206 protein-coding genes, 1 tRNA gene, 4 pseudogenes and 1 riboswitch (2 of these 212 only partly in view) are annotated in these 230215 nt (G+C 60.7%); of the genes and pseudogenes, 96 read left to right on the forward strand and 115 right to left on the reverse strand.

Going from position 1 to position 230215, the window contains the following annotated elements; genetic code table 11:
• The 6 genes from hppD to J3P79_RS15845 form a co-directional block, all read right to left on the reverse strand.
• Window positions 1-617, reverse strand: the 5' portion of a protein-coding gene (gene hppD / locus J3P79_RS15820; protein ID WP_434603984.1) for a 4-hydroxyphenylpyruvate dioxygenase. It extends 430 nt beyond the left edge of the window; 617 of the gene's 1047 nt are visible here — the first part of the coding sequence; the start codon lies at window positions 615-617; its stop codon lies beyond the left edge, outside the window.
• Window positions 618-664: 47 nt separating this feature from the next.
• Complete coding sequence (locus J3P79_RS15825) at window positions 665-1993, reverse strand: aspartate aminotransferase family protein (protein ID WP_434603986.1); 1329 nt, start codon at window positions 1991-1993, stop codon at window positions 665-667.
• A gap of 52 nt (window positions 1994-2045) precedes the next feature.
• Window positions 2046-4340 (reverse strand): lantibiotic dehydratase, encoded by a 2295-nt coding sequence (locus J3P79_RS15830; protein ID WP_434603988.1) that lies wholly within the window; start codon window positions 4338-4340, stop codon window positions 2046-2048.
• Between the two features lie 43 nt (window positions 4341-4383).
• Complete coding sequence (locus J3P79_RS15835) at window positions 4384-10899, reverse strand: amino acid adenylation domain-containing protein (RefSeq protein WP_434603991.1); 6516 nt, start codon at window positions 10897-10899, stop codon at window positions 4384-4386.
• Entirely contained in the window at window positions 10899-11120 is a 222-nt protein-coding gene (locus tag J3P79_RS15840; protein ID WP_434603994.1) for an MbtH family NRPS accessory protein, read from the reverse strand. The genes J3P79_RS15835 and J3P79_RS15840 overlap by 1 nt, the downstream gene beginning before the upstream one ends.
• A gap of 82 nt (window positions 11121-11202) precedes the next feature.
• Window positions 11203-12459 (reverse strand): MFS transporter, encoded by a 1257-nt coding sequence (locus tag J3P79_RS15845; RefSeq protein ID WP_256657142.1) that lies wholly within the window; start codon window positions 12457-12459, stop codon window positions 11203-11205.
• Window positions 12460-13023: 564 nt separating this feature from the next.
• Between J3P79_RS15845 and J3P79_RS15850 the strand changes: the two genes are divergently transcribed.
• From J3P79_RS15850 to J3P79_RS15860, 3 genes are all read left to right on the forward strand, one after another.
• Complete coding sequence (locus J3P79_RS15850; protein ID WP_434603998.1) at window positions 13024-18642, forward strand: amino acid adenylation domain-containing protein; 5619 nt, start codon at window positions 13024-13026, stop codon at window positions 18640-18642.
• A gap of 76 nt (window positions 18643-18718) precedes the next feature.
• A complete protein-coding gene (locus J3P79_RS15855; protein WP_134660711.1) occupies window positions 18719-19768 on the forward strand; it encodes a MupA/Atu3671 family FMN-dependent luciferase-like monooxygenase in 1050 nt (349 codons plus the stop codon).
• A gap of 34 nt (window positions 19769-19802) precedes the next feature.
• Window positions 19803-20048: a phosphopantetheine-binding protein gene (locus J3P79_RS15860; RefSeq protein ID WP_134660710.1), complete on the forward strand. Its 246-nt coding sequence runs from the start codon at window positions 19803-19805 to the stop codon at window positions 20046-20048.
• Window positions 20049-20208: 160 nt separating this feature from the next.
• On the opposite strand, the pseudogene J3P79_RS15865 reads toward J3P79_RS15860, so the two are convergent.
• The 7 genes and pseudogenes from J3P79_RS15865 to J3P79_RS15895 all read right to left on the reverse strand — a co-directional run.
• Window positions 20209-20442, reverse strand: a pseudogene (locus J3P79_RS15865) (Arm DNA-binding domain-containing protein); the annotation flags it as partial.
• Between the two features lie 225 nt (window positions 20443-20667).
• Window positions 20668-20743 (reverse strand) — tRNA-Gly (locus J3P79_RS15870).
• A 63-nt stretch (window positions 20744-20806) separates the two neighbouring features.
• Window positions 20807-21367 carry a CDP-diacylglycerol--glycerol-3-phosphate 3-phosphatidyltransferase gene (gene pgsA / locus J3P79_RS15875; RefSeq protein ID WP_434604003.1) on the reverse strand — a complete coding sequence of 187 codons (561 nt, stop codon included), beginning with the start codon at window positions 21365-21367 and terminating at the stop codon, window positions 20807-20809.
• A 32-nt stretch (window positions 21368-21399) separates the two neighbouring features.
• On the reverse strand, window positions 21400-23223 hold the full coding sequence (gene uvrC / locus J3P79_RS15880) for an excinuclease ABC subunit UvrC (RefSeq protein ID WP_434604006.1): 1824 nt from the start codon (window positions 23221-23223) through the stop codon (window positions 21400-21402).
• A gap of 2 nt (window positions 23224-23225) precedes the next feature.
• Window positions 23226-23867 carry a response regulator transcription factor GacA gene (gacA, locus tag J3P79_RS15885; RefSeq protein ID WP_003200277.1) on the reverse strand — a complete coding sequence of 214 codons (642 nt, stop codon included), beginning with the start codon at window positions 23865-23867 and terminating at the stop codon, window positions 23226-23228.
• A 123-nt stretch (window positions 23868-23990) separates the two neighbouring features.
• Window positions 23991-24425 (reverse strand): GNAT family N-acetyltransferase, encoded by a 435-nt coding sequence (locus tag J3P79_RS15890; RefSeq protein ID WP_434604009.1) that lies wholly within the window; start codon window positions 24423-24425, stop codon window positions 23991-23993.
• A gap of 10 nt (window positions 24426-24435) precedes the next feature.
• Window positions 24436-25185 carry a carbon-nitrogen hydrolase family protein gene (locus J3P79_RS15895; protein ID WP_434604012.1) on the reverse strand — a complete coding sequence of 250 codons (750 nt, stop codon included), beginning with the start codon at window positions 25183-25185 and terminating at the stop codon, window positions 24436-24438.
• 614 nt (window positions 25186-25799) lie between these two features.
• On the opposite strand from J3P79_RS15895, the gene J3P79_RS15900 reads away from it, so the two are divergent.
• Window positions 25800-26870 (forward strand): 3-deoxy-7-phosphoheptulonate synthase, encoded by a 1071-nt coding sequence (locus J3P79_RS15900; RefSeq protein WP_434604016.1) that lies wholly within the window; start codon window positions 25800-25802, stop codon window positions 26868-26870.
• A gap of 75 nt (window positions 26871-26945) precedes the next feature.
• Here J3P79_RS15900 and J3P79_RS15905 read toward each other — a convergent pair whose 3' ends face one another.
• A complete protein-coding gene (locus J3P79_RS15905; protein ID WP_434604019.1) occupies window positions 26946-27998 on the reverse strand; it encodes a hypothetical protein in 1053 nt (350 codons plus the stop codon).
• A gap of 326 nt (window positions 27999-28324) precedes the next feature.
• Here J3P79_RS15905 and J3P79_RS15910 point away from each other — a divergent pair, with 326 nt between their 5' ends.
• The 6 genes from J3P79_RS15910 (at window position 28325) to J3P79_RS15935 (ending at window position 35271) form a co-directional block, all read left to right on the forward strand.
• Window positions 28325-29209, forward strand: coding sequence for an esterase/lipase family protein (locus tag J3P79_RS15910; protein WP_434611500.1), 885 nt, complete (start codon window positions 28325-28327; stop codon window positions 29207-29209).
• A 75-nt stretch (window positions 29210-29284) separates the two neighbouring features.
• Window positions 29285-29566: a peptidylprolyl isomerase gene (locus tag J3P79_RS15915; RefSeq protein WP_264427973.1), complete on the forward strand. Its 282-nt coding sequence runs from the start codon at window positions 29285-29287 to the stop codon at window positions 29564-29566.
• Window positions 29567-29702: 136 nt separating this feature from the next.
• Entirely contained in the window at window positions 29703-31571 is a 1869-nt protein-coding gene (locus J3P79_RS15920; protein ID WP_434604023.1) for an extracellular solute-binding protein, read from the forward strand.
• Complete coding sequence (locus J3P79_RS15925; RefSeq protein ID WP_434604026.1) at window positions 31571-32629, forward strand: microcin C ABC transporter permease YejB; 1059 nt, start codon at window positions 31571-31573, stop codon at window positions 32627-32629. Before J3P79_RS15920 ends, J3P79_RS15925 begins: the two co-directional genes overlap by 1 nt.
• Window positions 32629-33651 carry an ABC transporter permease gene (locus tag J3P79_RS15930; RefSeq protein ID WP_434604029.1) on the forward strand — a complete coding sequence of 341 codons (1023 nt, stop codon included), beginning with the start codon at window positions 32629-32631 and terminating at the stop codon, window positions 33649-33651. The genes J3P79_RS15925 and J3P79_RS15930 overlap by 1 nt, the downstream gene beginning before the upstream one ends.
• A 39-nt stretch (window positions 33652-33690) precedes the next feature.
• On the forward strand, window positions 33691-35271 hold the full coding sequence (locus J3P79_RS15935) for an ABC transporter ATP-binding protein (protein ID WP_434604032.1): 1581 nt from the start codon (window positions 33691-33693) through the stop codon (window positions 35269-35271).
• 5 nt (window positions 35272-35276) lie between these two features.
• On the opposite strand, the gene J3P79_RS15940 is transcribed toward J3P79_RS15935, so the two are convergent.
• From J3P79_RS15940 to J3P79_RS15950, 3 genes and pseudogenes are all read right to left on the reverse strand, one after another.
• The gene (locus J3P79_RS15940; RefSeq protein ID WP_434611503.1) at window positions 35277-35867 is read right to left on the reverse strand and encodes a methyl-accepting chemotaxis protein; all 591 of its coding nucleotides are present in this window, start codon (window positions 35865-35867) and stop codon (window positions 35277-35279) included.
• Between the two features lie 12 nt (window positions 35868-35879).
• Window positions 35880-36641, reverse strand: a pseudogene (locus tag J3P79_RS15945) (PAS domain-containing protein); the annotation flags it as partial.
• 124 nt (window positions 36642-36765) lie between these two features.
• Window positions 36766-36981: a TIGR02450 family Trp-rich protein gene (locus tag J3P79_RS15950; RefSeq protein WP_434611506.1), complete on the reverse strand. Its 216-nt coding sequence runs from the start codon at window positions 36979-36981 to the stop codon at window positions 36766-36768.
• 165 nt (window positions 36982-37146) lie between these two features.
• Here J3P79_RS15950 and J3P79_RS15955 point away from each other — a divergent pair, with 165 nt between their 5' ends.
• The 4 genes from J3P79_RS15955 to J3P79_RS15970 all read left to right on the forward strand — a co-directional run bounded on the left by J3P79_RS15955 (window position 37147) and on the right by J3P79_RS15970 (window position 43178).
• Entirely contained in the window at window positions 37147-38562 is a 1416-nt protein-coding gene (locus tag J3P79_RS15955) for a sigma-54 interaction domain-containing protein (protein WP_434604035.1), read from the forward strand.
• Window positions 38563-38865: 303 nt separating this feature from the next.
• Complete coding sequence (locus tag J3P79_RS15960) at window positions 38866-40257, forward strand: GntP family permease (RefSeq protein ID WP_039589505.1); 1392 nt, start codon at window positions 38866-38868, stop codon at window positions 40255-40257.
• 7 nt (window positions 40258-40264) lie between these two features.
• On the forward strand, window positions 40265-41041 hold the full coding sequence (gene hbdH, locus J3P79_RS15965) for a 3-hydroxybutyrate dehydrogenase (protein WP_434604038.1): 777 nt from the start codon (window positions 40265-40267) through the stop codon (window positions 41039-41041).
• 181 nt (window positions 41042-41222) lie between these two features.
• On the forward strand, window positions 41223-43178 hold the full coding sequence (locus J3P79_RS15970) for an acetoacetate--CoA ligase (protein WP_434604041.1): 1956 nt from the start codon (window positions 41223-41225) through the stop codon (window positions 43176-43178).
• Between the two features lie 147 nt (window positions 43179-43325).
• Here the strand turns inward: J3P79_RS15970 and J3P79_RS15975 are convergent, their stop codons facing one another.
• The gene (locus tag J3P79_RS15975; RefSeq protein ID WP_434611508.1) at window positions 43326-44444 is read right to left on the reverse strand and encodes a PilT/PilU family type 4a pilus ATPase; all 1119 of its coding nucleotides are present in this window, start codon (window positions 44442-44444) and stop codon (window positions 43326-43328) included.
• Between the two features lie 133 nt (window positions 44445-44577).
• Here J3P79_RS15975 and J3P79_RS15980 point away from each other — a divergent pair, with 133 nt between their 5' ends.
• Window positions 44578-47115, forward strand: coding sequence for a PAS domain-containing protein (locus tag J3P79_RS15980; RefSeq protein WP_434604044.1), 2538 nt, complete (start codon window positions 44578-44580; stop codon window positions 47113-47115).
• Window positions 47116-47163: 48 nt separating this feature from the next.
• Window positions 47164-47439: a peptidylprolyl isomerase gene (locus J3P79_RS15985; protein ID WP_019690952.1), complete on the forward strand. Its 276-nt coding sequence runs from the start codon at window positions 47164-47166 to the stop codon at window positions 47437-47439.
• Between the two features lie 46 nt (window positions 47440-47485).
• Here the strand turns inward: J3P79_RS15985 and J3P79_RS15990 are convergent, their stop codons facing one another.
• From J3P79_RS15990 to J3P79_RS16025, 8 genes are all read right to left on the reverse strand, one after another.
• The gene (locus J3P79_RS15990; protein ID WP_434604047.1) at window positions 47486-48403 is read right to left on the reverse strand and encodes a sugar kinase; all 918 of its coding nucleotides are present in this window, start codon (window positions 48401-48403) and stop codon (window positions 47486-47488) included.
• 60 nt (window positions 48404-48463) lie between these two features.
• Window positions 48464-49681 (reverse strand): amino acid deaminase, encoded by a 1218-nt coding sequence (locus tag J3P79_RS15995; protein WP_434604050.1) that lies wholly within the window; start codon window positions 49679-49681, stop codon window positions 48464-48466.
• A gap of 29 nt (window positions 49682-49710) precedes the next feature.
• The gene (locus tag J3P79_RS16000) at window positions 49711-50475 is read right to left on the reverse strand and encodes an IclR family transcriptional regulator (protein ID WP_434604053.1); all 765 of its coding nucleotides are present in this window, start codon (window positions 50473-50475) and stop codon (window positions 49711-49713) included.
• A 164-nt stretch (window positions 50476-50639) separates the two neighbouring features.
• Window positions 50640-51029, reverse strand: a complete 390-nt coding sequence (locus J3P79_RS16005) for a RidA family protein (RefSeq protein ID WP_434604056.1) — start codon at window positions 51027-51029, stop codon at window positions 50640-50642.
• 25 nt (window positions 51030-51054) lie between these two features.
• Window positions 51055-51843 carry an amino acid ABC transporter ATP-binding protein gene (locus J3P79_RS16010; RefSeq protein WP_434604059.1) on the reverse strand — a complete coding sequence of 263 codons (789 nt, stop codon included), beginning with the start codon at window positions 51841-51843 and terminating at the stop codon, window positions 51055-51057.
• Complete coding sequence (locus tag J3P79_RS16015) at window positions 51840-52502, reverse strand: amino acid ABC transporter permease (RefSeq protein ID WP_434604062.1); 663 nt, start codon at window positions 52500-52502, stop codon at window positions 51840-51842. Before J3P79_RS16015 ends, J3P79_RS16010 begins: the two co-directional genes overlap by 4 nt.
• Window positions 52503-52511: 9 nt before the next feature.
• Window positions 52512-53174, reverse strand: coding sequence for an amino acid ABC transporter permease (locus tag J3P79_RS16020; RefSeq protein WP_325917904.1), 663 nt, complete (start codon window positions 53172-53174; stop codon window positions 52512-52514).
• Window positions 53175-53228: 54 nt separating this feature from the next.
• Entirely contained in the window at window positions 53229-54077 is an 849-nt protein-coding gene (locus J3P79_RS16025; protein ID WP_039589480.1) for a transporter substrate-binding domain-containing protein, read from the reverse strand.
• Between the two features lie 381 nt (window positions 54078-54458).
• On the opposite strand from J3P79_RS16025, the gene J3P79_RS16030 reads away from it, so the two are divergent.
• The 3 genes from J3P79_RS16030 to J3P79_RS16040 all read left to right on the forward strand — a co-directional run bounded on the left by J3P79_RS16030 (window position 54459) and on the right by J3P79_RS16040 (window position 55994).
• Window positions 54459-54866: a hypothetical protein gene (locus tag J3P79_RS16030; RefSeq protein WP_434604066.1), complete on the forward strand. Its 408-nt coding sequence runs from the start codon at window positions 54459-54461 to the stop codon at window positions 54864-54866.
• Between the two features lie 77 nt (window positions 54867-54943).
• Window positions 54944-55390, forward strand: a complete 447-nt coding sequence (locus J3P79_RS16035; protein ID WP_434604069.1) for a thioredoxin family protein — start codon at window positions 54944-54946, stop codon at window positions 55388-55390.
• Window positions 55391-55496: 106 nt separating this feature from the next.
• A complete protein-coding gene (locus J3P79_RS16040; protein ID WP_434604071.1) occupies window positions 55497-55994 on the forward strand; it encodes a DUF3916 domain-containing protein in 498 nt (165 codons plus the stop codon).
• A 14-nt stretch (window positions 55995-56008) separates the two neighbouring features.
• Here the strand turns inward: J3P79_RS16040 and J3P79_RS16045 are convergent, their stop codons facing one another.
• Both J3P79_RS16045 and J3P79_RS16050 read right to left on the reverse strand, forming a co-directional pair.
• Entirely contained in the window at window positions 56009-56401 is a 393-nt protein-coding gene (locus J3P79_RS16045; RefSeq protein ID WP_434604074.1) for a GFA family protein, read from the reverse strand.
• A gap of 30 nt (window positions 56402-56431) precedes the next feature.
• Window positions 56432-57358, reverse strand: coding sequence for a LysR substrate-binding domain-containing protein (locus J3P79_RS16050; protein ID WP_434604077.1), 927 nt, complete (start codon window positions 57356-57358; stop codon window positions 56432-56434).
• A gap of 133 nt (window positions 57359-57491) precedes the next feature.
• Here J3P79_RS16050 and J3P79_RS16055 point away from each other — a divergent pair, with 133 nt between their 5' ends.
• Complete coding sequence (locus tag J3P79_RS16055; RefSeq protein ID WP_434604080.1) at window positions 57492-57893, forward strand: RidA family protein; 402 nt, start codon at window positions 57492-57494, stop codon at window positions 57891-57893.
• Here the strand turns inward: J3P79_RS16055 and J3P79_RS16060 are convergent, their stop codons facing one another.
• From J3P79_RS16060 to J3P79_RS16075, 4 genes are all read right to left on the reverse strand, one after another.
• Entirely contained in the window at window positions 57894-58373 is a 480-nt protein-coding gene (locus J3P79_RS16060) for a VOC family protein (RefSeq protein WP_434604083.1), read from the reverse strand. It abuts the gene before it with no gap.
• A 66-nt stretch (window positions 58374-58439) separates the two neighbouring features.
• Window positions 58440-59741: an Nramp family divalent metal transporter gene (locus tag J3P79_RS16065; RefSeq protein WP_434604086.1), complete on the reverse strand. Its 1302-nt coding sequence runs from the start codon at window positions 59739-59741 to the stop codon at window positions 58440-58442.
• 147 nt (window positions 59742-59888) lie between these two features.
• The gene (locus J3P79_RS16070) at window positions 59889-60128 is read right to left on the reverse strand and encodes a hypothetical protein (protein ID WP_434604089.1); all 240 of its coding nucleotides are present in this window, start codon (window positions 60126-60128) and stop codon (window positions 59889-59891) included.
• Window positions 60121-60906 carry an MlaA family lipoprotein gene (locus J3P79_RS16075; protein WP_434604092.1) on the reverse strand — a complete coding sequence of 262 codons (786 nt, stop codon included), beginning with the start codon at window positions 60904-60906 and terminating at the stop codon, window positions 60121-60123. The genes J3P79_RS16070 and J3P79_RS16075 overlap by 8 nt, the downstream gene beginning before the upstream one ends.
• A 264-nt stretch (window positions 60907-61170) precedes the next feature.
• On the opposite strand from J3P79_RS16075, the gene J3P79_RS16080 reads away from it, so the two are divergent.
• From J3P79_RS16080 to kefC, 4 genes are all read left to right on the forward strand, one after another.
• Window positions 61171-61881: a response regulator gene (locus tag J3P79_RS16080; RefSeq protein WP_434604095.1), complete on the forward strand. Its 711-nt coding sequence runs from the start codon at window positions 61171-61173 to the stop codon at window positions 61879-61881.
• Window positions 61878-63224, forward strand: a complete 1347-nt coding sequence (locus tag J3P79_RS16085) for a sensor histidine kinase (protein ID WP_434604097.1) — start codon at window positions 61878-61880, stop codon at window positions 63222-63224. The genes J3P79_RS16080 and J3P79_RS16085 overlap by 4 nt, the downstream gene beginning before the upstream one ends.
• 101 nt (window positions 63225-63325) lie before the next feature.
• Window positions 63326-63847 carry a glutathione-regulated potassium-efflux system oxidoreductase KefF gene (gene kefF, locus J3P79_RS16090; RefSeq protein ID WP_434604099.1) on the forward strand — a complete coding sequence of 174 codons (522 nt, stop codon included), beginning with the start codon at window positions 63326-63328 and terminating at the stop codon, window positions 63845-63847.
• Window position 63848: 1 nt separating this feature from the next.
• Window positions 63849-65675, forward strand: a complete 1827-nt coding sequence (gene kefC / locus J3P79_RS16095) for a glutathione-regulated potassium-efflux system protein KefC (protein ID WP_434604101.1) — start codon at window positions 63849-63851, stop codon at window positions 65673-65675.
• Window positions 65676-65841: 166 nt separating this feature from the next.
• Here kefC and J3P79_RS16100 read toward each other — a convergent pair whose 3' ends face one another.
• Window positions 65842-66708, reverse strand: a complete 867-nt coding sequence (locus tag J3P79_RS16100; RefSeq protein WP_434604103.1) for an aldo/keto reductase family oxidoreductase — start codon at window positions 66706-66708, stop codon at window positions 65842-65844.
• Between the two features lie 101 nt (window positions 66709-66809).
• Here J3P79_RS16100 and J3P79_RS16105 point away from each other — a divergent pair, with 101 nt between their 5' ends.
• Complete coding sequence (locus J3P79_RS16105; protein ID WP_434604105.1) at window positions 66810-67745, forward strand: LysR family transcriptional regulator; 936 nt, start codon at window positions 66810-66812, stop codon at window positions 67743-67745.
• Between the two features lie 42 nt (window positions 67746-67787).
• On the opposite strand, the gene J3P79_RS16110 is transcribed toward J3P79_RS16105, so the two are convergent.
• From J3P79_RS16110 to J3P79_RS16125, 4 genes are all read right to left on the reverse strand, one after another.
• The gene (locus J3P79_RS16110) at window positions 67788-68504 is read right to left on the reverse strand and encodes an anti-sigma factor (RefSeq protein WP_434604107.1); all 717 of its coding nucleotides are present in this window, start codon (window positions 68502-68504) and stop codon (window positions 67788-67790) included.
• The gene (locus tag J3P79_RS16115; protein WP_434611510.1) at window positions 68501-69058 is read right to left on the reverse strand and encodes a sigma-70 family RNA polymerase sigma factor; all 558 of its coding nucleotides are present in this window, start codon (window positions 69056-69058) and stop codon (window positions 68501-68503) included. The genes J3P79_RS16110 and J3P79_RS16115 overlap by 4 nt, the downstream gene beginning before the upstream one ends.
• A gap of 98 nt (window positions 69059-69156) precedes the next feature.
• Complete coding sequence (locus tag J3P79_RS16120) at window positions 69157-69687, reverse strand: DUF3455 domain-containing protein (RefSeq protein WP_434604109.1); 531 nt, start codon at window positions 69685-69687, stop codon at window positions 69157-69159.
• Between the two features lie 196 nt (window positions 69688-69883).
• The gene (locus tag J3P79_RS16125) at window positions 69884-71038 is read right to left on the reverse strand and encodes a glycosyltransferase family 1 protein (protein WP_434604111.1); all 1155 of its coding nucleotides are present in this window, start codon (window positions 71036-71038) and stop codon (window positions 69884-69886) included.
• Window positions 71039-71417: 379 nt separating this feature from the next.
• On the opposite strand from J3P79_RS16125, the gene J3P79_RS16130 reads away from it, so the two are divergent.
• Window positions 71418-73595 carry a TonB-dependent siderophore receptor gene (locus J3P79_RS16130; RefSeq protein WP_434604113.1) on the forward strand — a complete coding sequence of 726 codons (2178 nt, stop codon included), beginning with the start codon at window positions 71418-71420 and terminating at the stop codon, window positions 73593-73595.
• A gap of 98 nt (window positions 73596-73693) precedes the next feature.
• Here the strand turns inward: J3P79_RS16130 and J3P79_RS16135 are convergent, their stop codons facing one another.
• Together J3P79_RS16135 and J3P79_RS16140 are read right to left on the reverse strand one after the other, a co-directional pair.
• Window positions 73694-73945, reverse strand: a complete 252-nt coding sequence (locus J3P79_RS16135; protein WP_434604115.1) for a pyocin S6 family toxin immunity protein — start codon at window positions 73943-73945, stop codon at window positions 73694-73696.
• Between the two features lie 86 nt (window positions 73946-74031).
• Window positions 74032-74691 (reverse strand): annotated as a pseudogene (locus J3P79_RS16140) (S-type pyocin domain-containing protein); the annotation flags it as partial.
• 255 nt (window positions 74692-74946) lie between these two features.
• Here J3P79_RS16140 and J3P79_RS16145 point away from each other — a divergent pair.
• Both J3P79_RS16145 and J3P79_RS16150 read left to right on the forward strand, forming a co-directional pair.
• On the forward strand, window positions 74947-75873 hold the full coding sequence (locus tag J3P79_RS16145; RefSeq protein ID WP_434604118.1) for a hypothetical protein: 927 nt from the start codon (window positions 74947-74949) through the stop codon (window positions 75871-75873).
• Window positions 75874-76022: 149 nt separating this feature from the next.
• Window positions 76023-76814, forward strand: coding sequence for a nucleotidyltransferase domain-containing protein (locus J3P79_RS16150; protein WP_434604120.1), 792 nt, complete (start codon window positions 76023-76025; stop codon window positions 76812-76814).
• Window positions 76815-76823: 9 nt separating this feature from the next.
• On the opposite strand, the gene J3P79_RS16155 is transcribed toward J3P79_RS16150, so the two are convergent.
• On the reverse strand, window positions 76824-77324 hold the full coding sequence (locus J3P79_RS16155; RefSeq protein WP_434604123.1) for an HIT family protein: 501 nt from the start codon (window positions 77322-77324) through the stop codon (window positions 76824-76826).
• Window positions 77325-77391: 67 nt separating this feature from the next.
• Between J3P79_RS16155 and J3P79_RS16160 the strand changes: the two genes are divergently transcribed.
• Window positions 77392-77784 (forward strand): VOC family protein, encoded by a 393-nt coding sequence (locus tag J3P79_RS16160; protein WP_434604125.1) that lies wholly within the window; start codon window positions 77392-77394, stop codon window positions 77782-77784.
• Here the strand turns inward: J3P79_RS16160 and J3P79_RS16165 are convergent.
• Window positions 77727-78521: a gamma-glutamyl-gamma-aminobutyrate hydrolase family protein gene (locus tag J3P79_RS16165; RefSeq protein WP_434604127.1), complete on the reverse strand. Its 795-nt coding sequence runs from the start codon at window positions 78519-78521 to the stop codon at window positions 77727-77729. The two genes, J3P79_RS16160 and J3P79_RS16165, sit on opposite strands and share 58 nt — an antisense overlap.
• 146 nt (window positions 78522-78667) lie before the next feature.
• Here J3P79_RS16165 and J3P79_RS16170 point away from each other — a divergent pair, with 146 nt between their 5' ends.
• The 5 genes from J3P79_RS16170 (at window position 78668) to J3P79_RS16190 (ending at window position 83493) form a co-directional block, all read left to right on the forward strand.
• Window positions 78668-80434 (forward strand): S8/S53 family peptidase, encoded by a 1767-nt coding sequence (locus J3P79_RS16170; RefSeq protein WP_434604129.1) that lies wholly within the window; start codon window positions 78668-78670, stop codon window positions 80432-80434.
• Window positions 80435-80520: 86 nt separating this feature from the next.
• A complete protein-coding gene (locus J3P79_RS16175; protein WP_434604130.1) occupies window positions 80521-80682 on the forward strand; it encodes a DUF2986 domain-containing protein in 162 nt (53 codons plus the stop codon).
• 65 nt (window positions 80683-80747) lie between these two features.
• Complete coding sequence (locus tag J3P79_RS16180) at window positions 80748-81494, forward strand: hypothetical protein (RefSeq protein WP_434604132.1); 747 nt, start codon at window positions 80748-80750, stop codon at window positions 81492-81494.
• Entirely contained in the window at window positions 81495-82301 is an 807-nt protein-coding gene (locus J3P79_RS16185) for a DUF6630 family protein (RefSeq protein WP_434604133.1), read from the forward strand. It begins immediately after the preceding gene.
• 238 nt (window positions 82302-82539) lie between these two features.
• Window positions 82540-83493, forward strand: a complete 954-nt coding sequence (locus tag J3P79_RS16190) for an alpha/beta fold hydrolase (protein WP_434604135.1) — start codon at window positions 82540-82542, stop codon at window positions 83491-83493.
• 113 nt (window positions 83494-83606) lie between these two features.
• Here J3P79_RS16190 and J3P79_RS16195 read toward each other — a convergent pair whose 3' ends face one another.
• On the reverse strand, window positions 83607-84014 hold the full coding sequence (locus J3P79_RS16195; protein WP_434604137.1) for an ester cyclase: 408 nt from the start codon (window positions 84012-84014) through the stop codon (window positions 83607-83609).
• Window positions 84015-84568: 554 nt separating this feature from the next.
• Between J3P79_RS16195 and J3P79_RS16200 the strand changes: the two genes are divergently transcribed.
• The 8 genes from J3P79_RS16200 to J3P79_RS16235 all read left to right on the forward strand — a co-directional run bounded on the left by J3P79_RS16200 (window position 84569) and on the right by J3P79_RS16235 (window position 92648).
• Window positions 84569-85792, forward strand: a complete 1224-nt coding sequence (locus J3P79_RS16200) for an OprD family porin (protein WP_434611513.1) — start codon at window positions 84569-84571, stop codon at window positions 85790-85792.
• A gap of 181 nt (window positions 85793-85973) precedes the next feature.
• Window positions 85974-86795 carry an NAD-dependent epimerase/dehydratase family protein gene (locus tag J3P79_RS16205; RefSeq protein ID WP_434604139.1) on the forward strand — a complete coding sequence of 274 codons (822 nt, stop codon included), beginning with the start codon at window positions 85974-85976 and terminating at the stop codon, window positions 86793-86795.
• Window positions 86796-86838: 43 nt separating this feature from the next.
• Entirely contained in the window at window positions 86839-87744 is a 906-nt protein-coding gene (locus tag J3P79_RS16210; protein WP_434604141.1) for an SMP-30/gluconolactonase/LRE family protein, read from the forward strand.
• Window positions 87745-87800: 56 nt separating this feature from the next.
• On the forward strand, window positions 87801-88772 hold the full coding sequence (locus J3P79_RS16215; protein WP_434604143.1) for a TRAP transporter substrate-binding protein: 972 nt from the start codon (window positions 87801-87803) through the stop codon (window positions 88770-88772).
• Window positions 88773-88846: 74 nt separating this feature from the next.
• The gene (locus tag J3P79_RS16220) at window positions 88847-89374 is read left to right on the forward strand and encodes a TRAP transporter small permease (RefSeq protein ID WP_434604145.1); all 528 of its coding nucleotides are present in this window, start codon (window positions 88847-88849) and stop codon (window positions 89372-89374) included.
• Window positions 89374-90654 (forward strand): TRAP transporter large permease, encoded by a 1281-nt coding sequence (locus J3P79_RS16225; protein WP_434604147.1) that lies wholly within the window; start codon window positions 89374-89376, stop codon window positions 90652-90654. The genes J3P79_RS16220 and J3P79_RS16225 overlap by 1 nt, the downstream gene beginning before the upstream one ends.
• 96 nt (window positions 90655-90750) lie before the next feature.
• The gene (locus J3P79_RS16230) at window positions 90751-91620 is read left to right on the forward strand and encodes an aldose 1-epimerase (protein ID WP_434604149.1); all 870 of its coding nucleotides are present in this window, start codon (window positions 90751-90753) and stop codon (window positions 91618-91620) included.
• Between the two features lie 164 nt (window positions 91621-91784).
• Window positions 91785-92648, forward strand: a complete 864-nt coding sequence (locus J3P79_RS16235) for an MBL fold metallo-hydrolase (RefSeq protein WP_434604152.1) — start codon at window positions 91785-91787, stop codon at window positions 92646-92648.
• A gap of 34 nt (window positions 92649-92682) precedes the next feature.
• Here the strand turns inward: J3P79_RS16235 and bkdR are convergent, their stop codons facing one another.
• Complete coding sequence (gene bkdR / locus J3P79_RS16240; RefSeq protein WP_003202929.1) at window positions 92683-93171, reverse strand: Bkd operon transcriptional regulator BkdR; 489 nt, start codon at window positions 93169-93171, stop codon at window positions 92683-92685.
• A 194-nt stretch (window positions 93172-93365) separates the two neighbouring features.
• Between bkdR and J3P79_RS16245 the strand changes: the two genes are divergently transcribed.
• The 5 genes from J3P79_RS16245 to J3P79_RS16265 all read left to right on the forward strand — a co-directional run bounded on the left by J3P79_RS16245 (window position 93366) and on the right by J3P79_RS16265 (window position 99629).
• Window positions 93366-94601, forward strand: a complete 1236-nt coding sequence (locus tag J3P79_RS16245; protein WP_030141238.1) for a 3-methyl-2-oxobutanoate dehydrogenase (2-methylpropanoyl-transferring) subunit alpha — start codon at window positions 93366-93368, stop codon at window positions 94599-94601.
• A gap of 1 nt (window position 94602) precedes the next feature.
• Window positions 94603-95661, forward strand: a complete 1059-nt coding sequence (locus J3P79_RS16250) for an alpha-ketoacid dehydrogenase subunit beta (protein WP_434604154.1) — start codon at window positions 94603-94605, stop codon at window positions 95659-95661.
• The gene (locus J3P79_RS16255) at window positions 95662-96924 is read left to right on the forward strand and encodes a dihydrolipoamide acetyltransferase family protein (RefSeq protein ID WP_434604156.1); all 1263 of its coding nucleotides are present in this window, start codon (window positions 95662-95664) and stop codon (window positions 96922-96924) included.
• Window positions 96925-96927: 3 nt separating this feature from the next.
• A complete protein-coding gene (gene lpdA, locus J3P79_RS16260) occupies window positions 96928-98310 on the forward strand; it encodes a dihydrolipoyl dehydrogenase (protein WP_434604158.1) in 1383 nt (460 codons plus the stop codon).
• Between the two features lie 299 nt (window positions 98311-98609).
• Window positions 98610-99629: a branched-chain amino acid aminotransferase gene (locus tag J3P79_RS16265; protein ID WP_030141234.1), complete on the forward strand. Its 1020-nt coding sequence runs from the start codon at window positions 98610-98612 to the stop codon at window positions 99627-99629.
• An 85-nt stretch (window positions 99630-99714) separates the two neighbouring features.
• Here J3P79_RS16265 and J3P79_RS16270 read toward each other — a convergent pair whose 3' ends face one another.
• Window positions 99715-100644, reverse strand: coding sequence for a DMT family transporter (locus J3P79_RS16270; RefSeq protein ID WP_434604162.1), 930 nt, complete (start codon window positions 100642-100644; stop codon window positions 99715-99717).
• Window positions 100645-100757: 113 nt separating this feature from the next.
• On the opposite strand from J3P79_RS16270, the gene J3P79_RS16275 reads away from it, so the two are divergent.
• Window positions 100758-101552, forward strand: a complete 795-nt coding sequence (locus J3P79_RS16275; RefSeq protein ID WP_434604164.1) for a helix-turn-helix domain-containing protein — start codon at window positions 100758-100760, stop codon at window positions 101550-101552.
• A gap of 75 nt (window positions 101553-101627) precedes the next feature.
• On the opposite strand, the gene J3P79_RS16280 is transcribed toward J3P79_RS16275, so the two are convergent.
• The gene (locus J3P79_RS16280) at window positions 101628-102383 is read right to left on the reverse strand and encodes an ArsR/SmtB family transcription factor (protein ID WP_434604166.1); all 756 of its coding nucleotides are present in this window, start codon (window positions 102381-102383) and stop codon (window positions 101628-101630) included.
• Between the two features lie 78 nt (window positions 102384-102461).
• On the opposite strand from J3P79_RS16280, the gene J3P79_RS16285 reads away from it, so the two are divergent.
• Entirely contained in the window at window positions 102462-103583 is a 1122-nt protein-coding gene (locus J3P79_RS16285; protein WP_434604168.1) for a cytochrome P450, read from the forward strand.
• Window positions 103584-103594: 11 nt separating this feature from the next.
• Here the strand turns inward: J3P79_RS16285 and J3P79_RS16290 are convergent, their stop codons facing one another.
• The gene (locus J3P79_RS16290; RefSeq protein ID WP_434604170.1) at window positions 103595-103936 is read right to left on the reverse strand and encodes an FKBP-type peptidyl-prolyl cis-trans isomerase; all 342 of its coding nucleotides are present in this window, start codon (window positions 103934-103936) and stop codon (window positions 103595-103597) included.
• 139 nt (window positions 103937-104075) lie between these two features.
• Between J3P79_RS16290 and J3P79_RS16295 the strand changes: the two genes are divergently transcribed.
• Together J3P79_RS16295 and J3P79_RS16300 are read left to right on the forward strand one after the other, a co-directional pair.
• Window positions 104076-105140, forward strand: a complete 1065-nt coding sequence (locus J3P79_RS16295; RefSeq protein WP_434604172.1) for a M4 family metallopeptidase — start codon at window positions 104076-104078, stop codon at window positions 105138-105140.
• Complete coding sequence (locus J3P79_RS16300) at window positions 105137-105460, forward strand: protealysin inhibitor emfourin (protein WP_264426464.1); 324 nt, start codon at window positions 105137-105139, stop codon at window positions 105458-105460. Before J3P79_RS16295 ends, J3P79_RS16300 begins: the two co-directional genes overlap by 4 nt.
• Here the strand turns inward: J3P79_RS16300 and J3P79_RS16305 are convergent.
• On the reverse strand, window positions 105457-105765 hold the full coding sequence (locus tag J3P79_RS16305) for an RcnB family protein (protein ID WP_030141226.1): 309 nt from the start codon (window positions 105763-105765) through the stop codon (window positions 105457-105459). The genes J3P79_RS16300 and J3P79_RS16305 overlap by 4 nt on opposite strands.
• 170 nt (window positions 105766-105935) lie before the next feature.
• Here J3P79_RS16305 and J3P79_RS16310 point away from each other — a divergent pair, with 170 nt between their 5' ends.
• Entirely contained in the window at window positions 105936-107036 is a 1101-nt protein-coding gene (locus J3P79_RS16310) for a DNA alkylation repair protein (RefSeq protein ID WP_434604174.1), read from the forward strand.
• Window positions 107037-107045: 9 nt separating this feature from the next.
• Here J3P79_RS16310 and J3P79_RS16315 read toward each other — a convergent pair whose 3' ends face one another.
• Window positions 107046-109124, reverse strand: coding sequence for a putative bifunctional diguanylate cyclase/phosphodiesterase (locus tag J3P79_RS16315; RefSeq protein ID WP_434604176.1), 2079 nt, complete (start codon window positions 109122-109124; stop codon window positions 107046-107048).
• A 222-nt stretch (window positions 109125-109346) separates the two neighbouring features.
• Here J3P79_RS16315 and J3P79_RS16320 point away from each other — a divergent pair, with 222 nt between their 5' ends.
• Entirely contained in the window at window positions 109347-109988 is a 642-nt protein-coding gene (locus tag J3P79_RS16320; RefSeq protein WP_434604178.1) for a DUF1345 domain-containing protein, read from the forward strand.
• 57 nt (window positions 109989-110045) lie between these two features.
• Here the strand turns inward: J3P79_RS16320 and J3P79_RS16325 are convergent, their stop codons facing one another.
• Both J3P79_RS16325 and J3P79_RS16330 read right to left on the reverse strand, forming a co-directional pair.
• Window positions 110046-111350, reverse strand: coding sequence for an ATP-binding protein (locus tag J3P79_RS16325; protein WP_434604180.1), 1305 nt, complete (start codon window positions 111348-111350; stop codon window positions 110046-110048).
• Window positions 111351-111353: 3 nt separating this feature from the next.
• Window positions 111354-112055: a response regulator transcription factor gene (locus tag J3P79_RS16330; protein ID WP_030141219.1), complete on the reverse strand. Its 702-nt coding sequence runs from the start codon at window positions 112053-112055 to the stop codon at window positions 111354-111356.
• Between the two features lie 297 nt (window positions 112056-112352).
• Here J3P79_RS16330 and J3P79_RS16335 point away from each other — a divergent pair, with 297 nt between their 5' ends.
• A complete protein-coding gene (locus J3P79_RS16335; protein ID WP_434604182.1) occupies window positions 112353-112796 on the forward strand; it encodes a hypothetical protein in 444 nt (147 codons plus the stop codon).
• A gap of 91 nt (window positions 112797-112887) precedes the next feature.
• On the opposite strand, the gene J3P79_RS16340 is transcribed toward J3P79_RS16335, so the two are convergent.
• From J3P79_RS16340 to J3P79_RS16355, 4 genes are all read right to left on the reverse strand, one after another.
• Complete coding sequence (locus tag J3P79_RS16340) at window positions 112888-115221, reverse strand: autotransporter outer membrane beta-barrel domain-containing protein (protein WP_434604184.1); 2334 nt, start codon at window positions 115219-115221, stop codon at window positions 112888-112890.
• Window positions 115222-115425: 204 nt separating this feature from the next.
• The gene (locus J3P79_RS16345; protein ID WP_434604185.1) at window positions 115426-117465 is read right to left on the reverse strand and encodes a hypothetical protein; all 2040 of its coding nucleotides are present in this window, start codon (window positions 117463-117465) and stop codon (window positions 115426-115428) included.
• 150 nt (window positions 117466-117615) lie between these two features.
• Window positions 117616-118428 (reverse strand): hypothetical protein, encoded by an 813-nt coding sequence (locus J3P79_RS16350; protein ID WP_434604187.1) that lies wholly within the window; start codon window positions 118426-118428, stop codon window positions 117616-117618.
• A 112-nt stretch (window positions 118429-118540) separates the two neighbouring features.
• Window positions 118541-119755: a pyridoxal phosphate-dependent aminotransferase gene (locus tag J3P79_RS16355; protein WP_434604189.1), complete on the reverse strand. Its 1215-nt coding sequence runs from the start codon at window positions 119753-119755 to the stop codon at window positions 118541-118543.
• 107 nt (window positions 119756-119862) lie between these two features.
• Window positions 119863-120083, forward strand: a riboswitch (cobalamin riboswitch).
• A 96-nt stretch (window positions 120084-120179) separates the two neighbouring features.
• Here J3P79_RS16355 and J3P79_RS16360 point away from each other — a divergent pair.
• The 4 genes from J3P79_RS16360 to cobM all read left to right on the forward strand — a co-directional run bounded on the left by J3P79_RS16360 (window position 120180) and on the right by cobM (window position 122288).
• Window positions 120180-120365 carry a CbtB domain-containing protein gene (locus J3P79_RS16360; RefSeq protein ID WP_434604191.1) on the forward strand — a complete coding sequence of 62 codons (186 nt, stop codon included), beginning with the start codon at window positions 120180-120182 and terminating at the stop codon, window positions 120363-120365.
• Window positions 120366-120376: 11 nt separating this feature from the next.
• Complete coding sequence (locus J3P79_RS16365) at window positions 120377-121072, forward strand: CbtA family protein (RefSeq protein WP_434604193.1); 696 nt, start codon at window positions 120377-120379, stop codon at window positions 121070-121072.
• On the forward strand, window positions 121069-121473 hold the full coding sequence (locus tag J3P79_RS16370) for a cobalamin biosynthesis protein (RefSeq protein ID WP_434604195.1): 405 nt from the start codon (window positions 121069-121071) through the stop codon (window positions 121471-121473). The genes J3P79_RS16365 and J3P79_RS16370 overlap by 4 nt, the downstream gene beginning before the upstream one ends.
• 68 nt (window positions 121474-121541) lie before the next feature.
• Complete coding sequence (cobM, locus tag J3P79_RS16375) at window positions 121542-122288, forward strand: precorrin-4 C(11)-methyltransferase (protein ID WP_434604197.1); 747 nt, start codon at window positions 121542-121544, stop codon at window positions 122286-122288.
• 82 nt (window positions 122289-122370) lie between these two features.
• On the opposite strand, the gene nfuA is transcribed toward cobM, so the two are convergent.
• Window positions 122371-122955: a Fe-S biogenesis protein NfuA gene (nfuA, locus tag J3P79_RS16380; RefSeq protein WP_003182850.1), complete on the reverse strand. Its 585-nt coding sequence runs from the start codon at window positions 122953-122955 to the stop codon at window positions 122371-122373.
• A gap of 115 nt (window positions 122956-123070) precedes the next feature.
• Entirely contained in the window at window positions 123071-125362 is a 2292-nt protein-coding gene (locus tag J3P79_RS16385; RefSeq protein ID WP_434604199.1) for a fatty acid cis/trans isomerase, read from the reverse strand.
• Between the two features lie 156 nt (window positions 125363-125518).
• On the opposite strand from J3P79_RS16385, the gene metH reads away from it, so the two are divergent.
• The gene (gene metH, locus J3P79_RS16390; RefSeq protein ID WP_434604201.1) at window positions 125519-129229 is read left to right on the forward strand and encodes a methionine synthase; all 3711 of its coding nucleotides are present in this window, start codon (window positions 125519-125521) and stop codon (window positions 129227-129229) included.
• 142 nt (window positions 129230-129371) lie between these two features.
• Here the strand turns inward: metH and J3P79_RS16395 are convergent, their stop codons facing one another.
• Both J3P79_RS16395 and J3P79_RS16400 read right to left on the reverse strand, forming a co-directional pair.
• Window positions 129372-130844: a hypothetical protein gene (locus J3P79_RS16395; protein ID WP_434604203.1), complete on the reverse strand. Its 1473-nt coding sequence runs from the start codon at window positions 130842-130844 to the stop codon at window positions 129372-129374.
• Between the two features lie 363 nt (window positions 130845-131207).
• Window positions 131208-131561, reverse strand: coding sequence for a hypothetical protein (locus tag J3P79_RS16400; protein WP_434604205.1), 354 nt, complete (start codon window positions 131559-131561; stop codon window positions 131208-131210).
• A gap of 167 nt (window positions 131562-131728) precedes the next feature.
• Here J3P79_RS16400 and J3P79_RS16405 point away from each other — a divergent pair, with 167 nt between their 5' ends.
• From J3P79_RS16405 to J3P79_RS16415, 3 genes are all read left to right on the forward strand, one after another.
• Window positions 131729-131947 (forward strand): DUF2970 domain-containing protein, encoded by a 219-nt coding sequence (locus tag J3P79_RS16405; RefSeq protein WP_207961873.1) that lies wholly within the window; start codon window positions 131729-131731, stop codon window positions 131945-131947.
• 540 nt (window positions 131948-132487) lie between these two features.
• Window positions 132488-134146 carry a nitrite/sulfite reductase gene (locus J3P79_RS16410; RefSeq protein WP_434604207.1) on the forward strand — a complete coding sequence of 553 codons (1659 nt, stop codon included), beginning with the start codon at window positions 132488-132490 and terminating at the stop codon, window positions 134144-134146.
• Complete coding sequence (locus tag J3P79_RS16415; RefSeq protein WP_042728924.1) at window positions 134130-134624, forward strand: DUF934 domain-containing protein; 495 nt, start codon at window positions 134130-134132, stop codon at window positions 134622-134624. The genes J3P79_RS16410 and J3P79_RS16415 overlap by 17 nt, the downstream gene beginning before the upstream one ends.
• Window positions 134625-134740: 116 nt before the next feature.
• Here J3P79_RS16415 and sohB read toward each other — a convergent pair whose 3' ends face one another.
• On the reverse strand, window positions 134741-135772 hold the full coding sequence (gene sohB / locus J3P79_RS16420; RefSeq protein WP_434604210.1) for a protease SohB: 1032 nt from the start codon (window positions 135770-135772) through the stop codon (window positions 134741-134743).
• Between the two features lie 226 nt (window positions 135773-135998).
• Here sohB and J3P79_RS16425 point away from each other — a divergent pair, with 226 nt between their 5' ends.
• The 3 genes from J3P79_RS16425 to J3P79_RS16435 all read left to right on the forward strand — a co-directional run bounded on the left by J3P79_RS16425 (window position 135999) and on the right by J3P79_RS16435 (window position 138049).
• The gene (locus J3P79_RS16425) at window positions 135999-136709 is read left to right on the forward strand and encodes a histidine phosphatase family protein (RefSeq protein WP_434604212.1); all 711 of its coding nucleotides are present in this window, start codon (window positions 135999-136001) and stop codon (window positions 136707-136709) included.
• 52 nt (window positions 136710-136761) lie between these two features.
• A complete protein-coding gene (locus J3P79_RS16430; RefSeq protein ID WP_016774477.1) occupies window positions 136762-137079 on the forward strand; it encodes an SCP2 sterol-binding domain-containing protein in 318 nt (105 codons plus the stop codon).
• Between the two features lie 106 nt (window positions 137080-137185).
• A complete protein-coding gene (locus J3P79_RS16435) occupies window positions 137186-138049 on the forward strand; it encodes a LysR family transcriptional regulator (protein ID WP_434604214.1) in 864 nt (287 codons plus the stop codon).
• A gap of 81 nt (window positions 138050-138130) precedes the next feature.
• Here the strand turns inward: J3P79_RS16435 and J3P79_RS16440 are convergent, their stop codons facing one another.
• Window positions 138131-138364 carry a YdcH family protein gene (locus tag J3P79_RS16440; RefSeq protein WP_434604216.1) on the reverse strand — a complete coding sequence of 78 codons (234 nt, stop codon included), beginning with the start codon at window positions 138362-138364 and terminating at the stop codon, window positions 138131-138133.
• A 215-nt stretch (window positions 138365-138579) separates the two neighbouring features.
• On the opposite strand from J3P79_RS16440, the gene J3P79_RS16445 reads away from it, so the two are divergent.
• Window positions 138580-139101, forward strand: a complete 522-nt coding sequence (locus J3P79_RS16445) for a DUF4142 domain-containing protein (RefSeq protein WP_434604218.1) — start codon at window positions 138580-138582, stop codon at window positions 139099-139101.
• A gap of 107 nt (window positions 139102-139208) precedes the next feature.
• Window positions 139209-140431, forward strand: a protein-coding gene (locus J3P79_RS16450; protein ID WP_434604220.1) for an IS3 family transposase whose coding sequence is annotated in 2 segments (ribosomal slippage) — window positions 139209-139560 and window positions 139560-140431 — 1224 coding nt in all. Because the reading frame shifts where the segments join, the coding sequence is not laid out codon by codon here.
• Window positions 140432-140468: 37 nt separating this feature from the next.
• Here the strand turns inward: J3P79_RS16450 and J3P79_RS16455 are convergent.
• The 7 genes from J3P79_RS16455 to J3P79_RS16485 form a co-directional block, all read right to left on the reverse strand.
• A complete protein-coding gene (locus J3P79_RS16455) occupies window positions 140469-140735 on the reverse strand; it encodes a hypothetical protein (RefSeq protein ID WP_434604223.1) in 267 nt (88 codons plus the stop codon).
• Window positions 140736-140831: 96 nt separating this feature from the next.
• Window positions 140832-142943 (reverse strand): ATP-binding protein, encoded by a 2112-nt coding sequence (locus tag J3P79_RS16460; protein WP_434604226.1) that lies wholly within the window; start codon window positions 142941-142943, stop codon window positions 140832-140834.
• A 105-nt stretch (window positions 142944-143048) separates the two neighbouring features.
• Window positions 143049-146147, reverse strand: coding sequence for an error-prone DNA polymerase (locus J3P79_RS16465; protein WP_434604229.1), 3099 nt, complete (start codon window positions 146145-146147; stop codon window positions 143049-143051).
• Window positions 146123-147544, reverse strand: a complete 1422-nt coding sequence (locus J3P79_RS16470) for a Y-family DNA polymerase (protein WP_434604231.1) — start codon at window positions 147542-147544, stop codon at window positions 146123-146125. Before J3P79_RS16470 ends, J3P79_RS16465 begins: the two co-directional genes overlap by 25 nt.
• Before the next feature lie 7 nt (window positions 147545-147551).
• The gene (imuA, locus tag J3P79_RS16475; protein ID WP_434604233.1) at window positions 147552-148175 is read right to left on the reverse strand and encodes a translesion DNA synthesis-associated protein ImuA; all 624 of its coding nucleotides are present in this window, start codon (window positions 148173-148175) and stop codon (window positions 147552-147554) included.
• Entirely contained in the window at window positions 148175-148792 is a 618-nt protein-coding gene (gene lexA, locus J3P79_RS16480) for a transcriptional repressor LexA (RefSeq protein ID WP_434604235.1), read from the reverse strand. Before lexA ends, imuA begins: the two co-directional genes overlap by 1 nt.
• A gap of 87 nt (window positions 148793-148879) precedes the next feature.
• A complete protein-coding gene (locus J3P79_RS16485) occupies window positions 148880-149923 on the reverse strand; it encodes an AraC family transcriptional regulator (protein WP_434604237.1) in 1044 nt (347 codons plus the stop codon).
• Window positions 149924-150127: 204 nt separating this feature from the next.
• Between J3P79_RS16485 and J3P79_RS16490 the strand changes: the two genes are divergently transcribed.
• Complete coding sequence (locus J3P79_RS16490) at window positions 150128-151072, forward strand: SphA family protein (RefSeq protein WP_434604239.1); 945 nt, start codon at window positions 150128-150130, stop codon at window positions 151070-151072.
• A 166-nt stretch (window positions 151073-151238) separates the two neighbouring features.
• On the opposite strand, the gene J3P79_RS16495 is transcribed toward J3P79_RS16490, so the two are convergent.
• The 4 genes from J3P79_RS16495 to J3P79_RS16510 form a co-directional block, all read right to left on the reverse strand.
• A complete protein-coding gene (locus J3P79_RS16495) occupies window positions 151239-152447 on the reverse strand; it encodes a DSD1 family PLP-dependent enzyme (RefSeq protein ID WP_434611515.1) in 1209 nt (402 codons plus the stop codon).
• Between the two features lie 74 nt (window positions 152448-152521).
• Window positions 152522-153820: a D-arabinono-1,4-lactone oxidase gene (locus J3P79_RS16500; protein ID WP_434611517.1), complete on the reverse strand. Its 1299-nt coding sequence runs from the start codon at window positions 153818-153820 to the stop codon at window positions 152522-152524.
• 116 nt (window positions 153821-153936) lie between these two features.
• On the reverse strand, window positions 153937-154293 hold the full coding sequence (locus J3P79_RS16505) for a c-type cytochrome (protein ID WP_434604241.1): 357 nt from the start codon (window positions 154291-154293) through the stop codon (window positions 153937-153939).
• 128 nt (window positions 154294-154421) lie between these two features.
• The gene (locus J3P79_RS16510) at window positions 154422-155306 is read right to left on the reverse strand and encodes a LysR family transcriptional regulator (protein WP_434604243.1); all 885 of its coding nucleotides are present in this window, start codon (window positions 155304-155306) and stop codon (window positions 154422-154424) included.
• Between the two features lie 131 nt (window positions 155307-155437).
• Between J3P79_RS16510 and J3P79_RS16515 the strand changes: the two genes are divergently transcribed.
• Together J3P79_RS16515 and J3P79_RS16520 are read left to right on the forward strand one after the other, a co-directional pair.
• The gene (locus J3P79_RS16515) at window positions 155438-157081 is read left to right on the forward strand and encodes a GMC family oxidoreductase (protein WP_434604245.1); all 1644 of its coding nucleotides are present in this window, start codon (window positions 155438-155440) and stop codon (window positions 157079-157081) included.
• Between the two features lie 124 nt (window positions 157082-157205).
• Window positions 157206-158828 carry an MFS transporter gene (locus tag J3P79_RS16520; protein ID WP_434604247.1) on the forward strand — a complete coding sequence of 541 codons (1623 nt, stop codon included), beginning with the start codon at window positions 157206-157208 and terminating at the stop codon, window positions 158826-158828.
• Window positions 158829-158870: 42 nt separating this feature from the next.
• On the opposite strand, the gene J3P79_RS16525 is transcribed toward J3P79_RS16520, so the two are convergent.
• The 4 genes from J3P79_RS16525 to J3P79_RS16540 all read right to left on the reverse strand — a co-directional run bounded on the left by J3P79_RS16525 (window position 158871) and on the right by J3P79_RS16540 (window position 163442).
• Window positions 158871-161348: a TonB-dependent siderophore receptor gene (locus tag J3P79_RS16525; protein ID WP_434604249.1), complete on the reverse strand. Its 2478-nt coding sequence runs from the start codon at window positions 161346-161348 to the stop codon at window positions 158871-158873.
• 96 nt (window positions 161349-161444) lie between these two features.
• On the reverse strand, window positions 161445-162410 hold the full coding sequence (locus J3P79_RS16530; protein ID WP_434604251.1) for a FecR domain-containing protein: 966 nt from the start codon (window positions 162408-162410) through the stop codon (window positions 161445-161447).
• A complete protein-coding gene (locus J3P79_RS16535; protein WP_434604253.1) occupies window positions 162407-162928 on the reverse strand; it encodes a sigma-70 family RNA polymerase sigma factor in 522 nt (173 codons plus the stop codon). The genes J3P79_RS16530 and J3P79_RS16535 overlap by 4 nt, the downstream gene beginning before the upstream one ends.
• Before the next feature lie 106 nt (window positions 162929-163034).
• The gene (locus J3P79_RS16540; RefSeq protein ID WP_434604255.1) at window positions 163035-163442 is read right to left on the reverse strand and encodes a response regulator; all 408 of its coding nucleotides are present in this window, start codon (window positions 163440-163442) and stop codon (window positions 163035-163037) included.
• Window positions 163443-163684: 242 nt separating this feature from the next.
• Between J3P79_RS16540 and J3P79_RS16545 the strand changes: the two genes are divergently transcribed.
• Both J3P79_RS16545 and J3P79_RS16550 read left to right on the forward strand, forming a co-directional pair.
• Window positions 163685-165637, forward strand: coding sequence for a DNA topoisomerase III (locus J3P79_RS16545; RefSeq protein WP_434604257.1), 1953 nt, complete (start codon window positions 163685-163687; stop codon window positions 165635-165637).
• Window positions 165638-166200: 563 nt separating this feature from the next.
• On the forward strand, window positions 166201-166530 hold the full coding sequence (locus J3P79_RS16550; protein WP_434604260.1) for a hypothetical protein: 330 nt from the start codon (window positions 166201-166203) through the stop codon (window positions 166528-166530).
• Window positions 166531-166729: 199 nt separating this feature from the next.
• On the opposite strand, the gene glsB is transcribed toward J3P79_RS16550, so the two are convergent.
• Window positions 166730-167638 carry a glutaminase B gene (gene glsB, locus J3P79_RS16555; RefSeq protein ID WP_434604263.1) on the reverse strand — a complete coding sequence of 303 codons (909 nt, stop codon included), beginning with the start codon at window positions 167636-167638 and terminating at the stop codon, window positions 166730-166732.
• A gap of 156 nt (window positions 167639-167794) precedes the next feature.
• On the opposite strand from glsB, the gene J3P79_RS16560 reads away from it, so the two are divergent.
• Window positions 167795-167989, forward strand: a complete 195-nt coding sequence (locus tag J3P79_RS16560; protein ID WP_039589239.1) for a hypothetical protein — start codon at window positions 167795-167797, stop codon at window positions 167987-167989.
• A gap of 15 nt (window positions 167990-168004) precedes the next feature.
• Here the strand turns inward: J3P79_RS16560 and J3P79_RS16565 are convergent, their stop codons facing one another.
• The 12 genes from J3P79_RS16565 to J3P79_RS16620 all read right to left on the reverse strand — a co-directional run bounded on the left by J3P79_RS16565 (window position 168005) and on the right by J3P79_RS16620 (window position 177594).
• Window positions 168005-169024, reverse strand: coding sequence for a hypothetical protein (locus J3P79_RS16565; protein WP_434604266.1), 1020 nt, complete (start codon window positions 169022-169024; stop codon window positions 168005-168007).
• 87 nt (window positions 169025-169111) lie between these two features.
• Window positions 169112-170518, reverse strand: coding sequence for a saccharopine dehydrogenase NADP-binding domain-containing protein (locus J3P79_RS16570; protein ID WP_434604268.1), 1407 nt, complete (start codon window positions 170516-170518; stop codon window positions 169112-169114).
• 117 nt (window positions 170519-170635) lie between these two features.
• Window positions 170636-171442, reverse strand: coding sequence for a DUF3618 domain-containing protein (locus J3P79_RS16575; RefSeq protein WP_434604270.1), 807 nt, complete (start codon window positions 171440-171442; stop codon window positions 170636-170638).
• A complete protein-coding gene (locus J3P79_RS16580) occupies window positions 171439-171870 on the reverse strand; it encodes a phage holin family protein (protein ID WP_434604273.1) in 432 nt (143 codons plus the stop codon). The genes J3P79_RS16575 and J3P79_RS16580 overlap by 4 nt, the downstream gene beginning before the upstream one ends.
• The gene (locus J3P79_RS16585; RefSeq protein ID WP_434604275.1) at window positions 171870-172520 is read right to left on the reverse strand and encodes a hypothetical protein; all 651 of its coding nucleotides are present in this window, start codon (window positions 172518-172520) and stop codon (window positions 171870-171872) included. The genes J3P79_RS16580 and J3P79_RS16585 overlap by 1 nt, the downstream gene beginning before the upstream one ends.
• Before the next feature lie 236 nt (window positions 172521-172756).
• Window positions 172757-173257, reverse strand: a complete 501-nt coding sequence (locus J3P79_RS16590; protein WP_030139706.1) for a ferritin-like domain-containing protein — start codon at window positions 173255-173257, stop codon at window positions 172757-172759.
• A 123-nt stretch (window positions 173258-173380) separates the two neighbouring features.
• Window positions 173381-174310 (reverse strand): ZIP family metal transporter, encoded by a 930-nt coding sequence (locus J3P79_RS16595; RefSeq protein ID WP_434604278.1) that lies wholly within the window; start codon window positions 174308-174310, stop codon window positions 173381-173383.
• 108 nt (window positions 174311-174418) lie between these two features.
• Window positions 174419-175300 carry a manganese catalase family protein gene (locus tag J3P79_RS16600; RefSeq protein ID WP_434604281.1) on the reverse strand — a complete coding sequence of 294 codons (882 nt, stop codon included), beginning with the start codon at window positions 175298-175300 and terminating at the stop codon, window positions 174419-174421.
• A 267-nt stretch (window positions 175301-175567) separates the two neighbouring features.
• Window positions 175568-175945 (reverse strand): general stress protein, encoded by a 378-nt coding sequence (locus tag J3P79_RS16605; RefSeq protein ID WP_039589227.1) that lies wholly within the window; start codon window positions 175943-175945, stop codon window positions 175568-175570.
• A gap of 515 nt (window positions 175946-176460) precedes the next feature.
• Entirely contained in the window at window positions 176461-176709 is a 249-nt protein-coding gene (locus J3P79_RS16610; protein WP_039589226.1) for a metallothionein, read from the reverse strand.
• 24 nt (window positions 176710-176733) lie between these two features.
• Complete coding sequence (locus J3P79_RS16615; protein ID WP_434604283.1) at window positions 176734-177003, reverse strand: hypothetical protein; 270 nt, start codon at window positions 177001-177003, stop codon at window positions 176734-176736.
• A gap of 81 nt (window positions 177004-177084) precedes the next feature.
• The gene (locus J3P79_RS16620; RefSeq protein WP_039589224.1) at window positions 177085-177594 is read right to left on the reverse strand and encodes a ferritin-like domain-containing protein; all 510 of its coding nucleotides are present in this window, start codon (window positions 177592-177594) and stop codon (window positions 177085-177087) included.
• 180 nt (window positions 177595-177774) lie between these two features.
• On the opposite strand from J3P79_RS16620, the gene J3P79_RS16625 reads away from it, so the two are divergent.
• The gene (locus tag J3P79_RS16625) at window positions 177775-178602 is read left to right on the forward strand and encodes an NAD-dependent protein deacetylase (RefSeq protein ID WP_434604285.1); all 828 of its coding nucleotides are present in this window, start codon (window positions 177775-177777) and stop codon (window positions 178600-178602) included.
• A gap of 56 nt (window positions 178603-178658) precedes the next feature.
• Here the strand turns inward: J3P79_RS16625 and J3P79_RS16630 are convergent, their stop codons facing one another.
• Entirely contained in the window at window positions 178659-179561 is a 903-nt protein-coding gene (locus J3P79_RS16630; protein ID WP_039589222.1) for a LysR family transcriptional regulator, read from the reverse strand.
• Window positions 179562-179692: 131 nt separating this feature from the next.
• On the opposite strand from J3P79_RS16630, the gene J3P79_RS16635 reads away from it, so the two are divergent.
• Genes J3P79_RS16635 through J3P79_RS16645 form a run of 3 tightly spaced genes read left to right on the forward strand, consistent with a single transcriptional unit; the run spans window position 179693 to window position 182285 of the window.
• Window positions 179693-180391, forward strand: coding sequence for a CoA transferase subunit A (locus J3P79_RS16635; RefSeq protein ID WP_434604289.1), 699 nt, complete (start codon window positions 179693-179695; stop codon window positions 180389-180391).
• 35 nt (window positions 180392-180426) lie between these two features.
• On the forward strand, window positions 180427-181092 hold the full coding sequence (locus J3P79_RS16640; protein WP_434604292.1) for a CoA transferase subunit B: 666 nt from the start codon (window positions 180427-180429) through the stop codon (window positions 181090-181092).
• Window positions 181093-181103: 11 nt separating this feature from the next.
• The gene (locus J3P79_RS16645; RefSeq protein WP_434604294.1) at window positions 181104-182285 is read left to right on the forward strand and encodes an acetyl-CoA C-acetyltransferase; all 1182 of its coding nucleotides are present in this window, start codon (window positions 181104-181106) and stop codon (window positions 182283-182285) included.
• A gap of 259 nt (window positions 182286-182544) precedes the next feature.
• On the opposite strand, the gene J3P79_RS16650 is transcribed toward J3P79_RS16645, so the two are convergent.
• On the reverse strand, window positions 182545-183258 hold the full coding sequence (locus tag J3P79_RS16650) for a FadR/GntR family transcriptional regulator (protein WP_434604297.1): 714 nt from the start codon (window positions 183256-183258) through the stop codon (window positions 182545-182547).
• Window positions 183259-183600: 342 nt separating this feature from the next.
• Between J3P79_RS16650 and gudD the strand changes: the two genes are divergently transcribed.
• Window positions 183601-184944: a glucarate dehydratase gene (gene gudD, locus J3P79_RS16655; RefSeq protein ID WP_039589218.1), complete on the forward strand. Its 1344-nt coding sequence runs from the start codon at window positions 183601-183603 to the stop codon at window positions 184942-184944.
• Window positions 184945-185082: 138 nt separating this feature from the next.
• On the opposite strand, the gene glgB is transcribed toward gudD, so the two are convergent.
• The 3 genes from glgB to J3P79_RS16670 form a co-directional block, all read right to left on the reverse strand.
• Window positions 185083-187317: a 1,4-alpha-glucan branching protein GlgB gene (glgB, locus tag J3P79_RS16660; RefSeq protein WP_434604300.1), complete on the reverse strand. Its 2235-nt coding sequence runs from the start codon at window positions 187315-187317 to the stop codon at window positions 185083-185085.
• Between the two features lie 11 nt (window positions 187318-187328).
• A complete protein-coding gene (gene treS / locus J3P79_RS16665; RefSeq protein ID WP_434604302.1) occupies window positions 187329-190673 on the reverse strand; it encodes a maltose alpha-D-glucosyltransferase in 3345 nt (1114 codons plus the stop codon).
• Between the two features lie 178 nt (window positions 190674-190851).
• Complete coding sequence (locus J3P79_RS16670; protein ID WP_434604304.1) at window positions 190852-192849, reverse strand: alpha-1,4-glucan--maltose-1-phosphate maltosyltransferase; 1998 nt, start codon at window positions 192847-192849, stop codon at window positions 190852-190854.
• A 209-nt stretch (window positions 192850-193058) separates the two neighbouring features.
• Between J3P79_RS16670 and J3P79_RS16675 the strand changes: the two genes are divergently transcribed.
• A complete protein-coding gene (locus tag J3P79_RS16675) occupies window positions 193059-193223 on the forward strand; it encodes a hypothetical protein (protein ID WP_198725323.1) in 165 nt (54 codons plus the stop codon).
• Between the two features lie 139 nt (window positions 193224-193362).
• Here J3P79_RS16675 and J3P79_RS16680 read toward each other — a convergent pair whose 3' ends face one another.
• The gene (locus J3P79_RS16680) at window positions 193363-193863 is read right to left on the reverse strand and encodes an MgtC/SapB family protein (RefSeq protein WP_434604307.1); all 501 of its coding nucleotides are present in this window, start codon (window positions 193861-193863) and stop codon (window positions 193363-193365) included.
• A 131-nt stretch (window positions 193864-193994) separates the two neighbouring features.
• On the opposite strand from J3P79_RS16680, the gene J3P79_RS16685 reads away from it, so the two are divergent.
• The 3 genes from J3P79_RS16685 (at window position 193995) to mapR (ending at window position 198009) form a co-directional block, all read left to right on the forward strand.
• Window positions 193995-194231, forward strand: coding sequence for a DUF3203 family protein (locus tag J3P79_RS16685; protein WP_434604309.1), 237 nt, complete (start codon window positions 193995-193997; stop codon window positions 194229-194231).
• Between the two features lie 917 nt (window positions 194232-195148).
• Window positions 195149-196561, forward strand: coding sequence for a cytochrome c oxidase accessory protein CcoG (gene ccoG, locus J3P79_RS16690; RefSeq protein ID WP_434604311.1), 1413 nt, complete (start codon window positions 195149-195151; stop codon window positions 196559-196561).
• 38 nt (window positions 196562-196599) lie between these two features.
• Window positions 196600-198009 (forward strand): GntR family transcriptional regulator MpaR, encoded by a 1410-nt coding sequence (mapR, locus tag J3P79_RS16695; protein WP_434604313.1) that lies wholly within the window; start codon window positions 196600-196602, stop codon window positions 198007-198009.
• Between the two features lie 117 nt (window positions 198010-198126).
• Here the strand turns inward: mapR and J3P79_RS16700 are convergent, their stop codons facing one another.
• Both J3P79_RS16700 and J3P79_RS16705 read right to left on the reverse strand, forming a co-directional pair.
• On the reverse strand, window positions 198127-198873 hold the full coding sequence (locus J3P79_RS16700; RefSeq protein WP_039589211.1) for an SDR family oxidoreductase: 747 nt from the start codon (window positions 198871-198873) through the stop codon (window positions 198127-198129).
• Window positions 198874-198971: 98 nt separating this feature from the next.
• Window positions 198972-199850: a Dyp-type peroxidase gene (locus tag J3P79_RS16705; RefSeq protein ID WP_434604315.1), complete on the reverse strand. Its 879-nt coding sequence runs from the start codon at window positions 199848-199850 to the stop codon at window positions 198972-198974.
• 220 nt (window positions 199851-200070) lie between these two features.
• On the opposite strand from J3P79_RS16705, the gene ampC reads away from it, so the two are divergent.
• Complete coding sequence (gene ampC / locus J3P79_RS16710) at window positions 200071-201219, forward strand: class C beta-lactamase (protein WP_434604317.1); 1149 nt, start codon at window positions 200071-200073, stop codon at window positions 201217-201219.
• A gap of 60 nt (window positions 201220-201279) precedes the next feature.
• On the opposite strand, the gene J3P79_RS16715 is transcribed toward ampC, so the two are convergent.
• The 4 genes from J3P79_RS16715 to J3P79_RS16730 all read right to left on the reverse strand — a co-directional run bounded on the left by J3P79_RS16715 (window position 201280) and on the right by J3P79_RS16730 (window position 205032).
• Window positions 201280-201828, reverse strand: a complete 549-nt coding sequence (locus tag J3P79_RS16715) for a DUF4174 domain-containing protein (protein ID WP_434604319.1) — start codon at window positions 201826-201828, stop codon at window positions 201280-201282.
• Between the two features lie 136 nt (window positions 201829-201964).
• The gene (locus tag J3P79_RS16720; RefSeq protein ID WP_434604322.1) at window positions 201965-203323 is read right to left on the reverse strand and encodes an erythromycin esterase family protein; all 1359 of its coding nucleotides are present in this window, start codon (window positions 203321-203323) and stop codon (window positions 201965-201967) included.
• Window positions 203324-203392: 69 nt separating this feature from the next.
• The gene (locus J3P79_RS16725; protein WP_434604324.1) at window positions 203393-204178 is read right to left on the reverse strand and encodes a sulfite exporter TauE/SafE family protein; all 786 of its coding nucleotides are present in this window, start codon (window positions 204176-204178) and stop codon (window positions 203393-203395) included.
• A gap of 104 nt (window positions 204179-204282) precedes the next feature.
• Window positions 204283-205032 carry a hypothetical protein gene (locus J3P79_RS16730; protein ID WP_434604326.1) on the reverse strand — a complete coding sequence of 250 codons (750 nt, stop codon included), beginning with the start codon at window positions 205030-205032 and terminating at the stop codon, window positions 204283-204285.
• A 298-nt stretch (window positions 205033-205330) separates the two neighbouring features.
• On the opposite strand from J3P79_RS16730, the gene J3P79_RS16735 reads away from it, so the two are divergent.
• Together J3P79_RS16735 and J3P79_RS16740 are read left to right on the forward strand one after the other, a co-directional pair.
• On the forward strand, window positions 205331-206479 hold the full coding sequence (locus J3P79_RS16735) for an aldose epimerase family protein (protein WP_434604328.1): 1149 nt from the start codon (window positions 205331-205333) through the stop codon (window positions 206477-206479).
• A gap of 107 nt (window positions 206480-206586) precedes the next feature.
• Window positions 206587-207408, forward strand: a complete 822-nt coding sequence (locus tag J3P79_RS16740) for an aldo/keto reductase (protein WP_434604330.1) — start codon at window positions 206587-206589, stop codon at window positions 207406-207408.
• Between the two features lie 54 nt (window positions 207409-207462).
• Here J3P79_RS16740 and J3P79_RS16745 read toward each other — a convergent pair whose 3' ends face one another.
• Window positions 207463-209826 (reverse strand): DNA polymerase II, encoded by a 2364-nt coding sequence (locus J3P79_RS16745; RefSeq protein ID WP_434604332.1) that lies wholly within the window; start codon window positions 209824-209826, stop codon window positions 207463-207465.
• A 183-nt stretch (window positions 209827-210009) separates the two neighbouring features.
• Here J3P79_RS16745 and J3P79_RS16750 point away from each other — a divergent pair, with 183 nt between their 5' ends.
• The 5 genes from J3P79_RS16750 to J3P79_RS16770 all read left to right on the forward strand — a co-directional run bounded on the left by J3P79_RS16750 (window position 210010) and on the right by J3P79_RS16770 (window position 213961).
• On the forward strand, window positions 210010-210450 hold the full coding sequence (locus J3P79_RS16750) for a CBS domain-containing protein (protein WP_030138503.1): 441 nt from the start codon (window positions 210010-210012) through the stop codon (window positions 210448-210450).
• A gap of 68 nt (window positions 210451-210518) precedes the next feature.
• Complete coding sequence (locus J3P79_RS16755; protein ID WP_434604334.1) at window positions 210519-211115, forward strand: paraquat-inducible protein A; 597 nt, start codon at window positions 210519-210521, stop codon at window positions 211113-211115.
• On the forward strand, window positions 211112-211771 hold the full coding sequence (locus J3P79_RS16760) for a paraquat-inducible protein A (RefSeq protein ID WP_434604336.1): 660 nt from the start codon (window positions 211112-211114) through the stop codon (window positions 211769-211771). Before J3P79_RS16755 ends, J3P79_RS16760 begins: the two co-directional genes overlap by 4 nt.
• Complete coding sequence (locus tag J3P79_RS16765) at window positions 211752-213407, forward strand: intermembrane transport protein PqiB (RefSeq protein ID WP_434604338.1); 1656 nt, start codon at window positions 211752-211754, stop codon at window positions 213405-213407. Before J3P79_RS16760 ends, J3P79_RS16765 begins: the two co-directional genes overlap by 20 nt.
• Window positions 213408-213424: 17 nt before the next feature.
• Window positions 213425-213961 carry a PqiC family protein gene (locus J3P79_RS16770; protein ID WP_434604341.1) on the forward strand — a complete coding sequence of 179 codons (537 nt, stop codon included), beginning with the start codon at window positions 213425-213427 and terminating at the stop codon, window positions 213959-213961.
• A 1-nt stretch (window position 213962) separates the two neighbouring features.
• Here the strand turns inward: J3P79_RS16770 and J3P79_RS16775 are convergent, their stop codons facing one another.
• Entirely contained in the window at window positions 213963-214592 is a 630-nt protein-coding gene (locus J3P79_RS16775; RefSeq protein WP_434604343.1) for a glutathione S-transferase family protein, read from the reverse strand.
• Between the two features lie 190 nt (window positions 214593-214782).
• Here J3P79_RS16775 and J3P79_RS16780 point away from each other — a divergent pair.
• Window positions 214783-215094 (forward strand): annotated as a pseudogene (locus tag J3P79_RS16780) (phage infection protein); the annotation flags it as partial.
• 104 nt (window positions 215095-215198) lie between these two features.
• Here the strand turns inward: J3P79_RS16780 and J3P79_RS16785 are convergent.
• The 4 genes from J3P79_RS16785 to J3P79_RS16800 all read right to left on the reverse strand — a co-directional run bounded on the left by J3P79_RS16785 (window position 215199) and on the right by J3P79_RS16800 (window position 219028).
• Window positions 215199-216293: a DUF1615 domain-containing protein gene (locus tag J3P79_RS16785; RefSeq protein ID WP_434604345.1), complete on the reverse strand. Its 1095-nt coding sequence runs from the start codon at window positions 216291-216293 to the stop codon at window positions 215199-215201.
• A gap of 105 nt (window positions 216294-216398) precedes the next feature.
• The gene (gene hemB, locus J3P79_RS16790; protein ID WP_434604347.1) at window positions 216399-217373 is read right to left on the reverse strand and encodes a porphobilinogen synthase; all 975 of its coding nucleotides are present in this window, start codon (window positions 217371-217373) and stop codon (window positions 216399-216401) included.
• A 108-nt stretch (window positions 217374-217481) separates the two neighbouring features.
• Complete coding sequence (locus J3P79_RS16795; protein ID WP_434611519.1) at window positions 217482-218327, reverse strand: PhzF family phenazine biosynthesis protein; 846 nt, start codon at window positions 218325-218327, stop codon at window positions 217482-217484.
• Window positions 218328-218329: 2 nt separating this feature from the next.
• Window positions 218330-219028 carry a glutathione binding-like protein gene (locus tag J3P79_RS16800; protein ID WP_434604349.1) on the reverse strand — a complete coding sequence of 233 codons (699 nt, stop codon included), beginning with the start codon at window positions 219026-219028 and terminating at the stop codon, window positions 218330-218332.
• A gap of 286 nt (window positions 219029-219314) precedes the next feature.
• On the opposite strand from J3P79_RS16800, the gene J3P79_RS16805 reads away from it, so the two are divergent.
• Complete coding sequence (locus tag J3P79_RS16805; RefSeq protein WP_434604351.1) at window positions 219315-219989, forward strand: histidine phosphatase family protein; 675 nt, start codon at window positions 219315-219317, stop codon at window positions 219987-219989.
• 31 nt (window positions 219990-220020) lie between these two features.
• Here the strand turns inward: J3P79_RS16805 and mnmH are convergent, their stop codons facing one another.
• Together mnmH and selD are read right to left on the reverse strand one after the other, a co-directional pair.
• Complete coding sequence (gene mnmH / locus J3P79_RS16810; RefSeq protein WP_434604354.1) at window positions 220021-221124, reverse strand: tRNA 2-selenouridine(34) synthase MnmH; 1104 nt, start codon at window positions 221122-221124, stop codon at window positions 220021-220023.
• A complete protein-coding gene (gene selD / locus J3P79_RS16815) occupies window positions 221124-222158 on the reverse strand; it encodes a selenide, water dikinase SelD (RefSeq protein ID WP_434604357.1) in 1035 nt (344 codons plus the stop codon). The genes mnmH and selD overlap by 1 nt, the downstream gene beginning before the upstream one ends.
• A 153-nt stretch (window positions 222159-222311) precedes the next feature.
• Here selD and J3P79_RS16820 point away from each other — a divergent pair, with 153 nt between their 5' ends.
• Entirely contained in the window at window positions 222312-222590 is a 279-nt protein-coding gene (locus tag J3P79_RS16820) for a hypothetical protein (RefSeq protein ID WP_434604359.1), read from the forward strand.
• A 5-nt stretch (window positions 222591-222595) separates the two neighbouring features.
• Here J3P79_RS16820 and J3P79_RS16825 read toward each other — a convergent pair whose 3' ends face one another.
• Together J3P79_RS16825 and J3P79_RS16830 are read right to left on the reverse strand one after the other, a co-directional pair.
• Complete coding sequence (locus J3P79_RS16825) at window positions 222596-223048, reverse strand: DMT family transporter (RefSeq protein WP_434604361.1); 453 nt, start codon at window positions 223046-223048, stop codon at window positions 222596-222598.
• A gap of 1 nt (window position 223049) precedes the next feature.
• Window positions 223050-223547, reverse strand: a complete 498-nt coding sequence (locus tag J3P79_RS16830; RefSeq protein ID WP_434604363.1) for a DMT family transporter — start codon at window positions 223545-223547, stop codon at window positions 223050-223052.
• 111 nt (window positions 223548-223658) lie between these two features.
• Between J3P79_RS16830 and J3P79_RS16835 the strand changes: the two genes are divergently transcribed.
• Window positions 223659-224594, forward strand: a complete 936-nt coding sequence (locus J3P79_RS16835) for a LysR family transcriptional regulator (RefSeq protein WP_434604365.1) — start codon at window positions 223659-223661, stop codon at window positions 224592-224594.
• Window positions 224595-224669: 75 nt separating this feature from the next.
• Window positions 224670-225257, forward strand: a complete 588-nt coding sequence (locus J3P79_RS16840) for a hypothetical protein (RefSeq protein WP_434604367.1) — start codon at window positions 224670-224672, stop codon at window positions 225255-225257.
• Window positions 225258-225281: 24 nt separating this feature from the next.
• Here J3P79_RS16840 and J3P79_RS16845 read toward each other — a convergent pair whose 3' ends face one another.
• From J3P79_RS16845 to J3P79_RS16860, 4 genes are all read right to left on the reverse strand, one after another.
• Window positions 225282-225998, reverse strand: coding sequence for an alpha/beta hydrolase (locus J3P79_RS16845; protein WP_434604369.1), 717 nt, complete (start codon window positions 225996-225998; stop codon window positions 225282-225284).
• Between the two features lie 66 nt (window positions 225999-226064).
• Complete coding sequence (locus J3P79_RS16850) at window positions 226065-227177, reverse strand: succinylglutamate desuccinylase/aspartoacylase family protein (RefSeq protein WP_434604371.1); 1113 nt, start codon at window positions 227175-227177, stop codon at window positions 226065-226067.
• Between the two features lie 103 nt (window positions 227178-227280).
• Window positions 227281-228060, reverse strand: coding sequence for an ABC transporter substrate-binding protein (locus J3P79_RS16855; protein ID WP_434604373.1), 780 nt, complete (start codon window positions 228058-228060; stop codon window positions 227281-227283).
• A gap of 212 nt (window positions 228061-228272) precedes the next feature.
• Window positions 228273-228707 (reverse strand): rhodanese-like domain-containing protein, encoded by a 435-nt coding sequence (locus J3P79_RS16860; protein WP_434604375.1) that lies wholly within the window; start codon window positions 228705-228707, stop codon window positions 228273-228275.
• Window positions 228708-228809: 102 nt separating this feature from the next.
• Here J3P79_RS16860 and ftrA point away from each other — a divergent pair, with 102 nt between their 5' ends.
• Window positions 228810-229769, forward strand: a complete 960-nt coding sequence (gene ftrA / locus J3P79_RS16865) for a transcriptional regulator FtrA (RefSeq protein WP_434604377.1) — start codon at window positions 228810-228812, stop codon at window positions 229767-229769.
• A 5-nt stretch (window positions 229770-229774) separates the two neighbouring features.
• Here ftrA and cobF read toward each other — a convergent pair whose 3' ends face one another.
• Window positions 229775-230215, reverse strand: partial view of a precorrin-6A synthase (deacetylating) gene (gene cobF, locus J3P79_RS16870; protein ID WP_434604379.1) — the 3' portion only. 312 nt of this gene lie beyond the right edge of the window; the window shows 441 of its 753 coding nt (coding positions 313-753); its start codon lies beyond the right edge, outside the window; the stop codon is at window positions 229775-229777.

Genomic DNA, 230215 nt, shown 5'->3' on the forward strand with positions numbered 1-230215 from the left:
TTCTGTACCACCTTGGAGTTCATGGATTGTTTGCCCACGACGATTTTCTCCTCATAGAGAACGGAGAAATCCAGCGCCAGCATGTAGAAGGCGCAGGTTGCCGCCAGATCACCGGCCTGCAGGCACACGGCAAAGTGATCGAAGGCATGCAATCCGCTGCCTGTTCTCCCTGGCGTACCTGGCGCACGCCGATGTCCGGACGCTTCTCGCTGGACAAACGTGTGAACGAGGTTCCCCGCGCCAAAAATCGAAGCGCTGACGATGCCGTCTTTCTGCTGCGCAGACAGGTGCGGCACCGCACCACGCAACACTGACAGCGTGAAGGCCTGCGTGGCATCCGGCACCGCCAAGGCAATGTCCGCAACTCCTTCGCCATGCCGTCGCAAAAACTCGCTGCCCGGATGCGACGGCACCAGCGGCTGGGTCAGGACAATGCAGATATCTTCCTTGCAAAAGCAGCGCGAACGCTCTGCCTCCCGAGAGCAGGCCGGAAGATCGAAATGACATGACGCAAGACCGTATTTCTCGCCCAGAGTCAGTGAGGCCGACTCAAGATCATGCACATACAGGCGTATATGATCGACGCTGACGTCATCAAAAAACAAAGCTTCATCCATGTTGCGACACCTCCCGATTGCTGATTACAACACTCAACCTGTTACGTTCATTGCGCTGACGCGACGCTGACAGCGTCGAGAAACTGCGCAGCGAGGTACTCAATATCAGTCAGGTCGATATTGAGCGGCGGTGCAAAAATGATGTTCCGACCACTGCGACGGATCAGTACTTTGTTGTCCTGCAGGTGCTTCTTGATTGAGAGGGCGCGCTGGACACTGTCGAACTCGACCGCCATGAGCAATCCGCGGCATCTGATCTCCCGGACCGTTGCCGTCTCGGCGCACGCCCCGACCGCTTCGTGCAACACCGTCGATAACTGATGGACTCGCGCCAACACGCCATCGTTTTGCAGAATATCCAGTACCGCAAGGCCTGCCGCACAGGCCGAAGCGTGCCCGGAATGCGTGTGCCCGTGGCTGAAGCCGGACATTTCCTTTTCGCGTTCAAACACATCGAAAATCGTGTCATGGGTGGTCACCGCCGCCAACGACATGTAACCGGCCGTCAAGCCCTTGCTGGTGATCAGGATATCGGGGGTGATGTACGCATATTCATAGGCGAACATCTTGCCGGTACGCCCAAACCCGGTCAGAACCTCATCTAGGATGAGATGCGCACCGTACTGGGTGCAGAGCGCTCGCGCCGCCCGCAGATAGTTGTCCGGCACGATGTAGCCGCCAATACCTTGGACAGGCTCGACGATGAATGCCGAAATGTTTTTCCCATGCTCGGCAAAAAAACCTTCGAGCGCCTCGACCCCAGAACGCGAAAAAGCCAGGCCTTCGCGGCGCACGGCCTCCCAGTCGGGCCCGGGCACTGAAACGAACCCTGCGGGAAGCAGCCCTTGTTCGTCGCCGGCAGAAGATGTCGCACACGTAGAGGCGGCCAGGGTGGTGCCGTGATAACAGTTTTTCAGCGACACAATCAGTGATCGCTGCGGGTCGTTGAGCAACTTGTGATAGCGGCGCGATACCTTGAGCGCCGTCTCGATGCCCTCCGAGCCACTGTTGCAAAAAAACGTCCTGGTCAAGCCCGGTGCGGTCACCTGGGCAATCGCCCGCGCCAGCTCGATGGCGGGCGCATTGCCCCCTTCGACCATGTCGTAGGTCATCAGCTTTTCCAGCTGAGCCGTTATGGCCTTGACGATCTTCTGGTTGGCGTACCCCAGCGTGGCATTCATCCCTGACGCCTTGGCATCCAGGTATCGATCACCCTTGGCATCCGTGATGTGGCTGCCCTCCCCGGCGACGGCAATGACCGTACTGGTGCTTATGCGGTTAGGCGCCCAAGGATGCCAGACGTAGGCAGCATCCTCTCGCAACAACGACTCGTGAGTGTCAGCCTGTCCTGCGTCTTCATGAATACGCATACCCATCACCTCCGTGTAAAAGTCATTTTCCAAACCCGGGCCTGGCGTCAGTCACCGGTCATTTGATCGGGTAGTTATCGACCCAGGTAAACCTGAGTTCCGACGTGTATTTATTACCGGCATGATCGGTCAACCAGAGATCCTGGTGGTCCGGCAGCATCTCAACGAATGTCACCTCTTTGTTCTTGATTGCCTCAGAGGTTTGATTACGTCGTATCAACTTGGAAAGGATGTTGATGAAGATCGGGCTTTCGAAATCCACATAAAATGGCTTTTCAGTGGTTTTCGACTTGACGAAGACAAAGCGCGGAATGTTTTGAGATTTCCACCAGCTGCGCGCCTTCATGAATCTCAGCGCCTCATCTTTTTCATTGGCGAACTCCAGGTCTTGCGCCTGGAAGCGCCAGCTTTCTCGTGCAATCACCAATTTATCGATACTGACTCTGGGCATGTGCGCGCGGTCCGAGAACAACTGGAACTTATCAATCACACGGCCCATCAGCAGCTCAGCATAAACGTCGACCAGATCAAACGTTTCGCCATTGGGAATCCTGATCTTGATCAGCCCGTCCTCTTCGAGGATGGTGGTGTCTCGACTTTTCACCAGGCGATCGCGGCCCGCATCCACGGTGTGATAGTTGAGTTCGATCATGTAATCGCAGTCTCGCGACAGCACCGGGTGGGTGCGGACCGACAGACGAGGTGGACTTTCCTTGGGAAGGACATTGAGCAACTGCGGTTTGGGGAAGTCCTTGTCTACCTCTTTGAGCAACGCTGATTTATCGGGATGCTGTGTGACGAAACATGAGCTTCTCATGGTGTTGATTGTCAGGTGGATTTCCCCTAGCACCAGTTTGAAGTCACCTGATTTCAGGTCATTGATGTCGACGGCGGAAAGCATCACATCCGGGCAAAAGTAGCGCGCGCCCTCCCAACCGGCCCCTGGGGCGTCAAACTCCTGGTTGACCCGCTCCTCCAGCTGCGCGTACGTGAACTCGACCCGTCGCTCGCTATCCTCGACTGCAATGATTTTCGCCCACTTGGCCCGGAAGACTTGATCAATGTTGTCGAGCGCCGCATCGATGACTTTTGACAAGGGGCCCAGCGATTCCAGCCACATGGTGGTCAGGTCAAATTGCGCCCCGTGCTTTTCGACACAGCGTTGATAGGTTTGCCTGAGCAGTTGCCGAACCTCAGTCCCCAGCCGCCAGCAAATCCAGCGCGCACTCTTGGCCAGCAGGTACAGCGGCGCCAGACCTTGCTTGATATCCTCGCCTACCGATAGCGCCATATTGCGTCGACTATCGTGGTAGACCAGCGTCCTGCCGCCGTAGGTACGGCCTTCGTTCCGCGTCGAGCTGGTCTCGGTAAACCCGGAAAAAAGCGCATCCAGTTCAGACAGCGCCAGGGTCAGCTCGGTAGCGTCACCGCTCGATTCGATCTTGTCGCGCGCGGCTTCCATGGCATCGAGCCTGGCCAGCAACAAGGATTGCAACTGCGTATCGCCAATGCCCAGCAAGAACTGGCGCAGGCATATTTCCGGGTGGGCCCCGGCTGGCAATTCGATCTTCAACACGATCCAGCGCTTGGCCTTGAGCGTATCGAGAATGCCAAGAATATCCATCAACGAGACGGAATAACTGCCTGACAACTCGCGCTCGATATCGTAAACGGACGTCTTGCCGTCACACATCGACAGCACGGCCGTTTCCAGAGCCGGCAGTTTGACCTTCAGGCCGGGGCCGTTGAAATTGATGTCGCCCTCGATCTTTACAAATGTCAGCCGGCGCGGCTTCAACCATTCGCGAATTGCGGGAAGCGCTTCGAATGATTCCGCCAGGCAATCGATCGCCCAGGACTCGAAGAACACTTCTCGGCGCTCGATCAGCGTTTCACCCGGCGTGTAGCGGGTGGCCGAGTCGTCGCTGAAGGTGCCCCATCCCGACGGGCCAAAGAAACCGATGGTGTCATTCTTCACACAGTATCGTTGCCAATAGTTGGCGATCAGTTCTTCACGTTGGCGATGCTTGGAATGCCTTGTCTGAGTGGCCGGATCCCATTCGCAAAATGGACGCACGGCACCGTCCAGCAGACGATGGTTCTGCCAGGAGACGGCCCGTAGAAAGTCGTCCTGCCGGGCAATGTCTTGCAGCTCCCGGGAGAGCTCGACAGACACCTTCGCAAATGACCCGCGGTAGTCGCTCAAGTCGGCTTCGGAAAAAGGCCTACTCCCCATCCGATCAGCCTGCGCCGCCAGGCTCGTACTCGCCAGACGCAATACGCCACCGGCGCCAAAGCCTGCGCCGCGTACCAGCACATCGTCCCACCAACGCCAACTTTTGGAGTTTTCCATGTCGTTTCACATCCTTATCTAAACGATGCCAGCTGCCCGGCGATCACTGTTCATCCGCCAGTTCTGCTGCCTCGGTCTCGAGCAGTTTCACCTCAAGCAGATGCGCCTGTTTCGCCAGGGTTCTGTGGTCGAAAATATCTGACACATTCACGCAGACGCCGAATCGGCGCCCGATCATGCCGGCCAGAATAATGGCGGACAACGAATTGCCGCCGAGTTGAAAGAAGTCATCCTCAACACTGACCAGCGCTGTCTTGAGCCGCTGCTCCCAGAGCGCGGCCAACTCCAGTTCGATAAGCCCTTCGGGCTGGCGGCCCTCGGCCCTTTGCGGTCCATAAACCGGGAGTGCGTTGATATCGACCTTCCCGGACGGCAACAACGGCCAGCTTTCAACGGTGATGAACACATCCGGGATAGCCGCCACCAGGACGCGCGACGACAAATGCTCGATCAACGAATCAGTTGCCACCGCATCAGCCTGCGCCGCCGGGCGGACATAGGCCACCAGCACTTTTCGCCCTTCCAGCACACGCTGCACGGTCAATGCTTCGGCAACCTGCGCGTGGGTTTTCAGCGCCGCTTCGATTTCCGCGGGCTCGATGCGGATGCCTCGAATCTTTATCTGCCGGTCGGTGCGGCCCAACACATTCAAATCGCCACTGTCACTGAGCACGGCAATATCACCCGTGCGATAGACCCGTCCGCCATCATTGAGCAAAGAGGGCGTGAATCGCTGCGCCGTCTGCTTCGCATCGCCGAAGTAGCCGAGGGCAAGAATCTGACCGCCCACCAGCAGTTCTCCGGGCGTCCCGATCGGTGCGTAACCGCCCCCCTCATGCTCCACCATTACCTGTGCACCGGGAATCGGCAGACCGACCGGAGTCAGCAGCGCCGCAGCCTCCCGGACCTCGAACACCGTTGCGTCCGCGCAAACCTCTGTCGAACCATACAAATTGATGAGATTGACGCCCGGCAGGTGTTGCCGGATCTGTTCCACCAACTCCCCTTTGAGCAATTCACCGCTCAAGTGCAGGCAATCGAGCGTGACCAGCCTGGCGCGCGCTTCGGCGCCCGACTCGAGCATCTCGGTTGCCAGGGCGGGCACGCAGGTCAACTTGGTAATTCGGTGGGTCTGGATGAAGTTCATCAGCTCCACCGGGTCTTTGATGCGTTCCGGCAAGATCACCGTAGGCACGCCTCTGAGCAGTCCATCGAACATTTCGGCGATGCCGTCGACAAAGCCGACTGGCGTTCTCAGCACGAAAACGTCCGAGGGTTTACTCGGTTCCTGGCATCGCGACCACTGCAGGCGCGTCAGAATGGCCTCATCGTGCAACAGGACACCTTTAGGGGTTCCCGTACTGCCAGAGGTGTACATCAAGACCGCTGGATGCCGCGCATTCAGTGGCCAGCTGGCGGTGGAAGGCCGCTCATCGACCGGCATCGCTTCAACCGCCACGGCACGAATCTCACCGGGTACCTTGCCCCGGGTCGACTCAGACACGATCAGCAGCCGGGCTTGTGATTGATGCAGGATCATCCCCAGCCGTTCGGTCGGGCTGGCGTGATCCAGCGGCATGTAGGTGGCAGCGAGGCGCAACGATGCCAGCACTGCGACGACATACTCTGCAGATCGCTCGACGCAGATGCCGACGACGGAACCTGGCACCACCTGCTGTTCATGCAGTGTTTCGGCGAACCTGTCGACCCACTGAGACAGGCACGCATAGCTGATCGAGCGCCCCTCACAGAGCAATGCCAATGACTGCGGTGAAGCCTCGCATTGCTGATCAAACGCGACGATCAGACGGGAGACTTCCAGTTCCACCGGTGGCGACACCAGAAGTGCATGAGCGTTGCTGCCTGCCAGCCTGTCCAGAGGGCAGACACTGGATTCAGGGTCGGTCGCCAGCTGTGACAACACCGCGTCATAGTACGAAGCGATTCGCCCCATCGCGGCTTCCGACAGCGCCGTGTTGGAGAACTCAACAAACAGACCGACGCCCTGGGTTAACACATCGAGTCTGAATTGAGCGGTCAACGAGTGATAAGTCTGGTCAGTGGCCCTGATAGACTTGAGCTTCAGCCCCTGATTGTTCGCGAACTGCTCGTAAGGTCTGAAATGGGTGTAGTTGAACGTGGAATCGATGACGTTATCGATACCGGCATCACTCAACATCTGCGCAAACGGGTAGTTCCTGAATGGCAGCGCCTGCGCCTCGAAAGCGTGCACGGCTTGAATCAGCCGGCGGCGCGTCAGGCCCGCGACGTTGATTTGCAACGGCAACGTATTCAAGAACATGCCGACTGCCGACGTGCCCGCTGTCGTTTCCGGACGACTGTTGGACATCAGGCCGGTGATGACTTCAGTACGGCCACTAATGAAGGCAATGACTTGCAAATGGGCGCTGAGCAGGACCGCCTTGATCGACACGCCCAATGATTGCGCAAGACGCTTGAGGTTATCGGACGTCGCGCTGGAGACCGGCACATTGAACGTGCGGTAATCGCTGCCTTTGGCAAGCGGCAATTGGCCCTGATGAGGCGACGCGAGCTGTCGGGCCCAGAACGCCTTGTGGTCCGGGTCATCCAGCGCCTCGGCCTCCCTGAGCAAGAACTCGCCTTGTGCGCGCACGGGCTCGACGACGGGCACAGCGTGCTCCAGGAGCTGCTGATACAACTCGAGCAATTCACTGATGACCAGCGTGACACTCCACCCATCAAGATAGGGTTCGGCGAGTGTCAGGGTGAACCGCGAGGCGCTGTAACGATGCACGGTCATGGCAAACAACGGCGCCTTGTCCCATTGGAACCTGACAGTCCGCTGCTCATCGAACCATGCCTTGAACGAAGCGGCCTGGGCTGCCGGATCGATGTCGCTGATATCGACAACTGCCAACGACACCTCGGCGTCGCGATGAATCAACTGCAGAGGTTGATGGTAAGAAGACACATCAATGGAGCTTCTCAAAAAGGGATGGCGTTTCATCAACAGCGCGACAGCACGCTTGAACATTGGCTCCACAAACGCCCCCTCCAACTCCACTGCCGTTGTATAGATGTGGTAATCCGGGCTGGCCACCGACTCGTAGTAAAGTCCGGTCATCAGCCGGGACAAGGGAAAGGCGTCTTCGATGTCCTGGGAAAGGCCTTCCTGGACGGCCGCTGAAATCAGTCCGAATGGCGCAATGGCCATCAACACGGGGCCACTCAGCGGCGTGGCAACCAGGGCCATCCTGCTCAGCGTGGAGTTCTGGAAAATCTTCTCCACACTCAGTTGCAAGCCTGCTCGCCGGGCTGCCACGACCAGTTCAATACTGCGAATTGAATCTCCGCCCAAATGAAAGAAGTCTTCGTCACCGTGGGTGACCACTCTGCCCAGCACGAGCGCCCAGGCGGCTGCCAATGTCTGCTCGATGCCACTCAACGTCGCTTGCTCAAGCGGCCTCGCAGCGCCAACTGCGTCGGCATACGCGACAGGTATTGGCAAAGCGGACCGGTCGACCTTGCCTGACTGCAATCTCGAGAACACGTCAACGACCGACCACAGGGAGGGAATCATGTACTCCGGCAAGGAGGATGAAAGCGCCTCGCGAGCACGGCGTATCAGTTGCACGCTGACGTCATCGCTCGCCAGGAATGCCGCCAGCATCGCGTGGCCATGGATGTCCTGATTGAGTGTCACTACCGCTTCGCGAATGGCCGGCAGGCGCATCAGGGCCGTTTCGATATCACCCAACTCGATGCGAAAGCCCCGCAGTTTGACCTGATTGTCGTTCCGGCCCAGATACTCGATCTGACCATCCCAGCGGTGTTTTCCCAGATCACCAGTCCGGTACAACCGCGCGCCCTGTTCACTGAAGGGTGAGGGAATGAATTTCTGTGCAGTCAGTGCCGGTTGGTTGATGTAGCCACGTGCCAGCCCGATGCCGCCGATATGGATTTCTCCAACAACGCCGGGGGGGACCAGATTGAGGTTTTTATCCAGGATGAATATCTCAAGCCCATCAATGGCACGCCCGATCGGTACGCTACCGGCCTTCAAACTGTTTTCGGTCACCGTGTACCAGGTGACGTCAATGGCCGCCTCGGTAGGCCCATAAAGGTTGTGCAATTCGGCTTCACTGGTTTGCTTGACGGCGTTGGCCAAGCGCAGCGGCAGCGCTTCACCGCTGCAAATCACCTGTCTGAGATGAGTGCAGGACGGCAACACTTCGGCAGCCACGAACGCACTCAGCATGGAAGGGACAAAATGAGCGACGCTCACTTGCTCCCTTGAGAACAGTGCCCCCAGGTACTCGGGATCCTTGTGCCCTTCGGGTTTGGCCATCAACAACGTGGCGCCATACATGAGCGGCCAGAACACTTCCCACACAGAGACGTCGAACGTCAGCGGTGTCTTTTGCACAACGACATCGCTGGCTTGCAGGGGGAAAGCCTTTTGCATCCAGGCCAGACGGTTCAGCAACGCCTCATGGGTATTCATCACCCCTTTGGGCCGTCCCGTGGAGCCCGAGGTGAAGATCACGTAGGCCAGGTCCTTGCTCGCCGGCCCCTGCGCAATGGCCGCATCGCCCGGACCAGCCTGCTCCTGGGTGAACAAGGAAGAAAGGGTGGCCCAAGGCAGCTCCCCGGGAGGCGCCATAGCGCTGTCTTCGACAATCAAGACACGTGGGGAACAATCATCGAGCATCTCCATCACTCGACTCTGCGGCGCCTGGGGATCCAGCGGCATGTAGGCGGCGCCCGCCTTGAGAATCCCGAGCAGGCAGATCGGCAACTCCCTTGAGCGTTGCAACTGGACCGCGACAACATCGCCCGCCTTTACCCTATGATCTGCCAGGGATCGCGCCACATGCCACGAAGCCGCGTCCAGCTCGCGGTAAGAGATCGACTGTCCCTCAAATCGCACGGCAACCCGGTCTGGAAAAGCGCGGCATGTATCGGCGATCTGTTCAAGAATCGTGATGCCCGGCAGGAGCGGGTCGCCTCCCCTCGCCAGCCTCAACAGGTCCCCGGATTCCTGCTCGGAAAGCAGCGACAACGAGGAAATCTTTTCTTCGGGAGCCGCGAGCATGCCCTTCAGGATATTGGCCAGGTGTGCGAGCATCCTGGCGGATGTTTCCGGTCGAAACAGATCATCTTGCGCCCAGAGCATCATGACGGTTTCGCCACCTTGCGGGCGAAGGAACAACTCCAGGTCGAAACGCGCCGCCCCGGTGTCCACAATGTAGGGCTTGACCGCAACGCTGGTGGGCTTTACCCCGTTTGCCTGTTGGCCGTAATAACCGATGAACGCCTGAAACAGCGGGTGGTAACTGGCGCTGCGCTCTACGTCCAATGCATCCAGCAGCTTGTCGAATTGCAATCGATGATGCCCCGTCCCCAGCAGGATCTCGCGCTTTACCCGAGTCAGGAACACACTCGTAACGGGATCATCACTCACATCAACGCGTTGCAGCAGCGTGTTGACAAACAGCCCGACGGTATCGGTGTCCTCTCGCCGAATACGATTGCCGAAAGGGTAGCCCAAGGTCACTTCACTCTGACCCGAATACCGCGCCAGCAGGACATGAAACGCCGCGCTGTAGAGCATGAACGGCGTCACGTGTTGCTTCTTTGCAAAGTCACTGAGCGCGTTGGTCAGAGCCTCATCAAGCACACGTTCGACGTAACGGCCTTTGTAGGAAGGCGTCGCAGGCCGTGCCTTGTCGGTGGGCAAGCTGAGCATGACGGGCTTGCCGGCCATGCGTTTGATCCAGTAGTCCAGGTGCCGCTCGTTCTCCGTCAGGGACCGCTCAGAATGTTGAAAGCGGATGAAGTCGGCATAGGTTGAACTCGGCGCCGGCAGGTCAGCGTGACCAGAAGTACGGTAACCCTCATAAGCCGATAACAGGCTGTCGTTGATCACGCGTAGAGACAAGCCGTCAGCAATCAGATGATGCAACGGCAGCAGCAGAACATGCTCTTCGTCACTGAGCCTGACCAGTACCGGGCGCATCAGCACGCCGCGGTCGAGTTGAAAAGGTCGGCGCATGACGTCAAGTGAAAACGCTGCCAATTGTGCTTCTCGGGAACTGACCGGCGTGTGCGAAAGGTCCTCGAATTCAATGGTCAGTTGAGCCGTTGGCGCGATCCATTGAAAGAGCACTCCGTACATTTCATGCACGGACGCCCGGAGCATCGGGTGAACTCGCTGAAGGTGGAGCAAAGCGTCACGCAGTGCCGCTCGATCCAGCTTGCCGCTGAAGCGCAACGCATGAGGCACTGTTGATGAAACTTCGGCGCCTTCGTGCCGGGTGACGAAGTAATGCCGGCGCTGAATCCAGGACAACGGCAATAGCGTGCCGCCCTGCAAAGGCCTGCCGATTTCCTCCTGCAGCAGGCTTTGCAAGTGCGTCTGAAGTTCCGGTGTCAGTGCTTCCAGGGGCTGCGAGGCCGACGACTCAAGGGTTTGCAGCTCGAATCCTTCGTTGGCAAGGTGCAGGCAAACACCATTCTCAAGATAACGGGACAAGAGATCGAGCACATGATTAGTTATTTCAAAGGTGCTGTTCATTACAGCTCCTCGACCGACGGTGCCTTTGTCGGCGCAATGTTTTCGCGCAAGAAACCGGGGCGCTGATCCAGCCAGTTATTTTGAATCCAGTTCAAACAAAAATCCTGAGAACCGGTTACGCCAATGGAGGTCCATCCTCCCGGTACCGGCCGGTCGTTATTCCACAGGGAATACTGTTCTTGTTGATTGATGACAACGCCATATACGCTTTTGCTATCCATGCTTGTTCAACTCCCTTTTTTACCAAGGAAAACCTGGCAACTAAAACGACACGAGGAAAACTTTGCTGCAGACCGACCTCTATCAACGATCTACATGGGTCAGCGCGGGAAGGTCTTCAATATCTCTGGTATGCCGTAACGCCGAAAACACTACAGGAAGGGATGAAACACACATCAATACCGTTGCAATGAATATACTCGCGACTGGACTTACAATACTGCCCAGCCACCCACCGAAAATTGCCCCGCTTGCCGCCGCAATGCCGATACAGGTTCTGATACTTGCAGTCACCTTGCCGAGACTTTCCAGCGGACAAGAAGACTGCCGATAGGAATATTGGGCAATGTCAAACAATACAAAGCGAACAGACGTCAAACATAGATAGAGTGTCGGCAGCAATAGCGGATGACTTTGCGCCCCACCCAAAAGGAAACCTGCCGGACTAAGAAAGACTACCCACCACATTATTTTTGCGCTACCGACTGAACGCATCAAAGCACTCGCGAGGATAGCTGCCAACAGCCCGCCACCTTCACCGATAAAAAAGACAATACCGACCATTTGCGGTGAAAGCTTCAAATCGCTAATCAAGTAATATAAAAAAACCGCATTCATCATGGCCAGGCAGAACATCGAGCCAATGGTCGTCATCGCAGTTCGCGCCAATACCGAATTGGCATATAGCAGCTTGAATCCCTCACCTATTTCCTGCAGCAAGGGCGGCCTTTTGGTTACCTTCACCTTGCTCGACTCGTCAGTCTTGGTAAAACTCAGGAGAACAGCGCTGGCAATATAGGAAACGACATCGAATAACAGCGTGAGCGGGGCTCCGATCCAGCCCGCCATGAACGTGCCGATCCCCGGGCCACCGACCCGCGCGGCTGATTCCGTGGTTTCGATCTTGCTGTTCGCCTCGGGCAAATCCTTGCGCGGCACAAAAATCGGATAGTAGGAGTGATAGGCGATTCCGAAGGCGACCGAGAACACGGAACACAAGAAGGACACGGCATACAGCCAGTACATCGAAAGCTGATCGTAAAATGCAAATAGCGGGACGGTAACCAATATCGCCGCTCGCACGAAGTCGCACACGATCATCAAACTTCGCTTGTTGAATCTGTCGATGTAGACACCCGAAGGTATTGACGCAAGCAATACAGCAATGGAGGCCATAGCGCGAAGTAAGCCAATCTCACCCGGAGTTGCACTCAACGTGGTAATGGCGAGCAGTGGAAGAATAATATTGGTGATAGACGAGCCCATCTCGCTGACGGACTGCCCCATCCAAAGACACATGAAGTTTCTGTCCCGCCAGAGGGACCCTTTTTCAATACTCAAGCAATTAGCCTCCGACATTCTTCCGCTTTAACAGGCGGAGTTATATTCCCTTATTTCGCTGGCAAACTTTAGTTCATCCAAGCGTCGGCTTTTACTTGTAGGCTGAATCCAACAGCTTCCTCAGCATTTTTTATTGGTAACACAGGAAAAACGGAGGCGTAAAGATTTTTTTTCGCGATCGGCAACAACCGCTTTAACGTCCACACAAGCTGTGCGGTTGCTGCTGAAATCGGCGACAAAACTACCACCACCCTCCCCCGACAAAGCACTTACCCATTGTTTTCAATCACAAAAATTATAATGCAAGCGCTGATTTTGCTGCCATGCCCCCCATTACCGTTACAACGTCATTACAAACCCATACCTGAACATCAGCGGATAACCTCAATTATTTTTTATGCTCTGCTACAGCCGCAACGCTAAGTAATATGGGGCTTGCGGCGAGCCATGGCTATACGCCACTACCGGCTCGGCTGATGAAATTGATTTTTTGCGCTTGACCCTAGCGCAAATGAGATTCTATGGTAATTCGCAGGAGCTACTCGACTATGGATGGTATATCGAATGGATTTTTGTTCTAAGGCTAATGCACATAAAGACCAAAGATCAGCGGCCGAGAGAATTCTCGCCCAGCATATAAAGAGCGCACAGAAAACATCTGAGCCGCACCCGCAACTCGATATTGATACATCCGCCCTGTCTTACGGCCAGAAACGCATGTGGTTCCTGCACCTGATGGATCCGAACAGTGCGGCCTACAATATTTTCAGCATCGCCAAATTGCATGGCCACGTTAACTTGGATGCATTACGTCAGGCATTTCAAGCGTTGATCAACAGGCACCCCAGCTTGCGCACTTCTTTCCAGGCCAATGACAACGGCCAGCCTGAGTCGGTAGTCCATGACGCCGTCGACGCTGACGTGTCCGTCATCGACAATCCCGAATCGGCAGAGCAATGCCTGGATAGTTTTATCTGGCAGCCATTTGACCTGAGCCGCGCCCCCCTGCTCAAGGCCGTTGTCATCCGCACTGACGATGAATCCTGCCTGATGGCCCTGGTGATTCACCACATCGTCGCCGATGGCTGGTCGCTGGGTATCCTGCATGAAGACCTGCAACGCTTTTATGCCGCCGCACTTGCCTCGCAAGCGTTACCTGCCACTGGCAATATCGATTTCAGTACCTTCGTCGCGGCCGAAAAAGCCTGGCTTGCCAGCGAAGCGGGTATCCGCAGCCGGCAATTCTGGAAGACCCAGCTCCACGACCTCGCACAAATTGAATTGCCAATGGCAACCCCCCGGCCGGCCATCGCCAACTTCCGGGGCAATCATATTGACCTGACACTTCCACAGGGGTTGGTGCAATCACTGGAAGCCTTGGCCAAGCAATATGACAGCTCGCTCTACATGGTCCTGGGCGCCGCACTTAAGGTGCTGTTGCATCGGTATTCAGGCCAGACTGACATTGTCTTCGGCACCCCTGTCGCCAACCGACCGGTCGAGGAGCTGGAGAATGTCCTAGGGTTATTCGTGAATACGGTCGTGCTGCGCACCCGCATTCTTCCACAGGCCAGCTTCACTACCGTCCTCAAGGCATTCAGAGACACGACGTTGCTCGCGCTGGAGCATCAACGAACGCCATTCGAACAGGTGGTGGAAGACCTGAACCCGGAGCGTTCGCTCAGTCATAACCCGTTGTTTCAGGTGCTTTTCACTCTGCAGAACGTCGAGGCCGGAAAAATTGAGTTGCAAGGTACGCGAACCGAGCTCCTGAAGGTCGATCTGGACGTTGCCCGGGTCGACCTGGAATGGACGTTGTGGCGGCGCCCGACAGACGCGCGCCTGCGGATCAACTATGCGCTGGACCTGTTCGACGAGCAGGTGATCCGGGAAATGGCCAGCCATTACGAATGCTTGCTCAATTGCATCGTGCAGACACCGCAACAGGACATCTCCCAACTCCCCCTCTTCCACAAGCTGTCCTCCACGAACGGCACGCCAGACGAGCAGGTCTGGCCAGACTGCGGGCTGCATGGATTGTTTCTTGACGCGGCGCAAATCTCACCGAACGCCGGTGCGGTCTCGGACAAGCACGGCCTATTGACCTTTGACCAACTCAGCCGCCAGTCAGCCGCGCTGGCCGTGCAGTTACTGCAAAGTGGCGTGCGCCAGAGCGACACCGTCGCAATATGTGTCGAGCGCAGCGTCGATATTGCTGTAGCCACACTGGCCGTCCTGCGAGCGGGTGCGGCATTTGTCCCGATCAATCCGGCGGATCCCGACGATCGACGTGCCTTTATTACCTCGGACTCCAATGCCCGGGCGATCATTGTGTCTTGCGCAGACAAAGGCTGCGATACGATCCCCAGTATCGTCATCGGTAAAGCCCACGACCAGCCGACGCCAGAACAACTGCGCGCGATTGACGCGGCGGTTGTGCCCGAATCGCCTTGCTACATCCTTTATACCTCCGGTACGACCGGCAGGCCAAAAGGCGTCATAGTTTCCCACGGCAATATCGTCAATACGATGCGCGCCTGTCAGTTGCTGCATGAATGCTCGCCTTCGGATGTCGGGCTGGTACTCGCGGCAAGCACCTTTGATGTCTTCTACTTCGAGCTGTTTATCGCCATGCTGGCCGGCGGACAGAGCCGAATTGTGACCCAGGAGGAAATCTTCTCGCCGCAGGCGATTGACGAGCTGCTGAAGACCGCGACGATCTTTCAGGCCGTTCCCGGACTGATGGAAAACCTGCTGACGTCCATGTCGCAATCCGCCTCACACAGTCATGAATCGCTTCGAGTGGTGATCACCGGTGGCGACATCGTACCTGCCGACCTGCTGGCCACCTTGTCCCACGCCTTCCCCAAGGCCAGGGTCTTCGTCGCGTATGGCCCCACCGAAGCGACCATTTTTTCCACGTTGTATCTGTACGACAAACAACGCCCGGTCACCGGTTATCCGATAGGGCAACCGCTGGACGGCGTTGAAGTCGTCATCGCAGATGAGCACGGCAATGTGCTGCCCGATGACGTAACCGGCGAAATCTGGATTGGCGGTCGAGGCGTGGCCACCGGCTACATCAATCGTGAGGCAGAAACCCGCGCCAGCTTCATCGAGTTGAGTGGACGCAAGTATTACCGCAGCGGTGATCGGGGCCGCTGGAACAGGGCGCAACGAACCTTCGAGTTCCGCGGGCGCCTGGACAGCCAGGTGAAAGTCCGCGGGTTTCGCATTGAGCCAGGCGAAATCGAGGCAGTGCTGACCAGCCTGCCCGGCGTTCACAATGCCGTGGTGCTGGCAGTCGGCGATCCCGGGAGCAATTGCCGGCTCGTGGCCTGTGTGACAGCACAGGATGCACCTCTCGAACAGGACCGGAATGCGTTCGACGCCGATGTTGTCGCGCATTGGCGCACCCTCTTCGACCAGACCCACGAAATTTCTGCGTCCGGAACGAGGGACTTTACCGGCTGGAACTCCAGCTACGATCAGCAACCCATTGCGCCATCAGTCATGGACGAATGGTTGGACGGAACAGTTGAGAACATCCTGCGTTATCTTCCAGAGCAGCGCTCAACGCCACCCAATGTTCTTGAAATCGGAGTCGGCACGGGATTGCTCGCTCAAGAACTCGCACCGCACTGTGCGCGCTATGTTGGCGCAGATTTCTCCACCTCGGTCATTCTCAAGCTGCGCCAGAAACTCCGGCTGTCCAGACTCACGAACATCGAGTTGTCAGTGGCCGAAGCCAGGAACCTGCCTGAGTTTGAGGCCCTGTTCGATGTCATCGTGGTCAACTCGGTAAGCCAGTACTTTCCCGACATGGCCTATTTGACCGAGGTGCTGGACGCCTTGCTCAGCCGGCTCGCCCCAGACGGCGTGATCTACCTGGGAGATGTCCGGAATTACTGCCTGTTGGAAATGTTCCACGCCTCGGTACAGTCTGCTCGGGCGCCGCAACTGACGAACGATGAGTTGCTGCCCAGAATTGCAAAGGCTGTCCAGGATGAGCCGGAACTGAACGTCAATCCGTGCTTCTTCCACAACTACGCGAAAAAAACCGGGCTGATGCCGCGCATCGAACCCCGTCGCGGACGGCACGCCACGGAGATGAACAAGTATCGATATGACGTCACGCTCAGTCGACCCTCGGCCGCTTGCAACGATGACTTGCCAGCGTTGAACTGGCAGGAATGGCGTGCAGGAAACTGGACGTTTGAGAAGCTGGCCAAACATCTACGTTTACGGACAAACGCTGCTTTCGCATTCACCGGTGTACCTCACGGCCTGCTGATTGACGATCTGCGCCGGCGCGATGAACTCTACTCAACTGATACTCCCTCGACGCTGCCTGACAGTGTCATCCCTGAAGCGCTTCGTGAACTTGCTACCGAGTGTGGCTATACCGTCTCGTTCAACTGCTCGGATCATCCGGACGGGTACTACGACATGGTGTTGTCAACAGCGGCGCATCCGGCCAATCTGTTCGCCACGCTTGCCGGGCGCAGCTTCCGGTCAGAGCCGTCGGCCGACGGTAACAATCCGGGGGCACGGCTGAAGAAGGTTCAGCTGTCCAACCTCATCAAGGAGGCGCTCTCCAAACGCCTGCCCAGCTACATGCTGCCTTCGGTGATAACCGTCCTGGACGCCTTGCCGATCACCGCCAACGGAAAAATAGACAGAAAAAGAATACCAACGGTCTTCAGCACCACCACCGACAGTCGGCCACCCAAAAGCCCTTCGGAGCTGTTGATCGCACGAATCTGGCAGGACGTACTGGCCTATAAAGTGGAGTCGGTCGCCGATGATTTCTTCGAGGTCGGCGGAACCTCGTTACTGGCGATCTCCATTACCGTTCACTTGCGGCAGGCCGGCATCAGTTTGATGCCTCAGGTGGTCTTCGAACACAGAACCGTGGAGCTGCTGGCCCGCTGGATCGACACCGTGCAACCTCACCACGAGCAACCGCAAGCCATCACCCATGTGGAGCCCGCTGCCGCCGAGCCCGAAATCGACTTCACGCGCATTGATGCTGGCCTCGACACCTGGCGTCATTGCAGGCAAGTGCTGTTGACTGGGGCCACCGGCATGCTCGGCATCCATATTCTGCATAAGCTTCTTTGCAGCTATCCGCAGCTGGAAATTGTTTGCCTGGTGCGTGGCCAGAATGACCAGGCCGCCCAGGATCGGCTCGCCAGTCAATATGCCTGGTACTTCTCGCAGTCCGAGATCGATGCGTCGGTATTTTCCCGACGAGTACGGTGCATCAGGGGGGACTTGCGAGAAAGGGACCTGGGGCTTGGCGACGAGGCACGCTCGGTACTGACAGCGACGTGCGACAGAGTGATACACGCGGCGGCGGACGTGCGTCATGTTGGCTCGGAGCGCGACTTCTTTGCCGTCAACACCGATGGCACAGAGCGCGTGATCGAGCTGTGCTCACAGCTCGCCAAGCCCAACCTGTGCCACATTTCGACTATCGGCGTGGCGGGACGGAGCCTGGATGGCGTGGCGAGGTCCATCAACGAGTATCAGCTTGAAGTCGGGCAAACACCGACCGAAGCCTATTCGGCCAGCAAGATTTTCGCGGAGCATTTGATCGCCGACTTCAATAAATCAGGCGACTACGCGACCGTCTTCAGAGTGGGCACGGTTTCACCTAACTCCGTGAGCGGCAAATTCCAGCGAAATATCGATGCACACTTTTTCAGCCGCTACGTACGCGCCGTCATGGGCCTGGGCGTTGCCGCCGACTGGACGGAGCGACGTATTCAACTCATACCGGCCGACACCATGGCCCAGGCGGTTCTGCTGCTCGGCGGCCAGCCTCTGGCAGCAGGTCGCACATTCCATATCCAGACCCCCAACGCACTGCCCTATGGTGAGTTCATCCAGACCCTCAATGAGCTGGGGTACGACATCGATCTGGTATCAGCACAGGAATTCGAGGAGACGCTGCCGATATTGGGGCGCGACAAGGCACGGGTTGAAGACGTCGGCCGGATTCTGCCGATGACCTACCGAGGCGCTGGTCGCCCGGTTGCGCTCAAGCATGCCGTGACTGACGCCTGGCTCGAAAAATTGGGCTTCCAGTACTTCAAGCCGACGAAATCATGGATTGCAGACTTCGTAGCCCATGGGGTGGAGCAGGGATTTTTCCCGCCCGCAGGCGGTGCTCGTTGACGTTCACCGACCACTCGAACGCTGGGCAATCCCGTTGAAATTTCGCTGCTCATAACACGTTAAGGATGACCTGAACATGCAACTCAGCCTGTTTTACTTTGCGGATGCGGCAACCGGAAAAAAATCCACCGGCAATACCTATCAATTGTTACTGGATGGAGCTCGCTACGCTGACGCCCATGGCTTCGCCGCCGTGTGGATACCAGAACGGCACTTTCACCCCGTGGGGGGGCTTTACCCGAACCCGGCGGTACTCGGTGCGGCGGTAGCCATGGTGACTGAGCGGGTACATATCCGCGCCGGTAGTGTCGTCGTGCCTTTGCATCACCCCTTGCGCTTGGTCGAGGAATGGTCCGTCGTCGACAATCTGTCGAACGGCAGAGTGGGTATTTCGCTGGCTTCCGGCTGGAATCCTCGCGACTTCGTGCTGGCTCCCGGGGCTTATGAACACAGACGCGATTCAACATTTGAAACCGTGCAGACGCTCAGAAACCTATGGTCGGGCCAGCCCTTTGGGGAGGGGGCTTCGAAGGTCGCGACCTTCCCTCCTCCTGTCGCACCTCTCCAACTGTGGATCTCGTCGTCGGGCACTCTGGACACCTTTGAAGAAGCCGGTCGCGCCCAAGCAAGTGTCTTGACCCATCTGGTCAAGCAGGACATTCCCGAGTTGGCGGAAAAAATCAGCGCCTATCGTACGGCACTGGCGCAAACCGGCAGTGCCTGGCGTGGACACGTCACTTTGATGCTTCATACCTACCTGGCACCTAGCCGTGAACAGGCGCTGCGGGACGCTCAAACTGCGCTGGAAGACTACCTAATCGGCTCCTTGACGCCCTATCGGGCAGGCACCAGCCAACGGGTGGCCCCTGAAACCCATGAAACGGTGCGTGCTCAAATAAAGGACAGCGCGCAGCGATACTTATGTGAGGCGGGACTGATCGGTGATTTGAACTATGCAAGACAAGTGGTTGATCTTTGCCATTCGGCGGGTGTTGATGAAATTGCCTGTCTTATCGACTTCGGCCTCAAGCACGAAAGCGTCATGGAAGGCCTTGACCAACTGAGCATCTTGCGAAAGTACATGTCCGAGTTAGAGCAACCCGTTGCCCACATGGACCATTTGTAACGAAACTTCGTGATACCAACCAAAGGAAGTGGTTATGACCATCGAGATCCAGATCCTGGAAGACAAAATATTAGAAATCTTTCGCTCAGTAACTCAAGTGCCATCACTGACCGCAGACGACGATTTCTTTAACTCCGGCGGCGATTCATTACTGGCGGTGGAAGCCGGATTTCAAATCTCCCAGATTATTGACCAAGAGGTGGACCCAATGGTGATCTTTGTATTTACAACCGCATCCACCTGCGCGGTTGCAGTATCAGAACAGTACTTGGCAGCCTAACCTATACTTTCCCTCGCTCCGAGCGCAGAACTACGTCTACCTGCTCGGGCGAGGCGAAATTGGATGGAGATCGGCAGGACACCCTGACTAACCGGGCCAAAGGCCCTGTCTTGGTAATGCTGTTGCCAGCGCAAAACCATACCGGTATTAACATCGTGCTCTCGAGCAATCAACGACCGCCTGGCAACATCACGCAGAGCGCCAGCATCTCGTAGGCTGTCTCAGGATAGGTACCGAGCGAAATCCGACGTTGCCCGCCCGCCCAAGAATAACGGAAGTGCTAGCTCTTGGTGCCTTTCGTATTCACGAAAAGCGCGAGCCCATCAAAGTCAGGAAGGGTGTAGTTTTTGGTGCGAGGTTTGGCGTGTCGGACCGCCGTGTTGGTAAGGACCATTGTACTAACTCCATTTCATGCGAATGAAGGAATGTTGTACGGTTTTCAGAGTGCCAAGCATCTCTAAAAACTGATTTACCAAGCGTCGAATTGATGTACTAAAAAATGTACTAAAAAATCGTGGCTATCGATGTATCAGAGTAGACTTTAATGGAACTAAAGAAGAGGCCGAAGCCTCTTTTTTTGATTTCTACATACTCCAATGGAAGTCTATAGAAAAATAATTGGAGCGGGAAACGAGACTCGAACTCGCGACCCCGACCTTGGCAAGGTCGTGCTCTACCAACTGAGCTATTCCCGCGTCTTGGTGTGGCGCATTCTATAGATTCAAAACACGCCGTCAACCCTTTGATTAAAAAAAGTTTTATTTCGGATCAACATCCGTCCGCAGGTGCGGCCAGGCTGCGCGCAGGTATTGAACCATCGACCACAGCGTCAGGCCAGCGGACACCAGCAGCAAGGCATAACCCAACAGCACCCAGAAGGTGAAGTCCGAGGGATTCGCCAGCAGGATCACCAGCGCGAGCATCTGCGCGGCGGTTTTCCATTTACCGAGGTTCGACACGGCGACCTGGGCGCGGGCGCCCAGCTCGGCCATCCACTCACGTAGCGCCGAGACGACGATTTCGCGTCCGATGATCACCGCCGCCGGCAGGGTCAGCCAGAGGTTGCCGTGTTCCTGCACCAGCAGCACCAGGGCCACCGCGACCATCAGTTTGTCGGCCACCGGGTCGAGGAACGCGCCGAACGGCGTGCTTTGCTCCAGGCGTCGGGCGAGGTAGCCGTCGAGCCAGTCCGTCGCGGCGGCGAAGGCAAAGACCGAGGCTGAGGCCACGTAGCTCCAGTGGTACGGCAAATAGAACAGCAATATGAAGATCGGGATGAGCAGGACGCGTAGAACGGTAATCAGGTTTGGGATATTCATCGGCACAACTGGCTACGAGGTTGACGGGCATTCTACTCGCTATGCAGGTTCGCATAAATCGACTCTGCGAGCTTTTTACTGATACCGGGTGCTTTGGCTATTTCCTCGATGCTGGCACGAGACAGTTCCTGCAATCCACCAAAATGTTTCAACAAGTCGCGTCGGCGCGTCGGACCGACCCCTGCCACGCCTTCCAGCGTGGAGGTACGGCGGGTCTTGCCACGGCGGGCGCGGTGCCCCGTGATGGCGAAGCGGTGTGCTTCGTCGCGGATCTGCTGGATCAGGTGCAGTGCCGGCGAATCGCCCTTGAGGGTGAATTCGTGGGCAGCGTCGTTCAGGTACAAGGTTTCGAAACCGGCCTTGCGCGTCGCGCCCTTGGCCACGCCGAGCAAGATCAGGTCCGGGACCGCCAGCTCGTTGAGCACGTCGCGGGCCATGGACAACTGGCCTTTGCCACCGTCCACCAACAGGATGTCCGGCAACTTGCCCTCGCCGTCCTTGATCTTGCCGAAGCGCCGCATCAATGCCTGGTGCATGGCGGCATAGTCATCGCCCGGGGTAACGCCTTCAATGTTATAGCGCCGGTAATCGGACTTGATCGGGCCTTCCGGGCCGAACACCACGCAGGAAGCGACGGTCGCCTCGCCGCTGGAGTGGCTGATGTCGTAGCACTCGAGTCGCTGCGGCGGTTCATCCAGATTCAGCACTTCGGCCAGGGCATCGAACCGTGCCGCGACGTGCTGACGGTTGGCCAGGCGCGCGCCAAGGGCCTGTTCGGCGTTGGTCACGGCCAATTGCTGCCAGCGCGCGCGCGTTCCACGCACTCGGTGGCTGATGGTCAGTTCTCGACCGCGAAGCTTGTCGATGGCCTCGATCAGGGCCGGAAAGTCTTCGTGAACCACGTTGACGATCAGCTCGCTGGGCAAGTCGCGTTCCGGGCTGCTGATGTAGTACTGGCCCAGGAAAGCGGCCATGACTTCCGCCACGTCTTCCTCGATGCCGACCTGAGGGAAGAAATTCTTGCTGCCCAGTACCCGGCCTCCCCGCACGCTGATGAGATGGACGCAGGCGCCGCCCGGGTTGACGAACGCGGCGACGACATCGACGTCGCCGCTGCCGCCTTCCATGCTTTGCTGGTCCTGTACGCGACGCAGCAATCCGATCTGGTCGCGCAACTCCGCAGCACGTTCGAATTCAAGGTTGATCGAAGCCTCTTCCATGGCGGCCGACAGCTCATCGGTCAGCGCATTGCTGCGCCCTTCCAGGAACATGACCGAGTGACGCACGTCCTCGGCATACACCTCGGGCTCGACCAGCCCGACACACGGCGCCTTGCAGCGTTTTATCTGGTGTTGCAGGCAGGGCCGGGTCCGATTCTTGTAATAGCTGTCTTCGCATTGGCGAACGAAGAAAGTTTTCTGAAGCAGACTCAGGCTTTCACGGATCGCCCCAGCGCTGGGGTATGGGCCGAAATACCGGCCCTTGGCCTTCTTGGCCCCACGATGAATGCTCAGGCGTGGAAACGCCCCGTCGGACAGGAACACGTACGGGTAAGATTTGTCGTCCCGCAACAGAATGTTATACGGCGGACGCCATTCCTTGATCAGCGTCTGCTCGAGCAGCAGCGCCTCGGTTTCGTTGGCGGTGATGGTGGTTTCGATTTGCGCGATGCGCCCCACCAATGCGGCGGTTTTTGGTGCGAGGCCCGTCTTGCGGAAGTAGCTGGCCAGGCGCTTCTTGAGGTTCTTGGCCTTGCCGACATAAAGCAGGCGCGCATCGCTGTCGAACATGCGGTACACGCCGGGACGGCCGCTGCAGGTGGACAGGAAGGCACTTGGATCAAACTGTTCAGTCATTATCAGGCGCTGGCATCGACCATGCCATGACGCACCGCCAGCAGCGTCAACTCGACGTCACTGCTGATCGAAAGCTTTTCGAAGATACGGTAACGGTAGGTATTGACGGTCTTGGGCGACAGGCACAGCTTGTCGGAAATGATCTGGACCTTCTGGCAGCCGACGATCATCAGCGCAATCTGGATTTCTCGCTCGGACAGCGCATCGAAGGGCGAATCATTGGTCGGCTGGAAGGACTTGATTGCCAATTGCTGGGCGATTTGCGGGCTGATATAGCGCTGACCGGCAAATACCAGGCGGATAGCCTGGACCATCTCGTTCAAGCCGGCGCCCTTGGTGAGATAGCCCGCCGCGCCCGCCTGCAACAAACGGGTGGGAAACGGATCTTCCTCACAGACAGTCACCGCGACGACCTTGATGTCCGGATGACTGCGCAGCAGCTTACGCGTGGCTTCAAGGCCGCCGATGCCTGGCATCTTGACATCCATGAGCACCACGTCGGGTTTCAATTCACGCGCCTTGATCAGGGATTCCTCCCCGGATTCGGCTTGGCCAACTACTTGCAGGCCATCAATGTCAGCCAGCATTCGTGTAATGCCCGTACGGACGAGATCATGGTCGTCGACCACTAACACCCTAATCAAGCAGACACCTCACGATTTGGTCTTGTATGGGTTGCCAACACCTTAGCAAAAAGCACTCGGCAGACCTAGCGCAAACGGGCAGATAAAAGTTACAACAAATCTTCGAACTCAATATTCGAAGCCTCAAGCATGGGCGTCTCGCTGCATCCTAAAGAAACACTCATCTTCCCCGACCACCCGCAGCCCCATGCGCTCGTAGAGTTCCCGGGCCGGATTGTCTTTGAAAACGGTAAGCCGCAACGCCGGGCGATGCTCAATTGCCACCATTGCCCAGACCTGTCCTATCGCCCAGGTTCCGGCGCCCTGTCGACGAAACGCCTTGTCGATCTGCAACTCTCGAATATACAAAGCGCGCGCATCACGACTGAGACTGACAAAACCCAGCGTTTGTTCATGGCGGCAGATTATCCAGTTCTGGCGGATGACCCACGCCAGATCGAACGCCTCGTCCTGCCACAGCAGATCATGGCGCAGGTAATAGGGAAGCATATTGTTGCAAGTCAGTTGACGTGCAAACTCAATGTCACGGGCTTCAGCCGGGCGCCATTCAAGACTCATCGAAACCTCGTCACAGCGCCATGGCCTGACCCGCCCACCCGCTGTCGCCGCGTCGAGCAATGACCAATGCCTCCCCCACGCCTTGAGCCGCAGCCAGCAGCGAACCATCCGGACCCCAGATTGCGCTGCGACCCGCCGACTCCCACCCTCCGGTAGCACCACCATGATTGGCCATCAACACGGCCATGGCATGTTGCCGGGCATAGCTTTGCAGCAGAGTGGTGTCCGGCTCGTACCCGCCCTTGCTGATCAATACGCCCGCCGCGTACACCGTGGCGCCCTGCCCCGCGGCCGAGGCGGCATGACTGGCGTGGGTGAAGTCGGCGCAGACCGCCAAGGCGACCTGGTCCAGATCCATTTCCAACATTGGGCCGCCATGGCCGGGCGCAAAAACGACCTCTTCTCCCGTATGCAAGTGTTGCTTGCTATAGACCCCGAGGGAGCCATCGGCACCGAAGATCAGCGCGCCGATCAGTACTGGCTCGCTTGTCGACAGGCGGATCGGCATGCCGACGACGGTCGTCAAGCACAGCTCTCGCGCCAAGTCGCGCAGCGGCTGCAAGAGGCTGTCATTGGGGAGGATCGCGAGTTTTGCCGCCAGGCCCAGCTCATAGCCAGTAAGCGACAACTCAGGGAAAACCAACAGCTTCACGTCTTGCTCGGCGGCGGCCTGCATGAAACGCAGATGCGCCATGACATTGGCGTGAACATCTCCGGCGACGGAAATGGCTTGTGCGGCGGCAAAGACTGAAGCGTTCATGGATCTTCCAAAAGAGTCAGCACAACTCGGAAGTTTGTCATAAAGCCCATCGGACTCAAGCGAGGCGACTGTTTTTAAATGCCCGATAGCATTTTCTTATTGAACGGCTGCGTCGCGCTCTAGTAAGCTCGGACCATTCACCGGAGACAGACCATGTTCAACGCCCTCTCACCGCTTCAACCTATCAGCGCCCCGCGCTCGGTTGCGGGCGCCTGGGCGAACAGCGTACAGACTCCGGTCAGCTTTTATTTTGGGTATTGGTTTAGCCACTGGCGCGCCTGATACCCAACCGGCGCCCATTTCAAACGGGTCGCCTTCCAGAGTTTTCCAAACCCCCGGTCGGCCTCCCGACCGGGGGTTTTGTTTTTTCAGGCCCCAGACATTTGCAACATCAAACAACTTGAGGATTGAGCCATGAACTACGCCACTTATTACCGTTACGACAGTTTTTCCGCCTGGCGATTTACCAGCCACCGCTCGGGACAGCCTGCCGCCTCCGATCGGTCACCTACCGGTGGCATGCCTACGCTGCGGGCCATTACGGCCAATTGTCGAACACCCAAATAGGGCCGGCGCGCGGGAATGAACCCGCTGCCCGCCCAGGAAGCCAGATCATGAATTCGTCCGTCTCCGCTTTGCCGCTGTCCACGCTCAACCCTGCCAATGAAGCCCTGGCCCTGCGCTTGCCGAGTGCATTGCAGCTCAAGCAACGATTGCCGCTTGACAGTGCATTGAGCCAACAGGTCAACACCCATCGCCAAGCCATCCGCGCGATCCTTGATGGCAAGGACTCCCGCCTGCTGGTCATCGTCGGCCCTTGCTCGATCCACGATCCAAAGTCCGCTCTCGAATACGCCGCCAACCTGGCTCGCCTTGCCCGGGACGTGAGCGACAGCATGCTGCTGGTGATGCGCGCCTACGTGGAAAAGCCCCGCACCACCGTGGGCTGGAAGGGCCTGGCCTACGATCCCCATCTCGACGGCAGCGATGACATGGCCGCCGGCCTCGAGCTGTCGCGGGAGTTGATGCGTGAGATGCTGCGACTCGGCCTGCCCGTGGCCACCGAACTGTTGCAGCCCATGGCCGCTGGTTACTTCGATGACCTGCTCAGTTGGGTCGCCATTGGTGCTCGTACCACCGAATCACAGATTCACCGGGAAATGGCCAGCGGACTGAGCATGCCAGTCGGCTTCAAGAACGGCACCGATGGTGGGGTCGGCATCGCCTGCGACGCCATGCGCTCGGCGGCGCACCCTCATCGCCATTTCGGCATCGACAGCCAAGGGCGTCCGGCGGTCATCCAGACCCCGGGCAACCCCGATACGCACCTGGTATTGCGCGGTGGTCATCGCGGACCGAATTATGATCGCCAAAGCGTGGCGCAGATCCACAGTGACCTCGCCCGCCTGAAGATCCCGGCCCGCATCCTGGTCGATTGCAGCCACGCCAACAGCGGCAAGGACCCGTTGCGCCAGCCCCAGGTATTCGAAGACGTGCTGGAACAGCGAGTGCAAGGCAACCGTGCCCTCGTCGGCATGATGCTCGAAAGCCACCTGTTCGAGGGCTGCCAGCCGTTGGGCGCGACGATGCGCTACGGTGTATCGGTCACCGATGGATGCCTTGGCTGGGCGTCTACCGAGCAGTTGCTGCGTCAGGCTCACCGCAGGTTGCGATTGGGAGCCTGAACGGCTGGACGATTTTTTGGCCTGTGGCGCGGGAGCAAGCTTGCCTCGCCACAAGGTTAGTCGTTTGGGCTTGCGTTACGCCCCGGGCGTAACCTGAACGGTAACCTCCGCCGAGCGCTGGCTCACATCATCCAGCCGCTCGACCTGATAGAAAACGTCCACCGATTGTTCTCGCTGTGCTTGCCAATAGGCAGCGGGTACCGTGAAGACGACCGGCTGGCCGGCCGTGGCTTCAGTGATTTCACGTTCCAGGACGTACGGGTAGCTGCCGTTGCATTGCAACCAGACCAACTCGCCCGCTTCCAGCCCAACCCCATCGATAACTACGGTCACGGCCTCCTGCAGCCCCTCGACATCCAGCCAGTCGTCTATCAGCTCCAGTATCCTCGGCGCTTCCAGCGCAGGACGCACCAAAGGACCTAGCCAGACGGATAACGGCTCGGCCCGACGCACTGAATGCCCTCGCCTGACGACATAGCTCAAGGTCAACGAATGCCCCGAATAGGGTGCGATGTCCGCATGATCGATCCAGAGTGACAATCTGTTACCGACCGCGTGAGCCTCGATATCCAGTACGTCGCGCCACAACGGCTTGGAATCCAAAGTGGCGAGGAGGATCAATCGATCGCCGGCCGCCATGTTCGAATAAGGCCGCACAGTTACCGTCGTGCCTTCGGCCACCCGTCCCGGATCAAGACTGCCGCCCACCGCGTCATTGGCAATGAGCGGCAATAGGAGCGGCGCGCTATCGCCGATCTGCAATTGAAGCGGTTGGGAGACCAACACGGCTGGCAACTGCTTACTGGTCACTTGGTACGAGATTTCCAGCGAGCCACCATCAAGCTCAGCGATATGAGGCTCACGCACGACAAAGACCATGCTGCGGCCGACCTGACGCTGCGTGACGAACCGGCGTATTTCGTGGCGGTAATGATTGCCCTCATTATTGAGTCCGTGCCAATAAAGCCGCAGCTCATCTCCGCACGTCATCATCGGGTACGGCTTGATGGAGACGACAGCCCTGCTCCAGGCCGGATCAATGACGCCCTCGCGGGCCCTGGCCAGCGAAGGGGGCGCTAGTTTTCGTAATGAAAGCCGGCTTCTGCCAACAGATGATTTAACGGTCATTTCCAGGCTCCAATCCTTTGGGAAAAGGCACCGTTTCCCGTAACGGTGCCAGACGAAACCATTAGAACGCCGACGCCCCAGTCATACAGCCAGACAACACGACACGGAGAGTGGTCCCTTGCGCCTGCCGGTGTGAGTTTCATGGGCATTTGGCTATCGGAAGAGTCCTAAACCGAAAAAACCGTCTGACGCCCGAGGGACATTTCTCGCGCTTTTTATTCCTATTTCCGCAGCCACCTGCGGTTTCGTCCTACACCGCTCATTACCGGCCTGGATTAAAGTGGTGCCGCAAACATCACATGAACCTCTTCGAAAAAGGTACGAACATGCAACGGAATGCAACCACCCGTTTTCCCATCCTTTTGGTACATGGTTTGTTCGGGTTCGACAGGGTCGGCCCGCTCGAACTTTTCCATCACGTCAAACAGGCATTGCGCACCGCAGGTGCCCGAGTGTTTATCCCGTATGTATCGGCCACACACTCCAACGAAGCGCGCGGCGAACAGTTGCTAGCCCAGATGGAACGGGTTCTTGAGGGAACCGGAGCCGCCAAGGTCAACCTCATCGGCCACGGGCAAGGTGTGTTGGCCGCCCGTTATGCCGCCGCACTGGCGCCCGACGCTGTCGCTTCGGTCACTTCGGTCAGCGGTCCCAACCAGGGGTCGGAACTCGCGGACTTCCTGCGCAAGGCCCTGACCCCGGGCCGCTTGCCGGAGCACGTGGCGAATCGAGTCGCCACACTTTTTGCCGATTTCATCACGCTGCTCAGCGGCCAGGCACAGCTGCCGCAAAATGCCATTGCAGCGCTGGCGGCGCTGACCACCGAAGGCGTAGGCGCCTTCAATGACAAGTATCCACAAGGCCTCCCCCAAAACTGGGGAGGCCATGGGCCACAACTGGTCAATGGCGTTCGTTATTACTCTTGGAGCGGCACGGTGCAGGATACCCCGAGCCAGATTGGCGATCACATGGCGGATCCGTTGCATGATTTCTGCCAGGCTTTTTCCAAATACTTCACCACCGAGGCCGGGCAGAACGATGGCATCGTCGGGCGCTTCAGCTCACATCTGGGCAAAGTGATCCGTTCCGACTATCCAATGAGTCACCTGGACACCATCAACCCGCGCACAGGAGAAGCCTTGCGCAAGGGGAGCGATGCGACAGAACTCTATGTCAGGCACGCAGAACGCTTGCGGCTCGTCGGACTGTGACGCAATTTTGGCAACAAACCCGGAATGATTCCGGTAGGCTGGGCGTTTTTTACGACACTGAAAGGAAAGACCCCCATGGCCAAAGCCACTGCCCGCCACATCCTGGTTTCCAGCGAAGAAAAGTGCAACGAACTCAAGGCCCAGATTGAAGGCGGCGCCGATTTCGCAGAAGTCGCCAAGGCGAACTCTTCATGCCCGTCCAGCCGTCAGGGCGGCGACCTCGGCTCGTTCGGCCCAGGCCAGATGGTCAAGGAATTCGACACCGTGGTGTTCAGCGCCCCGATCAATGTGGTCCAGGGCCCGGTCAAGACCCAGTTTGGCTATCACTTGTTGGAAGTGACCAGCCGCCAGGACTGATCCCGGCCCAGGCTGTTTACTTGATGGCTGTCTGAATCATTGTGGCGAGGGGCCCTCCCTTCGCCTCAAGGCTGGCGATTCAAACGTGACTCGCGTACAAATCGCAGTCATCGATCACCCGGCTCTAAGGCTGACAATGCGACTGGCTTTTCCCTCCTGGTTGTTCACTGCCGTGGTCCTGCTGACTGGCGCCGCAGGCGTGGATGCCGCACCACAACATGCCCTGACCGTTTATGGCGAACCGGCCAAGTACGCCGAAGGCTTCGCCCACTTTGCCTACGCCAATCCCCAAGCTCCAAAAGGCGGGACGATGCGCCGTTCGGCCGTGGAGATCGGCCATTTTGACCATGTGCTGCCCTACATCGACAAAGGCATCGGCGTCAGCCAGATCGACGGCATGCTTTATTCTCCGCTGGCCCAGCGCTCCCTGGACGAACCCTATACCGTCTATGGCCTCGTCGCCGAAAAGATGGAGCGCGCCGAGGATGGCCTTTCCCTGCGCTTCTACCTCAATCCCAAGGCGCGTTTTGCCGATGGCAAGCCCATCACCGCGCAAGACGTGCGCTACAGCTTCGACCTGCTGATGACCCAAGGCAGCCTGCGCTATCGCGCGCAATTCGCTGCCGTCAAAGACGTCGTGGTGGAATCGGAACGCACCGTTCGTTTCGACTTCAAGAACAACGAAAACCGCACCCTGCCCCTGGACGTCGCCACCCTGCCGGTTTTTCCCGAGCATTGGTGGAAGACCCGCGACTTCGCCGACGGTGGCGGCTACGAGCCGCCCCTGGGCAGTGGCCCGTACCGGGTGAGCAAGGTCGATTCGGGCCGCAGCATCACCTTCGAGCGCAACGCCGACTGGTGGGGCAAGGACCTGCCGGTCAGCCGCGGCCTCTATAATTTCGACCATTTCAGCATTGAGTACTTCGGCGACACCGACGTGGCCCGCCAGGTCCTGCGCGGCGGCGCGTACGACTACAACCGCGAGTTTTCCGCCACGGGTTTTGCCATTGGTTACGACAGCCCGGCCCTGCGCGACGGTCGCCTGCAAAAAGCCCACCTCGCCACCGAGGCGCCCCAGCCGGCACAGGGCTTCGTGTTCAACCTGCAACGGCCACAATTCCAGGACCGCCGCGTTCGGCAGGCGCTGGCCATGCTCTGGGATTTCGAATGGAGCAATCGCCAGATGATGCGCAACGCCTACGTGCGCCAGCAAAGCTTTTTCTCCAACACTGACCTCGCCGCCCGGCAGTTGCCCGATGCGGGGGAACTGGCGATCCTCGAACCGCTGCGCGGCAAAGTGCCGGACGAGGTGTTCAGCCAGGTATTCCAGGCACCGAAAACCGACGGCAGCGGCGTGATCCGTGACAAACAACTTCAAGCGCTGGCGTTACTGGAACAGGCCGGCTGGAAGCCTCACGGCGACCGGTTGGTGAATGCCGAAGGCGAGCCGCTGAGCTTCACGTTCCTCAATACCCAGAACGGTATCGACCGTCTGCTGTTGCCCTACAAGCGCACCCTGGCACAAATCGGCATCGACATGAGCATTCGGCGCATCGACTCGTCCCAGTACGTCAATCGGCTCATGAGTCGCGACTACGACATGATCATTACCGGCTATCCGGTCAGCACCTCGCCCGGCATGGAGCTCTACAACTATTTCGGCTCGGCGGCGGCCAACGACCCGGGGGCGAACAACTACATGGCCTTGCAGAATCCTGCCGTGGACGCACTTATCGATGGCCTGGTCAAAGCCACCACCCAGGACGACATGCTCCGCCATGCCCATGCGCTGGACCGGGTGCTGCAGTGGAACTACTACTGGATTCCCAACTACTACCCGCCAGGCAGTTCGACCGTCTGGTGGAACCGCTTCGGCATGCCGAAAGTCCAGGCGAGCAATGACGAAGCCATCGAGAGCTGGTGGGAAGTCAGCACCACGCCGCTGACCAATGAACAGATGACCGCCGAACGCATCAAGCGTGGCTCGCCGGGAGGGCATCGTTGATGTGGGCTTACGTTGCGCGGCGCCTTTTGCTGATCATTCCCACCCTGGTGATCATCCTGCTGGTGAACTTCGTCATCGTCCAGGCGGCGCCGGGCGGTCCGGTGGAACAGGCGATCGCCCAGTTGCAGGGCATCGGCAGCGCCGGCGTCGGCAGCTCGGGCAATGCCATGACCGGCAGTTCCCGCGCCAGCCGGGGCCTGGACCCGCAACTGATCAAGGACATCGAGAAACAGTACGGCTTCGACAAGCCAGCCCATGAGCGCTTGTGGCTAATGCTCACCAGTTACGCCCGCCTGGATTTCGGCAAGAGTTTCTTTCGCGGCGCCACGGTGACTGACCTGATCCTGGAAAAAATGCCGGTGACCATTTCCCTCGGGCTCTGGGCAACGCTGATCACCTACCTGGTCTCGATTCCCCTGGGCATTCGCAAGGCGGTGCGCCACGGTTCGGCATTCGACGTCTGGAGCAGCACCGCGATCATCATCGGCTACGCCATGCCGGCGTTCCTGTTCGCGATGTTCCTGATCGTGATATTCGCTGGCGGCACCTCGCTCAACTGGTTTCCGGTGCGCGGGCTGGTCTCGGACAACTTCGAATCCCTGTCGACGCTGGGTAAGATCGCCGACTACTTCTGGCACCTGGTACTGCCGGTCACGTCGCTGGTGATTGGCGGCTTTGCCACCCTGACGATCCTGACCAAGAACTCGTTCCTCAACGAGATCACCCGGCAATACGTGGTCACGGCGCGGGCCAAGGGCATGAGCGAACGCCGCGTGTTGTATGGACACGTGTTCCGCAATGCAATGCTGCTGGTGGTGTCGGGCATTCCCCAGGCGTTCATCAGCGTGTTCTTCGCCGGCTCGTTGCTGATCGAGGTGATCTTCTCCCTCGACGGCTTGGGGCGCATGAGCTATGAAGCCGCCGTGTCCCGGGACTATCCGGTAGTGTTCGGCTCGCTGTTCATCTTCACGCTGTTCGGCCTGCTGATCAAACTCATCGGCGACCTCTGCTACACCCTGGTGGACCCGCGCATCGACTTCGCCGCGAGGAACGCCTGATGTTCAAGTTATCGCCCTTGGGGCGGCGGCGTTTCGAGCGCTTCAAGAAAAACCGTCGTGGCTGGTGGTCGCTGTGGCTATTCATCGGGCTTTTCGTCCTGTCGCTCGGCGGTGAACTGATCGCCAATGACAAGCCGCTGGTGATGAGCTACGAGGGCTCGCTGTATTTCCCGGTGTTCAAGCGCTACACCGAACAGGAATTCGGCGGCCAGTTGCCGTTCCAGGCCGATTACCGCAGCAACTATGTGCAGGACCTGATCCACAAGGGCAACGGCTGGCTGCTGTTCCCGCCCATTCCGTTCAGCGCCGACACGCCCAACTATGACCTCAATCAACCGGCCCCAAGCCCGCCATCGAGCGTCAATTGGCTGGGCACCGACGACCAGGCCCGGGACGTCATGGCGCGGGTCATCTTCGGTGCGCGGGTGTCGATCCTGTTCGCCCTGGCGCTGACCGCGATCAGCGCCGTGATTGGCATTGCCGCCGGAGCCTTGCAGGGTTACTACGGCGGCTGGGTGGACCTGCTGGGGCAACGCCTGCTGGAAGTCTGGTCCGGGCTGCCGGTGCTCTACCTGCTAATCATCCTGTCGGGTTTCGTCGAGCCCAACTTCTGGTGGCTGCTGGGGATCATGGCGCTGTTTTCCTGGCTGGCCCTGGTGGACGTGGTACGCGCCGAGTTCCTGCGCGGGCGCAACCTCGAATACGTCAAGGCCGCCAGGGCCTTGGGCCTGTCCGACCGCAAGGTAATCGTGCGGCATATCCTGCCTAACGCCATGAATGCCACCTTGAGCTACCTGCCGTTCATTCTCACTGGCGCGATTTCCACCCTGACAGCCCTGGATTTCCTGGGATTCGGCATGCCGGCGGGCAGCGCCTCCCTGGGTGAGCTGATCGCCCAGGGCAAGCAGAACCTGCAAGCGCCGTGGTTGGGGCTGACGGCGTTTTTCACGTTGGCGCTGATTCTTTCTTTATTGGTGTTTATCGGTGAGGCGTTGCGAGACGCATTCGACCCTCGGTCTTGACCCTCGGTCTTGACCCACGATCATGAGCGAAACCCTGAGATGAGCGACAACCTGATCGAAATTCGTGACCTGAGCGTGGCCTTTGACGACCAGGCGGTGGTGCGCAACCTGTGCCTGGACATTCGCCCTGGCGAATGCCTGGCGCTGGTGGGCGAGTCGGGTTCCGGCAAGTCAGTGACAGCCCATTCGATCCTGCAACTGTTGCCGGAAACCGGCACGCGCACAACCGGCAGCATTCGCTATCGCGGTGAAGAACTGGTGGGTGCCGAGGCCAAGACGCTACGGGAGCTGCGCGGCAACCGGATCGCCATGATCTTCCAGGAACCGATGACTTCCCTGAATCCGTTGCACAGCGTTGAAAAGCAGATCGGCGAAACCCTGATGCTGCATCGCGGCCTGGGTGGCAAGGCCGCACGAGCGCGCATCCTGGAATTGCTCGCCCTGGTCGGCATCCAGAAACCCGCCGAACGACTCAAGGCCTATCCGCATCAGCTCTCCGGCGGCCAGCGCCAGCGCGTCATGATCGCCATGGCCCTGGCTTGCGAGCCGGAACTGTTGATCGCCGACGAACCGACCACCGCCCTGGACGTGACGGTGCAGCGCAAGATCCTGCTGCTGCTCAAGTCGCTGCAGCAGCGCCTTGGCATGTCCTTGCTGTTGATCAGCCACGACCTCAACCTGGTGCGCAGCATCGCCCAACGGGTGTGCGTGATGAAGGCCGGGGAGATCGTCGAACAGGCACCTTGCGAGACTCTTTTCAGCGCACCGAAACATCCCTATAGCTGCGAGCTGCTGCACGCCGAACCGGAAGGCGAAGCCCTGCCCCGGGATGAACGCGAAGAAGTCCTGCAGGTCGAGGATCTGCGGGTCAGCTTCCCGCTCGGCGGCGGATTGTTCCGGCGCAAAGAATATCTGCGGGCCGTGGACGGCATCAGCCTGAGCATCCAGCGCGGCAAGACCCTGGGCATCGTCGGCGAGTCCGGCTCCGGCAAATCCACGCTCGGCCAGGCGATCGTGCGACTGATCGAATCCGAAGGCAGCATCCGTTTCCAGGGCCAGGCGTTGGATCACCTGTCGCACAAGGCGCTGCGACCATGGCGCAAGCAGATGCAGATCGTATTCCAGGACCCGTTCGGCAGCCTCAGCCCGCGCATGTCGGTGCAGCAGATCATCAGCGAAGGCCTCGAAGTCCACAGTCCTTCCAGCGCCGAGGCGTGTGAGGCGCAGGTGATCCAGGCCCTCAAGGAAGTCGGCCTCGACCCGCAGAGCCGCCACCGCTACCCCCATGAGTTTTCCGGCGGCCAGCGCCAGCGCATCGCCATTGCCCGGGCATTGGTGCTCAAGCCGGCCCTGATCCTGCTGGACGAACCGACGTCGGCCCTGGACCGCACCGTGCAAAAACAAGTGGTCACCCTGCTCCGCCAGCTTCAGGAAAAGTACGGTTTGACGTACCTGTTCATCAGTCACGACCTGGCAGTGGTGCGCGCCCTGGCCCACGACATGATCGTGATCAAGGATGGCAAGGTGGTCGAGCAAGGCCCCAGCCATGAGGTCTTCGAGGCGCCACAGCATCCCTACACCAAGGAGCTGCTGGCAGCGGCGCATCCAGGGTCGGCGTGACGCGATCAGGCGTCGCCGCGCTGGTCCATGGCGTGGGCAAACTCGCCGATCACCTCGACCACCTGTTGCGCGCCACGATGGATATCCAGGATGACCGTGCCTGCCTGGTTCGCCAGCTTCACGCCTTGCTCTGCCTTGAGCGTGCTTGACTGCATGCTGGACACTGCCTGCCTTGCCAGCTCGCGGTTCTTGCCGACCACATCGGAGATGGCCACGGTGGCCTGGCTGGTGCGGCGCGCAAGGTTGCGCACCTCATCGGCGACCACCGCGAAACCGCGGCCCTGCTCCCCTGCCCGAGCCGCTTCGATGGCCGCATTGAGTGCCAGCAGGTTGGTTTGCTCTGCGATCCCCCGGATGGCGTCGACGATGCTGCCGATCTCTTCGGACTGAGCGCTCAAGGCGCCGATGCCCATGGCGACCTGCTGCAATTCATCGGCAATGCTCTGAACCACCGTCACTGTCTGCTGGACGACCGAGGTTCCCAGCTGTGTGTGCTCGTCGGTTCTGCGGGACGTTTCGAAAGCCAGTCGCGCCGCCTTGGATTCTGTTTGGCGCTGCTCGACTTCTCGGGTGATGTCGGTGGCGAACTTGACCACGCCATACAAGCGGCCATTGGCGTCATAGAGCGGGTTGTACGTCGCTTGCAGCCAGACCGTCGCGCCGCGTTTGTCGACGCGCTGGAACTGCCCGCTCATGTATTGGCCACGGTTCAGCGCGGCCCAAAAACCGCGATAGGCTTCGCCTTGCACTTCGCTGGGATTGCAAAACACGCGGTGATGCTGGCCGAGCACTTCTTCGCGTCGATACCCCATGACTTTGAGGAAATTCTCATTGGCGCGCACCACGGTTCCGCTCAGGTCAAACTCGATGACTGCCATCGAGCGGTCTATCGCCTGCATGACACTGGATTCGGCCTGGGCGCGAAGCACGCGCTCATGGCAGTTGCGCACGATCTGGACAACGCGCTGAAAGCCTGAGCCCTGGTCGCGCACCGGGGCGTAGCTTGCCTCCACCCAAACCCCGCCGCCCGCGCGCCGCATGTGCAGGAACTGTGCCTCGGCGCTTTCGCCGCGTGCCAACTGCTGCCACAACGCGGTGTGTTCCCGACTGCTCCCATAGGCCGGTTCGCAGAACATCGAGTGATGCTTACCCACGACCTCATCGAGGGAATAACCGGTCATCGCGAGGAAAATCGGGCTGGCGCCGAGCACCTCTCCCGTTACCGTGAACTCGACGACTGCCATGGCGCCGTAGAGTGCCGCACGCTCTGCTTCAAGGATCGCCTGCCTGGCCTGAATCTGGTGCAAAGCGTCCTGGTGCTTGCGAGTGCGAATGAACATGGGTACCGCTCCCGGAGACGTTGACTGCATGACGATGGCTGCCTGAAGGTCGTGACCTTGGCTGGACACTATTAAGCCACTACTTTCCAAAACTTGTACAGTTTTTTGTTTTTGTACAATTAACGGATCATGCACCTGTCCACGGTTGTCGGAATCAGTTCCAACCCATTTTCCAGCGCCTGCTGTCCCGCAGCGCCTGCCACTCCAGAAGTTCGGTGCGTGCGCTGTGAACCGCCTGCAGCTCGACTTGGACCGGCACGCCCTGTTCATCGCAAAGCAACTGGATAACGAGGAAATGTTTCTCTCGATTGACCGGCTCGCACGCCGTCCATTTGGAAAGCTTGAGCTTTCGGGGGTTGAATCGGTTCAAAGGATTGCTCGCAATTTCATGTACACAATCATCTAACTGTACAAGTTTATGACCCACCTAACCACGCACCTTTAGAAGGGAGTGTTGATCAGACTGCTTGCCCCGGCATAATGCAGCCGAACGAGCGGCTGCCTATTGCAAGCCATCCTTTCCTGGAAATGGCCGATGAACCCCACCGAAAGCCTCAAGGATTACAAGCGCGTGCGCACGCTGGCGATCCGCTCGTTGTTCGAGATCATCGAGCAATCCAGCGAAGGCACGGTGATCGTCGACCGCGACGCAAACATCGTCTGGATGAACGAACGCTACGCACGTCGCTTCGGCCTCAATTCGGCGCAAGAGGCCATCGGCCGGGCCTGTGAAAGTGTCATCCCGGGCAGCCTTTTGCGTGAAGTGGTGCGCACCGGGCGGCCGATCCTGCTGGACATGCAGGACACGCCCAAGGAACCGCTGGTGGTGATGCGCCTGCCGATCCACGACAGCGCCGGCGCGGTGATCGGCGCCATCGGCTTTGCCCTGTTCGATGAGCTGCGCAGCCTGTCGCCGATGCTCAAGCGCTACCTGAGCATGCAGGAAGAACTGGCCTCTACCCGCTCGCTGTTGCGGGCACGGCAGACCAAATACAACTTTGCTCATTTCATTGGCACCAGCGCTGCGGGGCTCGAGGTCAAGCGTCGCGCCCGACGCAGCGCCAGCACCGATTCCCCTGTGTTGCTGCTCGGCGAAACCGGCACCGGCAAGGAGCTGCTGGCCCAGGCGATCCATGGTGCTTCGCCACGTGCCCACAAGGCCTTTGTCAGCATCAACAGCGCCGCCATTCCAGAGTCCTTGCTGGAAGCCGAGTTCTTCGGCACCGCACCCGGCGCCTTTACCGGCGCCGACCGCAAGGGCCGCGCCGGCAAACTGCAAATCGCCCAGGGCGGCACGTTGTTCCTCGACGAAATCGGCGACATGCCACTGCCGTTGCAAAGCAAGCTGCTGCGCGTGCTGCAAGAAAAGGAATACGAACCTGTAGGCTCCAACGAAGTGCTGCAAAGCGATGTCCGGGTCATCGCCGCGACCTCCACCAACCTCGAGGCGGCAATCCAGCGCGGCGAGTTCCGCGCGGACTTGTACTACCGCCTCAACGTCTTGCCGATCCAGGTCCCGCCGCTGCGCGAACGGCTGGACGACCTGCCGGCCTTGAGCGAGGCGATTCTGGAAGAACTGCGCAGCCAGCACGAACTGAACCACGACGCCCTCGACTTGCTGGGCCAGCACGCTTGGCCAGGCAACATCCGGGAGCTGCGCAACGTGCTGGAACGGGCCGCGTTGCTCAGTGACGATTTGGTGCTTACCGCCGCCGATATGCGTGCCGCCATTGGCACTTTTATGCCAGTCACGCGTGCAGCGAGCCCCAACCTGGAGCCGTTGCCCCAGGAAACCTTCAGCCAGGCCCGGGCCCGATTTGACCGGCATCTGATCGAAACCACCCTCGCGCAGTGTGGGGGGCGGGTAATTGAGGCGGCCGAGCGATTGGGGCTCGGACGGTCGACGCTGTACAAGAAGATGGTGGCGTTAGGGATTGCGGAGTCTCAATAATGAGACTCTATATCTCAAAATAGGGATGTCTTTTTTGAAGCGCTGTCGCGCTTATCGCGAGCAAGCTCGCTCCCACAGAAATCGGCTTTCTTCCTGACACTGAGATCACCTGTGGGAACGAGCTTGCTCGCGATGAGGCCAGCAGACTCAACAAACAATCTCAAAACAGAGACAAAACTTTCCAATCCGCCCTAAGAAACAAAACAATCCCCTTATTTTTCAACCGGTTACCTATCTGGCACAAAACTCGCTATAGCCCTCCCACCGCTTCACCCACAAAAATAACAATCCAGGAGACACACCATGAGTGTGATCATTGCCTTGGCAGCCCTCACGCTGCTGATGGTTGCCGCCTACCGTGGCTACAGCGTCATCCTCTTTGCCCCCATTGCCGCCCTCGGCGCGGTCCTGCTCACTGATCCGTCCGCCGTCGCCCCTGCGTTCACCGGGGTGTTCATGGACAAGATGGTCGGTTTCATCAAACTCTACTTCCCGGTGTTTTTGCTCGGCGCCGTGTTCGGCAAGCTGATCGAGCTGTCGGGTTTCTCCCGCTCCATCGTCGCGGCGGCGATTCGCCTGTTGGGCACGCGCCAGGCCATGCTGGTGATCGTACTGGTCTGCGCGGTACTGACGTATGGCGGCGTGTCGCTGTTCGTGGTGGTGTTCGCGGTCTATCCATTCGCGGCCGAGATGTTCCGCCAGAGCAACATCCCCAAGCGGTTGATCCCGGCCACCATCGCCCTCGGTGCGTTCTCGTTCACCATGGACGCCCTGCCCGGCACGCCGCAGATCCAGAACATCATCCCCAGCACTTTCTTCAACACCACCGCCTGGGCGGCGCCGTGGCTGGGCGTGATCGGTACGATCTTCGTGTTCTGCTTCGGCATGCTGTTCTTGCAGCGTCAACGCAACAAGGCCCAGCGCACGGGTGAAGGCTACGGCACGGAGCTGCGCAACGAACCGGAAACCGCTGAAGACATCAAGCTGCCCAACCCCTGGATCGCCGTTTCGCCGCTGTTGGCCGTGGGCGTCATGAACCTGCTGTTCACCCAGTGGATCCCCCAGTGGTACGGCAAGACCCACAGCCTGGCGTTGCCGGGCATGGCGGCACCGGTGACCAGCGACATCGCCAAGCTCACCGCGATCTGGGCCGTGCAAGCAGCATTGCTGGTGGGCATCGTCATGGTGCTGCTGTTCGGCTTCCGGGCCATTCGCAGCAAGCTGGCCGAAGGCAGCAAGAGCGCGGTGGGCGGTGCGTTGCTCGCGGCCATGAACACCGCTTCGGAATACGGTTTTGGTGCGGTGATCGCCTCCCTGCCGGGCTTCCTGGTGCTGGCCGACTGGCTCAAGAACATCCCCAATCCACTGGTCAACGAAGCCGTGACCGTAACGCTGCTCGCGGGCATCACCGGCTCCGCATCGGGCGGCATGAGCATCGCCCTGGCGGCGATGTCGCAAACTTTCATCAGCGCCGCCAACGCCGCCAATATCCCGCTGGAAGTGCTCCATCGGGTAGCGGCCATGGCCAGCGGCGGCATGGACACCCTGCCCCACAACGGCGCGGTCATCACCTTGCTGGCGGTGACCGGCCTGACCCACCGCGAAGCCTACAAAGACATTTTCTGCATTACGCTGATCAAGACCCTCGCGGTGTTCTTCGTGATCGGTGTGTTCTACGCCACTGGCATTGTGTGAGGTTCCCATGACAACCACTCTTTCGGGCAAGACCGCCCTGGTCACCGGCTCCACCAGCGGCATCGGCCTGGGCATCGCCCTGAGCCTGGCCAAGGCCGGCGCCAACCTGATCCTCAACGGCTTTGGCGATGCGTCGGCGGTGGTCGCCGAAGTCGCGCAACACGGTGTCAAAGTTGGCCACCATCCGGCCGATGTCAGCGACCCGGCGCAGATCGCCGACATGCTCGCCTACGCCGAGCGCGAATTCGGCGGGGTCGACATTCTGGTGAACAACGCCGGTATCCAGCACGTGGCCGCCGTGGAGGATTTTCCGGTGGAGCGCTGGGACTCGATCATCGCCATCAACCTGTCCTCGGTGTTCCACGCCACTCGGCTGAGCCTCCCCGGCATGCGCGCCAAAGGCTGGGGGCGCATCGTCAATATCGCTTCGGTGCATGGGCAGGTCGGTTCGGTGGGCAAGGCAGCGTACGTCGCGGCCAAGCATGGGGTGATCGGCCTGACCAAGGTGGTCGGCCTGGAAACCGCCACCAGCAACGTGACCTGCAACGCCATCTGCCCGGGCTGGGTGTTGACGCCGCTGGTGCAGAAGCAGATCGACGACCGCATCGCCACCGGCGTGGACCCGCAACAGGCCCAGCATGATTTGCTGGCCGAGAAGCAGCCCTCCCTGGATTTCGTCACCCCGCCGCAACTGGGTGAGCTGGTGCTGTTCCTGTGCAGCGAAGCCGGGAGCCAGGTGCGGGGCGCGGCGTGGAATATTGATGGGGGGTGGTTGGCTCAATAACCCCGCGCCCCCAAGCTTGTGTGGCGAGGGAGCTTGCTCCCGCTGGTCTGCGCAGCAGGCCCAGATTGCGTCTGCTACGCAGCCGAGCGGGAGCAAGCTCCCTCGCCACAGAAGCGCTCCTCGCCACATCCAGCGCCTTGTGCTGAACTATTTGCAAGCCCCCAAAAACAAGAGGCAAACCATGTCCGACATCCTCTGGCAGCCCAGCCCCGAACGCATCGCCCAGTCGCGAATGGACGCCTTTCGCCGGTTCGTCAACGAACGGCACTTGCTGCAACTCAACGACTACCCGACCCTGCACGCCTGGAGCATCGAGGCGCGCGAAGCCTTCTGGCAGGCCATCGTCGACTTCTTTGAAATCCGCTTTCACCAAGCGCCCGCCGAGGTGCTGGTGGAAGACATGAAAATGCCCAGCGCCCGCTGGTTTCCAGGGGCGACGCTGAATTTTGCCGAACATTTATTGCGCCGCCGCGACAACGCCGTGGCGGTAGTCGCGCTCGACGAGAGCAGCAATGAAGAAAAGCTCACCTGGGCCGATCTCGCCGCCCATGTCGCCGGGCTGCAAAAGAGTTTGCAAGCCGCTGGCGTGACCCAGGGCGACCGGGTCGCCGCCTGCATGCCCAACACCTGGCAGACGCTGGTTGGCATGCTCGCCACCACCAGCCTGGGCGCCATTTGGTCATGCTCGTCGCCGGACTTCGGCACTCAAGGGGTGATCGACCGTTTCGGCCAGATCGAGCCCAAGGTCCTGATCACCTGCGCCGGTTATCGCTATGCCGGGAAAACCATCGACCAGCGACCCAAGGCCAACGAAATCCTCGAACGGCTTCCATCGTTGCAGCAGTTGATCGTGCTGCCCTACGCCCAACCCGATACGCGCGTCGAAGACTTCAAGACTCCGGCCCGCGTGGCGCTGTGGGACAGCTTCTACCAATGCGGCGGCGAGCCGGCGTTCACTGCCGTGCCGTTCGATCATCCGCTGTACATCCTCTATTCCAGCGGCACCACCGGCGTGCCGAAGTGCATCATCCACGGCACCGGCGGTGTGCTGCTGCAACATGCCAAGGAACACGGTTTGCACGTCGACCTGGGTCCCGAAGACCGGCTGTTCTACTACACCACCTGCGGCTGGATGATGTGGAATTGGCTGGTGTCGGCGCTGGCCGTGGGCAGCGCGGTGGTGCTGTATGACGGCTCGCCGTTCCACCCCGGCCCGGAGCGCCTGCTCGACCTGATCGACCGACAAGCCATCAGCGTGTTCGGCACCAGCCCCAAATACCTCGCCGCCCTGGAAAGCCAAGGCATCAAGCCACGCCAAACCCATGACCTGGGCAGCCTGAGGACCATCCTGTCCACCGGATCAGCCCTGGCGCCTCACAGTTACGATTATGTCTATCGCGACTTCAAGGCCGACGTGTGCCTGGCCTCGATGTCCGGCGGCACCGACATCGTGTCGTGCTTCGTCAACGGCAATCCGCTGGCTCCCGTGCGTCGCGGCGAAATGCAGGGCAAGAGCCTGGGCATGGCGGTACAGGTGTGGAACCCTGCCGGCGAAGCGGTGGTGGGTGAAAAGGGCGAACTGGTCTGCACCCGGCATTTTCCAGCGATGCCCATCGGGCTTTGGAATGATCCGCACCAGGAAAAACTTCGCGCCTCCTATTTCAGCCAGTTCCCGGGCGTTTGGGCCCAAGGCGACTACGCCGAAGAGCTGCTCCACGGCGGCTTCCTGATCCACGGACGCTCCGACGCGGTGCTCAACCCCGGTGGCGTGCGCATCGGCACGGCGGAAATCTATCGGCAGGTGGAAAAAGTCGAAGAGGTCCTGGACAGCGTCGCCATCGGCCAGCAGTGGCTGAATGATGTGAGGGTGGTGCTGTTCGTGCGCCTGCGGGACGGCTTGGCCCTGGATGACGCGCTGGAGCAGAAGATTCGCCAGGTGATCCGTGCCAACACGACGCCGCGCCATGTGCCGGCGAAAATCCTCGCGGTGAGCGATATTCCGCGGACCATCAGCGGCAAGGTGGTGGAGTTGGCTGTACGCAACGTGGTGCACGGCGAGCCGGTGAAGAACACCGATGCGCTGGCTAACCCCGAGGCGTTGGAACAGTTTCGTGGGCGGGTGGAGCTGGCGAGCTGAGCATCGCACACGGTCTTCGTGGCGAGGGGATTTATCCCCGCTGGGCTGTGAAGCAGCCCCATGCTGACGTCTGACATATCGAGGTGGCTGGTTTCGGGCCGCTACGCGCCCCAGCGGGGATAAATCCCCTCGCCACAACGGGTCACCTCAGTCCATCAGCCCCCATTCCCCGCCCGCCGACGGCTCAGCCGGTGGCGCCGCGCCCGACTCCGCATGCAACTTCAGCCGCAAGCGCAAATTGTTCGCCGAATCCGCGTTTTTCAGCGCTTCTTCATCGTCGATCGCTCCTTCAACCACCAGATTGAATAGCGCTTGGTCGAACGTCTGCATGCCCAGCTCTTCGGACTTTTCCATGATGCCCTTGAGCTCGCCCAGTTCGTTGCGCCGGATCAGGTCGGCCACCGTGGGCGAGCCAAGCATCACCTCCACCGCTGCCCGCCGCTGGCCGGTGCGGGTGCGCACCAGGCGCTGGGAGACGAACGCCTTGAGGTTGTTGCCCAAATCCTGCAGCAGTTGCGGCCGGCGCTCTTCCGGAAAGAAATTGATCACCCGGTCCAGGGCCTGGTTGGCGTTGTGGGCATGCAAGGTAGAAATCACCAAGTGGCCGGTGTCAGCGAAGGCCAAGGCGTGTTCCATGGTTTCGCGGTCGCGAATTTCGCCGATCAGCACCACATCTGGCGCCTGGCGCAAAGTGTTCTTGAGCGCAGCATGGAAACTACGGGTATCCACGCCGACTTCTCGCTGGTTGACGATGGATTTCTTGTGCCGGTGAATATATTCCACCGGGTCCTCGATGGTGATGATGTGGCCGCTGCTGTTGCGGTTGCGATAATCGATCAGCGCCGCCAGGGACGTCGATTTACCCGAGCCCGTGGCGCCGACGAACAGCATCAGCCCTTGCTTGTGCATGATCGATTCCAGCAGCACCTTCGGCAGCTTCAGGTCTTCGAAGCGCGGGATGTCCAGCTTGACGTTGCGTATGACCATGGACACGTCATTGCGCTGCTTGAAGATGTTGACGCGGAACCGTCCGACACCCGCCAGGGAAATCGCCAGGTTCATTTCCAGTTCCCGATCGAACTCAAGGCGCTGTTCGGCGTCCATCAATGACTCGGCAAGCCCGGCGATATCGCCGACCTTGAACGCCTGGTTGCTCAGCGGCTTGAGCACACCTTCGAATCGCGCGCAGGGCGGCGCGCCGGTGGACATGTAGAGGTCGGAGCCGTCCTGGCTTGCCAGGATTCGTAATAAAGGATCAATTTCCATGGCCATAAAAACTTCCGAAAACTTCAATGGACACGCTGACCCGAGCCAGAAAAACTTCAGATCAACCCGCGCTTACCTTCTTCAAAGGATAGTTGAAGCCGCAGCATCGACATGACATCCAGGGATTCCCGTGATGAATGCAGTACCTGCCAGCAGCGACACACAGCAGTTGATCGCCCGTCTGGACTGGACCTCCAGCCCGCTGGGCGTCAAAGAGACATGGCCCCAGAGCCTGCGCACCGCCGTGGACATCGTGGTCCATTCGCCGATGCCGATGGCCGTGCTGTGGGGGCCACAGCTGATCCACCTGTACAACGACGCCTATGCCCGGTTGGTCGGCGACAAGCACCCCAGGGTGTTTGGCCAGCCCACCCACGCCGCCTGGCCCGAACTTCGCGGCGAAACCGAAGGGATCTATCGCAGCGTGTTGCAAGGTCGGACGCGCACCTGCCGCGACCAACAATGGCGCATGCCGTTTGGCGGCCGCCTCTGTGATGTCTGGCTGGACCTGACCTACAGCCCGGTGCACGACGAAAGCGGCAGCGTGGCCGGTGTCCTGGTCACCGCCATCGAGACCGGCGAGCGGCGGCGCCTGGCGCAGGAATTCGAACGGCGCTCCGAGGCCAGCCTCAAGGCCCAGCAGGAAAGCGAAGAACGCTTGCAACTGGCCCTGGCGGCCACCGATGCGCTGGGCACCTGGGATTGGGACATCAGCGAGGATCGCTTCATCGCCGACGCGCATTTTGCCTTGCTCCATGGCGTCGACCCGAACCTGTCGCGCCAGTTGCCCATCAGCGCCTATCTCGAAGGCGTTCACCCGGAAGATCGGGCGATGGTCGCGCGCAGCATCAAGCATTGCATCACCCATGGCACCGAATATGCCGAGGAGTACCGGCTGCTGCAGCCCAACGGCGAGTTGCGCTGGGTGTTCGTGCGCGGGCGCTGCTACAAGGATCGCCATGGCCGGCCCAAACGCTTTCTCGGGGCAGCGTTGGACCTGACCGAACGCAAACGCACCGAACACGCCCTGCGCCAGAGCCAGACCGAGCTGCAGCTGATCATCAACGCCATGCCGGTGCTGATCAGCTACGTCGATCGCGAGGAACGTTTCCGGCTGAACAACAGTGCCTACTTGAGTTGGTACGGGCTGACCCCGCAAGAGCTCTATGGCAAAACCATCCGCGAAGTCATCGGCGACGAAGCCTACGCTGCCCGCGCCGAACAGATCGCCGGTGCCCTGGCGGGCAAACCGTGCAGCTTCACCGTGGAGTCCGCCCACCGCGACGGTCGGCCGCGTCATGCGTTGATCAATTATCTGCCACGCCGCAGCGGTGACGGGTCGGTGAACGGCTTCTACATTTTTGTGATCGACGAGACCGAGCGCAAGAAAACCGAGGAAGCCCTGCGCCACCTCAACGAAACGCTGGAAGAACGAGTGATCGCCCGCACCCAGCAGCTCGCCGAAGCCAACCACCGCCTGCAAAGCGAAATGTTCGAACGCGAACGCGCCGAAGAGGCGCTGCGCCATGCGCAAAAAATGGAAGCCGTGGGCCAGCTCACCGGCGGCATCGCCCATGACTTCAACAACATGCTCACCGGCATCCTTGGCAGCCTGGACCTGATGCAGCGCTACATCGCCTCAGGCCGCGCCGCCGAAATCGGCCGTTTCACCGAGGCAGCCATTTCCTCGGCCAATCGCGCCGCCGCCCTGACCCACCGCCTGCTGGCTTTCTCCCGACGCCAGTCGCTGGACCGCAAGCCGTTGGACGCCAACACGCTGGTGCACTCGCTCGAAGACCTGCTGAGCCGCACCACCGGCGATCACATTGTGCTGCGGCTGCAATTGGCCGGCGAGTTGTGGCCGGTCAGTACCGATGCCAGCCAATTGGAAAACGCCCTGCTCAACCTGGTCATCAACGCCCGGGACGCGATGCCCGATGGCGGCGAGTTGACCATCGAAACCGCCAACGTCTACCTCGACGGCAGCGATATCAGCACGCTGGAGCCCGTCAAGGCTGGCGACTACGTGATGATCGCGGTGCGCGACAACGGCAGCGGCATGACCCCCGCCGTGCTGGCAAAAGCCTTCGATCCGTTCTTCACCACCAAGCCCATCGGCCAGGGCACCGGCCTCGGGTTGTCGATGATCTACGGCTTCGCACAGCAATCCGGCGGTCACCTGAGCCTGGACAGCGTCCCGGGCCAAGGCACGCGGGTGCAGCTGTACCTGCCGCGCCTGCATGTCGCGCCGGCTGAACAGGCCACGGAGCCCTCGGTCACCGATGCGCCGGCGGCCATCGCCGGGGAAACCGTATTGCTGGTGGAAGACGAACCGGCGGTGCGCATGCTGGTACTCGACCTGCTCGCCACCTTGGGCTACACCGCCCTCGAGGCCGAGGACGCCAAGCGGGCCCTGGTTCTACTGGAGTCCGAGCAACGCATCGACCTGCTGGTGACTGATGTCGGCCTGCCGGGCATGAATGGCCGGCAATTGGCGGAAATCGCCCGTCAGCACCGGCCCGATTTGAAAGTGCTGTTCATGACCGGTTATGCGCAGAAAGCCACCGAACGCCAAGGATTCCTGGACCGGGGCATGGACATGGTCGCCAAGCCGTTCACCCTGGACCTGCTGGCGAACAAGATTCGGGCGATGATCAACCATGACCACTGACTTGAGGCATAATCGCCGCCCTTTCGCCCCGTTCAGGTCTGTGCCGCAATGAAAGCCCAAGCCCGCCATATCCTGGTGAAAACCGCCGAAGAAGCCGAACAGCTCAAGCAACGCATCGCCAAGGGCGAGGCATTCGACGTATTGGCAAAGAAATACTCCACCTGCCCCTCCGGCAAGCGCGGCGGCGACCTGGGCGAAGTGCGGCCTGGGCAGATGGTCGGCGCCATCGACGCGGTGATCTTCAAGAAACCGCTGCGGGTGGTGCACGGGCCGATCAAGAGCAAGTTCGGGTACCACCTTGTGCAGGTTTTTTACCGGGATTGAAGCGATACCGGCTCTTGCCACAGGGCTCCTCTGGCTTGCGGGGTAATCAGTCCTTGGGTATCAACGCCCCCGGCACCTGGATCACTCGACTCGCCAACAAATGCCCGGCCTCGGCCGCCTCCGCCGGACTGCCGCCCAGCAAGCGGCTCGCCAGGTAGGCGGCGCTGAACGAGTCCCCCGCCGCCGTCGTGTCCACCACACGCTCCACCCGTTGCGCCGGCACCTCGTAGAACTGGCCGTCGCAACGGATCAGGCAGGCCTCGGCACCGCGCTTGAGCACCACCTCCGGCGTACCGAGTTGCCCATAGGCCGCAAACACGGCGTCACTGTCGGCATGGCCGAACAGCGCCTGTTCGTCATCTACCGTCAGCAACGCCAGCTCGACGTAGGGCAACACGCTGCGGTAGGCCGTCCGGGCCGCCTCGACCGAAGCCCAGAGCCGTGGCCGGTAGTTGTTGTCGAACACCACTTGGGCACCCCGTCGCCGCGCCTCGATCAAGGTTTCGATGAGTTTGCGCCGGCCCTGCTCGCCAATCACCGCCAGGGTGATGCCGCTGAAATACAGCACATCGTAATCCGGCAACGCGGCCAGGATCGGCGCGGCGACCGGCGTGGTGAAACACTCGCGCACCGCAGCCTCGTTGCGCCAGTACAGGAAGCGCCGCTCACCGACCGCATCGGTCTGGATGCAATACAGGCCCGGCAGGCGTCCGGGCAAACGCTGGACCCTGTCCAGGCCGATATTCTCTTCAGCCCAGCTGCGGCACATGGCATCGCTGAAAGAGTCGTCGCCCAGGGCGGTGACGTAATCCACCACGCCCTTATCGCCCAAAGCGCGGGACAGGTACACCGCAGTGTTCAGGGTATCGCCGCCGAAGCTTTGCTGCAGGCTGCCGTCGGCGCGGTGTTGCAGTTCGATCATGCATTCGCCGATCAGGGCGATGCGGGGTCTGGCGTTGCTCATGTGTCATCCTGATATATCAGCGGTGTCTTGCAGGCCGCTTTCGCGACTCGGTCCCAAGCCTTAGAAACAGGTTTCCATGCTTTCAACCACCCGCAACTGCTCATCCACCAGACACCCCACCCGCCACTTGTCGAACGTCAGGCACGGGTGGGAAGTCCCAAACGCAATGATGTCGCCCACCCGCAGCTCAACCCCCGGCGCCACGGTCATGAATGCATGCTGGTCCATCACTGCGGTCACCTTGCAACTGCTGACGTCATCGCCCACCACCGAATCCGATCCCGGCTTGTAGCGCTTGAGCGGCACCGGCAAACCGGCGTCGTAGGCCACGTCGCGCTTGCCCAGGGCGATCACCGCGAAGCCCGGCTCCGGCAGCGACTGCACGTGGGCCCAGACTTCCAGGGCCGGGCGCAGGCCTTCGTGCAGGTCGCTACGGCGTTCCAGCACGCAGCACTGGGCCTGTTTGTAGATGCCATGGTCATGGGCCACGTAACTGCCGGGGCGCAGCACGCTAAGAAAGCGTCCCTGGGCATTGCGAGCTTCGAAGGATTCGGCGATCAGGTCGTACCAGGCCGAACCCGAAGCGGTGATGATGGGTTTGGCAATGGCAAACGCGCCGCTGTCCTGCAACTGCATCGCCAGCCCCACCAGGGACGAGGCGAATTGACGAATGCCGCTGATGGCATGTTCGCCGTGGATCACCCCTTCGTAACCTTCGATGCCGGTCAAGGCCAGCGCCGGTTGTGCGCCGATCGCCTCGGCCAACGTCAACACCTCGGCTTCGGTCCGGCAACCGCAACGACCGCCGACAACACCGTACTCGATCATCACGTTGAGCCGCACGCCACGAGAGGCGAAATAGGCGCCCAGGTCAGCGACATTGTCCGGATGATCGACCATGCAATGGAACTCAAACGCCGGGTCGGCCAGCAGATCGGCGATCAGCGCCATGTTGGGTGTGCCGACCAGTTGGTTGGCCATGAGCACCCGCCGCACGCCATGGGCGTAAGCGGCACGGGTCTGCACCGCGGTGGCGAGGGTCAGGCCCCAGGCGCCGGCCTCGATCTGGCGACGGAACAGCGCCGGGGTCATGCTGGTCTTGCCGTGGGGCGCCAGCTCGGCACCGCTGTCACTGACGAATTTCTGCATCCAGCGGATGTTGTGTTCCAGCGCGCCGCGATGCAGCACCAGCGCCGGCAGGCTGACGTCCCGCAGCAAATGGGCGCCCACGGCAGCGGCGCCCTTCTCGACGCCCGTGTTTTCAATGGCAGAAGACATGTTCGAACTCCTCATACAGCCACGGCTGTCTATTCGTTGATGCGACGGGCCAGGTTGTTGGCGCTTTCGATCAGCACCCGGCGGTAGTCGGCGTAATTGTTCTTGGCGTCCGCTCTGGGGGCGACGATGCACAGGGTCGCGATGGCCACGCCGCTGGGGTCTTTGACCGGTGCGGCGAAGCAGTGGGTGAAAGTGTCGGCAACGCTGTCGAACGAGAAAAACCCGTCGAGACCGGCCTGGCGGATTTCCTTGAGAAATTGCTCCAGGGACAGGCGCTCGCCGTCCGGCAGGATGAAGTCGTCAGGGTCGATCAAGTCGACGATTTGCTGGTCGCTCAAATGCGCCAGCAGCAGGCGTCCGGACGCGGTCCAGGGAATCGGCGCGTTTTCACCGATGTCCGAGGAAATGCGGAAGTGCCGCTCGCCTTCCTTCATCAGCGCGACCGTGTATTTGCGCCCGTTGAGCAGGCACATCTGCGCCGTTTCCCGGGTCTGGCGCACAATGTCCTGCAAGGCCTGGTCAGCCTCGCGACTCAGGTCGAAATGCCGCAGGTGCGCCTGGCCGAGGAAATACAATTGGCGACCCAGATACACGTGGCCGTCCTTGCCCACCGGCTCCAGGATGCGCCGCTCCAGCAGCGACGCCACCAGTTCATAGACCGTGGACTTGGGGCTGCCGATGCCGCTGGCGATATCGTTCGGCCGCAGCGGCTGGCCGATTTCCTTGAGGAAATCGAGGATATCGAACGCCCGATCCAATCCCCGGGCCCGGCGTTTGATGGTGTCTTCGGTCATGTCTATGATTCCTGATTTTCACACATAGTCGCACGTATCTTTATTGTGGCGAGGGAGCTTGCTCCCGCTCGACTGCGCAGCAGTCGCAAAGAATGGGCCTGCTGCGCAGGCCAGCGGGAGCAAGCTCCCTCGCCACGTAAAGCGACCTCGCCACAACAGCGTGCTCAGCCTTTTTTCTTGTAGGCCACACAATCGATCTCGACCTTGCAATCGACCATCATGCTCGCCTGCACACAGGCCCGGGCCGGGGCGTTTTCCGGGCTGAAATATTCACCGAAGACCTTGTTGAAACTCCAGAAGTCCCGCGGGTCTTCCAGCCAGACACCGCAGCGCACGACGTCTTCCAGGCCATAACCGGCTTCTTCAAGAATGGCGATCAGGTTCTTCATGGTCTGGTGGGTCTGTTCGACGATGCCACCAACGATGATTTCGCCGTTCACTGCCGGCACCTGGCCGGACACGTGCAGCCAGCCATCGGCCTCCACGGCGCGGGCGAAGGGCCGAGGCTGGCCGCCACCTGCGGTGCTGCCGGTGCCGTAGCGCGTAATGCTCATGGGTATCTCCTTGTTGAGTGGACAATTAAAAACGAGTGTTCTTGAGGAATTCCGCCAGGCGCGGCGATTGCGGTCGCTCGAACAGTTCCTTCGGCGGTCCCTGCTCTTCGATGCGGCCCTGGTTCATGAAGACAATCTTGTCCGAGACCTCGAAGGCAAAGCGCATCTCATGGGTCACCAGCAGCATGGTCATGCCGTCTTCGGCCAGGCCCTTGATCACATTCAAAACCTCGCCGACCAGTTCCGGATCGAGCGCAGATGTCACTTCGTCAAACAGCATCAGGCTCGGGTTCATCGCAATCGCCCGGGCAATCGCCACGCGCTGCTGCTGGCCGCCGGACAACTGACCGGGAAAGTGATCGCGCCGTTCCAGCAGGCCAACCCGCTCCAGCCATTTTTCGGCCAGGGCGACGGCTTCGTCCTTCGGCAGTTTTTTCACCTTGAGCAGGCCCAAGGTGACGTTCTGCAACGCGGTCAGGTGCGGGAACAGATTGAATTGCTGGAAGGCCATCCCGGTCATTGCCCGGTGCCGGGCGATGACTTTCTCAGGGTGACGCACACGCTTGCCGTCCACCTCGTCATAACCGATGGACTCGCCGTCGAGCACGATCCGGCCGCCCTGGAACTCTTCCAGCATGTTCACGCAACGCAGCAGCGTGGTCTTGCCCGAGCCACTGGAACCGATCAGCGTGACCACATTGCCGCGCTGCATGCTCAGGTCCACGCCCTTGAGCACTTCCAGCGGGCCGTATTGTTTGCGCAGGCCGCGAATGTCCAGCAGCGGTTGGGCGTTGTTGAGGGAAACGTCAGTCATGGCAAGGCCACCCGCTTTTCAATGCGCCGCCCGAGCAACTCGATGGCGTAGTTGATGATGAAAAAGAGAAACCCGGCGAACAGGTAGAACTCCAGGGTCATGAAATTCCGGGCGATGACCTGCTGGGTGCTGAGCAGCAGCTCGGCGACGCCGATCACCGACAGCAAGGTCGAGGCCTTGACGATTTCGGTGGAGGAATTGACCCAGGTTGGCAGGATCTGCCGCAGCGCCTGGGGCAACAGCACGTAACCCAGCGCCTGGTAGAACGTCAGGCCGATGGCCTGGCTCGCTTCCATCTGCCCACGGGGCAACGCCTGCAAGGCGCCGCGCACGATCTCGGCCACGTGGGAGCCGCAGAACAGCGTAAGGCCCAGCACGCCGGCCTGGAACGCACCGATCTTCCAGCCCAGGGCCGGGGCCATGTAGAAGCAGGCCAGCACCAGCACGAACACCGGTGTTCCGCGAATCAGGTCGACATAGAAACGAAACGGCGCGCGCATCCAGACTCGCCCGTATGTCAGGGCCAATCCGGCGACAACACCGATCAAGGTGCCCAGCACAATCGCCAGCACCGAACTTTGCACGCTGGTCAAAAACCCGCTCCACAACGCGTCCCGGGCGATCCACAACTCATGCAACCAACTGGGGGATTCGTACATGGGAAACTCCTAACGGCGGATCGCCAAACGCTGCTCGAAATACCGCAGCAGCATGGCAATGAGGTAGCAGGCCGCGACATACAGGGCCGTGGTCACCAACCAGGTTTCGATGACCCGGTAGCTCTCCACGTTGATTTTGCGGGCGTAATAGGTCAGCTCAGGCACGGCAATCGCCGCCGCCAGGGAGGTGTCCTTGAACAGCGAAATGAAGTTGTTCGACAAGGCCGGCAACACGTTGCGCAGCATCACCGGCACGGTGACGTAGGCCTTGACCTGCCACTCACCCAGGCCGATTGCCAGCCCGGCTTCACGCTGGCCCTTGTGGATGCTCAGCAGCCCACCGCGAAACACTTCGGTCAGGTAGGCCCCGGCGTACAGCGACAGCGTGATGACGAACGACGGCAGCTTGTCCAGGCGAATGCCCAGGCTTGGCAAGGCGAAGTAGATCAACAGGATCAGCACCAGGATCGGCGTATTGCGGATCACCGTGACATACACCGAAGCCAGCACCCGCAGCATGCGATGTTTGCTGAGCAGCGCGAACGCCATCGCCAGGCCGATCACGCACCCGATGGCGATCGATACCAGCGCCAGGGAAAGCCCCAGGCCCAGCCCCGCCAGCAGCGTGTCGAAATCGCGCCAGACGGCGGCAAAGTTCAACTGATAATTCATGGTCGGCAGCACCTTCGACGGAGCGCCCTCAATGGGCGCCCCGGGCTCACGGGATCATTTGAACTCAACAGGGAAACCGATCGCCGGCGACGGCAGGTCGACGCCGAACCACTGCTTGAACGACGCCGCGTAGGTCGGGAATTCCACGCCGGTCATGGCCTCATGCAGGGTGGTGTTGACGAAGTTCAGCCAGTCCTGGTCGCCGCGCTTGACCGCACAGGCGTAGGTTTGCGGGCTCCAGGCGTAGGCCGGGCTGCGGTAGCGTCCAGGGTTCTGCACCATCAGGTATTTGACCGAGGACTGGTCGGTGGCGGCGGCATCGGCGCGGCCGGAGTTCACGGCCTGGTACATCAGGTCGACGCTGTCGTACTGGTCGACCTTGGCCTTGGGCAGCGCCTGGTGCACCAGCTCCTCGGCGTAGACGTTCTGCAGCACGGCCACGGTGACGTCATCATCTGCGGCCTTGAGGTCTTCGATTTCCTTGTACTTGCTGTTGGCCGGCAACAGCAGACCCACGCCTTCACGGTAGTACGGCAAGGTAAACGCCACCTGCTGGGCGCGACTGGCGGTGACGGTGATGAATTGGCAGCTCATGTCGACCTTGTCGGTCAGCAGGTTGGGAATGCGCGCATCGGAAGACTGCACCACGAACTCGACTTTCTCGGGATCGTTGAACAGGCCCTTGGCGACCATTCGGGCGATGTCGATATCAAACCCCTGCAACTTGCCATCCGCTCCCTGGAAGTGCCACGGCGCATTGGTACTGCCCGTGCCCACGATCAATTTCCCGCGTTGCAGCACGCTGTCCAGCTTGCTATCGGCCGCCTGGGCGACACCCATGGCAGCCGTCGTGGCCGCGAAGAGAAAAACACACGCTTTGAACAAGGAAGGTCGGCATTGCATGGCAAGCACTCCAGAGTGAGTTTATTCCGCTATACCGGAACATGGTATGTAACAACGGAATAGACAGCAGAAAGTGTGCCAGCTAAATGCGTTTTGTCAAAACCCTTGGGGATTCATGAAGTTAGTTTTCATATCGAATTATTTGAGAGTGGCACGAACCCTCCTGGCGCTACCGCAGGCCACAGCGTGAGTCGCAACGCCACTTTTCGGCGCACACACCCAATGTCCCGCGAAGCAATACACAGCCTTCGGTCGGAAACACCTGCACCACTGTCAAACCTGACAGTTGTGCCTTGGCTGCTTGCCGGTTCGAATGGACCCGTTCAGACGAAGAAAGCGGTTCCCTGTCGTCGGAACTCTCAATCAATAAGGAGTGTTCTCATGTCACTTAAAGCTAAAACAACGAACCTGTTACTCAACGGCGATTTCAGCGACGGAGCGCAGCACTGGACGACAGAAGGAAACGTAGAATTCAGAAAAAATATGTGCGCAATGGAACTGGGAAGTTCTGCCTTTCAAACCGTAAATGTCGCTTCGACGGGGGAGTTTCGCTTCTCGGTGAAAATGAAGACAGCAAGCGGGTCTGCTGCAAAAGCGACTTTAGTGGCAAATCCTTCAGGAGCGGAAAAAAGTCTATCCGTTAGCGGAAATCAGGATTGGACTGCTGAGACCTTTCTTTTTGCAGCCCCAGACGACACGAACAGCATTACGGTCAAACTGGAGGGAAATGACGGCCAAACCGGAAAGTTGGGCTCATTTTTTGACGATCTGAGACTGGAATATCGATAGGTCTAAATGGCTGCCCTCGTGGCATTTTGGCGGTCTTCTTCCAGGTCGCTGCTTGGTTAGTCAATGGGGGCCGCCGCATGGACTCCACCGTCACCCAGTTCATCTCATCAGTCGATTACCGCAAAGTCCTCAAGACCTGGCGTCCGGTGGTCTTCTATTTCGGCCACCCGCATTGCTACGCCTGCGGGATGGCCGATCCGCTGTTCTGTAAAGTCGCCGAGACCTTCAAGACTCGGGCCGTGATCTACAAACTCAGCACCGATCAATCGCCCCGGCACCCGGAGGTCACCGGCACGCCCACTGTGTTGTTCTATAAAGACGGGAAGCTGCGCCGCAAGCTCAAGGGCATCGGTGACCCGGCCTCGTTCGTCCAGATCTTCACCGAGCTGGTCGGCCGGACCAAGCCCAGGCGCGTGCCGACACCGCGCCGCCATGATGTGCGCTGGCTGCGCCAGCAAATCCAAACCTTGTGCACCGCCCGCCGGGCGCGGGCGCTATTGAGGCTAAGGGCGACGCCTCGGTAACGTCAGGTATCGCTGGCATCAAATGAAACCGAATTGACCAGCGTTATCCTTGGATTGCCGCATTGGAGCCCGGAGAATGGCCGGCCTCATTTGGCAGGACACATCAATGCGGCAAATCAGCGTCAACGGGAAACCACTCAGGGGCCTGCATCGCCGCCTTCGCTCAATCGAGCGATGGGCGGCGAGTTTTGAAGGCAATTTCTATCCAAGGGAGGGGAATTACCGATATTCGAACTGGAAAATCCCGGTCCACGAACTGCTGGTCGAAGGCGATCAAGCCCGGATCGAAGTCCAGGCGTTCTGCGTCCAGCAGTTGCTTGAGGCTGCGGCCCACATATCCCGGGCGGCTGACCGCTCCGAAGGTTATTACCGCGTCGCCTGCCTGCTGACGTGGCCGTGGCTTTATGAAAGTGAAGTCACCATTTTCTATGACCAGGACTACTACCTGGGTTTTCTCAGCAACGCGAACGCGCTGGCGCCGCAACGGATCAGCGACAAGTTGGCGCTGCACGTCCCACCGCATTTCATTGAGCACGGACGTAACGTAGTCCACCCGGAAAACAACGTCACAGTCCAATGGTGGTGCATAGGCGAACCGGCCTGATCGCCTCGCAGGTCTTACTCCTCTGACCGCCCACTGCCCTCGCGATCACGCTCATACCGCCGCGCCAACGCAAACGCCGGCAGCCAGGACTCGCGGCGCACGGTCCAGCATTCGTAGGTGGGCTTCAGTTGGTCGGGGGCGTCGAGTGCGCCGAGGTGCACTTCGATTTCGTCACCGCTGCGGGCGAACAGCGACGAGCCGCAGTTGGGGCAGAAAAAGCGTCCGGCATAGTCCCGGGTTTCGCCCGTAACAGTCACCGCGTCCCGGGGGAACACAGCCGCCGCGAAAAACAACGCGCCATGGTGCTTGCGGCAATCCAGGCAGTGGCAAAGGCCGACCCGGTAAGGGCGGCCGGAGGCTTCAAGGCGAACGTTTCCGCATAGGCAGCCGCCGGTGAATCGTTCCATCGTTTTTCTCCTCTGCAATCGAGAAAAATGTCATGAGGCGTGTCGATCAAGGATAGGCGCATGTTGCGCCATCAGCTCCACCACCCAGTCGATGAACACCCGCAACTTGGCACTGATATGCCGGTTCGGCGGGTACGCCACGTACATCGGCATCGACTCCAGGTGCCAGTCTTCGAACAACGGCACCAACGCACCCTGGGCCTGGTGAATCCGCGACATGTAGGTGGGCAGCCAGAGTACCCCGAGCCCCGCCAGGCCGGCGGCCAGATAGGCATTGCCATCGTCGATGGCAAGCGCGTAACGCCCCTTGATGTGGAGGTGTTCGTCCTGTCTGTGCATGGCATAGGGCAAGGCTTTGCCGGTGCGTGCCCAGAGGAAACCGACGACGCGATGCTGGGAATCCTCCAGCTCGCGGGGATGAGCCGGGGTGCCCAGGCGCGCCAGGTAGCTCGGCGCGGCGAAGACGCCAAGGGCCAGGTCGCCGACGCGCCGGGCGATCAGCGATTGGTCCGTCAGCTCGCCGCCGCGAACCACGCAGTCGACGTTTTCATCGATCATGTCGACGATGCGGTCGCTCACGCCCATGTCGATCTGAATGTCCGGGTAACGCTCGTAGAAGGCAGGCAACGCCGGGATCAGGATCAGCGCCGCCAGCGGGCTCGGCACATCGACCCGCAACCGCCCTCGCGGTTGCGCCTGGGCGCCGGACAGGCTGGTCTCGGCGTCGTCCAGGTCGGCCAGCAGGCGAATCGCCCGCTCGTAGAAGGCCGCGCCGTCCGCCGTGACATTGACCTTGCGGGTCGTGCGGTTGAGCAACTTGACCCGCAGCCGCGCTTCGAGCTGTTGCACCAGCTGGGTCACGGTGGTTTTGCTCATGTGCAGGGTCTCGGCGGCCTTGGTGAAACTGCCCGCCTCGACGACACGTACGAACGCTTGCATCGCGTCGAAACGATCCATTTGCGCCTCGGATTGTTTGGGTTTGACAAACAGTGAACGCCAAGCTTGCCCGTTTATCGCCCAAGCACAAGCCCCTAGAGTTCTTTCATCACAGATTTCCGGCCGCTTGCGGCCCCATTGATGGAGACACCCCATGACACAGCGTGACGTCGTTTTCCCACCCGGACGCCAGGCACTTTATGAGCGCAACCGCTATTCGCCGGCGATTCGTTCCAACGGCTTGCTGTTCGTATCCGGACAGGTCGGCAGCCGCGAGGACGGCTCGCCCGAGCCCGTGCTTGAAGACCAGGTGCGCCGCGCCTTCACCAACCTGCAAGCCATACTCGCCGCCGCTGATTGCAGCTTCGATGATGTGATTGACGTGACCGTCTTCATGGTTGATCCGGAATCGATATTCGAACGGGTCTGGAGCGTGGTGCCGGAGTTCTGGGGTAACGCGCCGCACCCAACGCTGACGGCGGTGGGCGTGACGTGGCTGTATGGTTTTCAGTTCGAGATCAAGGTGATTGCCAGGTTGCCTGGAACCAGAAACTGACTATCCCTTCACTGCCGCCTCGATCGCCGCAATGTCGATCCTGGTCATGGTCATCATGGCCTCGAAGGCGCGCTTGGCGGCGGCTTTGTCGGGGCTGGTGATCGCCTCGATCAACACCCGAGGGCTGATCTGCCACGACACACCCCACTTGTCCTTGCACCAGCCGCAAGCGCTCGCCTGGCCGCCGTTGTCGATGATCGCGTGCCACAGGCGATCCGTTTCGGCCTGGTCGTCGGTTGTGACCTGGAAGGAAAAAGCCTCGCTGTGCTTGAACATCGCACCGCCATTCAAGCCAATGCAAGGGATGCCGATCACCGTGAAATCCACGGTGATCACATCGCCCTGGTTGCCTGACGGGTAATCGCCCGGTGCATGATGGATGGCGTTCACCGCGCTGTCGGGAAAGGTCTTGGCGTAGAACTGCGCGGCGTCCTGGGCGTCGCCGTCGTACCAGAGGCAAATCCTGTTCTTATTGTTCATCCGGATTCTCCGAAAGGGACTGGACCGTCAAGTCTAGCAGCCCCTCCGGAGGTCAATGACCCAGACTCAGGTGAACAGATCGACACCCAGTTGGAACGCCACCCACAACGCCAGGCCGGTCGCGAACACCAGCGCGATGTTCTCGAACAGGTTGTTGCGGTATTCCTTGCCCAGCAGGGACTTCTGGTTCGACATGATCAGCAGGCCCAGGGAAATCACCGGCAGGCCGACAATGTTCAGCGCGTTGACACCGATGGTCAGGGTCACGAAATCCGGCATGCCCGGCAGCGACCAGATCAATGGCGTGACGAGGATGAAGAGCATGAACCACTTGTGCATCGGGTCGCGGTGGAACTCCTTGCCATAGCGCTCGCGACGCTCGGGCCGCACGTGCTGGAAGGCGTCGGTGATCAACATCGGGAACGCCGTGGTCTTGCCGGAAATACTGGCGAACAGCGTGGCGAACACGCCGATGAAAAACACGTACCAACCGATCGAGCCGAAGAACATCTCCAGGGCTTTGCCCAGGTCGCCCAGGGTTTTCACCTCGATACCGTTTGGCCGAAGGATCTCCGCGCCGACGATCCAGATCGCGAGGTTGATGACGATCCCGACGAACACCGCAAACAACAGGTCGTTGCGCTGGATGCGCTTGTGCTCAGGGCCAACCCAGCCTTTCTGGCGCATGACATAAGGGTGGACGAAGTTGGCAATGGAACCCGCTACCGCGCCGATCACCGAGACCGCCACCAGCAGCGCACCGTGCACGCCTTCGTCGGGTGGAATGCTGAAGCCGATGGTGCCTTTGACGATCCCGGCGACATCCGGGCCGGACATGACCGCCAGGGCCAGGAAGGCCAAGGTCATGATCGCCAACAGCGCCTTCATCACGCCTTCGATCATCGAGTAGATATTGCGCCCGACGAGCATCCACACCGCCAACACTACCGCTACCGAACAGAGCAGTGGGTACTCGGTCTTGAGCAACATCGCCAGGGCCTCACCCGCGCCCTTGATCATGTAGGCATTCATCAGATGCCCCATGAGCAGCGCGTACCCCAGCAGGAACCAGGCGAAGAACGGATTGAGCTGGGCGTAGCCCTGGAGGATGGTCATGCCCTGGTTATTGCAGAGCTGGAAGCGCGCGATGATGTTGACGATCAGGTATCGCAGCAGCAGGGAAACCGCCAGCACCCACATCATTGCATAGCCATAGTTCGCGCCGGCCACGGAGGAAGTGATGAGGTCGCCGGCGCCCAGCCAGGACAGTACCGCGATGATACCAGGGCCAAGAAGCTTCAAGAGACGTACGAAGCGGCTCTGCGCAGGGGCCACGGCTTGGCCCTCGGCCGAAGGAATGCTCGACATGGATGGAGTCTCCGTTGTTTTTTTTGTGAGGAACGGAAACAGTCGACCATATTTCGTACGACATCGTACAACCAGAATCAGGTTGGAATTATGAAAAAATGTTTCAGCTTCCCGGCGTCGGTACCACGCCGGGCACGTCACTCATCGTCACGGCGCGCTGCCCTGCTCGCCGTTGTTGATCATCCAGCGAATCATGCTCGCCAAGGGCACGCGATAGTGCTGGGTTGCGCACAGGCTCGGTTGTTGCGGGTCATACCATTCGAGGTAGCGGCTGAGCAGCACGTGCTGGCCATCCTCGGCGAGCCGCAATTCGAGTTCGCGGCAATGCAGCGTGCTTTGGTCAATGGTTTTCACCCGCCGATGCAGGACCAGCGCCTGGCTATTCATCGGTGCCACCACCCTGCGGGCATTGCGGTTCGTCCTGGACGGCGCCCAGTTTGCCATCGGCGACAAAATCGGCTCGTCGTTGCGCAATGGCGTCGCGCAGCGCCACGTAATAGTCCGGTTGCTTGTGCAACTGATCGGTGAGCGGCAACGCCTCGGCGCGGCCATCGACGACCCCGCCCACGGTCTTGATCGTGCTCAGGGTCTGGACGGTATCGCTGTTATCGCCGAAGGGGTCCACCACGAAGCTCACCACCTTGCCGGTCGCGTCCCTCAGGTTGGCGGTGCCCAGCAGCGGCAGTTCGACGATCGGTCCGGGGGCGATGTCCCAGACACCGAACGTCTGGCCGAAATCCGACTCGTGGCGCGCAATGCCCATCTTGCCCGACACGTCGATCAGCCCGACGATGCCCACCGTGCTGTTGATGACGAAGCGCCCGAGGGTCGTGACCGAACGCTGCCCATTGCCTTGCAGCAAATCGTTGATAAATACCTTGGGCTCGCCGAAGTTGGCGACGAAGTTGTGTACGCCGGTCTGGAACATGTCCGGTAGTTTGCGATAGCCACGGGCAATGGGGGCCAGGGCGTAATCGTCCACGGTCCGGTTGAAGGCGAAGATGCCACGGTTCACCGGCTCGGCCGGATCATGCACGGCGTAGGGAACACTTTTGCAACTGCCCGGCTTGGCAGGGGGCGTACTGGTGCAACCGCTGGCAATTGCCGCCAGCGCAACGATGACGGTGGAACGAACAAGCAACGGCGCGGGTTTGGTGATCGGCATACAAGGCTATCTCGGGGAGGGATGGAGACGATACCAATCGGCCAACGACAAGGTTTCTGTGGCGAGGGGATTTATCCCCTCGCCACAGGTTCCGTTTGCCATCGTCTAACCAACTGGAATCCACGCAATCCTGCCGCTGTTTTCTTGCCCTCAGATTTCCGGAATATTGCGCGCCGGCAGCTTTGTTTCCGTATTGAAATATATGACGCCGCCCCGGATTGACCCTAGTATTGCACCCCGTATTCATTGCCCGACGTGACCCCCGTGAGCCATTTACTACTGGTGGACGATGACCTCGAAGTCCTCGCCCTCCTGCGCAAGTTCCTCGAGCAACATGGCTATAGCGTCGAAGTCGCCGCCGACGGTAACGCCCTGTGGCAGGCGGTGGAGCGCCGGCAACCGGACCTGATCATCCTCGATGTGATGCTGCCGGGCGACAACGGGCTGGTGCTCTGCCAGCGCCTGCGCTCCGAGCACCGGGTCGGGATCATCATGCTCACCGCCATGGGCGAATTGAGCGACCGTGTCGTCGGCCTTGAAATGGGTGCCGACGACTACCTGACCAAGCCTTTCGACGCCCGCGAGCTGCTGGCGCGAGTGCGCGCCGTCCTGCGGCGCACCGGTGAAGCCAGGGGTAGCCTGGGTGACCTCGCCCGGCCAACCCTGGAATTCGAAGGTTGGCAATTGGACGTCACCCGTCGCGAATTGCGTTCGCCCGACAAGGTCATGATTCCGCTGTCCGCCGGTGAATTCGAATTGCTGTTGGTCTTCGCCGAACATCCACGCCGGGTGCTCACCCGCCAGCAGTTGCTGGATATGGCCCGTGGCGAGACCTTCGATGCGTTTGACCGCAGCATCGATGTCCAGGTCAGCCGTTTACGGCGCAAACTGGAGAGCGACGTGACCGGGCCGTCGATGATCCGCACTGTGCGCAACAGCGGCTACCTGTTCAGTCCCCACGTGGTGAAGCGATGACCCGCGGGCGGGCGAGCGTGCCTCGGTCACGGGACACCGTGGCGCGCTGGATCGCCCTGACCACGATGGTGTCGATGCTGACGTTACTGGCCCTCAACGAACTGTTCAGCGTGCTGGCCGGCGCTTGGGCGCGCCCTCCCCTCATGGAGACCGGCCTGATGGACAAGGCCGCAGCGGTCACCCGCATTATCGACTCGGTCCCTGCGGGGCAACGGCACGAACTGGCCCGGGCCGCCAGCGATACGGGGTTCAGCGTGCAATGGTTGCAGAGCCATGAGGAGGCGCGGCTACCAGTCATCGAAGATCCCGAGTTCAGCGAAGGCTCGGCTTTCCTGCATGAACAACTGGGCAGGCCCGATGCCCGGATCGAAGCCTACGAACCGGGGGACTGGCCCGCCGACGACCCCGCCAGGCGCTACGTGGTGATCATCGAGCTGACGGACCACTCCTGGGTGATCTTCTCCGTGACCTCGCGCAGTTGGGGCCTGGGGGAATGGGCCCGCAACCTGATCATCATCGGGTTGATCATGCTGTCGACGCTGATCGTCGCCCTGATCGCCACGCGACACCTCGCGACGCCGCTGGAACGCTTTGCCGAGGGGGCCCGGCGCTTCGGCGTGGATTTCCGGGCACCGCCCATCCCGGTGGTCGGCCCCTTCGAGATTCGCCAGGCAATCCTGGCGTTCAACGCCATGCAGGCCCAGCTCAAGCACTTCGTCCAGGATCGCACGCAAATGCTCGCGGCTATTTCCCATGACTTGCGAGCCCCCCTGACCCGCATGCGCCTGCGCGGCGAATTCATCGAGGATGCCGAACAGCAATCGAGGCTATTTCGGGACGTCGACGAGATGCAGGCGATGGTCAACGCCGCGCTGGAATTCTTCCGCGATGAAGCGCGCCTCGAACACGCCACGGCGTTCGACCTGGCGGAACTGTTGCACACCGTCGTCGACGACTTCAGGGACGCGGGCACCGCGGTGTCCTTCGAAGGCGCCCAGCGGTTCGTGTATGTCGGCCGGCCCATCGGGATCAAGCGCGCGCTGACCAACCTCATCGACAACGCGGCCAAATATGGCAGCGAACCGGGTGTACGACTGAAAACCTATGCCGACTGCGTCGAAATTCGCATCGTCGATCGTGGGCCGGGCATAGCGCCCCAATATCAGGAGCAGGTATTCGCGCCCTTCTTTCGCATTGAAGGATCACGCAACAAGAACACCGGTGGCGTCGGCCTGGGCCTGTCGGCGGCGCGGGCGACGGTGCTGGAGCATGGCGGGACGCTGGTCCTCCGGAATCGCCGGGGCGGTGGACTGGAAGTCAGGGTCTCGCTGCCGCTCAATTGAGCCGGACGAGGCGCGACGCAAACAATGTCCTAAACAACAAGCGCCTTCCTCGGTAGGATGTCCGGCCTTTTGACCTGGCCCTGTCGCACGGAACCGCCCCGATGATCCTGATCGTTTACGCCCATCCCTACCCCGACCAGTCGCGGGTCAACCAGCAGATGCTCAAGCGGGCGTCTGCCAATCCGGACGTGGTCATACGGTCGCTATACGATCTCTACCCGGACTTCAACATCGACGTCGAGGCGGAACAGCACGCTGCCGAGCAGGCTGACCTGATCGTCCTGCAGCACCCGATGTACTGGTACAGCATGCCGCCCCTCTTGAAATTGTGGATCGACAAAGTCTTCACCCATGGCTGGGCCTATGGCAAAGGCGCCACGGCCCTCAACGGCAAGGGCCTGTTGTGGGCCGTGTCCACCGGTGGCGAACGAGAGCATTTCCAGATCGGTGCGTTCCCGGACTTTTCAGCGCTGGCCCAGCCGCTCCACGCCACCGCCCTCTACTGCCACATGCGCTGGCTCGAACCAGTCGCCGTGCACGGCGCGTATGCCGCCGAGTCCGAGGTTCAACGGGCACAAATCGAACATTACGGCGCTCGCCTGGCCGCCTGGAAGGAAGCTTGAGATGGAGACGCACAGCCTGATTGAGATGCTCATCTACCTGGCCTCGGCGACGCTGATCGTACCGATTGCCGTGCGCTTCGGCCTGGGCCCGGTGCTCGGCTATTTGTTGGCCGGGTGCGTGATCGGCCCGTGGGGCCTGAAGCTCATCACCGATGTGAAGGCCATCCTGGAGTTCGCCGAAATCGGCGTCGTCCTGATGCTGTTTATCATCGGCCTTGAGCTCGATCCCAAACGCCTGTGGGCGCTACGCCGGATGGTATTCGGCGGTGGTGCCTTGCAGATGTTGGCCTGCGGCGGTGCCATCGCCGCGTTCTGTGCGGCGTTGGGCCTGAACTGGACGGCGGCGCTGCTGGTCGGCCTGACCTTGAGCCTGTCCTCCACGGCCATCGCCATGCAGGCAATGAGCGAACGCAACCTGACCGCCACCGCCGTCGGACGAAGCAGTTTCGCGGTGCTGTTGTTCCAGGACATCGCGGCCATTCCCCTGGTTGCCATGATCCCCTTGTTGTCGGCCCACGGCCAAACACCGTCGGGCATGGCCCTGGCGCTGTCGATCATGAAGATCGTCGCCGCCATCAGCGTCGTCGTGCTGCTGGGGCGCTACGTGACGCGACCGCTGCTGCGCTTCGCCGCGCGCTCGGGCCTGCGGGAGATCTTCAGTGCCGTGGCGCTGTTCCTGGTGTTCGGTTTCGGTTTTCTCCTCGAAGAAGCCGGGCTGTCGATGGCCATGGGCGCATTTCTCGCCGGTGTGCTACTGGCAAGCTCGGAATATCGCCATGCCCTGGAAAGCGACATCGAGCCATTCAAGGGCCTGCTGCTGGGGCTGTTCTTCATTGGCGTCGGCATGTCGATCGACTTCGGCACGCTGATCGATGCACCGCTGAAAGTCATCACCCTGACCCTGGGTTTCATCCTGATCAAGCTGCTGGTGATCAAGACCGTCAGCCGCTTCTTGAACGTCCCCGCCGGCCAACGCTCCTGGCAAGCGGTGCTGCTCGGCCAGGGCAGCGAATTCGCTTTCGTGGTGTTCGGCGCCGCGACGCTCGCCGGCATCCTTACCGACCAGTGGGGCAAGAGCCTGACGCTGGCGGTCGCGCTCTCCATGTGCCTGACGCCGCTGCTGATCCTGCTGCTGGACGGGGTGGAGTCGGCCACCAGGAAAAACAGCCAGGAATCCGACCTCGTCGACCAGCAGAACCCACGGGTGATCATTGCCGGCTTCGGTCGTTTCGGGCAGATAGCCGGCCGCTTGCTGATGTCCTGCGGCGTCGAGGTGGTGGTTCTCGACCATGACCCCGACAACATCGAGACGCTGCGCAAGTTCGGCGTGAAGGTATTCTACGGCGACGCCACGCGCCTGGATCTGCTCCATGCGGCCGGGGCGGCCCAGGCGGTGGTGCTGATCAATGCGATAGACGATCAGCACGACAACCTGACGCTGACCCGGATGGCCCAGGAGCATTTCCCCGCGTTGAAACTGATCGTGCGGGCGCGGGACATGGCACACCTGATCACCCTGCGGCAACTGGGCGTGGAAAGCGCCGAGCGGGAAACATTCGAAAGCGCGCTGGCAATGGGACGCAGCGCCTTGGTGCAAATGGGCGTCGGGGCGTATGAGGCGCGAGAGCGCGCCGATCAGTTCCGGCGCCTCAACCTGCAGATGCTCGAGGAGATCGTCGCCCAGCCGGAAGACGACCTCAAGTTCCGGCACGACGCCTACCGGCGCGCCAACGCGCTGCTCACGGAAATGTTCAACGAGGACCGCGCGCATCCGGTCGATAGCTGGCCTGAACATCATCGAAACGAGACGGAAAAAAGCGACGGCTAGATCTCGACACAGCCTGTCTGAAGTATCCGTGGCGAGGGAGCTTGCTCCCGCTCGATTGCGCAGCAATCGCACAATCTTGGGTCTGCTGCGCAGCCCAGCGGGAGCAAGCTCCCTCGCCACGGATGTCAGCCATTTACCCGCGCGCCATGATCGCCGGCGCGCGTCTTCAGTGAACCAACCCGTCCAACTCGGCCAGCATCTGCGGAGGGATCCTCAGCTCACTCGCCGAGAGATTTTCCCGCAGGTGCGCCACGGATGACGTACCGGGGATCAGCAAGATATTCGGCGCACGTTGCAGCAGCCACGCCAGCGCGACGCACAGCGGTGAGGCGTCCAGGCGCGCCGCTACGCTCGAAAGGGTTTGCGATTGCAGCGGGGTAAACCCACCCAACGGAAAGAACGGCACGTAGGCGATGCCCTGTCTATCCAGGTCGGCGATCAGTTGTTCGTCGTTGCGGTGAGTCAGGTTGTAGTGGTTCTGCACGCAGGCCACCTTCGCGATGCCTTGGGCCTCTCGGACTTGGGACGCTGTGACGTTGCTCAGGCCCAAGTGGCGGACCAAGCCTTTTTGCTGCAGCTCTGCCAACGCCGTGAAGGATTGCTCGATGGAATCTTCGGTGGGCGAATGCATGTCTCCCCAGACTCGCAGATTGACCACCTCCAAGACATCCACTCCGAGGTTACGCAGGTTGTCTTGGACCGCGCGGGTCAGCTCGGCCGGGCTGTGAGCCGGGTTCCATGAGGCGTCGGCACCACGAACGGCGCCGACCTTGGTCACGATGACCAGATCCTCGGCGTAAGGGTGCAAGGCTTCACGAATCAGCCGGTTGGTGACGTGGGGCCCGTAGAAATCGGCGGTGTCGATATGATTGACGCCCGCCGCCACCGCTTCGCGCAGCACGGCGATGGCCGCCGCCGGGTCCTTGGGCGGCCCGAAGACCTGGGGCCCCGCCAGTTGCATCGCGCCATAGCCCATGCGCTTGACCGTACGATCGCCCAGTTGAAAATTCCCTGCGGTGTCTGCCCTGCTCATTTCGTACCCCTTGGATTAAATGTGCGTGGGCCGACTATAGGCGTTGACCACTCCACTGATAATCGGGTGCAATCCGAACGGGTTGTACGGCGGAGAGAACAATGGCGACGGATATCCAGGACTTGCTGTCCTTCGTGGCGGTGGTGAATGCGGGAGGGTTTCGGGAAGGTGCGCGGCTCAGCGGCAAATCCGCCTCCAGCCTCAGCGACGCCGTACGACGGATCGAAAGCCGGCTCGGCGTGCGCCTGCTCAACCGCACCACACGCAGCGTGGTGCCGACCGAGGCCGGCGCTCGGTTGATGGAACGCATCGTGCCGGCCTTGGGCGAGGTCGAATCCGCGCTGGACGTCGTCAACGATTTTCGCGACCGCCCCTCGGGCACCCTCAGGTTGAACGTGCCGGTCAGCGCCGCCCGGTTGGTGTTGCCCGCGATCGTCGCGCCGTTTCTGAAAAGCTACCCGGATATCCGCCTGGAAGTGGTCACCGAGGAAAGCTTCGTCGACATGCTCGCGGCCGGCTGTGACGCTGGCATTCGCTACGACGAACGCCTTGAACAAGACATGATCGCCATTCCTATCGGCCCGCGCTTGCAGCGCTTCGCCACCGCGGCCTCACCGACGTACCTCGACGCCCGGGGCCGGCCCGAGCATCCGCGGGATCTGCTTCAGCACGCTTGCCTGGCCGGCAAGTTTCCCAGCGGCGCCTTGCCGCTCTGGGAGTATGAACGTGACGGAGAAACCATCAGCGTCGAGCCGAACGGCCCGTTGATCGTGCGCATCGGCGGCGCCATGGACCTGGCGGTGCAGGCGGCGATCGACGGCCTCGGAATTGTCCATTTGTTCGAGGATTGGCTGCGACCCCACCTCGACAGCGGCGTACTCGAACCGGTGCTCGAACCGTGGTGGCAACGCTTTACCGGACCGTTCCTGTACTACCCCGGCCGCCGCTACCTGCCCTCGCCGTTGCGGGCGTTCGTGGATTTTATCAATCAGAACCGAGGCGGCCAGGCTTCGGCCGGCGACCATTTTCCACTGTAGGAGGGAGCCTCCTCGCGATGGCGGCGGCACATTCCCCCTCGTTCAAATCACCTTGACGGCCCGCCCGATGAATTGCACCGGGCCCGTGGGCGCACCCGTTTTCGAGCCCCCGGGGTTTTCCAGGGTCAGCTCAAAGAGCTGGTTGGGCTGCAGCGGTGGCAGTTGATCCAACGGCACCGAAAGCGTCTGCCCCGGCTTCACCAGCCCCAGCGACACTGGCCCTTGCCAGCCATCGCCCTTGGTCCAGAATTCCAGTGCCTTGTCGGCGGGCACTTGCGCTACGCCGAGGGGGATCAGTTGAATCTCGCTGGGGTTGCTCGCCTGGATCACCCAGCCCGGCGCCTGGTTCTGCGGTGCCACCAACACCACGAGAAAGCTGGGCGATTGGACCGTGGACTGGGTCCACAACAGCGCACAAAGCGTCAGTGTCGCCACCAGCCCCGCCCCAGCCAACCCGCGCCACAGCGCGATCAGGTTCCACCAGGAATCGCCCCCCAGCACCGGCGTCGGTCGCGCCTGGGCCGTGACGCTGCGTTCGATACGTTTCCAGAGCGCCGACGTGGGTTGGCGGGGGTCGGCCAACTCGGTCAAGTCGAACAGACGCGACTCCCAAGCGTCGACAGCCTCCCGCAACCTGGCGTCATGAACGAGCCGTCGCTGCACCTCGACACGCTCCGTGGCCGATAGCGTACCCAGCACATATTCACCCGCCAGTTCGTCTGGATCAGCCGGGTCTTCGTTCCGAGAATCAATGCTCATGACATGCACGCTCGCAACGCGGTCAGGCTGCGTTTGATCCAGGCCTTGACGGTGCCCAGCGGCGTCCCGAGTTTCAGGGCGATCTGCGCATGGGAATAACCGTCCACGTAAGCGTGCAGGATACAGTTGCGCCGCGCCGGCTCCAGTTGTTCAAGGCAGCGGTAGATGCGCCCCGTACGGGATCCATATTCGAATGCATCGGTTTCTGGCGTGTCCTGTAGCGACAAGGCGTCATGCAAAACCATTTCCTGGTCCTCGCCGACCTGCACCTCGCGCGCACCGTCGCGCACAAAATTCAGGGCCAGGTGCCGGGTCACGCTGAAGATCCAGCCACGGGCGGAGCCACGCGCAGGATCGAAGCGCGACGCACGGGTCCAGATCCGAATGAATGCATCATGCACGATGTCCTCAGCCAGGGCGTCATTGCCGGCGATACGCCTGGCCACGCCGAGCAAACGGCTGCTTTCCTGCTCATACAAATCCCTTAGCGCCTGCTGCTCGCCTCGGGCGCAGGCCATCAGGCAGGCTTCGTAGTTGAAAACGGGCTCGGGCAGGGACAAGGTTTTGCGCCAATGAGAAGAAATCAAAACCCCAGCCAACCGGCTGGGGCGCATCGAAACAGCGTAGCCGACTTTGACCTATTGCACGTGCGTCACTTGGCGGCCCAGAAGATGTAATCGGCCTGGTATTTGACGATCTCGCGCATGCCTTTGTTGGCGGTGGCGCATTCGCTCGTGGGCGCTACGCCCCCTCGGGTGGCAACGCGCTGGATGTAGCTGACACCGGTCATCGAGCCCTTGCCCTCGGCCGGGTTGGCCTTGACCAGCTGGAATGGCAGGTTGCCCGGGCTTGATGCAGCCACCGCCAACTGCGTACCGGTGATCTTGGAGCCGTCCTGGGCCTGCCAGGTCGCCGGCGGGCCGAAGTACATACCGACCTGGGCGCCACTGCGGTCGTTGAGCACCGCCTTGGGCCCGACGAAGGTCCACTCGGTCTGGCCGGCCGCATTGGCCTTGTCACGGCACTCGTACGTAATCTCGCCCACCCCGACGGTTTGCATCGTGACCTTGTGCCCCTCCGGCACCTGAATGCTTTCAGGCAGATCAGCTTGTGCATGGGCCGTGGACAGGCCGGAAATGGCGACGGTGGTGCCGATGATGCAGAGCAATCGTTGGGTATTCATCAGGTCTCTCCAAGAAGGTAGTCAGCTCGACAGCGCAAAGGCTGTCCTTGTACTACCCGTGGAAAAGCGATCTGGATGCAGCCCTTCGAAAAAAAATATCAGCGCTTGCCCTACGCCCAGCCATGCGACCTCCATCGCGTTTGGAACGGTCGTGCGCTCAGTCATCGTCGACTGAATCATCCAGGGGTCTCGAGGATTATCGTTGGCATTCGATCTGCTCCTTGATCTGGGCGCAGGTCCTGTCCCAGGACATGCCCTCCAGGGCTTTATCGGCGTACTGCACGACCACGCCTGGCTGCGTGCGCAAGTCCAGCGCAGCCTGGATCGCCTCGATGAATGCCTGGGGTGAATCGGCAATGGCTACGACGCCACTGTCACCGTAGCCATTGACCACATCACGGATCGGCGTGGATACCACCGGGCAACCGCCCGCCAGGTATTCGGGGGTCGTGGAGGGGCTGATGCAGCGGGTGGATTCGTTCAGCGCGAACGGCATCAACGCCACGTCCCAGCCGGCCAGATGCGCCGGCAACTCTTCATATTGCTTGGCACCCAGGTAATGAATATTCGGACGGCGCGGCAAGGTGGCCGGATCGATATTGACCACCGGCCCGACCAGCACGATCTGCCAGTCCGGCCGCAGGGCAGCGAGTTCCCCCACCAGATCGATGTTGAAACGCTCGTCGATAACACCGAAGAAACCCAGCCGCGGGTGAGCGATCTCGGCCTGGTCCGCCGGATCGGGAATCGGCTGCCGGGCCGCGGCAAAGTGCGCGACATCGACGCTGCTCGGCATGGCGTGGACGTTGCCGTGAAGTTGCCGCTTCGCCTCCCACTGGCTGTAGCCGCCGGTGAACACCACGTCGGCCTTGGCCATCAAGCGCCGTTCCATTTCCATCAATGCGGGCGGCGCAAATTTGAAAGCCAAGGGCTCGTCCACACAATCGTATATCACCACGTTGGCCTCCAGGTGTTCAGTGATGGCCTGGCTCATGGGCGTGAGGTACCAGAGCATCAATTCACCCGGCCAGTGTTCCGCCAGCCAGGCATCCAGCAACTCGCGCTGGGCATCGATCACCTGGGTTTCACCCAGTCCTTCGGGAAGCCTGGGCACCAGGACCGTCACGCCGTCGGCCACCGCATAGCGCTCCAAGTGCGCGGTCTGCCTGCCTTCGAAAATAGGTTCTTCGAAAAACAGCACATCGTAGTCACTGGCCAATCGGGACATCACGTGCTGGGGCCGTTGATGGACGAAGCCCCAGCGCAGATGAGACAGGCACAACAACGTGGGCCGTAGGTTCGTGGCCGACGCGGCGCTGTGCTTGAGGTGAAATTGTTCTTGTTGACTCATCTGACGTTCCTTTTTTGGAGATCGATGCTGGCCCACCGAAATCTGGCGCTGGCCGCCTGGCAAACAAGACTTGGAGACTCCCCTCGCGCTTGGCCCTGTGCACGTTTGAGAAAACCGGTTCCGGTGCCGTTCCAAAACTTCTGGAAACCAGCCGACAAACTGCACCCTCCGGTCTGTCGGCTGCTGTGATCGCCCGAAAAGGGCATGGCTCGATGCCAGGAGATCCCTCGATAAACCGCCGCACCGAAAAGCCTTCCCTTGAGGCAGTAACCCCTCTGCATCAACCCTTCCGGGCCACCCAAAGCTTTAACCTTGTGAAAAAACTTGAGACACTTGAACGCTAATAGTTCTCAACCGCATTAGTATCTCAGGACCCACCATGTCGACTCGCACCACCCCACCGCTGCATTTCACCCCTGCTCGCGATCTCCTGGCCATGGCTATCTGCATGGCGGCCCTGGCCCCCGCCTACGCCGATGACAACAGCGCTACCGGGCAGAACACCCCACCAGTCACGCTGGAACTGGGCGCGACCGAGGTCACCAGCAACCAGTTATGGAGCACCACGGAAGGCACCGAGTCCTACACCACCGGTTCGATGTCGACGGCAACCAAACTTCCGCTGACGATGCGTGAAACGCCGCAAGCCGTCACGGTCATCACGCGCCAACGCATGGATGACCAGGGGATGACCAATATCAACGACGTCGTCAAGGCAACACCCGGGCTGTTCCTGGACTTTTCCAACGGGCCTGGCCGGCAGAGTTACAAGGCCCGCGGGTTTAGTATCGACAACCTCATGTACGACGGCATCCCGTCGGCCTACAACGGTAATGACATCGGCTCCCAGCCTAACCTGGCGATGTTTGATCGAGTCGAGATCGTGCGCGGTGCTACCGGTCTGGTGACAGGTGCGGGCAACCCTTCGGCCGCGATCAATCTGGTACGCAAGCGGCCGCTGAACGAGCAGAAAGTCACCCTGACGGGCGCCGCCGGCAGTTGGGACGATTACCGTGGCGAGGTCGATGCGTCCAGCCCGCTCAACGACAGCGGCACGCTGCGCGGTCGGGTCGTGACCTCTTACCGCGACGCCAACAGTTTCATCGATAATGTCGAAGAGAATCATGGCTTGTTCTATGCGGTCACCGAAGCAGACCTCAGCGAAGACACCACGTTGACCCTGGGTTTTTCCCATCAGAAGGACAAGACCAATTACTTCTGGGGTTCCTCGATGATCGGCCAGGACGGCCATCACCTGGACCTGCCTCGCTCCTACAATCCAGGCACGGATTGGGAGAACAAGGACCAGGAGATCAACACGGCATTCGCCGAAGTCCGTCATCGCTTGGCCAACGACTGGAACCTCCAAGTCAACGCCAACTATTCTGAACAGAACGGATTGTTTTCCGGCTCTTACCAATCGCGCTGGGTCAATAACACCTTGGCCCGCACGGTTTACCAGGCCGCCTACGATGACAACCAGGCCGGCGTGGATGCCTTCGCCAGTGGCCCCTTCGAGGCGTTCGGCCGAACCCATGAATTGGTGGTGGGCGCCAGCAAGCGCATCCAGGACAAGACCACCCACAACTACAGCCCATACGACATGAACTGGCCGATCAATGCGGGCAAACCGAATTTCGTCCGTACCAACAACCAGCGCGACGTGACCACTCAGGACGGCGTCTACCTCACCACTCGCTTGAGCCTGGCCGACCCGCTGAAGTTGATCCTCGGCGGACGCCTGGACTGGTACGACTACGACAACCGTGATGGCGACAGCGACTACAAGGTCACGCGCAACGTCACCCGTTACGCCGGCTTGATCTACGACCTGAACGACCAGTATTCGGTCTATGTCAGCTACAGCGACATTTTCACGCCGCAGACCGAAAAGGATACCTCCGGCAGCCCGGTCAAGCCGATCATTGGCAAGAACTACGAGGTCGGTATCAAGGGCGAATACTTTGATGGCGCGCTGAACGCGAGCCTGGCACTGTTCCGCGTCGACCAGGAAAACCGCGCCGTGCAGCTGTTCACCGCAAACTGCCCACAGGCGACCTGCTACGAAGCCTCCGGGGAGATTCGCAGCCAAGGTATCGATTTCGAACTGCAAGGCGCCTTGACCGAAAACTGGCAGGTCGGCGGTGGCTATACCTATGCGCGGACCCACACCATCAAGGACGCCGCCAATCCGCAGACGGTCAACAAACAGTTCGACACTGACACGCCGGAGCACCTGTTCAAGCTGACCACCAGCTACCAGTTCCAGGGCCCGCTGGAGAAACTGCGCGTCGGCGGCAACGTCTCCTGGCAGAGCCGGATGTACAACGACATCGAGCTCGCCAATGGCAGTCGATACCGCCTCGAACAGGGCAGCTATGCCGTCACGGACTTGATGGCCGGCTATCGGGTCAACCAGAACCTGGATCTGCAGGTCAACGCCAACAACATCTTCGACCGCCGCTACTATTCCACTATCGCCAACTCTGCGAGTTATGGTGGGGATGCGTATGGTAATCCGCGGAATATGATGTTGACGGCTAAGTACAGCTTCTAGTTAAGGCCGATTTTTTCTGGCTCTGAAACAGTTCGATGCTGTTTCAGGACTACGCTTTGGGGGCGGGCTGGCGATACGATTCCTTACTGGTGTTTTTCTCAGGCATCGACACATGTTCCGATGTAATACTCCAGTCCCGCTGGGAACTCCATACCCAGCACCCGCCCTATTTCTCTTAGCTGCTCGCCTGTTATTTCCAGCTCTCCAGGGCCGATTTCACCGAAGGATTTCCCTTCGGTTATTTGGGCTAGCACTTCATTCTGCTCAGAGTTTTTTATGTACATTTCAAACTGCAATGAATCGTCATTTTTGTCGTCGGGATAAAAGCCCGTTATTGAGAAATATGGCATGGCATTCCACTCCTGGTATCGTGGGGTTGTTCTGCCCGGTTTGGCAGGTTTCGTTTGGCGACCCGTTAAATGATCGTATTCGCCTAGATGATTTCCTCCGCCACCGGCGTCGGTGGGTAGATCCAGATGTGCGGGGTTTGGGGCGCGGCTTCCAGTGCGGGGATGCCGAGGGTGTCGGAGGGGTCGGTGGCTGGGGTCCAGATCAGTTCGATGCCGTCGCCAAGGTCTGCGATATATTGGTCAGCACGCGGCGTCAGGTGAACGACGTCAACCATTTCCCAGTCGCGGTTCTGCCCGGTGTAGAAGCCATACCCCTTGATACTGCCGTCGGCCTGCTGCTCGATACTCAGGCGCATGCGGCTGCGGGCCTGTTTGAGATGGCGTAGCTGCTCTTCGCTGTAAAGGGCGCTGTCTCCCAGGCTGGAGGGCCAGAGCAAAGCGACGATGCCGGTCAACAGTGCCGCGCCGACCGTGCCAGTGGCGGCGCCCGCCGCTGACACAGCGGAACCTCCCAGTGCGATCCGGCCCAAGGCGACGGGTATTGCGTTTGAGCCGATTTGCTTGAGGGGAACCGTTCCCGAAGGGTCGGGGCTTCGGCCTCCCAGCCACGTCAGATCACCGTACTGCTTGACCAGGTTCGGCGGTACGAAACCGTTGGGGTTGCTGTAGTCGATAATTCCGTCAGGCAACTTGCAGCTTTTGGCGAACACGGAGCCGGTGATGACGAAGGGCTTTTTCGCCTGAACGTGGGGTTACGAACCTTGGGCAGGTCTTCTGGGCATGTCACGAGTCGCGAATCTCATCCTGAAAATCCAGGACGAACGCTAACGCAGGGGATGGGAGTGGCGATGTAAGATGTTTCTTGAAATGATCGCTCCGTTTTCGTCGCGCGATGTAGGGCCGAAAAAATCAACCAGCCGATCGACTCTGAATCAGCGGTTGAACCACCCCGTCACGCATTCACCGCTGCTTTGGGCCGGCGGCTTATCAGGAGCTTTACATTGATCGGATATCGCTTCGAACGCACCGCGCGGGATGACCTGCACATCCACTCGGTCAACCGGGTACAGAGCGTAGTCGTGCTGCTGACCAGTGCGCTGGCGTTGGTCTTTCCCTTCGGTGCCGTGCTAGCCATTGCAGACTCGCCGCCCGTGGGCATGGACCCACTGAGCTTGCTCCTGATCGTGCTCGGGCTGCTGCTGATTCCCGCCCTGGGCCTGTCGCTGCTGGTTTACACCGGCACCCGCGAAACCTTGCTGCTGTCGCGCCAAGACGGTGAAGGCAAGCGCCGCACCCAGAACTTTTTTGGCCGCCGTGAGCGGGTGCACTCGGTGTTCAGGCTCGACGCCGCCAAACACTTCGAACTTCGCCGCCACCCGGAGGCCAAGCCAACCGCCACCCAACTGTGGCTGGTGATGCGCGATGGCACCACCCACCGCCTGACGAGCAGCAACGTTCCGGTCGTACCGGGAAGCAAACGCACCGACCTGTGGCTGCGTGAGATCAGCGACTACCTGCAAATACCAATGCCCACCGAGGTAACGGTCGGCTCGGCACCCATTGCGAAGGCCGCCTACCGGCCTGCTCCAACCCCGGCAAAGATCGCCAGGCAGCACAAAGCAAAGGCGCCGATGCCTCCGGCTGAAACCACTGAACAACTCGGCACTCCCGCACGCGCCCTGCTCGCCCTGATTGCCGCGTTCCTGGCTGTGTTTGAGCTGACCCGCATCATCTCGTTGGTGCCCTCGCTCTTTACCGGACGGCTGCGCATTGGCATTTCCCGCCCGACAACCTTCTATTGGGCGGAGCAGCCGATGACCTTTTCATTTCACATGCTTATCGGTGTAGTGGAATTGCTGATTATTGGCGTCATCGCCTGGGGGTGTTTGCGCGTGGCGATCGAAGGGCGAATGAAATCCAATCCTTGAGGACGATTGATTCGACCACCGTGCGGCCAGAAAGCGCGGAACATAAAGCGCAAGTGCAGCGTTAAAGACGCTGCGGCATGCCCGTGATGCTGGACGGGCTGCCCACGGATGGATAGCGTACAAACTAAACTCCGTTGCGATTTGAGGTAATGATGGTTTCCCTAGCTGTTCAGGAAGAAGTGAGAAGTCGCCTGCGCGGCGCAGAACACGAGCACGATGTCCAAGTAGTTTTAGCCGTGGAGTCAGGCAGTCGAGCTTGGGGGTTTGCCTCACCCAACAGCGACTATGATGCGCGGTTTATTTATGTGAACAGGCCCGAGTGGTACCTCTCTGTAGGCCTGGAGGAGCAACGCGACGTTATCGAATATCCAATCGTCGATGAGATGGATATCAATGGTTGGGATCTGCGCAAGGCGCTGAGACTATTCTGGAAGTCCAATCCGGGCTTCGTGGAATGGGTACAGTCGACCATCATTTACGAGCACTCCGGTTCCTTCCATGAGCGGGCCAAAGCGTTGTTGCCACAGGTGTATTCGGTGGAAAGCGGTATTTATCACTACCGCAGCATGGCGAAAACCAACTACCGGGGGTATTTGCAGGCCCCACAGGTGCCACTGAAAAAATATTTTTATGTGCTGCGCCCGTTGTTGTCTGTGCGTTGGCTGGAACAGTTCAACACGCCAGCCCCTATTGAATTCGACAAGCTGCGCGGTGTACTTGACGGAGAGACCGAACTCCAACAAGCCATTGACGACTTGCTCGCGATCAAGCGCGCGGCTCCTGAAATGGGGCTATCGCCACAGATCGCCCCCATTCAGCTTTTCATTGAACGTGAGCTGAACCGCCTTGAGGCCATCAAGCCCTCTCGTAGCGAACGCAAGGAGGTGGAACCGCTGCTATCGGAGCTGTTTCGTTCCGTGCTCAAGGAAACATGGGGCTGACGGTCCGCGCTATTCAATCAACGAGGGGCGGCCGAACTCACCCCGCAGCACTGCCACGACCTCGTCAACGGACGGCCCCTGTATCGGCGGTGGGTCAGGCCGTTCACAAAACTCCCGCCATGCAAAAAGCGTGAGTTCCGCGCCATCGGTCTGCGGCGAATCGGTTTCCCTCGAGCCGAAGTCCTGTAGCACTCTATACCTGTCATCGCGCCAGAACAGCACTTCGACCCAGTGGTAGATCGGGATGAAATGGAAGTGGATGGAGTAACCCGCGTCATGCCCGAAACGGCCGATGTAAAGACGCTTGGGTTGCAGGTGCGTTTCGATGGCGTGCTGGATTCGCGCCTGCAACACACCCAGTTCGGCCAGCGCTTCGATGGGTAGCGATGCCAAGGAGTTGGTCATCTGCTTCGCATTGAGCATCAGATAGCCGGGCAGCGCACTGTCCATGCGGTGGTTGATGATCCAATGCTCGGATTCATGCACGACGATGCGAGGTGATATGCGCATAGGATGGCCACCATTCGGAGATCATTGCTATGGTAGGAACAGGCTTTCCCCTTCCCAGGACCCGAAGATGATTTCACACGTATGCATCGGAGTGAACGATTTCCAGCGAGCGTTTGTGTTTTATCAAGAGGTCACGCAAGCGCTCGGCCTTGAACTCAAATTCAAAGACCTTGAACGCCCATGGGCCGGCTGGAAACATCCTGGCAATGCGCGCCCGCTTTTTGTGATCGGCAAACCCTTTGACGGCGAATCGGCGACGTCAGGAAACGGACAGATGATTGCCCTGCTGGCCCCCGACCGGCAGGCCGTGCGTAACGTCCATGCCCTGGCACTGACCCTCGGTGGCCGCTGTGAAGGCCCGCCAAGCCTGCGCCCTGAATACCATCCGGATTATTACGGGGCCTACTTTCGGGACCCTGAAGGCAACAAGCTCTGCGTCTGTTGCCACGATCCGGAGTAACCCGCCCGCGCTCGGCACGCCTCCCCAAGCGCGCGGAAAATCGCCCGGTAATCCGGGTGCTCCATCACTTCCCACTCAGGATGCCATTGCACGCCCAACGCAAACGCCCGGCTGCCCTCCACCGAAAGCCCCTCCACCAAGCCATCTTCCGCCACGGCTTCGACGCGCAGGCCCTGCCCCACCCGCGCAATGCCCTGGCCGTGGACGGAGTTGACTTCGATCTGCTCCTTGAGACCCAAGCGGGCCAACACACCACCAGGTCGCACCGTCAGGGCATGGTTACGGGCATATTGCTCCTGCACCGGCTCATTGCTCGGCGGTTCGTGTTCGGCGCCGGGGCCGTCGAGTTGTTGATGGAGCGTGCCGCCGAAGGCGACGTTCATTTCCTGGAAGCCGCGACAGATGCCGAGCACCGGAAGGCCGGCCTCGACCGCGGTGCGCCAGAGCGCCAGCGCCAGGTTGTCCCGGGCCGGGTCGTGCTCGGTGCCCGGCGGGCTGGGTGGGCCATCGTAGTGATGGGGTTCGATATTGGACGGCGATCCAGTGAAAAGCAGGCCGTCGAGGCCGGCGATGATCTGGGCCGGATCCACCAATTCCGGAAACACCGGCACGATCACCGGTAGCGCCTCGGCGGCGGTGGCGACGGCCTGGGCGTATTTGTCGTTGCTGAGCTGGACAGTGTGCGGACCGATTTTGCCTGAGCAGGCGATGATTCCGATCATGGGTGGACGAGACATAAGGTTCCCCGGTTGCTCACGTGCTTATGAATCGGATTGCGGCGCGGGTCCGGTTGTTCAATTTGATGACGGACTGTGGGCATTGCCTGAACGAAGCCATCGACGCAGCGGTCGGAACTGCAAACCACGGCAAAGAACCCTCACCCATGCCCTTACGATCCGCTGCCCTCGTCACCCTGTTCGCGTTGTCTGCCAGCACGACGGCAATGGCCCAAGAGCCGTTGCGCCTCGAAAGCCTGAAGCGCTGCGGTGACCTGCTCGAAATCGAGCATCAGCAGTGGTGCTTGACCGCGCGAGGGCTGGGCGAGGCGACGCCGCAACTGAAGCTGGGTGAACAAGCGATTCCCGCTGCCAGCGTCGAGCGTGACGGGCAACAGTTGCGGCTGCGCTTGGACAAGGCCGATTACCAAAGCGGTCCGCTCTGGCTGGAGGACGGCCCGCGCGCCAGCAATGCCGTCTGGTTGACCCTGCGCAGCAGTCACGTTGTCGCGGCCGGGCCGGATGAGGTGGCGAAGAACATGGACGGCCTGACCACGTATGTGGATCTGGTCAGCGTGTTGATCGAGGAAAGTCACGATGGCCGCCAGGAGGCCGAGCGGCTCGCCGGCAAGTACGGCGCCAAGGTAGTCGGCAGCATTGCGCCGCTCAATGTGTTTCAGCTGCGCCTGCCGGCCAAGGACCTGGTGCAGCGCGACGCGTTGGTGCTGCGCCTGGGCGGCGAGACCAGTGTCGATGCGGTGGTGATCGAAGAATCCGGGGCTGAAGAAACCGAGCAAGCGCCCACCCAGCCGGAAGAGCCGAAGAAACCGGCCCAGGACTCGGATGAATGGGCCGCGAATCGCTTTCTCGACGCGGTGCATTACTACCAGCGGCGCATCCCCGGACAACAGGCGCCGATCCGACCTCAACCCGTGCGCATCGGCCTCATCGAGCGTGACGTCGATTTCGACACGGCGGACTTCGCCGACTACCTGGGACCCTGCTCGGTGCCGCGCACCTGCGTCTACGCCCGCGACGCGGATAAACCCGACAACCACGGCACGACCGTCGCGGGCATCCTCGCCGCGCGCTGGAACGACGGCGGCAACACCGGTTTGCTCCGTGGCCTGGACAAGGCCAGCGGCGGCTTCGAAGTGATCGTCGAACGCAACTCGGACGCTGGGATCACCGCCAACATTGCGGCCTCGGTGAACCTCGTCGAGGATGGCGTGCGCGTGCTCAACTGGAGTTGGGGCATTCACCGCGTGGGGGCGAAGGATGTCAAAGGCGACGACGTGGATTCACTGCTGCGTTCGGGCATCGCCATGAGCGGCTACGAAGAACTGTTGGAGGAGTTTTTCCTGTGGCTGCGCAAGGAGCACCCCGACGTGGTGGTAGTGAACTCAGCCGGAAACGGATCGTCGTTCTCGGGCACCGATGAATATCGCCTGCCCTCCTCGTTCGTCACCGAACAACTGCTGGTAGTCGGCGGGCACCAGCGCAGCGAACGCGCCGGCGTCGCCATCGACGACCCGGGCTACGCGGTCAAGCGCAATTCCTCGAACATCGACATGCGCGTCGACATCACCGCCGCCGCGTGCACCCACGCCTCGACGGTCAATGCCGGCCAGGATGGCGCGGTGCATTGCGGCACGTCCTATGCCACGCCCATGGTCACCGGCCTGCTGGCGGCGATGCTGTCGATCAATCCGCAACTTCACCCCGAGCAACTGCGCATGCTCCTGCGCCGCAGCGCCATGACCATCGGCGACAATCACGACTTCGAACAAATGGACGGCGAAGACCTCACCGCTCCCATCCTGCCGTCGGAGCGCAACTACCAGCTCAACGACAAGGATGTGGGTCGCTCGGCACGGCTGGACATGCAAAAGGCGCTTGATCTGTCGGTGCAGAGTCGCGATCGGGTGCGCTGAGCCACCCTAGCCACCGCCCCCTTTCGCCCTTACGATACGCCTACCGCAGCCGCGCTTCAAAACCGTTCAAGCCGAGTAGAAAAACCATGAACCGCCGTAAGAAAATAAACCAGCTACTCAAGGCCAACGCCAAGAAAGCCAGTGCCAAACTGGCCCCCAAGAGCAAGGACAGATACATCAGCAAAGCCGACCGATTAAAGATGGCGGCTGAAGCCGACCCAGACTCGACCGTTCCCACTGAACAATGATCCACCGATGACAGGTCGCCAACGAGCTGTCAGGCCTCCCTCAAATGGACTTATCGGAGACACCCGTGCAACGTCTTTTCCTTTGCATCGCCTTCCTGACGCTGGCCGCTTGCGCCAGCCAACAGACGCAGACAAAACCCGTCAATACACCGACGTTCAAGTTCCGCACCGTACCGATGAGGGCCGATGGAAACCCGGTCATCAACCCCGACGTCTTGAAAGCGATCGAGCAACTCGACATGCCCGCGCCGATCAAGACGCTGACCTACGTGGAACTGGCCGGCACCGTCAACTTTCCCAAGGAAAGCAGGCCGGAACGTACCGAGTACTTTCTCTCCACCGACCCGGACACCCGTCAGTTGCGCTACATTCACAAAAGCGAACACCTCAACGGTCGCAAGATCACCTGGCGTGGCCTGTTGATGCTTTCCGGCGTGGAACAGGCCACGATGTCGAGAAATACCGTGGTCATCGACAGCTTGAGCTTTCGTGGCGATTGGCGACACATGCCCGTCGGTAGCCAATTGGGTTACACCCGACAAGGCAGTAACACCAGCAACCTCATCGGTACTTTGGGCACAGAGCCGAGGGTGTTCGACTGTCGCATTGACCGCGAAGTGCCGGCCAAGCAACTGAACCCGGCCCTGAGCGGCCAGGCCAAGGCCATGAGTTGCCAGGAACAGCTTCCGAGTAAGAGGCTCCTTCCCGCCAAACATTATTACTATTTGGTCGACTACGGCTTCTTCTACCACGCCAGTACCGACAAGGACGACGGGACTTACATCGACATGCATGTACAGAGCGTGAAATAGATGACCCTGGACGCCCTCGACCCGCTGTTGCTCCAACGCATCATCACCACCCACGGCACGCTCGAAGGCGCGGCGTATTTCGATGCCGAGGAAAGCCTTGTCCACGACATATTTTCCGACCGCATCGTGTTCCAGACCAACTACCTGGACTACAGCAGCTATACAGTGGATCTGGCCGAAGGCGCGGTGCGGGTGCGCAAGACGCGGCTGGATAATTATCACCGAGGCCACAAGGCCCAGGTGATCGATGACAACATGGATGAAGACGATTGGATCGAATTGACCAGCCATTGGCAACGCTTGAGCCGTGGCCTGGACACGGCTGGCCAAGGCCCGGCGCCGGACATGGCCGATACGCTGGCGGACCTGTTCGCTTGCCTGTTCGACGAGGCCCATGCGCAAACGCTGATCGAAAACATGCCGTCCCCTACCGGTCAATGGGACTGGGCGTGGACCCAACTGCAATCGTCCCTTGCCGGGGCCAATCGGCTGGCGGAGTTCGAGTGGAAGGAATGGTCGTTGTCAGGCGTCTACGCTATCAACGCCCTTGCACCGCTACAGGAGCGAGGCATTGAAATCCCCACGCCCGACAGCACAACCGTCGATACCGTCAACCACGCCAACGATTGGGAACGGGCGCTGCTCCAGTATTTCAATGCGCGACTGGAGGCCCACGATCTGAAACTGTTGGCCATCGGCACGCATTTCGATGAGTACCAGGCGTTTGCCTGCGTGCCCATGAACGGGCTGGGCCTGGCCAATGCGCTGGAAATCATGGGCAGGCTGGGCATCGTCTATAAATACTAAACCTACCGCTTCTGTGGCGAGGATCATTGCGCCACAGCGCAGCTGTCGAAGACGCAGCAGCCAATCCGTCGCCACAAATCTCGCAGACTCATCAAGCGAAACACGGGTATCTGAAATCCCTATAGTTGCTATCGACACCAGCGCCGTTCTCGTTGCGCTTCGCTCTCTCTAATCTGCCCACCAACGCGATCGACGACGGTCTCGGCAGATCAAACCGCCCCTTATGGAGAGAGAAACGATGAACACATTCAACCGCACCCTCGCTGTGGCAACCTTGGCCCTGGCAACCCTCGGCGCCCAGGCGGCGACGCCTGTCCAGGCCGGCGCCAGTGTCTCGGCAGTCGGCAGCGTGGTGCAGTCCGCCAGCTACATCACCACCAAGGATGGCGTCCAGCTGTATTACAAGGACTGGGGCCCGCGCAATGGCCAGGTCGTCACCTTCAGCCACGGCTGGCCGCTGGACTCCGACAGCTGGGAAGGTCAAATGATGTTCCTCGCCTCCAAGGGCTACCGCGTGATCGCCCACGACCGTCGCGGTCATGGCCGCTCCAGCCAACCGTGGGAAGGCAACGACATGGATCACTACGCCGATGACCTGGCGGCAGTCATCGAAGCACTGAACCTGAAGGACGTGACCCTCGTCGGCTTCTCGACGGGGGGCGGCGAAGTGGCTCGATATATCGGTCGCCATGGCACCGCCCGGGTGAAGAAAGCCGTGCTGGTCTCCTCGGTTCCACCGTTGATGCTCAAGACCGACAGCAACCCAGGCGGCCTGCCGCTCGAAGTGTTCGACGGTTTGCGCAAGGCATCCCTGGAGGACCGCTCGCAGTTGTACCTGGACATCGCATCCGGCCCGTTCTATGGCTTCAACCGCACAGGCGCCAAGCCCTCCCAAGGCCTGATCCAATCGTTCTGGATGCAAGGCATGCAGGGCGGCAGCAAGAACACGTACGACTCGATCGCGGCGTTCTCGGCGACCGACTTCCGTGGCGATTTGAAGAAATTCGACGTGCCGACGCTGGTGATCCACGGTGACGACGACCAGATCGTGCCGATCGACGCCGCAGGCCGCGCCTCGGCAGCGCTGATCAAGGGCGCTCGCCTGATCGTCTACCCAGGCGCACCGCACGGGTTGACCGAGACCCACAAGGAGCGTCTCAACCAGGACCTGCTGACGTTCCTCAAGGAATAAGCCCGAATAGCTGTGTGAAACACCCTTGCTCGCGATGGCGGCGGACCAGTTTGCCCATGTGTTAGCTGACACACCGTCATCGCGAGCAAGCTCGCTCCCACACTGTTTGGTGCTCAAGGCCCTTCTTTGGAAGGGCTTTCGTGCTGCAGTGCTGCCTCCACCGCTCCCTTATCGATCACCGACCACACCCGAACGATCTTGCCCTGCTCGAAGGCGTAGAACACATTCTCCGAAAATCGGATCCGCCGGCCATAAGTTTCCAGTCCGAGGAAACGTCCTCGCGGCGAGCAATCGAACAGCAACCGACTCGCGACATTCGGCGGCTCGACCACCAGCAGGTCGATGTTGAAACGCAAGTCGGCGATGGTGCTCACGTCGTTTTCCAACATGGCCCGATAACCCGCCAGGCCCACCGGTTTGCCGTTGTAGTGCACATGGTCGTCAACGAACCTGCCCAAGTCCTGCCAGCGGCGATCATTCAGGCAGGCGATATAGTTGCGATATTGCTCAGCCAAATCCATGTCCAGTCCCTCCGCGCTCTTAGTCACCTTGATTCAAGGTGCGTTTCGGCCAGCCGGCGAGTTTCACCGTGCATGCCCTCGGCCATCGCCGGTCTCAGGGCATGTCGAGCGGATCTCTCCCGCCACGGGTTCCGAGTTCAGCCTGTTGCACGAACAAGCAGGGGTAAATGCCTGTTCGACGATGGGAAGGAGCAAGAAGTGCCCGGGGGCCTTGCGTGGAGAGGCCATTCGACTAATGTCTTACGCCGGTCATCGCATAACCTTACCCGCTCACGGCTATCCTGACGGCACCGGTTTCCCGCTCCGCAACGGGCTGTTTGAGGAGCAAAAGCATTGAATTAGCCTACGGTCCGACCAGTTACGATAAAAATCGCGGTAATGGCCAGTTGACAACGAGGAACACTCCCCAAATAATCCACGCCATGTTGTACGACGACGTATGACAAATAAAAACAACAAAAAGTAGGAGCGCCAGAGTGAGCACACGTGCCCGTTTTTCGTCGAGTCACCGTTCCAGCCGCCGTACCCTTCTCAGTTCCACCCCTGCATTATCCCTGCTTGGTTGCACCGGTCTGGCGTTGTTCATGCCAATGACCGCCGGCGCCGCGGGCTTTGTCGATGATGGCAAAGCCACCCTGAACCTGCGTAACTTCTACATCAACCGCAACTTCACCAACCCGGACAATGCCCAAGGCAAAGCCGAAGAGTGGACCCAGAGTTTCATCCTCGACGCCAAGTCCGGCTTTACCCAAGGCACCGTCGGTTTCGGCCTGGACGTGCTGGGCATGTATGCGGTCAAGCTCGACGGCGGTCGTGGCACTGCGAACACATCCTTGCTGCCGGTCCACGACGGGGGTCACCCGGCCGATGACTTCGGTCGCCTGGGCGTGGCCCTGAAGGCCAAGGTCTCCAAGACTGAACTGAAGGTCGGCGAGTGGATGCCGGTGCTGCCGATCCTGCGTTCCGACGACGGTCGTTCCCTGCCCCAGACCTTCCGTGGCGGCCAGGTGACCTCCACCGAAATCAGCGGCCTGAGCCTCTACGGTGGCCAGTTCCGCGCCAACAGCCCGCGTAACGACGCGAGCATGGAAGACATGTCGATGAACGGCCGTGGCGCCTTCACCTCCGACCGTTTCAACTTCGGCGGCGGCGAATACGCCTTCAACGAAAAACGCACCCAGGTCGGCGTCTGGTACGCGGAACTGTCCGACATCTACCAGCAGCAGTATTTCAACCTGACCCACAGCCAACCCATGGGCGACTGGACCCTGGGCGCCAACCTTGGCTACTTCGTCGGCAAGGAAAACGGCAGCGCGTTGGCCGGCGACCTGGACAACAAAACCGCCTTCGCCATGCTCTCCGCCAAATACGGCGGCAACACGTTCTACGTCGGTCTGCAGAAGGTCGGCGGCGATGATGCCTGGATGCGCGTCAACGGCACCAGCGGCGGCACCCTGGCGAACGACAGCTACAACTCCAGCTACGACAACGCCAAGGAAAAATCCTGGCAAGTGCGCCACGACTTCAACTTCGCCGCCGTCGGCGTACCGGGCCTGACCCTGATGAACCGCTACATCAGCGGTGACAACGTGCAAACCGCCACCGTCGATGACGGCAAGGAATGGGGTCGGGAAAGTGAACTGGCCTACACCGTGCAGAGCGGTGTGTTCAAGAGCCTCAACGTAAAATGGCGTAACTCTTCGCTTCGTCGTGACTTCAGCACCAACGAGTTCGACGAAAACCGCCTGATCTTCAACTACCCGATTTCGCTCCTGTAACACCCATGGAACACTTGCCACAAGCGCCTGCCAGCGCCGTGGCAAGCCCCGGCAAGGACGCCGACCCAGAGCGGTTCGTCGATCAAACGTTGACAAGGTAGCGGAAGGATAAGGATATTCCCTCTCGGTCGTACGACAACTTATAACAACTGTACCTCTCACTGTTTGCTCAGGTAATGCCATGACCACCACACAGATTCGCCACCCCTTCAATCGCCTGCTGCTGACCGGCGCCGCCGGCGGCCTTGGCAAAGTCTTGCGCGAACGCCTCAAGCCTTATGCCCGCCACATTCGCCTGTCGGACATCGCCAACATGGCTCCGGCCATCGACGAAAGCGAAGAAGTGGTGCCTTGCGACCTGTCTGATAAGCAGGCCGTGCACCAACTGGTAGAAGGCGTCGATGCCATCCTGCATTTCGGTGGTGTATCGGTTGAACGCCCGTTCGAGGAGATCCTCGGCGCCAACATCAGCGGCGTGTTCCACATCTATGAAGCCGCGCGCAAGCACGGCGTCAAACGCGTGATCTTCGCCAGCTCCAACCACGTCATCGGTTTCTACAAGCAGGACCAGACGCTCGACGCCCATTGCCTTCGTCGTCCGGATGGCTACTACGGCCTGTCCAAGTCCTACGGTGAAGACGTCGCCAGTTTCTACTTCGATCGCTACGGCATCGAGACTGTGAGCATCCGTATCGGCTCGTCGTTCCCGGAACCACAGAACCGTCGGATGATGAGCACCTGGCTGAGTTTCGACGACCTCACCCAACTGATCGAATGTTCGCTCTACACCCCAAAAGTCGACCACACCGTTGTCTACGGCGTCTCCGCCAACCGTGACGTCTGGTGGGACAATAGCCACGCCGCACACCTGGGCTACAAGCCCAAGGACACGTCGGAAGTTTTCCGCGCCAAGGTCGAAGCGCAGCCAATGCCGGCCGCCGATGACCCGGCCATGGTTTACCAGGGCGGTGCCTTCGTGGCTGCCGGCCCGTTCGACAACTGATTCGCCTGTTGTTCATGGGATACACACGAACCAAGGAATCACCATGCAAGCCGAATTGATTGTCGACGCACGCAACGCCGTCGGGGAAAGCCCGGTGTGGGTCCCCGAGGAAAATGCCCTGTATTGGGTGAACATCCCCAGCGGTGGCCTGCAGCGCTGGAACGCCAGCAGCGGAAAAGTCCAAGGCTGGGAAGCTCCCGAAATGCTCGCCTGCATCGCCCGCCATCAGGACGGCGGCTGGATCGCGGGGATGGAAAGCGGTTTCTTCCGCCTGCATCCCAATGATGACGGCAGCCTGGACAGCGAATTGTGCGCAAACGTCGAGCACACTCGCACCGACATGCGCCTCAACGATGGCCGTTGCGATCGCCAGGGCCGCTTCTGGGCCGGCAGCATGGTGCTGAACATGGGCGCCAACGCCGACGAAGGCCGGATGTACCGTTATGAGGCCGGGCAACGCAGCCCGGTCGAGGCGCAACTGAGTGGTTTCATCGTGCCCAATGGCCTGGGCTTCAGCCCGGACGGTCGAACGATGTACCTCTCCGATTCGCACCCGCTGATCCAGCAGATCTGGGCCTTCGACTACGACATTGACAGCGGCACGCCATCCAACCGGCGGCTGTTCGTCGACATGATGCCCCTGGCCGGTCGCCCGGACGGCGCGGCAGTCGACGCCGATGGCTGCTATTGGATCTGCGCCAACGACGCCGGGCTGATTCATCGGTTCACGCCGGACGGACGCCTCGACCGCTCCCTGGAAGTGCCGGTGAAAAAACCGACCATGTGCGCCTTTGGCGGTAGCCAAATGGATACCCTTTTCGTCACCTCGATTCGTCCGGGTGACGACAACGACCCGCAATCCCTCGCCGGTGGCGTGTTCGCGCTGAACCCCGGCGTCAAGGGCCTGACTGAACCTGCTTTCGGAGGACGGAAACGCTCCGCGAACTGATCTGCTTTGCCGCTTCACATCGATAGACATAAAAACAACAACACTGGAGATTGACCATGAATTTCAAACGCACGCTTCTGATCGCGGCCCTGCCCCTGGCCTTCCTGGCCCAGGCGGCACACGCTGAACTCACTATAAAGATCGCCGACATCCATCCTAAGGGCTATCCGACCGTGGTTGCCGAGGAATCCATGGGTAAAACCCTGGAAAAGGAGAGCAACGGTGAACTGAAGTTCAAGTACTTCCCGGGTGGCGTACTGGGCTCTGAAAAAGAAGTCATCGAGCAGATGCAAGTTGGCGCGATCCAGATGTCCCGTGTCAGCCTGGGCATCGTCGGCCCTGTGGTACCGGACGTGAACGTGTTCAACATGCCATTCATCTTCCGCGACCAGGCGCACATGCGCGCCGTCATCGACGGTGAAGTCGGCGATGAAATCCTTGACAAGATCACCAACTCCGAATTCGGCCTGGTGGCCCTGGCCTGGATGGACGGCGGCACCCGCAACGTCTACAGCAAGAAACCGGTGCGCACGCTCGAAGACATGAAAGGCATGAAACTTCGCGTAATGGGCAATCCGATGTTCATCGAAACCTTCAACGCCATGGGCGCCAACGGCATCGCGATGGACACCGGCGAGATCTTCAGCGCCTTGCAGACCGGCGTGGTCGACGGCGCGGAAAACAACCCGCCGACCATGCTCGAGCACAACCACTACCAGAACGCCAAGTTCTACAGCCTGACCGGCCACCTGATCCTGCCGGAGCCGATCGTGATGTCGAAAGTCACCTGGAACAAGCTCACCCCGGATCAACAGACGATGGTGAGAAAAGCCGCCAAGGCTGCCCAGGCTGAAGAGCGTGTGCTGTGGGACAAGAAGTCCGCCGCCAGTGAAGAAAAACTCAAGGCCGCCGGCGTCGAGTTCATCACCGTCGACAAGAAACCCTTCTATGACGCCACTGCGCCAATCCGTGCCAAATACGGTGCGCCGTATGCCGACCTGATCAAGCGCATCGAAGCTGTCAAGTAAGACCTCAATCTGTACTCATGAAAAGGCTGGGCGCGCCTGCGGTTCAAAGGCGCGCCCAGTTACGGTGGAACCCGATGAAGAATTTGCTGCTGCGTATCAACGACACGATTTACATGACTTGCATCTGGGTCGCCGGCCTCTCCGTCCTGGCAGTTGCGCTGATGATTCCATGGGGTGTATTCGCCCGCTACGTGCTGGGCTCAGGCTCTAGCTGGCCGGAACCCACCGCCATTTTGCTGATGATCGTGTTCACCTTCATCGGTGCCGCCGCCAGTTACCGCTCCGGCTCGCACATGGCCGTGGACATGGTCACCAGCCGCCTGCCCCGGCACTGGCAAACCCTGGCTTCGGTGTTCACCCAGCTGTTGATGGCAGCGGTGTGCATTTTCATGACCATCTGGGGTGCCAAGCTGTGCATGACCACCTGGAACCAGTTCATGAGCGCCATCCCTACCCTGCGCGTCGGCATCACTTACATGCCGATTCCGGTCGGTGGGTTCCTGACCCTTATTTTTGTCCTGGAAAAACTCTTCCTGGGTGATCAAAGCCAGCGTCGGGTCGTGCAGTTCGACCTGGTTGAAGAAAACGAAGGTGCCGCTTAATGGACGCTCTGATTCTGCTGGGCAGTTTTTTGTTGTTGATCCTGATCGGCATGCCGGTCGCCTACGCATTGGGCGCTGCCGCCCTGATCGGGGCGTGGTGGATCGATATCCCGTTCCAGGCCATGATGGTCCAGGTCGCGGGCGGGGTGAATAAATTCTCGTTGCTGGCCATTCCCTTCTTCGTCCTGGCCGGCGCAATCATGGCCGAGGGCGGCATGTCCCGCCGCTTGGTGGCCTTCGCCAGCGTACTGGTCGGTTTCGTCCGTGGTGGCCTGTCCCTGGTCAACCTCATGGCGTCGAGTTTCTTTGGCGCAATCTCTGGTTCCTCAGTGGCCGACACAGCCTCGGTCGGTTCGGTACTGATCCCGGAAATGGAACGCCGTGGTTATCCACGTGAATTCGCTACCGCCGTCACCGTCAGCGGTTCGGTACAGGCGCTGCTGACACCGCCAAGCCATAACGCCGTGTTGTACTCGCTTGCTGCCGGCGGCACCGTCTCCATCGGTTCGCTGTTCATGGCCGGCATCGTCCCTGGCATCATGATGAACCTCTGCCTGATGGCGCTGTGTCTCGTGTTCGCCAGGAAGCGCAACTACCCCAAAGGCGAAGTGATCCCGCTCAAACAAGCGCTGAAGATCTGCAAGGAAGCCATGTGGGGCATGATGACGCTGTTCATCATCCTGGGGGGCATCCTCTCGGGTGTGTTCACCGCCACCGAATCCGCCGCCATCGCCGTGGTGTGGGCGTTCTTCGTGACCATGTGCATCTATCGCGACTACAAGTGGAGCGAGTTGCCGAAACTGATGCACCGCACGGTGCGCACCATTTCCATCGTGATGATCCTGATCGGCTTCGCCGCCAGCTTCGGCTACATCATGACGTTGATGGAAATCCCGGCGAAGATCACCACGGCGTTCCTGACCCTGTCGGATAACCGCTACGTGATCCTGATGTGCATCAACATGATGCTGCTGGTTCTCGGCACTGTGATGGACATGGCGCCGCTGATCCTGATCCTCACACCGATCCTGATGCCAGTGATCGTCGGCATCGGCGTGGACCCGGTGCAGTTCGGGATGATCATGCTGGTGAACCTGGGTATCGGCCTGATCACGCCGCCGGTGGGCGCGGTGCTGTTCGTCGGTTCCGCCATCGGCAAGGTCAGCATCGAAAGCACCGTCAAGGCCCTGCTGCCGTTCTACGGCATGCTGTTCCTGGTCCTGCTGCTGGTGACCTACGTGCCAGCCATTTCCCTGTGGCTGCCGAATCTGGTGTTGTAAGAGACAACGACAATTCCAAGTGTGGCGAGGGGATAAATCCCCTCCCACACTTGGGCATTTCCCTCCAGATTTACCAACCCATCAGACCCCGCCATCATGACACCGCCTCTCCTACATCTTCAGGACGAACTCACTCGCCTCACCCTGGCCCCGCACCTGGGCGCCAGCCTCGTTGAATGGACCTTGCGCAGCACCGGAGCGCCGTTGCTGCGCCCTCCTGCGCCGCAAGCGGTGGAAAATAGTCTGCCGGGCAAGCTCGGCTGCTTCCCGTTGATCCCCTGGTCCAACCGAATCGCCCAAGGTGGTTTCGATTGCCCCGGCGGTTGGCTTGCCCTGGAAGCCAACAGCCCCAACGATCCGTTTCCAATCCATGGCAGTGCCTGGCAGCAACCGTGGCAAGTGGCCGAGCAGAGCGCACAGGAAGTCTTGCTGCAACTCGACAGCCAAACTCCGTTCGCCTACTGCGCCAGCCTGCGGATCCGCTTGAGCGGCGGCCAGCTGCAAATCGCCCTGCATGTCACCCACATGGCCGATCAGGCCGCGTGGCATGGGCTGGGACTGCATCCCTATTTCCCGCGCACTGCCGGTACGCGCCTGCAAACCCGCGCCAGTGAAGTCTGGATGTGCGACGCCTCGAAACTGCCGACGGAACTGAAGGGCGTTTCCTCGGAGTGGGACTTCCAACACCCACGGTTATTGCCGGACACCCTCGTCGACAACGGCTTCGGTGGCTGGGATGGTCAGTGCCTGATCCAACAGCCGGACCTGGGTTACGAACTGGAATGCCGCGCCAGTGGCAGCGATTATTTCCTGTTGTACTGCCCTGTGGGCCTGGATTTTTTCTGCATCGAGCCGGTGAGTCATCCGGTCAATGCCCATCACCTTCCAGGACGACCGGGGTTGCGTTTGCTGGAGCAAGGGCAGTCGGTGGCGCTGGGGTTTTCGATGCAGTGCCGAGAGCTCTAGGCGGCACACGATCCCTTGCTCGACGATAAGAATCTCTCAAGCCGCCCACGCCTGTTGTCAGGTCTGATCGCATTTGCAGGCGCCCTGCCCCTCACTTAAGCTGCGGACCCTATGTTGTAAATCTCCAGCATTGCAACCGTTTCTTCCCGCACAGGTCCGCTGTCATGCCCGCGCAGATCCAAAGCTTTCTCGATACCGCTTCAAAGACCTACACCTACGTCGTTTACGAACAGGATGGTGGGCAATGCGCGGTGGTCGATCCGGTGCTCGACTACGATCCGGCCTCGGGTCGCAGCGGTACCGCACAGGCTGATCGGGTGATCGCTTTTGTGCACGAACATCAACTGACCGTGCAATGGCTGCTGGAAACCCACGCCCACGCCGATCACCTGTCCGCCGCTCCTTATCTGCGCCGGGAACTGGGCGGCAAGATCGCCATCGGCGAATCCATCGGCCAGGTACAGAACGTGTTCAAGGCCTTGTTCAACCTCGAGCCGCAATTCGCCGTCGACGGCTCGCAATTCGATCACCTGTTCGCACCGGACGAGTCCTTCCTGATCGGCAATCTCAAGGCCACTGCACTTCACATGCCCGGCCACACCCCGGCGGACATGGCCTACTTGATCGACGGCGACGTAATCCTGGTGGGCGACACGCTGTTCATGCCCGACGTGGGCACCGCCCGTTGCGACTTCCCGGGCGGCGATGCCCACCAGCTCTACGCCTCGATCCGCAAGTTGCTGGCCTTCCCTGCTGGCGTGCGGTTATTCGTCTGCCACGACTACCCGCCGGAGGAACGCGAGCCTCAGTGCATGAGTACGGTGGGTGAGCAGCGCCAGCACAACATTCATGTGCGCGACGGCATTGATGAAGCGTCGTTCGTGGCCATGCGTACCCAACGCGACAAGACCCTGGGCATGCCGACGCTGCTGTTGCCGGCGATCCAGGTGAATGTGCGGGCGGGGAACCTGCCGCCGGCCGAGGGCAATGGCGTGACTTACCTGAAGATTCCGATCAACCAGTTCTAAGATCACCCCATATCCAATGTGGGATTGGGTTGACTCAGGTACCCAACGTCAACCCATTGGCCGGCAGCGGCAGCGCGGTTTTGTAGCGCACCTGCTTGAGGGCGAAGCTGGAGCGGATGTTCGCCACGCCCGGGACCTTGGTCAAAAAGTCCATCATGAATCGCTCCAACGACTGGATCGTCGGCACCAGCACGCGGATCAGGTAGTCCGGATCGCCCGCCATCAGGTAGCACTCCATCACCTCCGGCCGGTCGGAGATCGCCTCTTCGAAGTGCTGCAGCGCCTCTTCCACCTGCTTCTCCAGGCTGACATGGATAAACACGTTGACGTGCAAACCCAGCAGGTCGGCGTCCAGCAGCGTCACCTGCTCACGGATCACCCCCAACTCCTCCATCGCCCGGACACGGTTGAAGCATGGCGTCGGCGACAGGTTGACCGAACGGGCGAGATCAGCGTTGGTGATGCGGGCGTTTTCCTGAAGGCTGTTCAGAATGCCGATGTCGGTGCGATCCAATTTACGCATGAGACAAATAATCCTGTTTTTTATCGTTGTGCAGATTTTTTATCTGCAAATGATCTGAACAGCAAGCCAACAGAGAAAAATATTCTTCTTCGTCGAGCCTATGATTGTTGTAGGACAATTTCCCCCCTACCCCGGGAAATTCGTCAGCTAGCGCGCCCACTACAAGAAATTCACAAGATCGAGCGTAGAAAGCCATGAACCCAGCGTACGAACCGCTACGCCTGCACGTTCCCGAACCCTCGGGCCGTCCCGGCTGCAAGACCGACTTTTCCTACCTGCATCTGTCCGATGCCGGCACGGTGCGCAAACCTCCCATTGACGTCGAACCCGCCGACACCGCCGACCTGGCCCGCAGCCTGATCCGAGTGCTCGATGACCAGGGCAATGCCTTGGGCGACTGGGCCGCGGACATCCCCGTCGAGATCCTGCGCAAGGGCATGCGTGCCATGCTCAAGACGCGCATCTACGACAACCGCATGGTCGTCGCCCAGCGTCAGAAAAAAATGTCGTTCTACATGCAAAGCCTTGGCGAAGAAGCCATCGGCAGCGCCCAGGCCCTGGCCCTGAACATCGACGACATGTGCTTCCCCACCTACCGCCAGCAAAGCATCCTGATGGCCCGGGAAGTGCCGCTGGTGGACCTGATCTGCCAACTGCTGTCCAACGAGCGCGATCCGCTCAAGGGCCGGCAGTTGCCAATCATGTATTCGGTCAAGGATGCCGGTTTCTTTACCATTTCCGGCAACCTCGCCACCCAGTTCATACAGGGCGTGGGCTGGGGCATGGCCTCGGCGATCAAGGGCGATACCAAGATCGCCTCGGCCTGGATCGGTGACGGCGCCACCGCTGAATCGGACTTCCACACTGCCCTCACCTTCGCCCACGTCTATCGGGCGCCGGTGATCCTCAACGTGGTCAACAATCAATGGGCAATCTCCACCTTCCAGGCGATTGCCGGCGGTGAAGCCACCACCTTCGCCGGACGCGGCGTCGGTTGCGGCATCGCCTCCCTGCGGGTGGATGGCAACGATTTCATGGCGGTCTACGCCGCCTCGCGCTGGGCCGCCGAACGCGCCCGCCGCAACCTCGGTCCCGCGCTGATCGAATGGGTCACCTACCGCGCCGGCCCGCACTCCACCTCCGACGATCCTTCCAAGTATCGCCCCGCCGACGACTGGAGCCACTTCCCACTGGGCGATCCGATTGCCCGCCTCAAGCAGCACATGGTGAAGATCGGCCAATGGTCCGAAGAGGAACATGCCGCCGTCACCGCCGAACTCGAAGCCGAGGTAATCGCCGCGCAGAAGGAAGCCGAGCAGTACGGCACCCTCGCCGGCGGGCAGATTCCAAGCGCCGCGACCATGTTCGAAGACGTCTACAAAGAGATGCCGGAGCACTTGAAGCGCCAGCGTCAGCAGTTGGGGATCTGACATGAACGATCACAACAACAATATTGCGTTGGACACCGCCATGACCACTACCACCATGACCATGATCCAGGCCCTGCGCTCGGCCATGGACGTGATGCTCGAGCGCGACGATAACGTCGTGGTATTCGGCCAGGACGTGGGCTACTTCGGCGGCGTGTTCCGCTGCACCGAAGGCCTGCAGAACAAGTTCGGCACCTCGCGGGTGTTCGACGCACCGATTTCCGAAAGCGGCATCGTCGGCGTGGCGGTGGGCATGGGCGCCTACGGCCTGCGCCCGGTAGCCGAGATCCAGTTTGCCGATTACGTCTACCCGGCGTCGGACCAGATCATTTCCGAAGCCGCGCGCCTGCGCTATCGCTCGGCTGGCGAGTTCACCGCGCCGATGACCCTGCGCATGCCTTGCGGCGGCGGCATCTATGGTGGCCAGACCCACAGCCAGAGCATCGAAGCGATGTTCACCCAGGTCTGCGGCTTGCGCACCGTCATGCCTTCCAATCCCTACGACGCCAAGGGCCTGCTGATCGCCTCCATCGAAAACGATGACCCGGTAATCTTCCTCGAACCCAAGCGCCTGTATAACGGCCCGTTCGACGGCCACCACGACCGCCCGGTGACGCCGTGGTCCAAGCATCCGCAGGCACAAGTGCCGGACGGTTACTACACCGTGCCGCTGGACGTCGCCGCCATCACCCGTCCGGGCAAGGACGTGACGGTGCTCACCTACGGCACCACGGTCTACGTGTCGCAAGTGGCCGCCGAAGAAACCGGCATCGACGCCGAAGTCATCGACCTGCGCAGCCTCTGGCCGCTGGACCTGGACACCATCGTCAAGTCGGTGAAAAAGACCGGCCGCTGCGTGGTCGTCCACGAAGCCACTCGGACCTGCGGTTTCGGCGCCGAGCTGGTGTCGCTGGTGCAAGAACATTGCTTCCACCACCTGGAAGCGCCCATCGAGCGTGTCACCGGGTGGGACACTCCCTACCCGCACGCGCAGGAATGGGCGTATTTCCCAGGGCCGACCCGTGTGGGCGCGGCGTTGAAACGGGTCATGGAGGTCTGAATGGGCACGCACGTTATCAAGATGCCGGACATCGGCGAAGGCATCGCGGAAGTAGAATTGTCGGTGTGGCACGTCAAGGTCGGCGACATGGTCGTCGAGGACCAAGTGCTAGCCGATGTCATGACCGACAAGGCGATGGTGGACATTCCTTCGCCGGTGCATGGCCGGGTCATTGCCTTGGGTGGCGAGCCGGGTGAAGTCATGGCGGTGGGCAGCGAACTGATCCGCATCGAAGTCGAAGGTGCGGGCAACTTGAAAGAATCGGCACAACCGGCGGCACCTGTCGCCAAGCCTGAGCCCGTAAACAAGCCTGAGCCCGTGGCGGAACAACCTGCGGTGGCGCCTCGTCCCGTCCAAGCGGCACAGGCCCCGGTGGCCCGCGATCCCGACGAGCGCCCACTGGCCTCGCCGGCCGTGCGCAAACACGCATTGGACCTGGGCATCCAACTGCGCCTGGTCCAGGGCAGCGGCCCCGCCGGGCGGATACTGCATGAAGACCTGGAAGCCTATCTGGCGCAGGGTCCGTCGGCCCAGGCCAAGGGCGGCGCGGGTTATGCCGAACGCCACGACGAGCAGCAGATCCCGGTGATCGGCATGCGTCGCAAGATCGCCCAGCGCATGCAAGAGGCCACCCAGCGCGCCGCGCATTTCAGCTACGTCGAGGAAATCGACGTCACGGCCCTGGAAGAACTGCGGGTTCACCTGAATGAAAAACACGGCGCCAGCCGCGGCAAGCTGACCTTGCTGCCGTTCCTGGTCCGCGCCCTGGTCGTGGCCCTGCGCGACTTCCCGCAGATGAACGCTCGTTATGACGACGAAGCCCAGGTCATCCACCGCTCCGGCGCGGTACATGTCGGCGTCGCCACCCAGAGCGACGTTGGCTTGATGGTGCCGGTGGTGCGCCATGCCGAGGCTCGCAACTTGTGGGACAGCGCGGCGGAAATTACCCGCCTGGCCACGGCCGCACGCAATGGCAAGGCCAGTCGCGAGGAGCTGTCCGGCTCGACCATCACCCTGACCAGCCTCGGCGCGTTGGGTGGCATCGTCAGCACACCGGTGCTGAACCTGCCGGAAGTGGCGATTGTCGGTGTGAACAAGATCGTCGAGCGGCCCGTGGTCATCAAGGGCCAGATCGTGATCCGCAAGATGATGAACCTCTCCAGTTCATTCGATCACCGAGTGGTCGACGGCATGGATGCGGCGCAATTCATCCAGGCCTTGCGCGGCTTGCTCGAACAACCCGCCACCTTGTTTGTGGAGTAAGTGATGCAGACTTTGAATACCACCCTGCTGATTATCGGCGGCGGCCCTGGCGGCTATGTGGCGGCGATCCGTGCCGGGCAACTGGGCATCTCGACCATCCTGGTGGAAGGCCAGGCGCTGGGCGGTACGTGCCTGAACGTTGGCTGCATCCCGTCCAAGGCATTGATCCATGTGGCCGAGCAGTTCCACCAGACCCGCCACCATAGCCAGGGCTCGGTCTTGGGTATCAACGTATCGGCGCCCACCCTGGACATCGGCAAAAGCGTGGAATGGAAGGACGGCATCGTCGATCGCCTGACCACCGGCGTCGCCGCGTTGCTGAAGAAAAACAAGGTCCAGGTCATTCACGGCTGGGCAACAGTCATCGATGGCAAGACCGTTGAAGTCGGCGACACCCGCATCCAATGTGAACACCTGCTGCTGGCCACCGGTTCGACAAGCGTCAACCTGCCGATGCTACCGATGGGTGGGCCGATCATTTCGTCCACCGAAGCCCTCGCCCCTTGTTCGGTACCGAAGCATCTGGTGGTGGTCGGCGGTGGCTACATCGGCCTGGAGCTGGGCATTGCGTACCGCAAGCTTGGCGCCGAGGTCAGTGTGGTGGAAGCCCAAGAGCGAATCCTGCCGGCCTACGACGCTGAGCTGACGCAGCCGGTGCACGAAGCGCTCAAGCAATTGGGCGTGAAGCTGTACCTCAAGCACAGCGTCGAAGGTTTCGATGCCCAGGCCAACACCTTGCAAGTGCGTGATCCCAATGGCGACACGCTGAGCCTGGATACCGACCGGGTGCTGGTGGCGGTCGGGCGCAAACCGAATATCCAAGGCTGGAACCTGGAAGCGCTGGACCTTGAGATGAACGGCTCGGCAGTCAAGATCGACAACCGCTGCCAGACCAGCATGCGCAACGTCTGGGCCATCGGCGACCTGAGCGGCGAACCGATGCTCGCCCACCGGGCCATGGCCCAGGGCGAAATGGTCGCCGAGTTGATCGCCGGCGAGCATCGTGAATTCAACCCGACCGCCATCGCGGCGGTGTGCTTCACCGATCCGGAAGTCGTGGTGGTCGGCAAGACGCCGGACGAGGCCAAGGCTGCCGGTCTGGACTGCATCGTTTCGAGCTTCCCGTTCGCCGCCAACGGCCGGGCCATGACCCTGGAATCGAAAAGCGGTTTCGTCCGGGTCGTGGCGCGCAAGGACAATCACCTGATTGTCGGTTGGCAAGCGGTTGGCGTAGGGGTGTCGGAGCTGTCCACGGCGTTCGGCCAATCCCTGGAAATGGGGGCGCGCCTGGAAGACATCGCCGGCACCATCCACGCCCATCCGACGCTGGGCGAAGCGGTGCAGGAAGCAGCGTTGCGGGCGTTGGGGCATGCGTTGCATCTGTAACCTTGTAGCATATCTGTAGGCATGAGTTTCACCTGTGGCGAGGGAGCTTGCTCCCGCTGGGCTGCGAAGCGGCCCTAATCCAAGCGACAGGATTATTCAGTCATACCGCGTTGACCGGGTTACGACTGCTTCGCAGCCGAGCGGGAGCAAGCTCCCTCGCCACAAGAAGGCAGCAGAAAATCTGCCTGTCGCCTATCGTGCAAGCTGCGAAACACCCCCGGAATGAAGTATTGTTGTCCCCATTCAAAACGTCAGAAGCCTTGAACCGTTTCGACGGTTGTCAGGAAATAGAGGGTGTCATGGGTAACGAGAGCATCAATTGGGACAAACTGGGCTTTGACTACATCAAGACCGACAAGCGCTACCTGTCGCACTGGCGCGATGGCGCCTGGGACGCGGGCACCCTGACCGAAGACAACGTGCTGCACATCAGCGAGGGCTCCACCGCCCTGCACTACGGTCAGCAATGTTTCGAAGGCCTGAAGGCGTACCGCTGCAAGGACGGTTCGATCAACCTGTTCCGCCCGGACCAGAACGCCGCCCGCATGCAGCGCAGCTGTGCCCGCCTGCTGATGCCGCACGTCGACACCGAGCAGTTCGTCGAAGCCTGCAAGCAAGTGGTCCGCGCCAACGAGCGCTTCATCCCGCCGTACGGCACTGGCGGCGCGCTGTACCTGCGACCGTTCGTGATCGGCGTAGGTGACAACATCGGCGTGCGCACCGCACCGGAGTTCATCTTCTCGATCTTCTGCATTCCCGTTGGCGCCTACTTCAAGGGCGGCCTGACCCCGCACAACTTCCTGATCTCCAGCTTCGACCGCGCCGCCCCACAAGGCACCGGGGCCGCCAAGGTCGGTGGCAACTACGCCGCCAGCCTCATGCCCGGTTCCCAGGCCAAGAAAGCCAGCTTCGCCGACTGCATCTACCTGGATCCGCTGACCCATTCGAAAATCGAGGAAGTCGGCTCGGCCAACTTCTTCGGCATCACCCACGACGACAAATTCATCACCCCCAACTCCCCGTCGGTCCTGCCAGGCATCACCCGCCTGTCGCTGATCGAATTGGCGAAATCGCGCCTGGGCCTGGAAGTGATCGAAGGCGATGTGTTCATCGACAAGCTGTCGGACTTCAAGGAAGCCGGCGCCTGCGGTACCGCTGCGGTGATCACGCCGATTGGCGGTATCAGCTACAAGGACAAGCTGCATGTGTTCCACAGCGAAACCGAAGTCGGCCCGATCACCCAGAAGCTCTACAAAGAGCTGACCGGCGTGCAGACCGGCGACGTGGAAGCGCCGGCGGGTTGGATCGTCAAGGTTTGATCCAAGCCCCTCCGGGCACCTGAAGCTTCAGTAAAAAGCCCACACCTGTCCTTGCAGGGGTGGGCTTTTTTACATCTTCTTTCCGTTACTCCCGCCGCAAAACCAGCCATCGCCCCCAACGTTGGCGAAACCAGCCATAGCCGCTGACCAGCAGTATTCCGCTCAATACCAACGCCGCGCCAACGATAAAGTTCGGCTCCAGCGGCTCGTCCAGCAACCAGACGCCAAACCCGATGCCGAACAGCGGCGTCATGAACGACAGCACTCCCAATTGCGACGCCAGGTAGCGGCGCAGCAGGGCAAACCAGATCAGGAAGCTGGCGAAGGACACCAACAACACTTGAAACGCCATGCTCGCAATGAGTGGCGGCGTGGGGTTGATCGTCGTCTGCCCCAGGGCTACCGACATACCGATCAACAGCACTCCGGCGCCCACCAGTTGATACAGCAGCGTCTGGCTGGCCGGCAGATCCGTCAGCCGCGAACAGCGCACCGTCACCGTGGTGGCGCCCCACAGCGCACCGGCCAGCAAGCCCATGCCATCGCCGAGCAACGAGCTGCCGTTCGACTCACCCGAGCCGCCGCTGAACGCCACCACGATCCCGCTGAATGCAACGGCAATGCCCAGCCATTGCGCCGGCTCGAGACGTTCGCTCGGCAGCTTCCAGTGCAAGCCGAGAGCGGCGAACATCGGTGCGGTGTAGAGGAAAATCACCATGTGCGAAGCCGTCGTATGGCGCAGGCCTTCGCCCACCATCACGAACTCCAAGGCAAACAACAACCCCACCAACAGGCCCGGGCGCCAACTGCCATCGGCCAGGGACAGGCGCTCACCGCGTGCCAGCACCAACAACCAGACCAGTGCCGCCGCGATGGCCGAGCGCACGCCCAGTTGCAGCATCGGCGCCATGTCGGCGGCGCTGGCCTTGATCGCGACTTGCTGGAACCCCCATATGGCACAAAGGCCAGTCATCAGGGCACAGACCTGGCCATCCAGGGCACGGCGGGTGGTCATGGGAACGGTCCTTGGGCGTAAATAATAAGATGAAAGGATTGTCGGCCTGACTCCTTTGCTGGATATAGTGATTACCCGACAAGCCATCCCGGTAATCCGCCATTGCGGTCGTTATGCAGCCTCCAGCCCAAACCCTGAAGATTCCCCCGTTCGACGCGGCCCTGCCCTCGCCGATTTTCTTTCGCAGCGCCTGCATGCCCGCCCACGCCACGTACCCCCGGCACCGGCATGCCTGGGGAGAGTTCGTCTACTCCTACAGTGGCGTGATGGAAATCGAGATCGCCCAGCACCATTACCTGGCACCGCCGCAATATGGCATCTGGCTGCCGCCGGACATGGAACACGTTGGGTTCAATCGGCATGAGGCCTGCCATTGTTCGTTGTACCTGGCGGCGGAACTGTGCGACGCGTTGCCTGCCGTACCCTGCGCGCTGACCTTGAGCCCGCTGATCCGTGCGTTGCTGGAAGAATTGCGCAGCGACCCGCCAAGCCAACCCCAGACGCCTGAGCAGGTGCGGCTGTTGCAGGTGCTGGTGGACAAGCTGATCCAGGCGCCCCATGTCGGCAGCTACCTGCCCTCCTCGGATGATCCGCTGCTGGGCCCCGTATTGCGTGCCCTGGAGGCGAACCCCAGCGACCCGCGCTCCTTGCCGCAACTGGCCCGCGCCGCCAACACCACCGAACGCACACTGATGCGCCGTGCCCAGCGGGACCTGGGCATGTCATTGGTGGAATGGCGCCAGCGCCTGAAAGTCATCGAGGCCCTCGCCCTGCTCGAACGTGGCCAGAGCGTGGAAACCATCGGCCTGGACCTGGGCTACAGCAGCGCCTCGGCGTTCATCAGCATGTTCCGCAAAATGATGGGCACCACGCCGGATGAGTATCGGCGCAGGCATATGGCTGGATGATGTGGCGGTGCTGGAATCGTCATCGCGAGCAAGCTCGCTCCGACAGGGATTCCGGGGTGTTCATGGATCTTGAGTTCACCTCAGATCCATTGTGGAAGCGAGCTTGCTCGCGATGGCACCAGTCGATATGACATCGATTTCGGCACTGACCCCAAACCGCGCCGCCATCTCCCGCTGTCCAGTCGCCGTCAACCCCAGCGCCCGGCTGTCCAGGTCCTGGACCACCCATTTGCGCTTGATCGCCACTTGCAGCAACGCCGCCCCCAAGGCACCGCCCAAGTGCGGCCGGCGCATGCTCCAGTCCAGGCATGGGCAAGCGAACCGGCGCCGTTGGGCCGTCAATGCCTGCGCATCAATCCCCAAGCTTTCAAACAGCACCTCACCCGATTCACTCAGCCGATAACCCTGCTCTTCTCCATCGAGCAACCACCCGGATTCGAGCAAGCGGTCGTGCAGCCGCACCGCCAGGGTGCCGGCCATGTGGTCGTAGCAGGTGCGGGCAAATTGCAGGCGATCCGGCGTGCGCGACGTGAACGTCGGCGCGGCGCTCTGCCCTATCACCATCAATGCTTCAAGGGCTTCGGCGACGCGTTTATCGGCGAGGCTGTAGTAACGATGACGACCTTGCACGTGCAAGCGCACCAGGGCCAACTCCTTGAGCTTCGCCAGGTGGGCACTGGCGGTGGAGGTGCTGACCTCGGCGATGCTCGCCAGCTCCGTACTGGTGCGGGCGTGGCCGTCCATCAGCGCGCAGAGCATTCGGGTCCGGGCCGGTTCGGCAATTGCCGCAGCCACCTGGGACACTCCAACATCGTGTTGCTCTGCGATCATATTTCGCTCCCGGGCGAATCAAGCCATGCGTGAACTGGAGAGAGTAGCAGCACTTTCCACTCGAACGAGGCCTCCATCATGGATCCGATCACCGCCGCGACACATACCGATCCGTACCCTTACTACGCGACCCTTCGCGCCAGCGGCGGGCTGAGCTTGCACACAGGATCGAACCTGTGGATCGCCAGCAGCGCCGAAGCGGTGTGTGCCGTCTTGCATCATCCCGACTGCCATGTGCGCCCCGCGAACGAGCCGGTGCCGAAGGCGATTGCCAAGGGCCCCGCGGGCAAGGTATTCGAGAGATTGATGCGCATGAACGAGGGTGAACGACAACGCTGCCCAAGGTCGGCGATTGCGCCGAGGTTGCAGGATATCGATCCCCGCGAGGTCGAGGCATTGGTCCAGGCGCGTTTGCTCAGGAACGGCGCCGAGGGTGTACACCAGGCGCAGTTCATCGGCCCCGTCAGCGTGGTGGCGCAGTTGCTGGGTTTCAACCCGACGGACAGTCATCTGGTCAGCGAACTGACGGGGGAGTTCGTCGCCTGCCTGTCGCCGCTGAGCCAGGCGAGGCAACTGGAAGCTGCGCACCGTGCCAGCGAACAACTGACCAGGCTTTTCCAGGATCGGATCGTCGCGCAGGACAGTCCGTTGTTGAACGGGATCTGCCAAGGCTTCGAAGACGTCGATACGGACAATAGGATCGCCAACCTGATCGGCCTGCTTTCGCAAACGTATGAAGCCACGGCAGGCCTGATCGGCAATGCGTTGATGGCGTTGATCCGTGATCCCGCGTTGCGCAAAGAGCTTCGGGATAATCCCACGCAAATCGGCCCGTTACTGGCCGAAGTCCAGCGTTTCGACCCAGCCGTGCAGAACACCCGACGCTTTATTGCCGCCCCGTGCGAGATTCTCGGCACTGAGCTTACGCAGGGCGACGCGGTGCTGGTGCTGCTGGCCTCGGCCAACCGCGACCCGCAACTCAATCCACAGCCCGACACCCTGCTGTTGGATCGACCGAATCGGCGCAGCTTCAGTTTCGGCAGCGGCCGCCATGAATGCCCGGGCCAGGTCCTGGCAATGGAGATCGCCCGCGCGACCTTAAGTGCAATCCTTGAATGCGACCCGCGCCTGGATCAGTTGGCCTGGCACTACCGACCCTCCGTCAATGGACGCATCCCATTGTTCAGCGACCGACAATGAACGAAAGTCCCTCAATCATCCCGCGTCAGGACTTCCAGCAGTTCAATTTCAAAGATGAGGTCGGCGTTGGGCTTGATGTGGGCGCCCATGGACCGTTCACCATAGGCCAGGTGGGCCGGCACCAGCAGCTTGCGCTTGCCGCCCACCTTCATGTCCATCAGTCCAATGTCCCAGCCCTTGATGACCCGGCCCGTGCCGATCACGCATTGGAACGGCTTGCCGCGGCTGTAGGAGGAATCGAACTCGGTGCCGTCTTCGAGGGTGCCGCGATATTGGGTGGTAATCAGCGCGCCCTTGACTACGCTTTTGCCGTCGCCCTCTTCCAGGTCGATGATTTGCAGCGCTTCAATCATGGTGTTATTCCCGTGTGATCCAGGCGCGGGGTTTTCGCAGAAATCTGCGCGACAGGCAACCTTTTGCGGCAAAGGGAACCGCAACGACCACTTCGGTTCACATGGGTATCGACCCTGCATTTCAGATAAGGATTTTCTGATGATCGACTCTCGCCCACTCCATGGCTTCATTCCGCCTTACATTCTCAACCGCATCATTGCCCATGGCTCCGAACAGCAACGTTCCAGCGCCCTCGGCACCCTGACCCATGTGAAGAACCTGCATCACAACCCAGGCCCGCCCAGCAACCTACCCGCTACGGCGAGGCTGCCCAAGCCCGGCGAGGCCGGCCAACCAACTCGCAGCATCCACGATGCCCAGAACGGGATGGAGTTACCGGGACAACCGGTGCGCCTGGAGGGCCAACCGGCCAGTGGCGACCCGGCGGTGGACGAAGCGTACGACGCCCTCGGCGCGACCTATGATTTTTTCTGGCGAGTGCTGGAGCGTGACTCCGTCGACAACAAAGGCTTTGCCCTGGTCGGCAGCGTGCACTACGGCAAGGACTACGAAAACGCCTTCTGGAACGGCGCGCAGATGGTGTTCGGCGACGGCGACGGTGAGATCTTCCAGCGCTTCACCCGCTCCCTCGATGTGGTTGCCCACGAGTTGGCCCATGGCGTTACCGAGAGCGAAGCCGGCTTGATCTACGCCAACCAGTCCGGTGCGTTGAACGAGTCGATTTCCGATGTGTTCGGCGTGTTGGTCAAGCAATTCGTACTGGGCCAGACCGTCGAGCAAGCCGACTGGCTGATCGGCGCCGACCTGCTCACCGACAAGATCAACGGTGACGGCCTGCGCAGCATGTCCAACCCCGGCACGGCCTACGATGACCCGCTGCTGGGCAAGGATCCCCAGCCGGCGCACATGCGCGAGTTTGTCATCACCCGCGAAGACAACGGCGGCGTGCACATCAACTCGGGCATTCCCAACCGGGCCTTTTATCTGGTGGCAACCGCGCTCGGCGGATTCGCCTGGGAAAAGGCCGGGCGAATCTGGTATGACACGCTGTGCGACAGGAAACTGGCCAACGATGCGTCCTTCAGTGCCTTTGCCCGCCTGACCGTCGAGCACGCCGGCCAGCGCTTCGGCGAGCGGGAAGTCAGGGCGGTACAGGAAGGCTGGGCACAGGTAGGCGTCGACCTGAACGAGGAGAACGGATGAAAACCCTTCCAGACCTTGACGACAAAGCGGTCGTGAAGCTGTCACGCCAGGGCGGCGTCGCGGCGATCCACGCCTTGACCCGTCCTCGGGAAATCGAGTTCGCCCAATGCGACCTCGACCAACGCACGCGCATCTGCTCGGTGCTGGAGGGGTGCCTGCCACTCACCTCCTCCACGCCTGGCCGGGGCGACCAGCGTTATTTCCAGATCGAGGTGCGTTACCGGTCCAACGACCAGGACGACGAGATGGTGCTGCAGGTGCCCGAGGACCGGGCACCTGGCGAGTTGGTTCATTTGTGGGATAAAGGCGAAGTGCTTTAGCGTGTCGCGGGAACGATCTTGACGATGGCACCGGAGACGGTTTCGATCAGCAGGTATTTATCGTCGATCTGCACCCATTGCTGCTCTTTTGTTGGCTGTTCAAGTTTTTTCTGCTTCCAGTCTTTCATGGCCCTGTCTGCGCGCTGATAGTCCGCCGGAACGCGGTCGTTTTCCACCAACCGGCGGCCATTGCTCGGCGAATGCTCCAGGGCGTCTCCGGTTTTCTCGACGGCTTGCGCGACTGGCCCAAAGGCTCCGAGGCCGGCGATCAGGACCAGGCTGGCGATGAGGGTGGGTTTGCGCATAGAAGAACTCCAATTAATCCAGGGTACTGAATCTGGGACTTCGGCGGCGGCGAATCATTCCTTTTTCCACGCACCGCATCTCCGTGGCGGGGCAAGCTCCCTCGCCACGGATTGTGCCGGACATGGCATAGTGGCGAGCCTTGGCCCAACACCCGCCGGACGGACCCAACATGAGCACCACCACCTCTGCCCCCGCGCTCAAGGAAATCTTCAACAGCGCCCGCCTCGACCACATCGCCACGGAAATGCGCGCGGTGTACCCGGCCTTCGATGCCAAGTCATTCCTGAGCATGGCCAACGATGGACTGGCGCAGTTGTCGGTGATGCAGCGCATGGCGCGAGTCAGCGAATGCCTGCATGCGGTCCTGCCCCTGGATTACGAAGCTTCGCTGCAAGTCCTGCGTGCCCTGGCGCCCCGGCTCAACAGCATGTTCGTCAGCATGTTCCTGCCGCACTACGTGGCCTCGTACGGTCGACATGCGTTCGAATCCTCCATGGACGCGCTCAAGTACTTCACCCGGTTCGGTTCTGCGGAGTTTGCCGTGCGGCACTTCCTGCGCGATGACTTGGCGCGCACCCTCGCGGTCATGCATGACTGGGCACTGGACGCCAACGAGCATGTCCGCCGTCTCGCCAGCGAAGGCAGCCGCCCGCGTTTGCCATGGTCGTTCCACCTGGAACCGATCCAGGCCAACCCGGAACTCACCGCCGCGATCCTCGAAACGCTCAAGGCCGACGACAGCCTGTACGTGCGCAAATCCGTCGCCAACCACTTGAACGATGTGACCAAGCAGCATCCCGGCTGGGTTCTCGACCGGATCGAAAATTGGCCGCTCCAGGACCGCCACACCGCATGGATCGCCCGGCATGCCCTGCGCAGCCTGATCAAGCAAGGCAATCCCCGGGCGCTGGCGATCATCGGAGCAGGTGGCAAGGCGCAAGTCGAGGTCGCGGATCTGCAAGTGCTGCCGGCGGTGATTCGCCTGGGCGAGCAAGTCACGCTGTCATTCAAGGTGCGATCGACTTCTGCGCAGAACCAGCGACTGGTGATCGATTACGCCATCGACTACGTGAAGGCATCCGGCGGCACGTCGGCCAAAGTGTTCAAGCTCAAGACTTTTGACTTGCCCGCCCTGGCGTCCGTCAATATCAGCCGCTCCCAGCACATTCGCGAGCTGACCACGCGCCGGCACTATGAAGGCCGGCATGCGGTGCATGTGCTGATCAATGGCGAGCGGCGGGGCAGCACCGCGTTCGACATCGTCCCCTGAGCAGTCGCCTCAGGCGATTGCCACGCGCGGGAACTGGCGGATGTTCTTGAGGAAATGCTCGGCGGGCTGCGGATGCCCCAGCAGATAGCCTTGCAGTGAATCGCAGCCCAACTGCGTCAGGAAGTCCTGCTGCACGTCGGTCTCCACCCCTTCGGCAACGATCCGCAAGCCCAGGGCCTGGCCGAGGGCGACGATGGCCGAGACGATGGCCGCGTCGTCGCTGTCGTGCTCCAGGTCACGGACGAAACCACGGTCGATCTTCAATTCGTTGGCCGGCAAGCGCTTGAGGTACATCAGACTCGAATAGCCGGTGCCGAAGTCGTCGATGGACAGGTCCACGCCCATGTCCGACAACTGCTGCAACACCGTCATGCTCGCGTCCGCGTCACTCATGGCGGTGGTCTCGGTGATTTCCAGGGTCAGGCTGTTGGCCGGCAGGTGGTGCGTCTCCAGCGCCTTGGCGACGCTCTGCACCAAGCCTGCGTGACAGAACTGCAACGCCGAGAGATTCACGGCGATGCGCCAGTCGGTATAGCCCAGCACGTACCATTCGCGCATCTGCCGACAGGCTTCGTTGAGCACCCATTCGCCGATGGGGATGATCAACCCGGTCTTCTCCGCCAGGTCGATAAAGGTGTCGGGCATCAACAGGCCCTGGGTCGGGTGGGTCCAGCGCAGCAATGCTTCGGCGCCTACCGGACGCCCCTTCGCGGCGTCGAACTTGGGCTGGTAATGCAGGCTGAACTGCTTCTGCTCGACGGCGATGCGCAAGTCCTGCAGCAGCTGCAGTTGCTTGCGGGCGTTACTGTTCATCGAAGCGTCGAAAAAACTGTAGCCGTTCTTGCCGGCGCCCTTGGCGTGATACATCGCCGCGTCGGCGTTCATCAGCAACTCGTCGGCGCTCTGGCCGTTACCGGGGTAGAGCGCGATGCCGACGCTGGCGGAAATCTGCAAGTCGTGGTCGGCGACCCGGAACGTACGACCGATCAACCCGACCTGACGTGCCGCCAGACGCAAGGCGTCATCCGGCTCGGCCAGTTGCACCAGCAGCACGAACTCATCGCCACCGATCCGCGCCAAAGTGTCCTGACTGCGCAAGTCTTCACGCAGGCGCAACGCGACGTCCCGCAGCAGCAGGTCGCCCATGTGATGGCCAAAGGCGTCGTTGACCGGCTTGAAGCCGTCGAGGTCGATGAACATCAAGGCGAAACACCCGCCCTGCTCCTGCACCCGGTGCATGGCCTGGCCGATACGGTCCGCCAGCAACACGCGGTTGGGCAATCCGGTCAGCGGGTCGTGCAAGGCCAGTTGCGTCAGCTCGCGATTGGCCTGGGTCAGGGACCTGGCCAACTCAGCAGTACGGGCTTCCAGGCGTGCGTCGAGGATTGAGGTCAGCAAGGCAATCGCCAGCACGGCCAGGGTGGTGATCAGTACCAGATTGTCCAGGCCCTTGCCGCTCAAGCCATCGAGGGAACCGCAAAAACTGCCCTCGCTGAATTGCGCCGCCGCCATGCCGGTGTAATGCATGCCGACGATGGCAACACCCATCACCACCGCGGCGCCTGCGCGGGCCAGGCGTACATGGGGCGTGTTCTGGCGAAGATGAAAGGCAATCCACAATGCTGCCGCGCAGGCCACCACGGCGATCAACAAGGAAGCGCCGAACAGCGTCGGGTCATAATCGATGCCCGGCTGCATCCGCAACGCGGCCATGCCGGTGTAATGCATGGCACTGATGCCGGTGCCCATCACCACCGCGCCGAACGCCAACTGCCAGGCCCGCAGCTGCGGCTGGCTGACCAGCCACAAGGCAAAGCCGCTGGAAAGAATGGCGATCAACAGCGACAGCGCGGTGATCGCCACGTCGTAGCCAAGTTCAACCGGCAACGTGAAAGCAAGCATGCCGATGAAATGCATCGACCAGATGCCCACTCCCATCGCCAGCGCGCCACCGGCCATCCAGAAATGCTTGGCGCGGCCCTGGGCCGTGGCAATACGCCCGGTCAGGTCCAAGGCGGTATAGGACGCCAGGATGGCAACAAACAAAGAAATCGAAACGAGAGCGGGTGAATAGCTACCGATTAGCATGGGTTTTTCTCGTGACCAAAAGGCCGTACTGCGTCCATGCCCGGTTGAAAAGTCGGCGATTGTACACAATCGGTACGGCCGTGCACGGACCGCACATCAAAAAGCCATCATCCTTGGAAAAATTGCGACGAAAGACACTCGGTTCTTATCGACTCCGTTTTGCGGGAGCAACTGTCTCGGATGATTCATACTCCGGGCATCTCCACGCCACAGTGAGCCCCCATGCCACGCCTCGCCCGCACTCATCCACGACTTTCCCTGGCCACGGTCATCGGCCTGGCAGCGGGCCTGTTGATCCCGACGGATTCGATCATCAGCAATATCCTTATCGGCTGGAACACCGGAGTCTGGAGCTATCTGCTGCTGATGTTCTGGCTGACGGTGCGGGCCAAGGCGCCAGATGTGAAGCGCATCGCCGAAATGGAAGACGAGAATGCCGGGCTGGTGCTACTGATGGTCTGCATCGCGGCATTGGCGAGCCTGGCGACCATTACCTTTGAACTGGCCGGCAGCCGCGAGCTGCAAACCGCCGGCAAGTTGCTGCATTACGGCGTGACCGCGCTGACCGTGATTGGCTCATGGTTGTTGATCGGGGTGATCTTCAGCGTTCATTACGCCCGCTTGTATTACACCTGGAACGGCAAGGAGCCGGCCCTGCGTTTTGCCGAGGGACTGACGACGCCCAACTATTGGGATTTCCTGTACTTCTCGTTCACCATCGGCGTGGCGGTGCAGACCTCGGACGTCGGGGTTGCCACGCGGCAGTTGCGCAAGATTGTGCTGGCGCAGTCGTTGATCGGGTTTGTGTTCAACACGGCGATATTGGGGTTTTCGATCAATATTGCGGCGGGGTTGTTTGGGTGACTGTTTGAGGCCACTTCGTGGCCCAGCGGGAGCAAGCTCCCTCGCCACAGGACGGTGTCAGGCTTCAGGAGTTGGCAGCCACAGCCGGAAGCGTGCCCCGCCTAGCGGCGAATTCTCGACCGTCAGTGTGCCGACCTGGGCTTGCAGGGCCCGGCGGCTGATCGCCAGGCCGAGGCCGAAGCCGCCGGTGGCGCGGTCGCGGCTGCGGTCCAGGCGGTAGAACGGCTCGAACACGCGCTCGCGTTCGCTGTCGGGAATGCCGATGCCATCATCGTCGACCCAGATCTCACAACCTTGCTCGCTGACCAGCACACCGACCTGGATGCGTTTCTCGCAATAGCGCATGGCATTGCGCAGCAGGTTCTGCAAGGCCCGGGCGGTGAGGCGCGGATCCAGCACAAAACGCTCCAGCGCCCCGTGCAGCAGCACGTCGATCACCACCTCCGGCGCGGCCAGGTCTTCATCGAGGCTGCCGAGGATACTGTCGATGAACTCGTCCAACGGCACTTCGACCCGCTCAGGCAGCCGCTCCGGATTTTGCAGGCGGCTGTAGGACAACAACTCCAGCACCAACTCGTCCAGCTCACGAATGTGCGCCACCAACCCCTGCAGGCGCTCGCGACTGGCGGTTGGCATGTCCTCCGACAACGCCAGGGCCAAGCCGAAATCGAGCCGGGTCAGCGGCGTGCGCAATTCATGTGACACCGCATTGAGCAAGTCGCGCTGCTGGTTGAGCAGGTTCTCGATGTCGCCGGCCATGGTGTCGAACACATGGGCCAGGCTGCCGATGTTTGAACTTGGCACGATCTTCGTACGCTCACTTAAATGTCCCTTGCCGAAACGCTCGGCGGTGAACTTGAGGCGCTCCAGATCACGCCAGTGCGGCCGCAGCCAGAGCAGCAGGCACGCCAACATCGTAGCGCCGATCAGCACATTGATGCTCCAGTAGAGCCAACTGACATCCGCTGGATCCGGCGGAACGACCATCTTCACCGCCGTGCGCTCGTCCAATGGCGCCGCCGCGAGGGTGCGCCAACCCCAGTCGCCGATGCGCACTACGTTGTCGCCACGCTTGAGGCGCGCCTGCTCGGTGTCGGTGAAGCCCGTGTCCTCGGTGGTCGCCAGCTCGATGCGCAACGGCTCGAACTCCTTGTCCATCTGCGCCGCCAGCGCCGGCCATTGCTCGCTGGGCACGGCGCGGAACTGCTTGACGATCAGGGTTTGCAGTCCGCGGGAATAATCGAGGTTGTACGCCTGGAAGCGCTCATGAAACAAGCGGATCACCAATTCCGGCATCAGGTAGATGGCCGCGCTGTAGGAAACGATGGTGACCAGGTAGAGGCGAATCAGCAGCTTCCACATCGATCAGCATTCCCACTCGGAACGGCTGAACAGATAGCCCTTGCCCCACACGGTCTTGATCTTGCGCGCCTCGCCGGCGTTGTCGTCGAACTTGCGCCGCAGCTTGGAAATCGCCACGTCCACCGAGCGATCGGTGCCGTTGAACTCGATACCGCGCAGGCGTTGCAGGATCTGGTCGCGACTCAGCACTTCGCCGGAATGCCGTGCCAGCACCACCAGCAAGTTGTATTCGCCACTGGACAATTCCACCGGCTGCCCGCGCCAGGTCACGGTGCGCTCGGACAGGTCGATGCACAGGTTGCCCATGACGATGCGATCGTTGACCGTCTGCGGCTCGGTCAGGCTGCTGCGCCGCAACAACGTGCGCACACGCGCCAGTAGCACCCGGGGCTCGCAGGGCTTGGTGACGTAATCATCAGCGCCCATTTCCAACCCCAGCACCTGATCGTGGCTATCGTCCCGCGCGGTAAGCATCAGGATTGGCAAGGTCGCCGAATCGGCTCGCAGCAAGCGGCAGACCTGCAAGCCGTCCAGCCCCGGCAACATGAGGTCGAGAATCACCAGGTCCGGCGGATTGGCCCGCGCCCGCTCTCGGACGTGATCGCCACGGTTGAGCACGCTGACGTGATAGCCATTGCGCTCCAAGTAGCTGGCGATGAGTTCGCAGAGGGCGGCGTCGTCTTCGACGAGGAGGATGTTGGGCATGGGTGGGTCCGCTAAATGTTGTAGCGCCTGGCAGGGCCTCATCGCGAGCAAGCTCGGATAGCGGCATGGCAGGCGCAGAAAATCTTAAGTTGCCAAGGATATACACCCGCGTTCGCCCTTGAACAAAACCCTTACACAATTTCACACAACCGCTCCAATCACAAAAACCTGGCCTTGGATAGCTGTAATGTCTGACAGTTTACAGATTGTCTGGATCGGCCTTATATGAATTACCCAGGCGCACGGCATCGCAACTTGTCGACTGGACTCTCCCACCCAAGCATGGAATCTTTACTCATGAGCATCGCAGCCAGAAAAGCAGCCATCTTTGCAACCGAGGTGAACTTCACGGCAAACCTCGAGGACAACAGCAGTTTTAATGCCTCTGTAACGAAACTCGAAAGCTCTACGACACCAGGACGTGGCGATATATGGGTTGTGGTAGCGACTGAATGGGTGGGCGGTCGGCCCAGGACGTTCACGATCACGTTCTCTAAAGATAAGAACCAAGCAACAAACGAAACCGTCACAGACCAAGACCTCCATGCAACCCTGCACTTCAATGACTATAACGACCAGGAAAACCCGACATATCAGAAAGCACGCTCAGGAACGATCAGCTATTTCCTCGATCCTACAACTCTACATTTCAGCGGATCATTCCGAGTGAATATCGATAAGTCTGATGGCACGGGTCGGTATGCATGCGCAGGCGAATTTGAAACTGACCTCAGCAGATAAAATTAATAAAAAAAGCCCCAATTTTAGACTGGGGCTTTTTTATTGGTGCTTAGCACGTGTGAATCAAATCAAACCAAGCGTTGTTCGGAGACTACCATTTGAATTGCAGGCCGACGGTACCTGCAATCGGCATCTCAATGCCCTTGCCATTCATATATTCGACTTCTGCGTGGGCCTGCCAACGCTTCGACAAGTTGATAGCGACACCCGCGCCAAGTTCGGCACGAGATCCGGAAAGATCATTATTGAACACATTGTTGTTGACCTTAACCTCATTGTTTTTTGAAAACTCATGGACCAACGCCGCTCTGACGTAGGGCTGCACTGTCGCTCCGTTGCGCAAGTTCATGTCTCGCCCCACCGTCATACCCACCTTGCCAAGCAGTGAGTAGGTGCTATCACCCTCGGCCCTCAAACCATTGCTCAAGCGATAGTCCTTGCCGTCAATAGCCACAGCTGACCAATGGGTGAAGGGCTCGATGAAGTAGCCATCGTCGAGCTTGATGTTACGACCAACTTCCACCGAACCGCCAAGACCACTGTTGTCATAGTCACCCTTGGAACGCTTACCGTCACTCATGCCAACCTTGGCGTCATTCTGGAAGCGGTTAAGTTTGAGCACGCTATCAACGTAGTAGCCGCTGACATCATCCATCCAAGTCAGGTAGGTACCCAGGTAGTAACTTTTTATCGTTCCGGAAGTGCCTCTATGCAGGTCCAGGTCCGAAGTGCTGTGTCCCGCCATGACACCCCACAACCATTGCCCGTCCCCCAAAGGCAGGGGCGCATCGGCCCCCAGCGTGAAGCCCTGCTGGACCTGGCGGTATCCCGCGCCGAAACTGTCCGATACGTTGTATTTGTTGCCATACGCCCTCATCCAGGCACCGGATTTCTCCGAGTTGAAGCGCAGCTCACCCATCCGGCTACGCAATGAAGTCAGCTCCCCATACCAGACCGTCGGTGCGGTATTGAATAACGCCATGACTGCGCGAGTGGAAGGGCTGACACCTCGAGCCGTTGGATCGAGGAACCAATCGTTGCCACTGGCACTTTGCTTCAGCCCATAAGTAAAGGTGCCCAGATCGACTTCACCACCCGTGTTCGCCAGTGAGAAACTGGCGTCGCCACCATTGGTGTTCACGACTTGAATCGGTTGGCCGCTGGCCGGATCGATGCCACTGCTGGAGACCAGCAACTGATGGCTGCCAGTAGCAGTCCCCGTTACGTTGATCACATCGGTCTGGTTTGTCGCAAAATCGGTACTCACGACAAACAGACCATTGCCAGATAAATTGTCTATGTTCAATTGGTAGAACGCGTTATCGGCACCCAATCTTACCGTTCCGCCGCTTAGAGCCAGATCGCCGACCTGACTGTTGCCTGTCATGGTCCAACTTGATTGAGCGTCGATGCTGGCCTTCGCTACGTTGGTCATGATGCCGGTCAGCTGTGAACCTTGCTGCAACGCCACTGTCGCGGTGCTGCCCGCATCGGCTGTGATATCCCCGGCCAAGGAGCCTTGGGTGAACGACAGCGCAGTGACACTGTTGTCGGAAACCAGAACGTTGCCCGTCAAATCACTACGAGCTACATTCATGGCTACATCAGCCGCGCCCTTTACTTCGAGAATCGTCCCGTTGCTGCCGGTCAGCGTCGAACCGTTAAGCACATCGATCCGCGTGGTCGGGGCGGAGCTACCCGCGTAATCCACGACAATCGCAGAACCGTTTCTGCCCTCGATACTCGACTGGTCCAGTTCCAGCTTGCTACCAACCGACACACCGCTTTCAAGCCCTAGTTCGACGCCATTCTGCCCGCCGATGATACGCGTTCCATTGCGGGCAAAAGCCGTACCGCTTAGCAGCGAGAGGCCGAAGCTCGTTGCGCCCGTTCCTTCTACCGTTGAATTCGAGAAGGTCAGGGTGCTGAAGGCCGAAGCTCGGGCGCCACCCGTGACGCCAGTGAACGAGCTGTCGGTGGCCGACACGGTCGAGCCGGTGGTTGTACCTACCTGACGGGCGGCTGACAAAGCCAGTCGATTTCCGGTGACGGTGCTGCCGCTGATCGTAGCGGTACTGTTGACGACTTGAACCCCGGCCACCCCGCCTTCCCCCACGACCGTCGTTCCGGACAGGTTTACCGTAGATCCCTGCTGGGCACTGATTCTTCCGGTGATGGCCCCGCTAGCATTAATCGTCGATTGGAATGAACTGATATCAAGCGTCTGCGCACCATTCACGTTCAAGGTGGAAATATTGGAGAGCGACCAAGTTTCCAACGGATAACCGTTCGTGATGGTCTGACTTTGCCCGTTCAATGTACCGGCAAGCGCTGGCTCAGTAAGCAACAACAAACAACACAACGAAGAACTCCCCAGACAGAGCGCCGTCCCTGATCTGCCTTCGACATATTTGACTAGCTGCATAAAGTATTACCCACATTCTGTCACCCCGTAGAATGACGAAGCTGATTTTGCGAGCGCACCGCTCACCCGGACGGCCGGTAAACTACAGCGCAATGTCGCAATTTTATGTAGGACAAATCCTGTAACGTGTAGGGATTTTTCTTCATCCGAAAAAAATACGAGGATCGAGAGAATCAATTCCCACGACCCTCAAACAGATACCGACTACTGAGTAGGCGTTCCCTCGCAGTAGTGATAACTGGTATTGAGCAGGGAAACTTCGTTGAAGAACTCAAGCGACCGTGTATGCACCCCTTCGATAGTAACCTCGTACCAGACCTTAATGTACCCATTAGGCATACCAGAGTCATGAGTCGGCTGGATGGGTTTGATTTTTGTCAGGTAAGGCTCTATCAATATCTCAAATGTGTTCCCTGGTTCGTTGCCGAGGATAGTATAGGTGCCGGTATACTCCGTATTAGGAACGATCTCCAAGCCCGCCGCATCTTTTGTTCCATGGGACTTTACGGTAACTACCGTACCGATAGGCATGTAAGCCGCACCGATCTCTACAGTGACAGGCAGCTCATAATTATATAAAGGGTTAATCTGCGGACGCCGGAGAGAACGACAGGAAACCAAACTACCCGTACCGTACGTTGCAACTATCGGGGGCGGCATTTCAACTCTGACCGCATCTACCTGGACGTCTGTGGGCAGTGAACGCATAACGTTACGTCCATCTTTTTCCTCGATAGTCCAGTGGGCTTTTTTAACGCCAATACCAACGATGACAGAGTCAGGCATCTCAAAGGTCAACGCCGATACCGGTCCGGCCGTTAATTCTTCGCTATATACCTCCGTCCCATCGAACCATAACCGAGCGACCTCATCGCCAACCGGCACCCAGGTACTCGCTGCATCGACCATGGGCGTGCTGATGGTCGCGGGTTTTCCACGATCTTCTGCCGTAATATGGTTCAGGGTGCCTGAATCGCCCACCACAGTGACCTTTTCCATATTCGGATTTTCCAAGCCGGGGAAAATCGGATTTATGGGTCCTCGGTAACTAAAATCCAGGGCAGATGCCGTGGGATTAGACGGAACCAACGATTCAACGCCCCGTGAAAAATCATACTCCGCAACTATCGGAAGTTCTACGGTTGAACTTCCCCAAAGCACAAGGAGCCTGGGAGTGGAGACGACGAACTGAAGTCTTTTGTTGGGTGTAGAATCACCTAACTCCTGGCCCGTCAGTGCAAACCATGTATTCCCATTCTCATTACTAACCTTCGGTAAAATCAGATCACTCGGCTGACCATTAACGGTGTAAGGCACTTCTACAAACACAGGGCTTTCCAGATCTGCCAGATCTATAACATCCGGCAGTACACCCTTTGGAATGACAGCATCTTGAAGAGCAGGTCGTGGCCTGCGACGAACAACAAATCCACTAGGAAGGGACTCCTCACTGAGATTGCCAACTATATCTTGCAGCACGTACCAAATGTAATATTGACCATCCAGTTGAGGAATCTCGGCAGTAGGAATCGACACTTCGCCCGACGAGGATAACGCCTGGGCATGTATCACTGTTCCGTTGCCCAACCCAGCTCCGGCATAGACAGTAATATTATCGTCCGAGCGATACCAGTCGTAACTTGTGCTGACCTTCAAATCGAGTGTGCTGTTGTCCGCAAGCCATTCATCATCAATGATTTGTCCTGCTGCCAAATTATCAAATGATGCAGCCTCCGGCCTAAATCTATTATTTGAGCGCTTGTCATGTTCAGGGGCGTATCGATCAATCTCTGCCGGAAACCATGTCGAGTAGTCTGCATTTTCGTCCGCACCTTTATAAACCACAAACATATACTCATAAGTCGTCGATCCTTTTGTCAAATCGTCGTCGGAAAGACCAGCAGTCGGCACCTCGATTTCCTTGGTAGGGGGGCGACCGGCTACGGGATCAAAGTCACCCTCTTCAACTAACACGGGCGTCGAACCCGACTTACGCTGAAAAAGCTCATAAGTGTCGTCGTCATGGGGCACCGGAATATCGCTGGTTTGGAATCGTACTATCATCTTTCCGGAGTCCAGCACCGTTTTCGGGATCAAATTGTCTACGATCTGATCGACGATTTCTGGAGGGTCCAATAGAATCCCTGAATCGACCGTCGAGGTGCGTAACGCCGCCCTGGAACGCTCAGCAACTTCCCTTGGCGTCAGCACTTCACCGTCGACACCCACACTTGTATTGGTCATTTTTTTCTCCATCAAACTTAACTTAATAAGGCCCGCCAAAATCCGTATAGAGACTCAACCGGCGCCACGCCACTGAATCGAATGCAGCGACAACTCTTAACTACTGTGTCACCCCGCGACCAGACCTTTACCGCACACATATTTCCCTTTCTAGGCGAATCCCCCGCAGGGCATTGGCTCCCCGGGAATTATCCGGTCTATTCTGACCAGGCCCATCTTCGATTTGCCTTTAGGAACACCATTTCGATAAACCGTATATTGCGCAATACCGGAATTGTTATTCACCATAGGTTTTACATAGGGCACGAAAGGAATTTCCATGACAAATCCATTGATCGCCTCGCTGCCACTTATCGTTTTGCGAAACTCATAGATGGGCGTCAGTGCCGGAGGACAGCCGTTCAAGGAACTAAACCCCTGCCATTCAAGGACACACTCGTCCTGCCTGCTGAAAATCGATTCCGGCGCGATTAACACCCTGACCTTTTCCCAGATCGGCACGGGGGAAGCGCAATTGAGATAGCCCCATAAATTGCTGTCCGGGAAGGTCGGCTCCGCCAATGTCGGTACAAGTACCGGTGTATGATCAATCGTCAGCTTGCGAATCGGCGAAGGGTCGAAGTTTGAGTTGGCGCTATGCACTAACAGGTAACGAATCTCGGCCGTACCGTCGACGCTCATCATCAGCGGTGTTATCGAAAACGTAAACTCCGGCTGATCATCTACCTGATAATATCTGTTGTTAAAAATTACCGTTTCTGTTGGCGGATTTATTGGCTGCTTCCAATAAACCGTAAGCTCGGAATATATTCCGGGCTGCGCTGGAAAATCGGCCCAACGCGTTATTCTTCCGGTCGTTCCGTTAGTCAGCTGCTCCAAAGGAATACGACCTTCCGGGTCCAGATCACTCACGCCATCTATGCGCAAAGCTACAGCTCTGACTTGACTCTTAGGTTGTGCCATTTTTATCGCGCTCCGGATAAATGTGCGGTAGCGCACATTGTCTAGCGAAGTCTTCGATTCAATTAGGCGCCGGGCATATCTATTTGCCTACTGTCATATCTGACAGGTCAACCTACCGTTCATCGGCCGGCGTCCCAAAGGATACGCCTTGGGCTTCTCTAATTTCCGCGGCACACTGGGCAATTCGCTCGCACGCCTTCGCCAATGCCATCCTCCCCACCACCAACCCAATCCGAATATGCCCCGCCGCGCTCGGCCCAAACGCGTCGCCAGCGAGCACCGAAACGCCATAGCCGTCCAGCAGCCGTTCGGCAAATGCCTGGGCTGCCAAACCGGTCCCACGTACATCGACCATTACGAACATGCCGCCGTCGGGTCGTAGAGGGTTGAGGCCCGGGCAATCAGCAAGCGCCGCGCACACCAGGTCTCGGCGCTGGCGATATTCCTCACGCATCCGCGCCACTTCAGGCAGATCCTGGTCCAGCGCAACCTGGGCCGCACGCTGGACGAAGTCCGGCAAACCAAACAGCATGCACAGCGACAGGTTCGCCAGGTGCTGGGCCAGCGGTTCGGGACCGATGGCCCAGCCGACGCGCCAACCGGTCATGGCGTGGGATTTGGACAGACTGTTGATGGTCACGGTGCGCTCGGCCATGCCCGGCAGTCCGGCAGGGCTGATGTGTTCACCTTCGTAGAGCAAGTCGCTGTAGACCTCGTCACTGATCAGCCACAGGTCATGGTCGATGCACAGCCGCGCCAAGGCTTGCCAGGTGGACATCGGCAGGCTGGCACCAGACGGATTGTTCGGGCTGTTAAGGAGCATGGCGCGGGTGCGCGCAGTGATCAGCCGAGCGACGTCGTTCGGCTGGACGCGGAAGCCGTTTTCCGGCGTCACCGCCACCGGCACCACCTTCGCCCCGCAGGCGCCGAACACCGCTTCATAGGTGACATACATCGGCTCGGCGACGATCACTTCATCGCCGGGGTCGAGCAGGCATTGCGCGACGGCATAGACCGCGCATTGGGCACCGGGCAGCACCGTGACGTGCTCGGCGCCCACCGGTTGGCCGCAGCGCTGTTGATGGCGCCGGGCGATGCTCGCGCGCAACGAGTGCAGGCCTCGCGTATCCGAGTAGTGAGTATCGCCGGCCCGCAAGCTGGCGACAGCGGCCTCGACGATCGCGGGCGGCGTGTCGAAATCCGGATCGCCCACCGAGAGCAACAGCACGTCCCTGCCCTGCTCCCGCATGGCCAGCGCCCGGTCGTGAATTGCCCAAGCGGCGGCGCCGTCACCTGTGATGCGTTGGGTCAAGGCTGAGAAGCGCATGTCATCTCCTTGTGAGCGCGGTGTTCAGCCTCAACCCTATCTCAAATCCCGAAGCACGCCACCGTTTGGGCTGCCTTGCACATTGACGCCTCGCCCTCGCCCATGGTCTCCTGTGCGCCTGTTTGGGTGCCCTTCACAGGGTGAAACGGGAAACCGGTGAATCGTGTGCTTTACTTCAAGCCCACGTCAGTCCGGTGCTGCCCCCGCAACGGTAAACGAGCGAAGCGTCGAATCCACTGTGCATGCGCATGGGAAGGTGACGTTTGCAGGCACGGCTCAGGCCCTGCCCCTCGTGAGCCCGGAGACCGGCCCATGACTCATTTTCAACAAACCCGCGGTGGGCGGGCGCTGTTCGAATCCCGGCGAGCCTTCGCCCGGGTTTTCATTGCGCTCGATCCGCCCGCTGACACCAGAGGGAAGCGCCATGTCGACCATCAGCAGCACCGCCACCACCAGTAGCACCGTCACCTTGAGCCAGCGCCTGGGTGCGGCGGTCCTCGCGTCGTTCCTCGGCACGGGCCTGGTCTATTTCGCCGGTTTCTCCCACATCGAAGCGGTGCACAACGCGGCCCACGACACACGGCACAGCGCCGCGTTCCCGTGCCACTGAGACCCAACGACATGATCAAGCGTATTGCGCAAACCGCTGGTTTCAGCGGGCTACTGGCCGCCCTGCTGCTGACTCTTCTACAAAGTTTTTGGGTATCGCCGCTGATTCTCCAGGCGGAAACCTTCGAGAACGCGCCGGCCACCGAGGTCCATGAACACGCCGCTGGGGCTGGACACACCCATGACGCCGAAGCCTGGGAACCGGAAGACGGCTGGCAGCGCGTTCTCTCCACCACAGGCGGCAACCTGGTCGTCGCGGTGGGTTTCGCGCTGATGCTGGCGGGCTTGTACACCTTGCGTGCGCCGACGCGCACGTCGCAAGGTTTGCTCTGGGGCCTGGCCGGCTACGCCACCTTCGTCCTGGCGCCGACCCTCGGCTTGCCACCGGAACTGCCCGGCACGGCGGCGGCGGATCTGGCCCAGCGGCAGATGTGGTGGATCGGCACGGCAGCGTCCACGGCGGTGGGCATCGCGCTGATTGCGTTCGGCCGGCATTGGCTGTTGAAGGTACTGGGCCTCGCCATCCTGGTGACGCCTCATGTGATCGGCGCGCCCCAGCCCGAAGTGCATTCGATGCTGGCGCCCGAGGCACTGGAAAGCGAATTCAAGCTTGCCTCGCAATTGACCAACGTTGCGTTCTGGTTGGCCTTGGGCCTGATCAGCGCCTGGCTGTTTCGCCGTGGCACCCAGGCCCACCACGACGCATGAACGGCAAGCCGATCCTGGTGGTCGGCCTCGGCTGCCAGCGCGGTTGCCCGGCCAGTGCGTTGCGGGCATTGCTTGACCAGACTTTGCAAGCCCATGGCATGTCGCTTGATCAAGTCCAGGCGTTGGCCAGCATCGATCTCAAGCGTGACGAACCGGGGCTATTGGAGCTGGCCGGCCAATTGTCGTTACCGCTGAAGTGTTTCAATGCCGAGGAACTGGCTGGCTATAAAACACGACTCAGCCATCTATCCGAGATTGCCTTTGAGCGTACGGGCTGCCACGGCGTCGCCGAAAGCGCGGCCCTGGCGCTGGCTGACCGATTGGGCACTTCCCCGGCCACATTGCTGATTACCCGTCAGAAAGCTGCGCAAGCCACACTGGCATTGGCGGCGATTTCGTAACGCCCGATAATTGCCGCCGCAATCATGAGCGCCGCTCATGCAACCCCACTTTCAACAGGAAACCGGTCATGACCGTCTTCTTCATCGGCGCCGGCCCCGGCGACCCCGAACTGATCACCGTCAAGGGCCAGCGGCTGATTCGCAGTTGCGCGGTGATCATCTATGCCGGCTCCCTGGTGCCTGCCGCCGTGCTGGAGGGCCACCGTGCCGAACAGGTGGTCAACAGCGCCGAGCTGCACCTGGAACAGATTGTTGATGTGATCAAGGCTGCCCACCTCAAGGGCCAGGACGTAGCCCGGGTGCATTCCGGCGACCCAAGCCTTTACGGGGCGATCGGCGAGCAGATCCGTTGCCTGCGCGAACTGGGCATTCCTTTCGAAATCATCCCAGGCGTGACCGCCACTTCAGCCTGCGCCGCCCTGCTGGGCGCCGAGCTGACGTTGCCCGACGTGTCCCAGAGCGTGATCCTGACCCGTTACGCGGACAAGACCGCCATGCCCACGGGAGAAGCGCTGGCCAGCCTGGCGCAACACGGGGCTACCATGGCGATCCACTTGGGAGTTAATCATCTGGAAAAAATCGTTGATGAGCTGCTGCCGCACTATGGCGCGGATTGTCCGATAGCGGTGATTCACCGGGCGACGTGGCCGGATCAGGATTGGGTTATGGGGACGCTGGAGGACATCGCCGGGAAGGTGCAGGCCAAGGGCTTCAGGCGTACGGCGTTGATTTTGGTGGGACGGGTGTTGGGCAATGATGTTTTCAGCGAGTCGTCGTTATATCGCGCCGGGCATGCGCATCTCTACAGACCCTGAATCAATCGATCAGGCGGCAAAAAACATCGTGGCGAGGGAGCTTGCTCCCTCGCCACGATGTTCTGCGCGCAGCGAACGCCTATCAGTAGTAGGCGTTTTCTTTCTGCGTGTGGTCGGTCACGTCGCGCACGCCCTTGAGTTCCGGAATGCGCTCGAGCAAGGTGCGCTCGATGCCTTCCTTCAAGGTGACGTCGGCCTGGCCGCAGCCCTGGCAACCGCCGCCGAACTGGAGCACGGCGATGCCGTCTTCCACCACGTCGATCAGCGAAACCTGCCCGCCGTGGCTGGCCAGCCCCGGGTTGATTTCGGTTTGCAGATAATAGTTGATGCGCTCGTTGACCGGGCTGTCGGCGTTGACCATCGGCACTTTCGCGTTCGGTGCCTTGATGGTCAGTTGCCCACCCATGCGATCAGTGGCGTAGTCGACCACCGCGTCGTCCAGGAAGGCTTCGCTGAACGAGTCGATGTACGCGGTGAAGCTCTTGAGCCCCAGTGCGGTGTCCTCGGGTTTTTCTTCCCCAGGCTTGCAGTAGGCAATGCAGGTCTCAGCGTACTGGGTGCCGGGCTGGGTGATGAAGATGCGAATCCCGATACCCGGGGTATTCTGCTTGGACAGCAGGTCGGCCAGGTAATCGTGGGCGGCATCGGTAATGGTAATGGCGGTCATGGAAACTCCTCGCAGGCTTGCCGGCAGTTTACGCCAATCATCGCGCCGGACAAAGTCCCAGTATTTTTGTCAGGAAAGCAGCCGACGGCGCAAGGGCCCGCCGTCGGCTGCTTGTTCAGAGGTTCTGGTACCGATTCATGTCCAGTACGCCGGCTTCCACGGGGTCGGTCTCCTGGATGTATCGGCTCAGGTCGTGAAAATACTGCCAGAACTGCGGGTGACTGCGCCGAATCCCCCAGCGCTCGACGATCCGCTCGAATGCCGCTGCGTCCGGCGCGCGTTCCATGGCATCGACGAACGCCGGCACCTGCCCGGCGGGTATGTTGAAGATGAAATTGGGATAGCTGCTGAGCACGCCCGGGTAGACGGTCAGCGTGTCCAGCCCCGGCTGGTAGCGCCGCTCCTCGCCCAGCAGGAACGCCACGTTGCTGTGGGCGCGGTTGCGCAGCAGGCTATAGACCTCACGACGACCGCCCGCGGTTTCGACGCGCAGCATCGTCGCTTCCGGCAACTGGTCGATCACCTTCAAGCCCGCCGCCGGGCGCGACACCAAGCGACTTAACGCCTGCTCGGCGTTTTGCAGGGTTGGATCGATGTTCGGGCGCGAACAATAGGCGCCGTCGCAGCGGTTGATCGGATCGGGGCGAGCGTTCAATTCGCCATAGCGGGCCAGCAATTGCAGGGCGAAGTCGCGCTTGGGGTCATGCTCGTCAAGCTTGAGGGCGGTCGGCTTGTCATCGTCGATCGCCTCGTAATCGAGCCACATCTTGAATTTTCCGCCGTCCTGGTACCAATCGTCCAGGTAGCCTTCGCGGGAGTCGGCCGGCATCAGGCGCAGGAAGTTCTGCTCCGCGCCGTTGCGGATCAAGTCGAAATACAGCCGGGTCTGGGCCTGGTGGGACACGTTGCCGAACACGTCGAAATTCACCGCCAACTGATAATAGGTGCGCTCCAGCAACGGAAAGTCGAACAGCCACATCGTCTGCGGCACTTCGCCGATCAGGCCCTTGTCGACCGAGGCACTGTCGAAGTGCCGGAAGATGCTCAACAGCGCATTGTCATTGCCCGCCCACAGCGTCGACCAGCTCGGCGCCGGCGCATCGGCATAGACGTCGCGGCGCAAGGCTTCGTACTCGTTGCGCTTGTCCCGGTAGTCGAGCCACAGGCTGACGACGCTGCCCACATCGTCGTTCTGCCCTGGCATCGCCAGTAAAGGAGTGGCCTGGCCGCGATAGTTCGGATCGGTGATATAGAGGTCATGTTCGGGCGCCTGGAACAACGCCCAGAAGTTGTCGCGAATCACGTCCGTGGCGATTTGGCCACGGCACACGGGACCGCGGATAAAAGTACGCACAAAATACTCGGCGTTATCGAGCATGAACTGGTAACGGGCCTGGGCCGGGATCGCTTCGAAAGTGGAAAACGGGTTGGCCCGGCGCTCCGGCCCATAACCCGGTAATGCGCTGACCTGCCACTTGCCGCTGTAGAACAGACTCTTGATCCGCGCCATCTTCGCCGCGCTCAGGCCATAGGTGATGTGGGTCTTGTGCACGACCACCCCTTGCACAGGCCAGAGCCGATAATAAATGCGGGTACCGGGGTCATCGTTGGGGCGACGAGTGTTGATCAGGTCGATCGGTTGGCCGGTGGGCGTGCGCGAACGCACCCACTGGAAGAAATGCCCCGGCTCGCCGCCCTTGAAATAGATGTGCGCCAAAAACCAATGCTCGAACAACCAGCGGCCCACCAGGCTTTCCCGCGCACCGGGGGCGTTGAGCAGATTTTCCCATTGCACCACCTGCAAGGCCTCGGCGGCGCTCGGTGCCAAGGCCTGTTGGTCGATAGGCGCGCCGGCGGCCAGCCAGCGTTGCAGCGTCTGGTATTGCTGATCGGTCAGGCCAGTGACCGCCAGGGGCATGCCTTCCTTTGGATGGATGGCCGCGTAGGCATCAAACTGGTCTGGCATCGGGCAACTGTTGTCGCGATTGAGCCCAAGCACGATGTCTTCGGGCAACTTGGCGTTGGGCTGCAATGGCGTGTTGTGCCCCAGTTCCAGCATGCGGGCCATTAACGCAGCCTGGCTACCCTGGGCATCGATCACCGAATAGAAACCCTTGCGCTGCCAGGCTCGCTGGCCGGAAGCGTCATAGAACAAGCGGGTCGGGTCGGCGGCCTGGCGTCGCTCGCCGTCGTAGACCGGCAACTTGCTCGCGCCACGGAGCGCGCCCTCGCCACTGCCCAGGTTCAATTGGCAGGCAGAGTCGTAGCAGGCATGGCAAGCCACGCATTTTTCCGTGAAGATCGGCTGGATGTCGCGCGTGTAGGAAATCGCGGAAGCGGGACTCCCGGCGGCTGCGGTAAAAGACAACAGCAGCAACAGACTGCCGAATAAGACGCGGTACGGCATGTCTCGGGTCCCGAAGAGGTATTCCCGAGATTCTACCGGGCCAGCACCGCCTTGCAAACATGAGCGACTTTCATGCAAAAGCCTCACATGATCAAATCCTGCGCAGGTTTGCTATTATCCCGGCCTTCGTAATGGTCTTTTTTTCCGGGTAGTCCTATGTCTGATCGCAGCGCTCGCCTTTATCTTCTCCAGCAAGCCCTCAAGGAACGCATCCTGATCCTCGATGGCGGCATGGGCACGATGATCCAGAGCTACAAGCTGGAAGAACAGGACTACCGCGGCAAGCGCTTTGCCGACTGGCCGAGCGACGTCAAGGGCAACAACGATTTGCTCGTGCTCACCCGCCCCGACGTGATCGGTGCGATTGAAAAAGCCTACCTGGATGCCGGCGCCGACATCCTGGAAACCAACACCTTCAACGCCACCCAAGTGTCCCAGGCCGACTACGGCATGCAGGGCCTGGCCTTTGAGCTGAACCTGGAAGGCGCGCGCCTGGCCCGCAAAGTGGCCGACGCCAAGACCCTGGAAACGCCGGACAAGCCGCGCTTCGTCGCCGGTGTGCTCGGCCCGACCAGCCGCACCTGCTCGCTGTCGCCCGACGTGAACAACCCAGGCTACCGCAACGTGACCTTCGATGAACTGGTGGAAAACTACACCGAAGCCACCAAAGGGCTGATCGAAGGCGGCGCCGACCTGATCCTGATCGAGACCATCTTCGACACACTGAACGCCAAGGCCGCGATCTTCGCCGTGCAAGGCGTCTATGAAGAATTGGGCGTCGAGTTGCCGATCATGATTTCCGGCACCATCACCGACGCCTCCGGCCGCACCCTCTCCGGCCAGACCACCGAGGCGTTCTGGAACTCGGTGGCCCACGCCAAGCCGATCTCGGTCGGCCTGAACTGCGCCCTCGGCGCCAGCGAACTGCGCCCGTACCTGGAAGAGCTGTCGAACAAGGCCAGCACCCATGTGTCGGCACACCCGAACGCCGGCCTGCCCAACGAATTCGGTGAGTACGACGAACTGCCGGTGGACACCGCCAAGGTCATCGAAGAGTTTGCCCAGAGCGGTTTCCTGAACATCGTCGGCGGCTGCTGCGGCACCACCCCGGCGCACATCGAAGCCATCGCCAAGGCCGTGGCCGGCTACGCGCCGCGGCAGATTCCGGAGATTCCCCGGGCGTGCCGCCTGTCGGGCCTGGAACCGTTCACCATCGATCGCAACTCGCTGTTCGTCAACGTCGGCGAGCGAACCAACATCACCGGTTCCGCCAAGTTCGCCCGGCTGATCCGCGAGGACAACTACACCGAAGCCCTGGAAGTGGCCCTGCAACAAGTCGAGGCCGGCGCCCAGGTGATCGACATCAACATGGACGAGGGCATGCTCGATTCGAAGAAGGCCATGGTGACCTTCCTCAATCTGATTGCCGGCGAACCGGACATCTCTCGCGTGCCGATCATGATCGACTCCTCCAAGTGGGAAGTGATCGAAGCGGGCCTCAAGTGCATCCAGGGCAAGGGCATCGTCAACTCCATCAGCATGAAGGAAGGCGTCGAGCAGTTCATCCACCACGCCAAGCTGTGCAAGCGCTACGGCGCCGCCGTGGTGGTGATGGCCTTCGACGAAGCCGGCCAGGCCGACACCGAGGCGCGCAAGAAAGAAATCTGCAAGCGCTCCTACGACATCCTGGTCAATGAAGTCGGCTTCCCGCCGGAAGACATCATCTTCGACCCGAACATCTTCGCCGTCGCCACCGGCATCGAAGAGCACAACAACTATGCAGTGGACTTCATCAACGCCTGCGCCTACATCCGGGATGAACTGCCGTACGCGCTGACCTCCGGCGGCGTGTCCAACGTCTCGTTCTCGTTCCGCGGAAACAACCCGGTGCGTGAGGCGATCCACTCGGTATTCCTGCTGTATGCGATCCGTGCGGGCCTGACCATGGGCATCGTCAACGCCGGCCAACTGGAGATCTACGACCAGATCCCGGTAGAGCTGCGCGACGCCGTGGAAGACGTGATCCTCAACCGCACCCCCGAGGGCACCGATGCCCTGCTCGCCATCGCCGACAAGTACAAGGGCGACGGCAGCGTCAAGGAAGCGGAAACCGAGGAATGGCGCGGCTGGGAAGTGAACAAGCGCCTGGAGCACGCGCTGGTCAAGGGCATCACCACCCACATCGTTGAAGACACCGAGGAGTCGCGGTTGTCGTTCGCCCGGCCGATCGAGGTCATCGAAGGCCCGCTGATGGCCGGCATGAACATCGTTGGCGACCTGTTTGGCGCCGGCAAAATGTTCCTGCCGCAAGTGGTCAAGTCCGCCCGCGTGATGAAGCAGGCCGTGGCCCACCTGATCCCGTTCATCGAGGCGGAGAAAGGCGACAAGCCGGAGGCCAAGGGCAAGATCCTCATGGCGACGGTCAAGGGCGACGTCCACGACATCGGCAAGAACATCGTCGGCGTCGTGCTGGGGTGCAACGGCTATGACATCGTCGACCTGGGCGTGATGGTGCCGGCGGAAAAAATCCTCCAAGTGGCCAAGGATGAAAAGTGCGACATCATCGGCCTGTCCGGCCTGATCACCCCGTCCCTGGATGAAATGGTGCACGTGGCGCGCGAGATGCAGCGTCAGGATTTCCACCTGCCACTGATGATCGGCGGCGCCACCACCTCCAAGGCCCACACGGCGGTGAAGATCGAGCCCAAGTACAGCAATGACGCAGTGATCTACGTCACCGACGCTTCCCGCGCCGTGGGCGTGGCGACCCAACTACTGTCCAAGGAACTCAAGCCGGCGTTCGTCGAGAAAACCCGCCAAGACTACATCGACGTACGCGAGCGCACCTCCAACCGCAGCGCCCGCACCGAGCGCCTGAGCTACCCCGCTGCCGTGGCCAAGAAGCCGCAGTTCGACTGGAGCAGCTACCAGCCGGTCAAGCCGACCTTCACTGGCGCACGGGTGCTGGACGACATCGACTTGAACGTCCTCGCCGAGTACATCGACTGGACGCCGTTCTTCATTTCCTGGGACCTGGCCGGCAAATATCCGCGCATCCTGACTGATGAAGTGGTCGGCGAAGCGGCCACCGCGCTGTACGCCGATGCCCGGGCGATGCTGCGCAAGCTGATCGACGAAAAGCTCATCCGCGCCCGCGCCGTGTTCGGCTTCTGGCCGGCCAACCAGGTGCATGACGACGACCTGGAAGTCTACGGCGACGACGGCAAGCCACTGGCGCGCCTGCATCACCTGCGTCAACAGATCATCAAGACCGACGGCAAGCCGAACTTCTCCCTGGCCGACTTCGTCGCGCCGAAGGACAGCGGCGTCACCGATTACGTCGGCGGCTTCATTACTACCGCCGGCATCGGCGCCGAAGAAGTCGCCAAGGCTTATCAAGAAGCCGGCGACGACTACAACTCGATCATGGTCAAGGCCCTCGCCGACCGCTTGGCCGAAGCCTGCGCCGAATGGCTGCACCAGCAGGTGCGCAAGGAGCATTGGGGTTATGCCAAGGACGAAAGCCTGGACAACGAGGCGCTGATCAAGGAGCAATACACCGGCATCCGCCCTGCCCCCGGCTACCCGGCCTGCCCGGATCACACCGAGAAAGCCACCCTGTTCCGCCTGCTCGACCCCGAGGCCAGCGAACTGAAAGCCGGGCGCAGCGGCGTGTTCCTTACCGAGCACTACGCGATGTTCCCGGCGGCGGCGGTCAGCGGCTGGTACTTCGCCCATCCCCAGGCGCAGTACTTCGCCGTGGGCAAGATCGACAAGGATCAGGTGCAGAGCTATACGGCGCGCAAGGGTCAGGATTTGAGCGTGACTGAACGTTGGTTGGCGCCTAACCTGGGCTATGACAACTGATGTAAGGTCTTTTCAGACTAAATTGATTGCGGCCTTCGGCGGCGCCTTGGATTTACCGTCCTATAGAGCTGCCGAAGATCGCAATTTTCTTTAAAGGCTTTTATATAATTAAAAGCCTTTCGAACCTTGAAAACCCTGCCGACTATTTCTTGCGCACAGAAACAATAGCATTGATAGGTTGCGTCCAGTCAGAATCTATTCTGCGAGCCTCCAACTTCAATAAACCATTGTAATACCCCACCGGAAGCGCCTCGTTATCTCGAGCATCGTACTGTATCTCAAGCCCGAGTGGAGAGCTGAGCAGACCGAGGAAACGATTACTGTTCATATGTTCCCTCCAGCCGAGTTGTGCCTCTTCGACGCGAGCACCCCGTAACTTGACCAGCACCTCGCTACCCGCTGCATTGAGCAACTTCGCATTCAACATCGTGAACTTTTCATCTGTACCTGGCGCCAGCTCAATAGGCCCCACACTTTGGGACAGGGCGACGACTCCCCCTCTGTAAAGCCGCTCAATCCCAGGAACTCGAATATAAGTCGCCACTTGATCTTCATTTCCACTGACCACCAACATGCGCAGCCCTGCCAGTTCTGGGTTATAGCCCGTCAAGCGTGCCGTATTTTCTCGCCATACACGAGCCATATCGGCGGTTTGCGCATTGCCCACTGGCAACCCATGCGCGTCGTTGATAGCAGGCGTCGAATAATAAGGAGCATTGTTACCGCAAAGGTAAGTGGAGGATTTTCCATTGTTATAGCCAAAATTATATTTGCTTGGGTTGTCGTTGCAGTGTATGCCACCAGCATTGTGCCCAACCTCATGTCGAAAAGCGGCTGGTTGTGCCCAGTTGTTAACACTCGTATAACCAGGCGCATAAGCTCTTCCACCCGCACCTGCTGCCACTGAGTAAGCTGCACTGACGTCAGTGCTATAGAGGGCTCTGTAAGGCGCCAGCATATCCTGCCAAGCGCGCAGCCCTTGCGACGAAGTATCGTGGGCCACGTCAAAAACATTAACTGCGGCGAGTCGCAAGGAAAGATTCTCAACCCGTGAATTCCTGAGGCCGAGATTGGCTGACTCCAGTTGTGCCAGAGCAAAGGCGATAGGGTCTGTATTCAATCGACCCAAGGCATAGGCGGTGTAAGCCACCAGCATATCGATATAGCGCGGTTCACCAGCTTTTGAATTGTCCACCGCAGGCACTGAAGTCTCAGACATCTCAACGGTATCGGGAGTCATATAATCGTAGGGCGGCTCTTGGGTAAAAGTACTTTTCCCCTGCGCATCGACCACCAACAAACCACGCTTGCCAGGCTCATCGACTATAGCGGTGATCGCACCGTCAGGCGACCTGACCACCACCAGCGAGCCGGTGTCGCGATCGCGGGTGTACAAATTACCGCTTTCTACCGTATAGCCCTGCTCAACCCTGATCTTGGAGCGCTTGAAGCGTGAACTGCCGATCGCATCGGCGTACACACTTGCAGACGTTGCTTGTGGCGAACCTTCAGGGGTATCGGTCGCGGCGTTGACGAGCGCAGGCAGGGCAATTGCCAACGTCAGCGCTGCCAAACGGAAGCGCCCGGCCATAGATGATGAAGCTGCAGCGTTCATGGCGTATTCCCTTATGAGGAAGGAACCATGAGACTGATCCCATTACAACGGCACGGCCACTGTCAGATCTGACAGTAGCTAGAAGCGCTCGCAAGGCCAAGAATGCGCGATTAACGTCCGCAGACGGCCCCGTCGACAGCGCAGGCTGTCGACGGGTCGGCGTTTGTATACGTGACAATGGATCAGTTACGGCGTGAGGGTCCGGGCTGAGGCGAGAGGCTACGGGGTGGCTCCGTTTCATCGGCGACGCCCTCCAAGACGCTCATCTCTTTTCGCGTCAGTTCGACCAACGCCTGCCTTTCAAGGTCGTCGATTTCCTTGCTCTTGGCATTCAATTGCCGACTGTACTCGTCCGCCTCGATATCACCATCGTCGCGACGGTCCTCCAGTTCGTTCAGAAGAGGGAAGCGACAGGTCTTCGTTATCACTCAGGTCCATTCCGGCCACGAGTGTTTCATGACTGCCATCGAGCAAGTCTGGCGGAAGGTCCATGAACTCGTTACCGCTCACGTTCAGCACCCTCAGGTCTTGCGCATCCAGCAGATGGCGGGGCCAGTCTGATAACTCGTTATAACTGAGATCCAGCGATTCGATCCGACCAAAGTCCGGTGGATCGAATGCTCTCAATCCGTTGGTGCTGAGGTTCAGCGAACGCAGGCGTCCATGGGTCAATAAGGTTTTTTCTTCGGGTAGTGTGGGGAATTTGGTGGCATACATCGCTCCTTTGAATGAAGCGACAGCAGACCCGTTCGGCGAGCCGCATCGGGGGTAGATAGTTATAGGCCGTCGGAAAACATCGTAACGAATCCCCAAGCATGGCCGAACCCTCCACGAAGGCGCAGATTGACTATGCTGGGAGGGGAACGACTTTTAATGAGGGATTTATGGACGATCCAGTCGACAACAAACCGCCAACGCTGTTGCAGATGATGCACAGCGTGCTCGCCGCCGCGTTCGGTGTGCAGAGCGGCAAGAACCGCGCTCGGGATTTCACCCACGGCAAGCCGAGTCACTTCGTGATATTGGGGATCGTGTTCACGGTGATCTTCGCGTTGACGCTGTTTGGCATCGTCAAGCTGGTGGTGCATCTGGCGGGGTTGTAGCTCTTCAACGCCACACATAATCCTGTGGGGGCGAGCTTGCTCGCGATAGCGATTGTTCAGTTAGGCATGATGCGACTGATACACCGCTATCGCGAGCAAGCTCGCTCCCACATTGGCTATTGCGTTGACGACAAATTATTGATGACTGACCCAGAACACTGCGGTGCCCACCACCAGGATAATCAGGAACAGAATGGCCCAGGCATCAACAGTGCTGTCGCTTTTCCTTGCTTTGGTCGGATTGCTCATTGCATCGCCTCTTGTCGGTTTTGTAGGTGATTGCATAGGGACTCGTCCACAGTTAAGACGATGATTGCCCGCACGACAAATGTGGGTTAGGCAATAATCAATCTCATTAGTCGATTTGGTTCTTTACATATACTCAAACATCACTTTTGCGCATAACCCAAAACAGGTATCTTGCACCGGCTCCCGTAGGAGTGCGCGGCCGTGCGCGCAGAATTGCCGAGGCAGAACCCGATTCCAGCGAGCCAACATGCAGCTGTTTCTGATCGGCCCAAGCCTGAGACCGAGACTTATATGTACGTATATGACGAGTACGATCAGCGGATCATCGAGGACCGCGTCAAGCAGTTCCGTGATCAGACCCGACGCTATCTGGCAGGCGAGCTGAGCGAAGAAGAATTCCGCCCTCTGCGCTTGCAGAATGGCCTGTATATCCAGCGCTTCGCGCCGATGCTGCGCGTGGCCGTGCCTTATGGCCAACTGACCTCGCGCCAGGTGCGCAAGCTGGCCCAGATTGCCCGCGACTATGACAAGGGCTACGCCCACATCAGTACCCGGCAGAACGTCCAGTACAACTGGCCGGCCCTGGAAGATGTGCCTGAGATCCTCGCCGAACTGGCGACCGTGCAGATGCACGCGATCCAGACCAGCGGCAACTGCCTGCGCAACGTCACCACCGACCAGTTTGCCGGCGTCGCGGCCGATGAGCTGATCGACCCACGCCCATGGTGCGAAATCGTTCGCCAATGGACGACGTTCCACCCGGAATTTGCCTATCTGCCGCGTAAGTTCAAGATCGCCATCAACGGCTCGAGCTCGGACCGCGCGGCCATCGAAGTCCATGACATCGGCCTGGAAGCGGTCTACAACACCGCCGGCGAGCTGGGCTTCCGTGTGCTGGTGGGCGGCGGCCTGGGCCGTACGCCGGTGGTCGGCGCGTTCATCAACGAATTCCTGCCGTGGCAGGACTTGCTCAGTTACCTCGACGCCATCCTGCGGGTGTACAACCGTTATGGCCGTCGCGACAACAAGTACAAGGCGCGGATCAAGATTTTGGTCAAGGCCCTGACGCCTGAAGTGTTTGCCGAAAAGGTCGAGGCCGAGATGGTCCACCTGCGTGGCGGCCAGACCACCCTGACCGAAGCCGAAGTGCATCGTGTCGCCAAGCACTTCGTCGACCCAGCCTACAAGGCCCTGGACAACCAGGACGGCGAACTGGCTGCCCTCGACAAGGAACACCCGGGTTTCGCCCGCTGGCGTACTCGCAACACCCTCAAGCACAAGAAGCCGGGCTACGTTGCGGTGACCCTGTCGCTGAAACCGACCGGCGTTGCGCCTGGCGACATCACTGACAAGCAACTGGACGCCGTGGCCGACCTGGCCGAGCGCTACAGCTTCGGCCAACTGCGCACCTCCCACGAGCAGAACATCATCCTGGCGGACGTTGAACAGAGCCAGTTGTTCACCCTGTGGGGCGAGCTGCGCGAGCAAGGTTTCGCCACGCCGAACATCGGCCTGCTGACCGATATGATCTGCTGCCCGGGCGGGGACTTCTGCTCGCTGGCCAACGCGAAGTCGATCCCGATCGCCGAATCGATCCAGCGCCGTTTCGACGACCTGGACTATCTGTTCGACATCGGCGAGCTGGACCTGAACATTTCCGGATGCATGAACGCCTGTGGCCATCACCACGTCGGCCACATCGGCATCCTGGGCGTGGACAAGAAAGGCGAGGAATTCTACCAGGTCTCCCTGGGCGGCAGCGGCAGCCGCGACGCCAGCCTGGGCAAGATCCTCGGCCCGTCGTTTGCCCAGGACGACATGCCGGACGTGATCGAGAAGCTGATCGACGTTTACATCGAACAACGTACCGAAGACGAGCGTTTCATCGACACTTATCAACGTATCGGCATCGACCTCTTCAAGGAACGCGTCTATGCAGCGAATCATTAAGAACAACGAAGTCATCGACGAGACCTGGCACCTGCTGCCCAAGGACGCGACCCTCGATGGCATCTCCAACTGTGACGACCTGATCGTGCCCCTGGCCCTGTGGCGCGATCACGCCCACGCCCTCAAGGCCCGCGACGGCGGCCTGGGTGTGTGGCTGGACGCCGACGAGGAAGCGGAAGAAATCGGTGATGACGCCAACCAGCTCCAAGTCATCGCCCTGAACTTCCCGGCCTTCACCGACGGCCGCAGCTACTCCAACGCTCGCCTGCTGCGTGATCGCTATGGTTTCAAGGGTGAACTGCGGGCCATTGGCGACGTGCTGCGCGACCAGTTGTTCTACATGCGCCGTTGCGGTTTCGACGCCTTTGCCCTGCGCGCCGATAAAGACCCGTATGAAGCTCTTGAAAGCCTCAAGGACTTCTCGGTGACTTACCAGGCCGCCACTGACGAGCCGCTGCCGCTGTTTCGTCGTCGCTGAAACCTGATGCATGAAAAAGCCCTGGACCGGGTGACCGGTTCAGGGCTTTTTTGTTGACGGATAATTGGGAGCAGAACCTAATCTTCAGCCCACCTTGGGTAGTCATCCGCCTCGGACTACCAAAAGCGCTGCTGGGTCAAACGGCTCCACCAACTGAGCAACACTCGATCCACCGAACCGCTCGCCGCCATGCCGATGCGCTCCTGCAGGCTTTTTCGCTCGGCATAGTGCAGGTGATAAAGCTCGGCGCCCTTGGCTCGTTCGGCCAGGTATTCATCGCTGGTCTTGAGCTCGTCTACCAGGCGCTTTTCCAGCGCGGCGACACCGAGCCAGACTTCGCCGGTGGCCACTTCGTCGATTGCCAGTTGCGGACGGTAAGTGGCGACGAAGTTCTTGAACAGCTCATGCGTGATGTCCAGGTCTTCCTGGAATTTCTCCCGGCCCTTCTCGGTATTCTCGCCAAACACCGTCAAGGTGCGTTTGTACTCGCCGGCGGTCAGCACTTCGAAATCGATGTCGTGTTTCTTCAGCAAGCGGTTGACGTTGGGCAGTTGGGCCACGACGCCGATGGAGCCGAGAATGGCGAACGGGGCGCTGATGATCTTCTCGCCGATGCACGCCATCATGTAGCCGCCGCTGGCCGCCACCTTGTCGATGCACACCGTCAACGGCACGCCAGCCTGGCGGATCCGCGCCAGTTGCGACGAGGCCAGGCCGTAGCTGTGGACCATGCCGCCACCGCTTTCCAGGCGCAGGACCACTTCGTCCTTCGGGGTCGCCAGGGTCAGCAGCGCCGTGATTTCGTGGCGCAGGCTTTCGGTGGCGGACGCCTTGATGTCACCGTCGAAATCCAGCACGAAGACCCGGGACTTGGCCGCCGGTTTGTCCTTCTGTTTTTTCTCGGCTTTTTCCGCCTTGCCTTCGCTCTTGCGCAGGGCCTTGAGCTGGTCCTTGTCCAGCAGGGTCTGCTCCAGACGCTCACGCAGTCCTTTATAGAAGTCGTTGAGCTTGCTGACCTGCAACTGCCCCACCGACTTGCGCCGCCCCTTGCTGCGCAGCGCAGCGAAACTGGCCATGACCACCAGGATGGCAATCACCAATGTCACCGTCTTGGCCAGGAAACCGGCGTATTCGACAAAAAACTCCACAGCGACTCCTTAAATGCAATGCGCCACTGAACGCAGGCGCGTAACGCTGCCAGCATACCCATGCGCCTGCCCTGCTGCCAGCCATGAAATCTGTGGTTACGTTCGCTTGGACACGCCACGATAAGGCTGTAACGAGCATTTCAAACAAGCGTATGTTTTTTCATTGACAGGCCACCGCCATCCTCATAACCTCGCCAAACCTTCAACGTACCGGGATGACGCGGACGTGGGCAGCATTTATCTGATTCGACATGGCCAGGCCTCCTTTGGTGCGGATGACTACGATGTCCTTTCGCCCAATGGCATCCGCCAGGCGCAAGTGCTGGGCAGCCACCTGGCGGAACTGGGTGTCGTATTCGATCGCTGCCTCTCGGGCGACCTGCGCCGCCAACAGGACACCGCCACCGGCGCGATGAGCCAGATGGCTGTCGCCGGCCTGCCGGTTCCTGAACTGGAAATCGACGCCGCCTTCAACGAATTCGATGCTGACGCGGTGATCCGCGCCCTGCTGCCGGACATGCTGCCCCAGGAGCCCGAAGCCCTCGACATCTTGCGCAACGCCGCGCAGAACCGCGCAGAATTCCAGCGCATTTTCGCCTTGATCGTCGAGCGCTGGCTCAGCGGCCGATACGACCCACCGGGCCTCGAAAGCTGGCTGGGTTTCGTCGAGCGAGTCCAGGCTGGCCTGCACCGCATCCTCGACAATGCCGACAAGACCCACAAGATCGCCGTGTTCACGTCCGGCGGGACCATCACTGCCCTGCTCCACCTGATTACCCAGATGCCCGCCAGACAGGCCTTCGAGCTGAACTGGCAGATCGTCAACACCTCGCTCAACCAACTGAAATTCAGGGGTCGCGAGGTGGCCCTGGCTTCCTTCAACAGTCATGCCCACCTGCAACTGCTGAAGACCCCGGACCTCATCACCTTCCGCTGAGTCCGGTTTGCTGTAGACCCTTGCTGTATTACCCCGAATAAGGATCGAAACCATGACCTCCGTAGCCGACGCCGTAAAAGCCATGCAAGCCAAGTTCAACCCAGCCGCCGCTGCCGGCCTGGACCTGGTATTCGGTTTCAACATCACCGACGAAGACAAGCAGTACGCCCTGATCGTCAAGGACGGCACTTGCGACATCCAGGAAGGCGAGAATCCGGACGCCAACTGCACGCTGGTCCTGGATAGCCAGACCCTCAAGGACATCGTCAGCGGCGAAACCGACGGCATGCAGGCGTTCATGGGCGGCAAGCTGCGCGTTGAAGGCGACATGATGCTGTCGATGAAACTGTCCGAGCTGTTCCCGTCCTGAGATCGGTTCGAATCCTGGATGTACCCAAATCCCGCCCTTGTGGCGGGATTTTTTGTTTCTCACCTGAAACTCATACAATGCCCGTTCCATCCGCCTCGGCCTGAACATGGACATCGACCTCGCACGCACCTTCCTGGAAATCGTTCGCCATGGCAGCCTCGCCGCTGCGGCGGAAAAACTGCATGTTACCCAGACGGCGATCACCGCCCGGGTACAGAAGCTCGAAAGCCAACTCGGCTGCGCGTTGTTCGTGCGCAACCGCGCCGGCGCTCGACTGACCGCCGATGGCGAAGCCTTCGTGGTCTATGCCAACCAGCTTGTGCAGACCTGGGAAGCGGCCCGCCGCGACCTGCCATTGCCCGAGGGCTATCGCAACGTCTTGCATCTTGGTGGCGAGGTCAGCTTGTGCAACCCGTTAATGCTCGCCTGGGCCGGCGAGCTGCGGCAGAAGATCCCCAGCCATGCCCTGCGCATGGACATCCGCGACGGCGAGAAACTGTTACAGCAATTGGAATTGGGATTGCTGGATGCCGCGGTGGTGTACCAGCCCGAGTATTGGCCCAGGCTGCAAGTCGAGCAGTTGCTGGAAGAAAAGCTGATTCTGGTGCGCCTCGCCGCCCGCCCCGAGCCCTACGTCTACATCGACTGGAGCACCGATTTTCGACGGCAGCACGACACGGCACTGCCGGACAAGGCCAAGGCCGCCGTGACTTTCAATCTCGGGCCCCTGGCGTTGCAGTACATCCTGGAAAACGGCGGCAGCGGTTATTTCCGCACTCGGGTCGTGCAGAGCTACCTGGACAGCGGCATCCTGGAGCGAGTGCCCAAGGCGCCGGAATTCAACTACCCGACCTATCTGGTGTATTCCAGGGATAGGGATTCGGCAGTGTTGCAGCAGGCATTCGAGGTGCTGCGCGAAATCGTCAAGGCCGGCAGCGACTGGTCGCAGCGTTGGGATCCGCTGGGCTGATGAGTTCGGGTGGGGCCGCCTCGCGGCCCAGCGGGAGCAAGCTCCCTCACCACGAAAGCGCTTGGCAGATAGCCGTCACGGCTAATTCTGCATCAGCGCGGCGATCTGGTCCTTGACCTGCAGCCGTTCCTTCTTGAGCGTCTCCAGAGCGGCATCGGACAGCACAGCGGGTGGTTTTTCGGCCTTTACCACCTCGGCATCAAGCCTGGCGTATTTCTTGATCAGCGCGTCGAGACTCTCGTCCTCGCGGCGTTTTCTCAGGATGTCTTCTTCTGTGCACTTCAGATCCTGGCAGAGATCATGGGACACCGGCATGGAGCACCTCCTTAGTGAGTTCGACGGCAATGCTTTTCGGGGCACTGCCTGTCAGCAGCATGGCCTTGCCGGTCGGGTTCTGTCGACCGCCAATCCGACCAGCGGTGACCGTTCGTCGTTCTACGGCGCGCTCCGATCAAACCTTCCGCCGCGCTTTCCCCTCCATTGATCAGTACCACGAGAATCACCTGTATAACCTGTTTGGAGACTGACCTATGGACAGATTTACCCTGCGTCAACTCGGCCTGGCTGTTGCCCTGAGTAGCAGCATGGGCATGGCATGGGCCGCGACGTCCAGCGACTTTGTCGACAACGCGGCGGCCGGCGGGATTGCGGAAATCGAAACCAGCAAACTGGCGCTGCAGAAAAGCCAATCGGCGGACATCAAGGAGTTCGCCAACAAGATGATTGCCGACCACACCAAAGCCAACGAAGAGTTGAAGGCGCTGGCGCAAAAACATGACATCGAAGTGCCTGACGACACCACGCTGATGAAGAAGGCGAAGGCCAAGATTCTCGACGTGCGGGACGAGTCCTTCGATCCGGCCTACGCCAACAACCAGGTAATGGCCCACGAAGAGACCATTGCCCTGTTCAAGAAAGAAGCCGAGACCGTCACCGACGACAAAAAACCTGGCAGTACTGAGCTGAAAGCCTTTGCCCAGAAGATGCTGCCGGATTTACAGCATCACTTGGAGATGGCCAAGAAACTTCAAGCGGCCCACCCGAGTAAATAAACGCCATATCAAATGAGAAAGCCCGACTATCGAGTCGGGCTTTTTTGTTGATCATGTCTCGTCCTGAATAAGGTTTACACCTTCTGACCTATCCTCAGGAGGAACCAATGGATTCAGGAAAAAAGCGCAGTCAGCGTGATTACACGCTGAGCTTTAAATTGGCGGTCGTCGATCAGGTTGAAAAGGGCGAACTGAGTTATAAAGAGGCTCAACGGCGTTATGGGATCCAGGGCCGGTCGACTGTGTTGGTGTGGTTACGCAAGCATGGACGGCAGGACTGGAGCCAAGGCGCCTCCATTCGTGCCCAGAGGAACCGACCGATGGCCGAGCCAAATTTGCCGCTGACACCAGAGCAGCGAATCAAGGAGCTGGAAGAAAAGCTGGCCCTTGCCAACCAGAAAGCCCAATTTTTTGAAGCTGTCGTTGACGTGCTGAAGAACGATTACGGTGTTTCTGTCGTAAAAAAGCGATCCGGCAAGTCCTCAGCCAAGGGCAAATAGAAGACCTGAGTGTTACCAGGGCTTGCCAGTTTCTGGGCATCTCACGGCAGGCGTATTACAAGCGCAATCGAGCTTACGACGCGCGAGCTAGCCACGCGCAAAAGGTGCTGGGGTTTGTGCTGGAGACACGCCTTGAAATGCCCCGGTTGGGCACCCGCAAGCTGCATGGCCTTATGAAATCCGAACCTGAACTGACGCAAACGGTAGGCCGAGATCGGTTGTTCGATATTTTGCGGGATCATCGACAACTGGTCCCACGCAAACGCGCTTATCACAAGACGACCGACAGTCATCATCGCTTCCATCGACATCCAAATCGGCTCAAGCCCGGCCCTGACCAGGTCACTGCCACCGGCCCGGAACAGGTCTGGGTGGCGGATATAACCTATTTACCGACCGAGCAAAGCGTCGCTTACGTAAGTCTGATCACTGATGCGTTCTCGCGCAAAATAGTCGGCCATCATGTGCATGAAAGCCTGCATACCGAGTCAGTCATCCTGGCGATGAGAAAAGCTCTTCGACACCGAAGAACCAATCAGCCGCTGGTACATCACTCCGATCGGGGCTCGCAATACTGCTCTGATCTCTATCAAAAGCTGCACGCCAAGCATGGCGTCATGTGTTCGATGACTGATGGCTACGACTGCTACCAAAATGCTCTAGCGGAACGAGTGAATGGGATTCTGAAAACAGAATTTCTTTTACACCGTCCCAAAGACCTTGCCCAAGCCAAGCGCATGGTTGAGGAATCGATAGAAATCTATAACCGTAAGCGACCTCATCTGGCCCTGAAATACAAAACGCCCGATGCGGTGCATCGGGCGTTTTGAGACTGAAACAGGTGTAAACCTATTTCAGGACTAGACATCAGCTATCAGCCGTATCAATATCAGCATCAGTCTTGTCACCGGGCCCAGCCCGATCCGGCTCCGGCTTGAAACCCGGGCTATAGGTATTGTCATTATCCTGATGATGCTTCTTCTGATCGACCTCACGGGCAGCACTATGAGCCTCGTGCGCTCCAGCCGGGCTCTCGGGCTGGCTACCCGACACTTGAGGATCGACGGCCGGATCGTTACGCGAGGACGGGTTTTGCGTCTGGCCTTGTTGCTGGGTACTTGCAGGATCGCTCATTGGACACCTCATTCATGACAAGGCCGAATGAGTGATCGGCCCTGGTCATTCGAAGGCAGAACTGCGGCTTGGGTTCCATCTTTTACAACCCCGGCCTCAATCGCCCAGCACCGAACTGATCATCCGCACCAACGCATCCGGGTTGTAGGGTTTGCTCAGCAGGTGCGTATCGGGGCTCAGCTGATGATTGCGCGAAATGATGTCGCGGGTGTGCCCCGACGTGAACAATACCGGCACCGGCGGGGTCTGCACCTTGGCCCAGGCCGCCAGGTCGGAACTCTTGATCAGGCCGGGCATGACCACGTCGGTAAAGATCAGGTCCACCGAAACGCCGTCGAGCAGCAGTTTCATGGCCTCGTCGCCGTTGGCGGCGGTTAGCGTCCGATAGCCGAACTGCTCCAGCAACTCCACCGAGGCGCCGCGTACCTCATCGTTGTCCTCGACCACCAGGATCGTTTCCTCGAGGCCTGGCTGAAACTCGCGGGGGTGCGTCTGTTCCGGAGTCTCGGGTTTGTTGCTGCGGGGAAAATACATATGCACTTGAGTGCCGTCCCCCGGGAGGCTGGAAATTTCGATATGCCCGCCGCTCTGCTTGACGAACCCGAACACCATGCTCAATCCAAGCCCCGTGCCTTGGCCGTCGGTCTTGGTGGTGAAAAACGGCTCGAATACCTGGTTCAGGACTTCGGGGGCCATTCCAGCGCCACGATCGACTACCGAAAGTCGCACGTAATCCCCCGCCGCAACTCCTTTGCCGGCGCAGGAAGATTCGTCCAAGGCGATATTCTCCCCCAGCATGCTGATGACCCCTTCGCCCCCCATGGCGTCGCGCGCATTGATCGCCAGGTTCAGCAAGGCATTTTCCAACTGATTGCGATCGACATGGATGCACCACGGTTCAGGGGGTAACGACACCTCGATGTGGATGGTTTCGCCCAGCGCCCGCTGCAACAATTCACCCAGGCCCTCATAGATGCGCCGGGGATTGTAGACCGCCGGGGACAACGGCTGGCGACGGGCAAAAGCCAATAACTGCGACGACAGCTTGGCGCCCCGCTCCACGGCTTCAATGGACGCGCCGACCCGCCGCTGCACGTTGGGATTGTCGGGCTCATGGCGAGCCAGCAAATGCAGGTTGCCGGCGATCACTTGGAGCAGGTTGTTGAAATCATGGGCCACGCCTCCGGTGAGACCGCCGATGGCTTCGAGCTTCTGCGATTGGCGCAACTGCTCCTCTGCCGCCAGCCGTGCCTGTACCTCATTGGCGACGCGTTGTTCCAGGTCGCGGGTGAATTTGAGCAGCGACGCTTCGGCGGTCTTGCGCTCGTTGATGTCGATCAGCACACCCGGAAAACGCAGGGGTTTGCCCAACGCATCGAACTCGCATCGACCACTGGCCAGCACCCAAAGGTAATCGCTTTCGCCGCGGCGCAAGCGGTATTCGGCGGTGTAGGGAGCGCCCGTGCGCACAGTCAAGTCGACCCGTTGTTCGACGTCGTCGATGTCATCGGGATGGATGCGCTGCCGAGCGATATCGATGGGCAGTGCGTCAAGCGGGCATTCGGGCGGATAACCAAACGTACGGGCGAAACGCTCGTCGCCCGACAGTGTGTCGGTGGCGATATCCCAGACGAACGACCCTAGCAACGGCCCGGCCGAAAGCGCCAGCTGGATACGCTCGTTGACCGCTCGATAGCTGCGCTCGGCCTCTTGCCGGGCGCGCTCGCTCAGCACCAACTCGGTGGTTTCTACCACGATCGCCAAAACACCCGCAGGCGATTGGTCATCGTCGGGCACCGGGCTGTAGTAGAGGTCCATCCAGACGTCTTCAGGCTTGCCGTCACGCAGCAGCACCAGTTCCTTGTTGCGGTAGGACAAGGTGCCGCCAGCCAGACACACGTCCAGCACGTGGCGGTTGAATTCGGCGACTTCCGGCCACCCCAGCTCCACCGCGCTCCCCAGCAGGTAGGGATGGCGGCCGCCAGCGAATTCGGCATAGGCGTCGTTATAAATCATGAAGCCTTGGCGGCCCCACAACATGACCATCGGCAATGGCGAAGCGAGCATCAGCTGGACCGCGCTGCGCAGGCTGGCGGACCAGTGTTCGATCGCACCCAGCTCGGTGCGACGCCAATCGTAGGCCCGGATGCGCCGGGCCATTTCTCCGTCCCAACCGGGACACCCGTTACTCTGGGATAAGAACTTCATGGAACGTCTCTCACCTCAAGCTACCAGCAGGGAAGCGGCATACCACAAGTCCCTTGTGCTAGTGCTTCGAGCGCGAGGTTGGCAATTGGTTTCATGGACAGGGTCTCAGCGGAAATCCCGACTGCGCACATGGATGCCCGCCAGCAACTCGCTCAGGTCGCTCAGGCGCCCGGCGATCAGGTGGCGGACCTCGCCGACACTCTCCCAGCGCCCATCCACCCTGAGCAATTGCGACCCTACCAGGACCTTGCGCTGGCGTTCGGCCAAATCACGCCAGACCACCACGTTGAGATTGCCGAATTCGTCTTCCAAAGTGACAAAGGTCACGCCGCTGGCCGTGCCCGGGCGTTGGCGACCGGTGACCAGCCCGGCAACGCTGACGTTGCGGCCATGTTCGACAGCCTGCAGTTCCCGCGAGCTGCGGCAGCGCCGGGCACGCAACTCGGAACGCAGCAGCGCCAACGGATGAGGCCCCAACGTCGTGCCCACGGTGGCGTAGTCGGCGAACAGGTTTTCTCCCACCGTGGGCGTTGGCAAGGCCACGGGCGGTTCCTCCGGGCTGGGCAGCCCTGCGAACAGGCCCAGCTGTTTTTCCACCCCGGCGATTTCCCAGCGGGCGCGATGGCGGTCGCCGGCCAGGCCACGCAAAGCGTCGGCGTCCGCCAGTTGTTCCAGGGCACGGGCATCGAGTCGCGCGCGCTCACCCAGGTCGGCTACATCGATGAAAAGCCGCTGCCTGCGTGCCGCCTCGATACGCCGGGCATCGTCCTCGCGAAACCCCTTGATCAGGCGAAAACCCATGCGAATCGCCGGTTGCCGGCCTTCCATCGGTTCCAGGCTGCATTCCCAATCACTGGCTCGCACGTCCACCGGATGGATCTGCAATTGATGCCGGCGGGCATCCTGGAGGATCTGGTCCGGGCTGTAGAAACCCATGGGCCAACTGTTGATCAGGGCACAGGCGAACGCCGCCGGCTCGTGGCATTTGAGCCAACTGCTGGCGTAGGTCAGCAAGGCAAAACTGGCGGCGTGGGACTCAGGAAAACCGTAATTGCCAAAGCCCTTGATCTGCTCGAAGAGCTGCGCGGCATATTCCGGTTTGTAGCCCTTGGCCTCCATGCCGTCTGCCAATCTTTTCTTGTGCGGTTCAAGCCCGCCGTGACGCTTCCAGGCGGCCATCGACCGGCGCAACTGGTCCGCTTCTCCCGGGCTGTAGCCGGCGGCGACGATGGCGATCTGCATGACCTGTTCCTGGAACAGCGGAATGCCCAAGGTACGGCCCAGCACTTCTTTCAATTCCGGCGAAGGATAAGTGATCTTCTCTTCCCCATTCCGTCGCCGCAGGTAAGGGTGCACCATCCCGCCCTGGATCGGTCCCGGCCGCACGATCGCCACCTCGATCACCAGGTCGTAGTATTTCTTGGGCTTGAGCCTGGGCAACATTGCCATCTGCGCCCGGGATTCGATCTGAAACACACCGATGGTATCGGCGCGGCTGATCATCTCGAAGGTGGCCCGATCATCCTTGGGCAACGACGCCAGGGTATGGCGCACGCCCCGGTAATGCGCGATCAGGTCGAAGCAACGGCGGATCGCGCTGAGCATGCCCAGGGCCAGGATGTCCACCTTGAGCAGCCCGACCGCATCGAGGTCGTCCTTGTCCCACTGGATGATGGTGCGCTCGGCCATCGCGGCGTTTTCCACCGGCACCAGGGTGTCGAGAGGTTGCTGGGAAATCACGAAGCCGCCGGGGTGCTGGGACAAGTGCCGGGGGAAGCCGATCAGTTGCTGGGTCAGGCTCAGCACCCGGCGCAACACCGGGCTTTCAGGGTCGAAGCCGCCCTCGCGCAAACGCTCCAGCGGCGGCGCTTCATCGCTCCAGCGCCCGCAGCAATCGGCCAGCGCATTGACTTGGTCCGGCGGCAGGCCCAGGGCCTTTGCCACATCGCGTACCGCCCCGGCACCGTGGTAGCTGCTGACCACCGCCGTCAACGCCGCGCGATGCCGACCGTAGCGCTGGAACACGTACTGGAGGACCTCTTCGCGACGCTCGTGTTCGAAATCGACGTCGATGTCCGGCGGCTCATTGCGCTCGCGGGACAGGAAGCGTTCAAACAGCATGTCCGTCTGGTCCGGGTTGATTTCGGTAATGCCCAAGGCGTAGCACACCGCCGAGTTGGCTGCCGAGCCCCGGCCCTGGCAAAGAATGTGGCGGCTGCGGGCAAAACTGACGATGTCCTGCACGGTAAGGAAATAACTGTCGTAGCCCAGTTCGGCAATCAGTTCCAATTCCTTGTCGATCTGCACGCGCACCTTTTTAGTCACGCCCTCCTTCCAGCTCTCACGCAAACCACGCTCGGTCAGTTCCCGCAGCCAGGACGCCGGATCGTGGCCCTCGGGCACCAGCTCGCGGGGGTATTCATAGCGCAACTGACCGAGGTCGAACGTGCAGCGCCGGGCGATCACCAGGGTTTCATCCAGCAAGGCGCGAGGATAGAGATCGGCCAGGGCCTCAAGGCTGCGCAAATGGCGTTCGCCGTTGGGGTGCAAGCGCTGGCCGGCCTCGGCGACGGTGACGTGGTGGCGGATGGCGGTCATGGTGTCCTGCAAGGCGCGGCGACCCCGCACATGCATGTGCACATCACCCGTGGCGACGGCCGGAAGACCCAAGCGTTCGGCCAATGCGAGCAAGTCCGCCAGCCGCCGTCGATCGTCTTGCCCGCAATGCAGCTGCACGGACAACCAGAGTCTTGCGTTGAACACCTGTTGGAGCCAGCGCCCTTGCGCCTCGGGCTCCTTGCCATCGGGCACCCACAGCGCCAGCAGCCCAGGCAGCGGTTCGTCGAAGTCTTCCCGGACGATGCGATAACGGCCTTTCTCGCTGCGGCGCCGGGCGCGGGTGATCAGTCGGCACAAGGCCTGGTAGCCCTCAAGGTTCTCCACCAACAGCACCAGCTTCGGACCGTCCTCGACCTGGATCTCGCTGCCGACGATCAGTTGCAGCCCCAGTTCCCTGGCCGCCTGCCAGGCCCGGACGATGCCGGCCAGGGTGCATTCATCGGTGATCGCCAGGGCCCGATAGCCCTGCTGCCTGGCGCGACGGCACAGTTCCAACGCACTGGAGGCGCCGCGCTGGAAACTGAAGTTCGACAGGCAATGCAGCTCCGCATATTCGACATTCATGCGAACCAGCCTTGCAGCCACAACGGCCCGCCCTCGCCCACCGGCCGATAAGCCCAGCCGCGTTGTCCGGCGCGGGTTTCGATCAGGTAGTAATCACGGCGTACATCAGCTCCGTCCCACCAGCCGGATTCGATGCGCTCCGGGCCCATGAGGATTGTCGCCTGGCCTTCGAGCAACGCCTGGGGCTCGCCGAGCAGCCAGCCGGGACGCTGGATATCATCGCGCAGCGGACACGTCTGTTGTTGCGGCTGGGGTTTCAACTGCCAAGCGCATTCGGGCCGGTGGTCGTCGCCAAACCCCAGCCCTTGTACGGCCTCATCCCCCAGGCGCGCCCGCAGCCGTTCGCGCAGTTGCTCCCACGGCAAGGACTGCTGGGGACGTTCATCGAACAATTCCAGGCGCTGGGGCACGAAGCTCGGCAGGTCTTCGGCACACAAGCGAAAACCGCGCACGGGCGCCTCGACCTGCACCTGTTCGAGACGGCCACGGGCCAGCTCGAACAACATCGAAGCATCCCGCTCGGCGCCGAGCAGGCCGACCTTGATGACCGTTTCCGGCAAGCCGGCGTGCTCCAGATGCAAGTCAAAACGCTGCACGCCACTGTCGCGTCCGCACAGGTAGGTTGAAAGATCGCCGGTCAACCGGCGCAGCGGAAAGAGCAATGCCTGGTGGGACTGCACGTCGTAGTTGAGTTCAATGCGCACATCGAAACGGTCCGGGGGCAGGTAGAACGACAGCGCCAGGGTACGGCTGCCCACCAGCGCGTCGAGGTGCTTGAGCATCTCGGCTTCGAAACGCCGCGCCAGGGTGTGCCGGGGCAAGGCCTGGACTTGGCTGAGCTGGCGAAGGCCCATGCGCGACAAGGCCGTGGCAACCTCGGGTGCCAGGCCGACCCGGTCCACTGGCATTTGCCCCAGGTACGCTTGCAAGGTCTCGTTATCGGGCACCACCAAGGCGTCGTAGGCATTGGCCAGCATCCGCGCCGCCACGGGATTGGGGGCGGCGACGATGCGATGGCGAAAGCCCAGTTCAGTCAGTTCGGCCCGCAAACGCGCCTCGAATACCGGCCACGGCCCAAACAGCCCCAGGCTCGATTCGATCTCGAACAGCACCGTGCGCGGGTAATGCACGCTGACCTGGGAGCTGAAGCGGTAGGCCCAGGCCGCGAGGAATTGTTGCCAGTATTGGATTTGCGTCGCGTCGTACTCGGCGGTGGCGAAACCTTTGCTCAAGGCCTGGGCGGCGGTCATGCTCTGGCCGGGGCGCAGGCCCAGGGCGCGGGCCGGTTCGTTGACCGCTTGCAGCACCCGGCGCTGGGCCGGACCGGTCAGCAGCGCCAGGGGCTCGTCGGGATCGGGGCGCTGGCGCAGCGCGGCGTCCAGCGCCAATTGCGGGAAGAGGATACAGACCCAGCGCATCGCAACCTCAATGCCCTGCGAACGCGGGAAACGCTATCGGCGCCGAACGCGCCAGCCCGCCCCGGGACTTGAGCACCCGCAATTGCGCAGGCCGGGCATCGAGGGCGATGCGCAAGGCCGCCGGGGACGGGTTGATGGCTTCCTGGAGCGAGCGCCAGGCGAACGCCAGGGTCTGGCCGGTTTCCGCGGCAACCTGCAAACGGCGCAAGGCCCGGTCATCCGCCTGGCGCGGCCAGCACAACACCGCGCCGCAACTGCCCGAACGCAGGCATTGCTCGGTGGCCCACAAGGCTTCCCGTGGATCGGCCTGGATGATCGACAATTGACGCAAGTCCACCCCGGCGTTTCGCCAGGCCTGGGGAAAGGGCACGAACGGCGGCGCCACCAGCACGATCCGCTCCCCCGCCGCCGACAACCGCGCCAGGGTCGGCCACACCAATTGCAACTCGCCCACGCCCGGCGCGCCGATGAGGATTTCCGTCAACGCCGCGTCCGGCCAGCCGCCACTGGGCAATGCCGCGTCCAGCGCTGCATGGCCGGTGGGCTGTGGACTGGCGGCCGGAGGCGCAGGCCGGCCCTTCCAGACCTGGCCGCCATTGAACAGCGTGTCCAGCGCAACGACGGCACCCATCAGCCTTGCCTCACCAGGCCACAGAACACGCCTTCTATCGCCAGGTCCTGGTCGGCTTCGACGATGATCGGCTGATAGGCCGGGTTGCGCGGCAACAGGCGCACGCGTTCGCCGACTCGCTCGAAACGCTTGATGGTCACTTCACCGTCCAGGCGCGCCACGACGATCTGCCCGTTGGCGGCCTGGGGCGTACGTTGGACGCCCACTAGATCGCCGTCGAGAATACCGTCCTCGATCATCGAATCGCCTTGGACGCGCAACAGGTAATCCGGCGCCTTGGTGAAAATCGCAGGGTCCAGCAACAGGCGGTTGTGGACCTCGGCATCGGCGCCAATCGGCCGGCCGGCAGCCACCCGCCCCAGTACCGGTACGTACAGCAGCTCGGGGCGCGGTGGCTGGTTCAACAGCCGAATGCCTCGGGCCTGGTGCGGATTGACCTCGATGAAACCGGCCTCGGTCAGCGCCAGCACATGCTTGCGAGCCACGCTGCGAGAGGCGAAACCAAACGCCTCGCTGATTTCTGCGAGGCTGGGAGGCTGCCCCTGCTCGGCGATGCGTTCGCGGATAAAGGTCAGGATGGCGGTACGGCGGGGAGTGAGAGTCGTCATGGAGTACATTTGTACTCCTGTCGGTTTTTTCTGACAAGCGCCGCCAGTCAGTTCACAGGTTGGGGCTGCATAACTCATCGTGGCGAAGAGACACCCTTAAAGCCGGGCCTCGGCGTCTTCATTGCGAAACGCGCTCGGGCTCATGCCGGTCCAGCGGCGGAACGCCCGGCGGAAACTGCGCACGTCGCTGTAGCCGACTTCTTCGGTGATGCGCTCGATGGACAGTTCGAGATTGGCCAGCAGGCTCAGGGTTCGGCCACGCCGGACTTGTTCGAGCAAGGCTTCGAAGGTCAGGTTGTGTTCGGTCAGGCGACGACGCAGGGTACGGCTGCTCATGTTGAGGTCACAGGCGATTTTATCGATATGGCTGCCACGGGCCAGGTCCCGGGCTATTGCCCGTTCCACCGCCTGGATCAGATCGATTTTCTGGTGGACCTCGGCGGCCTCCAGTTCCAGCAAGGCCAAAGCCTGGCGCAGGGCCAGCGGGTGGTGACTCTGCAGGCGCATATCCAGCCAACAGGCATCGATCAGCATGCGGTTGCTTCGACAACCAAAACGCACGGCGGGCCCCAGGATCCGCTGATATTCGCCCGCATAGGGCGGCGCGGCGTGGATGAATTCCACGGCCTGCGGCTTGAAGTCCGGGCCTGCCAGCGCCCGGCCGTAGACCAACACACTGGCGAAGAACTCTTCGACCGCAAACACCTGCACCTCGGCAAAGGGCAGTTGGCATGTCGCCTCGACCTTGATCCGGTCGCCGACCTCTTCGGCGCTGATCTGCGCGATGCCGCCGGTAGTGCGCTGATAACGAACCCCCAGGGCGAAGACGTCGCGCAAGGTCTCGCAGAGCGACAATACGTGTCCCAGCAAACCCAGTGTGCCCAACACGTTGCGGTCGCCGACCCACAATCCCAGCCCTTGATCGGGTAACAACTTGAGCGCCCGTTGGATCATGACCACAGCCTGGCGATGGGAGATGCGATGGGTCGGGTCTTGCAGGTCATCGAGGCCGAACCCCAGGCCGCGACACAGGATCGCCGCATCGAAACCTTTATCCGCCACCACTTCGACCAGCGTCTGCAGCAGGAAAGGCGATACCAGTGCCAGCTCAAAAGTGGGGTCGGTGACTTTCATCTGCATGGACGGATTCCAGGGCGGATAGGAGAGCGCTTTGTAACAGTCTGTTTCTAGACGTTAGCATGGGCCGGTGAATAGAGGGAGACCGGAATATGGCCGCGCAAGTCCCCTCAATGGCCGCCAATACCCTGCCCTGTCGGCGGCGAACGGCTTATTTCTATGGCTCGGACCCCTAGTGCGTTTCCAACAATAATAACGAGCCCTTCCATGAACCCGATCCGCACGCGATTCAACCTGCAACTGATCCTGGGCCTTGCTTGCGCCAACGCCTTGCCGGTCCTGGCCACCGAAACCGGCGTCGACAACATCGGCACCGGCACCGATGGCTTCTATGTGCTACCGCTGGAAGTCGATAGCCTTCCGGACCACATGGTCGCCTTCAACCTCTACTACAACCACTACAAGAGCCGGAAGCTGAACATCAGCTCGTTGGGCGGCGAAGTGCCGGACGTCGAAATCGAATCCACGGCGGTGATTCCGCGCATCGACTACCTGAGCCCGCTACGCGTGGCCGGCGGGCGACTGGGCATCTATGTCGCCCGGCCCTGGCTCAAGCAGGAAGTCGCGGCTTTCGGCCTGAGTGATACGCGTGAAAGCATGGGCGACACCACCATTTCGCCCATCATCCTCTGGGACATGGGCAGGAACCTGACGCTGGCCGCCGCGGTGGAAATCACCGTGCCAACCGGTGAATACGATGCCGATCGACTAGCCAACACCAGCAATAATTTCTACACCTACAAACCGCTGTTTTCCTTCACCTGGCTGCCCACGGACAACACCGAGCTGTCGATGAAGACCACCTACAGCTTCAACCGCGAAAACAAGGACACCGATTACCGCTCGGGGCAGATTTTCCACTTCGATTATTCCGCCAGCTACCGGCTGACCGATAACGTGACGCTGGGCCTCAATGGCTACTACCTGAAACAGACCACCGACGACAAACAGTACGGCCGCACCGTGCAATTCGCCGGGCAGGACGTAGACGATGGCGTGCGCGGCGAGGTGTTCGCCATCGGCCCGGCGCTGCACGTGACCTTTCTCGAATACGCTAGCGCGGAGATCCGCTGGGCCAAGGAATTCGACGTGGAGAACCGCCCCGAAGGCGAGATGCTCTGGGCGAAGATCAGTATTCCGTTTGCGTTCTAAAAGCTCCCATTGTGGCGAGGGGATTTATCCCCGCTGGGCTGCGCAGCAGCCCCCTAGAAGCAACTCAATCTGACTGACCTACCGGATTGTCGGCATTTGGGGCCGCTTCGCGCCCCAGCGGGGATAAATCCCCTCGCCACAAAGACGCGCTCTCGACCAGCTGGATTCAGCTATACACCGGCCAGCTCTCGACAATCCTCCCCGCCCGCACCGCCAGCAAGTCACCAAATTGCAGCAACACCGATTCGGTCTGGGTCGGCCGCAGGAACACCTGGTCCTCCAGTGCCAGCCCGACAGCCGCGGAGCCGTTGATCATTTCCTGATTGGAGCTGCGTCCATACAGGTCGTTGGCCTGCAAGCCAGACGGTGATTCGAAGTCGGCCATCCAGTTGCCGCCGTAGATGAAAAAAGTCTCGCGCTGATTCACGTCCCACCAGGAAAAAATCCGCGACGTGTCGTCCAGCGCCGGGATGTTCACTGCCCCGGTGCGTTTCAACACCGGGGTCGCGATATAGGCCGCCGGCACGTGTTCGCTCAACGAAGGCAAATCGTAGTGGCTGGGCTTGAGCATGGCCGTGCCCACCGACACCTCGGTGCTCAGGTTTTCCTGTTCGTGAATGCGATAGCTGGGGCTGCCGGCGGTGTTGAGCGTCAGGCCGCGGCGCCAGAGATCGGGATAGCGCAAGCGCACGAAATCCACACGCGCGCGGTAGATCGCCATGACCCGTGCCAACAGCGTTTGCGGCGTTGCGACGATGTCCGGCACGCCCATTCCAACGAAGGGGTCGTAACCCATGAACCCGGCAAACTCCAGTTGGGCCGGGTGGGCGCGTATCGACTTGAGCATCGCGTCCAGGCTCGCATCGTCAGCGATCCCGCCCCGATGCAGGCCGACGTCCAGTTCCAGATTGACCCGCATGCCAATGCCCAGCCCTTGGGCCAGAGCCCGGTACTGCTCCAGTCGCTCAGGCGTGTCGAGCAGCCATTGCAACTGACGCGCCGGGTCGAACGGGCCTTTATGCTGCGTGTAGAACAGCTCGGCGGAACGCACCGGCAGGGGTTTGCCCAACAGGATATCGGCCTGGGGAAACTGCATTGCGTCATGGTTGAGAAACGGCTGGTGGAACGACATCAAACGCCGGGTCTCGGCACGCTGGGCGATGTAATTCAGCAGGCCGGGCGCAGGCAAGGATTTCTCCACCAGCCTCAGTTGCTTGCCGGCACGTTTGACGAAGGCCTTCACCACATCGATGTTGTAATCGAGTCGATCCAGGTCGATGACCATCACCGGGCGCATCGGGCCATGGGCCTTGAGCTCCCGGTTGAGCTGGCGAAAATATTCGCTGTACGGCGCGCCCTGGTCCCGCGGTCGCAACCAGGCGCCGGCGCCCGCCAGCACCACCCCGGCGCCCAGCGTTCCCGCCAGGAAACCACGACGATTGAAGCCCATCAGCTCACCCCCAGGATCGTCGAAAGATGCCCGTTGAGAAACTTGCCACCCGGGTCCAGGGCCTGGCGCACCCGGGCAAACTCATCCCAGCGCGGGTACAGCATCTGCAGTGACCGGGCATTGAGCGAGTGCAACTTGCCCCAGTGCGGGCGCCCCTGGTATTTCCAGAAAATCGGTTCGATGGCGGCGAAGAAATTGTGGTGGTCCATCTGGTAATGCTGGTGCACGGAGATGGCGCAGCTGTCGCGGCCTTCGAACATGCTCAAGGGGATGTCATCGGCCTTCACGTAGCGGTACTCGATGGGAAACCAGGTGCGCAGGTTCTTGTCGCGTATCAGCGCAAGAATTTCCCGCAGGCATGCCGGGCCCTGGTCGGTCGGCACCGAGTATTCCATCTCGTTGAAGCGCACGGTACGGGCGTTGGCGTAGATGTCGTGGGAGTCGCCGACCCGGTCATCGAAATCAGCCACCCAGCGCAGGCTGTTGAGCAAGGCTCGGCGGGTCGCTGGAAAGTCACTGCCATACTTGTCGAGATTTTCGATCACGCTGACGAACTCGTTGCCCCCCTCCTCCTCGGGGCTGATTGGCGGCGTGGCAGGGTCGGTCGTTTCGTTCAAGGTGATCGACAATGCGTAGTCCGAATGGGTCACCACCTGCATTTCCCAATGCTGATTGTCGCGAGTATTGGCCTCCACGTCCTCGAGCAGTTCTTCGGTCTTGGCCACCCACTGGCGCTCGCGCAATCGATAGGCCGGGCGGTTTTGCAGGCGCACGCGGGTTATCAGTCCCAGGGCTCCCAGGGAGACACGGCCGGCATTGAGTACTTCGGGATGCTGCCTGGCATCACAATCGAGCACCTCGCCAGTGGCCGTGACCAGTTGCAGGCCGACGACTTGGGACGAATAGGAGCCAAACGCCTTGCCCGTACCGTGGGTCGAGGTGGCGATGGCACCGGCCAGGGTCTGGTAATCGACGTCGGCCATGTTCGGCAGCGCCTGGCCGACGGCTTGGAGCGCAGGCCCCATGCGCGACATCGGTGTACCACCGCCGAACTCGGCCTGCAGGCTGGCCGCGTCGTGATCCAGCAAGCCGCTGAAAAAACTCAATGAGAGCAAGGTCCCATCCGTGGGCACCAAGGCGCTGAAGGAATGACCGGCCCCCACCGGGCGGATCCGGCCTGCGGCGCGTCGTACCACTTGCACCAGTTCGTCCAGATCCTGGGGGGCAAGGCGCGCGGCCGGCAGGCAACTCTGGGCGCCCGACCAATTGCGCCACGGAATCAGTCGCGGGGCGCGCATCAATTCGGCCAGGGCGCCTTGGCTGGCCAGCGCGGTAAAGGCCGCGACAACGCCAGACTGTTGCAGTAGTCGACGCCGCGAGTAATCCATCCTCATGCCGAAGAACCCCCGTTTGATTATTGGAACCGTTGTCCGGACATAAAAGCGATCAGGGCCAGGAACTGCTCTTCGGAACAGTGCATGCACAGGCCCATCGGTGGCATGCCGTTGTAGCCGTTGATCGCATGATCGAGCAGGGTCTCGGTGCCTTGGGCCAGGCGCGGGGCCCAGGCATTGGTATCGCCAGTCAATGGCGCTCCGGCGGCAGGGTTGGCGTGACAGAGCTTGCAACTGCTGTCGTAGATACGGGCCAGCGACGCATCGCTGGGCATCGCGGTGGGTGTGGATGGCACGGGTGCGTCATCGCAACCTGCCAACAGGGCAAGCAGCACGATGGAAATGGCAGGATGCAAAGAACGCTTGGGTAACGGCATGGGACCCTCTGGCAGTGCTTTCTTATTGTGGGCCTGACTGCTTCCACACTAAGGCACCCCAGCGTTCTGGCTTGAGGTCATTGCGGGCCATAAAAGGGGACTTCGGCGGACACCTTTCCCATGCACAATCAGGGCTGCAACAACCCCTGCTCGCGCTCGCACAAATGCACAACGTAATCCCACAGCACGCGCAGCCGAACCGATTTATGCAGTTCGCGACGGGTGCTGATCCAGTAGCTGCGGCAGATGGTTTCGTCTGGCAACAGCGGTACCAGCGTCGGGTCGCCGCTGGCCATGTAGCACGGCAGCACGGCGATCCCCAGGCCCGAGCGCGCGGCCTGTTGCTGGGCGATGACGCTGGTGCTGTGGAACACGACACGGGGCTTGCGGCAAAAACTGTTCAGGAACATCAGCTCCTGGCTGAACAACAGGTCATCGACGTAGCCGATCCAGGCATGACGGGCCAGGTCTTCGCGGCTGCGCAAGGGGGGTGAGCGGTCCAGGTAGGCCGGGCTCGCATAGAGCGCCAGGCTGTAGTCGGTGAGCTTGCGCGTCACCAGCAGGTCGGCAGCCGGGCGTTCGAGGTGAATGCTGATTTCCGCTTCGCGGTTGAGGATGCTGACGAATCGCGGCACCGCCACCAGCTCTACCTCCAGCCCCGGATAGCGCTGGAACAACCCGTCCATGCGACTGGCCAGGAACATGATGCCCAGCCCTTCCGTTACCCCCAGTCGGATCTTCCCCAAGGGTGCGCTGGATTGGGTGATGTCCTCCTGGGCCAGCAGCGCGACGTTTTCCATGGCCTCGGCATGCTTGAGCAGCGTCTCGCCGGCTGGGGTCAGCTCATAGCCCTGGGCATGCTGGACGAACAGCGCGGTGCCGAGGCTTTTCTCGATGGCCTCGATGTGCCGGGCCACCGTGGCATGTGTGGTGTTCAGCCGCCGTGCAGCCGTCAATAGACGCCCGCTGCGTTGCAATTCCAGGAAATAGCGCAGGTCATTCCAATCGAACATGGGGCGATCCTTGAACGCGCCTGACGGCAGTGGTGTTTATAAACGCACAGCAGCTGCGCAAAAACTAACATTCTTTTGACGAAAACTAACAACTAGGATGGATCTCACAAAAACAAGAAATGAGGTCGCGAATGCAACCTGTCGTCGATGAATACGATTACGTGATCGTGGGCGCCGGCCCTGCCGGGTGCTTGCTGGCCAATCGGCTTTCGGCCAACCCGCAACACCGGGTGCTGCTGCTCGAAGCCGGCGGGCGCGACAACTACCCGTGGATTCACATTCCGGTCGGCTATCTGTTCTGCATCGGCAACCCGCGCACCGACTGGTGCTTCAAGACCGAGGCACAACCGGGCCTGCAAGGGCGTGCCCTGAGCTATCCGCGCGGCAAGGTATTGGGTGGCTGCTCGTCGATCAACGGCATGATCTACATGCGCGGCCAAGCTGCGGACTATGATGGCTGGGCGGCCGAAGGCAATTGCGGCTGGGCCTGGAGCGACGTGCTGCCGCTGTTCAGGCAGAGCGAAAACCACTTCGCGGGGGACTCCGAACTCCATGGCGCGGCCGGCGAATGGCGGGTCGAACGCCAGCGCCTGTCATGGCCGATCCTTGATGCCTTCCGCACCGCCGCCGAGCAGAGCGGCATCCCCAGCATCGACGACTTCAACGGTGGCGACAACGAAGGCTGCGGCTATTTTCAGGTCAACCAGAAGGCCGGGGTGCGCTGGAACGCGGCAAAGGCCTTCCTCAAGCCGATTCGCAATCGCTCCAACCTGACGGTAATGACCGACGTCGAAGTGGACCGTGTGCTGTTGCGTGATGACCGCGCCGACGCCGTCAGCGCTCGCTGGCAAGGTAAGACAATGAGCTTCAAGGCCCGCAAGGAAATCGTCTTGTGCGCCGGAGCCGTTGGTTCGCCAGGCATCTTGCAGCGTTCCGGGATTGGCCCGCGCAGCCTGCTGCAACGCTTGGGTATCGGCGTGGCGCACGAGTTGCCGGGCGTGGGCGGCAACCTGCAGGATCACCTGCAACTGCGGCTGATCTATCAACTGGAAAACGCCCGCACCCTGAACCAGATCGCCGGCACGCTGCTGGGCAAGATGGGCATGGGCCTGCGCTACCTGTATGACCGCAGTGGCCCGCTGTCCATGGCCCCTAGCCAACTCGGCGCGTTCGCCCGCTCGGGACCGGAACAGACCTCGGCCAACCTCGAGTATCACGTGCAACCGTTGTCCCTGGAGCGTTTCGGCGAACCGCTGCACAGCTTTCCGGCGTTCACCGCCTCGGTGTGCGATTTGCGCCCGATGAGCCGCGGTCGCGTGGACATTCGTTCGGCCGATCCGGCTGAAGCGCCGTTGATCCAGCCCAACTACCTGAGCCACCCGGAAGACCTGCGGGTCGCCGCCGACGCCATTCGCCTGACCCGAAGGATCGTCGCCTCCCCGGCCCTAAGTGCCTTCAAACCGGTGGAATACCTGCCCGGCCCGAGCCTGCAAACCGAAGAAGAACTGCACCAGGCCGCCGCCCGCATCGGCACGACGATTTTCCACCCGGTGGGCACCTGCCGCATGGGCCAGGACGGCGATGCGGTGGTGGATGCGCAACTGCGCGTGCACGGCATCAAGGGCCTGCGCATCGCCGATGCCTCGATCATGCCGCGCATCACCTCGGGCAACACCTGCTCGCCCACGTTGATGATTGCCGAGAAGGCGGCGCAGATGATCCTCGAGCCCGCCATGACGAGCATCACGCTGCAAAAGGAGCCTGCCACGGTCTGAAGAACAGCAGTGCCCGCTCCCACAAGGAAAAATGTGTGAGCAAAAGGAACGTGTCAAATCAGGAGACGCCCCCACCCGGCGTCGCAGTGGAACAACAAAAACAATCACTGTGAGGGATACCGCTATGTCTGAACATGTTCAGCCCCTGGAAGCCACGCGCAGCGCCGGCACCAGCCAGGAAACCCAGAAAGTCATCTTCGCCTCGTCCCTCGGGACGGTGTTCGAGTGGTACGACTTTTTTCTTTATGGCGCCCTCGCGGCGGTGATCAGCAAACAGTTCTTCGCCGGGGTGAACGACACCACGGCGTTCATTTTCGCCCTGATGGCCTTCGCCGCCGGTTTCATCGTGCGGCCGTTCGGTGCGCTGGTGTTCGGGCGGCTGGGGGACATGATCGGGCGTAAATACACCTTCCTGGCGACGATCGTGCTCATGGGCCTGGCCACGTTCTGCGTCGGCCTGCTGCCCAACTACGCCAGCATCGGCATCGCCGCGCCGATCATCCTGGTGGTACTGCGCATGCTCCAGGGCCTGGCCCTGGGCGGTGAATACGGCGGCGCCGCGACCTATGTGGCCGAGCACGCGCCGATGGGCAAGCGCGGCTTCCACACCAGTTGGATTCAGTCCACCGCCACCCTCGGGCTGTTGCTGTCGCTGCTGGTGGTGCTCGGTTGCCGCTACTTCACCGGCGATCAATTCGAGGTCTGGGGCTGGCGCATTCCGTTCCTGCTGTCGATCCTGCTGCTGGGCATTTCCACCTGGATTCGCCTGAGCCTGCACGAGTCGCCCGCTTTCCTGAAAATGAAAGAAGAAGGCAAGTGCTGCAAGGCGCCGATCCGTGAATCGTTCGGCAAATGGGAAAACCTGAAAGTGGTGCTGATCGCGCTGTTCAGCATCAACGCCGGGCAAGCGGTGACCTTCTATGCCGCGCAATTCTACGTGCTGTTTTTCCTCACCCAGTTCCTCAAGATGGACCCGGCCCTCGCCAATAGCCTGCTGATCGTGAGCGTGGTGATCGGCGCGCCATTCTTCATTTTCTTCGGCTGGCTGTCGGACAAGGTCGGGCGCAAACCGGTGTTGATGATCGGACTGTTATTGGCGACGGCGTTGTATTTCCCGATCTTCAAGACCCTCGCCCACTACGCCAACCCGGCCATCGACCTGGCAAGCCGCCAGGCGCCGATCAGCGTGATCGCCGACCCGGCCACCTGCACCTTCCAGTTCGACCCAGTGGGCAAGGCGCGATTCGACAGCCCGTGCGACAAGGTCAAGACCTTCCTGGTCAAGCAAGGCCTGCCCTACAACAGCGTCGCGGCACCGGCCGGCAGCACCGTGCAGGTCAGCATCGGTGACGTGAAGCTCGAAGGCTACGACGAAGCCGCCCTTCGCGGCGCGGTAACGTTGGCCGGTTATCCGCAACAAGCCGACGCCCAGCAGATCAACCGGCCGATGATCGTGGCCTTGATCGTCGCGCTGATCATCATCTCGGCGATGTGCTACGGCCCGCTCGCGGCGCTGATGGTCGAGCTGTTTCCAACCCGGATCCGCTACACGTCGATGTCACTGCCGTATCACATCGGCAATGGCTGGTTCGGCGGTTTCCTGCCCACGGTATCGTTTGCCCTGGTGGTCTATACCGGCGACATCTTCTACGGGCTGTGGTACCCGGTGGTGATCACGGGCGTGAGCCTGGTGGTCGGGATGATCTGCCTGCGGGAAACCCGCAATGTGGACTTGGACACTAACTGAACTCGAGTGTGGCGAAGGAATGAACGTCCTTCGCCACAGATTTCAGAAACGTGCCTTCACCGTCGCGGTGAAGTTGCGGGGTTCACCGTAATAGTTACCGAAGCTCTCCGTCCCGACGGTGGAGTAGTAACGCTTATCGAGCAGATTGTTGCCATTGAGCGCCACTGACCAGGTGTCATCGATGCGGTAGCCAACGCGGCCGTTCCATACGGCATAACCGGCCTGGGTGATCTTCTCGCCGCTGGCCGGCGATACGCGGAAGTTATCGCTTTGGGCATTGACCCCGGCGCCGACGCTGAAGCGTTCCAATACCCCGCCGAGGGCGTAGTCGCCCCACAGACGCAGCATATGGCGTGGCACGTAGCTGTTGAACGAGCCACCGTTGAGGCTGGTGTCTATGTCGTCTAGGGTCTTGGTCTGGGTGTAGGTGTATCCGGCCAGCAACTGCAGCCGCTCGATGACCTCACCGCTGATCTCGGCTTCGAAACCCTGGGCGCGAACCTTGCCGGCGTTTTCGTAGCAATAGCCATCCGACGACGCACAGCTTGAGTTGTAGTCGGTCTGGGCCTGGTCTTTCTGCACAGTGCGGAACAGATTGAAAGCGGTGTTCAAGCGGCCCTCGAACCATTCGCCCTTGATCCCCAGTTCGTAACTCTCGCCCATTAACGGCTTGAGCGCCGCACCACTTTGCGAGCGGTAATTGCCTTGGGGCGTAAAGATGTCCGAGTAGCTGGCGTAGGCGGTCAGGTGTTCGTTGAGGTCCAGCAACACACCGGCAAACGGCGTGACCTGGCCGGTCTCGGTGCTCCTGGCGTGTTCCGTGCCCCCCGTGAGAAATACCGAGTCACTCTTGGAGCTGTACCAGCTCACCCGGCTACCCACTACGAAGGTCAATGGGTCCGCCAACTTCAGGCGAAGCGTCGAATACACGCCGTGCTGCTCGGTTACAGTCTTGACCGGCCCCCCTCGCGTCGAGTTTTCGATGAAGTAGCTGTCGTCCGGTTCGGGAATGTGCCGGTCCGGATCGAATACATTCTGCTTCTGCGGCAACAAGGCGACCGAGTAGAAATCGTCTTTGTCCGAACGACTGGCATTGACGCCGAAGATCAGCTCATGGCGCTGGCCGAAGGCGTCGAACTTGCCGTCCAGGTAGGCGTCGAGACCGTAATCGACCTGATCATAGTCGTACATGCTGCCGAGCAGATTGGTGGTCGAGGAACCGGGTGCCACCGAGCCCGATGCAAAGGCGTATTTGATGTCCTGGGTATTTTTCGTATAGACCCCCGCGAGCTTCACGGCCCAGTCGTCGTTGAGCTGGTGCCGCAGGTCGCCGAACACTGTGGTCCGCTGGCTGCGCCAGGTATTCCACGATGGGTCCAGGCAAGTGGAACGACTGAGCTTCAAATCGCTGCCATTGCGGTAGCGTGGAAGCCCACCCCAGCACGGGCTCGCATCGACGTCCTCATAGGCCACGCCCAGGCCAAGCGTAGTGTCGGGGGTCAGGTCGACGTCCAGGGCGCCGTAATAGACCTGGTCCTTGCGCCGGGCATCGTCGTAAAAATAGTGCCGGCTCTGCTCAGCGATCACTGCCCTGCCCCGTACGGTGCCGGAGTCATTCAACGGCCCTGCGGTATCGACTTGCCCGCGGTAATTGTCCCACGTACCGCCCGAGAGGCTCAGTTCCGTCTGGGGGGTGGCAGAACCTCGCTTACGGACAAAGTTGACCCCGCCTGAAGTACCGCCGGAACCTTTCATCATCCCGGCGGCGCCGCGCAGGACTTCGACTCGATCGTAATAGGCCATGTCACTGCTGAAGCTGTCCGCCTGGACATAGCTGTTGCCCATGTCCAGCGGAACACCGTCGTACTGGTATTGACCCGACATTCGGAACCCGCGGGAATAGAAATACTTGCCGCCCATGGTCGAATCGTAGACGGTGATGCCGGGCGTTTTTTCCATGACCTGATCGATGGTGTTCAGGTTCTGGTCGTCGAGCATCTTGCGGGTGATCACCGTGACCGATTGCGGCGTCTCGCGCAGCGCGTGTTCGCCTTTGCCGATGGTGACCGCTCCGGTGGTGTAGGAGCCGCTATGTTCGGTGGTCGCCGTGAGCAGTTGCCCGTCAATGGTGGTCGTTCCCAATTCCATCGCCGAACCGCGAGACGGCACGGCCCGAAGCCGATAGGTCCCGCTGGCCTGGGGCTCGGCTTGCAGGCCGCTATCGCCCAGGATGCGAGCGAAGCCGTCGGCCACGCCAAAGGAACCGTTCAAGCCTGGCGACTGCAACCCTTGGAGTTGTGCGGCATCGAACGAGAGTGCTACACCCGCCTGGCTGGCGAAGCGCGTCAGCACATCCATGAGGGTACCCGCGCCAATCTCGTAAGCCTGCATCGAACGTTGCTGGCTCGAAGCGCTTGGCATCGTGCTCGCCTGTACCATCCAGGCACTGGACGACGTAGCAGCCAACAACCCGATTTTCATTGCAATCGCCAGACGACCTGGCGCGTTCACGCGAGACATGCGTCCCCTCCCCACAGTCAAGAAATTCACTGAGGGATGAGCCGAACGATGCCGACAAAAAGTGCAAAACATTTTCAATTGCACGGGGGGCAAGGGTTATCCGCTATGGGACACCTGAACCCAGAACCGGCTGTATCGAGTCACCCGCAATGGGAAACCGCTCTTGAGCGCCGCAAGGGCAAGGTCGGTATTGTCGATGGGGAAAACCCCGGAAACTTTCAAATCGCCGATCGCCGGGTCGCAACGCAGTACTCCCATGCGATAGCGCGACAGCTCTGCCAGCAACGCATCCAATCGACGGTCGATGGCGATGATGCTGCCTCGTTGCCAGGCGCCGACCGACACGTCGTTGCCCCTTGGCCTGCCCAGCGACCGGTCGCTGAAATCCAGCTGGCTACCGGCATCGACCCGCGTCGTGGGGCCGCCACTGCGCAAACTGACCTCGACGGCCTTCTCAAGCACCGCCACCTCGCCACGCTGGGCCTGGGCCTGGGCCTGGGCGCGGACGATAAAACGGGTTCCCAAGGCCAACACTTCGACTTGGTCAGTAATGACCTTGAAGGGGCGCTGCGCAGGATCGACTGCAGTCGTGACGATAATCTCGCCCCACAACAGACGAACAACGCGTTGTTTGCCATCGAAACGAACGTCGATCGATGTGTCAGTGTTGAGCAGTACGGTGCTGCCGTCCGCCAATTGGAACGCTCGCCGCTCGCCGATGCCGGTCCGGTAATCGCAACGCAAGTTCTGCGCGGTCTCGCTTCGCCAGCCCAACCACCCCAGGCAACCGGTGGTCGTGAGCAACAAGGCGCTTCGCAACACTTGCCGTCGCGAACGGCCAGGAAGTTCGCCCAAGGTGGGGGCGGCCAATGCGCCCGGCACGCTGGCCATTTGTTCAGACACCGCCGCCATGCGTTGCCACGCCTGATCATGCAACGGATCCGCGGCCAACCAGGCACGCCATCCGGCCCGATCCGCGTCAGCTGCGGTACCGGAGTGAAGCCGGGCGTACCATTGCGCCGCGGCACGAATGGCTTGCAGTTGCTCGGGCGACAGGCTCATGCAAGCTGCAACTGGATCTGCATCAGGCAGCAGTGTTCCATGGCCTTGGCCATATGGTTATTGACCGTGCGCACGCTGACGTCCAGGCGCTCGGCGATCTGCGGGTACGTCAGGCCGTTGAATTGCGACAGGATGAACACTTGCTTGACCCGCGGTCCGAGCCCTTGAAGCAGCCGATCGATTTCCATGAGGGCCTGGAACAGGATCGCCTGCTCTTCCAGCGACGGCTGCTGCCGTTCAGGCATGGCGGCCAGCGCCTCCAGGTACGATTGCTCAAGGGAGCGGCGGCGAAAAAGGTCAACCAGCAAGCCTTTGGCGATCATCGACAGATAGGGCCGCGGCTCGCGTATATCCAGGGCCGAGCGCGCCTTGATCACGCGAACGAACGTATCCTGGGCCAGGTCTGCCGCATCAAACGTGTTACCCAGGCGCTTGCGCAGCCAGCCTTGTAGCCAGCCGTGATGGTCGCAATACAGATCGTTGACGGCACTACGTAGGTACAAATCGTTGGCGGACATGACAATGGAATAATTCGCGACTGATAATGAATCGCATTGTCATCGCAGCAACCGCCGCTTTGCAACCCAAACATGCGCGGACGGTCCCTGCCCTGTCGCTCCGGGGTCAGTGCACTGAATGGCTTTTCACGGTGCTCTCCACCAGATCGAGCATCTGCCCCAGCGCCCATGGCTTGGCGATGAACGAGGCCTGGTGCTTGATCCCGGCGCTTTCCGGGGTCTCGAACCCCGACATGATCAGCAGCGGTATCTGCGGCCAACGATCCCCGGTCAGATTGGCCAGGTCGGCGCCGTCCATTTCACCGGGCATGGTGATGTCGGTCAGTAGCAGGTCCACGTAATCGGCGCTCTCTTCCAGGAATGTCAGCGCCGAATCGGCGCTTTCCCTTGGCTCGACGACAAACCCTTCGTCCTCCAGGATCTCACAGAGAAACTCCAGGATGGTCGGATCATCCTCAACAACGAGAATCAAACGTGTGGTCGCCTGTCCGTTGCCCTTCGGCATCGAATTCATGAAAGTGACTCTCCTTGATTCCATTAACGTGCGTCGCGGTTTGAACCGCTCTGCAAGTTATGAGCGATGCCCTTGCGATTAATTCATTCTGCTTGCCCATGCAGGCGCCGGGCTGCCTCGCCAAACGGGGGTTGCAACGCCGCGCAACGTCTTTATCTGTATATCCATACAGATAAAGCTTGCCCCGGCGTCAATCCCTGACCATGCTAGCGCCCCATGAAACCTGCTTAGGAAGAGGCGTTATGCGGTTGTACCTGTGTGAGAAACCGTCCCAGGCCAAGGACATCGCCGCGGTGCTGGGTGCCACCCGTCGCGGCGACGGTTGCTGGCTGGGCGCGAACGTCACGGTGACCTGGTGCATCGGCCATTTGCTGGAGACCGCCCCGCCCGACGCCTACGATGCCCGCTACAAGCGCTGGGTGTTGGCCGACCTGCCCATCGTGCCGGCCCAGTGGAAGATGACGATCAAGCCGAAGACCGCGAGCCAGTACAAAGCGGTCAAGCGGCTGCTGGCAGAGGCAAAGGAACTGGTCATCGCTACCGATGCCGACCGCGAGGGCGAAATGATCGCCCGGGAACTGGTCGAACATTGCCGCTATCGCGGGCCGATCCAGCGGCTCTGGCTGTCAGCCCTCGACGAAGCATCGATCCGCAAGGCCCTCGCCGCCCTCAAGCCGGGGGCGGAAACCTTCAACCTGTATCACTCGGCCCTCGGTCGCTCCCGGGCCGACTGGCTGATCGGCATGAACATGAGCCGCCTGTTCACGCTGTTGGGACGCCAGTCCGGTTATCAAGGCGTCCTGCCGGTGGGCCGCGTGCAGACACCAACCCTGCGCCTGGTAGTGGATCGCGACCGCAGCATTGCCGATTTCGTACCGGTCGCCTATTGGGCCATCGACGTGCAACTGAGCCACGCCGGCACGGCGTTCACCGCCCAGTGGCGCGCCGACCCGGATGCCTGCGACGACCAGGAGCGCTGCCTGAACCAGGCCATGGCCCGGGAGGCCGCCCAGGCCATGGGCAACGCCGCGACTGCGCGAGTGACCAAGGTTCGCACCGAACGCCTGCGCGAGGCGCCGCCGCTGCCGTTCGACCTGGGCACTTTGCAGGAAGTCTGCTCGAAGAAACTTGGGCTCGGCGCCCAGGAAACTCTGGACATTGCCCAGTCACTCTATGAGACCTACAAGCTCATCACTTACCCGCGCAGCGATTGCGGATTCCTGCCCTTGAGCCAGCACAGCGAAGCCCCCGCCATCCTGGCCGTCCTCGCCCAGGCCGATCCGGGCCTTGCCCCGCTGCGCGATCACCTGCAGCCGCAGCGCAAGTCCCGGGCCTGGAACGACGCCAAGGTCAGCGCGCACCACGGCATCATTCCCACGGCGGCGGCGAAGAACCTCGACAAGCTCGCCGGCAAGCAACGCGCCGTCTACACACTGATTCGCGCACGTTACCTGGCGCAGTTCCTGCCCCACCATGAATACGACCGGACCCAGGCCGATTTCGATTGCGGCGGGCAAGACCTGCGTGCGGTGGGCAAACAGATCGTCGAGCCCGGCTGGAAACGCGCCCTGCCCGAAGCATTGGCGCCCGCACGAGGGCGCGAAGCCGCCACGCCGCAAACCCTGCCGCCGCTGGCCGAGGGCCGCGACTGCGACGTCGACGCGGTGACGCCAAAGGATTTGTGGACCCAGCCGCCCAAGCCGTTCACCGAAGGCGACCTGATCAAGGCGATGAAAAACGTCGCCAAGCTGGTGGAAGATCCACTGCTCAAGCAGAAACTCAAGGACACTACCGGTATTGGCACCGAAGCGACCCGGGCCTCGATCATCCAGGGCTTGCTCGACCGTGGCTACCTGGTGAAGAACGGCAAGGCCCTGTCCGCCACTCCGGCGGCCTTCAGCCTGATCGACGCGGTGCCTCGGGCGATCGCCGACCCCGGCACCACCGCCATCTGGGAACAAGCACTGGACATGGTGCAAAGCGGTGAGATGAGCCTGGAGGAATTCGTCACCCGACAAGCCGCCTGGATGAGCAAACATGTGGCCCGCTGCCAAGGCATGAGCCTGACCATCAACGGCCCGGCCAGCCCCGCCGGACGAGGCGCCACGCCGTGGAAGAACAAACGCAAGCCGTCCAAGCGCAAGGCTGGCGGTGCGCCGCGCAAGGCCAGCAAGGCCAAGGCCAAGGCCACCTGACTTTCAGATGAAATTCTGTGGCGAGGGAGCTTTTCCCCTTGCTACAGGTAATCCACTCGCAGCCTTTTTTCATACCCAAACCATTTTGTCCGACAATATGTAGTGACCATAAATAATCACTACAAAACCGTTGACGCCTCCGATTTCGCCTTGCATGATGCAGACGTCTCCCCGATCGGGAGTACAGGCAAATGTTTGAGCAAGCTCGTCTGACCGCCGAGCTGTTTTTTGGATAAGGGACTGCCCACAAGGCAGATTGAAGGTGCTGACCTGGCATGACCGTCCGGTAACAAGGACGAGAAACGCTGGCGAATCAATCCTCATGACGCATGGGCTCGACCTTTATAGTCGACACTGGCCTGAAGATTCTTCGCTGTTTCTCTTCGTTGTAGCGCATTTGCGTAGCAGCCCTTCGATTAACACTACATAACCGATGCACGACCCCGCAGAAGTCCTGCGGACGAACGCTGACGGCCTGATTTCGGTATCAGGCAGGTACTTACCGAATAGCGAAGTTTTGCGAACCACCAGACAGATCAACCAAATGGTCAAGGGGCTTACACATGAATCTGAACAATCAACCATCTATTGATGAACTGGCTCGCATGTTCGCAGCACACAAGGACAGCCTGGATAGCCATATCCTGTGGATCAGCAAGACCGGCCAAGTCCATATGGACTGCCTCTCGCCTTTCACCCAGGAAGAGGAATTCGACAAGCACCAGCAGGATCTCTGCGCTCGACTGAAGATGTACCGCCGCGGGCAAGGCTACGTCGGCAAGAAAGCCGCGGCCGACAAAGACTTCATGGGCCGCGTGTTGCAGACGCTGACCCAGGCCTGGCAATCGGTGCAGAACGCTTCCGAGGTCCGGGTCATCGACCGCCTCTGCTGATAGCCCACAAACAAAAAAGGGCCCGTTCCTGAGTCAGGAGCGGGCCCTTTTTGGTCCCAAGGGTCTGTATGAAATGTGTTCGCGCGAAGGCCAGACAAGGCGAAACGGGGCGAGGAAGCGGAGTGTACTGGAGTACATGAGCATTCCGAGCCCCGTTTCAACGCAGTATGGGCGAGTGCGGATACATTTCGTACAGAGCCTAGAACACCGACCAGCCAATCCGCTGGCTAAGCAATTCCAGCGCCGCCATGCCGGCCAGGGAGTTGCCGGCCGCGTTGAGCTCCGGCGACCAGACGCAGACCGTAAACTGCCCTGGCACCACGGCGACGATCCCGCCGCCCACACCGCTTTTGCCCGGCAAGCCGACACGGTAGGCAAAGTTGCCCGCCTCGTCGTACAGCCCGCTGGTGGCCATGATGGAATTGACTTGCTGGGTCTGGCGAGCGCTGAGGATCTGCTCGCCGCTGTGCTTGCAGAAACCGTCATTGGCGAGAAAGCAGAACGCCCGGGCCAGGTCGATGCAGTTCATTCGCAGCGCGCAATGGCTGAAATAACTGCGCAACACCGCTTCCACATCGTTATGGAAGTTGCCGAAGGATTGCATGAGGTAGGCCATCGCCGCGTTGCGGGCACGGTGCTGGTACTCCGACTCGGCGACCTTGCCGTCGACCATCACCTGGGGATTACCCGACAGACGTCGTACGAAATCACGCATCGACAGCGCCGGAGCGGCAAAGCGTGACTGGTTGATGTCACAGATCACCAAGGCTCCGGCATTGATGAACGGATTGCGCGGACGGCCCCGTTCGAACTCCAGTTGCACCAAGGAGTTGAAAGGCTGGCCGGAGGGTTCATGGCCCAGGCGCTCCCAGATGGCCTCGCCGGAATGCTCGATGGCCTGCACCAGGCTGAATACCTTGGAAATACTCTGCACCGAGAACGCAGTCTCGGCGTCGCCCGCGCAATACATCTCGCCGTCATTGCTATACACGGCAATGCCCAACTGATTGGCCGCCACAGTGCCGAGGGCGGGAATGTAGTTGGCCACCTTGCCCTGACCGATCAGGGGGCGAACCGCATCGAGGATCTCGTTCAACAGTGCTTGCATGTGCGCAGGGTCCAATCATTCCCCGTTCGAGTGCGGGGATACAGACGCTAGACGCCGATGGGCAGGTTCAGAGCACACTGTTTCGCAAAATCGCCTGGGCGCTAGTCGGGAAATCCGGCGGTCTATAGTCAAGGATCAACCGGCAGGAGGTAAACGATGCGCCAGATCATGCAAAAAGAACCCTGGTGGGCCGCGCCGCCCCAGCCCGGGCAGGATGAAACTGAATTGGAGTGGGGATGGTTGGTGATTTACAGCGAAGGCGAGCCGCGCTTCGAGTTCATCAAGGAACGCCCCACGGACGAACAGATCCGCCATCGCAAGGGTTGTCGCGTCACGCTGGGGTCGGACTAGGAAAAGGGCCTCTGGTCAAGGAACGACGGCAGGCAATTCCACCGGCCGACCGGAAAGATCGGCTTCCATCAGGTTATCGTCGATTTCCCCGGCCAGGTAATACACCGGGGCCATCACCCCGCTGAGGGGATGCTTGAGGGACTTGAACCAGGCTTCGTCGAACGCCGCGCTCAGGCTCTTGCGGATCTGTGCTTCCATTTCCTCCCGTTCGCCCTCGTGGATCATCGCGCGGATGCCCGCCACGCCGACAGAAATCAACGCCCCTGCGGCTTTTCCCGCCACGGCCGCTGCCGCACCGGCCGCCCCTCGCGTGGCGAATTGCGCTTCGATTTTTTCACTGGTGCGTTGCGCCACTGTGGCGATTACCGCGTCCGACGGACCTGAACCGGTGTCCGCCGCCTTGTCGACATGATCGATCAACGCCGCGTAGGCCGGTAGCGTATTGAGCGGTTCGGTGTGGACCATCTCGTACAACGACGCGTTGCGGGCCGCTGGTGGGCCCAGGTTGATGGCCGTGATGACGTGCAAGCGCCGGTTCATTACTTCGGGCGGGATGCGATGTCGCTGGGCAATTACCTGGATCTGCTGATTGAGCAGGCGCACGTAGTAACCGGTCGCGTTGGCCCTGATCGCCTCGGGATCGATTTCCACCGCGACGGGCGCCAGCACCTGCTCGCGATACTGCTCCTGCAAGTAAACCGCCAGGCGCTTGGCGGCCGAGTCCGCCTCGCCCTCGGCGCTGGCTGAATACCAGCTGACTTTCAACGCCAACCACTCCTGGGTCCAATAACTGCTGAACCACGGGATGAACTCGGCCTCCGTGCGCTCGTAGACCAACACCCGCCAATGCTCCATCGAGCCGCGCGCGTACAGCTGAGCCTGTTCGATGGCGCTTCTCGACGCGGCGATGATCTGCCGGTCAACCTGTCGCCAAGTGTCCTGGGCTATCGCTACCGTGGCGACTGGTTGGCCGCGCTGTGACGTGGCGCACCCCGCCAGGACGAGCATCACGACCAGCATCAGCGAACGCAGCACGATTGCGCCACCTCGGCACCAAGGAATCCATGGCGTTGAGTATAGGCATTGGAATCGGGTCGGTTCCCGGTGGCGAGGGAGCGGCAGTTAGAATCGGGTGAAGTGTCCGAATTGCCAGTCCTCCGCCGGGCCCTCGGCTGAAGGTTCGGGGTTGGCACCACTGGGGGTCCAGTCGGTGCGTTGGCCCACCAACGTGCCAAGGTGGGGCCTGGCAATTTCCAGCACACGCTCATGGTCCATCTGTTCGGGTTCGACGATACCGCAGTCCGGATGCTCGACCGCCCAGACGATCCCCGACAGCACCCCCGCCGCCACTTGCAGGCTGGTGGCGTTGTTGAATGGCACCAGCGCCCGAGCTTCATCGATGCTCAACAGCGAGCCGAACCAGTAGGCATTCCAGTCGTGCCCCATGAACAACACGCCCAGCGCATCGACGCCGCCGCTGTCGATTTCACCGTTGAGGATGCGTTGCCGGGTTTGTGGCCGCCAATCTCGGCCGATCAGTTCGTGTACCGACAGCAACGCGTCATTGCAAGGGTGATAGGCGTAATGCAGCGTCGGCCGATAGACCAATCTGCGTTGATCCTTGACGGTCAGCAGGTCAGCCGTCGAAGCGGTTTCGTGATGGGTGATCATCATGCCCAGGCATGGACCGCCCAGGGGCGTCCAAGTCTTTACCAACACGCTGGCGCTGGGCCGTTCCAGATAAATCGCGTTACGGCTGCCGAAGCGGTGGCGCCGCGCGGAAGGTGGCCACGTGCGCTCGTGGCTGCCCCAACCCAGCTCCGCCGGCTGGCTGCCCTCACTGATGAAACCGTGCACCGACCAGGTGTTGACGAACTCATCATCCTCTTTGAGACGTTGGGAGCACTGGGTATCGCGTTCGGCAAAATGAATGACCTTGATGCCCAGTTCCATGCACAACCTGGCCCAGTCGATCCCCTCACCGGCCTCAGGTAGCGGATGGCCCAACTGCACGGCCAATTCCATCAGACCAGCCTTGAGCAAATGCGTGATCAAGCCAGGGTTGGCACCGTGGGCAACCACTGCCGTCGGCCCCCTGCCCAATCGCTTGCGCAAATCCAGCACCTGGTAGCGCAACGCATAATTGGTGCGGTGGGAAAAGTCCAACTGTGGATCGTTGTAGCCGCCGGCCCAGGGCTCGACGCAAGTGTCCAGGTACAGCGCGCCCTTGTCGAAGGCATAGGCAATGACCGCCAGGGAGCTGACCTCCACCGACAGGTTGACAATGAAATCCCCCGGTTGGACAAAGCGATCCAGGGTTTGCGCGAAGGTCTGCTCGGTCAACGCCTCACAGACAAACTGAATGCCCCGTTCCTTGAACCAGATGTTCTGTTCGATTACCGGGGCGATGACGGTGATCTGCCGGACCTCGATGTGATCTTGTCCCAGCAGCAAGGGCAAGGTGGCCCGGGCAATGGAGCCGAAGCCGATGAAGACCAGATGGCCGGTAAACGGGACCTGATGTCTCATGTGCTGCTTCCTTGAGGACGGCGTATTTCTCATGAAATAACCGAACGACGGCCGAAGCTACTGTCAAGATTGACAGGTGCGGCGCGGATCCACCCGCGCCCCACCTGTGGGCACCGACTAAGTCCCCAGCCCGCCGGAAAGATCCGCGCCGGAATGCGCCCGTCCGTTGGCCGGTGTGACGCCAGGCTCATCACGATGCTCGGTGGTCTTGCTCACCGTATCGCGCACCGTTTCATAGCCCTCGCGCGCCTTTTGCTTGGCCTTGTCGGCCAGGCCGGCGCTGGTCTTGCCCATTACCCGCTGTTCGGTGGAAGTACTCGGCAAGGCCGCGCCCAACATGGCGCCCAAGGCGATACCCGCAGCCGCCATCATCAACGGTTGCTCCTTGAGCAGGCGGCTGAACTGATCGCCCAGGTCGTGCGACCCCTGGGCCATTCGATCACCCGTTTCATGTGCACGGCTGCGGGCGTGACGAGCACTGGCGCCCAAATCATCGGCCAGGTGCGAGGCCTTGTCCTTGAGGTGGTGAAAGCCTTCGCGCAAGGAGTCGGTGGTGTCATGCAAATGGTTCCTGGCACTGCCCAACCCACTGGCCAGCCCATCGGTCCAGCCGCTGGAATCCTGGTCAGGCCCGACGCGATAGCCAACCCGAGGTGGGTGGTTCTGGCCGAGCATCAACCAGCACAGGCCCACCGTGGTCAGCACAGTCGGCACCGGGTTGTTGCGCACCGTAGTGCCCAGGTTGCCAAAAAATTCCGCGCCATTTCCCTTTACCAGGCCCAAGGCCTGATCGAGCATTTGCCCTGGGGTGAATTTGCTGCCCAAGGCATCGACGATGTGGCTGATATGGGCGCGCTGCTCATCGATCTCGCGCTCGATGGTCTCCGGGCTTTTTTCCGATTCGGTTTTGAATTCATCCTTCATGAGGCTTTCCTCCGCAGGGCTTCCTGATCTTTGTTCAAGGCGTCGAGCGTTCGGTCAGGCTTGAAATGGGACGGTTCGAATTGCTTCTTGCCGGACTGCACCATGACAAAACCGATGATCATCACCACCACGCCCACGATCAGCGCGGCCAGCCAGGGCGCCATCATGGTGCTCAGGCCATACACCACCGCCATCAGCAAGATGATGAAGCCGGCCATCAGTACCATGGCGCCGCCCGCCACGCCGGCGATACCGGCTTTCAGGGTGTTGAGGCTGGCCTGGAATTCCGCCTTGGCCAATGCCAGTTCCTTGGTAAAAAGTGAGGGGACTTCGTGGGTCAACTGCCTGAGCAGGCCCATGACCGAGGCATCGTTTTCGGGCACCGAGGCCCCTGCGGAACGCTGGATATCCGGGTCTGGTCGATTCATCACAATTCTCCTCTGGTATTGGCCGAGCCCGGCAGCGAGCCGGTGGCTGAATCACTGGGATGGTCCTGCACGCTGGGCGAAGTCGGCGTAACGCCTGTGGCGAGTCCGCTGCGGGTCGCCGCCCCCGGACCAATAGGGTCGGGCATCGGATCGAAGGGCTGTGCGCCGAAGCCTTCGGCCGGTGGCTCCGCCTGCCCGGCCCCAGGGTTGTCGACCTCTGTGGCCAGCGGAGAGGTGCCGGCTTTGAGGAACCGCGACAGCCCGAAGCCCACGGCGATGCTGCCGGCGAGGAACAGCCCTGGGTTTTCCCGCGCCAAGCGCGAGCCGTCCTGCAACAGCTGTTCAGCGCTCTTGTGGCGCAACTTGCTGGCCAGGCCGCCCATGCTGTCGGCCATGTCTGCCAAGTAGTGCGACAAGCCCAGCGTGTCGTTGGCTTCGAGTTCCGACATGGCTGATTTGGCGCCACGCGCCAACGCGTCGATCTGATCCGCCGCAGTATCGCGGTACTGGCCGAAATGCGCATCGGCCCGTTCGCGGGCGCTGCCGATGGCTTCGTTCACGTCATCCTTGATGTGGTTCAGGGGCTCTTCAGCTCGCCCCTGGCTTGCGGTGCCGCTTTGTCGCTCGGGGTTGTTGTCCGGGATAGTCATGTCTGTCCATCGCCTCCGTGATGAAAAACTCAACATCAGGCACTGCCTGCGCGATGCCTGGATCAGTGCCTCTCAGAACAAGTGACGGGACGCGCGGGAGCCGAGTTCCAACGAGTTTGACGGTTTGACGCCGTGTGGTCGCCGGGGCCGCTGGGCTGGGTTTCGCTAGAAAAAAAGGCACTGGTGAGAACACCAATGCCCTTTCTGATACTGGACAAAAAGCGGTTATGTCGACATCAGGATTCCATCGTCGCCGCCTGGTTGCCACCTTGCTCGGCTATCTTCGACAGCTTCTCGTCGGTGGCTTTTTCTTCCTTGAGCGTCGCCAGCAGCAGGCCAACCACTTCATCGCCCAGGTTCAGATGCTTGGCCATGGCGATCAAGGTGCCGTAGCTGGCGATTTCGTAGTGCTCGACTTTCTGCGCAGCGCCGATCAACCCCGCGTCGAGCACCGCACCTTTGTCGATTTCCTCGATCAGTTCCTTGGACTCTTCCACCAACCCTTCCATGGCGATGCACTTCATGCGCTTGAGCTTGATGCCCGCCACTTCGACCAAGGTGTCGATGCGTTCGATCTGTCCTTGGGTTTCTTCAAGGTGATCGTTGAAAGCCTGAGCCAACAGCGGATTGGTGGTGGCACGGGCCATGCGCGGCAATGCGCGGGTGATCTGCTTTTCAGCGCTATAGACGTCGGACAGCTCATGAATGAACAGGTCCGTCACTGTTTTTCTGGCCATTTGGAGATCCTCCGATCAGTGAATGGTGAAGCCACGCTTCACCTGTTCAACACTGACTCGGACGATTTTGTGGATGTTCAAGAAATCTGCGAACGGCTGGACGGAGGGTTGCAAGGCGCAGCCTCAACCCAGCGCAGTGTCCAGGAACATCATCACAGCGAACCCCATCATCAAGCCCAGGGTCGCCGGCGTTTCGTGGCCGTTGCGGTGGGTTTCCGGAATCACTTCGTGTGACACCACGAAGATCATCGCCCCCGCCGCCAGGCCCAGGCTGATGGGATAAGCCACCGCCACGCCGGAAGACATGCCCAGCCCGATCACCGCCCCCAGGGGTTCCATCAAGCCTGAGCCGACCGCAATCAGCGCGGCGCGCAACGTGCTGATCCCGGTCACTCGCAGCGCCATGGCGATGGCGAGGCCTTCGGGAATGTCCTGGATCGCGATCGCGGTGGTCAGGGGCAGGCCAACCTTGAAGTCGCCGTTGGCAAAGCTCACGCCAATGGCCATGCCCTCCGGCAGGTTGTGCAAGGTGATTGCCAGGACGAACAACCAGACCCGATTGATGCGCTTGGCCTCGGGGCCGCGACGTCCACTCAACTCGTGCTCGTGGGGTACGAAGCGGTCAAGGCCGACCATCAGTGCCACGCCCAGCCCCAGGCCAATGACGACGACCAACGCGGCGAGCAATTGATTGCCGCAGATGATCTGCGCGGCTTCGATGCCCGGCAGGATCAGCGAGAACGAACTGGCCGCGAGCATCATGCCGGCCGCGAAACCCAACATGATGTCCTGGGTACGCGATGAAATATCGCGCAGCACCACCGCCATCATCGCCCCCAGCGCCGTAGCGGCAAAGCCGGAGGCCCCGCCCAGCGCCGCATAGCCCAGGTTTTGGCGATCGGCCCCCACCAGCGCGTTGTAGCCGCTATAGAGCAACAGCACGGCGACCAGGGCCAACCCGAGCCAGAAGGTCACCCCCAGCAGCAGATTGTTTTGCACAGGATCAAGCCATGTACGCCAGGGCGATCGGATCCGGGAGGTGGGCTGGTCCATCGAGTGTCCTTGTTGATTTAACCGCACGGTGCCTGATCGTCACCCGCAACCACAGGGACGATCAAGTCATATGTTCAGGCGAGGGAGCCAGGCCCCCCCGCCGATGCCTCACAGTTTCTCGTTTTGCATCCCTGCGCCCAGGTCCGCGCCTGTCGTGGGGTTGCTTTCCGGGTTGGACATCGTCCGCGCCTTCATGTCCATCAACAGCGCTTCGTCTTTCTGACTCAACTGGACACTGGCCAAGCCATCACCACCGTCGACCGCCGGCGTTGGGTTCTCGACGAACTCCCAATCGTCGCCCTGGTTCCAAGGGCCGCGCACCGAAGGTTCGCCTTGGGACATGTTGAAGTACACGTTGGTGAACTCCGGCATGCCGGGCAGCTTACCTTGTGGGAAGTTGGGCTGGATGGAATGCAGGGCTTTTTCGAAGGACAACTGGTGAGCGATTTCACGGGTCATCAGGAAGCCGAGGGCTTCTTTTACACCCGGGTCATCGGTCACGTTCATCAACCGCTCATACACGATTTTCGCCCGGGCTTCGGCGGCGATGTTCGAACGCATGTCTGCCGTAGGTTCGCCGATGGTGTCGATGTACGCAGCGGTCCAAGGCACACCAGCCGAGTTGGTCAACGGCGAACCCGCGCCATACAGCACGCTGGTGATGTGGGAATCGTTGCCGGCACCGTTGATGTCGCGGTACAGCTGGCCCTCCTGTTCGACACCTTCGGCCATCTTGCCTTTGGCGCCCTTGTTCAGCATCACGATGATCGAGCCGATCACCTCCAGGTGGCTGAGTTCCTCGGTGGCGATGTCCATCAGCAGATCCTTGCGGCCCGGATCATCCTCCGACAAAGCCTGGGTGAAATAACGCGACGCCGCCGCCAGCTCGCCCTGGGCGCCGCCAAATTGCTCGAGCAACAGGTTGGCGAGTCCTGGATTGGGCTCGGCGACACGCACGGTATATTGCAATCGTTTGTTATGAAGGAACATGATTGAACTCCTCGGTCAGGACACAGTTCATGGGAACCCTGCCGGCGACAGGCCCATGAGAGTCAGAAGAAGTTGAACGAATAAAATTTATTTTTTATTCACAGTAGAAGACGAATGGTAGTTGCAAGCCATACAAAACCAGCCATGTCTTAATAATGAATAGTTAAGCGAAGCCGGACATGACATGCCCAACTATAAAACACACTTTACAAGGTGGCCGATTACAGACCTCATGTCAGTGACATGAGGCCTGTAGACCACGGAACATTACGATTTACGACCGCCGCCGTGGCTGTTTTCACCACCTTTCTTGCCGGCTTCGGAAGCTTTTTCCCGGTCATTGGCGAAGTTGCCGCCAGAGGCTTGGCCCCCTTTGCGCCCGGCTTCCGATGCCCGTTCAGGGTCATTGGCAAAATTGCCACCCGAGGCTTGTCCACCTTTGCGGCCCGCCTCTGCGGCACGTTCCGGATCGTTGGCAAAATTGCCACCCGACATATGGCCACCCTTGCGGCCGGCCTCGGCTGCGCGTTCCGGATCGTTGGCGAAGTTGCCACCCGATGCCTGGCCGCCTTTCTTGCCGGCTTCCGATGCTTTCTCACGATCGTTAGCGAAATTGCCAGGGTTGTTATTACCTGTATTTGCCATTTCATTCACCTCGTTAGTTGCTATTTGCGAACCCCGCTGGTTCGTACTTATTCGGAAAACATGACGCATCCAAGGTTTGAAGAAAGTTCTTCCAAGGGCGACGAACGGTCAATGCCTTTATTTATATACCGCTGCGCTTGCAATAAATTGAAATTTGCTATCACCCAAGCGGCGGCTAATTAACGTCACCAGGATGCGCAAGTAAGTGGGAGCAAGCCTGCTCCGCGAATGCAATGGGTCACCCAATATAAAATATTGAACTTTCGAATGCTTTCGCGAGCAGGCTCGCTCACACAACGGCCCTGCTCCGAACCTTTAAAAACAGTGCGTGTCTTTCCACGCCGTCCGCCAAGGGCCGAGTGGCGCCGGCACCCCTCTGCACCGGTCTCGTCACCCTGGCCTCGCGCCGTTCCAGGAAGCCAAAACTCGCGGGCTGCCGGTGTTGTCTTGCACCACCGCACTGACCGGCTTGCGGCGTCCGGGTACCTGTCGCCGATACCCGGATAAAGCGTTATTCAGGGCGAGATAGGATCGCTGGCCGGAAACGTCTCCTCCAGCGCTTCATCCAGCTGATTGTTGGTAATGTCCCGCTCGCCGACCTTGCCACTGCGTTCGCAATGGCAGTCCTGCGCCGGGCATGGCTCGCCGTTTGGATGTTGTTCTGCGCAGGCCTGGCTGCAATACGCCTCGCCGTCATGATTGAACACCCGCTCGGGATCGACGTCGCAATGGCAGCCGGGGCAGCCACATTTCAATTCACTCATGTTCTCCTCCTGCACGAGCGGCTATCAGGATCCCACCAACAATTGCACCTCAAGGTTCGCTGCCGCAACGCCATGCTTGGCCACATACACCTCATCTGCCCAACCTTTGGTCAGGTTGCGATAGGTGTGGGTGCCCACCGCCGTGCCGCTGTCCCATTCCATGACATCGCCAATATCAACGTCATTGGCGGGCCCCAGCTCGAGCACCGTGTGGCCGTCCTCTTCTGTCACGTAAACGCCCACCCTGGCGCTCTGCCGATTGATGGCTCTTACCTCACCGGTGGTCTGCTTCATACCTGTCCTCTTTGTGTTTGACGGCAGGTTCGGGCATGGCCGGAACGCGTCCGGCCGCGCCTCTTCCTGAGGGTTCAAGCCTCAGCGCTTGGCTTCGGTATGCGGATTGGCCGAACGCTCCAGGAACGCCTGGGTGATTTCCGGCAAGTGATCGCGCAGCCAATCGGCCATCGCGATCTCCTGGGGCAGGATCTGTTCGCAAGCCCGTTGGGTTTCCACGTCTCCGGCCACTTTTGCCGCTTCGATCAGCACCGTGTAGGAAGCGATCTCGAGGTTCTCGAATACGTAGCCACTCATGGCGCCCTTGACCACTTCGTCACTCATCGCCATGCCGCCCATGGCCTGACCAAACGCCATCAGCTTGCCGGCCATGTCCTTGAGCATCGACGGGCTGCCGCCCAGGCGCTGGATGCATTGTTCCACCAGCTTCTGCTGCCCGAGCGTCTCTTCGATGTGCTGTTCGATCCGGGCCTTGAGCACCGGATAATGTTCCAGGCGCTCGGCCTGGGCCTTGAGCATTTTCTCCGCTTGCTGTTCCATGGCGTGAGCATCGTTGAGCCAATCCAGCAGGTTCTCTTTAGGGGTTGCCATTGCGTTCTCCTTGTTCAGTGTTCATTGGCGCACTGCAAGTGCGAGAGCTCTGAAATACCGCACATAAGGTGGATGTTCCCCGCACCGGGAAAGTTTGAAGAAACAGCGCCGGAGAGCGACGAAAGGCGTACCGAGAGGACGATGCTAACCTCAACGACTCCTAGCCAGCGGAGCCCAGCAATGCCCGACGATCTACACCGTGAACCGATCGAACAACTGCAGGAATACCTGGCCGGGCGCCGCTTCCTGGTGCTGACCGGCGCGGGCATCAGCACCCCATCCGGTATCCCCGATTACCGTGACAGCGACGGCGTTCGACGGGGCCGGCAACCGATGATGTACCAGGAATTCCTCGCCAAGCCCGAGGCGCGAAGGCGCTACTGGGCGCGAGCCATGCTCGGCTGGCCACGCCTGTGCCAGGCCCGCCCGAACCTGGCCCACGAAGCCCTAGCGGCGCTGCAAGTGGCGGAGCGCATCAGCGGGCTGATCACCCAGAATGTCGACGCCTTGCATGACCAGGCCGGAAGCCGCCAGGTCATCGAGCTACACGGCAGCCTGCATCGGGTGCTATGCCTGGATTGCGGCCAGCAGAGCGACCGCCAGCAAATCCAGATCATGATGGAAAGGCAAAACCCTTACCTGGCCGGCGTCGACGCGGTACAAGCCCCGGACGGCGATACGCTGCTGGATCCGGCATTCGAGGCGCGCTTCCAGATCCCCCGTTGCCCTCATTGCGATGGCGAGCGGCTGAAACCCGACGTGGTTTTTTTCGGAGAAAACGTCGCCGCCACCACCGCAACCCGCGCCACGCAAGCCGTAGAACAAGCGGATGGGCTGTTGGTGGTGGGTTCTTCGTTGATGGCGTATTCGGCCTTTCGCCTCTGTCGAGCAACCAAGGACCAGGGCAAGCCACTGCTGGCGATCAACCGGGGCAAGACCCGGGCTGATGAGTTGCTGGATTTGAAGGTGCAAGTGCCGTGTGAAGAATTGCTACCGCTGCTGACCTGAAGCGCACTCCGTCCCCTGTGGGAGCGAGCTTGCTCGCTTCCGCAAAGGCCCGGTGGTCACCCCACGATCAACTGCGTCCCGATATCCTGATCCCTGAACGTATCGAACAACGCCTGGGCCGCCGCAGACAGCTCGTAGCCCGGCTTGGTCAGCACGCCGATGGCCCGTTCGATCACCGGATCGCCGAGGGTGATGCAACGGGCGCCCAGTTCGTGCATCTGGCCGACGCACAAGGCCGGCACGGCGCTCACGCCGAGGCCGCTGGCAACCATTCGCCCGACGGTCGCCAGTTGATGACTCTCGAACTCCACCGGCAATTTCATGCCCCGCGCTTGCAGATGCTCCTCCAGCATCACCCGCACGGTAGAAGGCCGTTGCAGGGTGATGAACGGCTGTTCCAGCAGGGTCTGCCATTGGACTTCGTCGCGCTGGGCCAATGGCGAATCCAAGGGCACCACCGCGACGAAACGATCGAGGTACAACGGCGTGAACGCTAATGACGAGCCCTGCATGGGCTCGAACGCCACGCCCAGTTCCACATGACGATCGCGGACCATTTCCAGCACCTGCTCGTTGATCACATCGTTGACCGTGACGTTGACATTCGGGAAGCGCGCGCGGAAGGTCTTGAGGATCGGCGGCAACAGGTTGCCGGCGAAGGATGGCATCGCCGCCAATGTCACGCGGCCACGCTGCAAGGTAAAGCGCTGGCGCATTTCGTCTTCGGCGTTGTCCCAGTCGGCCACCAGCCGACGGGCCAGTGGCAGCAGTGATTCGCCTTCGGGCGTCAACGCCACGTTGCGCGTGTTGCGGCTGAACAGGCGACCACCGAGCCCTTCTTCCAGGGCCTTGATCGTCAAGCTCAGGGCCGATTGGGAGAGATGCAGCCGCTCGCAGGCCACGGCGAAGCTAAGGCTCTGGGCCACGGCCAGGAACGCACGGATTTGCTTCAGGGTCATGGTCGCTGCGCTCCGAGGGCAATTATTGAGTTTTATCAATCAATCAAATCTAAAAATCAACTTAACAAATATATGACTTGGCGCAACACTGCATTTCATTGCGACCCCACTCAAGAATAAAAGAGGTGTCTATGGCAGGTTTCGACAAACGCGTGAGCTCTTACGAAGAAGCGCTGGAGGGCTTGAAGGATGGCATGACCATCATCGCCGGCGGCTTCGGTCTGTGTGGCATTCCAGAAAACCTGATCGCCGAGATCAAGCGCAAGGGCACCCGAGACCTTACCGTGGTCTCCAACAACTGCGGCGTCGACGGTTTCGGCCTCGGCGTGCTGCTGGTGGACCGCCAGATCCGCAAGGTGGTGGCTTCCTACGTGGGTGAAAACGCCCTGTTCGAACAGCAACTGCTGAGCGGCGAGATCGAAGTCGTGCTCACCCCCCAAGGCACCCTCGCCGAAAAAATGCGCGCCGGTGGCGCAGGCATCCCGGCGTTCTTCACCGCCACCGGGGTCGGCACCCCCGTGGCCGAAGGCAAGGAAGTGCGCGAATTCCATGGCCGCCAGTACCTGATGGAAGAATCCATCACCGGCGACTTCGCCATCGTCAAAGGCTGGAAAGCCGACCATTTCGGCAACGTGATCTATCGTCACACCGCGCAGAACTTCAATCCGCTGGCGGCCACCGCGGGCAAGATCACCGTGGTGGAAGTCGAAGAAATCGTCGAGCCCGGCGAGCTGGACCCGGCACAGATCCATACCCCCGGCATCTACGTCGACCGGGTCATTTGCGGCACGTTCGAAAAGCGCATCGAACAGCGCACCGTCCGTAAGTGATCCCCTGCCCCCGGCCCGAATGAAGGAATGACACCATGGCACTTTCCCGCGAACAAATGGCTCAGCGCGTCGCCCGCGAAATGCAAGACGGCTACTACGTGAACCTCGGTATCGGCATTCCGACCCTGGTCGCCAACTACATTCCCGAAGGCATGGAAGTCATGCTGCAATCGGAAAACGGCCTGCTCGGCATGGGCGCGTTCCCCACCGAAGCGGAAGTTGACGCCGACATGATCAACGCCGGCAAGCAGACCGTCACCGCGCGCATCGGCGCTTCGATCTTTTCCTCGGCCGAATCCTTCGCCATGATCCGTGGCGGCCACATCGACCTGACGGTGCTCGGCGCGTTCGAAGTGGACGTCGAAGGCAACATTGCCTCCTGGATGATCCCCGGCAAACTCGTCAAGGGCATGGGCGGCGCGATGGACCTGGTGGCGGGAGCCGAGAACATCATCGTCACCATGACCCATGCGTCCAAGGACGGCGAATCGAAACTGCTGCCCCGTTGCAGCCTACCGCTGACAGGCGCCGATTGCATCAAGCGCGTGCTGACGGACCTGGCCTACCTGGAAATCCAGGACGGCGCCTTTATTCTCAAGGAACGTGCCCCCGGCGTCAGCGTCGAGGAAATCGTCGCCAAGACCGCCGGCAAACTGATCGTGCCGGACCACGTCCCTGAAATGCAGTTCGCTGCCCAGTGAGGAGAGATTCGATGCAAGAAGTCGTGATTGTCGCCGCAACCCGCACCGCCATCGGCAGCTTCCAGGGTTCGCTGGCATCCATTCCCGCGCCGGAGCTCGGTGCCGCAGTGATTCGTCGCCTACTGGAGCAGACCGGCCTGTCGGGCGAGCAAGTCGATGAAGTGATTCTCGGCCAGGTCCTGACCGCAGGCTCCGGGCAGAACCCGGCGCGCCAGGCATCAATCCTCGCCGGCCTGCCCCACGCCGTACCGGCGCTGACCTTGAATAAGGTCTGCGGCTCGGGTCTCAAGGCGTTGCACCTGGGCGCCCAGGCGATCCGCTGCGGCGATGCCGACGTGATCATTGCCGGCGGCATGGAAAACATGAGCCTGGCCCCCTACGTGTTGCCGGCCGCCCGTACCGGCCTGCGCATGGGCCACGCGAAGATGATCGACAGCATGATCACCGATGGCTTGTGGGATGCGTTCAACGATTACCACATGGGCATTACCGCCGAGAACCTGGTGGACAAGTACGGTATCAGCCGCGAGGCGCAAGATGCCTTTGCCGCCGCGTCCCAGCAGAAAGCCGTCGCTGCCATCGAGGGCGGTCGCTTCGCCGATGAAATCACTCCGATCCTGATTCCCCAGCGCAAGGGCGACCCGGTGGCCTTCGCCACCGACGAACAGCCACGCGCCGGCACTACCGCTGAATCTCTGGGCAAGCTCAAGCCGGCGTTCAAGAAAGACGGCAGCGTCACGGCGGGTAACGCCTCGTCGCTGAACGATGGCGCCGCCGCAGTGATCCTGATGAGCGCGGAAAAAGCCAAGGCGCTGGGGTTGCCGGTGCTGGCAAAAATCAGCGCCTACGCCAATGCTGGCGTCGATCCGGCGATCATGGGCATTGGCCCGGTCTCGGCCACTCGCCGCTGCCTGGACAAGGCCGGCTGGTCGCTGGACCAACTGGACCTGATCGAAGCCAACGAAGCGTTTGCCGCCCAGTCCCTGGCTGTAGCCAAGGAACTGGAATGGGACATGGACAAGGTCAACGTCAACGGTGGCGCCATCGCCCTGGGCCACCCGATCGGCGCTTCGGGCTGCCGGGTGCTGGTGACGCTGCTGCATGAAATGATCAAGCGCGACGCCAAGAAGGGCCTCGCAACCCTGTGCATCGGCGGCGGCCAAGGCGTGGCCCTCGCATTGGACCGGGCGTAACCGGCAACAGGCACAACGGTGGCGGCGCGGACCCACGACATCTGCGCGACCACTGGCACCACCACCGGCGCCACTTCGGTTGCGCCGGTTTTTTTATGCCCACTTACTCTCTTTAAATCTTGCTGACCCCTTCGTCGGATCGCCGCTCGGAGCAAGCTCCCACAGGGTTCTGTGGTGGTTGCAGAACTCAAGAAAAAGTCAGGCCCATTGTGGGAGCGAGCTTGCTCGCGATGGCGGTGGATCTGGCAATGGTGATCGGTCAGCTCCCCGCACCAAACCGATCACGGCTGTTGGTCAGGTGCAACCACATCGCCGCGCGCGCGGCATCGGGGTCCTGGCGCTTGATGGCGTTGAAAATCGCTTCGTGTTCCAGGTTGGCAAATTGCGCGAGCCTGCCCAGGTCAGCCTGGCCACGTTCGGCCAAGTTCACTCGCGTACGTGGAATCATCGCGCTGCCCAGGTGCTGCATGATTTCGACAAAACAGGTGTTATCCGTGGCTTCGGCGATCAACAGATGGAAACGCCGGTCAGCCTCGACGCAGCTGTCATTGCTGCTGAGCAACTGCTGATAGTCGTCCAGCGCCTCGCGCATCTGCTGCAACTGCCGCTCGCTGCGACGTTGGGCCGCCAGTGCCGCCGCCTGGGTCTCCAGGCCCAGGCGCAACTCCAGGATTCCCCGGACGCCCGCCGCGGTATCAACGTTGAGCCGCAGCCCCTGCTCTCCGCTCTGCTCCAGCACAAAAGTGCCAATGCCATGGCGGGTCTCCACCAGCCCCGAAGCCTGCAATTTGGAAATCGCCTCGCGCACCACCGTGCGGCTTACCCCGTGCTCCCGCACGATCGCACCTTCGGACGGCAGCTTCTCCCCCGGCTTCAACTGCCCCAGCAAAATGCTCTGGCTCAACTTCGCCACCAGGTCATGGGCCAGGTTGTGGGTGCGCTTGCGCAGGGGCGCTTCTGTGTCTTGCTGCATGTGCCGGGATTCCTTGAAGACAGGCTTGTCGATCCTATCACTCGCCGCGTTGGAAGTACTCCTCGGAACACCCTCTACTTGTATGACAACACGCGAGATCGCCCAGTATCTACCGCTTAGGCTGGGCAAATACGGCAGGCCGTCCAAACTCAGAAGCCTTGTAAAAACGCTTCGTTAACGGCACACAACGCCACAAATACGGCATAAGAAGCTTCAAGAACCAATCCAATCGAACTCAGAAACAGCTTGTCAGACAAAAAATTCAACTTGTATGATGTCTATCAACATCGACACCTGCGCGATACCCCGCATAAAAACAATAACTCAAGGATTCCATACACGATGACTACGCCAGAAACCAGCAAAGCCCCGATCATCACCAGCATGCAGGTCGTCCCGGTGGCCGGCCACGACGGCATGCTGCTGAACCTCAGCGGTGCCCATGGTCCGTTCTTCACCCGCAACATCGTTATCCTCAAGGACAACGCCGGGCATACCGGCGTGGGCGAAGTGCCCGGCGGCGAGCGTATTCGCCAGACCCTGGAAGACGCTCGCTCGCTGGTGGTCGGCAGCCCCATCGGCACCTACCAGAAAATCCTCAACAGCGTGCGCCAGGCGTTTGCCGACCGGGATGCCGGCGGCCGAGGCCTGCAGACCTTCGACTTGCGCATCACCATCCACGCGGTCACGGGCCTGGAAGCCGCGTTGCTGGATCTGCTCGGTCAGCACCTGGATGTCCCGGTCGCGGCCCTGCTCGGCGAAGGCCAGCAGCGCGACGAAGTGAAGATGCTCGGCTATTTGTTCTATGTTGGTGACCGCCAGCAGACCGATCTGCCCTACCGCAGCGAACCGGACGCTGATAATGACTGGTTCCGCGTCCGCCATGAAAAAGCCCTGGATGCCGACGCCGTGGTGCGCCTGGCCGAAGCGGCCCACGCACATTACGGTTTCCAGGATTTCAAGCTCAAGGGCGGCGTGCTCAAGGGCGACGAGGAAATCGAAGCCGTGACGGCACTGGCCGAGCGCTTTCCCCAGGCGCGAATCACCCTGGACCCCAACGGCGCCTGGTCACTCAAGGAAGCGATTCGCCTGTGCCGCGACCAGCACAAAGTGCTGGCGTACGCAGAGGACCCTTGCGGCGCAGAGAATGGCTATTCGGGCCGTGAGGTGATGGCCGAGTTCCGCCGCGCCACCGGCCTCAAGACCGCTACCAACATGATTGCCACCGACTGGCGCGAAATGGGCCACGCCATCACGCTGCAATCCGTGGACATTCCCCTGGCCGACCCACATTTCTGGACCATGCAAGGTTCGGTGCGCGTGGCGCAGATGTGCAATGAATGGGGCCTGACCTGGGGCTCGCATTCCAACAACCACTTCGACATTTCCCTGGCGATGTTTACCCACGTCGCGGCGGCCGCACCGGGCGACATCACTGCCATCGACACCCACTGGATCTGGCAGGACGGCCAACGGTTGACCAAGGCACCGTTGCAAATCAAGGGAGGCTGCGTGCAAGTGCCGAAGAAACCGGGGCTGGGGATCGAGCTGGACATGGACCAGTTGGCCAAGGCTCACGAGCTGTACAAAGGCATGGGGCTCGGGGCGCGGGACGATTCGGTGGCGATGCAGTATCTGATCCCGGGCTGGACGTTCAACAACAAGCAGCCTTGCCTGGTTCGCTGAGAGGCTGAGGAGTTTTAGCTCAGCACTGCACTGTGGGAGCGAGCTTGCTCGCGATAGCGGAGTGTCTGTCGGCACTTTTGTGACCGACTGACCGCCATCGCGAGCAAGCTCGCTCCCACAGTGGATCTGAGTCTGGGCCTACCCCTCCGGCCGCAGGATCAGCACCGCCAGCGGCGGCAGGTTCAGTTCCAGCGACAGTGCCTGGCCATGGCTGGGGATCGCCTCGGTGGAGGCGCCGCCGCCGTTGCCATAGTTGGAGCCGGCGTAGGTGTCGGCATCGCTGTTGAGCAGCTCCACCCAACGACCGCCAAACGGCACGCCGACCCGATACGCCTCGCGCGGCACGGGCGTGAAGTTAGCGACGACCAATACCGGCCGACCGTCCTTGCTCCATCGCAACCACGCATAGACGCTGTTGAGCGCATCGTCGCCGATCAGCCATTGGAAGCCCTGTGGTGCATCGTCCTGGTCGTGCAGCGCCGGCTCTTCGCGATACAACCGGTTCAGGTCGCTCACCAGTTTCTGCACACCCCGGTGCTCGGGATATTGCAGCAGGTACCAGTCCAGTTGCTGGTCATGGTTCCACTCGCGCCATTGGCCAAATTCGCAGCCCATGAACAGCAGCTTCTTGCCCGGGTGGCCCCACATGAAACTGAGATAGGCCCGCAAGTTGGCGAATTTCTGCCAGCGGTCTCCAGGCATCTTATCGATCAGCGAGCGCTTGCCGTGGACCACTTCGTCGTGGGAAATCGGCAGCACGAAACGCTCGGACCAGGCGTACACCAGGCCGAAGCTCAACTCGTTATGGTGATGGGCGCGGTACACCGGATCCTGCTGGATGTAATGCAGCGAGTCGTGCATCCAACCCATGTTCCACTTGTAGGCGAAACCCAGGCCGCCCTGTTGCGTGCTCTGGCTGACGCCGGGCCAGGCAGTAGACTCTTCGGCGATGACCAACGCGCCCGGGGTTTCCAGCGCGACCACATCGTTGAGGTGCCGGAGGAAATCAATGGCTTCCAGGTTCTCACGTCCGCCGTGGCGGTTTGGCACCCATTCGCCGGCCTTGCGCGAATAATCGCGATATAGCATCGAGGCCACGGCATCCACCCGCAGGCCGTCGACGTGAAAATGCTTGAGCCAGTGCAACGCCGACGCCAACATGAAACCGTGGACCTCGGTGCGTCCGAGGTTGTAGATCAGCGTGTCCCAATCCTGGTGGAAACCTTCCAGCGGGTTACCGTATTCGTACAGCGCGGTGCCGTCGAACTGGGCCAGGCCATGGGTGTCGGTCGGAAAGTGCGCGGGCACCCAGTCCAGGATCACGCCGATGTCGGCCTTATGACAGGCATTGACGAACGCGGCGAAATCATCGGGTGAACCGAACCGCGCCGTCGGGGCAAATTGCGACAACGGTTGATAGCCCCACGAACCACCGAACGGGTGTTCCATGATCGGCATCAGCTCGATGTGCGTAAAGCCAAGGTCCTTGACGTAGGGGATCAGCCGCTCAGCCAGTTCATGCCAGTTGTATTGGCGGGAAACTTCGCCCGCCTCGTCGATCTCGCACTGCCAGGAACCGGCGTGCAACTCATAGATCGACAACGGCGCGCCCGGTAGCTGGCGTTCACGACGGCTTTGCATCCACTCGTCGTCGTGCCATTCGATGTTCAGTGGCGAAGCCACTTTGGACGCCGTATCAGGCGGCATTTGCGTGGCCAAGGCCACCGGGTCGGCCTTGAGCGGCAGAATGCCGTGGGCACCGAGGATTTCATATTTATAGCCTTCGCCCGGCCCGAGCCTCGGGATGAATATTTCCCACACGCCGGACGGATAACGGATGCGCATCGGATGCCGGCGCCCGTCCCAGACGTTGAAGTCACCCACCACCGAAACCCGGCGTGCGTTCGGCGCCCAGACGGCGAAACGCACGCCATCGACGCCATCCACCGTTTTCAGTTGCGCACCGAGGCAGGCACTGAGGTCGCGATGATTGCCTTCGGCGAACAAGTAGAGATCCATTTCCCCCAGCAGCGGACCGAAGCTGTACGGATCCTCTGCGACCTGCTCGCCGCCGGCCCAACGAGTGCGCAACAGGTATGGCTGGGCACGGTCGAAATGGCCGACGAACAAACCCGGGGTTTCGGTGATCTGCAACTCGCCCAGCTCTTCGCCGCCGTCACGGGCGAGCACATGCACGCTCAGCGCACCGGGCAGGTAGGCCCGGATGAATTGCCCGCCGGCCCCATCGCCATGCGGGCCCAGGATCGAAAACGGGTCGTGGTGTTCGGCGCGCACCAGCGCGTCGATGTCGTGGGGGGCCGGCAGCAATGACTCTTTGGCCTGCCCCTGTGATTCCTTGTTCGAGACGCTCATGATTCTCTCCACTAAATCGGTCCGGCTAAATCGGAAAAGGGTTTCAGCCCACTCAATAACCCGTACAGGCCGTGCAGCGGCACGGGCAGCCAGGCAGGGCGATTCTCGGCTTCATAAGCCACTTCATAGGCCGCCTTCTCCAGGCCGAACAACGCCAATGCGGCGTCTTCGCCTCCAGCATCCTTCCACTCATGGGCAAGACTAGCTGCCGCCAGCCGATATGCCTGGACAAATGCCTGGCGAGCCTCGACCAGATAACGGTCGGCGACCCGTTTGCGCGCTGCATCGGCATCGGCCGTGCTGTCGACGGTGTGCAGCTGGACCGCCATCGCCGCCGCGTAGTCGAAGGAGCGCAGCACACCGCTGACGTCCTTGTACGGGCTGTGCTTGCCACGTCGTTCGTGCAGCGGTCGCGCCGGCTCGCCTTCGAAGTCGATCAGGTAGGCATCGCCCTTGATCACCAGCACCTGCCCCAAGTGCAAATCGCCATGTACCCGGATGCGCAAGCCGCCAGCGGCCTTGCCGGCCAGTTCCTGGACGTGGGCCAGCACGGTTTTCCTGTGTTCCAGCAAGCGTGCGACCATCGCCTGGTCCGCAGGGTTCAATTGGTCCTGGTTCTGCTTGAGCAGGCGCAACGCATTTTCCACCTGGGCGGCGACATCCTTGCCGATGGCCTGGGCTTCCTTGGCGCTGGTAGGCTGCGGCGCGAAGGCCGGGTTGTCGGTGGGCTGGGCAAGCACTTGGTGCATTTCCCCGAGGCGCTGGCCGAGCATGCCAGCAAAATCCTTCAGTTCGCCCAGGGCGTTGTAGTGCTGCTCCTGCTCGGACACGGCGTCCGCCAGCTCATCGCGCAACGCCCGTTCGAGGTTGTTCTGGGTCCACTCCCACGCGTCGCCCTGATTGCTCAGGTAGCCCTGGGCGATCATCAGCAAGGCATCCTCGCCCTGGGCGTCCCGGCGAATCACCGAACCCAGCAGCGGCGAGATATTGCTGAAGCCCGCCGCGGTCAGGTAAGCGCTCATCTCCAGTTCCGGGTGCACGCCGGACGCAACCTTGCGGATCAACTTGAGCACCAGGCTACCGCCCACCACCACCGAGCTGTTGGACTGCTCGGCGGACAGGTAGCGCACCTCCGGCTCGGCCCCCAGGTTCAGCGCCGCGAGGCCCTCGGTGGGTTCAAAGCGCAACTCGCCGTCGGCGCACGGCAGCACCGTGCTGGCCTGAATGCCTTGGAGCACTGCCCGAATGAAGTTTTCCAAAGTGAAGGCATCGGTGATCAAGCCGACCTGGCGGCCACGGCGGACCCGCGACAAGGCCAATTGCTGAGGCAGCGCGGCGCCGAGCTGATCCTCGGCCAACAGACCGAACGGCAGTTGATAACGCAAGGTCTGGCCAGCACTGGTGACGTCGATTTCGCTCAACAGTACAGGGTGTTGCGGATCACCAAAACGCACGCCGTAGACGATGTCGACTTTCTCGATGGCGCTGTCCTTGCCGGCAAACCAGCGGCGGTTCTGCAGCCAGTTCGGCAGGATGCCCTGCTCCAACGTGGCGCGCGACGGCGCTTCGAGCAATTCTTCCAGGCGTTTTTTCAGCACCAGCGTGGTGAAATCCGGCAGGCTCTGGGCAGGCTCGACGTGCCAGCTCGGCATCTGGTTTTCCGCCGCCAGGGCGAACCAATAGAAGCCGTACGGCGCCAGGGTCAGGAGAAAATTCAACTGGCCGATGGGCGGAAACGCATTGCCGCCGAGCATCTCCACCGGGACCATGCCAGCGTAGGCCGACAAGTCCAGCTCGGCCGCCTGGGCGCTGCGCGAAACGTTGGCCACGCAGAGGATGATTTCGTGCTTGCCGTCCGGGCCGGTGTATTCACGGGTGTAGGCCAGGATTCGTCGGTTGCTCGGCGACAGCATTTTCAACGTGCCCCGGCCAAAGGCCTTGGATTGCTTGCGCACGGCGAGCATCCGTCGGGTCCAGTTGAGCAGTGAATGAGGATCGCCGGACTGGGTCTCGACGTTCACCGACAGATAGCCGTACAGCGGGTCCATGATCGGCGGCAACACCAGGCTCGCCGGGTCGGCGCGGGAGAAGCCGCCGTTGCGGTCGATCGACCACTGCATCGGCGTGCGCACGCCATCGCGGTCGCCCAAGTAGATGTTGTCGCCCATGCCGATCTCATCGCCGTAATACAAAGTCGGCGTGCCGGGCATCGACAGCAACAGGCTATTGAGCAACTCCACACGGCGGCGGTCGCGCTCCATCAGCGGCGCCAAGCGCCGACGAATGCCGAGGTTGATCCGCGCTCGACGGTCGGCGGCGTAGTAATTCCAGAGGTAGTCGCGCTCCTTGTCGGTGACCATTTCCAGGGTCAGTTCATCATGGTTGCGCAGGAAAATCGCCCACTGGCAGTTCGCCGGGATCTCCGGCGTCTGGCGCAGGATGTCGGTGATGGGGAAACGGTCTTCCTGGGCCAGCGCCATGTACATGCGCGGCATCAAGGGGAAGTGGAACGCCATGTGGCACTCATCGCCATCGAGCCCCTGAGCATCGACGTCGCCAAAATAGAGCTGGGTATCCTCCGGCCACTGGTTGGCCTCGGCCAGCAACATGCGGTCGGGGTAATTGGCGTCGATTTCGGCGCGGATCAGCTTGAGGACGTCGTGGGTCTCGGGCAGGTTCTCGTTGTTGGTGCCATCGCGCTCGATCAGGTACGGGATCGCGTCCAGGCGCAGGCCATCGATGCCCATGTCGAGCCAATAGCGCATCACCGACAGCACGGCCTTGATGACCTGTGGGTTGTCGAAATTGAGATCGGGCTGGTGAGAATAGAAACGGTGCCAAAAGTATTGGCCGGCCACCGGGTCCCAGGTCCAGTTGGACTTTTCGGTGTCGAGGAAGATGATCCGCGTGCCGTCGTATTTGTGATCGTCATCGGACCAGACGTAGAAATCCCGGGCCTTGGAGCCTTTCTTGGCCTTGCGCGCGCGCTGGAACCACGGATGCTGGTCGGAGGTGTGGTTGATGACCAGCTCGGTGATCACTCGCAGGTTGCGCTTATGGGCTTCGGCGATGAAACGCCGCGCATCGGCCATGGTGCCATAGTCGGGGCTGACACCCCGGTACTCAGCGATGTCATAGCCGTCGTCACGACGGGGCGAGGGGTAGAACGGCAGCAACCAGATGGTGTTGACGCCCAGGTCGGCGATGTAATCAAGCTTGTCGATCAGTCCAGGAAAATCGCCGATCCCGTCATTGTTGGAGTCGAAATAGGATTTGACATGGACCTGATAAATGACTGCGTCCTTGTACCAGAGCGGGTCGTTGATGAACGTGGCAGACCGGGGTTTCTTGGCCATTTGCAACTCCTGCTGATTCTATAAAGCCGCGGGTTACAGGCTTGTTCTTTATGGTTTGGGGGCTTCAGTGGCCAGGGAGCTTGCTCCCGCTGGGCCGCGAAGCGGCCACCTGAAAATCACGACTGCTGCGCAGCCGAAGGGGAGCAAGCTCCCTCGCCACAAAGGCCGGTCCTGCGCCTCATGTCACGCTGATCCGCCAGATCCCGAACGGCTGGTACGCCGGGTCGATGCGCATGAACTGGTACTTGCCATACCAGGTCCAGCGGTGGCCATTCATCAAATCCTCGCCTTGGGTCTGGGCGTCGTCCGGCAGGCCCATCTCCCACAGCGGCAATTCAAAATTGGCTTCCTGTGGGTTATGCGGATCGAGGCTCACCGCCACCAGGATGAAATTGCTGCCGTCCGGCGTGCGCTTGCCGAAATACAGGATGTTGTCGTTCCAGGCGTTATAGATTTTCAGGCCCAGGTGCGTATGCAACGCCGGGTTCTGGCGGCGGATACGGTTGAGCTGGGCGATCTCGGCGATGATGTTGCCCGGCGCGGTGAAGTCCCGAGGGCGGATCTCGTATTTTTCCGAATCGAGGTATTCCTCCTTGCCCGGCACCGGCGCCGACTCGCACAACTCGAACCCGGAATACATGCCCCACAGGCCTGAGCCCATGGTCGCCAGCGCCGCGCGAATCAGGAAACCCGGGCGTCCCGAGTGATGGAGGAACGCCGGGTTGATGTCCGGCGTATTGACGAAGAAATTCGGCCGGTAGCATTCGCGCCAGGGCGATTCGTTGAGCTCGGTGAGGTATGCCGCCAGCTCGGCCTTGGTGTTGCGCCAGGTGAAATACGTGTAGCTCTGGGAATAACCGACCTTGCCCAGGCGCGCCATCATCGCCGGCGTGGTGAAGGCTTCTGCGAGGAAGATCACCTCGGGGTGCTGCGCACGTACATCAGCAATCAGCCACTGCCAGAACGGCAACGGCTTGGTGTGGGGGTTGTCGACACGGAAGATCTTTACCCCTTCGTTGACCCAGCCGACGACAATGTCGCGCAGTTCCAGCCACAGGCTGGGGATCGCATCGGCGGCGTAGAAATCGACGTTGACAATGTCCTGGTACTTCTTGGGCGGGTTCTCCGCGTATTTGATCGTGCCGTCCGGCCGCCAGCTGAACCAACCCGGATGCTGCTTGAGCCAAGGGTGGTCCTGCGAACATTGGATGGCGAAATCGAGGGCGATCTCCAGGCCGTGGTCGGCGGCAGCGGCGACCAGGCGACGGAAATCATCCCGGGTGCCCAATTGAGGATGGATCGCCTCATGCCCGCCCTCCTCGCTGCCGATGGCGTAAGGACTGCCCGGATCGTCCGGACCGGCGGTCAGGGAGTTGTTCGGGCCTTTGCGGAAGCTGCGACCAATCGGATGGATCGGCGGAAAGTACAGCACGTCAAAACCCATGTCCTGAATCACCGGCAGGCGCGAGTGCACGTCATTGAAGGTGCCATGGCGATTGGAATCATCGGTGATCGAGCGGGGGAACAGTTCGTACCAACTGGCGAACTCGGCCAGCTCGCGCTCGACGTCCAACGGATACTCCCGGCTGATGCTCAGGTAGGGCCGGTGGTCGGCCAAGGACATCAAGTCGGCGCTGCGCGGCGTGAGGAACAGCGCCACCTGCTCCTCCGGCAGCAGGCCTGAAAGCTCGTGATGCAACGCCGCCAGTTGTTCGCTCAACTCGCCATCGCTACGCTCGGCGGCCTGTTGCACGTGGTTGCGGCCTTCCTGCAACTCCAGGCTGATGGGCACCCCGGCGGCGTATTTTTTCTCCAACTCGTAGCGGAAGCTGGCGAACTGATCGAACCAGGCTTCGATACAGAACACGTAGCGGCCGACGGCCGGTACCGTGAACTGACCGCGCCAGCCATTATTGCCCAGCTCGGTCATCACCTCGCTGTTCCAGATTTCGTCCTCCAGCGCCCGCCAGCGGATTCGCACGGCCAACTTGTCGTGGCCATCGGCGAACACCTTGCTGGTCACCGTCACGTCCTGCCCAGCGAGGGCCTTGGCGGCGAACTGTCCGCCATCGATCACCGGCATGGTGTCTTCAATAGCAATACGCGGCAACATTAAGGCCTGGGACAACGGCAAATGCGGGTTGTAATCCAAGTCGGTCGGCTGTTCGGCAGTCATCGAGCATCGCTCCTTTTACGCCCCATGGACGCGCTTGTGGCGGTAAAGGCCCAACGGGTCCCTGATTAAACTCACTTAAGCTCCGAACCGGACCGGCAACCAAAAGTTCAGCGGGATGTGCTGGCCGGCTGCGGGGAATCAAACCCGTCGAACAGTGGTCAATCGTACAAGCACGACTCAAGCCACTTGCGTCCCGGAGGCCCGACCCGATGACCATTCCTATCCCGGCCGAAACACCCGACCCGAACATCGACGACCCCAACCTGCCGCCACCCGGCCCCGATCCGGAGCCGATTCCGGAAAAAGACCCGCCGCTGGATCCGCAGCCGCCCCTGGGCGACCCACCGAGCGAGGCGCCGCCGGAGCGGGTTTGATATACAGACCGGTGAATCGTTTGTGGGAGCGAGCCTGCTCGCGAATGGGGCGCGTTAGTCAGCATAGATGCTGGACGGCACACCGCCTTCGCGAGCAGGCTCGCTTGCGCAGCGATACGTACCTTGCCAAGGGGATTTGTTACAGCTTCTCGTCCTTTTCCAACGCTCGCACTATCACCGGCATCACACTGAAAATCGCCAACGCCAGCACGGTGCTGAGCACCGCCGTCGCCTCCCGACCTAGCCCGGCGGCCACTCCGATGGCGGCGGTCATCCACAGGCCTGCAGCGGTGGTCAGTCCCTTGACATGACTTTCGTCGCAGTCGGTATTTTTCAGGATGGTGCCTGCGCCGAGGAAACCGATCCCGGCAACGACGCCCTGTATCACCCGGCTCATCGCGTCAGCCTGGGAGCCGGACATCTGCGGCACCAGCACGAACAACGCAGCGCCCAGCGCCACCAGCATATGGGTGCGCACCCCGGCGGCCTTACCCTTGTGCTCACGCTCGAACCCCAGGATGCCCCCCAACAGTGCAGCCATCACCAGGCGCACCGTCACCCGCGTCATTTGCTGGGCATCGGTGATATCGGCGAACTCCGCTTGCAGGGTTATCCAGACTTCATCCCACCACGATTCCATGGACCTTCCTCTCTTCGCTCGATAAACGATTGACCGCAAGCGATGCGAGACGTGCGACCGCTGATCAGCCACGAAGAACCCTGCCGATTGAGTGGCGCCTAACGTTCAGACATACGGGAAGGAGCAGTACCATGACTGTACATATCGACGATAACCGGACCTGTCATTTCGACACCCCCAACGGTTCGGAACAATGCCCAGCCAGCGAGCTGACCATCATCACCGACCCGGACAAGGCCATGTCGGCCGTGGAGCTCAATGGTGGGCGGGTTTATCTGACCGAAGCGGAGGTCGATGCCCTGACCGTGGCTGGGGCGGTTGACGGGCGGCAGAATCTTAAGGCTACGGATGGGGGGTCGGTTATCTGACCTTGATTTAGGGTTAGTGTGCATATCCGCTTCTTCGGTAACGGCAGCTTATGGTTCCGCTCTTACAGCGGGTCACTTTCGAAAAGCCCGGAAGCCGGCCCAGTCGAAAGTAACCAAAGCGCTCCTGCCCCACCACTCGGTGCCTCGCCTAGGCTCGGCATGCCTTCACTTCGGCCATCGTGGTTAACGGGGCGCCGAAATCTACGTCCATCCCGAGGCGGCCTTAGGGCCGACCTGGTTTCTGGTGTATCGCATATCTCCTATGGGAGCGAGCCTGCTCGCGAAGGCGGTGTGTCAGTTTGCGGTGATGTTGGGTGTACCGGCCTCTTCGCGAGCAAGCCCGCTCCCACACTGTTTTGCGGCGTATGTGCATTGGATGGCTGGCGAAAATCCAATGGGGGAGCGGGCTTGCTCGCGAAAGCGGTGGTTCAGCTAAATAAATCCTGGCTGATGCCCCGCTCTTGCTCTTGCTTTGGATCTTGATCTTGGCGCCCCGTTAACCACGCTGGCCGAACGCAGGCGTTGCGCAGTGGGCATCCCGGCATGGATGCCGGGATAGCCGCGCAGGGCCATGGATGGCCCATCGCGGCGGGCCCACGGAGCAAGGCCGGAGTGAGGGCACACCGAGCCTAGGCGAGGTGCCGAGTGGTGGGGCGAAGCCTTTTTTGCTTACTTTTTTGGCGTCTGAAAAAAAGTGAGCCGCCGTAAGGGCGGAACCGTCAGCAGCCATTACCGCAGCAACGGATATAAACACCATCCCCAGAATAAAGCCCGCATTCCCAAGGTGCATCAAAGTGTCGCAGAATCAGGCCTACAAGCCATCTGATCCGGTTTTTATCAATCCACCTGAGTCTGTTATGCAAACAGTTCGATAGTCATAGTGCCCCGGCCAGATAGCGGCTGATGAGCGACCGACCATGAGCGAAAGAATCCCCGCCCAACTGATACAAACTTTCGACCCCGCGCCCAACAAGATCAAGGCCAGGACCACCGACAACCTGATCCACACCCGCAGCTTCACCGGCCTGTTCCGCACCTTGCGCATCAGCGGTGCCGGCGTCCTGTTCCTGCTGTTCTTCGGCACGGTATGGCTAAACTGGGGCAATCGCCAGGCGGTGCTCTGGGACCTTTCCGAAAGCAAGTTCCACATCTTCGGCGCGACCTTCTGGCCCCAGGATTTCATCCTGCTGTCCGCCCTGCTGATCATCGCCGCGTTCGGCCTGTTTGCGATCACCGTTTTCGCCGGACGCGTGTGGTGCGGTTATACCTGCCCGCAGAGTTCCTGGACGTGGATATTCATGTGGGTCGAGAAAGTCACCGAAGGTGAACGCAACCAGCGCATCAAGCTGCAGGTCGCGCCGTGGGGCTTGAACAAGTTGGTGCGGCGCTCGGCCAAGCACACGTTGTGGCTCGCCATCAGCCTGCTCACGGGCCTGACATTCGTGGGTTACTTCACCCCGATCCGTCCCCTGGCCGAGGAACTGCTGACCTTGCAAATCGGTGGCGCCAGCCTGTTTTGGGTGTTGTTTTTTTCCGGGGCCACTTACCTCAACGCCGGCTGGCTGCGCGAAGCGGTGTGCATGCACATGTGCCCTTATGCGCGATTCCAGAGCGTGATGTTCGACAAGGACACCTTGACCATTTCCTATGACGTAGCCCGTGGCGAAATTCGCGGCCCGCGCAAACGCGAGGTGAATCCGGCCAATGTGGGGTTGGGAGACTGCATAGACTGTCAGATGTGTGTGCAGGTCTGCCCCACCGGCATCGATATCCGCGATGGCTTGCAAATGGAATGCATCGGTTGCGCGGCGTGCATCGACGCCTGCGACTCGATCATGGACAAGATGGGCTACGCCCGCGGCCTGATCAAATACACCTCCGAGCACCAACTGCAAGGGGGCAAGACTCATCTGCTGCGGCCACGCCTGGTGGGTTACACGGCGGTGTTGCTGGTGATGATCGGTGCGCTGGCGGTGGCGCTGGCGGAGCGCCCGATGGTGTCGCTGGACGTCAGCAAGGACCGTGGACTGTTCCGTGAAAACAGCCAGGGCCAGATCGAGAACATCTACAGCCTGAAAATCATCAACAAGACCCAGCAACACCAGGCGTATGAGCTGTCCCTGGTAGACGGCGACGGCTTCGTCCTGCAGGGCAAGACACACCTGAGCCTGGCGCCGGGGGAAATCGTCGACGTGCCGGTGTCGGTGGCGATGCTCAGCGAACGGCCCCGGAGCGGTTCCCAGGAGATGACCTTCAAGGTCGCCGACAGTGACGAGCCGCAAGTCTACAGCGTGGCCAAGAGCCGTTTTGTCGCACCGATGAATCGGTGAACCTTTAAGATGCAATGTCCCTCATGACCGGACCCGCCATGAAACGCTACGAAAAATTCGCCGATGACATCGCTGAACTGATCCGCTCCGGCATGCTCGGGCCGGGCCAGCGGGTGCCGTCGGTGCGCTACGCCAGCCAGACTTATGGTGTCAGCCCGTCCACTGTGTTCCAGGCCTATTACCTGCTGGAGCGACGCGGACTGATCCGGGCCCGGCCGCGCTCCGGTTACTTCGTCAACAATCATGCGCCGCGCCCGTTCTGTGAACCGGTCATCAGCAACCAGGTGCACGAATCAACGGAAGTCGACGTCAGCGAACTGGTATTTTCGGTGCTCGATTCGATCAAGGATCCCGCCACCGTGCCATTCGGCTCGGCCTTCCCCAGCCCCACGCTGTTTCCGCTGCAGCGACTGTCCCGCTCGTTGTCCAGCGCCACCCGGGACATGGACCCGCGCATGGTGGTCACCGACATGTCCCCGGGCAATCCGCAACTGCGCCGCCAGATAGCCTTGCGCTACATGGTCGGCGGGCTGATGTTGCCCATGGAGGAGCTGCTGATCACCAACGGTGCCCTGGAAGCCTTGAACCTGTGCCTGCAAGCGGTGACCGAGCCGGGCGACCTCGTGGCGATCGAAGCTCCCGCGTTCTACGCCAGCCTGCAAATACTGGAGCGGCTGAAGCTCAAGGCCGTGGAAATCCCGGTTCATCCGCGCGACGGCATTGACCTGGAGGTGCTGGAACAGACCCTCGCGCGCCATTCAATCAAGGCCTGCTGGTGCATGACCAGCTTCCAGAATCCCATGGGTGCGACCATGCCCGAAGCGCGCAAACAGGCATTGGTGGAACTGTTGCGCCGACATCAGGTTCCGCTGATCGAGGACGACGTCTATGCCGAACTCTATTACGGCCAACAGGCGCCCAAACCCGCCAAAGCCTTCGACACTGAAGGGTTGGTGATGCATTGCGGCTCGTTCGCCAAGAGCCTGGCCCCGGGTTATCGAATCGGCTGGGTCGCCGCCGGACGCTATGCGCAGAAGATCGAACGGCTCAAGCTGATGACCTCACTGTGCGCCTCGATGCCGGCCCAGGCCGCGATCGCCGACTACCTGCAACATGGCGGCTACGACCGGCACCTGCGCAAGTTGCGCTATGCCCTGGAAGAACAGCAAAGTGCGATGCTTGCCGCCATCGGCCGTTATTTCCCACCCCAGACCCGCGTCAGCCAGCCGGCGGGCGGTTACTTCCTCTGGCTGGAACTGCCGGAACAGATCGACTCGCTGAAGCTGTTCCAGATGGCACTGGCACAAGGCATCAGCATCGCCCCCGGGCCGATCTTTTCACCGACCCGGCGCTTCAGAAATTGCATTCGGCTGAACTATGGCGGGCCTTGGACCGAAGTGTCGGAAAAGGCCATGGAAACGTTGGGGCGGATCATCCGGTCGTTCTGAGTGCGATGTCGTCCTTGAGGTTCTCTTCGCTGGCAGGCTCGCTCCCGCAGGCCGCATTCCAATGTGAGAGCGAGCCTGCTCGCGAATAGGCCGGCACTGACTACAGATGGCTGAAAATCAGCGCCCACCACCAAGGTCCACAAACGTCCCGGTCGCATAAGAAGCCTTGTCCGACAGCAACCAGATGATCGCTTCGGCCACTTCGTCCGGACGCCCGCCCCGAGCCATGGGAATCGCCGATTCGAGTTTGCTGACCCGGTCCGGATCGCCGCTCAGGGCGTGGAAATCGGTGTAGATGTAGCCCGGACGGACCGCGTTGACGCGTATGCCCTCGCCGGCGACTTCCTTTGACAAGCCGACGGTGAAGGTGTCCAGCGCGCCCTTCGAGGCCGCGTAGTCGACATACTCCGATGGTGCGCCCAAGCGGGCGGCGACCGACGAGACGTTGACGATGCTGCCACCCTGCCCGCCATGCCGGGGCGACATGCGCAGCACCGCATGCTTGGCGCACAGGATCGGCCCCAACACATTGGTCTTCATGATCTTGAGGATGCGGAACTCGGACATTTCATCGAGCCGGGACTTGTGGGCGACCGTACCGGCGTTGTTCACCAGGGCGGTGACACGCCCCAGTTCGGCATCGACTCGGTTGAACAGGCCGACCACCTCGTCCTCGATGCTCACATCGGCCCGCACGGCAATGGCTTGCGCGCCTTTGGCCCGGACCTGTTCGAGGACATCCTGGGCCGCGTTTTCATCGGACTGGTAATTGATGCAGATCCGATAGCCCAGGTCGGCCGCCAACAGCGCCGTGGCCGCCCCGATCCCGCGCCCGCCACCGGTGATGACGATGACTTTATCCACGCTTGCTCTCCCGTTCCACGCAAACACGTCGGGCCCAAGAATAGCGTTGACCCGACGATTTGCACAACGCGGCTCGCTTACCGGGGCGGTGGCACGCCCTAGCGGGCCAGTGCGCGCAGGTCCAGGCGCCCGTCCAGCAGCGGTGGGCACCAGTAATAGCCGCCGGTAATCGGCCGGCTCATGCGGTATAAGCCATCGGTGATGCCGTCTTCGAGGCCGCTCATGCGACGCAGTTGCGCCTCGAACGCATCCAGCGAGAAACCAAACGCCAGGAACATAAGACCGGCGCGATCCCCTTCGATCCACGGCATGGAACGGCGTACGACGAAAGCCTCCGGAGCAAAGCTCTCCTGGGCGGTGCGCTTGACGTGGGCCGACTCCGGCGCCTCCTCGATTTCTTCGTTGTCGCTCAGGCGCCGCCCCATGATGTTGTCGCGCTCATGGGGTTGCATCGCGGCAAATCCGTCCAGGTCGTGCTGCCACTGCTGGATCGCGGCGAAGCTGCCCCCGCGCAATCCATCGACACCCTGGGCCAGGGCAGCGGCGACGGCCGCGTCATCGTGGGGGTTTTCGGTGCCATCTTCGTAACCGGTCAAGTCATGGCCGGTCATGTGGCGGAAGGTTTCGTTCATCTGCACCAGGCGCAAGGCCGGTGCCAGCGCCGCTTCGAGGGCGCGACTGCGGTGCATCAGCTCGCCTCGGTCCTCGCCGTGCAACCAGCACCAGAGCGCGTGCTGGGTCGACGGGTTATCCACGCCGACACCGGCCAGCGCGGGAAACGCCCGCAGGCCTTCAATCTGGGCGCCCAAGGCCTGCACCAGCGACTCACCGAAACCGACGACCGCGCGGCCACCCAACTGCAGCAACAATTTATCGATCGCAGCCGGCAGCGCCTCGACCGATTCCAGGGCAAAAAACAGATGACGAGCCTGAGGCGGAACAGGGGTGGCGAGAATGCCGGGCTGGTAGTAACTCATGTGAACTCCTTCAGAAAGAGCCGCGAGTTTACCCGGCGGCCGCCGCTTTGTGTCGTTTGGCTTGAGGGCTCGGGAAACGGAGCCGTGTTGTGGGAACGCTCCCACAGGGCTGTGGGAGCGCACTGAACCATGCACGCGGCCTATGGTTTTGGATTGCCCGGCAGCCAAAAACGCCCTAGATTGACCTCCCCTCAAGGAAGGCCAACGAGAGCGGTCAGTCATGCACATTGCCAAATCGACACTTGCCGGGACTTTTTTCCTGTTCTGTTGGACGTCCGTGGGACTTGCCCAGGAACGCATTGAAGAAACGGTCAATGCCGTTATCCAGCCCCTGATGAAACAGCAGGACATCGCGGGCATGGCGGTGGCAATCACCCACAACGGCCAACGGCTGTTCTTCAATTATGGCGTTGCCTCCAAGGACACCCGGAAGACCGTGACCGACCAGACCCTGTTCGAAGTCGGTTCAGTCAGCAAGACCTTTACCGCAACGCTCGGCGCCTACGCCCAAGCCCAAGGCAAACTGCAACTGTCGGACGGCGCCGGCCGCTATGCCCCCGAATTACGCGGCAGTGCCCTTGAAAACGTGAGCTTGCTGGACCTTGCTACCTACAGTGCCGGTGGCCTGCCGCTGCAGTTTCCCGATGATGCAGACCATCCGGACCGGATGTTCAGCTATTACAGGACCTGGAAGCCCCTCTACCCGGCCAGCACCCAGCGGCTTTATTCAAACCCGAGCATCGGCCTGTTCGGCTATCTGGCGGCCCGAAGCCTGGGACAGCCTTTCGATGATGTCATGCAGCAGACATTGATGCCTGGGCTGGGTCTCAAGCACAGCTATGTACGGGTTCCGCAAGATCAACTGAGTCGATACGCCCAAGGTTACGCGAAGGATGGCAAGCCCGTGCGCGTCGGACCTGGTGCCCTGGATTCCGAGGCGTACGGGGTAAAGACCAGCTCAGCGGACCTGATCCGTTTCATCGAGGCCAACCTGCGACCGCAAACGCTGGACGCTCCCTTGACACAAGCCATCGCCACGACCCATACGGGTTTCTACCGGGTTGGCAAGATGAACCAGGGCTTGGGCTGGGAGTTCTACCCCGCCCCGTTCACCCTGGAGGACTTGCTCGCCGGCAATACACCGCAGATGGCCCTGACCCCACAAAAAATCGAAGCGCCCAGCCCGCCCCGCCCGGCGCCAGACGGCAGCTGGATCAACAAGACAGGCTCTACCAACGGTTTTGGCGCCTATGCCGCGTTTGTGTCTGGAAAGGATTTGGGGATCGTGATCCTGGCGAACAAGAACTACCCGATCGAAGAAAGGATAAAGGCCGCGCATAGGATCTTGATGGCGTTGGAGCAGCGATGAGATCCCCTGTGGCGAGGGGATAAATCCCCTCGCCACAGGTTCCTTCATGGTTATTGGAGGTCAATCTTCCAACGCCTTCGGCGCAGCAGCAGGCTTGGCTGCCTTGCCCGGCTTCGCACCTTTGGCGTCTTTGGCGGGCTCGGGTTCCGGCGCTGGCGGCGGGGTTGGGGCAGCAGCTTCCTTTTCAGCCGCAGGCAATTTGTCGACGGTATCGAACAGCTCGCTCAGTTTGATCTCGCCGGAATGCTCAAGCTTCTTTTCCCCATCCTTGCCCACCAGGATGATCTTGGGCAGCGCACCGGCGCCCAGCTTGAGGGAACGGATCAGCGCCATGGTGCTCTGCGGGTCAAGATCCTTGCCATCCCGTTGTCCGATGGTGTTGAACACGGTGTAGAGCATCATGTTTCGTTCGGAGAATCCCTGCTTGCCCTCTGGCTTTTCAAGCTCTGCTTTCAACTTGGACCATGCAGGATCGACGGAGCTGGGCGCGATAATGATCAAGGGGCGGGTCTTGCCCACCTCCGCCACCAGGGGTGAGTCGCCGTCAGCGGCGAACAAGGGGCCGACGAAAGCCAGCAAGGTAGCGAAGGTCAACGACCGAATAAGCATGCGCCTCTCCTTTAGATATTTACGCTGTACTGATTGCACATGGCGGCAATTGTTCCGCGAGAGTCGCCCGATACCGCAGCTGCCTGCCCTGAAGCTTAGGCCACCGGCCCCATAGCGCAACCGCGTCACACCGAGTTCAGAGGCCGAACGGGAAGGTATCCTCCTCATGCTCCAGGGTGTGAGGCGTGGGCAACGGCGAGACCGCTTCGGTCTGTTCGAACCAGAGCCAGGCGTCGAACTGCTCGGCCAGGACCGCTTCGAAATAATGGCTCTGGCGTTCGGTTTCAGGGCGGTAGATCACGCCAATGGCGCGTTCGAGCAGCGGCTCGGACAACGCGTCCAACAGTGCCTCGTCAGGACTTGTCCGCCAGTCCGTCAGTGATGCGCGAACACCCGCCTGGAGAAATTCCCGCTCCCAACTGCCCACCAATGCCGGCTGCACCTGCTTGATTTTCATCGGCGAGTCCCAGTCATCGGCCGCCGCCACGCTGCCATGGTCGGTCCCCATGCCCAGCAGCACCGCGTCGCGGCCGTAAGCCATGCGACACAACTGGCCAATGTTGAATTCGCCTTCCCAACCCATGCGCGTCGCCGCGGCATTGCCGATGTGGGAGTTATGCGCCCAGACAATCGCTTTCGCATCAGTCCCGCGGTGTTCCAACAGGCTTTGCAAGGTGTCGAACATATGCCGGTCCCGCAGGTTCCAGGAAGACTTGCCGCCGCGATACATGGCTCGGTAGTACTGCTCGGCAGCGCGCACCACCCGGGCGTTCTGGATGGCGCTGAAAAAGCCTTCGTCATCTTCGATCAATGGATCGAGGCGTTCGGCGAGCAACGTGTTGAGTTGCTCGACCACCGCGTCCTCGCAGGTCGCCAGGTTGCCGCGCTCGGTAAAATGGCCGTAGAGCGCCGGGTCGTCGTGCCACGGCGTCAGGCAGCCATAACGATGCCGGGCATCACGGGCCAGGTGCGGATGTGCCTTGTCGAGGTAGTTGAGCACCTCGTCGATGGAATGCCGCAGGCTGTAAACGTCCAGCCCACGAAACTCCACGCGCCGAGCGTCCGGCTGCCCGAGGTTGTAGTCGCGCAGCCAGCGGACGAAGGACTGGACATCCGTATTGCGCCACATCCAGCTTGGAAACCGAGCGAAAGCCTGCTGTTTCCAGGCCGAGGGTCCGAGGCTGCGCACGCAGCGGTCGACTTGACCGGCATCGGGCCAGTCGGCTTCGACGGCGACAATCCCGAAGCCATGATGCTTGATCAGATGCCGGGTAATGGCGGCGCGGGTGCGGTAGAAATCATGGGTGCCGTGGCTGGCTTCGCCGATCAGCACCACCTTGGCATCGGCGAAGCGATCGAACATCTCGCCAAAGGCCGGGCTGTCCTCGGCAGGCAACGGTTCGGCGTGATGACGCAGGATATCGGCAATGTCGGTGCGAGGTTCGGCGCGACGGCGGCGCAGGCGTTGCAGTAGATCTCTGGCTGGGCTATTCATGGATCGAGGCCTCATCAGTACCTGGTCTACAGGTATGACTATGGCTAGCGGCGCATGACTCCGAGCAAATCAGAACGCCAGTTTGAAGCCGATCATCGCCAGCATCACCGCCAGGCAAGGGCGCAGGAGCTCATCGGAAATACGCCCCGACAGGTGGCTGCCCAGGTAGATGCCCGGCAATGAACCGATCAGCAAGAAGCCGAGGATGTTCCAATCCATGTTGCCCATGCTTGCGTGGCCCAGGCCGGCCACCAGGGTCAGCGGTACGGCATGGGCGATTTCAGTGCCCACCAGGCGCTTGGTGACCAAAAACGGATAGAGGATGAACAGCGCGACAGTGCCCAGCGCCCCGGCACCGATGGACGTCAAGGCGACCATCGTGCCCAGCACCAGCCCGGTGACTACAGTGAGTGCGTTGAGCCGCGAGCCGCTGGGGTTGTAGTGGCCGCCGGCGCGGTCGTGGGCGAATTGCAACAGGCGCTTTTTGAACAGGATCGCCAGGGCGGTGGCGAACAGCACAAAGCCCAGGGCTTGCTTGATGACTGCGTTCATCGCGTCGGGAGAACTGTGCAAGCTGCTGAGAAACCACAGGGTCAGCCCGACCGCCGGCACGCTGCCCAAGGTCAGCCAACCGGTGATGGCCCAGTCGATATTGCGGTTTTTGGCATGTACCAGTACGCCCCCGGACTTGGTAATGGCCGCGTACAGCAGGTCCGTACCCACCGCTGTCGCCGGGTTGATGCCGAACCACAACAGAATGGGGGTCATCAGCGATCCGCCACCGACGCCAGTCATCCCGACGATGAAGCCGACCACCAGGCCCGCTACGACTAAACCGACATTACCGAATTCCATCAAACCCGTCTCAGCGCGACCGCATGAAAAATCTCGCCGCGAGCATAGCGATTTTTCTTATAACCACCTATATCGATGTGATCTATATTTATTCCATTCTGTCGTTACTGAACCGGCAGGAAATTCAAGAAAAGCAGGCTTTGCGCGTAGTTCAGCCCGATTCGCCGGTAGCGCTCATCGAGCATCTGGGTCAGCAGGTCCAGCCTCGCAACAATTTTTCCGAACTCGACGGCAAAGCTCAGGTTGCTGCCCTCCTCCGAAATTTCGTTGGAAAACAGCACCGGCGTGCCGTCCTTGTTCTGCCGTTGGCCAAGCAGCCAGGTTGCCTTTTCGATATTGCGTGCGGCGTTACTGACGAAGCGCGGATCGATGGTGTCGGTCATGTAGAACTCGAGGCGATTGCCGTGGGCCGTGACCAACATGCTGCCGATGGCGTAGATGAACGCACCGACACGGTCACCGAGAAATTCCGGACTCATGGCATAGCTCAGGGCCGCCAGGTCTTTTCTGTTGCCCAGGGTCGGCAACGGCTGCTGTTGCTCGATGGCTTGGCGCACTTGCTTGACGGCGATGCGCGCATCCAGGAAGCCCGATTTGCGCAACTCTTCCGGGTTGCGCAGGTAAAGCTTGTGCATCAGCAGATACAGGCTCTGCAAATTGTCGTGCATCGAGAGCGTAGCCATGCGGTCGACGCTGGTCTGCAAGAATTCCTGGGGCCTGGCATTGCTGAACTGCGTGACCATGTCCTGGCCTTGCTGGTGGCTGCAACCGCCGCTAAGCAACAGCAACAGGCCCGCCAACAGCAAGCCGCAGCGACGTGGCGACACCATCATGGAAAGTAAAACACCGGCCATCGAATCTCGTCTGGACAGGGGGAAGCGGTGGGGCTCGCCGCTTCCTGGCCATGGATAGAGCGGAAAAAAGCCTAAAAGTGCAGTGCCCTGGCGCAAAAGCTCACGCCTGGCTAAGGTTCGCCTCGATCAATTAGTCTTACTTTTTAATTGATAAATCCCAATTTTTGACTATAAATCCCTTCTCAACCTGCAAATAGCAAGACTACTTAACAGAAAAACCTTCATCGCTGTCCGACCAAGTAACGGACTCGACCCGCGTTAAAACAACAACAAAACAACAGGAAGGAAGGTCACACCCATGCTTGAATCCAGACATCTGCTCACGGCCCTCGGAGTTTCTCTGATGATTGCCACCTCCTCCCAGGCCGCCGGCCTGACCAATGAACGCGTCGCCTTCGGCAAGACTGACGACGGCACGGCCGTTGAAAAATACATACTGCGCAACAGCCACGGAATCGAGGCGACGGTGATCACCTACGGCGGCATCCTGCAGTCGCTGATCGTGCCGGACAAAAATGGCATGACCACCGACATCGTGCTCGGCTTCGACGACGTCCAGGGCTACCAGAAGAACGGCAACGTGTATTTCGGCGCGACCATCGGCCGCTTCGGCAATCGCTTGGCCGGCGGCGCGTTCGAGCTGGACGGCAAGCGGTATCAGGTGCCACAGAACGACAAGGACAATTCGCTGCACGGCGGGCCGCAAGGGTTCGACAAGCGCGTCTGGAAAGCCGAGGCGAGCAACGACAAGGACTCGGTCGGCGTGACCCTGACCTACCTGTCCAAAGATGGCGAAATGGGTTTCCCGGGCAACCTGAAGACTGACGTCACCTACAGCCTCAACGACAAAAACGAACTGCGCATCGACTACAAGGCCACCACCGACAAACCGACTGTGCTGAACCTGACCAACCACAGCTATTTCAACCTGGCGGGCGCAGGCAACGGCGATATCCTCAAGCAAGTCGCGATCCTGCACGCGTCCCGCTACACACCGGTGACCGCCAAGCTGATTCCCACCGGCGAACTGGCGCCAGTCGCCGGCACACCCATGGATTTCACCAAGCCCACCGCCATCGGCACACATATCAAGGCGGATCATCCGCAGCTGAAATTCGCTGAACCGAAACAGGGCGGCTTCGATTTCAACTGGGTCCTCGACGCCAAGGGTGACGTGGGCAAACTCGCCGCCGATGTCCAGGATCCGCAGTCGGGACGGCGCCTGCAGCTGTACACCACCGAGCCGGGCGTGCAGTTCTACACCAGCAACTTCCTAGACGGGACGATCAAGGGCAAGCAAGGCAAGGTGTACCCGCACTGGGGCGCATTCACCCTGGAGACCCAGCATTTCCCCGACTCGCCCAACCAGCCGGATTTCCCGACCACGCGACTTGATCCGGGCCAGACCTACACCCAGACCATGGTGCTGAAGTTTTCGGCCGAATAATCTCCTGCAACTGATCGTTCCCGCCTTTTGCGCGGGAACGATCAAACCTGAACGTCTGGTCTATCCTGCTGCCACAGCTTTCTCGATCAGCACGACAGGAGACGTGAATGAAAACTCTGGAATTGGCCGGCGTATCCGTTCCGGTAATCGGTCAGGGCACTTGGCGCCTGGGTGAAGAACCGTCCCACCACAAAAAGGAAGTGGCTGCCCTGCGCCTGGGTATCGAGCTGGGCATGACCCTGATCGACACCGCCGAAATGTACGCCGAGGGCGGCGCCGAAAAAGTCGTTGGCGAAGCGATCACCGGGCTGCGCGACCAGGTGTTCCTGGTGAGCAAGGTCTACCCCCACAACGCCAGCCGCAAAGGCATCCCGTTGGCCTGCGAACGCAGCCTGCGGCGGCTCGACACCGATTACATCGACCTCTACCTGCTGCACTGGCGCGGCCAGTACCCTTTGGAAGAAACCGTCGAAGCGTTCGAGCGCCTGCGCGAAGAAGGCAAGATCGGGCGCTGGGGCGTGTCGAACTTTGACGTCGACGATATGGAGGAGCTGGCATCGCCGGCCTGCGCCACCAACCAGGTGTTGTACAACCTGCAAGAACGCGGTATCGAATTCGACCTGCTGCCCTGGAGCCAGCAGCAGCACATGCCGATCATGGCCTACTGCCCGGTCGGCCAGGGTGGGCATCTGCTCAGGGATCACACCGTGCAACAGATCGCCGAGCGCCACAGTGCAACACCGGCACAGATTGCCCTGGCCTGGCTGGTGCGCCAGGACAACGTCATCGCCATTCCAAAGGCCACGCAGCCTGAACATGTGCGCCTGAATGCCGAGGCGGCGAATCTGCAACTTGAGTCCCAGGACCTGGCGGCGCTGGACCTGGTGTTTCCGCAGCCTGAGGGGAAGCAGCGGTTGGCGATGGTTTAGTTTCCCTATGAGGGTTGGACGCCACAGGTTCTTGCCTGGTAGCGATAACAGGCACTAGAACAGCCCCATCTGCCCGCCAATCAATGTCGAGAAATCATCGTCGACAAACGGCAGGATCGCATCCGCCACCGGCTGTAGTTGCTTGGTCACGTAATGGTCGTAATCAATCGGCGCACTGCGAGTTTCCAGCGGCTCGGGACCGGCGACGGTGATCACGTAGCTGATCCAGCCACCGTTCTGATACTGCCGGGGCCGCCCCTGGCGTTCATTGAACTCGTCGGCGAGCCGCGCCGCCCGTACGTGGGGCGGCACGTTGCGTTCGTAATCGTCCAGGGGCCGGCGCAGGCGCTTGCGGTAGACCAGGCGTTCATCGAACGCACCGGCCAGCGTCTGCCGCACGTAGTCGCGCACGTAATCCTGATAGGGCTGTCGATGGAAGATCCGTCCGTACAGCTCCTGCTGGAACTGGCGGGCTAGGGGCGACCAGTCGGTGCGCACGGTCTCAAGGCCCTTGTAGATGATTTCATCGCTGCCGTCGGCACGGGTCACCAGCCCGGCGTAGCGCTTCTTGCTGCCCTCCTCCGCACCGCGGATGGTCGGCATCAGGAATCGCTTGAAATGGGTTTCGAACTGCAGCTCCAACGCGCTCTCCAGGCCAAACTCATCACGTACCTGCTCGCGCCACCACTGGTTGACGTAAGCCACCAGTTCGCGGCCGATCACCGCGGCCTCTTCCTGGCCGTGGGGGCGGCGCAACCAGACGAAGGTTGAATCGGTATCGCCGTAGATCACCACATGCCCCCGGGCTTCGATCAACTGTCGGGTGCGTTGCATGATCTGGTGACCGCGCAGGGTGATGGACGACGCGAGGCGCGGGTCGAAGAAGCGACAGCCACTGGAGCCGAGCACGCCATAAAAGGCATTCATGATGATCTTCAGCGCCTGGGACAGCGGTGCATTGTGTTCACGCTTGGCGGTCTCCCGGCCTTCAGCGACGCGCGCGACGATGGACGGCAGGCAATGTCGGGTACGGGAGAACCGCGCCCCGCGAAAGCCTGGGACCGATTCATGGTCATCTGGATGGCGAAGCCCCTCGATCAAGCCCACCGGGTCAATCAGGAAGGTGCGAATGATCGATGGGTACAGGCTCTTGTAGTCGAGCACCAGCACCGATTCGTAGAGCCCCGGTTGGGAATCCATGACAAACCCGCCAGGGCTGGCCTCGGGCGGACGCTGGCCGAGGTTGGGCGCAACAAAGCCCTGGCGGTGCATCAGCGGCATGTACAGGTGCGTGAAGGCCGCCACCGAGCCACCGCTGCGATCCGCCGGCAGGCCCGTGACGCTGGCGCGCTCCAGCAAAAACTCCAGCAGATCGGTCTTGGCGAAGATCCGCGTGACCAACTCGCAGTCCTTGAGGTTGTAGCGCGCCAGGGCCGGCTTGTCCTCGGCAAACATGCGATTGATCTCGTCCATGCGTTGGTACGGGTTGTCGATGGACTTGCCTTCGCCCAGCAGGGTTTGCGCGACGTTTTCCAGGCTGAACGACGGGAAGCTCCAGGTCGCAGAACGCAAGGACTCGATTCCGTCGATGATCAATCGGCCGGCCGCCGAGGCGAAGAAATGATTATTGCGAGCGCCATGTTCGCGCCATTGCATCTCCTCACCGCCACGCCCCAGCCGCAGCGGTACGGCCAGCCGGCGGGCATGTTCGTGCAGCACGCGCAAATCGAACTGCACCAGGTTCCAGCCGATAATTGCGTCGGGATCGAAGCGGGCGAACCACTCGTTGAGTTTCTTCAACAGCAGCGTTCGGGACTCGCAATACTCGAGCTGGAAATCCACCTTGCTATCATCGCCATTCGGGGGCCCGAGCATGTAGACCTGACGTTCGCCACAGCCTTCCAAGGCGATGGAATACAACTCGCCTTGGGCAGTGGTTTCGATGTCCAGGGACACCAGCCGCAGCGGTGGCCGATATTGGGGAGCCGGTTTCATCTGGGCGTCGAGCAGCAAGCCATCGGCCGTTGGCGTGCCGCCGAACCAGACCGGGGCGGTGATGAAGCGCTCCATCAGGTAGCGCTCCGGTGGCCGGATGTCGGCTTCGAACACCTCCACGCCGGCGCGCCGCAGCGTAGTGTCCAGGCGCATCAACTGGGCATGTTGTCGGCAATACAGGCCCAGCACCGGGCGATGCTCGAAATCCAGCAGGTCCAGGGGGCGCAAGTCGACCTCTTTTTCGCCCTGCAACAGCGCTTCGGCCTGGCCACGCTGGACCTGCGGCACGAACGCCACCGAAGGCTGCACCGGCAGACGCACGCGCCGCGGACCGGCATCGGTCGCCAGCCAGAACTCGACTTCGGTGCCCGCCGGGGTGTCGCGCCAATGCCGGGTGAGGACGAAGCCCTGCTGTAGATCCACCGCTGAAACCTCGAAACTTGGATGTCACGCATTCTACCCGTGGCGAGGGAGCTCATCCCATCGCGATTTATTTCTCCACCATGACGCTTTTGGACGACTGACTGCCGCTTTATCGCTTGCCCTTCGCCGTTGGGTCTACGATTCTTTAACCACCCGCAAAAAAAACGACACCCGAGGCCTCCCATGAAAACCGTCGCGCAGTTGCTCCGGATAAAAGACGAGAAGAACCAGCAAGTGCACACCATTTCACCGGACGACATGGTTTTGCAGGCCCTGATGCGCATGGCCGAGAAAAACGTCGGTGCCTTGCTCGTGGTCAAGAACGACGAAGTGCTGGGCATCATCAGCGAGCGTGACTATGCGCGCAAAATGGTCTTGCACGGGCGCTCTTCGGTGGGCACGAAAGTGAGCGATATCATGGTTTCCCCTGTGATTACCATCGATCCACACCAGAACGTCGAGACCTGCCTGAGCATCATGACCGAAAAACACCTGCGGCATTTACCCGTGGTGGAGGACGGCAAGCTCGTCGGCCTGTTGTCCATCGGCGACCTGGTAAAAGAGGCCATCGCCGAGCAAGCGGACCTGATCAGACAACTGGAGCAATACATTCGCGGCGAATGATCGCTCCGGCGGGTTGCTCATTTGCGACTCACTTCTATATTGAAGGAGTTGCCCCTCCGAGCATCACCATGGCCGTTACCGAACGACTGATCATTTGTGAACATTGCGATGCGGTGTACGAGCCGGTTGAGCTCGTCCCGCATCAAAAGGCTTCGTGCGTGCAATGTCATGCCGTGATCCAGCGCTACAACGGCCTGACCATCGAACAGCGCCTGGCCCTGACCATTACCGCAGCCGTGCTGTGGGCCTTCGCCAACGTCTATCCGGTGATGAGCATCCGCCTCCAGGGCCTCAGCAACAGCGCGACCTTGTGGGATTCCGTCGTTGCCCTTAGCCAAGGGCCTATCACCTTCATTGCCCTGGTCGCCGCAGTCGCGATCATCATTGCCCCAGCCTTCCAACTGGCCCTTTTGCTCTGGGTGCTGAGCTACGCCTACTCCAATCGGCGGGCACCGGCGTTCAACCTGTGCATGCGCAGCCTGGAAACCCTGCGACCGTGGAGCATGCTGGAGGTATGCCTGCTGGGGGCGTTGGTCGCAGTGATCAAGCTTGCCGGGTTGCTTGATGTACTGCCCGGCATCGGCCTGTTCGCCCTGGCGGCCTTGAGCCTGTTGATGATTCGTATTGCCGGCCGCGATGTTCGCGACCTTTGGGACACCCTGTGAACGGCCCACCGCCGGGCAACCCGCCCCAGGCCAGTGACCTGAACCTGTGCCTGTGCCACAGCTGCGGCCTGGCTTGCGACATGAGCGACGAGCCCGAGACCTGCCCACGCTGCGATGCCGCCCTGCACCGGCGCAAGCCCGATGCCCTGACCCGTACGTGGGCCTATATGCTGGCGGCGCTGGTGTTCTACATCCCGGCCAACCTGTTGCCGGTCATGAATACCCAGATGCTCGGCGATGGCGCGGACAGCACGATCATCAGCGGCGTCGTCGAGTTCTGGCACAGTGGCGCCTGGGACATCGCCCTGATCATCTTCATCGCCAGCATCGCCGTGCCGGGGATCAAGTTCGTCGTCCTGACGCTGCTGCTGGTGACCGTGCAGCGGCGCAGCACCTGGGCCCAGGTCCAGCGAGCAAAGCTGTATCGGTTGGTCGAGGTCATCGGCTACTGGTCGATGCTCGATGTACTGGTCGTCGCACTGGTGGCGGCGCTGGTGAAATTCCAGGCCTTGAGCGACATCGAACCGCGACCGGGAATCTTGTTCTTCGGCCTCGTGGTGCTGTTTACCATGCTGTCGGCCATGAGTTTCGATCCACGGCTAATCTGGGATACCCAACCATCCGAGGAGGTCATGGATGAAGTCACAAGTCAATGATGGACAGCCGGCACCGGGCCGGGCCCATGTCACCCGTCGTCGCTGGTCGGTGTCGCTGGTGTGGATCGTGCCGATCATCGCCGTGCTGGTCGGTGTGTCCCTGGTGGTCCATAACTGGCTGCAGGAAGGGCCGACCATCACCATCACCTTCAAGACAGGCGAGGGCCTGACCGCGAACAAGACCCCGGTCAAGTACCGAAACGTAGTGATTGGCCAGGTGACCGACGTGCAACTGAGCCCCGACCAGAAAAACGTGACTGCCACCGTCAAGCTCGCCAAGACCGCGGACACCTTCACCCACGAAGACTCGGTGTTCTGGGTAGTCCGGCCGCGCATCGGCGCGGGCGGTATCTCCGGGATCGATACCTTGCTGTCCGGGGATTTCATCGGCGCCGACGCCGGCCATTCGACCGTGCGCGCCAAGTCGTTCACCGGCCTGGAGGCCCCGCCCCCCATCACTTACGGCGAACCGGGCAAGCGCTTTACCCTGCACTCCCAGGACCTCGGTTCGCTGGACATCGGCTCGCCGGTGTACTTGCGCAAGATTCCGGTGGGCCAGGTGGTTTCCTATGCATTGGACGCCGATGGCAAGGGCGTCAATATCGAAGTGTTCATCAATGCGCCGAACGATGCCTACGTCACCGAGAACACCCGTTTCTGGAACGTCAGCGGTGTCGACGTGAACGTCGGTGCCAACGGTTTCGCGGTCAAGACCGAATCTCTCTCTGCCCTGCTGGTCGGCGGCATTGCCTTCAGGGCCCCGGAGTACAGCCCCAACGACACGCCCGCCGCTGAAAACAAGAATTTCGAACTGTTCGCCGATCAACAGAGCGCCCTCGCCCCGCCCAGCGGCAAGGCGCAATACCTGGCTTTACGCTTCGACCAGGCTTTGCGCGGCTTGCGCGTCGGTGCCCCGGTGGAATTCCTCGGCATCGAGATCGGCCGGGTGGTCTCCATGAATCTGGACTTCGACGAGAAGCAGCGCTCGTTTCCCGTTAATGTCGGCATCGTGATCTACCCTCAATTGCTGGGCAAGGCTCATGAAAAGCTGCTCAAGACACTGAATCACAATCCGGAAGACGAAGCCGCTGCCGCCCGGCTGGTCGGCAGTTTCGTCGAGCGAGGGCTGCGCGCCCAGGCGCGCAGCGGCAACCTGCTGACTGGGCAACTGTATATTTCCCTGGATTTCTACCCCAAGGCGGAAAAGGTCGCCTTCGATCCGGCAGCACGCCCCCTGCGGGTCCCGACGATTCCGGGTAGCCTGCAGCAGTTGCAGGAACAATTGCAAACGGTGGTCGAACGCATCAACAAACTGCCGTTGGAAAGCATCGCCAGCAATCTGGACGGCAACCTCGTGGAACTACGCAAAGGCCTGTCGCAATTCAACAGCAAGACCCTGCCGGGCGTGCAAGGCACCTTGCAGGAAGTGAGCAAGACCTTGCAGTCGGCGAATTCCACGTTGGCAGAAGATTCGCCCCAGCGTGAACAACTGACCCAGACCCTGGACGACCTGGGCCGCATGTCGCGATCGCTGCGCGAGCTGTCAGACTACCTAGGCCGGCATCCTGAATCGCTGCTTCGTGGTCGTCCGAAGGACGCTCCGGCGCAGAACCTGACGTTTCCGGGGAAAGAATGATGACAGGAGCACGCTTGATGCCGCTGACGCTGAAGTCTTCGTTGATCGCCTTGGCGCTGCTGCTTGGCGCCTGTCGCAGCGACCCCATTCACTACCACACCCTGAGCCCGGCCCAACCAGCCGGCCAGGCACGTACGAGTGTCGACATCCAGATCGAACAGCTCAGCGTTCCGCCGCAAGTGGATCGCACCCAGATGGTGATTCGCCAGGGCGACAGCGGCTTGGCCATCCTCGAAACCGAATGGTGGGGCTCAAGCCTGGCGGATGAACTGCGCAGCAGCCTGGACGAGCAACTGAGCAACCCCGGCGCGCCGAAGCGATTACTGCGGGTGGAGGTGCAGCGCTTCGACTCGATTCCCGGTCGGTATGCCCGCATGGACGTGCAGTGGCGATTGCGCACCCTGGGCAGCGACGCCCAGGTCCTCACCTGTCGCAGCAGCCTGCAAACGCCAGCCACGGGCAGTATCGATGACTTGGTGAAGGGCCATCAGAACAACGTCCGCCGATTCGTCGACCTTGTCGGGCAAGCGGCATCACGCAACGCCTGCCCTTGATTCAATCGGGCCAATGCAGTGAAAGCACGGGCGCAACTCGCGGGTGACGATCGATGCGCTCCAGCAAGGCAAAGAATTCCGGGCGGGCGCTGAGCATCGCTTCCCGGGTTTCGACCCATTTCGTGATCACCGCCGCCAGGATATCCAGCGCCCCGGGCTCGGCCCCGCCGAGGAACGGCGTGGCTGGAAACTGGTCGGCAAACAGCGCCCAGTTGCGATACAGGCGCTGTTTCGTGCCAGCCACCAATCGTTCCCGTGCGACCTCATCCGCGTCAGGCAGCCATCGCCGGGGAAAATCGATAATGCCGATGGGCGTGTAGCAATTGGCGGCGATATAGACCAGGCCGCGTATGCCCTGCGCGCGCTGGGCCGGGTCCTCCGGCAGCAGTTTCGATTCAGGGAACGATAACCCCAGGTGAATCAGGATCGCCGCCGCCTCGGTCAGGACCGATCCGTCTGGCAATAGCAGGGTCGGTACCTGTTTTTGCGGATTCAACGCCTCGAGTTCTTTCGCCGCGTCGTTGTCCTCGGTCGAATAGGTATCCACACGACGATAAGGCACGCCGCATATGTTCAGGGCGACCTCGACAGCTGCGGAACCGGACTGGCTGTGGCCGAATAATTGATACATGGATCTGCCTCCTGCAAAGGGACTCTGCCGGTAGAACTCGCCGTCCCATGAGTGTTCCATCAATCTGACTGCCCCTCCCCCGACGAGGTATCACCGCCGTCGATGTTCACCATCACGTCAATGAAGTTCTCATGCTCCCTGCCCGGCGCAACAATGGCCCCACACAAACACCCCCCCGGAGCACACCATCATGAAACGCCAAATCATTCTCAGCTTCGCTTTCTCGGTACTGGCAGCCAACGTATTCGCCGCCTCTTCCCAACCCGTCGTTGCCGAAGGTGGTTCCGACCGCCTGATCGAAAACCGCGTCGCTGAAGGCGGTGCTGATCGTCTGCTGGAGCGCCGCGTCGCTGAAGGTGGCTCCGATCGTCTGTTGGAACGCCGCGTCGCTGAAGGTGGCTCCGATCGTCTGTTGGAACGCCGCGTCGCTGAAGGTGGCTCCGATCGTCTGTTGGAACGCCGCGTCGCTGAAGGTGGCTCCGATCGTCTGACTCAGAATCGTGCATGAGTGGTTCGACTGTAATGCCTGATCGAGCCTCGAACGATGTTCAACACAACCCGGAAAAGCCCGGCCTCAACCGCCGGGCTTTTTCATGGCCAAGGGTTCTAACGACCAGAAGCTCGCGCCATGCACCGCTGATAACGTTCGTCCACGCGCTTGGCAAACCATGCGGTGGTCAGTTTTCGAGTGATCTTCGGACTCTTGAGCACAATGCCAGGTAGCACCGCCCGAGGCAGCGGCTTGCCCTCGGCCTTCTCAGCCAGTTCGAACACACGCTTGTAGAGCTTGCTGTCTTCGAACGCGAGGCTGTCACCCAACTCCAGCTGATCGCGGATGGTCGGATTGCGCATTCCCAGCGACTTGCCCAAGGTGCGCACCGCCAGTTCCGTGCTGCCCGGCATGATCGAATCATGCAGGATCAAATCGCCATCCAGCGCCAGGGAAATGCCCGAAGCGCGACTTACCGCATGCTGGAACGCCGCGTTGCGACTGGCGTACCACCCGGCGTTGAAGTCGGCGAACCGGTACAGCGGCTCGGTGTAGCTCACCGGATAGCCCAACAAATGGGCAATGCCGAAATACATGCCGCCCCGACGGCTGAACACTTCCCGCCGAATCGAACCATCCACCGTGTAGGGATAATTGCGCGCATTGGCTTGGGCGAACGCGATGCTGACCTGCATCGGGCCACCCGTGTGCACCGGATTGAAGCCGTCGAACAGCGTCTTGCCCAGCGGCACCATGCTGATGAAGTCATCGAAGATAGCACTGAGTTCTTTCTCGCTTCGCGCCGCGTCGAGGCGATCGCCGTAGCTTTTGCCATTGGGCGATCGTACCTGGAGCGCACCGCTGACGAGGAATCCGGGAATGTGTACCTTGGCCGCGCGACGGTCGATCTCCTGCCGGGCGATCTTGCCCAGTCCCGGCACGGCGGGATCGGCCTGGAAAGTCGACTCCTGTTCGGTCACCGCCAGCACCGAACAGATGTTCTGCGTCGTCGTTGGAATCTGCTGTGCGGAAAAGGCCACGTAGATGTCCGTTGCCCAGCCTGCCCGATCAGCAGTCTTGGCCGGCATCAACCGAACGATCTGCGCCTTGACTTCGCCAGGCTGGCGCTCAGGTTCCTGCGCCTGGCGAGTGCCGCAACCGGCCAGGGCCAGCAAGGCGACCAGGCTGATCGTCAAATGATTGAGTTGCATGGTGCTCCATCAAATCCATTGTTCGGGAGCAACCATACGATCAAAAGCCGGCAAAAATCCAATGTCGCAGCGAGCTTGCCCGTACCAGCAACGGACCGTGCCCGGTCAGATCCCATTCAACGCCAGGTCCATCGCAAAGTAGGTGAAGATCAAATCCGCCCCGGCTCGCTTGATCGCACCGAGGCTTTCACGCACCACGCGGGCTTCGTCGATTGCGCCGGCCTGGGCGGCGAACTTGATCATCGCGTATTCGCCGCTGACCTGGTAAGCCGACAAAGGCAGGTTCGAGGCCTGGCGAATGTCGCGAATGATGTCGAGGTAGGCTCCGGCGGGCTTGACCATCAGCGCATCGGCGCCTTCCTGCTCGTCGAGCAAGGACTCGCGCAAGGCTTCGCGACGGTTCATAGGATTCATCTGGTAGCTCTTGCGGTCGCCCTTCAACGCGCTGCCGCCGGCTTCGCGGAACGGGCCATAGAGCGCCGAGGCGAATTTGGTGGAATAGGCCATGATGGCCGTCTGGGTGAAGCCTGCGTTGTCCAGGGCCTTGCGAATGGCCTGGACTTGCCCGTCCATGGCCGCCGACGGCGCAATGACATCGGCCCCGGCCCGCGCCGCCGCTACGGCTTGCTTGCCCAGGTTGACCAGGGTGCGGTCGTTATCCACTTCATGGCCGTGCATCACGCCGCAATGGCCGTGATCGGTGTATTCGCAGAAGCAGGTATCGGACATCACCACCATTTCCGGGACGGCGTCCTTGCAGATCCCGGCCATGCGCGACACCAGCCCACGCTCGCTCCACGTGTCGCTGCCATCGCTGTCCAGATGATGAGACACGCCAAAGGTCATTACGGACTTGATACCCGCACGGGCGTAACGCTCGATCTCGCCGGCCAGTTTCGATTCGGGAATGCGCATCACGCCCGGCATGCTCTTGATCGGCACAAAATCGTCGATTTCTTCCTCGACGAAAATCGGCAGGACCAGATCATTAAGGGTGAACTCGGTTTCCTGGAACAGGCTGCGCAAGCTCGCGTTGCGGCGCAGACGGCGTGGACGTGCTTCGGGGAACTGGCTGGACATGGGACTCCGGGGGCAGGTTTGGATCACGAGGAAAAGCTTATGCCCTGGCCGGCCAGGGCACAAACGTCGGTCGAAAAACAGAGTATTACCGACCGGGCAATAATCCACTCACAAGGTCAGCGAGCCATTGATGCAAGTCACCACTGCGCCGCCAATCCAGACCTCATCGCCAATCTGCTCGACATGAATCCGCCCGGCACGCCCCATCGTGCCCCCTTGGCTGACCACGTAAGAGGACGGCGCCAACTGCTTGCTCAGCATCCACTGGGCGAGCCCGGCGTTCAGGCTGCCGGTGGCAGGGTCCTCAGGCATGCCATCGCCCGCGATAAAGCCGCGCACTTCGAATTGCGCGTCATCGCCGTCTACCGCTGGGTTCCAAGGCGCAACAACGCCCACGGCCAGATCTTGCAATTGTTGATAATCAGGCTTCAGGGTCAGGACCTGCTGGCGGTCCTTGAGCATCAAGGCCAACCAACCGGCGCCGTTGTCGACCCACTGCGCCTCGACAATCGCCTCGGCCGCGAGACCGAGCCCCTTGCGCACTCGCTCCCGTACTTCAAACTCCAGCGGGCCAGACTTGAGCAAGGGTGGCGCAAGGAAGGCCAGTCCGTATTCGCTGCGGCGAATCCTCACCAGCCCGACGCCACATTCCTGCACAATTTCCTGCCCCTTGGGCACGCCCCCGGCTTCCAGCCATGCATGGCAACTGCCCAGGGTCGGGTGCCCGGCGAACGGCAGTTCCGTCGATGTAGTGAAGATACGCACCCGGTAATCGGCTTCCGGGTGCTGGGGCGCCAGTACAAAGGTGGTCTCGCTGAGGTTGGTCCAATTGGCAAACGCCGCCATGCGCTCATCACTGAAGCCATCGGCCCCCAGCACTACCGCCAGCGGATTACCCTTGAGCGACGCTTCGCTGAACACATCCAATTGCTTGAAATCGATTCGGCGCGTCATCGTCATTGTGGAATCTTCAAGCCGCGAACCACCGCCGGCCGCGCCAGGAAACGCTCCAACACCCGTGTCACATTGGGAAAATTCTGGATGCCCACCAGGTCACCCGCCTCGTAGAACCCGAGCAAGTTGCGCACCCATGGGAACGTCGCGATATCGGCGATGGTGTAGCGCTCGCCCATGATCCAGTCTCGGCCATGCAGACGGCCATCGAGCACGTTGAGCAGGCGCTTGCTTTCCTCGACATAACGGTCGCGCGGTCGCTTGTCCTCGTAATCCTTGCCGGCAAATTTGTTGAAGAACCCCAACTGTCCGAACATCGGCCCGATCCCACCCATCTGGAACATCAGCCACTGGATCGTCTCGTAGCGCGCCGCCGATTCCTGGGCGAGCAATTGACCGCTCTTGTCCGCCAGGTAGATCAGGATCGCCCCCGACTCGAACAACGCCAGCGGCTGATCCCCAGGACCATGAGGATCGAGAATCGCCGGAATCTTGTTGTTGGGATTGAGCGACAGAAACTCGGGCGATAGCTGATCGTTGCTGCCGAAATCGACCTTGTGAGGCTCGTACGGCAGGCCGATCTCTTCGAGCATGATCGAGACCTTCACGCCGTTGGGGGTTGGCAAGGAATAGAGCTGGATCCACTCCGGGTACTGGGCGGGCCATTTTTGGGTAATGGGGAATGAGGTCAGGTTGGGCATGAGCTGGATTCCATGTATCAGCCATAAAGCAGAAGCATAAATCAGCTGATCCAGCTTTGGGCCACCGCGCCTTCTTAAATCCGCAATATCCCATCGCTAATATTCGCTTCATTCCTTGGAGGGATGCCCAATAAGGCCAGGATCGAACCAACGGGCGGAAACGGACTCAGAGGACTGCCCCGAGGAATCGAAGCGGCGTTACGACAAGGAAAACACCCGAGCCCACAGGGGCTTCGCGGTGCCGGGGTTTGTCAGCCTGAATCGAAAGAACCGAAGACGTCTACTGATGAAGAGCCCACAGAGTTTCACCCGTTACTTCGAACGCCGGTCGTGGCTGATACTGCCGACGCTGCTAGTGATCTGTGGATTGGTGTTGTCTCTGGAGTCGAGCGTCAGCCGGGCCCAGCCAGTCGACGGGGTCCAGACGCTGGTGTTTCTGCGTCACGCCGAGAAACCCGCCGGAGGCCTCGGCCAGCTCAACTGCCAGGGCCTCAACCGCGCCATCGACCTGGCCACCCTATTGCCGGAAAAATTCGGCAAGGCCGACTACGTATTTGCCGCCAACCCTACCCGAAATGTAGAGGAAGGTGAGCTGGACAACTCCTACAGCTATATCCGCCCGTTGATGACCATCAGTCCCAGCGCCATCAAGCTGGGCTTGCCGGTGAACATCAAATATTCAGCCAACGACACCCATGACCTGGCCGACGAACTGATGGACGACAAATACCACAACTCCACTATCTACACTGCCTGGTCCCATGGCTACCTGCCGGACCTGATCAACGACGTTGCAGGTGAAGCGCTGGGCAAGCGGCATACGATTACCGACGACTGGGCGTCGAGCGATTTCGATTCGCTGTACGTACTGACCCTGACCTGGCACAACGGCAAGGCCAGCCTCACCAGCCAGAGCTACAAGCAAGGGCTGGATAACGGGCAGGAGACGTGTCCGACGTAAGTTGCAACGAAACACCCTGTGGGATCAACCATCACTCCCGCCGAGCGGCTCGTTCACGCAGATATGCCAACACCGCGTCGTGCTCCCCGGCGAACTCGATGCGCCCGCCCTTTTTTTCTCGCTGGAATACGTACATCGGGTCGTAATATTCGCGCAGCAAGCCTTCAATCCAGTCGCGATGCAAATCGACGGCTCCGGTATTGGCTTGCTCGGCCAGGGCCGCTTCCATGATGTCCATCAATCGCCGATGACGGTCGCCACCCAGGCGCCTGTGAATGTTGTCGAGGCTCGACAGCAGGCGTTCGGAAAACAGCGAGAAGCCTTCGTCGCCATGCACGTCGATGAATTCGGCGCAGAGGTTGATCACATAATCGCGCAGGATTCGCTCGACTCGCCCCTCCAGGCTGTCTTCCAGCCAGACCATCGGCACCTGCTGCATGCGTTGGTACAACGGCAGCGGGACGGCACAGCTGCCCACCATCCGACTTTCGTCTTCCAGCACGAAGTGCTCGATGCCGGCAGCGCGCTTCTTCAGCACATCCACCGCCAGCAGGTTTTCGAAATCGATGTTGGAAGGCTGCCCGGTGGCGCGCTTGCCGAAGCTTGAACCGCGATGGTTGGCATAGCCTTCCAGGTCAAGGGCATTGGGCAGTTGCGCGAGCACTTCGGTCTTGCCCGTGCCGGTCATGCCGCCCAACAAAACCAGATCACACTGGATGGCCGCCTGCTCGACAGTATCGAGCAGGAAGGTCCGCATGGCCTTGTAGCCACCGCCGACCCGGGGATAGTCGATGCCGGCTTCGTCCTTGAGCCATTGCTGGACAATTTGCGAACGCAGGCCGCCACGGAAGCAATAAAGCACCCCGTCGGGATGGGAGCGGGCGAAGTCGGCCCAGGCCTCGATGCGTTGGGCCTTGGTGTCGCCCGAAACCAACTGATGCCCCAGGACGATGGCGGCTTGCTGCCCCTGCTGTTTGTAGCAGGTGCCGACGCGCTGCCGTTCGATGTCGGTCATCAAGGGTAGGTTGACCACGCCGGGAAACGCGCCCTTGTGAAATTCGATGGGCGCGCGGGTGTCCATCATTGGACGATCATTGAGGAAAATGTCGCGGTAATCGGTAATGTCGTGGGGCATCAAGACACCTCGACCGCGTGGCTTTGTCGCTCGACCAGTTCGCCAATCGGCTCCAGCGCGAGGCCCAGCTCGACAGCGACCCGCAGGAACTCCTCTTCGCCTTCCGGCGTGACGGCAATCAGCAGGCCGCCGCTGGTCTGCGGGTCGCACAGCACGCGTTTGTGAAGTTCCTGGACGCGACCGACCTTGCTGGCGTAACTGTCATAGTTGCGCAGCGTGCCGCCCGGCACGCAGCCTTGGTCGAGGTAGTACTCGACGCCCGGCAAGCGCGGTACTGCGTCGTAGCGGATGCGTGCGGTGAGCTGGCTGCCATCGGCCATTTCCACCAAGTGTCCGAGCAAACCGAAACCGGTGACATCGGTCATTGCGGTCACCCCGTCGAGCTTGCCGAAACGGCTACCCGGCTTATTGAGCGTGCACATCCAATCCCTGGCCAGGCCGACGTCGGCGGCGCGCAATTTACCTTTCTTTTCCGCAGTCGTGAGGATGCCGATGCCGAGGGGTTTGGTCAGGTACAAGCGGCAACCCGCGACGGCGGTGTCGTTGCGTTTCATGTGGCGCTTGTGCACGAGGCCGGTGACCGCCAGGCCAAAAATCGGCTCTGGCGCATCGATCGAATGCCCGCCCGCCAGGGGAATACCCGCCTCGTCACACACCGAGCGGCCACCGCGAATCACTTCCCGGGCGATTTCCGGGGCCAGTACGTTGACCGGCCAGCCGAGGATCGCAATCGCCATCAGCGGGTCGCCGCCCATGGCGTAGATGTCACTGATGGCGTTGGTGGCGGCGATGCGTCCGAAGTCAAACGGATCGTCGACGATCGGCATGAAGAAGTCGGTGGTCGAGACCACTCCGCGCTCCTCGTCGATGGCGTACACCGCTGCATCGTCCCGGGAGGCGTTGCCTACCCACAGCTTGGGGTCAAGATTCTGCGCACCGCTGCCGGCCAGGATCACTTCCAGCACCTGGGGCGAAATCTTGCAGCCGCAACCGGCACCGTGGCTGTACTGGGTCAGGCGAATCGGCTCGCTCATGGGCATACCTCTCGTAAGTCAAGGTGGGCGATTCTACCAGCAACGCCCACCATCCACCGCCAGTCGCGATCATTCGCCGCGCATCCGACGGAATTTTTCCGATGTCGCACGACTCACTTGAACAATAGCCCAGCCTTAACCGGGAGATTGCCGATGGACCCGAACCCAGCCGCAAACACTCATCTTGATTACGGTCTCGACACGCTGTTCGGTCGCGAGACCAAAAGCATCGATTGCCAGTTCGATGTCAAGCGCCTCGATGATGGCGAGCCGCCGTGGTTTGCCCTGCATGTACATCCGCCGCTGCCAGAAGACCTGGCAAAAGCCCAGATCGTGGTGTTCAGTGCCGAGGGTCGGCGAATGAGTGGCATCGTCCGACGTACCGAGCGCTTGGCTGACGACAGCCTGCAATTGGACGTCGAACCGGACTGAGCCGTTCAGGCGCGCGGCGTACTGCTGCGGTACATGAACACCAGCGCCAGTGCCAGGCAGGCCATGGCCAGCAGGCGGCTGCTGGACAGCTCGATAGCCGGGTTGCCCAGCCAGCCGAAGTTGTCGATCAGCATGCCCATGCCCAATTGCCCGACAATGACCGCCACGGTTGCCACGGCCGTGCCGACTCGCGGCACCGCACCGACCATCACCATCATGTAGACCACGCCAAACAACGCGCCGCAGAGCTGCCACTTGGGCACCTCCAACAGACTTACCGCATGGGCCGGCTCGAAGAACACGATCAACAGCCCGGTGACCACCGTGCCCACTACAAAGGTCAACAGGCTGCTGCGCAGCACGCCGACTGTCTCGCCCAGGCGCCCGTTGATCGCGGCTTGCACGCTCAGCACTGCGCCGGCGGCGACCACCACCAGCAATAACAAAATGATGCTCATCTCAACCTCGGGCAATCAGGACAAGGGCCACGACAATCAACGCCAACGCCAGCCAGCGCTCGCGGTTGACGCGCTTGCGAGTTGCGCCGAACCAACCGAAATGGTCGATCAACACGCTTTTGCCGACTTGACCTGAGAGGATCGCGATCATTGTCATGGCAACGCCGATATGCGGGGTGGCGAGCGTCAGCACCACCACATAGATCGGCCCCAGGAAGCCCCCGATCAATTGCCAGCGCGGCAGCTTGTCCAGGGATGGGCCTCGCTGCGGCCCGCTGAGCAACAGCAGCAGGAACAACAGCGCCGAACCCACGCCAAAGATGCTCAAGGTCGCCCATAAATGACCGACCTGGACGCCAAGGGGCCCGAGCAGACCGGCCTCCACGGAAAGCCCCATGCCCGCCAGAATCACCAGGGGTAATAATAGCCAGCGCAGGAATGTACGAGGTGGCGCCGCAGCCGCGACCTGTGCGGCCACGTTGGTTGATGTCGGTTGCATCGGATAAACCTGTCTGGACAAGAAACGATGGGCATTATCGGCTGGCACTGCTGTGCGATAAATGGGAGCATTCCAACAACACTTTTGCGTAACACGCACAGCGGATTTCCCATGCAAGGTCTTGATGAACTGGGTTTCAAGGCGCTCCGATTGTTCGTTGCGGTGCTCGACCAGGGCAGCTTCTCGGAAGTGGCGCGGCGCGAGGGGCTGGCGCCGTCATCCATCTCCCGCCAGATCCAATTGATGGAGCAGGCGCTGAACCAGCAATTGCTCTATCGCCACACGCGCGCCGTTTCACCCACCGAAGCCGGCCGCCTGCTCGGGCACCATGCACGGTTGTTGCTGGTGCAACTGGAGGAAGCCGAACAAGCCTTGCAGGAACAGCACAGCGTGCCGGCCGGGCTGGTACGGATCAACGCCCCCGTGGTATTCGGGCAGCGACACCTGACGCCCTGGCTGGGCCCGTTGTGCGAGCGCTACCCCAAGCTGCAACTGGATATCCAGCAGACCGACAGTTATGTCGACCCGCTGCAGCACGGTGCCGACCTGCTCTTTCGCATCGGGCCGTTGCACGATTCCAGCATGCAGGCGCGAATCGTCGCGCCGCACCGTTTCCTGATCGCGGCGAGCCCCGCCTACCTGGCTCGTCATGGCACGCCACGCAAGCCCCAGGACCTTGCTGCCCATCAGTGCCTGGCCTACAAAGGTGTGGCAGGCCAACAGCGCTGGTTTTTCCGACGCCCCGGTCAAGCCTGGACACCCTACAGCGTCAGGGGGCCGATCACTGGCAACCACGCCGATACCCTGACCCAGGCCGCTGTGCAAGGGCTGGGCCTGGTGATGTTCCCGTCGTGGTTGATCGGCGAAGCCGTGCGCAGCGGCACGCTGGTGCCGGTGCTGAGCGACTACGAAGCATCCAACAGCCTCGAACCCCAGCAAATCGCCATCCTCTGGCCCGGCAGCCGGCGCCTGTCGGTGAAAGTGCGCACGGTGATCGACTTTTTCCTCGAGTGTTTCGGCGAGGTGCCCTACTGGGATCGTTCTTGATGGCCGGGCGCTGGAGTCAAGGGCCAGGCACGTGGGATGATCGAACTCCAGATCGAGCGTCCATGGAGCGTTTCAATGTCATCGCTGAGTAAACCAGCCACCGCCCTGCTGCTGATGGCTTTCGCCAGTCTGGTCGCATTGCCTGCCTTGGCGGCCCAGCCCAAAGCCGTAGCGCAGGCACCCGCACAAAAGGTTTCGATGCTGGGCGGCAAGTTCAGCTTCACCCTGCCCAACGGGTTCACGGCGACGCCTTTGTCAGCGGGAGAGGTGGATCAGGGGACCGCTGGGGCGAGCGGTACGATGTACAGCAATGCCACCACCAGAACCGTGGTGATCGCGGCGGAGAACACCCTGGTTGGCGGCGCGAACGTAAAAGACAACGACGCAGCCTTCCTCGACGCCACCTTCGCTGATTTCGCTGTTCAGAAAACCAAGGCCCTGCCGGATGCCAAGATTCTTGGCGAACAGAGCCTGACCCAGAAAGCGACCGGCCTGGGCCTGCGCCAGCTCGATACCAAGGCCACGCAGGGTGGCGGGCCAACGCTGGACACCACGTTGATCGCTGCATCCGGCACACGCATGGCCGTGGTGCAGATCATTTCCCGGGCCAGCGACCAGGTGGGTCATGAGGCGCTGGTCAAGCAGATCGCCAGCGGGAAGTGAGCGCACCGGGATCCGGTGTGCATATCAGGGATTGAGTCGCTCCAGCCAGGCCCGCAGATCCTTCACTTCCTGCGCACTGATGTCATGACCTAGACCTGCATAGCCGTGGAACTCCGGCTCCAAGGCCAGCGTTTTCAGGAAACTATCGGCGTCGGTGCCGTCATGGTAGGGAATGATCGGATCCACTGTTCCGTGGCCAATGAACACCGCGAGCGCCCTGCGCTTTTCGTCGGGCGTCAGCTCGGCCCGCAGCACCGGCAGGATTCGTCCGCCCATCGCGGCAATGCCACCGACGGCTTCAGGGTGCCGCAAGGCGATTTCGTAGCTCATCATCGCGCCCTGGCTGAACCCCACCAGATAGATGTTGCTCGCATCGGTCGGGTACTTGGCCCGAGCCTTCTGGATGAACTCCATCAGCATCTGGCCGCTGGCCTTCAGGTCCGAAGTGTCACCGTCATACGCGCCCTCGCCTTTTTTGGCGAACCACTGGTAGTGACCCGGTTCCATGACCTTGGGTGCGCGCACCGAGAGGTAGTTGTAGTGCTTGGGCAGTTCATCCGCGAGCCTTAGCAGGTCTGCTTCGTTGCTGCCCGAACCGTGCAGGAAGATCACCAGCGGCCGGTTCCGGGCCTGCTCGTCGGCGCGGGCCAGGTAATTGAGCGGCAAGTCCGTGTGCAACGACGTTTGGGCCTGCACGCCGGCGGATACCAGCAGCAGGAACAGGGAGAACGCTTTGAGCATCAGTCTTCCTCCTTCATTTTTGATAGCCGCACGGCAACGACCGTGCGGTGAGGTAGACAGCACTTATCAGTCGTTGATCAATTTCCCCACCCGAATCGGCTCGCGCCCGGCGACTTTCGCCTGCCAGATGCCTGGCTGGGTGTAGCGCCCACGATCCAGGGCGAACAGTACGCCGCTGGTGCCCGCAGGAACAACGGTGACCCGATCATTCAACGGATCGACCACTTCGAACAGCGGGTCGCCCCGCTCCACCCACTCCCCGGCTTCACGCAGGAAACTCACCACGCCATGGTGCGGCGCGAACAGGTACTGCGTGCCTTCGAACGGTAAACCCTCGCAGCATTCTTGCGGTGCGGCCGGCCAGTCGCCAGCGATCAAGCCTTGTTCCGAGAGGAATCCCAGGATCGCTTCGCAGTTGGCCTGGGCCTGCTCCACCCGGGTGTCGCCCATGCTGCCCAGTTCCAGCGTCGTCGCGAGGTTGGCCGGTGGAATGGCCGCTTGCGGGAAAATCTTCGCCAGGCGCAACCACGGTGTCGAGCACGACTCATCGAACGAACTGCCGCCGGAATCTTCACAGAGCAACGCCACGCCGGCCTTCAGCCGCGCGGCCAACGAGCGCCACTGCGGCCACTGTTGCGGCAAGGCGTACAAGTGGATCGCGGCCTCGAAATCACAGTGCAGATCCAGGGTGATATCGGCGTCGCAGGCGTGACGGAGCAACAGCCGGTGCAGCGCTTCAAGTTGAGAAGGAGGTGGCGGCAGGTCATCCAGTACCTCGACCATCGTCTGCCGAATCAAGGTGATATTGGCGGCAGGGTCATCCCCGAGGCGCTCACCGATGCGTTGCGCCACCGGGGCGCTGAGTTCGACGAAGGAACGATTGAAGTTCTTGCCGCTGCCCAGCTCGAAACGCCCCATATGGGCGCTTTGCAGGTGCTGGTCCAGGCCGATGGGATTGGCCACGGGAACGAGTTCGATCACACCTTTGAGCAGGCCACGGGCCTCGAGATCGTTGAGTCGTTGCTTCAATTCCCATGCCGTGCGCATGCCCGGCAGTTCGTCGGCATGCAGACTGGCCTGGATATACGCCTTGCGCGGCCCATGGCCGTAACGAAACACGCTGAGCGAACGCTCCGTGCCCAGATGACTCCATGGCAAGGTATGGTCGATGCGTTGCATAGGCACTCCAGATATCGGTTTCTCGACAGGCTCAGGGTAAACAATCGCCCATGAAAAAGGTGGCCGGCCGGGTCAGCGGCGGGCCACCTTGTGACTTCAGCGATTAATGCCCGTAGACATCAAAGGCGAAGTACTTGTCCTGGACTTTCTTGTACGTGCCATTGGCGCGGATTTCGGTGATGGCAGCGTTGAATTTCTCGGCAAGCGCCTGGTCGCCCTTGCGCACCGCGATACCGGCGCCGCCGCCGAAGTATTTGGCGTCCTCGTAGGTCGGCCCCACGAAGGCAAAGCCTTTGCCGGCATCGGTCTTCAGGAAGCCTTCGTCGAGGTTGACGGAGTCGGCCAGCATCGCGTCGAGGCGACCGGCAACCATGTCCAGGTTGGCTTCCTGCTGGGAGGTGTAGCGCACCAGGTTGATCCCCGCCGGCACCAGCACCTCGGTCGCGAAGCGGTCATGGGTGCTGGCGCGCAGCACACCGACTTTCTTGCCCTTGAGCTCGGTCAGCGGGTCCTTGACCTCGGTGCCTTGCTTCATCACGAAACGCGCCGGGGTGTGGTAGTACTTGATGGTGAAGTCGACGTTCTTCTTGCGATCGTCGGTGATGGTCATCGATGACAGGACCGCGTCGATTTTCTTGACCTTCAGTGCCGGGATCAAGCCATCGAATTCCTGCTCGACCCAGACACACTTGACCTTCATCTGCGCGCACAGCGCGTCGCCGATGTCCACATCGAAGCCGGCCAGCTTGCCGTCGGGGGTCTTCATCGAAAAGGGAGGATAGCCAGCCTCGATCCCGAGACGGATCGGCTTGGCGTCTTCGGCCACGGCTGAGAAGGACAATACGGACAGTGCCAAGGCACCGAACATGACAAGCTTCTTCATTTTTGCTCCTGAGTGCGCAGGTTTTTTTGATCGTTATTGGCAGATTCGGAAACAGCGTTCGGTCTGGGAAAACCGAAGTGGGCGGGAGTCTAGAGGGGCACTCGGGAGGGAAATTGCGTCAAGGCGACGGATAGTTATAAAAATATGCTGTTGCGTTGTAACACCGCGTAACAGTGGAAGCGACTTGGATCGCTCCCACCCAGGCGTGCAGTTCAGCAATCGCAGCCGATTGCCTGCTCTGCCACGCGCTCTACGGAACCGGTCAGGCGAAAGCCCTCGTCGAGCCAGCCCATGACACCGCCGATCATTTCCTTGACCGGGTACCCGAGGGTCGCCAGGCGCACCGCAGCCTTATTGGCACCGTTGCAATGTGGCCCGGCGCAATAAACCACGAACAAGGTCGCCGGGGGATAGGCCGCCAGCGCCTGCGCCGTGAGCGTACGGGTTGGAAGGTTGATGGCGCCCGGTACATGCCCGCGTTCATAGGCCAGCGGTCCGCGCACATCCACCAGCACAAAATCGATGTTGCCCGTTTCCTGGCTGGCATGTACGTCGGAACAATCGGTTTCGAACATCAGGCGCTGGCTGAAGTGTTGCAAGGCCAGATCGGATGGCGCGGCAGGCACTTCTCTAACGGGGCTGGTCATAGGGTCTACTCCTGGAACAAAAAAGGGCTCGAAGAGACTTTATAGAGCGGGTGCGTACCGCTACAGTGGCGGATACGACACTCTGTGGGAATTTTCCGTCAAATGCAGCCTACCCCTGGCCTCGTCGCAATTCTTGCCTATGACGGTCTGTGCACGTTTGAATTCGGCGTGGCCGTCGAGATATTCGGCCTGGCCCGGCCCGAGTTCGATTTTCCCTGGTATGAGCACCGCATCGTCGCCGTCGACGACGGCCCGATGCGCGCCATGGGCGGCTTCCAGGTATTGGCCGATGGCGGCATGGAACTGCTCGACAGCGCCCGGACGATTATCGTGCCGGGCTGGCGCATTCACAGCGGTCCGCCGTCCGATGCGCTGCTCCAGGCCCTGCGGCGAGCCCATGATCGCGGCGCACGCTTGTTGTCGATCTGTTCAGGCGCGTTTGTGCTCGCCGCGACCGGACTGCTCGATGGCCTGGGCGCCACGACTCATTGGCGCTACACCGATGAACTCGCCGCGCGATACCCGGCGATCGATGTAGACCCCGACGTGCTGTATGTCGATTCCGGCCAAATGATCACGTCGGCTGGCAGCGCGGCCGGCATTGATGCTTGCCTGCATCTGGTCGCACGGGATTTCGGAGCACAAGTCGCCAACGCCGTGGCACGTCGGCTGGTCATGCCGACGCAACGCACCGGCGGCCAGACGCAGTTCATTCCGTCACCGGTCAGCCGCACGCCGCGCAGCGATTTATCCGGCGTCATGCAATGGGCCCGGGAGCGTCTCCACGAACCGCTGGGGGTGCGCGAACTGGCGAGCCACGCCGCCATGAGCGAACGAACATTGCTGCGCCGCTTCACCCAGGCATCTGGCCTCTCCCCCAAAGCCTGGCTGCAACATGAGCGCCTGGCGCGGGCGCGGGAATTGCTGGAGAGCACCAAGGACAACACCGACATCATCGCCCAGCTCTGCGGTTACCGCTCGGTGGAGAGTTTTCGCGTGGCATTTCGTAGCGTAGTGGGAGTGGCGCCCTCGGTGTACCGGGAGCGGTTTGGCCGGGGATAAAGGCATCACTTGCGCAACAGGTACGTATCCATGATCCAGCCATTGGCCTGCCGCGCTGCCTTGCGGGTGCGTTCGATGTCATCAGCCACGTCCCCCAGCCGGCCCGCGACGAGGATTTCGTCTGCCGTTCCCACATAGGCCCCCCAGTAGATCTGCAGGTCAGGATCGCTCACCTGACGATATGAGTCCTCTGCATCGAGCATCACCACCAAGCTCGCGGCGTCGCCGACCTGCCCCGCCGCCAACCGCCGGCCAGTGGTAATCTCCAGCGAACCGCCAACGCTGTTCAACGGCACTTTATGTCGCGCCGCGAGGGCCTGGATGCTGGTGATGCCTGGGATCACCTCGAACTCGAAGACGCAGCGTCCCGAATCAAGGATCGCCTGCAGGATGCGCAACGTGCTGTCGTACAACGACGGATCGCCCCACACCAGGAAACCGCCGCA

The organism is Pseudomonas sp. R1-7 (assembly GCF_051132105.1).
Classification (GTDB): Bacteria; Pseudomonadota; Gammaproteobacteria; order Pseudomonadales; family Pseudomonadaceae; genus Aquipseudomonas.

Bases quoted from the DNA above. Each gene is read 5' to 3' on its own strand.
- J3P79_RS15825 (WP_434603986.1), bottom strand. From the start codon at position 1,993: ATGGGTATGCGTATTCATGAAGACGCAGGACAGGCTGACACTCACGAG.
- J3P79_RS15830 (WP_434603988.1), bottom strand. From the start codon at position 4,340: ATGGAAAACTCCAAAAGTTGGCGTTGGTGGGACGATGTGCTGGTACGC.
- J3P79_RS15835 (WP_434603991.1), bottom strand. From the start codon at position 10,899: ATGAACAGCACCTTTGAAATAACTAATCATGTGCTCGATCTCTTGTCC.
- J3P79_RS15840 (WP_434603994.1), bottom strand. From the start codon at position 11,120: ATGGATAGCAAAAGCGTATATGGCGTTGTCATCAATCAACAAGAACAG.
- J3P79_RS15850 (WP_434603998.1), top strand. From the start codon at position 13,024: ATGGATTTTTGTTCTAAGGCTAATGCACATAAAGACCAAAGATCAGCG.
- J3P79_RS15855 (WP_134660711.1), top strand. From the start codon at position 18,719: ATGCAACTCAGCCTGTTTTACTTTGCGGATGCGGCAACCGGAAAAAAA.
- J3P79_RS15860 (WP_134660710.1), top strand. From the start codon at position 19,803: ATGACCATCGAGATCCAGATCCTGGAAGACAAAATATTAGAAATCTTT.
- pgsA (WP_434604003.1), bottom strand. From the start codon at position 21,367: ATGAATATCCCAAACCTGATTACCGTTCTACGCGTCCTGCTCATCCCG.
- uvrC (WP_434604006.1), bottom strand. From the start codon at position 23,223: ATGACTGAACAGTTTGATCCAAGTGCCTTCCTGTCCACCTGCAGCGGC.
- J3P79_RS15890 (WP_434604009.1), bottom strand. From the start codon at position 24,425: ATGAGTCTTGAATGGCGCCCGGCTGAAGCCCGTGACATTGAGTTTGCA.
- J3P79_RS15895 (WP_434604012.1), bottom strand. From the start codon at position 25,185: ATGAACGCTTCAGTCTTTGCCGCCGCACAAGCCATTTCCGTCGCCGGA.
- J3P79_RS15900 (WP_434604016.1), top strand. From the start codon at position 25,800: ATGAATTCGTCCGTCTCCGCTTTGCCGCTGTCCACGCTCAACCCTGCC.
- J3P79_RS15905 (WP_434604019.1), bottom strand. From the start codon at position 27,998: ATGACCGTTAAATCATCTGTTGGCAGAAGCCGGCTTTCATTACGAAAA.
- J3P79_RS15910 (WP_434611500.1), top strand. From the start codon at position 28,325: ATGCAACGGAATGCAACCACCCGTTTTCCCATCCTTTTGGTACATGGT.
- J3P79_RS15915 (WP_264427973.1), top strand. From the start codon at position 29,285: ATGGCCAAAGCCACTGCCCGCCACATCCTGGTTTCCAGCGAAGAAAAG.
- J3P79_RS15920 (WP_434604023.1), top strand. From the start codon at position 29,703: ATGCGACTGGCTTTTCCCTCCTGGTTGTTCACTGCCGTGGTCCTGCTG.
- J3P79_RS15925 (WP_434604026.1), top strand. From the start codon at position 31,571: ATGTGGGCTTACGTTGCGCGGCGCCTTTTGCTGATCATTCCCACCCTG.
- J3P79_RS15930 (WP_434604029.1), top strand. From the start codon at position 32,629: ATGTTCAAGTTATCGCCCTTGGGGCGGCGGCGTTTCGAGCGCTTCAAG.
- J3P79_RS15935 (WP_434604032.1), top strand. From the start codon at position 33,691: ATGAGCGACAACCTGATCGAAATTCGTGACCTGAGCGTGGCCTTTGAC.
- J3P79_RS15955 (WP_434604035.1), top strand. From the start codon at position 37,147: ATGAACCCCACCGAAAGCCTCAAGGATTACAAGCGCGTGCGCACGCTG.
- J3P79_RS15960 (WP_039589505.1), top strand. From the start codon at position 38,866: ATGAGTGTGATCATTGCCTTGGCAGCCCTCACGCTGCTGATGGTTGCC.
- hbdH (WP_434604038.1), top strand. From the start codon at position 40,265: ATGACAACCACTCTTTCGGGCAAGACCGCCCTGGTCACCGGCTCCACC.
- J3P79_RS15970 (WP_434604041.1), top strand. From the start codon at position 41,223: ATGTCCGACATCCTCTGGCAGCCCAGCCCCGAACGCATCGCCCAGTCG.
- J3P79_RS15975 (WP_434611508.1), bottom strand. From the start codon at position 44,444: ATGGAAATTGATCCTTTATTACGAATCCTGGCAAGCCAGGACGGCTCC.
- J3P79_RS15980 (WP_434604044.1), top strand. From the start codon at position 44,578: ATGAATGCAGTACCTGCCAGCAGCGACACACAGCAGTTGATCGCCCGT.
- J3P79_RS15985 (WP_019690952.1), top strand. From the start codon at position 47,164: ATGAAAGCCCAAGCCCGCCATATCCTGGTGAAAACCGCCGAAGAAGCC.
- J3P79_RS15990 (WP_434604047.1), bottom strand. From the start codon at position 48,403: ATGAGCAACGCCAGACCCCGCATCGCCCTGATCGGCGAATGCATGATC.
- J3P79_RS15995 (WP_434604050.1), bottom strand. From the start codon at position 49,681: ATGTCTTCTGCCATTGAAAACACGGGCGTCGAGAAGGGCGCCGCTGCC.
- J3P79_RS16000 (WP_434604053.1), bottom strand. From the start codon at position 50,475: ATGACCGAAGACACCATCAAACGCCGGGCCCGGGGATTGGATCGGGCG.
- J3P79_RS16005 (WP_434604056.1), bottom strand. From the start codon at position 51,029: ATGAGCATTACGCGCTACGGCACCGGCAGCACCGCAGGTGGCGGCCAG.
- J3P79_RS16010 (WP_434604059.1), bottom strand. From the start codon at position 51,843: ATGACTGACGTTTCCCTCAACAACGCCCAACCGCTGCTGGACATTCGC.
- J3P79_RS16015 (WP_434604062.1), bottom strand. From the start codon at position 52,502: ATGTACGAATCCCCCAGTTGGTTGCATGAGTTGTGGATCGCCCGGGAC.
- J3P79_RS16020 (WP_325917904.1), bottom strand. From the start codon at position 53,174: ATGAATTATCAGTTGAACTTTGCCGCCGTCTGGCGCGATTTCGACACG.
- J3P79_RS16025 (WP_039589480.1), bottom strand. From the start codon at position 54,077: ATGCAATGCCGACCTTCCTTGTTCAAAGCGTGTGTTTTTCTCTTCGCG.
- J3P79_RS16030 (WP_434604066.1), top strand. From the start codon at position 54,459: ATGTCACTTAAAGCTAAAACAACGAACCTGTTACTCAACGGCGATTTC.
- J3P79_RS16035 (WP_434604069.1), top strand. From the start codon at position 54,944: ATGGACTCCACCGTCACCCAGTTCATCTCATCAGTCGATTACCGCAAA.
- J3P79_RS16040 (WP_434604071.1), top strand. From the start codon at position 55,497: ATGCGGCAAATCAGCGTCAACGGGAAACCACTCAGGGGCCTGCATCGC.
- J3P79_RS16045 (WP_434604074.1), bottom strand. From the start codon at position 56,401: ATGGAACGATTCACCGGCGGCTGCCTATGCGGAAACGTTCGCCTTGAA.
- J3P79_RS16050 (WP_434604077.1), bottom strand. From the start codon at position 57,358: ATGGATCGTTTCGACGCGATGCAAGCGTTCGTACGTGTCGTCGAGGCG.
- J3P79_RS16055 (WP_434604080.1), top strand. From the start codon at position 57,492: ATGACACAGCGTGACGTCGTTTTCCCACCCGGACGCCAGGCACTTTAT.
- J3P79_RS16060 (WP_434604083.1), bottom strand. From the start codon at position 58,373: ATGAACAATAAGAACAGGATTTGCCTCTGGTACGACGGCGACGCCCAG.
- J3P79_RS16065 (WP_434604086.1), bottom strand. From the start codon at position 59,741: ATGTCGAGCATTCCTTCGGCCGAGGGCCAAGCCGTGGCCCCTGCGCAG.
- J3P79_RS16070 (WP_434604089.1), bottom strand. From the start codon at position 60,128: ATGAATAGCCAGGCGCTGGTCCTGCATCGGCGGGTGAAAACCATTGAC.
- J3P79_RS16075 (WP_434604092.1), bottom strand. From the start codon at position 60,906: ATGCCGATCACCAAACCCGCGCCGTTGCTTGTTCGTTCCACCGTCATC.
- J3P79_RS16085 (WP_434604097.1), top strand. From the start codon at position 61,878: ATGACCCGCGGGCGGGCGAGCGTGCCTCGGTCACGGGACACCGTGGCG.
- kefF (WP_434604099.1), top strand. From the start codon at position 63,326: ATGATCCTGATCGTTTACGCCCATCCCTACCCCGACCAGTCGCGGGTC.
- kefC (WP_434604101.1), top strand. From the start codon at position 63,849: ATGGAGACGCACAGCCTGATTGAGATGCTCATCTACCTGGCCTCGGCG.
- J3P79_RS16100 (WP_434604103.1), bottom strand. From the start codon at position 66,708: ATGAGCAGGGCAGACACCGCAGGGAATTTTCAACTGGGCGATCGTACG.
- J3P79_RS16105 (WP_434604105.1), top strand. From the start codon at position 66,810: ATGGCGACGGATATCCAGGACTTGCTGTCCTTCGTGGCGGTGGTGAAT.
- J3P79_RS16110 (WP_434604107.1), bottom strand. From the start codon at position 68,504: ATGAGCATTGATTCTCGGAACGAAGACCCGGCTGATCCAGACGAACTG.
- J3P79_RS16120 (WP_434604109.1), bottom strand. From the start codon at position 69,687: ATGAATACCCAACGATTGCTCTGCATCATCGGCACCACCGTCGCCATT.
- J3P79_RS16125 (WP_434604111.1), bottom strand. From the start codon at position 71,038: ATGAGTCAACAAGAACAATTTCACCTCAAGCACAGCGCCGCGTCGGCC.
- J3P79_RS16130 (WP_434604113.1), top strand. From the start codon at position 71,418: ATGTCGACTCGCACCACCCCACCGCTGCATTTCACCCCTGCTCGCGAT.
- J3P79_RS16135 (WP_434604115.1), bottom strand. From the start codon at position 73,945: ATGCCATATTTCTCAATAACGGGCTTTTATCCCGACGACAAAAATGAC.
- J3P79_RS16150 (WP_434604120.1), top strand. From the start codon at position 76,023: ATGATGGTTTCCCTAGCTGTTCAGGAAGAAGTGAGAAGTCGCCTGCGC.
- J3P79_RS16155 (WP_434604123.1), bottom strand. From the start codon at position 77,324: ATGCGCATATCACCTCGCATCGTCGTGCATGAATCCGAGCATTGGATC.
- J3P79_RS16160 (WP_434604125.1), top strand. From the start codon at position 77,392: ATGATTTCACACGTATGCATCGGAGTGAACGATTTCCAGCGAGCGTTT.
- J3P79_RS16165 (WP_434604127.1), bottom strand. From the start codon at position 78,521: ATGTCTCGTCCACCCATGATCGGAATCATCGCCTGCTCAGGCAAAATC.
- J3P79_RS16170 (WP_434604129.1), top strand. From the start codon at position 78,668: ATGCCCTTACGATCCGCTGCCCTCGTCACCCTGTTCGCGTTGTCTGCC.
- J3P79_RS16175 (WP_434604130.1), top strand. From the start codon at position 80,521: ATGAACCGCCGTAAGAAAATAAACCAGCTACTCAAGGCCAACGCCAAG.
- J3P79_RS16185 (WP_434604133.1), top strand. From the start codon at position 81,495: ATGACCCTGGACGCCCTCGACCCGCTGTTGCTCCAACGCATCATCACC.
- J3P79_RS16190 (WP_434604135.1), top strand. From the start codon at position 82,540: ATGAACACATTCAACCGCACCCTCGCTGTGGCAACCTTGGCCCTGGCA.
- J3P79_RS16195 (WP_434604137.1), bottom strand. From the start codon at position 84,014: ATGGATTTGGCTGAGCAATATCGCAACTATATCGCCTGCCTGAATGAT.
- J3P79_RS16205 (WP_434604139.1), top strand. From the start codon at position 85,974: ATGACCACCACACAGATTCGCCACCCCTTCAATCGCCTGCTGCTGACC.
- J3P79_RS16210 (WP_434604141.1), top strand. From the start codon at position 86,839: ATGCAAGCCGAATTGATTGTCGACGCACGCAACGCCGTCGGGGAAAGC.
- J3P79_RS16215 (WP_434604143.1), top strand. From the start codon at position 87,801: ATGAATTTCAAACGCACGCTTCTGATCGCGGCCCTGCCCCTGGCCTTC.
- J3P79_RS16220 (WP_434604145.1), top strand. From the start codon at position 88,847: ATGAAGAATTTGCTGCTGCGTATCAACGACACGATTTACATGACTTGC.
- J3P79_RS16225 (WP_434604147.1), top strand. From the start codon at position 89,374: ATGGACGCTCTGATTCTGCTGGGCAGTTTTTTGTTGTTGATCCTGATC.
- J3P79_RS16230 (WP_434604149.1), top strand. From the start codon at position 90,751: ATGACACCGCCTCTCCTACATCTTCAGGACGAACTCACTCGCCTCACC.
- J3P79_RS16235 (WP_434604152.1), top strand. From the start codon at position 91,785: ATGCCCGCGCAGATCCAAAGCTTTCTCGATACCGCTTCAAAGACCTAC.
- bkdR (WP_003202929.1), bottom strand. From the start codon at position 93,171: ATGCGTAAATTGGATCGCACCGACATCGGCATTCTGAACAGCCTTCAG.
- J3P79_RS16245 (WP_030141238.1), top strand. From the start codon at position 93,366: ATGAACCCAGCGTACGAACCGCTACGCCTGCACGTTCCCGAACCCTCG.
- J3P79_RS16250 (WP_434604154.1), top strand. From the start codon at position 94,603: ATGAACGATCACAACAACAATATTGCGTTGGACACCGCCATGACCACT.
- J3P79_RS16255 (WP_434604156.1), top strand. From the start codon at position 95,662: ATGGGCACGCACGTTATCAAGATGCCGGACATCGGCGAAGGCATCGCG.
- lpdA (WP_434604158.1), top strand. From the start codon at position 96,928: ATGCAGACTTTGAATACCACCCTGCTGATTATCGGCGGCGGCCCTGGC.
- J3P79_RS16265 (WP_030141234.1), top strand. From the start codon at position 98,610: ATGGGTAACGAGAGCATCAATTGGGACAAACTGGGCTTTGACTACATC.
- J3P79_RS16270 (WP_434604162.1), bottom strand. From the start codon at position 100,644: ATGACCACCCGCCGTGCCCTGGATGGCCAGGTCTGTGCCCTGATGACT.
- J3P79_RS16275 (WP_434604164.1), top strand. From the start codon at position 100,758: ATGCAGCCTCCAGCCCAAACCCTGAAGATTCCCCCGTTCGACGCGGCC.
- J3P79_RS16280 (WP_434604166.1), bottom strand. From the start codon at position 102,383: ATGATCGCAGAGCAACACGATGTTGGAGTGTCCCAGGTGGCTGCGGCA.
- J3P79_RS16285 (WP_434604168.1), top strand. From the start codon at position 102,462: ATGGATCCGATCACCGCCGCGACACATACCGATCCGTACCCTTACTAC.
- J3P79_RS16290 (WP_434604170.1), bottom strand. From the start codon at position 103,936: ATGATTGAAGCGCTGCAAATCATCGACCTGGAAGAGGGCGACGGCAAA.
- J3P79_RS16295 (WP_434604172.1), top strand. From the start codon at position 104,076: ATGATCGACTCTCGCCCACTCCATGGCTTCATTCCGCCTTACATTCTC.
- J3P79_RS16300 (WP_264426464.1), top strand. From the start codon at position 105,137: ATGAAAACCCTTCCAGACCTTGACGACAAAGCGGTCGTGAAGCTGTCA.
- J3P79_RS16305 (WP_030141226.1), bottom strand. From the start codon at position 105,765: ATGCGCAAACCCACCCTCATCGCCAGCCTGGTCCTGATCGCCGGCCTC.
- J3P79_RS16310 (WP_434604174.1), top strand. From the start codon at position 105,936: ATGAGCACCACCACCTCTGCCCCCGCGCTCAAGGAAATCTTCAACAGC.
- J3P79_RS16315 (WP_434604176.1), bottom strand. From the start codon at position 109,124: ATGCTAATCGGTAGCTATTCACCCGCTCTCGTTTCGATTTCTTTGTTT.
- J3P79_RS16320 (WP_434604178.1), top strand. From the start codon at position 109,347: ATGCCACGCCTCGCCCGCACTCATCCACGACTTTCCCTGGCCACGGTC.
- J3P79_RS16325 (WP_434604180.1), bottom strand. From the start codon at position 111,350: ATGTGGAAGCTGCTGATTCGCCTCTACCTGGTCACCATCGTTTCCTAC.
- J3P79_RS16330 (WP_030141219.1), bottom strand. From the start codon at position 112,055: ATGCCCAACATCCTCCTCGTCGAAGACGACGCCGCCCTCTGCGAACTC.
- J3P79_RS16335 (WP_434604182.1), top strand. From the start codon at position 112,353: ATGAGCATCGCAGCCAGAAAAGCAGCCATCTTTGCAACCGAGGTGAAC.
- J3P79_RS16340 (WP_434604184.1), bottom strand. From the start codon at position 115,221: ATGCAGCTAGTCAAATATGTCGAAGGCAGATCAGGGACGGCGCTCTGT.
- J3P79_RS16345 (WP_434604185.1), bottom strand. From the start codon at position 117,465: ATGACCAATACAAGTGTGGGTGTCGACGGTGAAGTGCTGACGCCAAGG.
- J3P79_RS16350 (WP_434604187.1), bottom strand. From the start codon at position 118,428: ATGGCACAACCTAAGAGTCAAGTCAGAGCTGTAGCTTTGCGCATAGAT.
- J3P79_RS16355 (WP_434604189.1), bottom strand. From the start codon at position 119,755: ATGCGCTTCTCAGCCTTGACCCAACGCATCACAGGTGACGGCGCCGCC.
- J3P79_RS16360 (WP_434604191.1), top strand. From the start codon at position 120,180: ATGTCGACCATCAGCAGCACCGCCACCACCAGTAGCACCGTCACCTTG.
- J3P79_RS16365 (WP_434604193.1), top strand. From the start codon at position 120,377: ATGATCAAGCGTATTGCGCAAACCGCTGGTTTCAGCGGGCTACTGGCC.
- J3P79_RS16370 (WP_434604195.1), top strand. From the start codon at position 121,069: ATGAACGGCAAGCCGATCCTGGTGGTCGGCCTCGGCTGCCAGCGCGGT.
- cobM (WP_434604197.1), top strand. From the start codon at position 121,542: ATGACCGTCTTCTTCATCGGCGCCGGCCCCGGCGACCCCGAACTGATC.
- nfuA (WP_003182850.1), bottom strand. From the start codon at position 122,955: ATGACCGCCATTACCATTACCGATGCCGCCCACGATTACCTGGCCGAC.
- J3P79_RS16385 (WP_434604199.1), bottom strand. From the start codon at position 125,362: ATGCCGTACCGCGTCTTATTCGGCAGTCTGTTGCTGCTGTTGTCTTTT.
- metH (WP_434604201.1), top strand. From the start codon at position 125,519: ATGTCTGATCGCAGCGCTCGCCTTTATCTTCTCCAGCAAGCCCTCAAG.
- J3P79_RS16395 (WP_434604203.1), bottom strand. From the start codon at position 130,844: ATGAACGCTGCAGCTTCATCATCTATGGCCGGGCGCTTCCGTTTGGCA.
- J3P79_RS16400 (WP_434604205.1), bottom strand. From the start codon at position 131,561: ATGTATGCCACCAAATTCCCCACACTACCCGAAGAAAAAACCTTATTG.
- J3P79_RS16405 (WP_207961873.1), top strand. From the start codon at position 131,729: ATGGACGATCCAGTCGACAACAAACCGCCAACGCTGTTGCAGATGATG.
- J3P79_RS16410 (WP_434604207.1), top strand. From the start codon at position 132,488: ATGTACGTATATGACGAGTACGATCAGCGGATCATCGAGGACCGCGTC.
- J3P79_RS16415 (WP_042728924.1), top strand. From the start codon at position 134,130: ATGCAGCGAATCATTAAGAACAACGAAGTCATCGACGAGACCTGGCAC.
- J3P79_RS16430 (WP_016774477.1), top strand. From the start codon at position 136,762: ATGACCTCCGTAGCCGACGCCGTAAAAGCCATGCAAGCCAAGTTCAAC.
- J3P79_RS16435 (WP_434604214.1), top strand. From the start codon at position 137,186: ATGGACATCGACCTCGCACGCACCTTCCTGGAAATCGTTCGCCATGGC.
- J3P79_RS16440 (WP_434604216.1), bottom strand. From the start codon at position 138,364: ATGCCGGTGTCCCATGATCTCTGCCAGGATCTGAAGTGCACAGAAGAA.
- J3P79_RS16445 (WP_434604218.1), top strand. From the start codon at position 138,580: ATGGACAGATTTACCCTGCGTCAACTCGGCCTGGCTGTTGCCCTGAGT.
- J3P79_RS16455 (WP_434604223.1), bottom strand. From the start codon at position 140,735: ATGAGCGATCCTGCAAGTACCCAGCAACAAGGCCAGACGCAAAACCCG.
- J3P79_RS16460 (WP_434604226.1), bottom strand. From the start codon at position 142,943: ATGAAGTTCTTATCCCAGAGTAACGGGTGTCCCGGTTGGGACGGAGAA.
- J3P79_RS16470 (WP_434604231.1), bottom strand. From the start codon at position 147,544: ATGCGCTGGGTCTGTATCCTCTTCCCGCAATTGGCGCTGGACGCCGCG.
- imuA (WP_434604233.1), bottom strand. From the start codon at position 148,175: ATGGGTGCCGTCGTTGCGCTGGACACGCTGTTCAATGGCGGCCAGGTC.
- lexA (WP_434604235.1), bottom strand. From the start codon at position 148,792: ATGTACTCCATGACGACTCTCACTCCCCGCCGTACCGCCATCCTGACC.
- J3P79_RS16485 (WP_434604237.1), bottom strand. From the start codon at position 149,923: ATGCAGATGAAAGTCACCGACCCCACTTTTGAGCTGGCACTGGTATCG.
- J3P79_RS16490 (WP_434604239.1), top strand. From the start codon at position 150,128: ATGAACCCGATCCGCACGCGATTCAACCTGCAACTGATCCTGGGCCTT.
- J3P79_RS16500 (WP_434611517.1), bottom strand. From the start codon at position 153,820: ATGCGCGCCCCGCGACTGATTCCGTGGCGCAATTGGTCGGGCGCCCAG.
- J3P79_RS16505 (WP_434604241.1), bottom strand. From the start codon at position 154,293: ATGCCGTTACCCAAGCGTTCTTTGCATCCTGCCATTTCCATCGTGCTG.
- J3P79_RS16510 (WP_434604243.1), bottom strand. From the start codon at position 155,306: ATGTTCGATTGGAATGACCTGCGCTATTTCCTGGAATTGCAACGCAGC.
- J3P79_RS16515 (WP_434604245.1), top strand. From the start codon at position 155,438: ATGCAACCTGTCGTCGATGAATACGATTACGTGATCGTGGGCGCCGGC.
- J3P79_RS16520 (WP_434604247.1), top strand. From the start codon at position 157,206: ATGTCTGAACATGTTCAGCCCCTGGAAGCCACGCGCAGCGCCGGCACC.
- J3P79_RS16525 (WP_434604249.1), bottom strand. From the start codon at position 161,348: ATGTCTCGCGTGAACGCGCCAGGTCGTCTGGCGATTGCAATGAAAATC.
- J3P79_RS16530 (WP_434604251.1), bottom strand. From the start codon at position 162,410: ATGAGCCTGTCGCCCGAGCAACTGCAAGCCATTCGTGCCGCGGCGCAA.
- J3P79_RS16535 (WP_434604253.1), bottom strand. From the start codon at position 162,928: ATGTCCGCCAACGATTTGTACCTACGTAGTGCCGTCAACGATCTGTAT.
- J3P79_RS16540 (WP_434604255.1), bottom strand. From the start codon at position 163,442: ATGAATTCGATGCCGAAGGGCAACGGACAGGCGACCACACGTTTGATT.
- J3P79_RS16545 (WP_434604257.1), top strand. From the start codon at position 163,685: ATGCGGTTGTACCTGTGTGAGAAACCGTCCCAGGCCAAGGACATCGCC.
- J3P79_RS16550 (WP_434604260.1), top strand. From the start codon at position 166,201: ATGAATCTGAACAATCAACCATCTATTGATGAACTGGCTCGCATGTTC.
- glsB (WP_434604263.1), bottom strand. From the start codon at position 167,638: ATGCAAGCACTGTTGAACGAGATCCTCGATGCGGTTCGCCCCCTGATC.
- J3P79_RS16560 (WP_039589239.1), top strand. From the start codon at position 167,795: ATGCGCCAGATCATGCAAAAAGAACCCTGGTGGGCCGCGCCGCCCCAG.
- J3P79_RS16570 (WP_434604268.1), bottom strand. From the start codon at position 170,518: ATGAGACATCAGGTCCCGTTTACCGGCCATCTGGTCTTCATCGGCTTC.
- J3P79_RS16575 (WP_434604270.1), bottom strand. From the start codon at position 171,442: ATGAAGGATGAATTCAAAACCGAATCGGAAAAAAGCCCGGAGACCATC.
- J3P79_RS16580 (WP_434604273.1), bottom strand. From the start codon at position 171,870: ATGAATCGACCAGACCCGGATATCCAGCGTTCCGCAGGGGCCTCGGTG.
- J3P79_RS16585 (WP_434604275.1), bottom strand. From the start codon at position 172,520: ATGACTATCCCGGACAACAACCCCGAGCGACAAAGCGGCACCGCAAGC.
- J3P79_RS16590 (WP_030139706.1), bottom strand. From the start codon at position 173,257: ATGGCCAGAAAAACAGTGACGGACCTGTTCATTCATGAGCTGTCCGAC.
- J3P79_RS16595 (WP_434604278.1), bottom strand. From the start codon at position 174,310: ATGGACCAGCCCACCTCCCGGATCCGATCGCCCTGGCGTACATGGCTT.
- J3P79_RS16600 (WP_434604281.1), bottom strand. From the start codon at position 175,300: ATGTTCCTTCATAACAAACGATTGCAATATACCGTGCGTGTCGCCGAG.
- J3P79_RS16605 (WP_039589227.1), bottom strand. From the start codon at position 175,945: ATGGCAAATACAGGTAATAACAACCCTGGCAATTTCGCTAACGATCGT.
- J3P79_RS16610 (WP_039589226.1), bottom strand. From the start codon at position 176,709: ATGAGTGAATTGAAATGTGGCTGCCCCGGCTGCCATTGCGACGTCGAT.
- J3P79_RS16615 (WP_434604283.1), bottom strand. From the start codon at position 177,003: ATGAAGCAGACCACCGGTGAGGTAAGAGCCATCAATCGGCAGAGCGCC.
- J3P79_RS16620 (WP_039589224.1), bottom strand. From the start codon at position 177,594: ATGGCAACCCCTAAAGAGAACCTGCTGGATTGGCTCAACGATGCTCAC.
- J3P79_RS16625 (WP_434604285.1), top strand. From the start codon at position 177,775: ATGCCCGACGATCTACACCGTGAACCGATCGAACAACTGCAGGAATAC.
- J3P79_RS16630 (WP_039589222.1), bottom strand. From the start codon at position 179,561: ATGACCCTGAAGCAAATCCGTGCGTTCCTGGCCGTGGCCCAGAGCCTT.
- J3P79_RS16635 (WP_434604289.1), top strand. From the start codon at position 179,693: ATGGCAGGTTTCGACAAACGCGTGAGCTCTTACGAAGAAGCGCTGGAG.
- J3P79_RS16640 (WP_434604292.1), top strand. From the start codon at position 180,427: ATGGCACTTTCCCGCGAACAAATGGCTCAGCGCGTCGCCCGCGAAATG.
- J3P79_RS16645 (WP_434604294.1), top strand. From the start codon at position 181,104: ATGCAAGAAGTCGTGATTGTCGCCGCAACCCGCACCGCCATCGGCAGC.
- J3P79_RS16650 (WP_434604297.1), bottom strand. From the start codon at position 183,258: ATGCAGCAAGACACAGAAGCGCCCCTGCGCAAGCGCACCCACAACCTG.
- gudD (WP_039589218.1), top strand. From the start codon at position 183,601: ATGACTACGCCAGAAACCAGCAAAGCCCCGATCATCACCAGCATGCAG.
- glgB (WP_434604300.1), bottom strand. From the start codon at position 187,317: ATGAGCGTCTCGAACAAGGAATCACAGGGGCAGGCCAAAGAGTCATTG.
- treS (WP_434604302.1), bottom strand. From the start codon at position 190,673: ATGGCCAAGAAACCCCGGTCTGCCACGTTCATCAACGACCCGCTCTGG.
- J3P79_RS16670 (WP_434604304.1), bottom strand. From the start codon at position 192,849: ATGACTGCCGAACAGCCGACCGACTTGGATTACAACCCGCATTTGCCG.
- J3P79_RS16675 (WP_198725323.1), top strand. From the start codon at position 193,059: ATGACCATTCCTATCCCGGCCGAAACACCCGACCCGAACATCGACGAC.
- J3P79_RS16680 (WP_434604307.1), bottom strand. From the start codon at position 193,863: ATGGAATCGTGGTGGGATGAAGTCTGGATAACCCTGCAAGCGGAGTTC.
- J3P79_RS16685 (WP_434604309.1), top strand. From the start codon at position 193,995: ATGACTGTACATATCGACGATAACCGGACCTGTCATTTCGACACCCCC.
- ccoG (WP_434604311.1), top strand. From the start codon at position 195,149: ATGAGCGAAAGAATCCCCGCCCAACTGATACAAACTTTCGACCCCGCG.
- mapR (WP_434604313.1), top strand. From the start codon at position 196,600: ATGAAACGCTACGAAAAATTCGCCGATGACATCGCTGAACTGATCCGC.
- J3P79_RS16705 (WP_434604315.1), bottom strand. From the start codon at position 199,850: ATGAGTTACTACCAGCCCGGCATTCTCGCCACCCCTGTTCCGCCTCAG.
- ampC (WP_434604317.1), top strand. From the start codon at position 200,071: ATGCACATTGCCAAATCGACACTTGCCGGGACTTTTTTCCTGTTCTGT.
- J3P79_RS16715 (WP_434604319.1), bottom strand. From the start codon at position 201,828: ATGCTTATTCGGTCGTTGACCTTCGCTACCTTGCTGGCTTTCGTCGGC.
- J3P79_RS16720 (WP_434604322.1), bottom strand. From the start codon at position 203,323: ATGAATAGCCCAGCCAGAGATCTACTGCAACGCCTGCGCCGCCGTCGC.
- J3P79_RS16725 (WP_434604324.1), bottom strand. From the start codon at position 204,178: ATGGAATTCGGTAATGTCGGTTTAGTCGTAGCGGGCCTGGTGGTCGGC.
- J3P79_RS16730 (WP_434604326.1), bottom strand. From the start codon at position 205,032: ATGGCCGGTGTTTTACTTTCCATGATGGTGTCGCCACGTCGCTGCGGC.
- J3P79_RS16735 (WP_434604328.1), top strand. From the start codon at position 205,331: ATGCTTGAATCCAGACATCTGCTCACGGCCCTCGGAGTTTCTCTGATG.
- J3P79_RS16740 (WP_434604330.1), top strand. From the start codon at position 206,587: ATGAAAACTCTGGAATTGGCCGGCGTATCCGTTCCGGTAATCGGTCAG.
- J3P79_RS16750 (WP_030138503.1), top strand. From the start codon at position 210,010: ATGAAAACCGTCGCGCAGTTGCTCCGGATAAAAGACGAGAAGAACCAG.
- J3P79_RS16755 (WP_434604334.1), top strand. From the start codon at position 210,519: ATGGCCGTTACCGAACGACTGATCATTTGTGAACATTGCGATGCGGTG.
- J3P79_RS16765 (WP_434604338.1), top strand. From the start codon at position 211,752: ATGAAGTCACAAGTCAATGATGGACAGCCGGCACCGGGCCGGGCCCAT.
- J3P79_RS16770 (WP_434604341.1), top strand. From the start codon at position 213,425: ATGCCGCTGACGCTGAAGTCTTCGTTGATCGCCTTGGCGCTGCTGCTT.
- J3P79_RS16775 (WP_434604343.1), bottom strand. From the start codon at position 214,592: ATGTATCAATTATTCGGCCACAGCCAGTCCGGTTCCGCAGCTGTCGAG.
- J3P79_RS16785 (WP_434604345.1), bottom strand. From the start codon at position 216,293: ATGCAACTCAATCATTTGACGATCAGCCTGGTCGCCTTGCTGGCCCTG.
- hemB (WP_434604347.1), bottom strand. From the start codon at position 217,373: ATGTCCAGCCAGTTCCCCGAAGCACGTCCACGCCGTCTGCGCCGCAAC.
- J3P79_RS16795 (WP_434611519.1), bottom strand. From the start codon at position 218,327: ATGACGCGCCGAATCGATTTCAAGCAATTGGATGTGTTCAGCGAAGCG.
- J3P79_RS16800 (WP_434604349.1), bottom strand. From the start codon at position 219,028: ATGCCCAACCTGACCTCATTCCCCATTACCCAAAAATGGCCCGCCCAG.
- J3P79_RS16805 (WP_434604351.1), top strand. From the start codon at position 219,315: ATGAAGAGCCCACAGAGTTTCACCCGTTACTTCGAACGCCGGTCGTGG.
- mnmH (WP_434604354.1), bottom strand. From the start codon at position 221,124: ATGCCCCACGACATTACCGATTACCGCGACATTTTCCTCAATGATCGT.
- selD (WP_434604357.1), bottom strand. From the start codon at position 222,158: ATGAGCGAGCCGATTCGCCTGACCCAGTACAGCCACGGTGCCGGTTGC.
- J3P79_RS16820 (WP_434604359.1), top strand. From the start codon at position 222,312: ATGGACCCGAACCCAGCCGCAAACACTCATCTTGATTACGGTCTCGAC.
- J3P79_RS16825 (WP_434604361.1), bottom strand. From the start codon at position 223,048: ATGAGCATCATTTTGTTATTGCTGGTGGTGGTCGCCGCCGGCGCAGTG.
- J3P79_RS16830 (WP_434604363.1), bottom strand. From the start codon at position 223,547: ATGCAACCGACATCAACCAACGTGGCCGCACAGGTCGCGGCTGCGGCG.
- J3P79_RS16835 (WP_434604365.1), top strand. From the start codon at position 223,659: ATGCAAGGTCTTGATGAACTGGGTTTCAAGGCGCTCCGATTGTTCGTT.
- J3P79_RS16840 (WP_434604367.1), top strand. From the start codon at position 224,670: ATGTCATCGCTGAGTAAACCAGCCACCGCCCTGCTGCTGATGGCTTTC.
- J3P79_RS16845 (WP_434604369.1), bottom strand. From the start codon at position 225,998: ATGCTCAAAGCGTTCTCCCTGTTCCTGCTGCTGGTATCCGCCGGCGTG.
- J3P79_RS16850 (WP_434604371.1), bottom strand. From the start codon at position 227,177: ATGCAACGCATCGACCATACCTTGCCATGGAGTCATCTGGGCACGGAG.
- J3P79_RS16855 (WP_434604373.1), bottom strand. From the start codon at position 228,060: ATGAAGAAGCTTGTCATGTTCGGTGCCTTGGCACTGTCCGTATTGTCC.
- J3P79_RS16860 (WP_434604375.1), bottom strand. From the start codon at position 228,707: ATGACCAGCCCCGTTAGAGAAGTGCCTGCCGCGCCATCCGATCTGGCC.
- ftrA (WP_434604377.1), top strand. From the start codon at position 228,810: ATGCAGCCTACCCCTGGCCTCGTCGCAATTCTTGCCTATGACGGTCTG.